Source organism: Pseudomonas frederiksbergensis (assembly GCF_900105495.1).
Lineage (GTDB): Bacteria > Pseudomonadota > Gammaproteobacteria > Pseudomonadales > Pseudomonadaceae > Aquipseudomonas > Aquipseudomonas frederiksbergensis.
This window is the reverse complement of sequence record NZ_FNTF01000002.1, coordinates 113638-341557: the sequence shown is the minus strand read 5'-3', so window position 1 is coordinate 341557 and position 227920 is coordinate 113638. Positions and strand designations below refer to the sequence as shown.

The window sequence follows — 227920 nt, the reverse complement described above, 5'->3', positions numbered from 1 at the left end:
CATGCGGACCTCATTGTGAGGCGAGACTTGCATGCTGACATTGTTAAAGCTTCTTAAAGATGGTCGATTCCATTCGGGTCAGGCCTTGGGTGCCGCCTTGGGTGTCAGTCGTAGTGCCGTTTGGAAGCAGCTTCAGCATCTAGAGGCTGAGCTGGGATTATCCATTCATAAAGTGCGGGGGCGCGGCTATCAACTGGCTGCGCCATTGACGCTGCTTGATCCTGTCGAGATAAAAGAGCAGGCGCCTTCTTGCGAGTGGCCCATCCTTGTTTTCGATTCAATTGACTCCACTAATGCCGAGGCTTTGCGCGCTATCGAGCGGGGCCAGACGGCGCCCTTTCTGGTGCTTGCTGAGCGGCAAACTGCTGGTCGTGGGCGGCGTGGACGTAAATGGGCAAGTCCATTTGCGGAAAATATCTATTACAGCCTCGTGCTGCGTATTGAAGGTGGAATGCGTCAGCTGGAAGGCTTGAGTCTAGTTGTTGGACTCGCCGTCATGCAGGCCTTGCGTGAGCTCGGTATTTCGGGCGCTGGCTTGAAGTGGCCCAACGATGTTTTGGTTGGTCAGAAGAAGATTGCCGGGATATTGCTCGAGCTGGTGGGAGATCCTGCTGATGTGTGCCACGTTGTGTTAGGTGTGGGAATTAATGTGAACATGCAAATTACCGATGAGGTAGATCAGCAGTGGACGTCGATGCGGCTAGAGTCGGGCAAGGTGTTTGATCGGAATCACCTGGTCGGGAAGTTGGGCGCGATGCTCCAGACATATCTGTCTCGTCATCAACTCGACGGATTTTCAGCTATCCAGGCAGAGTGGGAGCAAAATCATCTCTGGCAAGGACGAGCCGTGTCATTGATTGCGGGTGTTAACCATATAGATGGCGAAGTGCTGGGTATTGATGGTCAAGGTGCTCTGCGCTTGAGGGTGGGTGGTGTGGAAAAGGTCTTTAGTGGTGGTGAGCTCAGTCTGAGGTTGCGTGATGATTCTTGAGCTCGACTGCGGAAACAGTTTTATCAAATGGCGTGTGCTCGACGCGGATGTTCGGCGGGTGGTTGGCGAGGGTGTTGTTGATTCTGATCTCGCTTTGTTGGAGGGATTGAAAGCACTTGAGGGGCTCGCTCTCAAGTTTTGCCGGTTGGTTAGTGTGAGGACTACCGAAGAAACCAGTGCGCTGATTTCTCGGCTGACAGAGGCTTTTGGTGTGTCGGTGATGTGTGCTGCGCCATCCCGCGAAATGGCCGGCGTTCGTAATGGTTATGAGGAGTTCGATCGGTTAGGGCTCGACCGTTGGCTGGCGATGCTTGGGGGGTTCCAGTTGGCTTCCGGTGCGTGCCTTGTGCTTGATTTTGGCACGGCTGTTACTGCGGACTTCATCTCTAGGGATGGAGAGCACCTTGGAGGTTTTATATGCCCAGGAATGCCTCTGATGCGAAACCAGTTGCGTACCCACACGCGCAGAATTCGATATGACGATCTGGCAGCTGAGCGCGCTTTGGAAAGTCTCGTTCCTGGTCGGACAACTGTCGAAGCGGTCGAGCGGGGATGCTCGTTGATGCTGAGGGGCTTTGTCCTGACGCAGCTAGAGTTGGCGCGTAGCTATTGGGGGAGCGATTATTCTGTTTTTCTCACTGGAGGAGATGCAGGCCTGGTTTCCGGCATCGTGCCTCAGGCCCGGGTGGTTCCTGATCTTGTGTTTGTAGGTTTGGCTATGGCGTGTCCCTTGTCGTGAGGTTTTTATGCGTTGGTTGTTTCTTCTGCTGCTTGTTCTGAATGTGTTCTATTACGTCTGGCACCAACAAGAGGCTCCTTTGCGTGCGAAGGATGTAACCCCTTTGAGTTTATATCGGGGGTCGCAGCAGGATATTCGCTTGTTGAGCGAGACAACTGACGCGGCTCGGGATAAAGGAAAGTCTGCCCCGGCAGACGATGGCTGTCTCTATCTGGGCGGTTTTGCTCGTCAGGAAGCGGCGCAGGCGGTTGAGCGACGATTGAGTGGCATGGAAATCAAGTTTGAATCCTTGCTGAGGGCTCCAGCTGGGTCTGATGGTTATTGGGTGCGTGTGGCACCAGAAAGCCGACGTTGGCTGGATGACTCGCAGTTGAAGAACCTTTCTAGAGAATTCAATGAGTTAAAACATAAAATAATGCCGTGTGAGGGGGTTGCACCCGCCGAATAGTTTGCATAGAATGGCGCCCGCTTCGCAGTGAAGACCTTTACTGGTTAACATCGCAAAGTGACGTCAACGCAGCTAACCTCAGGTTTTTAATGAGAAAATGCTTGACAGAAGGCTGGCATGATATAGAATGCCGGCTCGCTTAGGAGGGGTTCCCGAGCGGCCAAAGGGATCAGACTGTAAATCTGACGTCTACGACTTCGAAGGTTCGAATCCTTCCCCCTCCACCATTTTTAGCGAGAGCTGCAAGCTCCGCGGGTATAGTTTAGTGGTAGAACCTCAGCCTTCCAAGCTGATGATGCGGGTTCGATTCCCGCTACCCGCTCCAAGTTTGCAGATCCTGCATAGCGTTACGCTCTTGTAGCTCAGTTGGTAGAGCACACCCTTGGTAAGGGTGAGGTCAGCGGTTCAAATCCGCTCAAGAGCTCCATATAACAAGGCAGATATGAAAATATCTGCCTTTGTTTTAATGGCTTGTTTGACCTGCTCAATTCTTCTCCTAGGGGTGATTTTGATGGCTAAGGAAAAGTTCGAACGTAATAAGCCTCACGTCAACGTTGGTACCATTGGTCACGTCGATCACGGTAAAACCACTCTGACTGCTGCTTTGACCCGTGTCTGCTCCGAAGTTTTCGGCTCGGCAAAGGTTGACTTCGACAAGATCGATAGCGCCCCTGAAGAAAAAGCTCGTGGTATTACCATCAACACCGCTCACGTTGAGTACGATTCGGCTGTGCGTCACTACGCACACGTTGACTGTCCAGGTCACGCTGACTACGTAAAAAACATGATTACCGGTGCTGCTCAGATGGATGGCGCGATTCTGGTTTGCTCGGCCGCTGATGGTCCGATGCCGCAAACCCGTGAGCACATCCTTCTGTCCCGCCAGGTTGGCGTTCCGTACATCGTTGTCTTCCTGAATAAGGCTGACATGGTTGATGATGCGGAGCTGCTCGAGTTGGTTGAGATGGAAGTGCGCGACCTGCTGAGCACTTACGATTTCCCAGGTGATGACACTCCGATCATCGTTGGTTCGGCGCTGATGGCGTTGAATGGTCAAGACGACAACGAGATGGGTACTACTGCCGTCAAGAAGTTGGTCGAGACTCTGGATAGCTACATTCCGCAGCCTGAGCGTGCTATTGATAAGCCGTTCCTGATGCCGATCGAGGATGTTTTTTCGATCTCTGGTCGCGGTACTGTTGTGACCGGTCGTGTTGAGCGTGGCATTGTCCGCATTCAGGAAGAAGTAGAGATTGTTGGTCTTCGTGACACTGTCAAAACTACTTGCACTGGTGTTGAGATGTTCCGCAAGCTGCTCGATGAAGGTCGTGCTGGCGAGAACTGCGGCGTGTTGCTGCGTGGTACCAAGCGTGATGATGTTGAGCGTGGCCAGGTTCTGGTCAAGCCGGGCACTGTCAAGCCGCATACCAAGTTCACTGCAGAAGTTTACGTTCTGAGTAAGGAAGAAGGCGGTCGTCATACACCGTTCTTCAAGGGTTACCGTCCTCAGTTCTACTTCCGTACCACGGATGTGACTGGTAACTGCGAATTGCCAGAAGGCGTTGAAATGGTGATGCCGGGTGATAACGTTCAGATGACCGTTACCCTGATCAAAACCATTGCGATGGAAGATGGGCTTCGTTTCGCTATCCGTGAAGGCGGTCGTACCGTCGGTGCTGGTGTCGTAGCTAAAGTCATCGAGTAAATTGTTGTAATGTCTTTTTCGGGCCGGCATAATGGTCGGCCTGATTTTGTTTTAGGTCAGTAGCTCAATTGGCAGAGCGACGGTCTCCAAAACCGTAGGTTGGGGGTTCGATTCCCTCCTGACCTGCCAGATTCACTTGGTGTGTCTGGCTTTCTTTTCACAGGATCTTCATAGATGACTCCTAAAGCTGAAGCTCAAGGCTCTCGCTTCGATCTGCTCAAGTGGCTAGTAGTAGTTGCTTTGGTGGTTGTTGGCGTTGTTGGCAATCAGTATTACTCTGCTTCGCCGATCCTGTACCGCGTACTAGCTTTGCTCGTCATTGCTGCTGTAGCTGCCTTTGTAGGCCTGCAGACAGTCAAGGGCAAGTCTTTCTTTGTACTGGTTAAGGAGGCTCGCACCGAGATTCGTAAAGTCGTATGGCCAACTCGCCAAGAAACCACGCAGACCACGTTGATCGTTGTGGCTGTTGTTCTGGTTATGGCGTTGCTGTTGTGGGGGCTAGATTCCCTGCTCGGTTGGCTTGTTTCCTTGATTGTCGGCTAAGGGTGTCCCGTGGCTAAGCGTTGGTACGTTGTGCATGCTTACTCCGGTTACGAGAAGCATGTCATGCGCTCGTTGGTAGAGCGCGTAAAGCTGGCTGGCATGGAAGATGGCTTCGGCGAAATTCTGGTTCCCACTGAAGAAGTGGTTGAAATGCGTAATGGCCAGAAACGCAAAAGCGAGCGCAAGTTCTTTCCAGGTTATGTGCTGGTTCAGATGGACATGAATGAGGGTACTTGGCACTTGGTCAAGGATACTCCTCGGGTGATGGGTTTTATCGGCGGTACAGCTGATAAGCCTGCACCTATCACAGATAAAGAGGCAGAAGCGATTCTGCGTCGCGTCGCTGATGGTAGTGACAAGCCGAAGCCGAAGACGTTGTTCGAGCCAGGCGAGTCGGTACGTGTCAATGATGGTCCGTTTGCCGACTTTACTGGCACGGTCGAAGAAGTTAACTACGAGAAGAGCCGGATCCAAGTGGCAGTGCTCATTTTCGGTCGCTCTACTCCGGTAGAGCTAGAGTTCAGCCAGGTCGAAAAGGTCTAGCTGAGCAAGCATCCCAACCCCGCAGCCCTAGGCTGTGGGGTTTTGTCGTCACTGGGATAAACGCGCAAGTAACCGGGGAGCCTTTCGAGGCGTTCGAACCCGTAATTGGAGTGCCTCATGGCCAAGAAGATTACCGCTTACATCAAGCTGCAAGTGAAGGCCGCTCAGGCTAACCCAAGCCCACCTGTTGGTCCTGCTCTGGGTCAGCACGGCGTGAACATCATGGAATTCTGCAAGGCTTTCAACGCCCGTACTCAGGGTATTGAGCCAGGTCTGCCGACTCCAGTGATCATCACTGTCTATAGCGACCGTAGCTTCACTTTCGAAACCAAATCCACACCTGCTTCGGTTCTGCTGAAGAAAGCTGCTGGTCTGACTAGCGGTTCCGCTCGTCCGAACACCGTTAAGGTTGGCACCGTTACCCGTGCTCAGCTGGAAGAAATCGCGAAAACCAAAAACGCGGATCTGACTGCAGCTGATATGGACGCGGCCGTGCGTACTATCGCCGGTTCTGCTCGTAGCATGGGCCTTAACGTGGAGGGTGTGTAATGGCTAAGTTGACCAAGCGTCAAAAGGCTATCGCCGGCAAAATCGAAGCAGGCAAGTCCTACAACTTTGTAGACGCTGCCGCTCTGCTGGCTGAGCTGTCGACCGTCAAGTTCAGCGAGTCGTTTGACGTTGCTGTAAACCTGGGTGTTGACCCGCGTAAATCCGACCAGGTCGTTCGTAGCGCTACTGTGCTGCCACACGGCACTGGCAAGACCGTTCGCGTTGCTGTGTTCACCCAGGGGCCAGCTGCTGAGGCCGCTTTGGCTGCCGGCGCTGACCGTGTAGGTATGGACGATCTGGCTGCCGAAATGAAAGGCGGCGACCTGAACTATGACGTAGTTATCGCATCCCCGGATGCAATGCGCGTTGTTGGTCAGTTGGGTCAGATCCTGGGCCCACGTGGCCTGATGCCTAACCCTAAAGTCGGCACCGTAACGCCAGACGTAGCTACCGCGGTTAAAAACGCCAAGGCTGGTCAGGTTCGTTATCGCACCGACAAAAACGGCATCATCCACACCTCCGTTGGCAAAGTCGGTTTCGACGCCGTCAAGCTGAAGGAAAACGTTGAAGCCCTGATCGCTGATCTGAAGCGTATCAAGCCAGCTTCCTCGAAAGGTATTTACGTCAAGCGCGTTACCCTGAGCACCACCATGGGTCCAGGCCTGGTCATCGACCAAGGTTCGCTCGACGCGTAAGACACAGGTTGGCGCAAGCGATTGCGCCAATTGAAAGATTGGGGTCCCTGCCTGGCGGGGGCTATCCAAGACCGTAGGCGACGCAAGTCTTAAACCTCAAGCCTACGCAGATGGTGCTCCCGGTTCCTTACCGAATCAGACACCAAAACGACATCTGGCCTCGGTTGGATGAAACGGTAACAAGCAGGAGTTTTTCCCGTGGCAATTAAACTTGAAGACAAGAAGGCCATCGTCGCTGAAGTCAACAAGGCTGCCCAAGTTGCTCTGTCCGCTGTCGTGGCTGATGCCCGCGGCGTAACAGTAGGCGCTATGACCGGACTCCGTAAAGAGGCTCGTGAAGCTGGTGTTTACGTACGTGTTGTACGTAACACTCTGCTCAAGCGCGCCGTTGCTGGCACTCAATATGACGTGCTCAACGACGTGTTCACCGGCCCGACCTTGATTGCATTCTCCAAAGATCATCCGGGCGCTGCTGCTCGTATCTTCAAAGAGTTCGCAAAAGGTCAGGATAAGTTCGAGATCAAGGCAGCTGCGTTCGAGGGCAAGTTCCTCGCAGCTAATCAGATCGACGTACTGGCAAGCCTGCCGACCCGTGACGAAGCAATTTCTCAGCTGATGAGCGTGATTCAAGGCGCAACCAGCAAATTGGCTCGTACTCTGGCGGCTCTTCGCGACCAGAAAGAAGCTGCCGCAGCCTAAGGCTGAGCGACTCCTTTCAGCGTTTATTGTTTATTTCGATGGCCGCGTAGGCTGTCACCCCAATACAGGAATTTATAGTCATGTCTCTGACTAACGACCAAATCATCGAAGCAATCGGCGAAAAATCCGTTCTGGAAATCGTTGAGCTGATCAAGGCCATGGAAGAGAAGTTCGGCGTTTCCGCTGCCGCTGCTTCCGCTGGTCCAGCTGCTGTCGCTGCCGTTGTTGAAGAACAAACTGAATTCAACGTCATGCTGCTGGAAGCTGGCGAGAAGAAAGTTAACGTGATCAAGGCAGTACGTGAACTGACCGGTCTGGGCCTGAAAGAAGCCAAGGCTGTAGTTGACGGCGCTCCTGGCGTTGTTCTGGAAGCTGTTTCGAAAGACGCAGCTGACAAAGCAAAAGCCACTCTGGAAGAAGCAGGCGCTAAAGTCGAGCTGAAGTAAGCATCGACTTTGCGTCTCCAGCCCGAGCGTTAAGCGAAAGGCTGATGGCTGGTGGCTCTTGCCACCGGCCTTTTTCCGTTATTGGCAGCCGACTGGGTCGGTGCTGATAACGAGCTGTAACCACCCGATGCGGTGGCGCAAACCATGGGGTTTGCACGATTTTCTGGCTGCTCCCGTCGGGAGGGGCCAAACAAGCAGGTGACCAAGCTGGGGAACGCTGATGGCTTACTCATATACTGAGAAAAAACGTATCCGCAAGGACTTTAGCAAGTTGCCGGACGTCATGGATGTGCCGTACCTCCTGGCCATCCAGCTGGATTCGTATCGTGAATTCTTGCAAGCGGGAGCGACTAAAGATCAGTTCCGCGACGTGGGCCTGCATGCGGCCTTCAAATCCGTTTTCCCGATCATCAGCTACTCCGGCAATGCTGCGCTGGAGTACGTCGGTTATCGCCTGGGCGAACCGGCATTTGATGTCAAAGAATGCGTATTGCGCGGTGTAACTTACGCCGTACCTTTGCGGGTAAAAGTGCGCCTGATCATTTTCGACAAAGAATCGTCGAACAAAGCGATCAAGGACATCAAAGAGCAAGAAGTCTACATGGGTGAAATCCCCCTGATGACTGAGAACGGTACCTTTGTAATCAACGGTACCGAGCGTGTAATCGTTTCCCAGCTGCACCGTTCCCCGGGCGTGTTCTTCGACCACGACCGTGGCAAGACGCACAGCTCCGGCAAACTGTTGTACTCGGCGCGTATCATTCCTTACCGCGGTTCGTGGCTGGACTTCGAGTTCGACCCGAAAGACTGCGTTTTCGTGCGTATCGACCGTCGTCGCAAGCTGCCTGCATCGGTACTGCTGCGCGCGCTCGGCTATACCACTGAAGAAGTGCTCGACGCGTTCTACACCACCAACGTTTTCCACCTGAGCGGCGAAACCCTCAGTCTGGAACTGATTGCTTCGCGTCTGCGTGGTGAAATCGCTGTACTTGATATTCAGGACGAGAAGGGCAAGGTCATCGTTGAGGCTGGTCGCCGTATTACTGCGCGCCACATCAACCAGATCGAAAAAGCCGGTCTCAAGACCCTGGAAGTGCCTCTGGACTACGTCCTGGGTCGCACTACCGCCAAGGCCATCGTGCATCCGGCAACCGGCGAAATCCTGGCAGAGTGCAACACCGAGCTGAACACCGAGATCCTGGCTAAAATCGCCAAGTCCCAGGTTGTTCGCATCGAAACTCTGTACACCAACGATATCGACTGCGGTCCGTTCGTCTCCGACACTCTGAAGATCGACTCCACCAGCAACCAATTGGAAGCGCTGGTCGAGATCTATCGCATGATGCGTCCAGGCGAGCCGCCAACCAAAGACGCTGCCGAAACTCTGTTCAACAACCTGTTCTTCAGTCCTGAGCGCTATGACCTGTCTGCGGTCGGCCGGATGAAGTTCAACCGTCGTATCGGTCGTACCGAGATCGAAGGTTCGGGCGTGTTGTGCAAAGAAGACATCGTTGCGGTGCTGAAGACTCTGGTCGACATCCGTAACGGTAAAGGCATCGTCGATGACATCGACCACCTGGGTAACCGTCGTGTTCGCTGCGTAGGCGAAATGGCCGAGAACCAGTTCCGCGTTGGCCTGGTACGTGTTGAGCGTGCGGTCAAAGAGCGTCTGTCGATGGCTGAAAGCGAAGGCCTGATGCCGCAAGACCTGATCAACGCCAAGCCAGTGGCTGCGGCGGTGAAAGAGTTCTTCGGTTCCAGCCAGCTTTCCCAGTTCATGGACCAGAACAACCCGCTGTCCGAGATCACCCACAAGCGTCGTGTTTCTGCACTCGGCCCTGGCGGTTTGACTCGTGAGCGTGCTGGCTTTGAAGTGCGTGACGTACACCCGACTCACTACGGTCGTGTATGCCCGATTGAAACGCCGGAAGGTCCGAACATCGGTCTGATCAACTCCCTGGCCGCTTATGCGCGCACCAACCAGTACGGCTTCCTCGAAAGCCCGTACCGTGTGGTGAAAGACGCTCTGGTCACCGACGAGATCGTGTTCCTGTCCGCCATCGAAGAAGCTGATCACGTGATCGCTCAGGCTTCGGCGACGATGAACGACAAGAAAATGCTGATCGACGAGCTGGTAGCTGTTCGTCACTTGAACGAGTTCACCGTTAAGGCGCCGGAAGACGTCACCTTGATGGACGTTTCGCCGAAGCAGGTAGTTTCGGTTGCAGCGTCGCTGATCCCGTTCCTCGAGCACGATGACGCCAACCGTGCGTTGATGGGTTCGAACATGCAGCGTCAAGCTGTACCAACCCTGCGCGCTGACAAGCCGCTGGTCGGTACTGGCATGGAGCGTAACGTAGCTCGTGACTCCGGCGTTTGCGTCGTGGCTCGTCGTGGTGGCGTTATCGATTCCGTCGACGCCAGCCGTATCGTGGTTCGTGTTGCTGATGATGAAGTTGAAACCGGTGAAGCTGGTGTCGACATCTACAACCTGACCAAATACACCCGCTCCAACCAGAACACCTGCATCAACCAGCGTCCGCTGGTGCGTAAAGGTGATCGGGTTCAGCGTAGCGACATCATGGCTGACGGCCCGTCCACCGACATGGGTGAGCTGGCGCTGGGTCAGAACATGCGCATCGCGTTCATGGCCTGGAACGGTTACAACTTCGAAGACTCCATCTGCCTGTCGGAACGAGTTGTTCAAGAAGACCGCTTTACCACGATCCACATTCAGGAACTGACCTGTGTGGCACGTGACACCAAGCTTGGGCCAGAGGAAATCACTGCGGACATCCCGAACGTGGGTGAAGCTGCACTGAACAAGCTGGACGAAGCCGGTATCGTTTACGTAGGTGCTGAAGTTGGCGCAGGCGACATCCTGGTAGGCAAGGTCACTCCGAAAGGCGAGACCCAACTGACTCCGGAAGAAAAACTGCTGCGTGCCATCTTCGGTGAAAAAGCCAGCGACGTTAAAGACACCTCCCTGCGCGTGCCTACCGGCACCAAGGGTACTGTCATCGACGTACAGGTCTTCACCCGCGACGGCGTTGAGCGTGATGCTCGTGCACTGTCGATCGAGAAGACTCAACTCGACGAGATCCGCAAGGATCTGAACGAAGAGTTCCGTATCGTTGAAGGCGCCACTTTCGAACGTCTGCGTTCCGCTCTGGTCGGCCACAAAGCCGAAGGCGGCGCTGGTCTGAAGAAAGGTCAGGACATCACCGACGAAATTCTCGACGGTCTTGAGCATGGTCAGTGGTTCAAACTGCGCATGGCTGAAGATGCTCTGAACGAGCAGCTCGAGAAGGCTCAGGCCTACATCGTTGATCGCCGCCGTCTGCTGGACGACAAGTTCGAAGACAAGAAGCGCAAACTGCAGCAGGGCGATGACCTGGCTCCAGGCGTGCTGAAAATCGTCAAGGTTTACCTGGCAATCCGTCGCCGCATCCAGCCGGGCGACAAGATGGCCGGTCGTCACGGTAACAAAGGTGTGGTCTCCGTGATCATGCCGGTTGAAGACATGCCGCACGATGCCAATGGCACCCCGGTCGACGTCGTCCTCAACCCGTTGGGCGTACCTTCGCGTATGAACGTTGGTCAGATCCTTGAAACCCACCTGGGCCTCGCGGCCAAAGGTCTGGGCGAGAAGATCAACCGGATGATCGAAGAGCAGCGCAAAGTCGCTGAGCTTCGTAAATTCCTCGACGAGATCTACAACCAGATCGGCGGTCGTAACGAAGATCTGGATAGCTTCTCCGACCAGGAAATCCTGGACCTGGCGAAGAACCTGCGTGGCGGCGTTCCAATGGCCACTCCAGTGTTCGACGGCGCCAAGGAAAGCGAAATCAAGGCCATGCTGAAACTGGCAGACCTGCCAGAAAGCGGCCAGATGCAGCTGACCGACGGCCGTACCGGCAACAAGTTCGAGCGCCCGGTTACTGTTGGCTACATGTACATGCTGAAGCTGAACCACTTGGTAGACGACAAGATGCACGCTCGTTCTACCGGTTCGTACAGCCTGGTTACCCAGCAGCCGCTGGGTGGTAAGGCGCAGTTCGGTGGTCAGCGTTTCGGGGAGATGGAGGTCTGGGCACTGGAAGCATACGGTGCTGCTTACACTCTGCAAGAAATGCTCACAGTGAAGTCGGACGATGTGAACGGCCGTACCAAGATGTACAAAAACATCGTGGATGGCGATCACCGTATGGAGCCGGGCATGCCCGAGTCTTTCAACGTGTTGATCAAGGAAATTCGTTCCCTCGGCATCGATATCGATCTGGAAACCGAATAACACGTGACGCGAATCGAGAGCGGGGCAGGATTGCCCGCTCTCTGCTCCGCCAGGAGGAAAGGCCTTGAAAGACCTACTGAATTTGCTGAAAAACCAGGGTCAAGTCGAAGAGTTCGACGCCATCCGTATTGGATTGGCATCGCCTGAGATGATCCGTTCGTGGTCGTTCGGTGAAGTTAAAAAGCCGGAAACCATCAACTACCGTACGTTCAAACCTGAGCGTGACGGCCTGTTCTGCGCCAAGATCTTTGGCCCGGTAAAGGATTACGAGTGCCTGTGCGGTAAGTACAAGCGCTTGAAGCACCGCGGTGTGATCTGCGAGAAGTGCGGCGTTGAAGTCGCGCTGGCCAAAGTTCGTCGTGAGCGCATGGCGCACATTGAACTGGCTTCCCCGGTTGCCCACATCTGGTTCCTGAAGTCGCTGCCGTCGCGTATCGGCTTGCTGATGGACATGACCCTGCGTGATATCGAACGCGTTCTCTACTTCGAGAGCTATGTCGTTATCGATCCAGGCATGACCACCCTTGAAAAAGGTCAGCTGCTCAATGATGAGCAGTACTTCGAAGCGCTGGAAGAGTTCGGCGACGATTTCGATGCCCGCATGGGTGCCGAAGCTGTCCGTGAGCTGCTGCACGCTATCGACCTGGAGCACGAGATTGGCCGCCTGCGTGAAGAAATTCCGCAAACCAACTCCGAAACCAAAATCAAGAAGCTGTCCAAGCGTCTGAAGTTGATGGAAGCCTTCCAGGGTTCCGGCAACCTTCCAGAATGGATGGTGCTGACCGTTCTGCCGGTTCTGCCGCCAGATCTGCGTCCACTGGTCCCGCTGGATGGCGGTCGTTTCGCGACTTCCGACCTCAACGATCTGTATCGTCGAGTGATCAACCGTAACAACCGTTTGAAGCGTCTGCTCGATCTGTCCGCTCCGGACATCATCGTGCGCAACGAAAAGCGTATGTTGCAGGAAGCCGTCGATGCACTGCTCGACAACGGTCGTCGTGGCCGCGCTATCACTGGTTCCAACAAGCGTCCTCTGAAATCCCTGGCTGACATGATCAAGGGTAAGCAGGGTCGTTTCCGTCAGAACTTGCTCGGTAAGCGTGTTGACTACTCCGGTCGTTCGGTAATTACCGTGGGTCCGACCCTGCGTCTGCACCAGTGCGGTCTGCCGAAGAAGATGGCTCTCGAGCTGTTCAAGCCGTTCATTTTCGGCAAGCTGGAAATGCGTGGTCTCGCTACCACCATCAAAGCTGCCAAGAAGATGGTCGAGCGCGAGCTGCCAGAGGTTTGGGACGTTCTCGCTGAAGTGATTCGCGAACACCCGGTTCTCCTCAACCGTGCACCGACCCTTCACCGTCTGGGTATCCAGGCGTTTGAACCGGTACTGATCGAAGGTAAGGCTATCCAGCTGCACCCTCTGGTCTGTGCTGCGTACAACGCCGACTTCGACGGCGACCAAATGGCCGTGCACGTACCGCTGACACTGGAAGCCCAGTTGGAAGCGCGTGCGTTGATGATGTCGACCAACAACATTCTGTCGCCAGCCAACGGTGAGCCAATCATCGTTCCGTCGCAGGACGTTGTATTGGGTCTGTACTACATGACTCGTGAAGCGATCAACGCCAAGGGCGAAGGTCGTGTGTTCGCGGATCTGCAAGAAGTTGACCGTGTGTTCCGTGCCGGCGAAGCCGCACTGCACGCCAAGGTCAAAGTGCGGATCAACGAAACCGTCAACGATCGTGATGGTGGCAGCGTCAAGAACACCCGTATCGTCGACACCACTGTCGGCCGTGCGCTGTTGTTCCAGGTTGTTCCACCTGGCCTGTCGTACGACGTCGTCAACCAGCCGATGAAGAAAAAGGCGATCTCCAAGCTGATCAACCAGTGCTACCGCGTGGTTGGTTTGAAAGAGACCGTGATCTTCGCTGACCAGTTGATGTACACCGGTTTTGCCTATTCGACCATTTCCGGCGTTTCCATCGGTGTTAACGACTTCGTTATCCCGGATGAAAAAGCCCGCATCATCGGTGCTGCTACCGACGAAGTGAAAGAGATCGAAAGTCAGTACGCCTCCGGCCTGGTAACCCAGGGCGAGAAGTACAACAAAGTGATCGACCTTTGGTCCAAGGCGAACGACGAAGTTTCCAAGGCGATGATGGCCAACCTCTCGAAAGAGAAAGTCATCGACCGTCATGGCGTCGAAGTCGACCAGGAATCCTTCAACTCGATGTACATGATGGCCGACTCGGGCGCACGGGGTTCTGCTGCGCAGATCCGTCAGCTCGCCGGTATGCGTGGCCTGATGGCCAAGCCGGACGGTTCCATCATTGAAACGCCGATTACTGCGAACTTCCGTGAAGGTTTGAGCGTACTTCAGTACTTCATCTCCACTCACGGTGCTCGTAAAGGTTTGGCGGATACCGCGTTGAAAACTGCGAACTCCGGTTACCTGACTCGTCGTCTGGTAGACGTGGCGCAGGATCTGGTTGTGACCGAGATCGATTGCGGCACCGAACATGGTTTGGTAATGACTCCGCACATTGAAGGCGGTGACGTTGTTGAGCCGCTGGGTGAGCGCGTATTGGGTCGTGTTATTGCCCGTGACGTGTTCAAGCCAGGTACCGAAGAAATCATCGTTCCTGCCGGCACGCTGGTAGACGAGAAGTGGGTCGAGTTCATCGAGCTGAACAGCATCGACGAAGTGATCGTGCGTTCGCCGATCAGCTGCGAAACCCGCTACGGCATTTGTGCCAAGTGCTACGGCCGTGACTTGGCTCGTGGTCACCAGGTGAACATCGGTGAAGCGGTCGGCGTTATCGCTGCCCAGTCCATCGGTGAGCCGGGTACCCAGCTGACCATGCGTACGTTCCACATCGGTGGTGCGGCAAGCCGGACCTCCGCAGCCGACAGCGTTCAGGTGAAGAATGGCGGTACCGTCCGTCTGCATAACCTGAAGCATGTTGAGCGAGTGGATGGTTGCCTGGTTGCTGTGTCCCGTTCCGGTGAGCTGGCGATCGCTGATGACTTCGGTCGTGAGCGCGAGCGTTACAAGCTGCCGTACGGTGCTGTGATTTCGGTTAAAGAAGGTGACAAGGTCGACGCTGGCGCAATCGTGGCCAAGTGGGATCCGCACACTCACCCAATCGTTACCGAAATGAAAGGTACCGTGACCTACGTGGGCATGGAAGAAGGCATCACGATCAAGCGTCAGACTGACGAATTGACCGGTATGACCAACATTGAAGTACTCGACGCCAAAGACCGTCCAGCTGCCGGTAAAGATATCCGTCCTGCTGTGAAGATGGTTGATGACAACGGCAAGGATCTCTTGCTGCCGGGTACCGACGTAATTGCTCAGTACTTCCTGCCTGCTAACGCTCTGGTCGGTGTAGCGGACGGTGCGAAAATCGCGATCGGTGATGTTATCGCTCGTATTCCGCAAGAGACTTCGAAGACCCGTGACATCACCGGTGGTCTGCCGCGTGTTGCCGACTTGTTCGAAGCCCGTCGTCCGAAAGAAGCCTCGATTCTGGCTGAAGTCAGCGGCACCATCGCGTTCGGTAAAGAGACCAAAGGCAAGCGCCGTCTGGTCATTACCCCGAACGACGGTAGCGATCCGTACGAAGAGCTGATTCCGAAGTGGCGTCACCTGAACGTCTTCGAAGGCGAACAGGTAAATCGCGGCGAAGTTATCTCCGACGGCCCGAGCGATCCACACGACATCCTGCGTCTGCTGGGTGTGAGTGCGCTGGCCAAGTACATCGTGAACGAGATCCAGGACGTTTATCGTCTGCAAGGCGTGAAGATCAACGACAAGCACATCGAGACCATCCTGCGTCAGATGTTGCGTAAAGTTGAAATCGCTGAATCCGGCGATTCCAGTTTCATCAAGGGCGACCAGATGGAATTGACTCACGTACTGGTAGAGAACGAGCGTCTGGCTGGCGACGAGAAATTCGTTTCCAAGTTCACTCGTGTGCTGTTGGGTATCACCAAGGCGTCGTTGTCCACCGAATCGTTCATCTCGGCGGCTTCCTTCCAGGAAACCACTCGCGTACTGACCGAGGCGGCGGTAACCGGCAAGCGCGATTACTTGCGCGGCCTGAAAGAAAACGTGGTCGTGGGTCGTCTGATCCCGGCTGGTACCGGTCTGGCTTATCACAGCGAGCGCAAGCGCCGCCGTGATGCTGACAAACCGTTGCGCGTAAGCGCCAGTGAAGTGGAAGCTGCACTGACCGAAGCGCTGAACTCGAGCGGTAACTGAGTTCTGCGGTAAATGAGCGTAAGGCCCTGGCCATTCCGTTCATCGAATCGAGACAATTTGTCGAGGTTGGATGAGCGGGGAGGTCGGGGCCTTGCCTTGACTGGGGGCAAGATCCTCTTTAGACTCTTGTACCCCTAAATTTGGCGGGAATTCGTTCCTGCCATTTTGCTTTTCTTGCAAGACAATAGCGTCGCAAGACAACAGTGGAGCTAGTAGATGGCAACTATCAACCAGCTGGTACGTCAGCCGCGTAAGCGTATCGTCGAGAAATCCGACGTGCCTGCGCTGCAGAACTGCCCGCAACGTCGTGGCGTATGCACCCGTGTGTATACCACCACGCCGAAAAAACCTAACTCGGCACTGCGTAAAGTATGCCGTGTGCGTCTGACCAACGGTTTCGAGGTTTCCTCGTACATCGGCGGTGAAGGCCACAACCTGCAAGAGCACAGCGTGGTACTGATCCGCGGCGGTCGTGTAAAAGACTTGCCAGGTGTTCGTTACCACACCGTACGCGGTTCTTTGGATACTTCCGGCGTTAAAGGTCGTAACCAGGGTCGCTCGAAGTACGGTACCAAGAAGCCTAAGTAGTAACGGCTTTTTGTAAAAACTGATTTTCTATTTTTCTGAGTCGATAAGAGTAAGGTCGGAGGCGTCCCGAAAGGGCACCGATTCCGAGCGAACCTGAAGACCGTTTGAGGGCTTATCCATGCCAAGAAGACGCGTAGCAGCCAAGCGCGAAGTGCTTGACGATCCAAAATACGGAAGCCAAATCCTGGCCAAGTTCATGAACCACGTAATGGAAAGCGGCAAGAAAGCCGTTGCCGAGCGTATCGTTTATGGCGCGCTGGAGAAGGTTAAAGAACGCAAGAACAGCGACCCCCTGGAAATCTTCGAGAAAGCTCTCGACGCCATCGCTCCGCTGGTCGAAGTAAAGTCGCGCCGTGTAGGCGGTGCTACTTACCAGGTTCCGGTTGAAGTTCGTCCGTCCCGTCGTAACGCCCTGGCAATGCGCTGGTTGGTAGACTTCGCCCGCAAGCGCGGCGAGAAGTCTATGGCTCTGCGTTTGGCTGGCGAACTGTTGGACGCTGCCGAAGGTAAAGGTGCTGCAGTTAAGAAGCGTGAAGACGTGCACCGTATGGCTGAAGCTAACAAAGCTTTCTCGCACTACCGCTTCTAATTTTAGCGTCACTAATTTTGCGAGGGCTTTATGGCTCGTACTACACCGATTAACCGCTACCGTAACATTGGTATCGTTGCTCACGTGGATGCTGGTAAAACCACCACCACCGAGCGCGTCCTTTTTTACACTGGCAAAAGTCACAAAATGGGCGAGGTGCATGACGGCGCCGCGACCACAGACTGGATGGTGCAGGAGCAGGAGCGTGGTATTACCATTACTTCTGCTGCTATTACCGCTTTCTGGCAGGGTTCCGAGAAGCAGCACAAGGACCAATACCGCTTCAACGTTATTGATACCCCGGGCCACGTTGACTTCACTATTGAAGTTGAGCGTTCCCTGCGTGTACTCGATGGCGCGGTCGTTGTGTTCTGCGGTACCTCGGGTGTTGAGCCTCAGTCGGAAACCGTATGGCGTCAAGCCAACAAATACGGCGTTCCACGTCTTGTTTATGTAAACAAGATGGACCGTGCTGGTGCAAACTTCCTGCGCGTGATCGGTCAGATCAAGCAGCGTCTGGGTCACACTCCGGTGCCAATTCAGTTGGCTATCGGTTCCGAAGATAACTTCCAGGGTCAGATCGATCTGATCGCCATGGAAGCTGTTTACTGGAATGACTCTGACAAAGGCATGGTTCCAGTTCGCAAGCCAATCCCTGCTGAGTTGCAGGAACTGGCTGACGAATGGCGCGGCAACATGGTTGAGGCTGCGGCCGAAGCCAGCGAAGAGCTGATGAACAAGTATCTCGAAGGTGAAGAACTCACCAACGTGGAAATCAAGGCCGCTCTGCGTCAGCGTACTATCGCTGGTGAGATCGTTCTGGCTGTTTGTGGTTCTTCCTTCAAGAACAAGGGTGTTCCCCTGGTTCTCGACGCCGTTATCGACTACCTGCCGGCTCCTACCGACATTCCTGCCATCAAGGGTACTGACCCGGATGACGAGACCAAGGAAATGGAGCGTCACGCAGACGACAGCGAGCCGTTCTCGGCTCTGGCGTTCAAGATCGCTACCGACCCATTCGTGGGTACCTTGACCTTCGTTCGAGTTTACTCGGGCGTGTTGGCCTCCGGCGACGGCGTGATCAACTCGGTTAAAGGCAAGAAAGAGCGCGTGGGTCGTATGGTGCAAATGCACGCAAACGCCCGTGAAGAAATCAAGGAAGTACGCGCTGGTGACATCGCGGCCTTGATCGGCATGAAGGACGTCACCACTGGCGAAACTTTGTGCAACGCTGACAAGCCAATCATCCTGGTTCGCATGGACTTCCCGGAGCCGGTTATTTCGGTTGCCGTAGAGCCTAAGACCAAGGACGACCAGGAAAAAATGGGTATCGCTCTGGGCAAACTTGCTCAGGAAGACCCGTCTTTCCGCGTCAAGACTGATGAAGAGACTGGTCAAACGATCATCTCCGGCATGGGCGAGTTGCACCTGGACATCCTGGTTGACCGGATGCGCCGTGAGTTCAACGTCGAAGCCAACATCGGTAAGCCTCAAGTTTCGTACCGTGAGCGCATCACGAAGAGCTGCGAAATTGAAGGCAAGTTCGTTCGCCAGTCCGGCGGTCGTGGCCAGTTCGGTCACTGCTGGATTCGTTTTGCTCCTGCTGACGAAGGTCAGGAAGGTCTGCAATTCCTGAACGAAGTAGTGGGTGGTGTGGTTCCTAAGGAATACATCCCGGCTATCCAGAAGGGTATCGAAGAGCAGATGAAGAACGGCGTTGTAGCCGGCTATCCGCTGATCGGCCTGAAGGCTACCGTGTTTGATGGTTCCTACCACGACGTCGACTCCAACGAGATGGCGTTTAAGGTGGCTGCTTCCATGGCGACCAAGCAACTGGCCCAGAAGGGCGGTGGTGAGTTGCTTGAGCCGATCATGGCGGTAGAGGTTGTTACGCCTGAAGACTATATGGGTGACGTGATGGGCGACCTTAACCGTCGTCGCGGCATGATCCTGGGTATGGAAGACACGGTCTCCGGCAAAGTGATTCGCGCCGAAGTTCCGCTGGGTGAGATGTTCGGTTACGCAACCGACGTACGCTCCATGTCCCAAGGTCGCGCAAGCTACTCTATGGAATTCAAAAAATACAATACGGCTCCGTCGCACATCGTCGAAACCGTAACCAAAAAACAAGGCTGATTCAGCCCCTTTAGGCTAGGAGTTAATTGTCGTGGCTAAAGAAAAATTTGACCGTACCCTCCCGCACGTCAACGTTGGCACCATCGGTCACGTCGACCACGGTAAAACCACGCTGACCGCTGCTCTGACTCGTGTCTGCTCCGAAGTTTTCGGTTCGGCTGTTGTTGCTTTCGATAAAATCGACAGCGCTCCAGAAGAGAAGGCTCGTGGTATCACCATCAACACCGCGCACGTTGAATACAACTCGCTGATCCGTCACTACGCTCACGTTGACTGCCCAGGTCACGCTGACTATGTGAAGAACATGATCACCGGTGCTGCTCAGATGGACGGCGCGATCCTGGTTTGCTCGGCCGCTGATGGTCCGATGCCACAAACCCGTGAGCACATCCTGCTGTCTCGTCAGGTTGGCGTTCCGTACATCGTTGTCTTCCTGAACAAGGCTGACATGGTTGACGACGCTGAGCTGCTGGAACTGGTTGAGATGGAAGTGCGCGATCTGCTGAGCACTTACGACTTCCCAGGTGACGACACTCCGATCATCATCGGTTCGGCTCTGATGGCTCTGAACGGCCAAGACGACAACGAAATGGGCACCACTGCCGTTCGTAAACTGGTTGAGACTCTGGACAGCTACATTCCAGATCCAGTCCGTGTTATCGACAAGCCGTTCCTGATGCCAATCGAAGACGTATTCTCGATCTCCGGTCGCGGTACTGTTGTAACTGGCCGTATCGAGCGCGGTATCGTCAAAGTTCAGGATCCACTGGAAATCGTTGGTCTGCGTGACACTACCGTCACCACCTGCACCGGTGTTGAAATGTTCCGTAAGCTGCTCGACGAAGGTCGTGCTGGCGAGAACTGCGGCGTGCTGCTGCGCGGCACCAAGCGTGACGACGTTGAGCGTGGCCAGGTTCTGGTCAAGCCAGGTTCGGTTAAGCCGCACACTACCTTCGAAGCCGAAGTGTACGTGTTGAGCAAAGAAGAAGGCGGTCGCCACACTCCGTTCTTCAAAGGCTACCGTCCACAGTTCTACTTCCGGACCACTGACGTGACCGGTAACTGCGAACTGCCGGAAGGCGTTGAAATGGTAATGCCAGGCGACAACATCAAAATGGTTGTCACCCTGATCAAAACCATCGCAATGGAAGATGGTCTGCGTTTCGCTATTCGTGAAGGCGGTCGTACCGTCGGCGCTGGCGTCGTAGCCAAAATCATCGCTTAATAAGTGATGACTTGAAAAAGCCCCCGCCTAGCGGGGGCTTTTTTATTGGGTTGACACTGTAGTAGCCCGTCTATAGAATTGCGCCTCCTTTTAACGGGCGTATTGCGCTCGGTGGGAATAGCAGCCGGAGTCTGAAATCCAATGCAAAATCAGCAAATCCGTATCAGGTTGAAGGCTTTTGACCATCGCCTGATCGACCAATCCACCCAGGAAATCGTGGAAACCGCGAAACGTACTGGTGCTCAAGTGCGTGGTCCAATTCCACTGCCTACCCGTAAAGAGCGGTTCACCGTTCTGGTCTCCCCGCACGTCAACAAAGACGCGCGCGACCAGTATGAGATCCGTACTCATAAGCGCGTTCTGGACATCGTCCAGCCAACGGATAAAACCGTTGATGCTCTTATGAAGCTTGATCTTGCGGCCGGTGTGGAAGTGCAGATCAGCCTCGGCTAAGACTCGGTCTTAGTCGTGTAACGCTCTGAAATGGGCGGCCATAGCGGGTGAAAGCCCCGTACACTCATGAGGTTTACAACATGACTATTGGTGTAGTCGGTCGTAAATGCGGTATGACCCGTATTTTCACCGAAGAAGGTGTCTCCATTCCGGTCACGGTCATTGAGATCGAACCGAATCGCGTCACCCAGTTCAAAACTGAAGAGACCGATGGCTATCGTGCAGTGCAAGTCACTGTAGGCGAGCGTCGTGCTTCGCGTGTTACAGCTGCTCAAGCTGGCCACTTCGCTAAAGCGAACGTTGCCGCTGGTCGTACCGTAATGGAATTCCGTCTTGAAGAAGGCGAGTACCAGGCCGGCGATCTGATCAACGCTGAAATCTTCGCTGCTGGTCAACTGGTTGATGTAACCGGTCAGTCCAAAGGTAAAGGCTTCCAGGGTACGATCAAGCGTTGGAATTTCCGCGGGCAAGATAATACCCACGGTAACTCCGTATCCCACCGCGTTCCAGGCTCTATCGGCCAGTGCCAGACTCCTGGTCGTGTATTCAAGGGCAAAAAAATGTCCGGTCATATGGGCGCTGAGCGCGTGACCGTGCAGTCCCTCGAAGTAGTGCGCGTGGACGCTGAACGCAATCTGTTGTTGGTCAAGGGCGCTGTTCCTGGCGCTACTGGCGGCAACTTGGTTGTACGTCCAGCAGCCAAGGCTCGCGGTTAAGGGGAAGCTGACATGCAATTAAATGTAAATGACGCTCAAGCGATCGAAGTTTCCGAACTGACATTTGGCGGCGAATTCAACGAGACGCTGGTTCACCAAGCAGTCGTGGCCTACATGGCCGGCGGCCGTCAAGGTAGCAAGCAGCAAAAGACCCGTTCCGACGTTCGTGGTGGCGGTAAGCGCCCATGGCGTCAGAAAGGTACTGGCCGTGCTCGTGCCGGTACTATCCGTAGCCCAATCTGGCGTGGCGGCGGTACCACTTTCGCAGCTCGTCCTCAGGATCACACCCAGAAGCTGAACAAGAAGATGTATCGCGCAGCAATGCGTTCCATCCTTGCTGAGCTGGTGCGTACTGATCGTCTGGTTGTGGTTCAGGACTTCGCTGTTGATGCACCGAAGACCAAAGATCTGCTGAACAAACTGACCGGCATGGGCCTGACTGACGTCTTGATCGTGTCTGAAGTGGTTGATCAGAACCTGTACCTGGCTGCTCGTAACCTGCCACACGTTGATGTACGTGACGTGCAAGGTTCCGATCCAGTTAGTCTGATCGCATACGACAAGGTGTTGATCACCGTGTCGGCCGTGAAGAAATTCGAGGAGCTGCTGGGATGAACCAGGAACGCGTATTTAAAGTTCTGCTTGGCCCGCACGTTTCCGAGAAGGCTACGGTTCTGGCTGACAAGAAAGGCCAGTTCGTTTTCAAGGTTGCAACTGACGCAACCAAGCTGGAAATCAAGAAGGCCGTCGAAAGCCTGTTCAGCGTGAAAGTAGAGCGTGTTACTACCCTGAATGTTCTGGGTAAGAGCAAGCGCACTGCTCGCGGTCTGGGCAAGCGTAATGACTGGAAGAAGGCAGTTATCTCCCTTCAGCCAGGCCAAGATCTCGATTTCAGCAGCAGTGCTGAGTAAGGAAGGGGTGCATCATGGCAATCGTTAAATGCAAACCGACTTCCCCTGGCCGCCGTTTTGTGGTCAAGGTGGTCAACCAGGAGCTGCATAAAGGCGCTCCTCACGCACCGCTGCTCGAGAAAAAATCGAAGACTGGTGGTCGTAACAACAATGGTCGCATTACCACTCGTCACATCGGTGGTGGCCATAAGCAGCATTATCGTCTGGTCGATTTCCGTCGCAACGACAAAGATGGCATCTCTGCCACTGTCGAGCGTATTGAATACGATCCAAACCGTACTGCTCACATCGCTCTGCTGCTGTACGCAGATGGCGAGCGTCGCTACATCATCGCCCCTAAAGGCGTGAGTGCTGGCGACCAGCTGATCGCAGGTGCTCTGGCGCCGATCAAGCCGGGCAACGCTCTGCAACTGCGTAACATTCCAGTTGGTAGCACCGTACACGGCATCGAATTGAAGCCAGGTAAAGGCGCGCAAATCGCTCGTTCCGCTGGTGCTTCGGCTCAGCTGATCGCTCGTGAAGGTGTCTACGTGACCCTGCGTCTGCGTTCTGGTGAGATGCGTAAAGTGCTGGCTGAATGCCGCGCGACCTTGGGCGAAGTCTCGAACTCCGAGCACAGCCTGCGTTCGCTGGGTAAAGCTGGTGCCAAACGCTGGCGTGGCGTTCGCCCAACCGTTCGTGGTGTTGCCATGAACCCGGTTGACCACCCACATGGTGGTGGTGAAGGTCGTACCTCTGGTGGTCGTCATCCGGTATCGCCATGGGGCTTCCCGACTAAGGGCGCGAAGACTCGTGGTAATAAGCGTACCGACAAAATGATCGTCCGTCGTCGCAAGTAAATAGAGGGATACGACAGTGCCACGTTCTCTGAAAAAAGGTCCTTTTATTGATCTTCACCTACTGAAGAAGATCGAAGTGGCGGCGGAAAAGAACGATCGCAAACCAGTTAAGACCTGGTCGCGTCGTTCGATGATCCTGCCACAAATGGTCGGTTTGACCATTGCAGTGCATAACGGTCGTCAACATGTTCCAGTTCTCGTGAACGAAGACATGGTCGGCCACAAACTGGGCGAGTTTGCCGGTACCCGCACATATCGTGGGCACGTGGCAGACAAGAAAGCCAAGCGTTAAGGGGTAAGGAACGATGGAAGTAGCCGCTAAGTTGTCGGGCGCTCGAATCTCCGCCCAGAAAGCCCGCTTGGTCGCCGACCAGATCCGCGGGAAGAAGGTGGGCGAAGCGCTCAACCTGTTGGCTTTCAGCAGTAAGAAAGCCGCCGAGATCATGAAAAAAGTGCTGGAGTCGGCCGTAGCCAACGCCGAGCATAACGAAGGCGCAGACGTTGATGACCTTAAAGTCAGCACCGTTTTCGTCAACGAAGGGCGTTCGCTGAAGCGAATCATGCCACGTGCCAAAGGCCGTGCTGATCGCATCGTCAAGCGGTCTTGCCATATCACTGTCAAGGTTGCTGACAAGTAACGGAGTCGAAGAGATGGGTCAGAAAGTACATCCCATTGGCATTCGCCTGGGAATCGTCAAGGAGCACACCTCCGTCTGGTACGCAGACGGTCGGACTTATGCGGACTATTTGTTCGCTGATCTGAAGGTGCGCGAGTATCTCCAAGACAAACTAAAAAGCGCGTCCGTAAGCCGTATCGATATCCATCGTCCGGCTCAGACTGCACGTATCACCATCCACACCGCTCGTCCAGGTATCGTTATCGGGAAGAAAGGTGAAGATGTTGAGAAACTGCGTCAGGACCTGACCAAGCAAATGGGTGTGCCTGTGCACATCAATATCGAAGAGATCCGCAAGCCGGAGCTCGACGGTATGCTGGTTGCGCAGAGCGTAGCTCAGCAGCTGGAGCGTCGTGTAATGTTCCGTCGCGCTATGAAGCGCGCTGTTCAGAACGCCATGCGCATTGGTGCCAAAGGCATCAAAATCCAAGTGAGCGGTCGTCTCGGCGGTGCTGAAATCGCACGTACTGAATGGTATCGCGAAGGTCGTGTGCCACTGCACACCCTGCGTGCCGACATCGACTATGCCAACTACGAAGCTCACACCACTTACGGTGTGATCGGTGTAAAGGTTTGGATCTTCAAAGGCGAAGTAATTGGTGGTCGCCAAGAAGAACTGAAACCACAAGCACCAGCGCCTCGTAAAAAAGCTGCTAAGTAAGGGGTACGCCAAATGTTGCAACCAAAGCGTACGAAGTTCCGCAAGCAGATGACAGGCCACAACCGTGGTCTGGCACAGCGCGGTAGCAAAGTCAGCTTCGGCGAGTTCGCGCTGAAGTCTGTAGCTCGTGGTCGTCTCACCGCTCGTCAGATCGAGTCAGCGCGTCGTGCTCTGACCCGTCACGTTAAACGTGGCGGCAAGATCTGGATCCGTGTATTCCCGGACAAGCCTATTTCCAAAAAGCCACTCGAAGTTCGGATGGGTAAAGGTAAGGGTAGTGTGGAGTACTGGGTTGCCCAGATTCAGCCAGGCAAAGTCCTGTATGAAATCGAGGGTGTTACTGAAGAGCTGGCGCGTGAGGCTTTTGCCCTGGCTGCTGCAAAGCTGCCGCTCGCCACCGCCTTTGTTAAACGGACGGTGATGTGATGAAAGCGAATGAACTTCGTGAAAAATCCGCACAGCAGCTGAACGAGCAACTGCTCGGCCTGCTGCGCGACCAGTTCAATCTGCGTATGCAGAAAGCAACTGGCCAGTTGGGGCAGTCTCATCTGCTCTCGCAAGTTAAACGTGACATCGCTCGCGTGAAGACTGTGCTTAACCAGCAGGCAGGTAAGTAATCATGGCTGAAGCCGAAAAAACTGTCCGTACGCTGACTGGCCGTGTTGTCAGCGACAAGATGGACAAAACCATCACCGTTCTGATCGAGCGTCGCGTTAAGCACCCGATCTACGGTAAATACGTTAAGCGTTCGACTAAGCTGCACGCGCACGACGAAACCAATCAGTGCCACATCGGCGACAAAGTCACTATTCGTGAAACTCGTCCGCTGGCCAAGACCAAGTCTTGGGCATTGGTTGATGTTCTCGAACGCGCTGTGGAAGTCTAAGGACTAGGGGTCGGAGAAATTATATGATTCAGACTCAATCCATGCTCGATGTGGCCGATAACAGCGGCGCTCGCCGTGTTATGTGCATCAAGGTGCTGGGTGGCTCCCATCGTCGTTACGCTGGTATCGGTGACATCATCAAAGTTACCGTCAAGGAAGCAATTCCTCGCGGTAAAGTGAAAAAAGGCCAAGTGATGACTGCTGTTGTAGTCCGCACTCGTCACGGCGTACGCCGTGCTGATGGCTCCATTATCCGCTTTGATGGCAACGCTGCTGTTCTTCTGAACAACAAGCAAGAGCCGATCGGCACCCGTATCTTTGGGCCAGTGACCCGTGAACTTCGTACTGAGAAGTTCATGAAGATCGTCTCGCTCGCCCCAGAAGTGCTGTAAGGAGATCCGACATGCAAAAGATTCGTCGTGACGACGAGATCATCGTGATCGCCGGCAAAGACAAAGGTAAGCGCGGTAAGGTGCTTAAGGTTCTCGCTAATAACCGTCTGGTTATTGGTGGTCTGAACCTGGTTAAGCGTCATACCAAGCCTAACCCGGCGTCGGGCGTACAAGGCGGTATCGTCGAAAAAGAAGCTCCACTGGACGCTTCTAACGTCGCCATTTTCAACGGCGAAACCAACAAGGCTGACCGCGTTGGTTTCAAAGTAGAAGACGGCAAGAAAATTCGTGTCTTCAAGTCGACCCAAAAAGCGGTTGATGCTTGAACACTGCTAGGTAGAAGACCATGGCACGACTAAAAGAGATTTACTGGAAGGAAATCGCACCGAAGCTTAAGGAAGAACTTAAGCTTTCGAACGTGATGGAAGTTCCACGCGTTACCAAAATCACCCTGAACATGGGTCTGGGCGAAGCGGTCGGTGACAAAAAAGTCATCGAGCACGCTGTTGCCGACCTGGAAAAGATCACCGGCCAGAAAGTCGTTGTGACCTACGCTCGGAAATCCATCGCTGGCTTTAAAGTCCGTGAAGGTTGGCCGATCGGCGTCAAAGTGACCCTGCGCCGTGAGCGTATGTACGAGTTCCTGGATCGTCTGCTGTCGATCTCCCTGCCTCGGGTTCGCGACTTCCGCGGCCTGAATGCCAAGTCCTTCGATGGTCGTGGTAACTACAGCATGGGCGTTAAAGAGCAGATCATCTTCCCGGAAATCGACTACGACAAGATCGATGCTCTCCGCGGTCTGGACATTACCCTGACCACCACTGCCAAGAACGATGATGAAGGTCGCGCCCTGTTGCGTGCTTTCAAATTCCCGTTCCGCAACTGATTGGAGTAGGAAAATGGCCAAGATGAGCATGAAAAACCGCGAGCTGAAGCGTCAGCTCACGGTTGCCAAGTACGCCAAAAAGCGTGCAGCACTGAAAGCTATCATCGTCGATCTGAACGCAAGTCCAGAAGCACGTTGGGAAGCTACAGTCGCTCTGCAGAAGCAGCCACGTGACGCAAGCGCTTCGCGCATGCGTAACCGCTGCCGCCTGACCGGTCGTCCACACGGCGTTTACCGCAAGTTCGGCCTCGGCCGTAACAAACTGCGTGAAGCTGCAATGCGTGGTGACGTACCTGGTCTGGTTAAAGCCAGCTGGTAAGCACTATCAAAGTCTCGGTGTTCGGGATCGCAAGATCCTGACCGCCGGTGACCTTGAACTTGAATCAAGCCCCTTTTGGGGCTTGATTCATTTGTGGGGTGTGTCTAGAATACCCGGCTCGCCTGAGCCCGTGCTTTTTCCGCATGGATGAGCTCGGCGACAAGTAGTAGCCGCAAGGCTAATTTTTTTGTATTAGGAGCGTCTAGCCCATGAGTATGCAGGACCCGTTAGCGGACATGCTAACTCGAATCCGTAATGCCCAGATGGCTGAAAAGTCCGTCGTAAGCATGCCATCTTCTACTTTGAAGGTAGCTGTTGCCAAAGTCCTGAAGGACGAAGGTTACATTGCGGGTTATCAGATCAGCAGCGAAATCAAACCACTGCTGTCCATCGAGCTGAAGTACTTCGAAGGCCGTCCGGTCATCGAGGAAGTGAAGCGCGTTAGCCGTCCAGGCCTGCGTCAGTACAAGTCCGTCGATGATCTGCCAAAAGTTCGTGGCGGTCTCGGTGTGTCTATCGTCTCCACCAACAAAGGTGTGATGACGGATCGTGCTGCGCGCGCTGCCGGTGTCGGCGGCGAAGTTCTTTGCACTGTGTTCTAAGGGGGGATAAGCATGTCACGCGTCGCTAAGAACCCCGTTAAGCTGCCAGCCGGTGTCGAAGTCAAATTCGCAGGCCAACAGCTTTCGGTGAAGGGTGCCAAGGGTACTCTCGAACTGAACATCCATTCGTCCGTTGAGATCGTTGAAGAAGCTGGTGAGCTGCGTTTCGCTGCTCGCAATGGCGATCAACAAACTCGCGCAATGGCTGGTACCACTCGTGCGTTGGTAAACAACATGGTCCAAGGCGTAAGCCAAGGCTTCGAGCGCAAGCTCCAGCTGGTCGGTGTTGGTTACAAAGCGCAAGCAAAAGGCACAGTGCTGAACCTGGCTCTTGGCTTCTCGCACCCAGTGGATTATGAACTGCCGGAAGGCATCACCGCTGAGACTCCTAGCCAGACCGATATCCTGATCAAGGGCATCGATAAGCAGCTGGTAGGTCAAGTGGCCGCCGAGATCCGCGACTTCCGTCCACCAGAGCCGTACAAAGGCAAAGGTGTGCGCTACGCGGACGAAGTCGTCCGTCGTAAAGAAGCCAAGAAGAAGTAGGGCATAGCAAATGACCGACAAAAAAGTTACTCGACTGCGTCGCGCTCGCAAAGCACGCCTGAAAATGCACGAACTCGAAGTCGTGCGTCTCTGCGTGTTCCGCTCGTCGCAGCACATCTACGCCCAGGTCATTTCGGCCGACGGCAACAAAGTCCTGGCATCTGCCTCGACTTTGGATAAAGAACTGCGTGATGGCGCCACTGGCAACATCGACGCGGCCACTAAGGTTGGCCAGCTGGTCGCTACGCGTGCTAAAGCCGCTGGCGTCTCGCAGGTGGCTTTCGACCGCTCTGGCTTCAAGTATCACGGCCGCGTCAAGGCGCTGGCTGATGCTGCTCGTGAAGCTGGGCTGGAGTTCTAAGTTATGTCAAATAACGACCAAAAGCGCGACGAAGGCTACATCGAGAAGCTGGTTCAAGTTAACCGCGTAGCCAAAACCGTTAAAGGCGGCCGTATCTTCACTTTCACCGCGTTGACCGTGGTTGGTGATGGTAAAGGGCGTGTTGGCTTCGGCCGTGGCAAGTCGCGTGAAGTGCCTGCTGCGATCCAGAAGGCAATGGAAGCTGCTCGCCGCAACATGATCCAAGTTGATCTGAACGGCACCACTCTGCAGTACGCAATGAAGTCCGGTCACGGCGCTTCGAAGGTGTACATGCAGCCTGCTTCTGAAGGTACCGGTATCATCGCTGGCGGCGCTATGCGTGCTGTTCTCGAAGTTGCTGGCGTTCAGAACGTTCTGGCCAAGTGCTACGGCTCGACTAACCCGGTAAACGTGGTTCACGCCACTTTCAAAGGTTTGAAAGCTATGCAGTCTCCTGAATCCATTGCCGCCAAGCGTGGCAAAAGCGTCAAGGAGATCTTCTGATCATGGCTACCGTTAAAGTTACGCTGATCAAAAGCATGACCGGCCGCATCCCTAACCACAAACTGTGCGTTAAGGGTCTGGGTCTGCGTCGCATCGGTCACACTGTAGAAGTACTTGATACTCCCGAGAATCGCGGGATGATCAACAAGGCTTACTACATGCTGCGTGTCGAGGGTTAATCGATGAAACTCAATGATCTGAGTCCAGCGCCGGGTTCCCGTCGCGAAAAGCATCGTCCGGGCCGTGGTATCGGTAGTGGTTTGGGTAAGACCGGTGGCCGTGGCCACAAAGGTCAGTCCTCCCGCTCCGGTGGCACCATTGCTCCAGGCTTTGAAGGCGGTCAACAGCCGCTGCATCGTCGCCTGCCGAAGTTCGGTTTCGTTTCCCTGAAGGCCATGGATCGCGCAGAAGTGCGTTTGTCCGAGCTGGCTAAAGTGGAAGGCGACATCGTCACCGTGCAGTCCCTGAAAGATGCCAACGTGATCAACGTCAACGTTCAGCGTGTGAAAATCATGCTGTCCGGCGAAGTTACTCGCGCTGTTACCATCGGAAAGGGAATCGGCGCCACCAAAGGTGCGCGTGCGGCTATCGAAGCAGCTGGCGGCAAGTTCGAGGAATAAATGGCTAAGCAAGGTGCTCTCTCTGCGCTCGGCAAAGGCGGTATGTCTGAACTCTGGGCTCGTCTGCGTTTTCTATTCTTGGCGATTATCGTCTACCGAATAGGCGCACACATCCCGGTTCCAGGTATCAACCCGGACCGACTCGCGGACCTGTTTCGACAGAATGAGGGGACCATTCTTAGCTTGTTCAACATGTTTTCCGGCGGTGCGCTGGAGCGGATGAGCATCTTTGCATTGGGGATCATGCCGTACATCTCGGCATCGATCATCATGCAGCTGATGACCGCCGTCAGCCCACAGCTGGAGCAGTTGAAGAAGGAAGGTGAAGCTGGGCGTCGCAAGATCGCTCAGTACACCCGCTACGGCACTGTCGTCCTCGCTCTCGTTCAGGCTATTGGCATGTCCATTGGTCTGGCAGGGCAGGGCGTTGCGTTCACTGGTGACTTTGGCTTCCATTTCGTCGCGGTATCCACGTTTGTGGCTGGTGCGATGTTCATGATGTGGCTGGGTGAGCAGATTACTGAGCGTGGTGTTGGCAACGGTATCTCGATGTTGATTTTCGCAGGTATCGTCGCCGGTCTTCCGAGAGCGATCGGGCAGTCTTTCGAGTCTGCGCGTCAGGGTGATATCAACATTTTTGCCCTGGTTGCCATCGGTTTGCTGGCAGTAGCGATTATCGGTTTCGTGGTGTTCATTGAGCGTGGTCAGCGTCGTATTGCTGTTCATTACGCCAAGCGTCAGCAAGGCCGTAAGGTCTTTGCTGCGCAGACTAGCCACTTGCCGTTGAAGGTGAACATGGCCGGTGTTATTCCGGCCATTTTCGCGAGCAGCATTTTGCTGTTCCCGGCTTCGTTGGGTACCTGGTTCGGTCAGTCTGAAGGTATGGGCTGGCTGCAGGACATCTCGCAGTCGATCGCTCCTGGTCAGCCGTTGAATATTCTGCTGTTTAGTGCAGGGATTATTTTCTTCTGCTTCTTCTATACGGCGTTGATGTTCAATCCGAAAGACGTAGCGGAAAACCTGAAGAAGTCCGGTGCCTTTATTCCGGGCATCCGTCCAGGTGAGCAGTCTGCGCGCTACATTGATGGCGTTCTGACTCGTTTGACCCTGTTCGGTGCTCTATATATGACGGCCGTGTGTCTGTTGCCCCAGTTCCTGGTGGTTGCGGCAAACGTTCCGTTCTACCTTGGCGGGACCTCGTTGCTGATCGTCGTCGTGGTTGTGATGGACTTCATGTCCCAAGTACAATCGCACCTCGTTTCGCACCAGTACGAATCCCTGATGAAGAAAGCCAACCTGAAGGGTTACGGCAGCGGCATGTTGCGCTGAGTACCCATAAGGTTCGAGGAGTTGGTGATGAAAGTTCGTGCATCGGTGAAAAAGCTGTGCCGTAACTGCAAGATTATTCGCCGCGAAGGTGTTGTTCGAGTAATTTGCAGCGCGGAACCGCGTCACAAACAGCGCCAAGGCTGAGTGTGATTGTGCTTCAAGCCCGGTAGCTAGTGCGCTACCGGGTTGATTATTTGTTATTACAGCGATATTATCTCGCGCCCTATTTCTTGGCTTCCGGGGCGTAGGTAGCTGTCAATTGGAGTCCCACTGAATGGCCCGTATTGCAGGCGTTAACATTCCAGATAACAAGCATACTGTTATCTCGCTGACCTACATCTATGGTGTTGGTCGCACTACTGCACAGAAGATCTGTGCAGTGACTGGGGTAAACCCAGCCGCAAAGATCAAAGATCTGAGCGACGAGCAGATTGAACAGCTGCGTGGCGAAGTGGCGAAGTTCACCACTGAAGGTGACCTGCGTCGCGAAATCAACATGAAAATCAAGCGTTTGATGGACCTCGGTTGCTATCGCGGTCTGCGTCATCGTCGTGGTCTTCCAGTGCGCGGTCAGCGTACCAAGACTAACGCGCGTACCCGTAAAGGTCCGCGTAAGCCGATCCGCAAGTAATCGCCCCAGCGAATCGACAGGAAATTAATCATGGCTAAACCTGCTGCTCGTCCTCGTAAAAAAGTCAAAAAGACAGTGGTTGATGGCATCGCCCACATCCACGCGTCTTTTAACAACACAATCGTGACCATCACCGACCGTCAAGGTAACGCTCTTTCCTGGGCTACCTCCGGTGGTTCGGGTTTCCGCGGTTCCCGCAAGTCCACCCCGTTTGCTGCTCAAGTAGCTGCTGAACGTGCTGGTCAAGCTGCGCTGGAATACGGCCTGAAAAACCTCGACGTCAACGTCAAAGGTCCAGGCCCAGGTCGTGAATCTGCAGTCCGCGCTTTGAACGGCTGTGGCTACAAGATCGCCAGCATCACCGACGTGACGCCAATCCCGCACAACGGGTGCCGTCCGCCGAAGAAGCGCCGCGTGTAATCCAGGAGATTGTAAAGAATGGCTCGTTACATTGGTCCAAAATGCAAACTCGCTCGTCGCGAAGGCACCGATCTCTTCTTGAAGAGCGGCGTGCGCGCGATCGAATCGAAGTGCAACATTGAAGCAGCACCTGGTATCCACGGCCAACGCCGCGGTCGCCAGTCCGATTACGGCACCCAACTGCGTGAAAAGCAGAAGGTCCGTCGTATCTACGGCGTTCTCGAGCGTCAATTCAGCGGCTACTACAAAGAAGCTGCTGGCAAGAAAGGTGCAACTGGCGAAAACCTGTTGCAACTGCTCGAATGCCGTCTGGACAACGTTGTATACCGTATGGGTTTTGGCTCTACTCGTGCCGAATCCCGTCAGCTGGTATCGCACAAATCCGTAAGCGTTAACGGTCAGACCGTAAACGTGCCGTCGTACCAGGTTCGTGCTGGTGACGTGGTCGCGATTCGCGAGAAAGCAAAGAACCAACTTCGCATTGTCCAAGCTCTCGATCTGTGTGCCCAACGTGGCCGCGTAGAATGGGTAGAAGTAGACACTGAGAAGAAGTCGGGCGTTTTCAAGAACGTTCCAGCTCGCAGTGATCTGTCCGCCGACATCAACGAAAGCCTGATTGTCGAGCTCTACTCCAAGTAAGGGCTAGAAAATAGGTGCATCCATGCAGATTTCGGTAAATGAGTTCCTGACACCCCGCCATATTGATGTGCAGGTTGTCAGTCCAACCCGCGCCAAGATCACTCTCGAGCCTCTCGAGCGTGGTTTTGGCCACACCCTGGGCAACGCGCTGCGCCGCATCCTGTTGTCCTCAATGCCCGGCTGCGCAGTAGTCGAGGCCGAGATTGACGGTGTGCTCCATGAGTACAGCGCCATCGAAGGTGTACAGGAAGACGTAATTGAAATCCTGTTGAACCTTAAAGGTCTGGCTATCAAGCTGCACGGCCGTGACGAAGTTACGCTGACCTTGTCGAAGAAGGGTTCGGGGGTGGTTACCGCTGCCGATATTCAGCTGGATCATGATGTCGAGATCGTTAACCCCGATCACGTAATCGCTAACCTGGCGTCTAACGGCGCCCTGAACATGAAGCTCACCGTAGCTCGTGGTCGTGGTTATGAACCGGCAGACTCGCGTCAGAGCGATGAAGACGAAAGCCGCAGCATCGGTCGCTTGCAGCTTGACTCTTCGTTCAGCCCGGTTCGCCGTATCGCATACGTGGTGGAAAACGCCCGTGTCGAACAGCGTACTAACCTGGACAAGCTGGTTATTGATCTGGAAACCAACGGTACTCTGGATCCTGAAGAGGCTATTCGCCGCGCTGCAACCATTCTGCAACAGCAGTTGGCTGCGTTCGTCGACCTCAAAGGTGACAGTGAGCCAGTGGTTGTCGAGCAGGAAGACGAGATCGATCCGATCCTGCTTCGCCCGGTTGACGATCTGGAACTGACTGTACGTTCGGCTAACTGCCTTAAGGCGGAAAACATCTACTACATCGGTGACCTGATTCAGCGTACCGAAGTAGAGCTGTTGAAGACTCCGAACCTTGGCAAGAAATCCTTGACTGAAATCAAGGACGTTCTGGCCTCCCGCGGTCTGTCCCTCGGCATGCGCCTCGACAACTGGCCGCCTGCAAGTCTTAAGAAGGACGACAAGGCGACTGCCTGATCGTCGTAATCACCGAACGTCGTGTTTGGTAAGGAATGAACCATGCGTCATCGTAAAAGTGGTCGTCACCTGAGCCGCACTAGCTCGCACCGCAAGGCCATGTTTCAAAACATGGCAGTGTCGCTGTTCGAGCACGAGCTGATCAAAACTACACTGCCGAAAGCTAAAGAACTGCGTCGCGTTGCTGAGCCGCTGATCACTTTGGCCAAGACAGACAGCCTGGCTAACCGCCGTCTGGCTTTCGACCGTACTCGTTCGAAAGCTATCGTTGGTAAGCTCTTCAACGACCTGGGCAAGCGTTACGCTACCCGTGAGGGTGGCTACCTGCGCATCCTCAAGTGCGGTTTCCGCACTGGCGACAACGCGCCTATGGCGTACGTCGAGTTGGTTGATCGTCCTGCCGGTGGTGAAGCTGTATCCGCTGAGTAAGACGTCAGTCTGAAACGAAGAACCGGGCCTAGTGCCCGGTTTTTTGTGCGCGCTCAAAAAGTATTGAAAAAACAAAGCGATAAAGCCTAATTAGTATTTATCTATCGATTCTCACAATTTAATGAATTTGATGGTGTCATGTTGATGATCAATACTCCCTCTCAGCCGATTAGCCGGCAGTAGGAAAGACTGACAAAGGAAGATATCGCATGAGCCCAAATAAAACCCTTACCACCGCCAGTGGCGCTCCTGTCGCTGATAACCAGAATTCTCGTTCCGCCGGTCCTCGTGGCCCGCTGCTGCTCGACGACTTTCACCTGATCGAGAAGCTTGCTCACTTCAACCGCGAAAACATCCCTGAGCGCCGCGTACACGCCAAAGGTTCGGGAGCTTACGGTACGTTCACCGTCACTCGGGACATCACCGAGTACACCAGCGCCAAACTGTTTGAAACAGTTGGCAAGCAAACCCCAACCTTTCTGCGTTTTTCCACCGTGGGCGGTGAGCGTGGTTCGGCCGACACCGAGCGCGATCCACGTGGTTTCGCGCTGAAGTTCTACACCGAAGAAGGCAACTGGGACATCGTCGGCAACAACACGCCAGTGTTCTTCATCCGCGATCCTTTGAAATTCCCGGACTTTATTCATACCCAGAAACGTCTGCCGCAAAGCAATCTGAAAAGCGCACAAATGATGTGGGACTTTTGGTCGCACTCACCTGAGGCGTTGCACCAGGTCACCATTCTGTTCTCGGACCGTGGCATCCCCGATGGCTACCGTCACATGCACGGCTTCGGCAGCCACACCTACAGCCTGATCAACGCCAATGGCGAGCGTCACTGGGTGAAGTGGCACTACAAGACCAAGCAAGGGATCAAAAACCTGGCACCAGCAGAAGCAGCACGGCTGGCGGGTACCGATCCAGATTACGCACAGCGTGATCTGTTCGGCGCGATCGAGCGCGGTGAATTCCCGAAATGGCGCGTGTGCATCCAGATCATGACCGAGGCTCAGGCCGCAGCACACTACGAGAACCCGTTTGACGTGACCAAGACCTGGTCGCAGAAAGAGTTTCCGCTGATCGAAGTGGGCGAACTGGAGCTTAACCGCAACCCGCAGAACTATTTTGCTGAAGTCGAGCAAGCGGCGTTCGGGCCGAGCAACATGGTGCCGGGTGTTGGGTTGTCGCCTGACCGCATGCTGCAAGGTCGAGTATTCGCTTACGCCGATGCTCACCGCTACCGCGTTGGCACCAACCACCAGCAGCTGCCGGTGAACGCGCCTCGTAGTCCGGTGAATAGCTATCAGCGCGATGGTTCGATGGCGTTTGGCAGCAATGGTGGTGCGACCCCTAACTACGAGCCGAACAGCTACATCGAGTCGCCGAAACAAGCGCCTCGCTACGTCGAGCCAGCGCTGGCGCTGAGTGGTGCGGCCGATCGTTACGATCATCGCGAAGATACTGACTACTACAGTCATGCGGGTGCGCTGTTCCGTCTGATGAGCGATGCGCAGAAATCGCTGCTGATTAACAACATTGCCGGTGCCATGGCGGGCGTTTCCGGTGACGTGATCGATCGTCAACTGCAGCACTTTTTCAAGGCTGACCCGGCGTACGGAGAAGCAATCGCAAAGGCGTTGGGCGTACAGCTTAACGAAGTCTAAACGAGAAGCAGAACCGCCCTCATTAGGGCGGTTTTTGCGTTATTTGAACCACTTTTCTCAGAATATCTTCGCTTTTATCGCGCAAGCAGAGTGACCAAACAGTCTGCTTGGTTCAAACTACAGACTTTCAAGCAGGGAGATGTAGGGCGATGCAAGGCCACCCAGACGTAATCGATTACCTCAACACGTTGCTGACCGGCGAACTGGCAGCCCGTGATCAATATTTCGTCCATTCGCGGATGTATGAGGACTGGGGTTTCACCAAGCTCTACGAACGTATCAACCACGAGATGGAAGAAGAAGCCGGGCACGCTGATGCCCTGATGCGTCGAATTCTGATGCTCGAAGGCACGCCACGCATGCGTCCGGACGACCTTGATGTCGGCACTACCGTACCGGACATGCTCGCCGCCGACCTGCGACTGGAATACAAAGTCCGCGCCGCGCTTTGCAAGGGCATCAAGCTCTGCGAGCAGCACAAAGACTATGTCAGCCGCGAGATGCTGCGTGTTCAACTGCATGACACCGAAGAAGACCATACCTACTGGCTTGAAAAGCAGATGGGTCTGATCAAGTTGATCGGTCTCGAGAACTACCTGCAATCCCACGCCTGATTGCACCGATACAAAAAAAGCCCCTGTCACCGATGAAGTGACAGGGGCTTTTTCGTGGGCCCGATTCAGGCCTTGTCGCGTGCCAACAGCGGTTTGAGATAGAAGCCGGTGTGCGACTGTTTCATCTCCGACACTTCCTCTGGAGTACCGACGGCGATGATCTGTCCGCCCTTGGAACCGCCTTCCGGCCCAAGATCCACCAGCCAGTCGGCCGTCTTGATCACATCAAGGTTATGTTCGATCACCACCACAGTGTTGCCGTGGTCGCGCAATCGATGCAAAACGTCGAGCAGTTGCTGGATATCCGCAAAGTGCAGGCCGGTCGTCGGCTCATCGAGGATGTACAGCGTCTTGCCGGTATCGCGCTTGGACAGTTCACGGGACAGCTTCACCCGCTGGGCTTCACCACCCGACAGCGTGGTCGCTGATTGCCCGAGCTTGATGTACGACAGGCCGACATCCATCAGTGTCTGAAGCTTGCGCGCCAAGGCCGGAACCGCGTCGAAGAACACCCGTGCTTCCTCGATCGTCATTTCGAGGGTTTCGTGGATGCTCTTGCCTTTGTACTTGATTTCCAGGGTTTCGCGGTTGTAGCGCTTGCTCTTGCAGACGTCGCACGGGACATAGATGTCCGGCAGGAAGTGCATTTCCACTTTGATCAGGCCATCGCCCTGGCACGCTTCGCAGCGTCCGCCCTTCACGTTGAAGGAGAAACGTCCAGGACCATAACCGCGGGAGCGGGACTCCGGGACACCGGCGAACAGTTCGCGGATCGGTGTGAACAACCCGGTATAGGTCGCGGGGTTGGAGCGTGGCGTTCGACCGATCGGGCTCTGGTCGATATCGACAACCTTATCCAGATGCTCCAGACCTTTGATGCTGTCGTGAGCGGCCGCTTCGAGCGTCGTCGCACCGTTCAATGCCGTAGCGCTAAGCGGGAACAGGGTGTTGTTGATCAGCGTCGACTTGCCCGAGCCAGACACGCCGGTTACACAGGTCAGCAGGCCGATTGGAATGTCCAGATCGACATTGCGCAAGTTGTTGCCACGGGCGCCCTTGAGGGACAGCGACAACTTCTTGTTACGCGGCGTGCGTTTGGCCGGGACTGCAATCTTCACCCGGCCCGACAGGTATTTGCCGGTCAGCGAATCTGGGTGAGCCATGACTTCGGCGGGCGTACCTTCGGCGACAATATGCCCGCCGTGTACACCTGCGCCCGGACCGATATCCACCACGTAGTCAGCCAGGCGAATCGCATCTTCGTCGTGCTCGACCACGATCACCGTGTTGCCGATATCACGCAGATGCTTGAGGGTGCCGAGCAGTCGATCGTTGTCCCGCTGGTGCAAACCAATCGATGGTTCGTCGAGAATGTACAGAACGCCCACCAGGCCTGCGCCGATCTGGCTGGCCAGACGGATACGCTGCGCTTCACCACCGGACAACGTGTCGGCGCTGCGATCCAGCGACAAATAGTCCAGGCCTACGTTGACCAGGAACTGCAGTCGCTCGCGAATTTCCTTGAGAATCTTGTCGGCAATTTCACCGCGACGGCCAGTGAGTTTCAGTCCGCCGAAATATTCACAGGCATCGCCAATCGGCAGATTGGTCACCGCCGGCAGCGTCTTCTCGCCCACCCACACATGCCGCGCCTCGCGCCGCAGACGAGTACCGCGGCAATCCGGGCAATGCTGGGTGCTGAGGAACTTGGCCAGCTCTTCACGCACCGAGGCGGACTCGGTTTCGCGGTAGCGGCGTTCCAGATTCGGCACGATGCCTTCGAACGGGTGCGAGCGTTTGACGATGTCGCCACGGTCGTTCAGGTATTTGAAGTCGACGTTCTGCGACCCGCTACCGTGGAGGATGAACTTCTGCTGATCGGCCGACAGTTCGTTGAACGGTACTTCCAGGCTGAACTTGTAGTGCGAAGCCAGCGAGCCGAGCATTTGGAAGTAATAGACGTTGCGCCGATCCCACCCACGAATCGCGCCCTCGGCCAGCGTTAGCTCGCCATTGACCAATCGCTTGATGTCGAAGAACTGCTTGACCCCCAGGCCATCGCAAGTCGGGCAAGCGCCAGCCGGGTTGTTGAAGGAGAACAGCTTGGGTTCCAGCTCGCTGATGGCATGGCCACAGATCGGGCAGGCGAAGCGCGCGGAGAAGATGATTTCTTCGCCGGGCTCGTCGTCCATCGGCGCGACCAGGGCGATGCCGTCCGCCAGCTTCAGCGCGGTTTCGAACGATTCGGCCAGGCGTTGCTGCAGGTCTGCGCGGACCTTGAAGCGGTCGACCACCACATCGATCGAGTGCTTCTTCTGCTTATCCAACTTCGGCAATTCGTCCAGCTCACAGAGCCGGCCGTTGACCCGGGCTCGCACAAAGCCCTGGGCGCGCAGTTCTTCGAAGACCGAAAGGTGTTCGCCTTTACGCTCGCGAATCACCGGGGCCAGCAACATGAGTTTGCTGCCCTCCGGTTGGGCGAGGACCAGGTCGACCATTTGGCTGACGGTCTGCGCTTCCAGCGGAATATCGTGATCCGGGCAACGCGGAATACCCACGCGAGCGTAAAGCAGGCGCAGGTAGTCGTAGATTTCGGTAATGGTGCCGACCGTCGAACGCGGGTTGTGCGAGGTCGACTTCTGTTCGATGGAGATCGCTGGCGACAGACCTTCAATGGTGTCGACGTCAGGCTTTTCCATCATCGACAAAAATTGCCGGGCATAGGCCGACAGCGATTCGACGTAGCGGCGCTGGCCTTCGGCGTACAGCGTGTCGAATGCCAGGGATGATTTCCCGGAGCCGGACAGGCCGGTGATGACGATCAGTTTGTCCCGTGGCAGGGTCAGGTCGATGTTCTTCAGGTTGTGGGTTCGGGCCCCACGAATCAGGATCTTGTCCAAAGTGGCCTCGCTCGGCGGGCGTCGAAAACGTAGGAGTATACGGCCAAATACTGGATGGATGCACACTATCGAATGAGCGGGTTGCAGGCTTACATGAAGAGTCTGTCAGCAGAGCGCGTCAAAGCGTCGCGATATACCCCGTCAATCGATGGGACTGGTAGAATCGCCGCCGGTTCACATGAGGTTTTTCCATGCACGATCCCCACAGCGAACGCATGAGTGGCAGTGAGACACGCGCGGCAAGCGGTCTGGCCCTGGTGTTCGCCTTCCGTATGCTTGGCATGTTCATGGTGTTGCCGGTACTGGCGACCTATGGGATGGATCTGGCAGGCGCGACCCCGGCCCTCATCGGCCTGGCAATTGGCGCCTACGGCCTGACCCAGGCGATCTTCCAGATTCCTTTCGGCTTCATTTCCGACCGCATCGGCCGTCGTCCGGTGATTTACCTGGGGTTGATTATTTTCGCCCTCGGTAGCGTGCTGGCGGCCAATGCCGATTCGATCTGGGGCGTAATCGCCGGACGAATCCTGCAAGGCGCCGGGGCGATTTCTGCGGCGGTGATGGCGTTGCTGTCAGACCTGACCCGTGAACAGCATCGGACCAAAGCCATGGCCATGATCGGCATGACGATCGGTCTATCGTTCGCTGTCGCGATGGTTGTAGGACCGTTGGTGACCCGCGCCTTCGGCCTGTCCGGATTGTTCTTCGCTACGGGCGGCATGGCGCTGTTCGGCATCGTGATCGTGATGTTCATGGTGCCGCGTTCGACTGGGCCGTTGCAGCACCGTGAGTCCGGCGTTGCGCGCCAGGCGCTGATACCGACGCTCAAGCACCCGGACCTGCTGCGCCTGGACCTGGGCATTTTTGTGTTGCACGCGATGTTGATGTCGAGCTTCGTCGCGTTGCCTTTGGCGCTGGTCGAAAAAGCCGGGCTGCCCAAAGAGCAGCACTGGTGGGTCTACCTCACTGCGCTGTTGATTTCCTTCTTCGCCATGATCCCGTTCATTATCTACGGCGAGAAGAAACGCAAAATGAAACGAGTTTTACTCGGCGCCGTCGCGACGCTGATGCTCACTGAGCTATTCTTCTGGCAGTTCGGCGATAGCTTGCGAGCTCTGGTGATCGGGACGGTGGTGTTCTTTACCGCGTTCAACTTGCTGGAAGCTTCTCTGCCATCGCTGATCAGCAAGGTTTCACCGGCAGGCGGCAAGGGCACGGCCATGGGGGTGTATTCCACCAGCCAGTTCCTTGGCTCGGCGCTCGGTGGCATCCTCGGCGGTTGGCTGTTTCAGCATGGCGGTTTGTCGGTTGTATTCCTTGGATGCGCCGGCCTGGCTGCCCTCTGGCTGGCCTTTGCTGTTACCATGCGCGAACCACCCTATGTCACGAGCCTGCGCTTGCCGTTGTCGCCCGAGGCGATCCGCGAAGCGGGTCTGGTTGAGCGCCTGAAGGCCGTCGTAGGGGTAACAGATGCGGTGATCGTTGCTGATGAAGCAGCGATTTACATCAAATTGGACACAGAACTATTGGATCGCACCACCCTTGAGCGCCTGGTGAACAACCCGGCCGGGGCAGCGTGCGTAGCCTAGGAGAACGTTATGGCCCGTGGGGTTAACAAAGTCATATTGGTCGGCACTTGCGGCCAGGATCCCGAAGTTCGCTACTTGCCTAACGGTAACGCCGTGACCAACCTGAGTCTGGCGACCAGCGAACAGTGGACCGACAAGCAAACCGGTCAGAAGGTCGAGAAGACCGAATGGCACCGTGTGTCGATGTTCGGCAAAGTGGCCGAAATCGCCGGCGAGTACCTGCGCAAAGGTTCGCAGGTCTACATCGAAGGCAAGCTGCAGACCCGCGAGTGGGAAAAAGACGGTATCAAGCGTTACACCACTGAAATCGTGGTCGACATGCAAGGCACCATGCAGCTGCTGGGCGGCCGTCCACAACAGGGCGACCAACAAGGCGGGGGCAATAACTATCAGCAGTCCGCCCCGGCTCCACGCCAGCAGGCTCCGCGTCCGCAGCAGTCGGCAGCACCGCAACAGTCGCGTCAGGCTCCGGCTCCACAGCAGGCTGCTCCGCAACCGGCTCCGGATTTCGACAGCTTTGATGACGATATCCCGTTCTGATTCCTACCTAATATTTGGTGGTAAAGGTAAGCGGGGGCTTTAGGAGCTAAGACTCCTTACGCGCTGAATCTTTTAGAGTTAGATGAAAACCCTCTTTGCTATAAAGCCAGGAGGGTTTTTTTTCGCCACGTGTAAAGCTGACCTGCAATTTGCTCCCTCGCCCCTGTGCAGCTGCTGATGAATTATGCGCTGGACCATTAGATTTTCAGCGCGTTGGCCAGGCGCAACATGGCAGCTTCGATTTCATACGCAGTCAGGGAGGAGTAGCCCAGCAGCCAGCCCTGTTGCTTCGGGTCACCCGCGTACAAGCCGCTGAGGCCGGACAGTTGCACGCCGGCAGTGGCGGCCTGGCGGATGGTTTTTTCCTCGGACCATCCGGTTTTCAGCAAGCAGGGGATTTGCAACCCGCCCGGCGGCAGTTCGGCTGTGACCACCGCGCTCAAGTACTTGCCGATGGCATCGTGCATGATCGACCGGCGTCCGGCATACAACTTGCGCATGGCCCGGACATGCGCGTTGTAATGGCCGTCTTCCATAAAGCGCGCCAGCGTCAGTTGCAGCATTTGCGGAGTGTGGCCGTCCATCATGCTGCGCGCATAGGCAAAGGGTTTGACCAGCTCGGGGGCAGCACCATATACCCCATGCGCAGGCCGGGGTAGAGCGTCTTGCTGAACGTGCTGATGTAGAGCGTGCGCTGATACTTGTCCAGGCCCTGCACACACGCCGTGGGTTGCCCGTCGTAATGGAACTCGCTGTCGTAGTCATCCTCGATGATCCACTTGCCTTTTTGCGCCGCCCAATTGATCAACTCGAGACGCCGCTCCAGCGGCAACGTCACGCCGGTGGGGTATTGGTGCGAGGGCGTGACGTACACGCAATTGGCGCCGCTGCGGTCGGCATACAGCAGGTCGGTGCGGATGCCCCGTTCATCGACATCAATGGGCAGCACCTTGGTTTCGGCGATTTCGAAGGCCTTGCGGGCGCCGTAATAGCCGGGGTTTTCCAGCAGGATCGGCTTGCCGGCGTCCACCAGCAACTGCGCGCACAGATACAACGCCTGACGCGTACTGCTCAATACCAGCACTTGGTCGGGGGAGCATTTGGCACCGCGTTCGAGGTTCAGGTAGGTGGCAATCGCTTTGCGCAGGGGCTCGGCCCCTTGCGGATCGCCATGCAGCAGCACGTTCGCGCGATAGTCCTTCATGACCTGGCGCTGCAAACGCTCCCAGACATCCGTCGGGAAGCTGCGGGTTTCAGGCAGGCCGGTGGCGAATGCCTTGATGACTTGCTGATCGCGCACGCCGCCGGTGTCGAAGATCATCCGCCCGCGTTGGCTGAGTTCGGCGCCCGGTGCGGCGACACTGCTCCTGACTTCCTGAGCCTTGAGGCGTCGGCGGCCGGCACCGCGCAATTCGACGCCCACCGTGTCGCAGACGTAACTGCCGGCGCCTTCGCGGCGCACGATAAACCCGTCCCGATGCAACTGCACATAGGCGTTCTCAACGGTGTCGCGAGCGCAGCCCAGTGACTTGGACAGTACCCGCGTGGCGGGCAGTTTCAAGCCGGGGTCGAGGGCCCCATCGAGAATCAGCGCACGCAATGCACGTTGGATCCGCTGGTGCAAATCCAGCAGCTGAAACTCAGCGTCGTTGAGGCGCATCTTCAGGGTTTCCAGCTCGAAGGTCTTCGCCATGTGGTCTGCTCTCTTTCCATGAATTGGCAGGTAAAGGCAGGCCAGTTTATCCGTAGACTCTGGCCCTCGCCACCCCAGGCCGCGCAGGGGTAAACCTGCCATTCAACGGCTATAAATGATCGCTTGCCAGCGGCCGGATTACATCGTCCAGCAAGGAGCCAAGACCTATGTCATCTACTCAATTCCTTTCGTCCCTGCGTCTGCGGGACCTGCTGCACCCGGTGGTTGCCGGGCTGATTTCGGTGATCGTCAATTACGGCGGCACCTTCATCCTGGTGTTTCAGGCCGCCAAGGTCGCAGGGCTCAGCCCTGAGTTGACGGCGTCGTGGGTTTGGTCAGTGTCGATCGGGGTAGGGGTGACCGGGCTGTTCCTCAGTTGGGTGAGCCGCGAGCCGATCATCACCGCCTGGTCGACCCCGGCGGCGGCTTTCTTGATCGTCGCCTTGGCGACCACACCGTACGCCGAGGCCATCGGGGCGTACATGATTTCGGCTACAGCGTTCGTGCTGCTGGGCTTGTCCGGCTACTTTGAAAAAGCCGTTCGCCTGATCCCGCCCGGTGTGGCAGCGGGCTTGTTGGGCGGCATCTTGTTGCAGTTCGGCATCGGTGCGTTCGCCAGCATGAGCGTCGACCCGTTATTGGTCGGGGTGTTGATCGGCGCCTACATCGCGTTCAAGCGCTTGAGTGCGCGCTATGCGGTGGTCGGCATTCTGGTGCTGGGGCTTGGCTTTCTGCTGATGCAGGGGCGCGTGGATTTCACGGGGCTGGCGCTGGAGTTTGCGACACCGGTGTTCACACGCCCCGAGTTCTCGATCAATGCGTTGTTGAGCGTGGCGTTGCCGCTGTTTCTGATCACCCTCACGGGGCAGTACATGCCGGGCATGCTGGTGCTGCGCAATGACGGGTTCAACACCAGTGCCAACCCGATCCTCAGCGTGACCGGGCTGGGTTCTTTGCTGATGGCGCCGTTCGGTTCCCATGCCTTCAACATCGCGGCCATCACGGCTGCCATCTGCACTGGCAAGGAAGCGTCTGAAGACCCGTCCAAGCGCTGGATCGCAGGCGTGGCCGCGGGCATCTTCTACATCCTGGTGGGGATTTTCGGCGTGACCCTGGCGGCGGTGTTCATGGCCTTCCCGGCGACCTTCATCACCACCCTGGCCGGGCTGGCACTGTTGGGCACCCTCGGCGCGAGCCTGGCCAATGCCATGGCGGACGTGAAATCGCGGGAAGCGTCGCTGATCACCTTTCTGGCCTGCGCGGCCAATATCACCCTGTTGGGCATCGGCGGCGCGTTCTGGGGCCTGGTCATCGGCCTGGCGGCCTACGCCGTGCTCAATGGGCAGTTGCCGCGTCGTGAAAAGACTGCGGTGCCACAGGCCGAACCGGTTGCAGTGCCCACCAAAGGAGCGGCCAACTGATGCCTGATCAAACCGAAGACCTCAACATCCTGCATGCGCGCCATGGTCGTTACCCACAGGCCGACAGTGTCGAAGACTTTCGCCGCAACCTGGCCGCCGTGCAGCAACGCATTGTCGAGGCGTGCCATCGGGTAGGGCGGGACCCGGCCGGTGTGCGCTTGCTGCCGGTCAGCAAAACCTTTGATGAAGCTCACCTGCGTCTGGCCTATGCCGCCGGTTGCCGCCTGCTGGGCGAGAACAAGGTGCAGGAAGCACAGCGCAAGTGGGAAGCCATGACCGACCTGCAAGACCTGCAATGGTCGGTGATCGGCCACTTGCAGACCAACAAGGCCAAGCAGGTCGCACGCTTCGCCAGTGAGTTCCAGGCCCTGGACAGCCTGCGGGTGGCCGAGGCGCTGGACCGTCGCCTGCGCATTGAAGGTCGGCAGATGGACGTGTTCGTCCAGGTCAATACCTCAGGCGAAGCCCGCAAGTACGGGCTGGCGCCCGATGACGTGGCGGCTTTCCTGGAGACTATGCCAGCGTTCCCGACACTGCGGGTTCGCGGGTTGATGACGCTGGCGCTGTTCTCGGCCGACGCGGTGCGGGTGCGCCCATGCTTCGTCCGGCTGCGTGAATTGCGCGACCGCTTGCGTCATTGCGCCCCTGATGGGGTGTCGCCGCAAGAGCTGTCGATGGGCATGTCGGGCGACTTTGAAATCGCCATTGAAGAGGGCGCGACCGTGGTGCGCGTCGGACAGGCGATCTTCGGCGCCCGAGCCATGCCGGATACCTACTACTGGCCGACCGCCGATGCCCGCCCCCTCAGTGAAGACACGTTGTTGTCGATCACTCCCAGCCGTTGATCCCCTCTACAGGAAGGCCCGCAATGTCCGCTGCACCCGCTTACCTCATGCACACCTCAGCCCGACAACCGGTTTCGTTCAGCCGAGGCCAGGGCGCCACGGTGTTGCTGCACACGACCAACCTGTTTCGTATCCCATGGCAGGAGCAGGTGACCCAGCCGCAAGTGTTGGTGATGGACAACAGTTTTCACGGGCGCCGCTGATCTGCGATGACGCACAGATCGACGACATCGCCGCGCGCATCACGCGCCTGCTGTCACCCTCCGCTTGAATTCTTGACCAAGGACACTTTGCCCATGTACGACTCGACGCTGACCCTCAACGCTTTCGACCCTGAGCTGTATGAATCGATTCACAACGAAGAGCATCGCCAGGAAGACCATATCGAGCTGATCGCCTCGGAAAACTATGCCAGCCCGCTGGTGATGAAAACCCAGAGCACGGTGCTCACCAACAAGTACGCCGAAGGCTACCCCGGCAAGCGCTATTACAGCGGCTGCGAATACGTCGATGTGGCCGAGCGGCTGGCCATCAAGCGGGTCAAGGCCTTGTTCGACTGCGACTACGCCAACGTGCAACCCCATGCGGGCGCCCAGGCCAACGCGGCGGTCTTCCTGGCACTGATCAACCCCGGTGACACGGTGATGGGCATGAACCTGGCCCAGGGCGGTCACCTGACCCACGGCAACCCGGCCAACTTTTCGGGGCGTCACTACACCATCGTGCCTTACGGACTGAACCCGAAAACCGGCTTTCTTGACTATGACGAGATGGAGCGCATCGCACTGCAGACACGCCCAAAAATGTTGATCGGTGGTTTTTCCGCGTATTCGCGGTACAAGGACTGGGCACGCATGCGCAGCATTGCCGACAAGGTAGGGGCTATCTTCTGGGTCGATATGGCCCACGTCGCCGGGCTGGTCGCCGCGGGCGAATACCCGGACCCGCTTCCCCATGCGCATGTGGTCACCAGCACCACGCACAAAACCCTGCGCGGGCCACGCGGCGGTTTGATTTTGTCCAAGGGACAGGATGAAGCTTTCTACAAAAAGCTCGACTCCGCTGTGTTTCCCGGCGTACAGGGTGGGCCGCTGATGCACCAGATCGCGGCCAAGGCCGTGGCGTTCAAGGAAGCGCTTGCGCCGGAGTTTAGAATTTACCAGACCCAAGTGGTCATCAACGCCCGGGCCATGGCCGGGGTGTTGCAAAAGCGCGGGTACAAGATCGTCTCGGGCGGCACCGACAACCACATGATGCTGATCGACCTGTCCGACAAGCCATACACCGGCAAGGAGGCCGACGCGGCCCTGAGCAGTGCCTTTATCACCGCCAACAAAAACTCGGTGCCGAATGACCCGCGCTCACCGTTTGTGACCTCCGGCCTTCGTATCGGCACCCCGGCGGTGACCACCCGCGGGTTTGATGTGGAGGCTTGCGAGCAAGTGGCCTGCTGGTTATGCGACGTACTGGACGCCCTGGAAAACGGTGAAAGCGACAAGGTCGAGCACCACGTGCGCGAACAGGTTGTCGCGCTGTGCCGTCGTTTTCCGGTCTATCGCTGAGTCCGGCCCGGCCATTGCGTGATCGGGTGGTGGCCGGGTGTTCAACGGTTTTAGCCCTCGCGAATAGTGACCTGTTGTCTTAGAGTTACGGCACCAACCCGTATCCAGTGGCAGTCCTAATCAGGAGAAATAAATGACTATCGTCGTAATTGTGTATTCATCCGGACGAGGACACACACGGACTGTCGCGGAGCATGTCCAGCAAGGCGCAGCAGTGGTTGCGGGAACATGTGCCGAACTCATCGAGATTGTGCCCGCTCAGATCGGTAGTGATGGCAGGTGGCGTGATGATGCTGTCATGAGCCGGCTAGCGGAGGCTGACGCCATAATCTTTGGTGCGCCCACCTACATGGGGTCGGCCCATGGATTGTTCAAGCTGTTCCTCGAGGCTGGTATCGCGCCTTGGCGTAGCCAGGAGTGGAAGGACAAGATCGCCGCCGGGTTCACAAACTCTGGAGCGCGCTCCGGCGACAAGCTCGTAACGCTGCAGCAGATGTCGATCTTCGCGGCGCAAATGGGAATGATGTGGGTAAGCGCCGGGGATTTGCCGGGTGGCAACTATCCCGATGGCGGTTTCAACGACGTGAACGTCAACGGATCATGGCTAGGCCTGATGACTCAAAGCCTGAATGAGGGCACGGCGGAGAACGCTCCGCATCCAGGCGACAGGCTTAGCGCGGAGCGCTTTGGACGTAGGGTGGCGCGAGCGACGGCACGTTGGGCAGTCGGTGCAGACAAGTTTCCTTCCCAGAGGATCGATGCACAGGAAAACCGGCGGCGCAATCTCGCAGGGATCGACGAATGGAAGCAATTTAAAGACTGACCCCCTTATTCAATCGGTGGGATCAGATATCTGATAAATGGCACAGATCGAAAATCCGCTTTGCCGCTTCGGCGAAACGCGCAGTTCTCCAGTCAGTAACAAAAAAGCGAAGCCATCTGGCTTCGCTTTTTTGTTGGCGCTATTAACTGAATAACGCGGTCACGTTGGCCCTTGCCGAGTGCAGTTTCTTGTAGCTATCGATCAACCGCAGGTGCCTGTCGAGCCCCTCCAGTTTCAGGCTGGTCGGCGTCAAGCCATGGAAACGCACGCTGCCGTCCACCGAGCCGATCGCTGCATCCGTGCGCTCGTTGCCAAACATCCGGCGGAAATTGGCCTCGTAGTCTTCCAGTTCCAGGTCTTCGTCCAGCTTCATCTCCAGCACCACATTGACCGCTTGGTAGAACAAGCCGCGTTCAACCGTGTTGTCGTTGTACTGCAGGAACATTTCTACCGCCTCTTTCGCCTCTTCATATTGCTGCAAGGCGAGATAAATCAGCAGCTTCAACTCCAGGATCGTCAGCTGGCCCCACGCCGTATTGTCGTCAAATTCGATGCCGATCAGGCTGGTGATGTCGGTGTAGTCGTCCAGCTCACTTTCCACCAGACGTTCAACCAGCGATTGCAGTTCTTCTTCGTCCAGGCGATGCAGGTTGAGGATGTCGGCACGGAAGAACAGCGCTTTGTTGGTGTTGTCCCAGATCAGATCATCCGCGGGATAGATTTCCGAATAGTCCGGTACGAGGATGCGGCAGGCCTTGGCGCCGATATGCTCGTAGACCGCCATGTACACTTCCTTGCCCATGCCTTCGAGAATGCCGAACAAGGTCGCGGCTTCCTCGGCATTCGAGTTTTCACCCTGGCCGGAGAAGTCCCACTCCACGAATTCGTAATCCGATTTGGCACTGAAGAAGCGCCACGACACCACGCCGCTGGAGTCGATAAAGTGCTCGACGAAGTTGTTCGGCTCGGTCACCGCATGGCCTTCAAACGTCGGCTGGGGCAGGTCGTTGAGGCCTTCGAAGCTGCGGCCCTGCAGCAATTCGGTCAGGCTGCGTTCCAGCGCCACTTCCAGGCTCGGGTGCGCGCCGAACGAGGCGAACACACCGCCGGTACGCGGGTTCATCAACGTGACGCACATCACCGGGAATTCACCCCCCAGGGACGCATCCTTCACCAACACAGGGAATCCCTGCTCTTCCAGTGCCTGAATACCGGCCAGTATGGCGGGGTACTTCGCCAGCACGCTGGCCGGCACATCCGGGAGTGCGAATTCGCCTTCGATGATTTCGCGCTTTACCGCGCGCTCGAAGATCTCCGACAGGCACTGCACCTGGGCTTCGGCCAGTGTGTTACCGGCACTCATGCCGTTGCTCAGGAACAGGTTTTCAATCAGGTTGGACGGGAAGTACACCACCTCGCCGTCCGACTGACGCACGTACGGCAGCGAGCAGATGCCGCGCTCTTCATTGCCCGAGTTGGTATCGATCAGGTGGGAGCCACGCAGCTCGCCGTCGCGGTTGTAAATCTTCAGGCAGTACTCGTCGAGAATCTCAGTTGGCAGTTCATCTTTACGGCCAGGCTTGAACCAGCGTTCGTCCGGGTAGTGCACAAACGCAGCGTTGGCGATGTCTTCGCCCCAGAACTGGTCGTTGTAGAAGAAGTTGCAGTTGAGTCGCTCGATAAACTCGCCCAACGCCGACGCCAACGCGCCTTCCTTGGTCGCACCCTTGCCGTTGGTAAAGCACATTGGTGAGTGCGCGTCGCGGATATGCAGCGACCACACGTTAGGCACGATATTGCGCCACGAGGCGATTTCAATCTTCATGCCCAGGTCCGCCAGGATGGCCGACATGTTGGCGATGGTTTGCTCCAGCGGCAGATCCTTGCCCGCGATATAGGTGTGCGCCTCTGAATTGGACGCAGGCATCAGCAACGCCTGGGCATCGGCGTCGAGGTTTTCCACTTCTTCGATCACAAACTCAGGCCCGGCTTGCACCACTTTTTTCACGGTGCAACGGTCGATGGAACGCAGGATGCCTTGGCGATCCTTGTCGGAGATGTCTGCCGGTAGCTCGACCTGGATCTTGAAAATCTGGTTGTAACGGTTTTCCGGGTCAACAATATTGTTCTGCGACAGGCGGATGTTCTCGGTGGGGATATTGCGCGTGCTGCAATACAACTTCACGAAGTAGGCGGCACACAACGCCGACGACGCCAGGAAGTAGTCGAACGGACCCGGTGCCGAGCCATCGCCTTTGTAGCGGATAGGTTGATCGGCCACCACCGTGAAGTCGTCGAACTTGGCTTCAAGTCGAAGGTTGTCGAGAAAGTTGACCTTGATTTCCATGGGGGATTACCAGAATAACGGCTAGACGATTTGGTCGCCATTATCCGGCTTTTCGGCCGTAAGTCTCAGAAAAAAGGCCAGTCACGTGCGCACGTGACTGGCCTTCCTTGTTTCGGGAATGTCGGATTGCAAGCGTTGATCAGTGATGCGCCGCCAGGAACTCGTCAGTGGACACTACGCTGGCGTAGGCAAAACCCAGGGCTGACATGAAGGCAGCGTGCACGTGGGCTGCCGGAACAGTGATGCCGTTGAACTCCAGGTCACGAGTAGCGCAGGCGTCGTGGATCACTGTGACGGTGTAGCCAAAGTCGGCGGCGGCGCGGGTGATGCCATCGACGCACATGTGGCTCATGCTGCCGACGATCACCAGTTCCTTGATGCCTTGCTCGTCGAGGATCGATTTCAGATCGGTTTCGCGGAACGAGTTGACGAAGTGTTTGAGCACGACCGGCTCGTCGGCACGGTTGAGGACTTTGGGGTGCAGCTTCGCGCCTTCTGAGCCCGGAGTGAAGAAGGGCGCTTCGTCGGAGGTGAATTCGTGGCGGATGTGCACCACCGAATCACCGGCGTCGCGAAAGGCTTTGAGCAGACGAACGGCGTTGTCCGCAGCAGCGTCGGCGCCGACCAGCGGCCACTTGCCTTGGGGGAAGTAGTCATTTTGGATATCGACTACGATGAGTGCTTGCTTGGCCATGACTGTTTCCTCGAAGTGCTTGTTGGGTGTGGAGTGAAGTATTGGGTCTGGCAGGCTGTCCGAGGATTGGCCGCACCGACAATAGAAGGGGGAAAACTGACAATGGATGCACAAAGGCCAATCGCCGAGTTGGGCGTGCTGATCTATCCGGGTGCGCAAATGGCGGCGGTGCATGGGTTGACGGACTTGTTCGGGGTGGCGAACCGGATTGCCGCCGAGCATCAGGCGGTGCAATTGCCGTTGCTGCGGGTCAGCCATTGGCAGGTTGACGGCGATCAGGCGCCCGAGCGGGTCTACGACAGTCATCCCGCGGCGGATGGTGCGTTGGTGGCGGTGCTGATCCCGCCGTCGATCGGCGGTTTTTCCGAAGGCCAGGCACCGCAGGGGCTGGTTCGCTGGCTGCGTCAGCAACACGCCAATGGCGCGACACTCGGCGGGGTTTGTGTGGGGTCGATTCTGCTGGCCGAGAGCGGCCTGCTCGACGGTCGCAGCGCCACCACTCACTGGACCTCGGCCAAGGCCTTCGCCGAGCGTTATCCGGCGATCAAGCTCAAGGCCGACACGCCCATCGTCGACGACGGCGACCTGATCACCACCGCCGGGCTGATGGCTTGGTCCGAACTGGGTTTGCGCCTGGTCAACCGCCTGCTGGGGCCGAGCATCGCCACCGGTACCGCGCGGTTTCTGGTGGTGGAACACAGCGACAGCGCGAGTGAATGCGGCAGCAATTTTTCACCCATTCTCAGCCATGGCGATGCTTCGATTCTCAAGGTCCAGCATTGGCTGCAGAGCACCGGAGCGACCGATGTGTCGCTGGCAACGATGGCCGAGCGGGCAGGGCTGGAAGAGCGCACGTTCCTGCGTCGATTTCGTGCGGCCACCGGGCTCAAACCCACCGAGTATTGCCAGCACCTGCGGGTCGGCAAGGCCCGGGAAATGCTCGAGTTCACCAACGGCACCATCGATCACATTGCCTGGACGGTGGGGTATCAGGATCCGAGTGCGTTTCGGGCGACGTTCAAGAAGATTACCGGGTTGGCGCCGAGTGACTACCGGACGCGGTTTGGGGTGACACCGACTGCCGTAACTCGGTAGCCAGATCACAACAGATCAAAAATGTGTACGGCTTCGGTCGTGCAAAATGCCGGAATGTTGAAGGCTGTCGTGCAGAATCAAACAGGCAGGGTGCCATCATGTTTTTCGCAACTGGCTGATTTGGAAAACGTTTGTCCTGAGCCCCCGTTGGCCTGATCTCTGCACCCCTTCAACTACATTCATCAAGCGCAGATTGAAGGGGGACGCATGACCCCAGCAAATCGCAAGAAACTGGTGGTCGCCCATTCCGTGCACGCCGATGCTCCGTTGCACGAAGTGGAAACCAATCGTGCGCTGGCCCGTTGGCTGGCGCAGATCCTGGGGCTTCAATACGGCGGCAGTTACGACCCGGCACTGCACAACGGACGAGACCTGTATCTGTTGCCGACCCAGACCCTTGTTGGCGCTGCTGCCGCCCAGCAGTTAGGCGTCAAGGGGCCGGAGGATTTGTGGGGCGGTTACGTCGAGCATGATTTCATCTGCACCAAGGCCATCAGTCACGGGTTGCGCAACAAAAATGCTCACGCTCCGCAAGGCTGGTCACCGTTGTTTTCCGAACGTGTGCGCAGCGTGGTGCTCGATGGCCTCAGTGTTTTTTCCATGGACGATGCGCGGCCCGCGGCAGAGCACCTGCTCTACACCGGCCCGATCCGCATCAAGCCTATTCATGCCTGCGCCGGGCGCGGTCAGGAAGTGATCAAAAGCCTCGACCAGTTCGATGCCTTCCTTGCCAGACCCGAAGCCAAAACGCTGTTCACCGAAGGTGTGGTGCTGGAGCAGGACCTGGATCACGTGATCACCCACAGCGTCGGTCAGAGTTTTATCGGCGACACGGTGCTGAGTTATTGCGGTGATCAATACTTGACTGAAGACGGTCAGGGCGAGCAGGTTTATGGAGGGTCCAACTTGCTGGTAGTGCGGGGTCACTACGATGATCTGCTCGAACTGGAACTGCCGGACGACGTCCGGCTGGCGATCCACCAGGCGCAAGTGTTCGACCGTGCCGCGGATGAGGCTTTTCCCCGTTTCTACGCTTCGCGGCGCAACTACGACATTGCCCAAGGCGTGGACAGTAACGGCAAACAGCGTAGCGGTGTGCTCGAGCAGTCCTGGCGGATCGGCGGTGCCAGCGGCGCTGAAGTGGCCGCCTTGCAGAGTTTCCTCAACGACCCCGGGATGCGCGCCATTCGCGTGTCATCGGTCGAGACCTATACCGATCAGCCGCTACCGGCAGACACCATCGAGGTGTATCGCGGGCCGGCGCAAAACAGTGACTTTCTCCTCAAGTACGTAACGGTTAAATCCTATGACGGCTAGAAGCGAAACCATTCAGATCGACATCGACGATGAACAGATGATCGGGACTTTTCTCAGCCCCAAATCAAAAGTGCCCGGCGTGCTCTTTGTGCACGGTTGGGGCGGCAGTCAGGAGCGGGACCTGGAACGGGCCAAAGGCATCGCCGGTCTGGGTTGCGTGTGCCTGACGTTCGACTTGCGCGGGCACGCTGGCGGGACCGGTATTGCGCTCAATCGAGTCACCCGGGAAGACAATCTGCGCGACCTGCTAGCGGCGTATGACCGCTTGCTCGCGCACCCGGCGCTCGACACCTCGGCGATTGCCGTGGTCGGCACCAGTTATGGCGGTTACCTGGCCTCGATCCTGACCTCATTGCGCCCGGTGCGCTGGCTGGCGCTGCGAGTGCCGGCGCTGTATCGCGATGATCAATGGCACACGCCCAAACGTGAACTGGACAAGCTCGATCTACGTGATTACCGCAGCACGCTAGTGCGCGCCGACAGCAACCGTGCGCTGCACGCGTGTTCGCAATTTACCGGTGATGTGCTGTTGGTCGAATCCGAGACCGACGACTATGTGCCCCACGCGACCATCATGAGTTACCGTGCGGCCTGTCAGCAGACTCACTCGCTGACCCACCGGATTATCGACGGCGCCGATCACGCCTTGAGCGAGCCTGTTTCGCAACAGGCGTACACCTCGATTTTGGTGGGCTGGATCACCGAGATGGTGGTGGGCGAGCGGTTGAGCATTATCCAATCGACGTAAGTTTGGCGGTGGATTCTTCGCGGGCAAGTCGGGTCGCGATGGCGTCATCCCGGCTTCTTCTCGATCCGCAACGACTTGGCCTTGGCTTCCACGATCAGGTACATCACCAGGGTAATCAGTAGCGGCAAGATGAAATAGATCGCTCGATAGGCCAGCAATCCGGCCACCAGGCTGCCTCGGGACGCTTCATGTTGCAGCAGCGCCACGAACACCGCTTCAAGCACGCCGAGCCCGGCAGGTATGTGCGTGATGACCCCGGCAATCGCGCTGATCAGCAACACCCCAAGCACCAGCGGGTAATCCAGCTTGCTCGGCAGCAAGGTGAAAATCACCGCCGCCATCAGCGACCAGTTCAGCGCCCCGAGGGCCAGTTGCAGCACCGCCATGCGCAACGACGGCAGGTTGATTTCCACCCCGCGTATCGCCCACTCCCGCCGCCTGGAAAACTGACACGCGGCCAGATAGCACGCGCTCAGCACCAGCAACAACACGCCCACACCTTGCAACGCGCCGGTGCTCAGCTTCCAGCCTGGCGGCATTCGCACCAGTCCGCTGCTGAACACTGCACCGGCAATCACCATGTAACCGAACCAGTTCGTCGCGAGGCTCAACCCGAGAATTTTCGCGATGTTGCCCTTGCTCACCCCGAGTCGCGAATACAGCCGATAACGCATGGCAACACCGCCGACCCAAGCGCTCAGATTGAGGTTGAAGGCATAGCTGATAATCCCCACCGGCAAGATCTGCTTCCACGTCAGGTCCTGGCGTATGTAGGTACGGCCGATCAAGTCGAAGCAGGCGTAGACCAGAAAACTCACCAAGGTCAGAGCGGACGCGATGATCAGCGTGCGCACCTTGAACTCGGTGAGGTTATGGAACACTTCATCCCATTCGATGCGCTGGGCAAGCATCGTGAACAGGACGATCAACGCCAGGAAAAACAGCATGGTCAGCGGCCGTTTCCAGCGGCTCCAGCGGGATTTGCGCGGCGTTTCGGCATGGGTCGCCGGTTGCGTATCAGAGTGGCTCATCAGGTGTCACTCCCGGCGGAATGGGAAAAGGGTTTCAGGCGCGGCTTGTGCGCCGGCAGCCAACCGGCCCAGGCCGGGAAGTGCCGCAGGAAGTGAAACACCAGAAAGCCGACGGTCATGTGCCAGAGCCGCCCGCGCGGGGACTTGTCCGCGGACATGACCTTGCAATGGTTGTTACTCAGGTATTCGAGGCGCTCGAACAGGTCGCGGTTGAAGGCACGATCGCGGATCAACACATTGGCTTCCAGGTTCAAGGACAGGCTCAACGGGTCGAGGTTGCTCGAACCGACCGTGCTCCAATCCTCATCCACCAGTGCGACTTTGCCGTGCAGCGGACGGTCGCAATATTCGTAAATCTTTACGCCGGCTTCGAGCAGGTAGTCATAGGTCATGCGCGCGGCGAGTTTGGCCGCCAGCAGGTCGGGTTGACCTTGCAGGATCAGCCGCACATCGACGCCACGACGTGCCGCGTTGCGGATCTCGCGCAGCAGGCGATAGCCCGGAAAGAAGTAGGCATTGGCGATCACCACCCGACGCTGGGCACTGCGCAGCACTTGCAGGTAAACCTCTTCGATGTCGGTCGGATGCTCGCCGTTGTCGCGGTACACCAGGCGAACCTGGCCGTCATGATCGGTGAACGCCAGCTCCGAGCGCCGTTGCCGGCGTCGTTGCCACCAGTATTTGGCGCGAGCCGGGCGACCGCTTTGCAGCAAGGCGAAGTGATGGATGTCGGCCACCGCCGGGCCTTGCACTTCCACGGAATAATCCTGCTTGGCCTCAGGGCCGAAGTCAGCCAAATGGTCGGCCGAAAAGTTGATGCCGCCAATGAAAGCAATCGTGCCGTCGACCACCACGATCTTGCGGTGCAGACGCCGGAACCAGTTGGTGCGGATGCCCAGAAGTTTGGGCGCCGGGTCGAAAATCTGGATGCGTACGCCCGCCTCGCTCAAGGTACTGAGGTATTGCGTGCTCAGTTCACCGCAGCCAAAACCGTCGAGACTGGCGGTGATTCGCACACCCCGTTGAGCGGCGGCGATCAGCACTTCCTGCAGCTCATTACCGACCTTGTCCTCAAACACAATGAAGGTTTCCAGGAGGATTTCAGTCTTGGCCTGACGCATGGCTTCGAACACCCGAGGGAAATAGTCTTCGCCGTTTTCCAGCAGCTCTACGCGGTTGTTGCCTTGCCAGCCATATTCGACGTCGACCACACCCGGCTCACGGATCGGCGGAGTTGTGGATAAGTGTTCCACGTTGGTTTTATCCATCGATGGGGTGCTCATAGCTCGATCTCCACCGATAGCGGTGCATGGTCGGAAAGGTGTGACCAGGGCCGCGCGGCCAGCACTTGCGGCCGACTGGCCTTGAGGTTGCGCACATAGATGCGGTCAAGGCGCAACGCCGGCAAGCGCGCTGGAAAACTGCGCGCCGGTTTGCCGTGGAGTTCGGCGAAAACCTCCCGTAGACCGCTGGGTTTGAGCAGCGCGTCGGCACGCTGGCGCCAATCGTTGAAGTCACCGGCAACGATCACCGGGGCATCGCTGGGCAGTTCTTCGAGGCGCCGGGCCAGCAACTTGAGCTGTTCGGTGCGGTGGGTTTCGCGAAGGCCCAGATGCACACAAATGGCATGCACTTCCTGGCCGTCACCGGGCAGGCGCAGCACGCAATGCAAGATGCCGCGGTTTTCGTGACCGCTGATGGACACGTCGAGGTTGTCATGGCGAATGATCTGGAATTTCGACAGCAGTGCATTGCCGTGATCGCCCGCCGGATAGACCGCGTTGCGCCCATAGGCAAACTGCGGCCATAGGGTGTCGGCGAGGAACTCGTATTGCGGCATCGCCGGCCAATTGGTGTAGCGCTGAGGGTGATGCTCGTGAGTGCCGTGGACTTCCTGCAAAAACACCACGTCAGCGGACACGCTGCGCACCGCTTCGCGCAGTTCCGGCAGGATAAAGCGCCGGTTGAGCGCGGTGAACCCCTTGTGCGTGTTGACCGTCAGCACCGTGAAGCGCCGCACGGCGGTGATGATGGGGGGCTGTTCATCGCGAGGGCCGACCTGTTCGGGAATGCTCATGACAGCACTCCTTCGGCGGCCCGTTCACCGGGGCGGGTGGCGAGGTCTTTATCCAGGTGAAAGCGCTCCAGCAAGCGGCGGGCATCGAAGGGCGCGCGGACTTTGATGTCGTTGTCGAAGTAGCAAAACACCTCACGGGATTTGCGCGCCTTGGGCTTTTGCCGGGGGGCGATCAGCTGCGGGTCGGGCGGTTGCCGGCCGTGGTGCCAAGCCTCGATCCGGTCGCCCCAGCGTTTCAGCGCCTCGGGGGTGTAACCGCTGGCATAGAGTTCTTCGGCACCGTGCAGGCGCAGGTAAACGAAGTCGCTGGTGAGGTCCTCGCGGTACGGCCATTTACCGGCGGTGTCAGCGATAACCAGCGCAGCATTGTGGCGTTTGAGCAGGCGGATGAAGGCGGGGTCGACGAAGCTCTCGTTTCTGATTTCTATGGCATGGCGCAAAGGCTTTTTTCCATAGGCCTTCAGGCTGGCGTGACCGTTCAGGTGCGAATCATGCTGGCGGGCGAGGGCGGCGGCCTCTTCGGTGTTGCGGGGCAACTGCTCCAGAAAGGTCTCGAACAACTCGGCATTGAATTTGAAGTTGGGTGGGAATTGCCAGAGGATCGGGCCGAGTTTTTCCTTGAGTTCCAGCACCCCCGACGCAAAGAAATTCGCCAAGGGTTTATGGATGTCTCGCAGTCGCCTGATGTGGGTGATGAAGCGCGGGGCTTTGACGCTGAAAACGAAGCCCCTCGGGGTTTCGGCGTACCACTGGGCATACCGTTCCGGCCGTTGCAGGGCGTAAAACGATCCATTGATTTCGATGCTGTTGACGGCCCGTGAAGCGAATTGCAATTCGCGTTTGTGGGTCAGCCCCTTCGGGTAGAACTCCCCCCGCCAGGGCGTGTAGCGCCAGCCTGAAATGCCGATGTGGATCGCCGCCATGTCGCCTCCCGTCTAATGGTCTTCGGACCGCCCTGTCTTTTGATGACTGCGCGGCAGGCGAGAAAGTTTCGACGGGGCTACGGACGGTACACGCTCGACAAAACACCGCAGATCAAATGTGGGAGCGGGCTTGCTCGCGAAAGCGGTGTGTCAGTCACATCATCGCTGGATGTGCCGCCGCCATCGCGGGCAAGCCCGCTCCCACAGGGGCATCAGTGGCCTGTGACTACTCGGGTTAAACCTTCAACCGATTCGGCATATGCCGGACCTAATCGATCAAGACGACCGCTCCACGCGGTCAGCGCCAACGCCACCAACACCACCAGGCCACCGATCCATGCAGTGTGGATCAGGCCCATGTGAGCAACGATCAAGCCACCGCCCCACGCGCCACCGGCGATGCCGAGGTTGAACGCTGCGATGTTCAGGCCCGACGCTACGTCCACCGCATGCGGGGTGTGATGTTCGGCCTGACGCACCACGTAAACCTGCAGGCCCGGCACGTTGCCGAATGCAACCGCGCCCCAGACCAGCACGGTGGCCAGGGCCAGCCATGGGCTGCCAGCGGTAAAGGTCAGTACGAACAACACGGCGGCAAGCAGGGCGAAGATGATTTTCAGGGCGCTGATCGGGCCGCGTTTGTCCGCCAGTTTGCCGCCCCAGATGTTTCCGACGGCCACTGAGATGCCGTAGACCAGCAACACCAGGCTGACGGTGCTGGCGCTGAAGCCGGAAATGTCCTGAAGAATCGGTGCCAGGAAGGTGAATGCGATGAATGAGCCGCCGTAACCGACCGCGGTCATGGCGTACACCAGCAGCAGACGGGGTTGCTTGAGCACCTGCAATTGCTGCAACAGTGAAGCGGGTTTGCTGTGGGCAATGTTTTTCGGCACGTAAAGCAGGCTGCCGATGAACGCGATCACCCCCAGGGCGGACACCGCGAGGAAGGTTTCACGCCAGCCGAAATGCTGACCAATGAACGTCCCCAGTGGCACGCCGGTCACCAAGGCCACCGTCAGGCCGGTGAACATGATGGCGATCGCGCTGGCGGCTTTCTCTTTCGGCACGAGGCTGGTGGCGATGGTCGAGCCAATCGAGAAGAACACCCCGTGGGCCAGGCCGGTGACGATCCGCGCAATGATCAGCGACTCGTAACTCGGCGCTTTCCAGGCCAGCAGGTTACCCAGGGTGAACAGCACCATCAGCGACAACAGCAGCAGTTTGCGCGGGACTTTGCCGGTGAGGGCGGTCAGCACCGGGGCGCCGATGGCAACGCCCAATGCGTAGAGACTGACCAGCAGGCCGGCGGACGGCAGGCTGACGCCAAGGTCGGCGCCGATGGTGGGTAACAGGCCAACGATGACGAACTCGGTCGTCCCGATGGCGAAGGCGCTGAGGGTCAGCGCGAGCAAGGCAATGGGCATGACTGCAACTCCGGTGGATTGATTGATGGAGCGCAGTGTCGGGGTTTGGGTTATGCGGAAAAATAGGGGGATGGGCATTTGATATTTGCCTTGCGCGCAAAGATCACCTCGGGCTGAAAAATACCTGTGGCGAGGGGGCTTGCCCCCGTTCGACTGCGAAGCAGGCGTAAACCCATTGTTCGCGGTGTATCTGGAGAATACCGATTGACGGGTTTTGGGCCGCTCCGCAGCCCAACGGGGTCAAGCCCCCTCGCCACAGGGAGTCGCATTGGCTTGTAATCTCACGGCCAAAACCGAACTTGCCTACAATTCCCCGATCAGTTCCTTACAGACCCTTTTGCAGGAGCACCGCGTTTGTTCAAGTTCAAGACCGCGATACTACTGGGGGCATTGGCGATTCTGGGCAGCAACGAGCTGGAGGCTGCCGCCGCACTGCCGGGCGTGCCGGCCACCACCGCGACTCCATTGGCCCACCCCGAACCGCTGGTACAGGGTGGTTTGCTGGGGGCGATCAGTTCGAGCATTGATCAAGTCCAGGGGAAACTCGATCTCAACGAGGACCTGCTGGATGCCTGGCGTCTGCGGGCAGACCGGGCCGCGGTTGAGGTGGATCAACTGGTCAATCATCCCTCATCTCGTTCGAGCTGGAGCGTGGCGGGGGATTTCCTGCTGTTGTCCGGCGTGTGGCTTGGCGTTTTCGCGCTGCTCTGGTTGCTTGGCGGTCTGCTCGCCAAACGTCTGTGCCAGAACCGCCTGTTGCTGACTCGCGAGCGCGGTCAGGCGTTACTCGGTTATGTGTTGCCCTACACGGTTCCGGCGCTGATCAGCCTGCCGCTGACGCTGTACGTCAGCCACTTCCTGCAAGTGTCCGCTGGCCGGGCCCTGGCGTTGTGTTTCGCTTATGCCACCAGCAGCGGCATCTTCGCCGCGTCGTTGCTGTTGTCGCTGGTGGTGCTGTTCAACGCTGGCCACAAGCGCCGGGCGGTGCAGCTTATTCATCAGTACAGCCCACGACCGCTGTTTTTGATGGGCTTCCTCGTGGCGCTGAGCGACGGCTTGACCAGCCCGCAGATCGCCCGTCTGCTTGGCGGCAATCTCACCAGCAGCGTCGCGGTGTTCACCGGGGTGGCGGCCTCGGTCACCTTTGGCATTCTGGTGATCAAGATGCGCCGTCCGGTTGCCCATCTGATCCGCATTTTGCCGTTGGCCCAGCGCCTCAGCCAGCCGGCCTTGCGTGAAATGCTGCGGATCTTTTCCGGGCTCTGGTACTGGCCGATTCTGTTGATGGTGCTGGTGTCGGTGATCAACCTGATCGGCATCGGCGATGACAACCAGGAAGTGCTTCGCTGCGCGCTGTTTACTACTGTCTTGCTGATTGCGACGGTGTTTCTCAGTACGTCGCTTCATCATTTGTTCAAGTCGCGCAGTGAGTTGGCCGTGCGTCGCAGCAGTGCCTACAAGGAACGCTTTCTCAGCCTTTCCCACGCGTTGCTGCGCATCGCCCTGGCGATTGTGTTCATCGATGTACTGGGGCGCATCTGGGGGGTGTCGCTGTTCGAATTTGCGGTGAGCAATTCGGTCGGCCGGGCGATCAGTGATTCCCTGAGCCGCATCGGTTTGATTTTCCTGGTGACCTGGATGGTCTGGGTGGTGTTGGACACGGCGATTCAAGAAGCCCTGAAGCCACCCGTCAGCAAACGCTCGGCGCGCCAGCCCAGCACCCGGATCAAAACCATCCTGCCGCTGCTGCGCAACGCGATCAAAATCATTCTGGTGGTGATCTGCGCGATCACCACCATGGCTAACCTGGGGATCAACGTTGCACCTTTTCTGGCCGGTGCCGGTGTCGTGGGGCTGGCCATCGGTTTCGGTTCCCAGCAGCTGGTGCAGGATGTGATCACCGGGTTGTTCATCATCATTGAAGACACGTTGTCGATTGGCGATTGGGTGGTCCTCGACTCTGGCCACGCCGGCACCGTCGAAGGCCTGACCATCCGCACCTTGCGCCTGCGTGACGGCAAGGGCTTTGTGCACTCGGTGCCGTTCGGTCAGATCAAGGCCGTGACCAATCAATCGCGGCAATTCGCCTATGCGTTCTTCTCGGTGCAATTCACTTACGACACCGATGTCGACAAGGCTATCGAGTTGATCCGCGAGGCCGGGGATTCCATCCGCGACGATGCGTTCCTCAAGTACAACCTGCAAGGGCCGCTGGATGTGTTTGGTGTCGACAAGATGGACCTCAACGGCGTGGTGCTGACGGCACAGTTTCGCACCGTGTCGGGAGGGCAATACGCAGTGAGTCGAGCGTTCAACCAGCGTTTGAAAAAGCTTGTGGATAACAGCCCGTGGGTGCATTTCGCGCAGACTTATCCACAGCAGGTGTTGATGCCCCGGCAAGCTGTCGAGCCGCTGCAAGGCGATGAGCTTGCATCGGAGCATTCATCGGTGTGCCTGCCGGATCAGGCGCGCACCCAATAATCCTCGCAACCGATCGTTCCCACGCGGAGCGTGGGAACGATCAGTGTCGGGTGAGTTTGTTGTGCAGCTCGGCAGTCGATTGCTGATCCAGCTCCAACCAAAAAATCTGCTTTCCGGCAATCTCGGCAGCGGCGGGCAATCCATCGCGATACACCAATCGATTACTCGCCAATGCCGGTACTTTTGCGCCCGGTAAAAGCGTCCCGGCGAGGTTCAGTGGATCAACTCCGCACACGGCAATCAAACTCCCGTCATGCGGCCGTCGCCGCACCTCGCGCAACAATGGTATGGCCTCGGGCAGCGCAAACTGTTCACCGGCCAAGCCACTGACAAACCTTCCTCCGCGAATCTCGCCGCGAGCTTCCAGCCGATGGAAAGTGCGCAGCAATTCCCGCCAGCTTGGCAACCAATCCGCTTCCCGTTCCAGCAAGCGCCAGAACACCACGCCGTAACGCCGGAGCAAGGTCATGGCGATGTGTTCAAGGGTGTCGGTCGGCGTCGGTGCCGGACGTTTATTCTCCACAACCGGAGCTTGTGCGCCGCGTCGCAGCAAGGCCCAGCGTCCGGCATCGTCCATGCCGCCGACAAACGCTCCGCGCCCGCGTCGGCTGCTGCGGTTCTGGCGTTTGCTGGCCGGCGTAATCAGTGCACGCAGCCCGGCGAAGCTGTCGGCATTCACCAACCCGGCGCCGACCAATTCCTGCAAGGCGATTTCCAGTTCCGAGCGCAGCAGATGAGCCTCGTGAATCAGCTCATCGAAAAACAGCGCACCGTGTTGGCTGAGTGCTTCATAAACTTTTTGCGTTTTGGGCGACAGCTCGCTGACCGGCGTCTGCTCGGTCAATCCGCTCCACAACCCGACCTGGCTGCGCGGCAGCAGCAGAATCGGTGTGCTGCGCAGCGCCGTGCTGGCGCTCTTGTTGCGCGCGGTCAGTCGCGTCCACACCAGTTTGCCGCTGCGACACAGGTCATCCAGCCAACTCGCTGAATAGTCTTTTATTCGCGCCGGCAAAATATCGCTGTCCCAGGCTGAAGCGGCGGCGGGGTAGCCTTCGAACTGACCGACTATCGCGGGCAACACTGCGCTGCCCTGGCCTTGGGTTGCGGCAGACAGATGCTGCCAATCGAACAGGAACCGCATGAAATCCTGCAACGCCACGGGTTCGATTTCCCGCCGCAGACGCTTGACGGTGTAGCGGTGAATCCGCGCCAGCAAGTGCCGCTCGCACCATTCTTCCTCCGCCGTGCCGGGGGTGAATTGACCGCGCAGCACATAGCCTTCGCGTTCCAGTTGCGCCAACGCCTGGGTGACTTGGGTCGCCGGTAAACCGAGCGGTTCGGCAATCGCGTTCAGCGGTAGCGGCCCGAATGCGCTGAGTCGCGCACGAATCACTTCCAGCACCGCTTCGTCCGCCGTCCAGACTTCATCGAACCCGGGCAGTGCCTGCAACGGTGGCTGCAAAATCGCTTGTGGATAAATCGCTTGCAGGCAGGTCAGCCGCTCCAGTGCCAACCACAGCGTTTGCCCGGCATTGACTTGCAAGCGGCTGGCGCGACCGCTGTCGGCCAAGGCGTTCAGCCATTCGAGCCAGTCTGGATGGGCCTGGGCCTCGGCGGCGGTGATACACGCGAGGCTCATCAACGCCTCATGCATTTCATCGACCCCCGTCGGCGTTGGCCAGGCTTCCTCGCGCACGGCTTGAATCGCCTCCGCATCCAGCGCACCGAGGTCGTCGGTGGACTGCGGATCGCTCCAGCGGCGGTTGAGCACGGCTTGAGTGCGGCGCTCTTCCAGCGGCGCATCGTCGAGAAAGGTGTAGGGTCGGGCACTGAGAATTTCCGCTGCCAGCGGCGAGGGCGCCGGCAGGTCGCGGCTAATCAGGCGGATCTCACCGCGTTCCATGCGCCGCAACAACGCCAGCCAACCTTCGCTGTCCATGGCTTCGTGCAGGCAATCGTCGAGGGTTTGTTCCACCAGGGGATGGTCGGGAATTTCCCGTTCGCCGGCGAGGTTTTCAACGCAGGCAATCTGGTCGGGAAATACGCTGGCGATCAGGTCTTCGCTTTTCATCCGCTGGATCTGCGGCGGGACTTTGCGCCCGCCACTGTAGCGTGGCAGCGCCAGCGCGACCCCGGCATTCCAGCGCCAGCGCACACCGAACAGCGGGGCCTCGAGTACGGCTTGAATCAGGGTGTGCTCGGCGCTGTTGCTGTGCAGGTAACGCCAGACATCATCGAGTTCAAAACTGTGGCCGGTGGACAGTGACAGGACGATGGCGTCTTCGCTGGCGGCGGCCTGCAATTCGAAGTTGAAGGTGCGGCAAAAACGCTTGCGCAGGGCCAGGCCCCAGGCGCGATTGATGCGGCTGCCGAACGGCGTGTGGATGATCAATTGCGTGCCGCCGGACTCGTCGAAAAACCGCTCCATCAGCAGCGTGTCCTGTGACGGCAGGGCGCCGAGAGTCAGGCGCGCGCGGGCCAGGTAATCGACTAATTGTTCGGCACTGGCCAGGTTCAGACCGAGGGTGTCGGTCAGCCAGTCAGTCGCGGGCTGCAAGTCACCCGGGGTGGCGCCGAGCAGCGCATCGAGTTGCGCTTGCAGGCGCGCCACCGCGAACGACAGTTCAGCGCTGCGCCCCGGCGCTTCGCCGAGCCAGAAGGGAATGGTCGGCGGTTGGCCCTGAGCGTCTTCGACCCGGACCTTGCCGGTTTCGACCCGCAGAATCCGGTAGGAGGTGTTGCCCAACTGGAAGACATCCCCGGCGATGCTTTCCACCGCAAAGTCTTCGTTGACGCTGCCGATGTTCAGCCCTTGGGGTTCGAGTAAAACGCTGTAGTCGGCGTTGTCCGGGATCGTTCCGCCGCTGGTCACGGCCGTCAGCTTGGCGCCCCGCCGACCACGCAGGGTGCGGGTCACGGCGTCGCGGTGCAGGTAAGCGCTGCGGATGCCCAGGCGACCGTTGTAGCCTTCGGCGAGCATGTGCAGCAGCGCCTGATAATGTTTGTCGTCGAGCTCGCTGTAGGGCGAGGCGTTGCGGAACATCTCCAGCAGCGCCTGCTCCTGCCATTCCTGGCAACTGACCTCGGCGATGATCTGCTGCGCCAGCACGTCCAGCGGTGCCTTGGGGATCAGTAAGGTGTCGAGTTCGCCGCGCCGCACGCAGTCGAGCAGGGCGGCGCACTCGATCAGGTCGTCGCGGGTTGTGGCGAACAAACGGCCCTTGGGCGTGCCACCGACTTGGTGCCCGGAGCGGCCAACCCGTTGCAGAAACCCGGCAATCGAACGTGGCGAAGCAATCTGGCAGACCAGGTCGACATCGCCGATGTCGATCCCGAGTTCCAGGGACGCCGTGGCGATCAGCACTTGCAGCTCGCCGCGCTTGAGGCGCTGTTCGGCATCGAGACGAAATTCCTTGGCCAGACTGCCGTGGTGGGCGGCCACCGCGTCCTTGCCGAGGCGTTCGCTCAAGTGACGGCTCAGGCGTTCGGCGAGGCGTCGGGTGTTGACGAAAATCAGCGTGGTGCGGTGTTCGCGGGCGAGGGCGGCGAGTCGGTCGTAGACCAGTTCCCAGATGTCGTTGGCCATCACCGCCGACAACGGCACGGGCGGCACCTCGATGTCCAGATCCCGCGGGCGGGCGTGGCCGATGTCGATGATTTCGCACGCGCGATCACGGCCCACCAGAAATTGCGAGACGGCTTCGATGGGTTTTTGCGTGGCGGACAGGCCGATCCGCATCAGCGGTTGCGCGCACAACGCTTGCAGTCGCTCGAGGCTCAGGGCCAGGTGACTGCCGCGCTTGCTGGCGGCGATTGCGTGGATTTCGTCGACGATCACCGTGCGCGCGGTGCTGAGCATCTGCCGGCCCGAGTCGGAGCCGAGCAGCACGTAAAGGGATTCCGGGGTGGTCACCAGAATGTGGGGGGCGATCTTGCGCATCGCCGAGCGGTCTTTTTGCGGCGTATCGCCGGTGCGCACGGCGGTGTTGATCTGCAGTTCGGGCAGGCCCATTGCGCGTAATTGCTCGGTGATGCCGGCCAGCGGGTTTTGCAGGTTGATCTGGATGTCGTTGGACAAGGCCTTCAGCGGCGAAACGTAGACCACCAGGGTTTCATCCGGCAGATGGCCGCCGTTGGCCATTGCGCGGTGGACCAGGTCGTCGATGACCGCGAGGAACGCGGTGAGGGTCTTGCCGGAGCCCGTAGGGGCGGCGACCAGGATCGAACGCTGCTGGCGGATCAACGGCCACGCCCGAGCCTGGGCGGCGGTGACCGTCGGGAAGGTGCTGCTGAACCAGGCGCTGACGGCGGGGTGGAAGCCTGCCAGGGCGCTGTCCGTCGGGATTGGCAGATTCATAGAGCAATTAATGCGGGCGGGGGGCTGAAGATGCAAGTACCGCTCAAAACCTTCGCAGGTCTTCAGGGCCCCATCGCGGGCAAGCCCGCTCCCACAGGGATCTTCTGTGAATACAAAATTTGTGGACAACAGAGAACACTGTGGGAGCGGGCTTGCCCGCGATGAGGCCAGTAGCAGCGCCACAAATCCCCAGGATCTACACTTTACGGATGACGGTTGCGCACTAAACCCGCAAAATGCAACGATTCCGGCAACTATCGACGGCATCGCCCGCGAGCGGTGTCGATAAAGCCATTGTTTCAATCAGACTGGGCCTGCTGACTCTATGCGAATGCGCCTTATGTTACTGGGCGGCGGAAATGCCCTTGGGCAGGCGCTGATTCGCCTCGGTGCGGAGGAAGACATCGGCTTCCTCGCCCCCCGCCCACCGCAAGACGGCTGGGATGCCGCGAGCCTGACGCAGCTGCTCGACGACACCCGTCCAGACGCGTTGATCAACCTCGCCTATTACTTCGACTGGTTTCAGGCGGAGACGGTCAGCGAACAGCGTCTGGCCGGGCAGGAACGGGCGATCGAGCGTCTGGCCGAACTGTGCCAGCATCACAACATCGTGCTGCTGCAACCATCGAGCTATCGGGTGTTCGATGGTTCCCGGGCGACGGCCTACAGCGAAAAAGACGAACCGGTGCCCTTGGGCCTGCGCGGTCAAGCCTTGTGGCGGATCGAGCAAAGCGTTCGCGCCACCTGCCCGCAACACGTGTTGCTGCGATTCGGCTGGTTGCTGGATGACAGCCCCGACGGCACCCTCGGACGTTTCCTCGGCCGCGCCGAACTGCCGGAAGAATTGCTGATGGCCGACGACCGCCGGGGCAATCCGACGCCGGTCGACGACGCCGCCCGGGTGATCATCTCGGTCCTCAAGCAACTCGATTGCTCGGCGCCGCTGTGGGGCACCTACCATTACGCCGGGCATGAGGCGACCACGCCGCTGGCACTTGGGCAGGCGATCCTCTCCGAAGCCCGCGCCCTGCATCCGCTGGCCATCGAAGCGCCGACCGCCCAGGCTCACGCCGCTCGGCCCGACGCCGCCGAAGAGCCGCAACACGCGGTGCTGGCCTGCAAGAAAATTCTGCACACTTTCGGGATCAAGCCCCGCGCCTGGCGTGCGGCACTCCCGGGCTTACTGGATAGGTTTTATCGCCATGGCTGACGGCCCTGTTTTAATCACCGGCGGCGCCGGTTTCATCGGTTCGCACCTCACCGATGCCTTACTCGCCAAGGGCCATTCGGTGCGCATTCTCGATGACCTCTCTACCGGCAAACGCAGCAACTTGCCGCTGGACAATCCAGGCGTCGAACTGATCGTGGGCGATGTCGCCGATGCTGCGCTGGTCGCGCGGGCGATGGTCGGTTGCAGCGCGGTGGCGCACCTGGCTGCGGTGGCGTCGGTGCAGGCGTCGGTGGATGACCCGGTGAAGACTCACCAGAGCAACTTCATTGGCTCGCTGAATGTCTGTGAAGCCATGCGCCAGGCCGGCGTCAAGCGAGTGCTGTATGCGTCCAGCGCAGCGGTCTATGGCAACAATGGCGAAGGCGAGTCGATTGACGAAGACACGCCCAAGGCACCGTTGACGCCCTACGCGTCGGACAAATTGTCGAGCGAGCATTACTTCGATTTTTACCGTCGCCAGCATGCTTTGGAGCCGGTGATTTTCCGCTTCTTCAACATCTTCGGCCCGCGCCAGGATCCGTCCTCGCCGTATTCCGGGGTGATCAGCATTTTCAGCGAACGCGCGCAGAAGGGCCTGCCGATCACGGTGTTCGGTGACGGTGAGCAGACTCGCGATTTCGTCTACGTCGAAGACCTGGTCGACTTGCTGGTGCAAGCCATCGAGAAACCGCAGGTCGAAGTCGGTGCGGTCAATGTCGGCTGGAACCAGGCCACGACCCTCAAGCAAATGCTTGAAGCCCTTGAAACGGTGGTCGGTCCATTGCCGCCGGTGAGCTATGGCCCGGCGCGCTCCGGTGACATCCGCCACTCGCGAGCGAACAATCAGCGTTTGCTGGAGCGCTTTACCTGCCCTGAGCAGACACCGATGCATGTCGGCCTGGCGCGGTTGTTGGGACGATAGATCGTTCCCACGCTCCGCGTGGGAATGCAGCCCGGGACGCTCCGCGTCCCAAGAGCGGACGCAGAGCGTCCATTGAGGCATTCCCACGCAGAGCGTGGGAACGATCAAAAAAGGCGCCTTTCGAAGGCGCCTTTTTTTTGTGTGGCGGGTTTAGAACTTGTAACCCAGGCCAACCATGTAGATGAACGGGTCTACGTCCACATCGACCTTGGCGCGAGTGCCTTGGGCCACTGCGTTGTTTTCTACGGTCGCGGTGGTGTCGATGTCGATGTAGCGCACCTGGGCGTTGATCATGATGGTGTCGGTCAGCATGTAGTCGGCACCGACCTGAAACGCCATGCCCCAGGAGTTATCCGCCTTGAAATTGCTGAAACCGTTGGCGCTGGCTTCGCTGCTAACGTGCTCGTCGTAGATCCAGGTGTAGTTGATACCGGCACCGACATACGGCTGGAACGCGGACTTCGAGTCCAGTGGGTAGTACACGACGCTCAGCGTCGGTGGCAGGTGTTTCAGCGAACCGAGTTTGCCATTGGCTGCGCCCAGGGCGGTGCCTTTGAGCTTCACGTCATGCTCGAACGGCGAGGCCGCCAGCAGCTCGATCCCCCAGTGGCTGTTGAGCATGTAAGCGAAGTTCAGACCCAGTTGCGTGTCGCTGCTCATAGTGGCCTTGCCACCCAGATCGGCACCCTTCAGCGGACCTTGATCAACCTTGACGCTGGAGCTGTCGGCTTCCGGGTTGACGGTGATTGCACCGGCACGAAGGATGATATCGCCGGCTTCGTGGGCGTAGGCTAACGGTGCTGCGAGCGCGAGGGCAAACAGCGAAGCGCTGAGCAAGGACTTGTGCATGGAGGGCTCCAAAGGACGTTAAAAATGTTTGATGTCCAATGGTACGGAGGCGTCTGATACGGTCTTTTGACTCAGCTCAATGAAACAGTGATGGCCCTGATTTTTGTGGAACCTTTGATGACCTCATCGCGAGCAGGCTCGCTCCCACAGGGATTTGTGTTGATGCACAGATCCAATGTGGGAGCGGGCTTGCTCGCGAAGGCTATCTATCAAACACCGCATAACTGCCGGTCACTGCGGCAATTCATACGCATAGATCTTGTCAGCCTCCATCTGATACCCGGCATCCGCCAACTCGCTAGTGGATGCTTTCACCTGCAACGCACCTTCGATCCAGTACGGCTGATACAGCTCATCCAGCTTCACGCCGACTTCGCTTTTGACATGCACGATCTGATTCGACGGCGGTGGCGGCACGTGGATGCAGGCGCCGAAATAAGGCACCAGCAGAAACTCCGTGGTGCGACCTTCTTCACTCACCTCCAGCGGCACGATGTACCCCGGCAGTCGAATGTTCTGACCGTCGAGGTTTTTCACCACCGGCGCATTGGGCATGTCCTGCTTGGCTGCTGGCGCCGATTCGGCGGCCAACGCGTTGCCCATCTGCGACAGGTCGTGCAGCGGCGTCATGTTCGGCACTTCCGGTGCGGCGTCCGGCGGGATCATTTCCGACCAGGTCAAGTCTTTCGGCTCGGCCGCCCACAGGGGCAAAGCGACCAGCATCAACAACGCAAGCACAACGCGGGGCATGTTCAACGTCCTCATAAACGGATCGACAGGCCATCGGCCAAGGATTGGCGATACGCGCGCCAGGCTGGCACGCTGCCCATCAGCAATGCGGCGCTCAGGATGCCACCGAGCAGCGTCCATTCATATTCGCTCGGCCAGGCCAGCGGCAAATACAAACCGTAATTGGCTTGCACGTAACCTTGGGCCAAGGCGATGCCCACATACAGCAGCGCTACACCGGCAATCACGCCGGACAGTGCCAAGGCAAACGCCTCCAGCACCAGCAACGTCGCGATGTGCCACGGCCGGGCACCCACCGATCGCAGAATCGCCATCTCCCGACGGCGTTCGTTGAGGCTGGTGAGGATCGCCGTGAGCATGCCGATCAACCCGGTCAGCACCACGAACAGCGAGACCACGAACAAGGCTTTTTCCGCCGTGCTCATCAAACTCCACAGTTCTTGCAACGCCACGCCCGGCAGGATCGCCAGCATCGGTTCACCGCGGAATTCGTTGATCTCACGCTGCAGTGCGAAGGTCGAAATCTTGCTGTTGAGGCCGAGCATGAACGCGGTGATCGCTTGCGGCGTCAGGTCCATGTTGCGCGCCTGATCGGCACTGATCCGGCCATTACCGCGCGCCGGCACGCCGTTGTGCCAGTCGACGTGAATCGCTTCCATGCCGCCGAGGCTGATGTGCAGCGTGCGGTCCACCGGTGTGCCGGTGCGTTTGAGAATGCCGACCACGGTGAACGGCTTGTCATCGTGCTTGACCAGGCTGATCACTGCCACGCCATGGGCCAGCACCAGTTTGTCGCCGAGCTTGTAGTGCAGCGCATCGGCCACTTCGGCGCCGAGCACCACTTCGAACGGGTCGGTGGCGAAAGCGCGGCCGTCGGCCAGTTGCAGGTGTTGCCGATGACCGTATTGGTAATGCTCGAAGTACGCCTCGGTGGTGCCCATCACGCGATAACCGCGATGGGAGTCGCCGAGGGACATCGGGATCGCCCACTTCACTTTCGGGTTGTTGGCGAAGTGTTCGAAGCTGTCCCAGCGGATGTTGTTGGTGGCGTTGCCGATGCGGAACACCGAGTACAGCAACAGGTTCACCGAGCCGGAACGGGCGCCGACAATCAGGTCGGTACCGCTGATGGTGCTGGCGAAACTGGCCTTGGCTTCGGTGCGCACCCGCTCCACCGCCAGCAGCAGGCAGACCGACAGGGCGATGGCGAACGCGGTGAGGATCGCGGTGAAGCGGCGGTTAGCCAGGCTGGCCATGGCTAGACGAAACAAATACATCTCAGACCTCGGACGGGGTGGCGGCGCGATTGAGATCGGCCAGCGACAGGTGGCGATCGAACAGCGGTGCCAGGCTTTGGTCGTGGCTGACGAACAGCAGGCTCGACCCGGCTTCGCGGCATTCGGCGAACAGCAAGCGAAGGAAATTCTCGCGGGCGTCGTAATCCAGGGCCGAGGTCGGTTCGTCGGCGATCACCAATTCAGGCTGACCGATCAACGCGCGCGCGGCAGCGACCCGTTGCTGTTGGCCGATGGACAGCGAATCGGCGCGACGACTGAGGATGCTTTCATCTTTCAAACCCAAGTGGGCGAGGAGGGTGGCCGCCGCCTGATCGACGCTGCCGTGGCGCTGGATCGCCCGTTCGGCGCGCAGTTTGGAGAAGTGGCAAGGCAACTCAACGTTCTCGCGCACCGAGAGAAACGGCAGCAAGTTGAACTGCTGGAAGATGTAGCCGGTGTGATCGACCCGAAAGCGGTCGCGAGCGCCGGCCGAGAGTTCGGTCAGTTCCTGGCCCAGCAATCGGATGCTGCCGCGATTGGGCTTCTGCACACCGCCGAGCAGGCCGAGCAGGGTGGTCTTGCCGCTGCCGCTGGGACCTTTGAGGAACAGGGTTTCGCCGGGCTCCAGGCGAAACGCCGGGATATCCAGCAGCGGCGGATGACCGGGCCAACTGAAGCCCAGGTCGGACAGTTCGATGAGTGCTTGGGTCATGTGAAACCGGTCAGGTTGGTGGTGAACCCTGTGGGAGCGGGCTTGCTCGCGAAAGCGGTGTATCAGTCGACATCAATGTTGCATGAGACACCGCTTTCGCGAGCAAGCCCGCTCCCACATTGGTTCTGCGGTGAATTTAGAATTTCAGGGCGGCAGCCTTGGCCGTCACTTCTACGCCTTGCTGCCCGCTCGGGCTGATCAGTTGTACCTGAATTTTCTGGGTCGCCGGGAAGGTGTTGAAGATATTCGCCAGGTCCAGGGTTTTCAGTGCGCCAGGTGCCGAGCAGCTGAATTGATAATGAGCGTGGATTTCGCTGTGGTCGTGGTGATGCTCGCCCTTGGCCTCTTCATCGGCATCCGGCTTGTCACCGAACAGCGGGCTTTCCAGTTCATGGGTTGCCACCACGCAACCGGCGGCTTTCGGCAGGTTGAACAGCACCAGTGGTTTCTCAAGCTGCGCACGAACGGCGGCGACTTTGGCTTTGTCGGCATCGGTGCTGGCGGCGTGTTCGAAACCCACCAGGTTCATCGCCGGGCTTTCCAGTTCCAGCTCCAGGGTTTGTCCATCCAGCGCTGCGTTCAGGCGACCGACACCATGTTCGTGGGCGCCGAGGCTGCCGTGCTCATGATCATGTTCATCAACGGCGTGGGCGACAGCCAGCGGCAACAGGGCAAACGGCAGAGCGAGAAGCAGACGGCGCATGGTGGGGTCTCCGAAAAGTAAAATGAAGAACTTGTTATGTAATCTTATAACGTAGGCGCCGAGAGTTTGACCGTCTGCTTGGCGTTGCACAAGTCCCATGGGAGCATGCAAGTCAGAAATGTGCAGGAGCAGACTTATGTTGCGAATACGCGGAAGCATCGGCGACTGGCCGGTGGATTTGACGCTGGAGATGGATGACGGCGACTGGGCACGGCTCGGTGCGCAGTTGCAGGTGGTGAAACCGGAGGCCAGTGCTGCGCCGGCAAAACCGGTCAATCAGGATGAGGCGCTGTGGCAGATCGCCAAGGATTTGCTGCGCAAGGCCGGGCAATTGAGCGGGCCGGATTTGCTGGAACAGTTGGAAGGGCTGACCGGCAGTGCGGCGTCGGGCAAGCGCTTGCTAGTGCGTTTGCGTCATTGCGCTGATGTGAAAGTGACGAGCGGCGGGGATACGCCGCTCTACAGCTGGCAAGAGCCAGCTACTTAATACAACGCGGCAAACAACTTGCGGCGGTACGTGGTCACCAGCGGGTGATCGTTGCCCAGCAGTTCGAACACCTGCAGCAAGGTCTTGTGCGGCAGGCCTTCGCTGTAGCTGCGATTGCGTACGAACAGCTTGAGCAACCCATCCAGCGCCGCGTCGTATTGCTGGCGGGCCAGTTGCTGGATTGCCAGCTGATAAACCGCTTCATCGTCCTGCGGATTTTTCGCCAGACGCGCTTTCAGGTCTGCCGCATCCGGCAAATCCCTGGCCTGACCGAGGAACTGGATCTGCGCCTTGGCGCCGGCCAGCGCGGCCTTGTGTTCATCGGTCTTGACCGCGTCGAGCACGATTTGCGCTTCGCCCAACTCGCCACGTTCGGTGAGGCAGCGAGCGTAGAGAATCAGCGCCTTGGCATTGGTGTTGTCTTCGCCCAACAGCACTTTGAGGATGGATTCGGCATCGGCAAAGCGATTGTCATCGAACAGCGCCTGAGCTTGCTCAAACGGATCGGCAGCCGTCGGCGGTGGCATTTGCACGTGAGGTTCGAGCATCGCGCGCACGGCAGATTCCGGCTGTGCACCGGCAAAACCGTCCACCGGCTGACCGTCCTTGAACAGCACCACCGTCGGCAGGCTGCGAATGCCGAAGCGCGAAACGATGTCCGGCTCGACGTCGCAGTTGACCTTGGCCAGCAGCAACTCGCCCTGATAGCTCTCGGCGATGGTTTGCAGCATCGGCATCAAGGCCTTGCACGGCGCACACCATTCGGCCCAGAAATCCACCAGCACCGGTTTGTGGAAAGAGTTCTCGATCACCGACTGCTCGAAATCGGCAGTCGTGGCGTCGAAGATGTACGGCGTTTCCTGACTCATGGGGGATCTCGTAAAAGCGTGAATGGGCTCACTATAAAGCTTCGCGAGGGGCTGCTGAAAGCCGTAACACGATCGTTCCCACGCTCTGCGTGGGAACGATCAGGCTCGGGTGGCGTGGTAAAGGCTCACATGCCGAAACTCTTCGGGCTCGGCCAGATCGGGCAAGGTCATCGCTTCCAGCATCTCGATGCGTTGATACAACGGGTGGCGAAAATCCCTTACCCGTGAATCCGCCACCAGGGCTTGCTGGCCGCGACTGAGGAATTCATCGAGCAACGGCAGATTCGCCCGGTCGTACAGCACGTCGGCCACCAGAATCAGATCAAACCGATCCGCTTCGGCGAAAAAATCCGTCGAGTAGTCGAGGTGTACGCCGTTGAGTTCGGCATTCGCCCGGCACGCCGCAATCGCCAGCGGGTCGAGGTCACAGGCCACTACTTCCAACGCTCCGGCCTTCACCGCCGCAATCCCCGCCACCCCGGAACCGGCGCCGAAATCCAGCACCCGTTTGCCTTTGACCCATTCAGGGAATTCAGCGAGATAGCGGGCGACCGCCAGCCCACTGGCCCAGCAAAAACTCCAATAAGGCGGCTCATGGAGAATTCGCCGGGTTTCTTCCGGGCTGAATGCGCGGTCCATGTTGTCGCCATCGATCAGCCAAAGCTTCAGATCGGTGTCCGGCAGTTCACAGGCAACCAGCTGCGCGTCACCGAGCAGTTCACCCAGCGCCTGTTGCAGGTCGAACGGTGCAATCATGGCGCTTTGACGAATTGCAGCTGACCCAGCATTTGCGTCGTTGGCTGCGTGATGACTTGCGGCGGCAGATGCAAAATCAGCTGGCCGGACTGGCTGGCGCGGCCACGCAGTTCAACGCGGGCACCGACCGGGAAGGATTCCGGGTTGAAACGCAGGTGAAACGGCAGAATCTGATTGGTGCCGATCAGGCTGGAACTGGCCAGCAATTGTTGCGGGCGGTCCTTATCGTCGATCACCAGCAGCGCCAACTCGACTTCGGCACCGGCCGGCACGCCTTGCAAGGTGCCGCTCAATTCACGCTGATACGCGGGCAACGGGCCGAGGTTGGCCGATTCCCTGGCTTTCTTCTGCGCGGCCTGTGGCGCGGGGCCTGGTGTCGGCGGCTGGGGCTTGGGTGCATCGCTGCTGCAGGCCACCAGCAGGCTGAAAAGACTGAGCAAAACCAGCGGTCTTAGGGACATTTTCGGCTCCAGCAAGGTGAAATCCATGGATCTAGCTCTATAGCCCGTCTGTATACCGCAAACCCTATGGCTTGTCTTGCCACGGGGATGCGCTACCATGGCCCTCCCTTTTTTTGTTGCCTGCCACCATGCACTGTCCCTTCTGCGGTGCCAACGACACCAAGGTCATCGACTCGCGTCTGGTCGCCGAGGGCGAACAGGTACGCCGCCGGCGTGAATGCCTGGCCTGCGGCGAGCGTTTCACGACGTTCGAGACGGCCGAACTGGTGTTGCCGCGCCTGATCAAAACCGACGGCAGCCGCCAGCCGTTCGACGAAGAAAAACTCCGCGCCGGCATGCAGCGTGCGCTGGAGAAGCGCCCGGTGAGTGTCGAGCGCCTGGAATCGTCGTTGGTGCACATCAAACACAAACTGCGCGCCACCGGTGAGCGAGAGGTTAAATCCCTTGTCGTCGGTGAACTGGTGATGGCCGAGCTGCAAAAGCTCGACGAAGTCGCCTACATTCGTTTCGCCTCCGTGTATCGACGCTTCCAGGACCTCAACGAGTTCCGCGAAGAGATCGATCGCCTGGCCCGTGAGCCGGTGAAAGAATGACCCCCACTTCCGAACAAGCCATCCTCGACGCTCATTACATGGCCCGCGCGCTGGAACTGGCGCGCAAAGGTCATTACACGACCCACCCCAACCCTCGGGTTGGCTGCGTGATCGTGCGTGACGGGCAAATCGTCGGCGAAGGCTGGCACGTGCGCACCGGCGAACCCCACGCCGAAGTCCACGCCCTGCACGCCGCCGGCGACAAGGCTCGAGGCGCCACCGCTTACGTGACCCTCGAACCTTGCAGCCACCACGGACGCACGCCGCCTTGTGCGGACGCGCTGGTACATGCCGGTGTGGCTCGGGTCGTCGCGGCGATGCAAGACCCGAATCCGTCGGTGGCCGGTCGAGGCATGCAGCGCCTGGCCCAGGCCGGCATTGCTACTGAAAGCGGCGTGCTGGAAGGCGAAGCGCGCAAGCTCAATGAAGGTTTCCTCAAGCGCATGGAGCACGGCTTGCCGTTCGTGCGGGTCAAGTTGGCCATGAGCCTCGACGGTCGCACGGCGATGGAAAGCGGCGAAAGCCAATGGATCACCGGCCCGGCGGCACGTTCGGCGGTACAACGCCTGCGCGCGCAGGCCAGCGTAGTGTTGACCGGCGCCGACACGGTGCTGGCGGACAATGCCCGTCTCACTGTGCGTGCCGATGAGTTGGGCCTGGACCCTGAGCAAACCGCTTTGGCCATGAGCCGTCCGCCGCTGCGTGTGTTGATCGACGGTCGCCTGCGCGTGCCGCTGGACGCGCCGTTCTTCAAGGCTGGCCCGGCGCTGGTCGCCACCTGCATGGCGATTGAAGAGCAATACGCCAACGGTCCGGAATGCCTGATCGTGGCGGGCGAGGATGGCTTGGTCGACCTGCGCAAACTGCTGGTCGAACTCGCCGCCCGCGGGGTCAACGAAGTGTTGGTCGAAGCGGGCCCGCGTCTGGCCGGGGCTTTCGCTCAGCAAGGGCTGGTGGACGAGTTTCAGATTTTCATCGCTGGCAAGTTTTTAGGTTCGTCTGCGCGCCCGTTGCTGGATTGGCCGCTCGCGCAAATGAAGGATGCGCCTGAACTCAAAATCATCGAAATCCGCGCGGTTGGCGATGACTGGCGAGTCATCGCCATTCCTTCGCCAGCGGCGAGCGTATAATTCCGGGCCTGCGCCACGCGACAGCCCTGTTCTCGAGGAGGACTCCATGTTTACCGGCATCATCGAATCCATCGGCAGTATTCGTGCATTGACCCCAAAAGGCGGAGATGTGCGGGTTCACGTAGAAACCGGCAAGCTCGACCTGAGCGACGTCAAACTGGGCGACAGCATCGCAGTCAACGGCGTGTGCCTGACCGCGGTTGAATTGCCAGGCAACGGCTTTGCGGCGGACGTCAGTCGCGAAACCCTCGACTGCACCGCCATGAATGATCTGAAAAGCGGCAGCCCGGTGAACCTGGAAAAAGCCCTGACCCCGACCACTCGCCTCGGCGGGCATCTGGTCAGCGGTCATGTCGATGGCGTGGGCGAAGTGGTTGCCCGTACCGAGAATGCTCGCGCTGTGGAGTTCCGCATCCGCGCTCCCAAAGAGCTGGCCAAGTACATCGCCCATAAAGGCTCGATCACCGTCGACGGCACCAGCCTGACCGTGAACGCGGTCGATGGCGCCGAGTTCATGCTGACGATCATTCCGCATACCCTGAGCGAAACCATCATGGCGTCTTACCAGCCAGGTCGCCGGGTGAATCTTGAAGTTGACTTGCTTGCCCGTTATCTGGAACGCCTGCTGTTGGGCGACAAGGCCGCAGAGCCAGCAAAGTCCGGAAACATCACTGAAAGCTTTCTGGCCGCCAACGGCTACCTCAAATCCTGAAGCTCAAATTTCGAAAGAAGGGGGGTGCCTTGTGGCGCTCAATAGCATCGAAGAACTGGTTGAAGACATCCGCCAAGGCAAGATGGTCATCCTCATGGATGACGAAGACCGCGAGAACGAAGGCGACCTGATCATGGCCGCCGAGTGCTGCCAGCCTGAACACATCAACTTCATGGCCAAGCACGCCCGTGGCCTGATCTGCATGCCGATGAGCCGCGAGCGCTGCGAACTGCTGAAACTGCCTTTGATGGCGCCGCGCAACGGTTCCGGCTTCGGCACCAAGTTCACCGTGTCCATCGAAGCGGCCACCGGCGTGACCACCGGCATCTCTGCTGCTGACCGTGCGCGCACCGTGCAAGCCGCTGCCGCAAAAGACGCCAAGGCTGAAGACATCGTCAGCCCCGGCCACATCTTCCCGCTGATGGCCCAGGCCGGCGGCACCCTCGCTCGCGCCGGCCACACCGAAGCGGCGTGCGACCTGGCGCGCATGGCCGGTTTCGAGCCGAGCGGCGTGATCTGCGAAGTGATGAACGACGACGGCACCATGTCCCGCCGCGCCGAACTGGAAGCGTTTGCTGCCGAACACAACATCAAGATCGGCACCATCGCCGACCTGATTCACTACCGGATGATCCACGAACGTACCGTTCAGCGGATTGCCGAGCAGCCGCTGGACAGCGAACTGGGCCAATTCAACCTGGTGACCTATCGTGATTCGGTGGAAGGCGACGTGCACATGGCCCTGACCCTGGGCACCGTGTGCGCCGAAGAGCCGACCCTGGTTCGCGTGCACAACATGGACCCGCTGCGCGACCTGTTGATGGTCAAGCAACCTGGCCGCTGGAGCCTGCGCGCCGCGATGGCCGCGGTCGCCGAGGCTGGAAGTGGCGTGGTGCTGTTGCTCGGTCACCCGCTCGATGGCGACGTGTTGCTGGCGCATATCCGCGAAACCGCGGAGCACGTTCCGGCGAAAAAACCGACCACCTACAGCATTGTTGGTGCCGGTTCGCAGATCCTCCGGGACCTGGGCGTACGCAAAATGCGCCTGATGAGTGCGCCGATGAAATTTAATGCGATATCCGGTTTCGATCTGGAAGTTGTAGAATACGTGCCCTCCGAATAATGACCGGTTGTTTCCAGTCCTTGATTCGCGGTTAACACATCACTGAGGGACGCGTAGAAAACGCGTCCCGGCTCTTTAAGAGATCTAACGAATGACCCTGAAGACCATCGAAGGTACCTTCATCGCCCCTAAAGGCCGCTACGCTTTGGTAGTAGGCCGTTTCAACAGCTTCGTCGTTGAAAGCCTGGTCAGCGGTGCAGTTGATGCCCTGGTTCGCCACGGCGTGAGCGAAAGCGACATCACCATCATCCGCGCACCTGGCGCCTTCGAAATTCCGCTGGTTGCGCAGAAAGTCGCTCAGAAGGGCGAATACGCGGCAATCATCGCCCTGGGCGCGGTCATTCGTGGCGGTACTCCGCACTTCGAATACGTGGCGGGCGAATGCACCAAGGGCCTGTCCCAGGTGTCCATGGAGTTCGGCGTTCCAGTCGCATTTGGCGTGCTGACCGTTGATTCCATCGAGCAAGCCATCGAACGTTCCGGCACCAAGGCCGGTAACAAAGGTGCTGAAGCTGCCCTGTCCGCTCTGGAAATGGTCAGCCTGCTGGCGCAGTTGGAGGCCAAGTGATTAGCGACGAAAGCGATCGTTTCAACCCGCGCGATCCAAAGCCTGCGGATGCCGGCAAGCCATCGAAAAGCGTCAAGCGTCGCGAAGCCCGTCAGCTCGCGACTCAGGCGCTGTACCAATGGCACATGGCCAAGCAATCTTTGAACGAGATCGAAGCGCAGTTTCGGGTCGATAACGATTTCAGCGATGTCGATGCCGCGTACTTCCACGACATCCTGCACGGCGTTCCGGCTCACAAGCCTGAAATCGACGCTGCACTGACGCCGTGCCTGGACATCACCATCGAAGAGCTGGACCCGGTTGAACTGGCCGTTCTGCGCCTGTCGACCTGGGAACTGCTCAAGCGCGTCGACGTGCCGTACCGCGTTGTGATCAACGAAGGTATCGAGCTGGCGAAAGTCTTCGGTTCCACCGACGGCCACAAGTTCGTCAACGGTGTACTCGACAAGCTGGCCCCGCGTCTGCGTGAAGCTGAAGTGAAGGCGTTCAAGCGCTGATTGGCGCTTGCAATCGCTATGGGTGAGTTTGAGCTGATCCGCAATTTCTTCGCCGCCGCGCCTTGTGCGCAGGGCGGCGAAGGCGTTGCCCTTGGGATCGGCGATGACTGCGCCTTGCTAGCTGTTCCTCCCGGGGAGCAGTTGGCCATTTCTACCGACACACTGGTTGCCGGTGTGCATTTCGCAGATCCTTGCGACCCGTTCCTGCTCGGTCAGCGCTCGCTGGCTGTGGCTGTCAGTGATCTGGCCGCCATGGGCGCCACCCCCATTGCCTTTACCCTTGCCCTGACCTTGCCGACGGTGACCACCGATTGGCTGGACGCCTACGCCCGTGGTTTGAACGTCATGGCGCAGCGCTGCGGTATGGCGCTGGTGGGGGGGGATACCACCCGTGGGCCATTGAGCCTGACCATGACCGTGTTCGGTCGTGTGCCGGCAGGTCTGGCGTTGACCCGCAGCGGTGCGCAGCCAGGCGATTTTCTGTGCGTTGGCGGTGAGCTTGGCAACGCGGCGGGTGCATTGCCGCTGGTGCTCGGTCAGCGAATGGCTGATGCGGCCATCGCTGATCCGTTGCGTGCCCATTACTGGTCGCCGCAACCGCAGCTGGGCCTTGGCATGGCGTTGCGCGGCAGAGCTAGTGCGGCGCTGGACATCTCCGATGGCCTGCTCGCCGACTGCGGGCACATTGCCCTGGCGTCGAAAGTCGGGGTTCAGGTAGAGCGCAGTAAACTGCCATTGTCGAAGGCGCTGCTGGCCTTCCTCGGCCAGTCTGGCGCTGAGCAAGCCGCCTTGAGCGGCGGTGACGATTACGTGCTGGCCTTTACCTTGCCCCCCGCCGAGTTGTCATCATTGCTGGCGGACGGCTGGCCGATCCATGTGGTCGGCCGTGTCGTGACGGGGCAGGGCGTAGTGCTGCTCGACGCCGACGGACAAGACATCACCCCGCAAACCCGGGGCTATCAACATTTTCGGGAGACACCGTGACAGATCATCCCAAACAGGTCCCGGCGGAATTCGTGCCGCCCTCGGTATGGCGCAATCCGTGGCATTTCCTGGCGTTCGGCTTCGGCTCGGGCACCTTGCCAAAAGCACCGGGCACCTGGGGTTCGTTAGTTGCGCTGCCCTTTATCCCGTTGTGGCAGATGCTGCCCGATTGGGGTTACTGGCTGATGCTCGGCATCACCATGCTGTTTGGCTTCTGGCTGTGCGGCAAGGTCGCCGACGATTTGCGGGTACACGACCACGAAGGCATCGTCTGGGACGAAATGGTCGGGATGTGGATCACCCTTTGGCTGGTGCCGGAAGGCTGGTATTGGTTGCTCGCCGGATTTTTGGTGTTCCGCTTTTTCGACATTCTCAAGCCTTGGCCGATTCACTGGATCGACCGGCATGTGCACGGCGGCGTCGGTATCATGCTCGATGATGTATTGGCCGGGGTGTTTGCGTGGTTGGCGATGCAGGGGCTGGTTTGGATTTTTGCCTGACGGGCAAAACTGTAGCGCTTGATTAACCCTGTGGGAGCGAGCCTGCTCGCGATGACGGTGTATCAGCCGGCATCAATGGTGAAAGACAGACCGCTATCGCGAGCAGGCTCACTCCCACAGGGAGCTGTGGTGGCTTGAGATCTAACTTTTTGATTGTTATGCCCCATAATTCAGCCTAAGCGTCTGTTGGAACGTGCTGTTACAATGCCGCGTCTGCGAATCTCCAGTACTTATTGATCAGGAGCACACCGGTGCCTGTCGTTTTTGTCGCCGCTTCCAAGCTGCCAACGCCTTTTGCGCAATTCACCATGCACGGCTTTCTCGATGAGGAAAACGGGCGCGAGCACGTTGTGCTGAGCCTGGGTGAGTTCGCCGACGGTGCCCCGGTACTCGGCCGGTTGCACTCCGAATGCCTGACCGGCGATGCCTTGTTCAGCCAGCGTTGCGACTGCGGCTCGCAACTCGAGGCCGCCTTGCAGGCCATCGCCCGTGAAGGCCGAGGCGTGTTGCTGTACTTGCGTCAGGAAGGTCGTGGCATTGGCCTGCTGAACAAGATCCGCGCCTATGAATTGCAAGATGGCGGCGCCGATACCGTTGAAGCCAACGAACAGTTGGGCTTTGCCGCCGATCAGCGCGACTACGCCATGTGCCTGCCGATGCTGCAGCACTTGGGCGTGAAATCCCTGCGTCTGATGACCAATAACCCACGCAAGGTCAAAGCGTTGACCGACATGGGCATCGTGGTCTCCGAGCGCGTGCCGCTGCATACCGGTCATAACCCGCATAACAAACTCTACCTGGCCACCAAGGCCAGCAAGCTCGACCACATGATGGGCAACGAGCACCAGGGCGAGGCAGACCGGGCGTGACCCGCGGTCAGGTTCGGCGGCGACTGTCCGTCAATTGGTGGCAATACCTGGCGCTGGCCTTGGTGCCGCTGTTCGTGATCAACGGCGTATTCGGCCAGAGCGAGGCGATCCTGCCGGTGCTGGCGATGCCATTGTTCATCGCCGGTGTGGCTTCGATGTTTGTCAGCCTGAAATTCTTCGGCGGCTACAAACACGCGTTGATCGCCACTCAAAAAGCCCTCGATACCCCTGAAGAACCTGCTGCCTGGATCGCCCTGGCTGCCAAGCGTCGCACGGCATTCCTGGCTGCCGGCCTGCCGGCCTGGATCGCTGCGCTAGCGGTATTCGTCGGTCTCGAAGCCGTGCCGTTGATGCTGCTGGCGCTGTCGACCCTGGTGCTGTTTTACCTCTACCGTATTCCGCGTCAACTCGGCTGATGCGGCCCGTCTGGCTGGCGGTTTTGCTGCTGGCCGTCAGTGGCCCGACGGCGGCGGTCGAACGCGTTGTCAGCCTCGCGCCGTCGCTTTCTGAAATCGTTGTTGAACTGGGTTCGGCTGACCTGCTGGTGGGTGTGCTGGATGCCGGTGAGCGTCCCGCCGAGCTCAAAGACCTGCCTTCGGTTGGCCGCTATGGCCAGCTGGACATGGAGCAATTGCTCAGTCTCAAGCCCGATCTGTTGTTGCTCTGGCCCGGCAGCGTTGGCCCGGCCCAGCGTGAACAGCTCAAACGGTTGAACATCCCGACCTACGTTGCGGAACCGCACAACCTTGAACAACTCACTGCGCAGATTGAGGCGATCGCCTCACAACTCGGCCGTCCGGAGCGTGGTGTTTCATTGGCTGAAAAGTTGCGTCAGCGGCTGGATTCGCTGCGCCAGCGTTATCGTCGAGATGTGCCATTGCGGGTGTTTTACCAGGTCTGGGATCGGCCGCTGTACACCGTGGGTGGCGGGCAGATCATCAGCGATGCGCTTGAAGTGTGCGGGGCGCGCAATGTGTTTGCCGACCTGACGCTACCGGCGCCGCAGGTCAGTGTCGAAGCGGTATTGCAACGCAATCCAGAAGTGATCCTGGCCAGCGATCAGGCGCAGCTTGATGCGTGGAAAGCCTGGCCGCAGGTTGCCGCAGTGGCGCAGAGGCAATTGCTGTTGGTAACGGATAAAGGCCTGGAGCGGCCGAGTGGGCAGATGATCGAAGCGACGGCCAATCTCTGTCAGCTGATTTCGCCTTCACGCTGATCGTTCCCACGCTCTGCGTGGGAATGCCGCCATGGACGCTCCGCGTCCGCTCTTGATGTGACGCAGAGCGTCACGGGATGCATTCCCACGCGGAGCGTGGGAACGATCGTGGGCTAAAGTTCTGGTGTCCAGGTCACCCCAAACATCCACGCCCGACCTTCCTCGCGATACCCATACTGGCTACCTTCATGGCTGTACAGCGCCCGGCTGTAACCCTTGTCCAGCAGGTTATCGACCTTCAGCTCAAGCTTGATCTCACGGTTCAATTCCCAACTGCTGCGCAACCCCAGCAACGCGTACCCGCCCAACGGCTGCTGATTGTTCTCATCGTCATAGCTGCTGCTCACCGCTTGCCAGCTGGCGCCGAGCCCTAGCCGGTCGAACTGCCGATCCAGATCCAGGCTCAAGGTCCGCCGCGCGCGCCGAGCCAGGGTGTGGCCGCTGTCGCGATCCCGCGGGTCGATGATCGCTACGCCGAGGTTGCTCTGCCAGCCGAACAGTTCCTGTTTCAACGCCGCTTCGAAACCGTTGATGCGTGCCTGCGCGACGTTCTGCGGCCGGTTGTTACTGCCGAAAATAATCGCGTCTTCCAGGTCCGTACGGTAAAGCGAAGCTTCCAGGCGAGCAGTGTCGGTCAGCTGACTGCGCCATTGCAGCTCGTAGCTTTTCGACGTCTCGGGTTTCAGATCCGGATTACTGAAATCGGGGTAATACAGGTCATTGAACGTCGGCGCGCGGAAGCCTTCACTGTAGGTCAGCAATACATCGTTGTCCGGATTCAGCGGCAGAGTGAAGGTGCCGCTCCAGCTGTTCTGGCCACCGAACTGCTGGTTCTGATCGCGGCGCAGGCCCAGTTCGGTGGAGAAACTGTCCGCCTGGTAATGATGTTGAATGAACGCGGCGCGGTTCCAGCGGCTGTCCTCGTCGAATGGCGTGCTGCTGTTGACCCGGTCCTCGTACCAGTCGCCGCCGAGGATCAGGCTGTTGCGCTCGTCGAGGGTCAGGTCGTTCTGCCAGTTCACCGAGTCGCGGTACGTGTTGAACACGCTGCGCTCGTCGCTGAGCTTGTCGAGCGTCTTCTCACGGTTTTCGCTATGGCCGAACTCGACGCGGGTTTTCCAGGCGTCATTGATGCGCGCATCGACGTAACTGCTGACGCTGCTCACCGCGAACTCGCTGTAGGGCTGCTGCTGGACCGATTCAAAGGTGTTCATGTCGAAGCGGCCGAACGGATTGTCGAATGCGCTTTTGCCCTGGTTATCCAGCAGATTGGCGCCGACTTCGATGTCATCGGTGAGGGCGTGACTCAGGCTTAAGCTGACCGACTTATTGCGGTATTCATCGTGATCGCCATCACTGGGATAAGACTGGTGAGTGCGATTGATGCCTGCCGTTTCATCGAGGCTGGCACCGAGATTGAAGCGGGTCTGCGCGTCGCCGCCAGACAATCCAAGGCTGCGTTCCCAGGTCTGATTGCTGCCAACCCCCACGTGCATACGGGGTTGCAAGCCCTGTTCGCCACCACGGCGGGTGAAGATCTGGATCACCCCGCCAATCGCATCGCTGCCGTAAATCACTGAACGCGAACCACGCAGCACTTCCACGCGCTCGACCTGTTCGATGTTGATGTGTTGCAGGTTGCTGTCGCCGGAGGTCGAGTTGCCGATGCGTTGGCCGTCGACCAGCACCAGACTTTGCGCCGACTTGGTACCACGAATGTAGACCCCCGGCAGACTGCCGCGCCCGCCGGTTTGCCCGACCTGTACGCCCGGCACCCGACGCAGTAGGTCAGTGACGCTGCTCGGTTGCAGACGGTCGATATCGTCGCGGGTGAACACCGTGTTGGCGGCGCTGCTGTCGTTACGCGCTTCGACCTGACGGTTGGCGCTGATCAGCACGTCGGGCAGTTTCAGGGCCTGGTCGCGTTCGAAGGTGTCGGCCAAGAGTTGGCCAGCCGGCAGGAGGGCCAGCGCCAGGGCAAAAGGAGAGAGTTTCATGAACAGTCCGTCGGCGCTTTAAAGCGAATACATTTTTGAGGTTGCACAAAACTCTGTGGGAGCGGGCTTGCCCGCGATGACGGAGTGTCAGTCAATGAATAAGTCGACTGTCATTCCGCTATCGCGGGCAAGCCCGCTCCCACAGGTTTTGTATATGTCTTAGAGGTTCAGCAGCTGCAGGCGCTGACGCACCGCTTCTTCGATCCCAACCTCATCCAGTCCGCATTCAGCCAGCATTTGCGCAGGCTTGGCGTGTTCCACATAGGCATCCGGCAAGCCCAGGTGCAGCATCGACTTGAGGATGTTTTCGCGGGCGAGAAACTCGCTGACGGCGCCACCGGCACCGCCCATGATCGCGTTCTCTTCGATGGTCACCAGCAATTCATGGCTGCCAGCGATTTCGCGCACCAGTGCTTCATCGAGCGGTTTGACGAAACGCATGTCGACCACAGTGGCATCCAGCGTCTCGGCGACTTTCAGCGCCTCGGCCAGTTGCACGCCGAACACCAGCAGGGCGACGTTGCTGCCCTGACGACGAACCACACCCTTGCCGATTTCGATCGGCTCGAGGTCTTTCTCGATCGTCGCGTTCGGGCCAGAGCCGCGCGGATAACGCACCGCCGCCGGGCCGTTGAACAGGTGGCCGGTGGTGAGCATCTTGCGCAGTTCGTTTTCGTCGCTCGGGGTCATCACCAGCATTCCGGGGATGCAGCGCAGGAACGACAGGTCGAAGCTGCCCGCGTGAGTCGGGCCGTCTTCGCCCACCAGACCCGCGCGGTCGATGGCGAACAGGACGTCGAGGTTTTGCACCGCCACATCATGCACAAGCTGGTCGTAGCCCCGTTGCAGGAACGTCGAATAGATCGCCACCACCGGTTTCGCGCCTTCGCAGGCCATGCCGGCAGCGAGGGTGACGGCGTGTTGCTCGGCAATCGCCACATCGAAATAGCGCTGCGGGAAACGCTCGCTGAAGGCCACCAGGTCGGAGCCTTCCTTCATCGCGGGAGTGATGCCCACCAACCGCGGATCAGACGCGGCCATGTCGCACAGCCATTCACCAAATACGCCGGAATACTTTGGCCCGCCAGCTTTCTTCGGCGCGGCGGCCGGAGCGTCCAGCGGTTCGAGTTTGGTGATCGCGTGGTAACCGATCGGGTCGACTTCCGCCGGGGCGAAGCCTTTGCCTTTCTTGGTGACGACGTGCAGGAACTGCGGGCCTTTGAGATCGCGCATGTTGCGCAGGGTGGCGATCAGGGTCGGCAGGTCATGGCCATCGATCGGGCCGATGTAGTTCCAGCCCAGCTCTTCAAACAGCGTGCCGGGAACCAGCATGCCTTTGGCGTATTCTTCGGTGCGACGGGCGATTTCCCAGGCGCCGGGCAGGCGCGACAGGACCTTTTTGCTGCCTTCGCGCATGCTCGCGTACGTGCGGCTGGAAAGAATCTTCGCCAGGTAATTCGACAGCCCGCCAACGTTGCGCGAGATCGACATGTCGTTGTCGTTGAGGATCACCAGCATGTTGGCGTCCACTTCCGGCGCATGGTTCAGCGCCTCGAAGGCCATGCCGGCGGTCAGTGCGCCATCGCCGATCACGGCGATCGCCTTGCGATCACTGTTTTGCAGGCGGGCGGCAATGGCCATGCCCAGCGCTGCGCTGATCGATGTGCTGGAGTGGCCGACGCCAAAGGTGTCGTACTCGCTCTCGGAACGACGCGGGAAGGCCGCGACGCCGTCCTTCTGGCGCAGGGTGCCCATGCGCTCGCGACGACCGGTGAGGATTTTGTGCGGATAGGCCTGATGACCCACGTCCCACACCAGCCGGTCGTCCGGGGTGTCGAAGACGTAATGCAGCGCGATAGTCAGCTCGATGACGCCCAGGCCTGCACCGAAATGCCCGCCGGTCTGACCGACCGTGTAGAGCAATTCCAGGCGCAACTCATCGGCCAGGGTTTCCAGCTCGGCTTCGCCTAACCGGCGCAGGCCGTCCGGCGTGTTGGCACGGTCGAGCAGGGGCGTGGTCGGGCGCTTGCGGGGAATCTCATGAAACGTCGTGGGCATCAGGCGAATCGTTATAGGTATAAAAGATGCGGCAGTTTACCTGATGCATCGCCCCCTGCCCACGCGTTGCTTTTAACTTGGCGGATACGCCGTCAGCTGCGCCGGTCGACGATGTAGCGGGCCAGATCGCGCAATGGCTCGGCCGCCGCGTCAAACGGTCGCAGCGCGTGCAGGGCCTGATCACGCAGTTCCAGGGCGTAAGCCTTGGCGGCGTCGAGGCCGAGCAGGGCTGGATAAGTGGGCTTGTCGCGAGCAATGTCGGCGCCTTGGCGCTTGCCGAGGGTTTCGGTATCGCTTTCGACGTCGAGAATGTCGTCCTGCACCTGGAACGCCAGGCCAATGGCCTGCGCGTAAGTCTGCAAGGACTTCAGTTCGTCCTTCTCGGCGCGGCCGCTGGCCAGGGCGCCGAGTTTGACGCTGACCTCGATCAGGGCGCCGGTCTTGTGCCGGTGCATGTATTCGAGGGCTTTCTGATCGAGTTTCAGACCGACCGAACCGAGGTCGATGGCTTGACCGCCGACCATGCCGGCCGGGCCTGCGGCCACTGCGAGAGCGCTGACCATTTGCAGGCGAACATCAGTGTCAGAGTTGCTCAGGCGCGGATCGAGCAGGGCGCTGAAGGCCAGGCTCTGCAAGCCGTCACCGGCCAGAATCGCGCAGGCTTCATCGAATTTTTTGTGAGTGGTTGGCTGGCCGCGACGCAGATCGTCGTCGTCCATGGCCGGCAAATCGTCATGCACCAGGGAATAAGCGTGAATCAGCTCCACCGCGCACGCTGCGCCGTTGGCCTGCTCAGCCTTGCCGCCCAGCGCTTCGCACGCGGCGTAGGCCAGCAGCGGGCGAACCCGTTTGCCGCCATTCATCACGCTGTAGCGCATGGCTTCGTACAGCCGCGCGAGTTCAGGGCTCGGCGCAATGAACAGGGTTTCCAGTGCAGCATTGACGCGGGCCTGGCTGGTCGCCGAATACGCTGCAATCATTCTGGCTGATCCGCGTCGAAGGGTTCCTCGGCCAGCTCGCCATCACGCTCAAGCAGCACCTGAACCTTTAGCTCGGCCTGGGCCAGCGCCGCCTGGCAATCGCGGGTCAGACCGATGCCTTGCTCGAAAGCCGTCAGCGAGTCTTCCAGCGACAATTCGCCGTTCTCCAGACGCTCTACCAGCGTTTGCAGGTCAGCGAGAGATTGTTCGAAATCCAGTGCAGCTTTTTTGCGGGCCATGGCGGCTATTTCCGGTTGACGTTAAACCGGCGCGACACTAGCAGACATGGGGGTTATGGGCAAATGAGCGGGGCGTTTCGGCCACTGCGCTTGGGGGAGAACGCGACCCTGTGGCGAGGGGGCTTGCCCCCGTTCGACCACGAAGCGGTCGCAAATTGCTGAATGTGGGATGCCTGATGAAACGCGGTGCCTGTTTTTGGGGTTGCTTCGCAACCAACGGGGGCAAGCCCCCTCGCCACAGGGTTTGGTGTCTCCGGGGAATGATGTGGGGGTTCGGCTCACTTTATAAGCCGAATACCCTCGCTATTCGGCTCACGCCCAACAATCACCGTGAATCCCACCGCAAAATTAGATGTATCCGATTGTTAAAAAACCGCCAAATGGCTAATCTTCGCGCCTTCTACGACCCGAAAGTCATGGGTCTTTCTGACGAAACGCAGTTTTTTTGGATCTGTAACGCGCCGAGGATCGGGTGCAAGGTTTCGTTATGCATGGCAGGAGGCGTCACATGCGTTCATTTCTTCTATTGCTGATCGGGCTTGTCTGCGCGACAGCTGCCTGGGCCGAGCCGACGGCCGAGTTGTCGGAGCCGGTCGGCGGCTGGCGCTACAACGGCCTGCTCGATCGCAGCGAATACCCTCAAGTTGCCTATCCGACGCCGCCCATCGACCGAGGCGTGCAGCGCAATCGCACGATGATCCAGGGCCAACTCAAGGCCATCGGCACTCAGCGAGGGCCGCATGCGCTGGCCGTCAACGGCAATCCTCTGAATCTGTACACCGACGACCAGGGGCGTTTCGCCCGGCCGTATGCGTTTGGCGCGGGGTCCAACAGCGTTGAAGTACGCAGCGCTGAAGGCAAGTCGCTCAAGCGCGTTCAATTCTATGAAGCCAACAACCTGCGCACCCCGGCGCGGATTCGCGTGGTGTTGGGCTGGGATGACCCGAAAGCCGAACTTGACCTGCACATCGTGACCCCCGACGGCCAGCACGCGTTCTGGGCTCGCCCGGCGATGAGCAACGGCGGCGGCCTGGACCCGGACGGTGTCGATGGTCCCGGCCCGGAAATGTTCACCATGACCGCGCCGATGCACGGCACCTATCTGGTTTACGTGAACTATTGGGGCAACTTCGGCAGTGGCGGCTATAACTTCGATGAAACCAGCAACCAGAACGAGGTGATCACCTCGCAGATCAACCTGGTGCTCAACGAAAACACTGTCGACGAAAAACGCGAGACCTTCATCGTGCCCCTGCGGGCCATCGGTGACCTGCTGCTGGTCAAGACTTTCAACTATTAAGCATCCCGCTCCACGGATGACATCGGGTTTTGTGAACATGAGCGATAACACTGTTTCTCCGGCCGCCGAAACGCCTGCAGCCAAAACTCCTCGCCGCTGGCCGGTGCTGCTGGCCGGGCTGATCCTGGTGGCGGGCGTCGCGGCCGGGTTGGGCTGGTTCATGCACAAACCCAAGGCGCCGCCGGCGGAGTTGGCCAGCGACAAACTGGGCATGAGCCGGCCGGACGGTCTGCTCGAAACCCACTCCTTGAGCCAGTTGCCCAAGGATTTGCTGGCGGTGCCGTTCCTCAAGGAAACCCTGACCGAAGATTTCGTCTTCTATTACGAAGCGCACGCTGATCGCCTCGGCTTGATCGGCAGTCTGCGGCGGATCATTTACGAACATGACCTGAAATTGCAGGACAGTTTGATCGAACAGCTCTTCGATCAACCGGCAGACGTGGCGCTGTGGCGTGGGGCGGATGGTCGGCTGAAAGACTTTTTGTTGGTGATGGATCGCGGTGGTCTGGCCAAGGTGCTGGAGCCGCTAGCGAAAGTAGCGCTGGATGATTCGCAGCTGACCCAATTGGTTGAAATCAAAGTTGCCGGCGATGTGGTGCCGCTTTATCAACTCACCTACAACCACAGCAAAGCGCTGCTGTTCGCCTCGCATGGCGACAAACTGGTGGTGCTGTCCAATCCGGCCAAACTGTATGACGCCGGCCACGGTCCGGTCGAAGAACCCGGCATGGTGTCGACTGAATCGCTGGAAGCACTGCTCGGCGGCCAGAAACTCTTCCCCGAAGCCTTCGGCCTGCCACCGCGCACGCCTGAGGTGAAACAACGCCTGTCGGTCAATTCCAGCGTTCTGGCCATGGGGTATCAACGTTTCATCCCGAACTTCGCCGGGCTGCGTTTCGACATGGACGACAAGGGCTGGCACAGCTTTCTGGCCATGGACGAACTGGACGACCAGCCGGATTTCGATTTCAAACCGATCTGGCAAGCCATGCCCATGGGTGCCAGTGCCTGCGTCGCTTTGCCGCTCGCCGCCGAACAACAAAAACCATTACTGGTGAAACTCGGCGCGGAAGAAAAAGTGGCCCAGGCCCTGACCGAACACATGGCCGGTGCCGCTGGCCTGTGCTGGTACGCCGATTCGCGGTTGTACACGCCGCTGCTGGTGGCCAGCCTGAACGATGACGACAGCGCCAAACTCGACGGCGACCTGGGCAATCTGTTCGGCTCGATGGTCGGCGCCTACGAAGGCAACGTCGAAGAGCACGCGTTCCCGGTGATCGAGAAACAGCAAGGCCCAACCCACCAATGGCAGCGTCAGGTCAGCTCCAATTTCGGTCCTTACAAGGCCAAGGATGCTGAGAACCCGGACGCGATCACCGGCAAGGCGTTCATGAAAGTCAGCCTGGCGCGCCACGGTTCGACGCTGCTGTTTTCCCTCGACGACAAGCTGGTGGACAAAGCCCTCGGTACCCTCGACAAACGCTTCCCGCCGATGGCCGACGTGGTGCCCAAAGACCTGCTGATGCCGGTCTACTTCGGCCCGGATTCCATGGCGCAACTGATGCAACAGGAAACCCTCGACAGCCTGCCGCAGGACATGGAACCGGTGTTCTACAACGCCGCGCAAACCTACCTGATCCCGAAACTGCGCAAGCTCGGCGGCTACGGCAAATACGCCCTGACCTTGCCTGAAGGCAGCGAACCCGACGGCCACTGGCAATGGCTGCCACTGGAATGGAAAGCCCTGTGACAGCACTTATCCGAGGCCTCGGCCTGCTGGCGATGTTGCTGGGCAGTCGCGCATTTGCCGGTGACGCCGCACCGCTGGACCCGCAGCAATCCCAGGTGTTCCGCGCCTGGTTCGTGCGCATCGCCCAGGAACAACTGACCCAAGGCCCGAGCCCGCGCTGGTATCAGCAGGACTGCGCGGGCCTGGTCCGTTTTGCCGCCAACGAAGCGCTGAAAGTCCACGACGACAAATGGCTGCGCAGCAATGGCCTGTCCAACCGTTACCTGCCGCCAGAGCTGCAACTGAGCGAGGCGCAACGCGGCCTCGCCCAGCAATGGCAGCAGGGCGGCGGCAAGGTCGGGCCGTACGTCAACGCGATCAAACTGATTCAGTTCAACAGCCATTTGATCGGCCGCGATCTGGCGCAAGCCCGGCCCGGCGACCTGATGTTTTTCGATCAGGGCGACGACCAGCATCTGATGATCTGGATGGGCCGCTACATCGCCTATCACACCGGCACCACCACCCCCACTGACAACGGCATGCGCTCCGCAAGCCTGCAGCAACTCATGACATGGAAGGACACCCGATGGATACCCGACGCAGCCAACCCCAACTTCATTGGCGTCTATCGACTGAACTTCCTCTCCCAATGATCGGTGCCCGCATGTTGCGTTTTCTGCCTCTGCTATTGGTCCTGGTGCTGCCTTTTTCGGCGGTCAACGCCGAAGACACCGTCGAGCCGAGTGGCTACACGCCGGTGGCCGGCGAAAGCTTTTTCCTGCTGGCCGACAGCAGTTTTGCCAGCGACGAACAGGCGATGGTTCGCCTCGAAGCACCGGGTCGCGACTACCGTCGGTTCCGCATGGAGCCTTACGGCGGCGCCGACATTCGCGTATATCGCATCGACAAACCACTGGATTTCCTCAAGCGCCAGAAGAACCTGCACCGCGTAGTCAGCGACGGCCAGTTCAAGGGTGAAGGCCTGTCGAACACCCTCGCGTACCTGTGGGACAACTGGTACCGCAAATCCCGTCGGGTGATGCAGCGCGCGTTCTCCTACGAATCGCGTAAGCAAGTTACCGAGGAAGTGCCGGAACTGAAGATGGGCGCCGCCATGGCCGCGCCAACGCCTTACGACGCTCAGCCGCAATTCGCGCTGATTCCGGGCTTGCCGGTGGTCAGCCAATTTCGCTATCCGCTGTGGCAAGCCAAACCGATCCAGCCGCCTGAAGGCGTGAACCTGGCCGGTTCCTCCAGTGAGTTCGTCAGCGTTGCACCGGGCAACGTGTACATCCCGTTGGGCAATCTGAAACCGGGCCTGTACCTGGTGGAAGCGCTGATCGGCAAATACCGTGCGACCACCATGGTCTTCGTCTCCAACACCGTGGCGGTGAGCAAGATTGCCGGTGATGAATTGCTGGTGTGGGCCGCGCGCAAACACCAAGGCAGTTCGGTGCCGAAGGTGAATGTGCTGTGGACCGATGGCCTCGGCGTGATGAGCAGTGGCGCCACCGATGCCGATGGTTTGCTGCGTCTGAAACACGTCAGCCCTGAGCGTTCGTTCGTGATTGGCGAGGACGAAGAGGGCGGGGTGTTTGTCTCCGAAAACTTCTACTACGACAGCGAAATCTACGACACCAAACTCTATGCCTTCACCGACCGGCCGCTGTACCGGCCGGGGGATTGGGTGTCGCTGAAGATCGTCGGTCGCGAATTCAAGAACGCCCGCGACTCTGTGCTGCCCACTGCTGCCGACGTCAACGTGACCGTGCTCGATGCCACCGGCACGGCGCTGCAATCGCTGGCGCTGAAACTCGATTCCAAGGCCGGCACTCAAGGCCGTTTCCAGTTGCCGGATAACGCGGTGGCGGGTGGTTACGAGCTGCGTTTCAGCTACAAGGATCAGGCCTACAGCAGTGCCTTTCGTGTCGCCGAATACATCAAGCCGCACTTCGAGATTTCCCTGAACCTGGCCAAGCAGGATTACCGCACTGGCGAATCGGTGAAGGGCAGCCTCGTGCTGCTCTACCCGGACGGCAAACCGGTGGCGAACGCCAAGTTGAGCCTGAGCCTGCGCGCCCAACAACTGTCGATGGTCGACAACGAACTGCAATACCTCGGGCAATTCCCGGTTGAGCTGACCAGCACCGAACTGACCACCGATTCCAAGGGCAACGCGACGCTGGATCTGCCGGCGGCCGAGAAGCCGAGCCGCTACATGCTCACCGTGTTCGCCAGCGATGGCGCGGCGTATCGGGTCAAGACCACCAAGGAAATCCTCATCGACCGCGGCGCGGCGAGTTTCAGCCTGCGCGCGCCCCAGCGTTTTAGCGCGGTGGGCGACAAGGTTGCGTTCAGCTACTTGAACGAAGGCGGCAGCGAACAAAGCAAAGCGGTGACGCCGAGCAGCTATAGCTGGGTGCGCCTGGAAGACCAGACGGTTGGCGAAGGCAAACTGGCCGCGAAAGACAAAGGCTTCACCCTGGCCTTCGACCGCCCGGGTACTTACAACCTGACGTTGAAGGATGACCATGGCCGCGTGGTGGGCGCCACCGGTCATTCGGTTACGGGTGACGGCGTCAAAGCCGTGCCGGGCACCGTGGAAATTGTCCTCGATAAACCCGAGTACAAGTCTGGCGACGAAGCGCTGGCATTGATCACGTTCCCTGAACCGATCATCGATGCGCTGCTGTCCTTGGAGCGCGACAAGGTCGAGGCCACAGCGCTGCTGTCCAAGGGCGGCGACTGGCTGAAAATGGAAAAACTCAGCGAGACCCAATACCGCGCGCGGATCCCGGTGAAGGACAATTTTGCGCCGAACCTGACGTTCTCGGTGCTTTACACCAAGGGCGGTCAGTACAGCTTCCAGAACGCCGGCATCAAGGTAATCGCGCCGCAAATCGACGTGGCCATCGTCACCGATAAAGAGGCGTATCAGCCGGGCGATACCGTGTCGGTGGACTTGACCACACAGTTCGCTGGCAAGCCAGTTCCAGCGCACCTGACGGTCAGCGTGGTGGACGAAATGGTCTACGCGTTGCAACCGGAAGTGGCGCCGACCATCGACCAGTTTTTCTACCACCCGCGTCGCAACAACGTGCGCACCAGCGCCAGCCTGTCATTCATCAGCTACGACGTGGCATTGCCGGGCAGCCCTGGTGCACCGGGCAAAGCCAACCGTAGCGAGCGGGGCGTGAAAGTGCTGGAGCGGCCGCGTCGGGAAGACGTCGACACTGCCGCGTGGCAGCCGGAATTGATCACCGACGCCAACGGCAAAACCCGTTTCACCTTCAAGATGCCGGACTCGCTGACCCGCTGGCGCATCACCGCCCGGGCCATCGCCGATGACGGTCAGGTCGGGCAGAAGAAGCAATTCGTACGCTCGGAAAAACCGCTGTACCTGAAGTGGAGCGGCCCGACCAAATTCCGCAACGGCGACAAACCGGATCTCGGCGTGTTCGCGTTCAGTCAGGCCGAGAAACCGGTCAAGGCTGAGCTGGTGATTCATTTCGGCGGTACCGAACAACGCGTCCCCGTGACGCTGAATAACGGCATCAACTACATCGCGCTGCCGGCGTTTGCGTTGGCCAGTGGCGAGTGGACGGCTGAGCTGGTGCAGGACGGCAAAACGGCTGATGCCCTGGCTGTGCGGCTGACCGCGACCGGCGAAGGCTGGCAGGTGACGCAGAGCCAAAGCCTGGACGTGGCCAGCGGTGATACGCCGCTGACCTTGCCAGCGGATGCGACGGAGATTCGCCTGCGTCTGGATGACAGTCCGCAAGCGCTGTTCCGCTCGGCACTCGACGATCTGTTGGGTTACCCGTACGGCGGCGTCGAACAAACGGCCAGTCGTTTGCTGCCGCTGAGCATTGCGTATCCGACCTTGTCGTCGAATCCGCAAATCCGTGATCGCTTGCGTCTGATCATGCAGAACAGCCGTCTGCGCCTGGTGCAAATGGCCGGGCCTTCGGCGAGCTTCACCTGGTGGGGCATGGACGGTGAACCGGATGCGTTCCTCACCGCTTACGCCTATTTCGCCGACTGGCACGCCAGCAAAGCCTTGGAACTGAGCCTGCCGCCGGAGCATTGGCAGCGGGTGCTGGAAGTCTATTCGAAGCAGGCGAAAAACACGCCGCTGCTGCAGCGGGCGCTGATTCTGTCGTTCGCCAAGCAGATGCAATTGCCGGTGAACACCTTGCTCAGCGGTTTGATGGATGACCTGGCGAAAGCAGGCGAGGGCCATGCGGCGAACCTGATGGAGGATGGCGAAGACAGTATCGTCATGAGCGATCCGGATTCGGCGTTGGGTCTGGCGGCTGCTCGTGCGCTGACGGCCTCTTTGGCTAAGCAATCGAAGGTGACTCTGCCAGACGCCTTCAATCGTCAACTGGCTGATGCGCAACAGCGTTTGGCCGTCAGCTCGCAGCCGTTTGCCGAAGCCTTGAACCTGTCGCTGCAAGCCTTCGATCAGGCTCACGCGCAAGCATTGTTGCAACGATTGTTGCCACAGCAATCGACCCTGGAACGCGCATTGGCGCTGACCTGGTTGCAGCGCAGCATCGAACAGGCTTCGCCCACCATTGCACTGGCACCGGGTGAAGGCTGGAAGAAAAAGTACGGTGATACCGGTGAGATTTACTGGACGTGGCAGGGTGCTGAGACAGTGCCCGCCGTGCTGTCGCTGACCGGTACGCAAGAGCGTCCGTTGCGAGCGGCCTTGAGCTTCCAGACCCAACAACCGCTGGTTGATCCGATGGCCGTAACCATCACCCGACGGCTGTCGCGTCTGGTGCCGGGCGACGAAGCCTTCACCTTCAAACTGGAAGCGGTCGGCAACAAACCGTTGTCCAGCGACAGCCTGTATCTGGACGAAGTGATCATCAGCAGCAAAGCCGCCAAACCACTGCGCTACGGCATGCTCGAAGTGCCGCTGCCACCGGGCGCCGATGTCGAGCGCACCACGTGGGGTATCAAGCTCATGGGCAAGGCCGGCACCGAACCATCCGCGTTGGAGAAAGCGCGTTTCGAGCCGGGGCAAATGGCTTATGCGATTCCGGTGGATGCCTTGAGTGGCGAATTGCGTCTGCGTCATTTGGTGCGTTTCTCGCAGAAGGGTCAGTTCAACCTGCCGCCGGTGCGATTCACTCAGGTCTACGCGCCCCAGCATCAGGCTCAGGAACAGAAACCGGCCCTGGGCCAGGTCACGGTCAACTGACATGACCCGACCTCTGGTCTGGTGGCTGCTTTGCTTGATCCCTGCGCTGGCGACAGCGCAGGACGAACCGCTACGGCTGGGCTTTAAGGGTGAGTTGCTGTCGTTGAGCCAGACTCAGGTGATCGCGCGCGAGCCGTTGCCTGCTGATCTGCAGACGCCGCTGGGCAGTGTGTGGAAGTTGTTTGTCTATGGCTGGCTGGTGGAGACCAACGCCCATGAGCCGGCTTACGAATGTCGCGGTCAGTCGAAAGACGAAGTTTATTGCTGCACGGCGGGCGGCAAGATTGAGCGCGATCAGGCCTTGGTGAAGTCGTGCGGTTTATATTTTGAGCCTGCGCGGTTGGGTATTTCTGATGCTGGTTGGCGGGAGTATTGGCAGGCACGTAAGGCGCCGGAGTGGTTGCTGAATTTGCCTTCGTTGCAGCCTGCTACGCGAGTATCGGTGGCTGAATTGCTTAAGGTGCTAGCCGTGATGCCAGCGCAGGATCAAGCGCGGCGGGTGTTGCTGGATGTGGTGTTGAATGCGGCTGACGGCAATGTCGTGGGCGAACTCGGTGGCCGGTTGCGGGTGAAAACCTGGAGCTGGTTGGGGGATCAGGACCCTTCGTCGCGCCAGGGTGGGTTTGCCGGGTGGACGGTGGATGGCACGCCGGTTTGGGCGGGTGGGCGTGGGACCAGTCAAATGGTCTTGCGTCACTACGGTGGGGCGCTGGCTTCGGTGTTGCCGGTGAGTTGGCCTTCGGAGGTAGGACGCTGTGTCGAGGTGGGGCTGTTTTCACGCTACCCCATCGGGCGCGTTCTGGCGGGAGATCGTGTTGTTGAGTCCGGGCCCTTGCTGGGCGATTACCGCGTCGAATTCACCAATGGCAATCAACTCGATATCCACAGCGACGGCGAACTGTTTTTGCTGAAAGACAAACTGATCGCCCGTCTGGACCGCGAAGAATACGTCGCCCGTGTCCTGCAACGCGAAGCCAGACCCGAACCCGCCGAAGCCGCCAAGGCTTTGGCCGTCGCGATCCGCACGTACCTGCTGCAAAACGCCACCCGCAACGGCGACTGCCTGAGCATCGACGACAGCAGCAGCCGCCAACGCGTCGCTCCACGTCCAGCCACCGCCGAGTCACGCCACATCGCCGCCTGGACCAGCGACCTGGTCCTCGCCGGCAGCACCGTCACCTACCACTCCGACCAGCCCGGCCCGAACAAACTCTCCTGGCAGCAAGCCGTCGAACAAGCCAACGCGGGCCAACGCTACGACGCCATCCTGCTCCACGCCTATCCCCGCGCCAGCCTCAGCCGCTGGGACAATCCAGTCGCTTCCTGCGAAGCGCTCCCCGCCGCGCAAGACTGGCTGGTGAACCAACGCCGCGGCTGGCGTCCGCGCCTGGAAAGCGAGGTTGGCTACAACGAAGTCAGCACCTTCGCCGTCTGCCGCCTGGCCTTCGGCCGCCCCTATGTCGACCGCGAACGCCAGCGCATTTACGTGCGCGGCGTGTTGTCGCTGCAAGACCGCCTCGACCTGACCCACGAATACCTGCACCTGGCCTTCGAAGCACACCCCAACGGCCAGGATGAAACCTACATCGAAGGGCTCGCCCGCCACCTCTTGCTGGAATAGGCCATGAAACTCCGTTACCCACAGGTCTTCCTGTTCCTCTGCTCCTTTTGCGTATGGCCGACGACGTTCGCCGCCAAACTTGACACCCCCGTTGGCGGCTGGCGCACTGGCGCGCCGGCAGGCGAAGGCGAAAGCTTTCGCCAGATCGTCAACTACCCGGCCTCCTCGGTGAACACCCCGGCGGGGCAGGCCAACACTGCACGCATCACCGGACAAATCAACGCGACGCCCAAGTCCGGCGAGCCAGGCCGGTTGATCGTCAACGGCGTCAGCATGCCGCTGAAAATCGATGCTGCTGGACGCTTTGATCGTCCGTTCTCATTCCCCAATGGCAGCAACAGCGTCGAAGTCCGCAGCCCCGATGGCCAGCAACGGCATCGCACGCAATTCCTCAACGCCAGTGGCGGCGCCACTCCGGCGAAGTTGCGGGTACTGCTGGCTTGGGACAGTGACGGCACCGACCTCGACTTGCACCTCATCACCCCCGACGGCGCCCACATCTGGTACGGCGACCGCGTTGTGCCTAATGGGGCGGCGCTGGATGTGGACGTGACGACGGGCTACGGCCCGGAAATCTTCGCCATGCCGGCGCCGATCAAGGGGCAGTATTTGGTGTATGTGAACTACTTTGGAGGTGGGTATCGGAGTGATGAGGAAGGGCAAGAGGACGCGGTTCAGCCGCTGACGACGGCGCAGGTGACTGTGATTACGGAGGAAGGGACGCCGGACGAGAAGATGGAGACTTTTTTGGTGCCGATGCGGGCGGTGGGGGAGTTGACGTTGGTTAAGGGGTTTAGTTATCCGTGAGGGTGAAATAAAGCAACCGCAGCGTTTTTACGTAGCTGCAGTCCCCGATCCTTGGTTGTCCGATTATTGCGATTCGTCCTCCATGAAGGCGTCATCACTGGCCAGCTCGCGCTCAATCTGTTCGATGCTGGGCAGGCTGGTTTGAAGCTCTGCCGGCAAGGATTCCACCAACGAGATCTTTCAGTGATTCGCGGGCAAGGTCGGATTGCGGTTTGGGCAACTGGCTATCGAAGTTGCTGACGGCCTTGCCGCTGCGCTCCAGCAGACGGGTCTCGATCTGCATTACCAAGATGTTGCGCGACCAGTTGTGCTTGATGGCCTGGGCGGCATACCAGCGGCGGGTTTCAGGACTGGACAATTTGTCCAGAAGCGCTATCTGGTGATACCACGGCAATTGTGCAAGCACCTCTTGCACAAATTCCGCGTCCGGCCACGCGCCAGCAAAAGCGCGCATGTATTTGAGGTTGCGTGGGGAAAACCCTTTCATATCCGGAAAAGCCGCGCGTAAATCCTGAGCCAAGCGGTCGATGACCTTAGTCCCCCAACCCTGCTGTGTTTGGCGGGTCAAAATATCCTGACCTATCTGCCAGTTCAGCAGCACCAGCTCGCGGTTCACCGCCAGAGTGGCACGCTGCTGGGCATTATGGATGCGGCTTTTAAGATCGATCAGCCAATCGCCTTAGCCGTCGGGAGGCATGCTCAGACTAGCGGGGGTGTCGCTCATGCTTTTATCCCTTATGGCTTTTTCGGCGGAGCGCGAAGATTAGTCAGCGCATTTATCGTGCGCAAGCAGGTTGGGCTTTCAAGGATATTTCCTTCAGAAGAAAGGGAAGTTGCTTACTTTTAGGCTTCTTTTGTCGAATGCAAGAATAGGTCAGCATTGATGATTGATTCGATCCTGCGCATCTTTCGCTTGGCTTGTTTCACTCTTTCAAAGGGGGACGATCAAATTCGAGGCTATAGGTCATCCAGACTTACCTTGACTCGCTGAGGGGCGGCAAGACGTTCGGTGACCACGGCGATAAGGGTTTCATCCTCTTCGCTGAGTAATGCTGCTTTGAAAGGCAGTTTCCCGCGTTCGGCGACGTATTGAAGAGTTTGACGCAGGAGTTCGGAAGGCGTTACCCCGAGCTTTTCCAGCTCAGCAAATGAACGCTGCTTCAGATCATCGTCAATGCGGATGTTGATGGGAGCCATGGTGGATACCTGTAATGACGTTTGTCGTTACGGTGGCAATTGCGGCGCTGGCCCGACTACCCCTCGTTCAGAGTTTCAGATGACAGGCATGCTTTCTTCCAGACATTAAAAAGCCGGCTTGTGGCCGGCTTCTCGGGGACTGGCTTGGTTCATTTTTGGTAAACCGCGCCAGCCTTCAAAACGTACACCCGGATCTTGCGTCCGGCTGTGGGACTCGGCGAGAAAGTCATCTGCCTTGTCGGTGCGATCTGACGCCGCGAGGCGGGTCGATGCGCAAATGTGGGGCGCAGCATACTGATTTTTTTGCAGAATTCCCAGCATGGTGTGCGACCTAGAGCGATTGCAGTGACGTGTAGCAGCTGGCGAAGCCTGCGTTCGGCTGCGTAGCAGTCGTGAACCCAGTATCCGCGGTGTACCTGAAACACCGGGTCAGATGGTTTTACGACTGCTGCGCAGCCGAACGCAGGCTTCGCCAGCTGCTACACAGTTATGTGTTTACAGAAAAGGTATCGGTGGCCTGCGTTTGTTCAGGGTTGACCACCAGAACACCCATCCCAGAACCCTTATGTTTTGTTCTTCGATTTGTGGCGGCCGGAAGACTTCGTCCGGGTAATCGGAGCTGTTGTGGCTGCGCATGCGTATCGCGTTGCCTGGTACCCGGCTCAGGTATTTGATGCGCAACATGCCGTCGTGCTCGATTGCGTAAATCTCGCCGTCGACAATTTGCGTGAGCCCGCGGTCAATGGCGACGATGGAGCCATCTTCAATTCTTTCGGCCATGCTATTGCCAACCATGCGGGCGCAGATGGCATCGGCGTGGTTGATTTCCAGGGAGTCAAGATCGCTGCGCGGGAAGCGGATCGATTCGCTGGGGTCTTTGATGACATGGGTTTTATCGGAGCCGGGGGCTGTGGCCGTTTCTTTGTAAAAGGGGAGTTCGATATCGACTGGGTCGATGACCCGATAGGTGCCCCGGATTGACTGTGCGTCGAAGGTGTTGCCGGACGCGTCGATCAGGTGCAATTCCCGGGCGTCTTGGGGACCTTCGCCGGTTTTCAGCCATTCAGTGTTTACGGACAGTCTTCTGGCGACATCTTCCATGCGGTAGTCAGGCACTCCGCGGGTGTACCAGTTATGGACAGTTTGAGGATCGGAAATGCCCAGGAATTCGGCAAATCTCGTTGTCGTGATTTGTAGCTCTTTCAGGAGCATTCTGAATCGTGGACCGCAGGTTTTGTTCTTTTTCATAAACACGAGTCTAGCCGTGCGGCATAAGGCTTTGATTCAACAAAACGTTCAAATCTGGCGTGAAATTTAAGTCCTGATGTAAGACGTCTTTTGTAAAAATTAAACAAGAAAAAACCGGTTCGCCCGCCAGTTAAATGTGCTGTTGAACAGGGTTTTCAGGCACCCACAAAAAACCCCGGATCAACCGGGGTTTTTCGTTACAGCCGTTCGTGAGAGACGGCTATCAGCCTTTATAGGCCGCAACCGACTTCATGATCTCGGTGCGTGCGGCTTCTGCGTCGCCCCAGCCTTCGATCTTCACCCATTTGCCTTTTTCGAGGTCTTTGTAGTTCTCGAAGAAGTGCTTGATCTGTTCCAGCAGCAGAGGTGGCAGATCGGTGTATTCCTTCACGTCGACGTACAGCTGGGACAGCTTGTCGTGTGGGACTGCGATGACTTTGGCATCGCCGCCGCCGTCGTCGGTCATGTGCAGGATGCCGACCGGACGGGCGCGGATGACCGAACCTGGCGCTACCGGGTAAGGGGTCACGACCAGCACGTCGAGGGGGTCACCGTCGTCAGCCAGAGTGTTCGGGATGAAACCGTAGTTGGCCGGGTAGAACATCGGGGTGGCCATGAAACGGTCAACGAACAGGCAATCGCTGTCTTTGTCGATTTCGTATTTGATCGGCGCGTGGTTGGCCGGAATCTCGATCGCGACGTAGATGTCGTTCGGCAGGTCTTTGCCAGCCGGAATCTTGCTGTAGCTCATTGGGCGTTGCCCCCGTTAGTTGACCAAAATCACTTGGCCGGATTGACCAAAAAGTGGCGGCGATTATAGGCATATTCCGCCGCCGATGCTATGTACCAGAGGTCGTAGAGACCTTAGTCGCGTGCCTGATAGACCGGGTTCTCGGCCAGAAGTTGCCGCAGCCGGGCCAGAGGGTCCTGACGATAAAACAGCTTCAGTTGCTCATAGACCTGAGGATACGCCTCGTGCAGCAAATCCGGGGCGCTGAAGAAGTATTCGCTGGTGACTGCGAAAAACTCGGCGGGGTTTTCCGCCGCGTACGGGTCGATGGCGGTGTCAGCGTCGGGATTGTGGTCCAGTTGCCGATCAAGGTCGTCGTAGGCCTCTTGCATGACTTTGGCCCAATCGCTGACCCGCATGTCGGCGTGCAGTGGCGGCAGGCCGTTGGCGTCGCCGTTGAGCATGTCGAGTTTATGCGCGAGTTCGTGGATCACCAGGTTGTAGCCTTCCCAGCCACCACTGGCCATCACGCCGGGCCAGGCGAGGATGATCGGGCCTTGCTGCCAGGCTTCGCCGCTGTGTTCGCCGTCCCATTCGTGCTCGACACCGCTGGCGTCGCGATGGCGCTGGGGGCTGAGAAAGTCGTCGGGATAGAGGACGATTTCGTGGAAACCCTGATACCAGTTCAGATCGCCCAGATGCAGCAGCGGCAGTTGCGCCTGGGCGGCAAGCAGCAGGCGCTGCTCCTGATGGAGTTCGACGCCGGGCAGGGCGGTCAGGTGTTTGTCCTGGAGGAACAGCACGCTGGCTTCACGCAGCCACCGGTCTTCAGCGGCGCTGAGGCCATCGAGAAAACTCAAGTGATGACGCACCCGCTGCCACATGTCGTCGGCAATCGGGTGTTTGGCCAAGGTGCGCCGACGACGCCAGGCGCTCAGGGACCACATGGTGAATCAGCGCGATTGTGCTTTGGACGCGGCGTTGCCGAAGCGGCTGCGGATGATGCCGATGATCATCGGTATCAGCGACAGCAGGATGATGCCCACGACCAGCAGCGACAGGTTTTGTTTGATGAACGGTACGTTGCCGAAGAAGTAACCGAGGGTCACCAGGCCACCGACCCATAGGATGGTGCCGAGAACGCTGAAGGCAAAGAACCGCGGATACGGCATTTTCGCCACGCCGGCGACGAACGGTGCAAAGGTGCGGATGATCGGCAGGAAACGCGCCAGGGTCACGGTTTTGCCGCCGTGTTTGTCGTAGAAGTCGTGGGTTTGTTGCAGGTAGTCGCGGCGGAAGATTTTCGAGTTCGGGTTGCTGAACAAACGCTCACCCGCCGTTCGTCCGATCACATAGTTGGTGCTGTCGCCAAGGATCGCCGCCAGCATCAGCAGGCCGCCCAGCAGCACCGGGTCCATGCCGCCACCGGCCGCAACGGCACCCGCGATAAACAGCAGGGAATCGCCCGGCAGGAACGGCATCACCACCAGACCGGTTTCGCAGAAGATCACCAGAAACAGAATGGCGTAAATCCATGGCCCGTAGTTGGTTACCAGCAAATCGAGGTAAACATCGAGATGCAGGATAAGGTCGAGCGGGTTGAAATCCATGGAGAGCACCTGAGGTGACGGCCCGACTCGGCAGGCCTGTGCGGATGACTTCGCGAAAGGCTACAGACGGGTGTAGTTTTTCTTACAAGCCGGAAAGGTCGGCATTATACGGTCTGACAGGTGAAAAGCGCGTTGAGTTTGTAGCGGGGAATGTCGACAGGATCAACGGTTGGTATGGACCACTGTGGGAGCGAGCAAGTCGAATCGTCGCGCCGCCGCTCCCACAGGTGTTGAGGCGGATCAGAGCTCCTCGCTGATCGGCAACACGTAGTTCTTGAACTCGGTGTCTTCCTTGAACCCGATGGATTCGTAGGTTTTCTGCGCGACTTCGTTATTGCTGCTGGTGGAAACGCGCATGCGTACAGCGTTGGTTTCCTTGGCCATTTTTTTCGCGGTGCGGATGAGGTTGTCGGCCACCAACTGGCGGCGGGCCTCTTCGGCAACGTAGATGTCGTTGAGGATCCACACGCGCTTCAGCGAAAGGGACGAAAAGCTCGGATACAGCTGACAGAAACCCATCAGTTTGTTGCTGTCGTCATCGGCCAGGGCCAGGTAGATCACCGACTCCTTGCGACGCAGGCGTTTTTCAAGGAATGCCCGGGACGAGTCGGGGTAAGCCAGGGAGCCATAAAACTCGCGATATTTAACGAATAACGGCGTCAACAGGTCCAGGTGTTCGAGGGTCGCTTGAATAATCCGCATGGTAGGTCTCGTCTTCAAGTGGCTGTCTTACATGGGGACGGCGACGGGAAACCCTGGCGGCCGTGCATCGATCCTGCCTGAAACATGGATAGAAACGCAATGCGGAAACGGTTCAGGTATCCGACGGGCTCAGTAGGAAATTACCTTTCACGTCCGCCCCCTCTTCCGACTCCAGTGTCAGAACCTGGGCTTCGTCCTTGAGATTGACTCCTGACAACTGCCGCCGACAGGCCTCGCGCATCAAGTACAGCAAGCGGTGCGCTGCCATGCCGTAACTCAGGCCTTCGAGTCGAACGTTGGAGATGCAATTGCGATAGGCATCCGTCAGCCCGACCTTTGGATTGTAGGTGAAATACAGTCCCAGGCTGTCCGGGGAACTGAGGCCAGGGCGTTCGCCGATCAGGATCACCACCATTTTCGCCCCCAGCAGTTCGCCGATCTCGTCGGCTACCGCGACCCGGCCCTGTTCCACCAGAATGACCGGTGAGACGGACCAGCCGTCATTCACAATCTGATCTTCCATTCGCGCGAGAAACGGCAGGGTATGGCGATGAACGGCCAGTGCCGATAATCCATCGGCAACAACAATGGCCAGATCGACACCGTCGGGATGGCTCAATGCGTAATCGCGCAGCGCCTGAGCCGACTCATCACTCAGCTTTCGCCCTAGATCGGGGCGTTGCAAATAACTGTTCCGGTCCGTAGCGGCACTATGTAGCAGCAAACTGGCTCGCCCGCGTTCAGCCAGTTGTGCGCTGAGCCCGGCAGAGTCGAACGGCAAGTGCACCGCGTCCCGTGCCTGCGCGTGGGCGTACTGAAAATCCAGCTGCGCACTGGTCGGCATGCTGGTGCCGGTTCTACCCAAAGCGATCCGCGCCGGCGTCAGGCGACGCAGTTCCAGCAATGGGTTCTGTGGGTCAGCAGGTGGTTTGTCCATTTCAACACTCATCCCAGTTGCGCCATCGCTTGGCGGAAAGCCGGCGGCAGGCTGTCGCCGAAGTGAATCTTGCCGTCTGCCTGGGTGAAAATGCCCATTCTCGCGAGCCATTGTTCGAATTCCGGCGCAGGTTTCAGGCCCAGCGTCTGGCGGGCGTAAAGCGCGTCGTGGAACGATGTGGTCTGGTAGTTGAGCATGATGTCGTCGGAACCGGGGATGCCCATGATGAAGTTGATCCCGGCCACGCCCAGCAGGGTCAGCAGGGTGTCCATGTCGTCCTGGTCGGCTTCGGCGTGGTTGGTATAACAGATGTCGCAACCCATGGGCACGCCCAGGAGCTTGCCGCAGAAGTGGTCTTCAAGGCCGGCGCGGATGATCTGTTTACCGTTGTAGAGGTATTCCGGGCCGATGAATCCTACGACGGTGTTCACCAGGAACGGCTTGAAATGGCGCGCCACGGCGTAGGCGCGGGTTTCGCAGGTCTGTTGATCGATGCCGTGGTGGGCGTTGGCTGACAAGGCGCTGCCTTGACCGGTTTCGAAATACATCAGGTTCTGCCCCAGCGTCCCGCGATTCAGGCTCAAACCGGCGTCGTAGCCTTCCTGCAGCACGTTCAGGTTGATACCAAAACTGGCGTTCGCCGCTTCGGTGCCGGCGATCGACTGGAACACCAGGTCCAGCGGCACGCCGCGATTGATCGCTTCAATGGACGTGGTGACGTGGGTCAGCACGCAGGCTTGTGTAGGAATTTCGTAGCGCTGGATGATTGCGTCGAGCATTTCCAGCATGGTGCAGATCGAGGCGATGCTGTCGGTGGCCGGGTTGATGCCGATCATCGCGTCGCCGTTTCCGTACAGCAGACCGTCGAGAATGCTCGCGGCGATACCGGCGGGTTCATCGGTGGGGTGGTTGGGTTGCAGGCGGGTGGATAGCCGACCGCGCAGGCCCATCGTGCCGCGGAACCGGGTGACTACGCGGATTTTCTGCGCGACCAGCACCAGGTCCTGCACGCGCATGATCTTCGACACGGCGGCGGCCATTTCCGGGGTCAGGCCGGGCGCGAGGGCGCGGAGGCTCTGTTCGTCCGCGGCATCGCTGAGCAGCCAGTCGCGAAAGCCGCCGACGGTGAGGTGGCTGACGGCGGCGAAGGCTTGTTTGTCGTGCGTGTCGATGATCAGACGGGTGACTTCATCGGCCTCGTACGGAATGAGTACTTCTTGCAGGAAGTGGCTGAGGGGGATATTGGCGAGGGCCATCTGCGCGGCTACCCGTTCGCCGTCATTGAGGGCGGCAACGCCGGCCAGAAAGTCCCCGGAACGCGCCGGACTGGCCTTGGCCATGACGTCCTTGAGACTCTCGAAGCGATAGGTCTGGGCGCCGACCGAGTGAGCAAAACTTGCCATACAGATTCTCCGTGACGGCGCAGGCAGGGCCTGCGCCGTGATTTCTGGCCGTTAGTGCAGGGCTTTTTCAGCGTTCTGAATGGCCGCGAATTCTTCTTCGGGCGTACCTGCTACCAAGTGATGCCGACTGTAGAAAGCAAAGTAAGCAATTAACACTCCATAGATGATCGCCGCGCCAATCACCACGCGTGGGTCTACCAGAAAACCCGCCACCACGGCGATGCAAGCCAGCACCAACGCTACACCCGAGGTGAAGATACCGCCGGGCGTGCGGTATGGGCGATCCATTTTGGGGCGCCGAATGCGCAGCGTGATATGCGCCGCCATCATCAGGACGTAGGAAATGGTCGCACCGAACACCGCTACCAGAATCAGCAGGTCGCCCTGACCGGTCAGCGACAAGCCGAAACCGATGATGCCGGGAATAATCAGCGCCAGTACGGGGGCCTTGCTTTTGTTGGTCTCGGACAGTTTGCGGGGCAAGTAGCCAGCGCGGGACAACGCGAAGATCTGCCGCGAATAGGCATAGATGATCGAGAAGAAACTGGCGATCAGACCCGCCAGGCCCACCAGATTGACGAAGTGGCCCATCCAGGTCGAGCCGCCATAGGCCTTGCTCAATGCTTCGACCAACGGATTACCCGAGGTCAGCAGCGCGTTGGCGCCAGCACCGCCTGGCCCGATTACCAGAATCAGCAGGGCAAAGCTCACCAGCACCAGCATGGCGCCGATCAATCCGCGAGGCAGGTCGCGTTTCGGGTTTTTGGTTTCTTCTGCTGCCAACGGCACGCCTTCGACAGCGAGAAAGAACCAGATCGCGTAAGGAATTGCCGCCCACACGCCGACGTAGCCGAAGGGCAGGAAGCTGCTGGCGCCCTTGGCGTCAGTCACCGGGATGTCGAGCAGATTGGCGACATTGAAGTGCGGCACCATCGACACCAGGAACACGCCCAGTGCCAGCGCGGCGACGGCGGTGATACCGAACATAAGTTTCAGGGCTTCGCCGACCCCGAAAATGTGAATGGCGATAAAGATGATGTAGAACGCCAGGTAAATCATCCAGCCGCCGATGCCGAACAGTGATTCGCAATAGGCGCCGATAAACACCGCGATCGCCGCCGGGGCGATTGCGTATTCGATCAGGATCGCAGTCCCCGTCAGAAACCCGCCCCACGGCCCGAATGCGCTACGGGCAAAACCGTAGCCGCCACCCGCGGTAGGAATCATGGAAGACAGTTCCGCCAGGGAGAAACACATGCACAGGTACATGGTTGCCATCAGCAACGTGGCGAGAAACATACCGCCCCAGCCACCTTGGGCGAGGCCGAAGTTCCAACCCGCATAATCGCCGGAGATGACGTAGGCCACCCCCAGACCCACCAGCAGGACCCAGCCTGCTGCACCTTTTTTCAGTTCCCGTTGCTGGAAATAGTCGGAGCCGACTTTTTCAAAGTCGACCGAGGAGGTAGCCGGCTGCACGCTGGCTTGATCGCTAGGCATAGGGGTTCACCTGTTCTTATTGTTTTTGACCGGCATGGTTGCCGGGTGGGCGCGAAGGTCTAAGGTGCAAGCAAGCTCACTCCCGCAAGGAGAGTGGCTTGCCTGCGACAGACGCTTTAGAAGAAGCCCAACGGATTGATGTCGTAGCTCACCAGCAGGTTTTTGGTCTGCTGATAGTGGTCGAGCATCATCTTGTGGGTTTCACGACCGACGCCGGATTTCTTGTATCCGCCGAACGCGGCGTGCGCCGGGTACAGGTGGTAGCAGTTGGTCCACACACGACCGGCCTTGATGGCGCGGCCCATGCGGTAGGCGCGGTTGATGTCGCGGGTCCAGAGACCGGCGCCGAGGCCGAACTCGGTGTCGTTGGCGATGGCCAGGGCTTCGGCTTCGTCCTTGAAGGTGGTGATGCTCACCACCGGGCCAAAGATTTCTTCCTGGAACACGCGCATTTTGTTGGTGCCCTTGAGCAGGGTCGGCTGGATGTAATACCCGGTCGCCAGGTTGCCCTCGAGTTTTTCCACCTTGCCGCCGGTCAGCAGCTCGGCGCCTTCGCCCTTGGCGATTTCCAGGTACGACAGGATTTTGTCGAATTGCTGCTCGGACGCCTGGGCGCCGACCATGGTGTCGGTGTCCAGCGGGTCGCCACGTTTGATCGACAGGACTTTCTTCATCACGACTTTCATGAAGTCGTCATAGATCGACTCTTGCACCAAGGCGCGGGAAGGGCAGGTGCAGACTTCGCCCTGGTTGAAGAACGCCAGCACCAGGCCTTCGGCGGCTTTTTCGATGAAGGTTTCTTCGGCTTGCATGATGTCGGCGAAGAAGATGTTCGGCGACTTGCCACCCAGCTCCACGGTGGACGGAATGATGTTTTCGGCGGCGCATTTCATGATGTGCGAGCCGACCGGGGTCGAGCCGGTGAAGGCGATCTTGGCGATGCGTTTGCTGGTGGCGAGCGCTTCGCCGGCTTCTTTGCCGAAGCCTTGCACCACGTTCAACACGCCCGGTGGCAGCAGGTCGCCGATCAGCTCCATCAGCACGGTAATGCCCAGTGGCGTTTGCTCGGCAGGCTTGAGCACCACGCAGTTGCCGGCGGCCAGGGCCGGGGCGAGTTTCCAGGCGGCCATCAGGATCGGGAAGTTCCACGGGATGATCTGCCCGACCACGCCCAGCGGTTCATGGATGTGATAGGCCACGGTGTTGCCGTCGATTTCGGCGGCGCTGCCTTCCTGGGCGCGGATGCAACCGGCGAAGTAGCGGAAATGGTCCGCCGCCAGCGGAATGTCGGCGTTGAGGGTTTCACGCACGGCTTTGCCGTTGTCCCAGGATTCGGTGATTGCCAGGACTTCCAGGTTCTGTTCGATGCGGTCGGCGATTTTCAGCAGCACCAGCGAGCGCGCCTGGGCGGACGTGGCGCCCCAGGCATCGGCGGCTGCGTGGGCAGCGTCCAGGGCCTTTTCGATGTCTTCGGCCGTGGAGCGCGGGAATTCGGCAATCGGTTGGCCATTTACTGGCGAGGTATTGGTGAAGTACTGACCTTTGACAGGCGCGACGAACTCGCCGCCGATGTAGTTACCGTATTTGCTCTTGAACGAAACGATAGCGCCTTCAGTACCGGGGTGAGCGTAACGCATGGTGATTTCTCCTTGGCTTTTGTGCTTATAAGGGAGAGCGCATGTGCGCCTGCTATAAGCGTAGAGCAAAGGTCGGGCCACTGCGTTGCAGGTCAGGTAAATCAAGGCCTTGCGCGGTTTTTGTCGGACCGGCGGACGGCGTCTGTGACGGTTTCGGTACGGTCCCTGTGACACTTTGTACCGCTTCTGGCGCAAGGTGTGACGGGGCGGTCTCGCCAGCATTGCAATGCGCGCTAGGCTGGAGGATGCTCGGCCTCACGCCATTTTGCTTCGTGTAGCAGCTGCCGAAGGCTGCGTCCGAGTGCGAAGCACTCGCCTCATTTTTGGCGATGCATACGGGACACCGGTTTACGACTGCTTCGCAGCCGGACGCAGCCTTCGGCAGCTGCTACACGGATGCGGAGCAGACTCAGCGGGGAGAACAATAAGAAATGCACGACAACCATTTGAGTCGCCATGCCCAGCAGGTCTTGACCGTCACTCAGGGCAAAACCCACCTGCACGGTCCCGGCAGCGACCCGTCGATTGCCCGCTCCTGGCTGCGCTGTCTTGAGGACTACCACCTCGACCCGGCCCTGACCATGGCGCCGACGGTGCTGGAACATGGTCGCGTACTCGAAAGCCGCGAACGCTTGCAGCAAGTACTGCACATCGCCGGCAGTGAAATGACCAGCCTTCATCAGCAGCTCTCCGGCGCTGGCCACGCCGTTCTGCTGACCGACGCCCGAGGCGTGATCCTCAATTGCGTCACCGCGCCTGCCGAGCGGAAGATTTTCGAGCGCGCCGGCCTCTGGCTCGGTGCCGACTGGAGCGAAGCCTGCGAAGGCACCAACGGCATTGGCACCTGTCTGGTGGAGCGTCAGTCCCTGACCATCCACCAGGACGAGCATTTTCGTGGCCGTCACACTGGCCTGACCTGCTCGGCGAGCCCGGTGTTCGACCCTCACGGCGAACTGCTGGCGGTGCTCGACGTGTCCTCGGCGCGGCACGAGGTCTCGCGTCAGAGCCAATTCCATACCATGGCCCTGGTCAATCTTTCGGCGAAGATGATCGAGAGCTGCTATTTCCTGCGCTACTTCGACAATCAGTGGCTGCTGCGTTTTCACCTTCAGGCCGAATCCGTCGGGCTGTTCAGCGAAGGGTTGCTGGCGTTTGACGGGGAAGGGCGGATCAGTGCGGTCAACCAGAGTGCGTTGAACCTGCTGGGGCATATTCGCGGTGGGTTGCTGGGCAAACCGGTGGAGGCGTTTTTCGATTGCTCGCTGGATGAATTGCTCGGCCGCGCCAGCGTCAATGCCAGCGCCAGTTGGCCGTTGCGCACCCGCGACGGGCGGTGCTTGTTTGCGGTGTTGCGCGGGCAGCCACGCAGCATTCCGGTGCCGGTGGTGCAACGTGCGGTGATCGCCGAACCTTCGCGCTTGTCGGGCATTTGTCTGGGTGACACGGGCTTGCAGGAAGATTTCCGCAAATCCTTGCGTGTGTTCGAGCGGGACGTACCGCTACTGATCAACGGCGAAACCGGGTCCGGCAAAGAAGCTTTTGCCAAAGCCGTCCATCAGGCCAGCCAGCGAGCAGAAAAAGCCTTCGTCGCCCTCAACTGCGCCGCCATCCCCGAAAGCCTGATCGAGAGCGAACTGTTTGGTTATCGCGGCGGCAGTTTTACCGGTGCGCGCAAGGAAGGCATGCGCGGCAAGTTGCAGCAGGCTGATGGCGGGACTCTGTTTCTCGATGAAATCGGCGACATGCCCCTGGCTTTGCAGACCCGGCTATTAAGGGTGCTGGAGGATCGTCAGGTGGTGCCGATCGGTGGTGAGCCGGAGTCGGTCAACGTACGGATCATCAGCGCCACTCACCGCAATCTGCTGGAGCGGGTGCAGGACGGCAGCTTCCGCGAGGATTTGTATTACCGGCTCAACGGGCTGGAAGTTGCACTGCCGGCGTTGCGTGATCGCAGTGATAAATCTCAGTTGCTCGACTTTTTGCTGGCCGAAGAAGCGGGCGGGGAAACCGTCTTGATCGACGGTCCGGCGCGCCAGGCTTTGCTGGCCTTCGCGTGGCCGGGGAATGTGCGGCAGTTGCGCAATGTGCTGCGGACCTTGGCGGCGTTGTGTGATGGCGGGCGGATCGGGCTGGAGGATTTGCCGGCGATGATCCGTCAGGCCCGACCGGTGCCGGTTGTTGCGGTTGAAGAGTCGTCGGACCATCCGCTGGATGATGCCGAGCGGTTGGCCTTGCTGAATGTGCTGGAACAGACGCGTTGGCATATGACTCACACAGCGGAACAGTTGGGTGTCAGTCGTAACACCCTTTATAGAAAACTGCGTAAACACGGGATAGCCCGCTAGGCCGTTGATCGTTCCCACGCTCCGCGTGGGAATGCCTCCCCGGACGTTCCGCGTCCGCTTTTGGGACGCAGAGCATCCCTTGCTGCATTCCCACGCAGAGCGTGGGAACGATCAGCGTGGGGACGATCATTAAAGACAGAGTGCGAATTTTCCCACCCTACGCTAACCTGCGGCCATGTTTTGCGAGGTCGACTAATGCACATTCACATTCTTGGTATCTGCGGCACTTTCATGGGTTCGATGGCGGTTCTGGCCAAAGAGCTGGGCCATCACGTGACGGGCTCCGATGCCAACGTCTACCCGCCGATGAGCACTCAGCTTGAAGCTCAGGGTATTGAGTTGACCCAAGGCTACGACCCGGCGCAGCTCGATCCGGCGCCGGATCTGGTGGTGATCGGCAATGCCATGTCCCGCGGCAACCCGGCTGTCGAATACGTGCTGAACAAAGGCCTGCCCTACGTTTCAGGCCCGCAATGGCTGGCGGATCACGTACTGCAAGGTCGCTGGGTGCTGGCCGTCGCCGGTACCCACGGCAAAACCACCACCAGCAGCATGCTCGCCTGGGTATTGGAACATGCGGGCATGAGCCCGGGTTTCCTGATCGGCGGTGTGCCGCAAAACTTCTCGGTGTCCGCTCGTCTGGGTGATACGCCATTCTTCGTGATCGAAGCCGATGAGTACGACAGCGCGTTCTTCGACAAGCGTTCCAAGTTCGTTCACTACCGCCCGCGCACGGCGATCCTGAACAATCTTGAATACGATCATGCTGACATCTTCCCCGACTTGCCGGCCATCGAGCGGCAATTCCATCATTTGGTACGAACCATCCCGAGCGAAGGCCTGGTGATTCATCCGACCACCGAGCCGGCATTGCTGCGTGTCATCGAAATGGGCTGCTGGACCCCGGTGCAAACCACCGGCGCCGGCGGTCAGTGGCAGGTCAAACTGCTCAGCGAAGACGGTTCGAAGTTTGAAGTGATGTTCGAAGGTGTTGCCCAAGGTGTGGTCGAGTGGGACATGACTGGCCAGCACAACGTCGCCAACGCCCTGGCCACGTTGGCTGCGGCGCGCCATGTTGGTGTTGTGCCATCCATGGGCATCGCTGCGCTGAGCGCATTCAAAAGCGTCAAGCGCCGGATGGAGAAAGTCGCGGAGGTTCGTGGCATCACCATCTACGACGACTTCGCTCACCATCCGACGGCGATTGCGACGACCCTCGACGGGCTGCGCAAGCGCATCGGCGATGCACCGCTGATCGCGATCATCGAGCCGCGCTCCAACTCCATGAAGCTCGGCGCTCACCGCGACGGCTTGCCGGAAAGCGTGGTCGATGCCGATCAAGTGATCTGGTATGCGCCGGCCAACCTCGGTTGGGATCTGGGGGCTACTGCTGCGTTGTGCACGGTGCCGTCGATCGTCAGCGATTCGCTGGAAGGCATCATCGAGCGCGTGAAGAGCCAGGCCCAGCCCGGCACTCACGTGGTGATCATGAGCAACGGCGGCTTCGGCGGCCTGCACGGCAAACTGGCCGAGGCGCTGCAATGAACAACGGCCCGGAACGCATCACGCTGGCGATGACCGGGGCTTCCGGCGCCCAATATGGCTTGCGCCTGCTGGACTGCCTGATTCGTGAAGACCGCGAAGTGCACTTCATGATCTCCAGGGCGGCGCAACTGGTGATGGCCACCGAGACTGACGTGAGTTTGCCGCCGAAAACCCAGATGATGCAGGCCTTCCTTACCGAATACACCGGCGCTGCCGCCGGGCAGATCCGGGTGTATGGCAAGGAAGACTGGATGTCGCCCGTGGCCTCGGGCTCCGGCGCGCCGGCAGCGATGGTGGTGGTGCCGTGTTCCACCGGCACCTTGTCGGCCATCGCGACGGGAGCCTGCAACAACCTGATCGAGCGTGCCGCCGACGTCACCTTGAAGGAACGTCGCCAGCTGATTCTGGTGCCGCGTGAGGCGCCGTATTCGAGCATTCATCTGGAGAACATGCTCAAGTTGTCGAACATGGGCGTGACGATTTTGCCGGCGTCGCCCGGTTTTTATCATCAGCCGCAGACCATCGACGATTTGATCGATTTTGTCGTGGCGCGAATTCTCAATCTGTTGAACATTCCCCAGGACATGCTGCCGCGTTGGGGCGAACACCATCTGACCAGCGATGAATAAGCTGCTGGCGATTGTGCTGGCGCTGCAATTGGCTGGCTGCGCCACGGCGCGAACGCTCGATGCCGCCAAGCCAGGGGCGCCCGTGGTGTATTCGGGGACGCGTCTGGATTTGTATGCCTTGAATGGCGGTTGCTGTGCCATGGACCGCTTCGGCGCCGAAGCCCCGAGCTACCCCGGCATTGACCTGCCGGCCAGTGCGTTGCTCGACACGCTGCTGTTGCCGCTGTCGGTGCTCACGGTGATCGGTGTAAGTTTTCAGGCTACGGGTGGTCTCTGACTGATCGCTGACTGATCGTTCCCACGCTCTGCGTGGGAATGCAGCCCGGGACGCTCTGCGTCCCAAAGCGGACGCAGAGCGTCCATTGAGGCATTCCCACGCAGAGCGTGGGAACGATCTTAGTAGGGCTTTACTTGCCGAGTTTTCGCAACTCATCCGACTCGACAATCCGCACCCCTTCCTGCTCTTCCAGCGCCAGTCGCCACATCGCGCGGGCCAGTTGGCAGGCTTCGATGCCGCGGTATTTGCCAGGGATCAAGCGCGACAAAGGCCCGACGAATTGCTCTGCCATGCGCGGTTCCATACGCTCGCCCAGCAGCAGCGAAGGTCGGCAAATGGTCAGTTGCGGCCAGTCCTGTGCGCGCAATGCATATTCCATCTCGCCTTTGACCTTGTTGTAGAAAATCGGGGACCTGCGATCGGCGCCCAGGGCACTGACCACGATCAGGTGCCGTGCGCCCATCTCCCGTGCACGTTTGGCGAATGCCACCACCATGTCCAGGTCCACTGCGCGAAACGCTTCTTCCGAGCCGGCCTTCTTGAGGGTGGTGCCCAGGCAGCAGTAGGCGATGTCGACGCGACCACTCAATTGCGGCAGAAACTCCGCCGGGTCACCAACCGGGTTTTCCAGGTGGGGATGCTCGGCCAATGGCCGGCGTGAGGGCGCCAATACGCGTGTGATCGTGGGCTCGTTGAGCAGGCGATCAAGTAAATGCTCACCGGTCAACCCGGTAGCTCCGGCAAGCAATACGTGCTGAGGCGTCAAGTACATAGTGTTTCCCCCTTGATACATTTCAGCTTAGTTGCTCTTTGCATCCTTGCTGCTGATGGAGACACTTTGAAGCGCTTTTCGTGCCTGTTGCTTGCGCAACAGCTGCCAGTGGGAAAGAACGGTTTTCGGCGCCCAGATCTGCGGTTCAGAGGCTTCGAAGCTGTCCGCCAGTTCGCGCTCTGCGATGGTGGCCCTGGCCAGTTTGAAGGCGTGCTCCAGGTCGTCGGTCTGGTTCAGTGCCTTGGCGAACAGCGCGTCGCCGAAGTAGGTGAAGTTGGCTTCTTCCGAGCAGCCGAAGGACACGCGGTCAGCGCGCGAGGCGGTCATGATCAGGGTGCGTTCATCCTTGAGCGCCGGAATGAAGCCGCCCGAGTAGCAGGACGAAATCACGATGATCTTGTCGCGGTTTTTCAGCGGCGAGAGAACTGCGGCGAGTTCGTCGGCCGGCAGATCGGACAGTTCCATGCGCGGCTGGTCGAGCACAAATTCGTGTTCGCTGGTGCCGTGGCTGGTCAGGTAGATGAAGATCAGGTCTTCCGGGCCGCTACGTTCGGCCAGGGCGGCGGCAGCGCGACGCAGGTTTTCACGCGTGGCCATCGGCCGGTCGACGAGGTGGTCGCGATGGTTCACCAGGCGGATCTGGCCAAAGGCACTAAAGCGACTTTTGAGCATGTTGCTGACGTAATCGGATTCGCGCAGGAACACGCTTTGCTTGCCGTCACCGCCGAGTGTCAGGGTGTACAACTCGACTGTCGGCGTCGAAGCCGGCACGCTGGACAGTGCATCGTCGAGCAAGCGGCCCTGAGCCAGCAACCCGAGTTCCAGGCTGTCCGGCAGCAGCTTGCCATCGGCATCGCGAACCCGCTGGCCGTTGACCCACGTACCGTTTTGCACTGTGCCGTCAGTCAGCACCAGGGTGCCGCGCCCCGAGTAACTGTCATTGTCGAATTGACCGATGTAGAAGCTGCCGTCGGACAGGTTCAATCGACCTTGGCCGGAGAAGCGCCAGTCAACGAACTGGCCGATGTAATGGCTGCCGTCGGCGCCGATCAACTCGCCCTTGCCGTTTAGCGATCCTTCCTTGAATTGACCGAGCCAGACATCACCGTCGGCGTTCTCGTAGCGACCCTTGCCGTGCAGTTGATTGTTCTTGAAGCCACCGACATATATATCGCCATCGGCGCTGTTGAACGTCCCGTTGCCTTCGAGCTGACCGTCGACGAAATGCCCGGTGAACTGATTGCCGCTGGCGTCGCCCCGTTGGCCTTCGCCGTTGGGTTTGCCGTGGGCGAACTGGCCCTGGTACGAGCTGCCGTCTTCGAGTTCGAGACGACCGAGCCCTGAATATTGATCGGCCTTGAATTCGCCGCGGTAGGTCATGCCGTTTTCTTTGAGGGTGCCTTCGCCGTCCCGTCGACCGGCTTTGAAACTGCCGGTGAAGCTGCTGCCGCTGGTGGTCAGTGTGCCCTTGCCGTCGAACAGCCCCAGATTGAATCCACCGCGATAGACTTCGCCGTTACTGCCGTGCCATTCGCCCTGGCCATGCCAAAGGCCTTTGTCGAAATCGCCGGCGTACCAGCTGCCGTTCGGGTAATCGATCCGGCCCTGGCCTTGCAGTAATCCGTTGACCAGTTCACCGCGATAGCGTCCGCCGTCCGGCAACCGGGCGTCGGGGGGCAACAGCGATTCGCCGTCGCCGCAAGCGGTGAGCAATAAGGTCAGGGCGAGGAGTGCAAGTGGGCGCATAGCGGGATCCGGGCAATTAGGCGACCGAGTATGCCGCAGCTGTTTGACCTTATATAGCCAGGAAACAGAAGAGGGCGCGAAACAGCCTGAGCTGCTTCGCATCCGGGATGGTTTACACGAAACAGAGGGACAGTGGCTCGGCGATGTAGGCCGGTTTGTCCGAGCCTTCGATCTCAAGCGTGGCGGTGGCCTTGAGCAGCCATTGGCCGGGTTTTTTCTCGATGACTTCGTTCATGTCGACCTTGAGTCGTACCCTGGAATTGACCTTCACTGGCTGAATGAAACGCACGGTATCGAGACCGTAGTTGACTACCATCTTCGCCCCTTCAGGCAGGATCAGGATGTCTTCCATCAGTTTGGGGATCAGCGACAGCGACAGGAAGCCGTGGGCAATGGTGCTGCCAAATGGCGTTTGCGCGGCTTTGACCGGGTCGACGTGGATGAACTGAAAGTCCCCTGTGGCTTCGGCGAACAGGTTGATGCGCTCCTGATCGATGGTGAGCCATTCGGAACGTCCAAGTTCCTTGCCGACATAATCTTTGAGCTCTGCAACTGGAACATAGGGCATTGAGACTCTCCTTGGGTTCATCGGTTTTATAGTTTTTGAGGTGGGGGGATTTGACCTCCCGAGTTACCACTTTAGATCAACATGGCAAATGGCTCCGGTCAACTGACCATGATTTTGGCGAATGCCGGTCTATAGCGTTGACGTGCTTATAATGCTCGGCGCGTTTGTGCGGGATGAGATTGGCGGGAGATGACGGATGTTGTTACGTGGCCTGACCTGGCTGGTGCTGTTCCAATTGCTGGGCACAGCCATCAACCACTTGTTTCTACCCATACTGCCGGGGCCGATTGTCGGCCTGCTGTTGCTGTTGGTGTTCCTGATCAGCCGTGGCCAGGTCGGCGAGTCGCTGAACCTCGCAGCCAGCAGTCTGCTGCGTTACCTGCCGTTGTTGTTGGTGCCACCGGCCGTGGGTGTGATGGTTTACGCCAAGGACATTGCCGCAGATTTCTGGGCCATCGTCGGTGCGCTGGTGTTGTCTCTGTTGTTGTCCATGGCTTTCGCTGGCGTGCTGATGCAACGCATGGTCAAGCGTCACGCTCATCGTGAGGACAGCCAATGATCTTCGACTGGCACGGCGCCTGGGCGTCGGTGATTCATCATCCGTTGTTCGGCATCGGCATTACGCTGGGCGCTTATCAGCTTGTGCTTGCGGCGTACGAGAAAACCCGCTGGATCTTTCTGCAACCGGTGCTGGTCTCGATGCTGCTGGTGATCGGCGTAGTGGTGGGTTGCGGCCTGAGCTATGCCGAGTACCGCAAGAGCACCGAAATCCTCAGCATCCTGCTCGGGCCGGCGACCGTGGCGCTGGCGGTCCCGCTGTACCTCAATCTGCGACGCATTCGGCAGTTGTTCTGGCCGATATTTACTACGCTGGTGATAGGTGGTGTTGTCGCCACCGGCATGGGCGTATTGCTGGGCTGGTCGTTTGGTGCCGAACACATGATCCTGATGACCATGGCGCCGAAGTCGGTGACTTCGCCGATTGCCATGCTGGTGGCAGAGCAGATCGGTGGCGTTGCGGCGCTGGCGGCGGTGTTCGTGTTGATTACCGGGGTGATCGGGGCGATCTTCGGGCCGAGTCTTTTGACCCGGCTGGGCGTGCACAGCCCCGAGGCACGCGGCATGGCGCTGGGCATGACCGCCCACGCGGTCGGCACGGCGGTGGCGATGCAGGAAAATGAAGAATGCGGCGCCTTTGCGGCGCTGGCGATGAGTCTGATGGGCGTGGCCACGGCAGTTTTGCTGCCGTTGGCGGTGTCGATGGTGGTGTAAGGAAATGTCTATGAGCTTGCCGCTTTTTCCGCTGAATACAGTGTTGTTCCCAGGTTGCATCCTCGATTTGCAAATCTTCGAGGCGCGCTACCTGGACATGATCAGTCGCTGCATGAAGCAGGGCGGCGGCTTTGGCGTGGTGTGCATCCTCGACGGCGAAGAGGTCGGCATCGCGCCGGCGGGCTACGCGCTGGTCGGGTGCGAGGCGCTGATCACTGATTTCAAACAGCAGGACAATGGCTTGCTGGGCATTCGGGTGCAGGGCGGGCGGCGCTTCCACGTGTTGCGTACCGAAATTCAGCGCGATCAACTGACCGTCGCCGAGGTCGAGTGGCTGGAGGACGAACCTGAACAACCGCTGCAAGACGAGGACGCCGACCTGGTTGCGCTGCTCAAAGCCTTGGCCGAACACCCGATGGTCGAAGCGTTGAACATGGGCACCGAAGCAACCGGGCAGCAGTCGCTGGCCAATCAGTTGGCGTACCTGTTGCCGTTTGCCGAAGTGGACAAGATCGACCTGCTGCAACTCGATGATCCGCAGCAGCGACTGGATGCGATTCAGGCGCTGCTGGATGAGTTGCAAGGCGAGTTGTTTGCCTAGTGTCTGCCGACAGGATCAGGCGGTTGTCGGCGTTATCAAGTCAGGCGTAAAGACCACGTCGTTGGAGAACACTTCTTTACCGGCGGGAAAGTTAATCACCGGTTTGTTGGCCGCCGCCACCTGATCGATCAACATGTCGTAGTCACTCAGGTTGTTTGCGCCGGCCCATGTCCGCTCTTCGATACTGTCAGCCTCGCCTCTGGTTGAATGGTCGGCGTGAACATAGGATTGCAAGTAGATGTCACTGACCCGTGCTGCGCGGGTAAAGGTCGAGTTGACCAGCCAGATCCGGTCTGCGCTGAAGCCACGGCTGGATATTGAAATATGGCCTTCCAGATCATCATCGGGAAACCAGGTTTTACCGCCGGTTCTTTTCGATTCGTCGAGCGCATCCCTGTTGAAATGATAGTTTTCACGGGCCGGGACGATCTCGATGTTGCGGGTGTCGAGCAGGTAACAAAAGGCAATGTTCTGGTTGAGTCTTTTCGGGTAATAGTCCTTCTCCGTGATCCGTCCCGGTTCGCTGTCCGAGCCGCTGTCGGTATCGGAGTCTGCCGCACTGTCAACGGATTCTGTATCGCTCGACTCGGTTCGGCTCAAGTCGCCGGGGTACTTGTGGTACTGAGTGTCGTACAGAAGTTCTTTTATCCCGGATTGCTTGCCGAATTGGCGGATGTACTGTTTCGCGTTGTTCAGACTGAAGGTCGCGCTGACAGCCTTTTGTGTCGTTGAACCTTCACCGAGATCCTGGCGCGGGAGCATATGGCCGTCCCGGGAAAATTCGAAAGGCGTGCGGTCATCGCCCCTGAACATCGCGGGTATATCGGTACGGTACAAACAGTTGTATTTATTGCGCTTGTACCCGGCGTACGCCAGTAAGCCATCGAGATAGGTGCGGGTGTAATTGGCATTGAAATCCGTAAAGCCCCGCCCGCGGTTTCGCAGGCTGAAGATTTCAGGCAGCAACTCCTCGTAGGCGTCGTTGAACCGGTTGATGTTTGTCTCGTCGATGGACGTTTGTTTATGGTTCTCGGCCCACTGCGGGGCGGTGCCGTTGGCCTGTATCTCGGCGAGCATCTGTGTGAGTTGCCGGTTCGACAGGTTGTAAGGCTTCATCGTCGCCGCCACCTCATCCAGGGTTTTGTGCGGGCCTCGCAAGTTCATCCGGACTTGAAGCTGTTCAAGAAGCTTGCCTCTTTCTTCTGCGGTTACACGCGCCATCTCGACGTAATCAGGGGTGTTTCCCGTCTCTGTGGTCGGCTGCGTATCCGGCAGGCGCGGTGGTGTCGCCGGCAAACCGGGCCCCGATAGATCCTCGATCAAGGGGCGTTTTTTAGACGGCCCTGGTTGCTCGTCGATCAGGGGCCGCTTTTGGGGAGTTGGTTGAGGATGGCGCTGGTTGAGCTGCACATTGTCGAACATCGCCTTCAATTGCCCGTACGAGTGTGGCTCCATTAACTCGGCAAATTCGTCTTGCTGCTTGTCAGGTGCCATCCAGCGTCGCAATTCGTTGATCAGATGGGGTTTGCGGCGTCGGTTTGTACGCGGTTGCGCCCATTGCGGCTTGTTGCCGGTACTGGCGACCTCGGCGCGAAATCGGCTGATCTGTGCTCCCTGCAATCCGTAAAAGTCCCAGATGTCGTAGTCCGTCCAGGCGGGAATTTGCTGCGCAGGCTGGATGATCGGGGTATCTGGCGGATCGACTCTGACAAAGTGTCCGTTCATATCGACAAAAGCATATTGGGTCGCCGGACCGACGAGCGGGTCCGCGTCCTGTTTTCTATGCATCACCACATACCCATGAAGATTGGTTGCCTGTGGCTCCCAGGTGTAGTGGGCAATGTCGACGTAGCTTTGTGCGGGTAGTTGTTGTGCAGGCGCCGGTTGTGGCACATGCGTTGGTTTTATTGAGGACTCGCCGGGCAGCGACTCGGCAGCCAGGCGCCAGGTCCTGCTCTCTGGGTTGAGCCGCAACGCCGGTCCAGAGGCCGTCAGTTCGTTACGCCGTTTTGCCCGATACATTCCGACAGCGGAGTCGAACTCGACAAGCACCGTTCCACCGGACTGAATGTCCACGTACCGGCGTTGCGCCTGGACTCTAAACCCGTCAGCGCCGGGTGCGGGCAAGAGGTTTGAGGACGATGCGGGCAGACGGAACCGATGCAGTGGGTCGGAGCCGGAAGCGGCGGTTGGTGCTCCGGCAGTGGCAGTGTCCTGGACATTCAAGACGGGCAATGGCAGCAGGGAAGGTTGAGTCAGGGAGGGGCCCGTGATGGGTAACAAGGGGGCTGGCGGCGTAGTGTCCGATGACATGCCTGCCTGCAGATTTGGGTGACCGATTGCAGAGTGTCCTGGCCCATGCAGTGGCGGCAGATTCAATGCGGGTGGTTCAGGCATGTTTATTTTCGGTATCGAAGATACTGGTGGTTTTGGCATGTTGGAATCCTTTCCAATAGTGGCCTGAAAGATGACCGGCTCCCGGAAGTCCAGGGCCGGTATTATTCAACGATGAGCAGAGCTGGCCTTATGGAAACACAATGTCGTTTGAGTATATTTCTCCGTCAGGCAGTTTGATGACAGGTTTGCCCAAGTTTGCGGCCTGATCGATCAAGTCGTCATATTCCCAGTCGTTGTCGTCACCGCTCCATGTTCTTTCTTCAATGGGTCTGCCCGCACGGGGGCTGTGCCTGGCGGACTCGGGCTGACTCAGGTACAGGGCGCAGATGTCATTGATCTTCGCTGCACGCGTCCCGCTCGAGTTGATCAGCCAGATCCTGTCAGCACTCAAGCCGCGCGCAGACATTGAAATGTGGCCTTCATATGAATCGTCGGGAAACCAGATCTTTTCACCGGGCTTTTTTTCGGTTCGCGCATAGGCATTGAAAGCCAGGTTTTCTTCGCCAGGCACAACTTCAATATTGCGGGTGTCGAGCAAATAGGTAAACCCGATGCGCTGATTTTGCCTTTTTGCGATGTAGTGTTTGTCATGGAAACGCAAGAGCGGGTTACCTGAGCTGTCCTCGTCGCTGCTGGATGAGCTGTCGTCCTCGTCACTGCTGGATGAACTCTCGTCACTGCTTGATGAACTTTTGCCTCTTTCTTCGTATCTGCGGGTTCCGCTGTAGTCGATTAATTCCCCTGGGTATTTGTGATGCTGAGTGTCATACAGCAACGCTTCCACCTCTGGAGCGCTGCGAGCATGTACATATGCCTCCGACAGACTGAACGTTGCGCTCACGGCTTTTTGTGTGGTTGATCCGACACCGTGTTTCTGGCGTGGGCGCATGTGATCCTCGAAAAACTCGAAGGGGTTGCGGTCGTCCCCCCTGAACATGGCCGGAATATCAGTTCTGTATAAGCAGTTGTATTTGTTGCGCTGGTAACCGGCCTTTGTGAGCAGGGCATTGAGATATGGACGGGTGAAGTTGTCGGAGAAGGAGATGTTGCCGGTTGACTGGTTTCTGAGGTGCAGTATCTCGGGCAACAGTTCTTCGTAGACTTCATCGAACCGATGAGGGTTGGTTTCGTCCATGGAAGAATGTCTGAGGTCCTCAGCCCACTGGGGAATGCGTCCTTGGGCCTGCACGTCACTGACCAGTCGCGAGAGCTGTCGTGTCGACAGGTTGTAGGGTTGAATCTGGCGGGTGATCTCCTCCCGCGATTTCGCGGCTGGTCCCGTGCTTGTCAGGGATCGAAGTTGTTCGATCAGTTGGTCTCTCAGTGCTCCGTACTCAACGGACTTCGTAATGTAGTCGGGCACTGCGGGACTATCCGCTCTGGGGGATTGTTCGTCCGCCAGGCGTGGGCGTTGTGCCTCGGCTCCGGTTTGCGCTTGCGGGTTGTCCAGCTTGCGTTTGTGTACTTCACGTTGGCGCCTGGCGACCGAATCGAGACTGACCCTGTCGAGTTGCGCCGCCCATTGCTCGACCGAATAGTTCAGAGGCTCCATTCGCCGGTTAAATTCATCCCGGTTCATATGTGGCGCCAACCAGCGGCGAAGTTCATCGAGAAGATACGATTTCTGAAGCCGCTCCTGTCGAATGGAGGCCCATTGCGGCTTCATCCCGGTGACCGTGACTTCGTCGCGGAAACGGGTGATATCACTGCCGGAAAGATCGTACATATCCCACAGGTCACGATCGGTCCACGCCGCTAGCTTGGCCGCCGGCTGGTCGATCGGGGTCGAGCCCGGTTCGACTTTGACGAACGAACCGTTGTCATCCTGAAAGGCCATATGGGTTTCGGGTCCTACGTGTGCGTCCAGGCCTCTTTTTCGATGCAGAACGACGTATCCCTGAAGGTTTGTTGCGTCCGGGTTCCAGACATAGTGTGTGCTATCAAGGTAGATGCGTGGGGCGATAGCAGTCGTTGACATGTTTACTGGCGGCGGGGCAGGGGGATTGAGGCTCCAGCTTTTTCCATCGTTGTTCAGGTGCAATACCGGTCCGCTGGGAGTCACTTCGAAGCGACGTTGTGCCCGGTATGTGTTCGTGCCTGCGTCATAGCTGACTTGGACTGTACCGTTGCCCGGGATGTCGACGTACATGCGTTGGGCATGGATTCGCAAGCCGGCGTCGTTTGGGGCGGGCAACATGTTTGCCGAGTAGACCGACACTCGAAACCCATTCAATGGATCATTGCCGAGAGCACGTGTCGGCACCGTGGACGTAGCGACTGCCTGTGTTTGTATCGGCTGCTGGGCGTCGGGCAACAGACCGGGTGTCAGCCCAGGCGCATGGGACGTGCCATCAGGCCATCCCGCAGCAGGTTGCATCGACTCCAGCCCTGTATTCACGCGGGTGCCCGGCAGCGACGCATCCGCTTGCAATCGCGGCGGGGTCGTCGTCGGCAGCTCAGGCAGGTTGATTTTGGGTATCGAAGATATCGGTGGTTTGGGTGCCATGTTGGAATCCTTTCCAGTGTTGAAGCGGTGTTTGAATGAAATCAGGTGTGGCGCAATTCGATCATTGATCCATTGGGGTTTCGTTCACGGGGGCGCGCGCGATGTGCATGTCCTCCAGGTGCAGCTTGCGCGACCAGTCACCTTCGAGCGTCCAGTCCTCGGCGACGCTGTCGTAGTAAATGGCTTTGCTGTCATCGTCACGCAATTGCAGATGGCGGATGAGCACCAGGTCGGTCATCGGTTCGTTGCCTTGGCGATGCAGACTGATCCCTGCCTGGATCGCGTCGATGCTGGAATAGGCCTGGGCATTGATTTCTGCCAGAAGCACCACGGCAAATTCCTGTTCGATGTCGTATCGGTGGCCGGATGAGGTGAAAACACGCACCGTTTCCATCAGCGCGTCACCGGTCTCGTCGTTGGGCAGCAGAATAAGGATGTGGCCGACCCATAGCTGTGCGCCGCTCAGGCGGATGTGCTCGCGGCCGATCGTCTCACTCAGGTGCTGTGTATGAATATTCCAGGTTGAAGTACCGATAGCAGCGGCTATCGCGACCGAAGTCGACAGCCTGAGGATGGTGTCGGCCGCCGGATGGATGTCGTAGGTCGCGGCCTGCCCCTCCAGCACGAGAATGCCGGTCTGGGGCGCGGCTTGGATGTCCACCCGCAGGTCCTGCGGTTTCAGCACGGTGGGCGGATGGGCCGCAGGTTGCTGCATCAGGTAGTGGCCGGTACGCTCAACCAGCGAGCGGGGTGTCAGTAAAGTCTTGTGACCCGGTTGGCGTTGGTCTTCAAGATAGGAGTGGTGTGGCAGTTCTACCCGGTAGGAAATTCCGTCGCGCATGATGAGCACAAAGTTGTGTGTGGGCATCAGCCCTGACGCGATCACGTTGCCTATGACATTGCTACCGACCCCCGCGCGATCGCGGGCCATGTCTTTGAGCGTCAGGCGCTTTTGATCCATGAAGCGCAAGGTCAAGTTGACGTCCTGGTAGCGCAGGTACTCGGAGTTGATGTTGCGTGTTGACCTGACCGTGTACTGCGCCTCTACGGCTTCTATTTCATGACTGTCGTAATCCAGGAATAGCGTGCTGAGCGTCGTTTCGCTCACGTGCCGGACAGCCAGTACGGTCGAGGCCAAATGTCGATAGACGAAGTAGCTTGAGTGCGATGCGCTGGAGGCGACATGGTCTCCTCCGTTCAACAGTTGCGGCGGGGTTGCAGGTTTGCCCCGCGCCAGGATGATTGCGTTGACGCCGACGTTGTCGCGGCCATCGAGCTGTTGCGGCAAGTCAGGTTTGAGTGAGTAGAGATCCTTGGTGCGCACTATCAGTTTGTCGTTGCGCAGCAGGCGTTTGTCGGCTTCCTGGCGATAAATCCCTTTGACCGTGACGGTGATCCGCGGCAGTTTTCCATCTATCCCGTGAAGAGCGGACAGCACCAGCGAAGTCCCTTCGACCCGCCAGCCTTGAATGCGTTCGAGCGTCCAGTCGAGGTCGATGAGGCTGGGGTCCTGGCCATCTTCGATCAGTGTGGTGGCGTCGGTTTTGTCGGCGATGATGTAGTGATCTTCGCCGGGACCGCCGTTGGCCTGGCTGTTTGGCCCTTTGATCACAATCGTGTCGGCACCTGCGCCGGTGTCGGCAATGTCCGCGTTTCCGCGCAGGACGATTCGGTCCGCCTGCGAACTGCCGGTGATGCTATTCGCGGCGTCCGCCAGCGTTTCGACAGTCTCAACAGACTCAAAGCGCAGGGGCGGGGTGTCGGGGCTGGCGCGCAGGTTCAGTTGCCCTGTTTGCAGGTCAATGTGCACGCCCTGATGCGGCTTGTCGCGCGAGACCTTGCCTTCCAGTTGCAGCGTGTCATTGCCGGCGCCACCTCGCAGCCGACTGCCTGACAGATCGCCAGGCTGGAGAGTGTCGGCGGCGATCCGAAAGCTGAAAATATCATCCTTGTCGCCACCGGTGAGGGTCTTTTTTCCCGTGCCGTAGCTGAACTGGTTGGGTTTGTCCCTGACCCCCACAACGGTGTCGTGCCCGCCTCCCAGTTGCCAGAGGATGGCCTTGTGCTCGCCCGCGCTACCGATGATTGCGCCCGGAATGTGGCTGATGCCTTGGCTGGCATCGAACGTGTCGTCGGTTTCCTTGATGACGGCTTCCTTTTCCTCGATGTATGGACTTTCGCCGCCGGCATCGTCCCACTGGTATTTCCAGTGCTTGACGGTCTGCAATTCGACTTGATAGCTGCCTAACACTACCGCTTCGACAGTGTCTTTCAATTCGTTGTCCAGCCAGCTTCGGGCCGTCTTTTTCAGTAGCTCGCTGTAGCTGCTGTCGGTTTTGGCGACGAGGTAGCGGTCGAGGATGTCTCGATCCATGGTTTGCCCGGTGAACGCAAACCAACCCGAGCGCAAGCGTTCGTGGGTGCTCAATGTAATGTAATCGTCGATGTCATCGACCTGGCGAGCGGCACCGTAAATTCTTGCACCCAGGATGAGCACGGCACCCGCCGCAATCCCGATCGGGCCGGCGGCACTGAAACCGGCAAGTGCCGCTATACCCAGAACAATACTCAGCCCGGCGCTGGTCAGGCTAAGCGCTGCATTGAAGTAGTGATCCTGAGCTTGTTTGCCGGTGGCGCTGGCGGCGTCGTTGAACGCTTTGATGGCGGTGTAGATATCGAAGGGAAGAGTCAGGACACTGGCAAGCAGGCCGGCGCCGCGTGCCAGGTACTTGCCGGCACTGGTTTTGCTGAACCCTGTAAACACCTTGCCGCCACTGAGCATCATGTTTCTGCCGATGTTTTCCAGACCTCGCTCGAGGAACAAAGAACCCACCTCGGCAGTGATCCCGCCTACGTTGATGCCGGCTTCAACCAGGTCGCCTTTCTTCAGTGCTTCTGCGGTGCCCATGATGCCGCTGTAGATGCCGTAGCCCTGCAGCCCGACGCCCATGCTGGTCATGCTGCGGCTTTTGACCTTGTCGGCCCAGCTCGGCAGGTTTTCAGGCAGCGAAGGGGTACTCAATGACAATTGCTGGGCGGAGTCCAGCAGTTTGCCAAGGCTTTGCATGGACGCTGACAAGTCGGAGGATGATGCTGAAAGCAAAGACTGGGCGCTGGCCGAGCGCAGAACGCCAAGTTCAAACAACAACCCCGCGCAGCTGTCGCTATGTTGAGGGGATTGCAGCCTGCCCTCGATCTTGGCCGGATCAAATTGCAGAGCGTTTATGAATGTCTGGTCGGGCTCAAGCTGAATTGGATGATTTGCGTTGATCACCTGGCCATTGAGCCTGGCCCCCATGTCATACAAGTCCTGGCGACTGATGGTTAATTCGCCAATGCGAACCGGACCATTCAATTGATCCTGGAGCAAGAGTCTGTTCCGACGTTGTTCATCTTGGGGTGTGGAGGAGGGCATCCGTGCCGAGAGAGAAGGGGGCGTTTCGGTAATACGGATGTTTATCGGCAGTGTTGGATTTTGCCCGGTGGATATGGATGGCGTGGACATGGTTCGAGTATCTCTTCTTTCATATAGATGTAATTCGGTTCTTGGGCCTCATGTTGGCGTTGAAAAGTATTGTTGAGATGGATGTAGCAGGTGCGGTACATATTTATAGCTTTCGTTATTTTATATGCCCTCGCAGACGATTTTTTTAAGAAGCAATGATGTTGCAAGTTGAGGTTGAATTAAGTAACGCAATAAATAGGGGGGCGCTGTTTTATCAACTACTGCGATCTTTTGATCGGTAATAGCGGTCAGTCCAGGCAGTTCACAGCTTCTCTTCGAAAGGAGAAGCTGCGAGCCCTTCGCTATCAGTACGAGTAACGCAACAGAGCGTGAGGCAAATTCCACAGCGCGAAGAAGCCGAACAATGCCATCAACACCGGCAAGACCAACCACCAGACTTTGGTCGGCATCGGATTCAGGACTGTCTGGCGCTGGGTCACGGCCAGGCTGGCCGCACAAACACAAGCCGCCAGTACCGCTCCGGCCAGGACATCGGTTGGCCAGTGCGCGCCAAGATAAACCCGCGACATGGCGATGGACACCGCCGGCAAGCAGCCGAGCAGCAGCCAGGTCAGGCGCATGCGCGTTGGCTGGCCTCGGCCAGCCAATACCGCCAAGGTCAGGAACAGCGCAAACGAACCGGACGAATGACCACTGGGCATGCTGTAGCTGCTCAGCGGATCGGCCAGTACTTCCGGGCGCATCCGGGCGAACAGGTTTTTGGTTCCGGTGTTCGCCAGCGCGGTGATCAGCAGCGTGCTGCCGGCGAAGAGCATGTGTCGCCATTGTCGGGTAACCAGCAGCAGGATCGTCAGCGCCGCGCTGATCACGAACATGTTTTTGAACTCGCCGAGCTGGGTGAGCATCACCGCGACTTCATCCAGCAGCGGGCTGCGGTGCTCCTGTATCAGCGTCATCAAGCCCTGATCGAAGGCGTTCAGATGCGCAAAGCCAATGAACAACCCACCGAGTATCACCAGGCTGAGGCCGGCGATGTATACGGTAACCAGGCGATGAGCGCGCACGCTGCTGTTGACGCTCAGGCCTACCAGCGCCGCGATGCTGCCGACCACCAGCCCGACCTGTGGCCAGAAACCTTCCGGCAGCGGCAGACGAATCGCCGCGCCAGTGGCCCAGCCGGGCAGCAGATAGGCAACGGTCCAGCCAGCGGCGGCCAGCAGGCTGACGACAGCGAAGCGCGGGAAGGGCATGTCGAACATCCCCGCGACCATCGGCAGCATCGGCCGCAGCGGTCCGATGAAGCGCCCGACCAACAGGCTGGCGATGCCGTAACGCTGGAAATATGCCTCGGCCCCGGCGATCCATTCCGGATGATGACGCAACCCTGGCAGGCGCCGGATGTTCTGATGGAAATGTCGCCCGATGAAGTAAGAGACGGTATCGCCGAGAACGCCAGCGACGAACCCCAGCAATAACGTTTCGCTCAATGACAGCGCGCCACTGCCGGCCAGTACCGCCACGGCGAACAGCAGCACCGTACCGGGCACGATCAGCCCGGCAATCGCCAGGCATTCTACAAAGGCCACGATGAACACCGCCGCGGCCAGCCATTGTGGGTTGACCGTCAACCAACCGGTCACGCTATCGAGCCATGGGCCCATAAAAACAACTCCATTGAATAATCAATCGGTCCCGAGGGACGAACGCAATCTTCAAAACACATGTGGGAGCGAGCCTGCTCGCGATAGCGGAGTGTCAGACGACATCTACTTCGACAATCAGTCTGCTATCGCGAGCAGGCTCACTCCCACAATGGATTTTCAATAATTCAGGTCAGCAAAAAATAATCGCGACCTTCTATCTGCCCCCGTCGCAAGGGGTTGCGCGTGCAATACGGCGCGTAAGCCGCATCGACGAAACGGTACATCAGATGCTCATCGCGACCGTGAGGAATGCCCAGGCGTGTGGTTTGTATGATGTGAACGGGCGCCGGGCCGACATCTTCCACCAGCAGCACCTCATGATCGAAGCGCTTGGCGTCCCAGACCGGTACCTTCAAGCCCAATGCCTTGCAAAGCAACGTCTGTCCAGCGCAGAGCTTTTGCGTGGGGCGGGGGCGACCTTGGGTGTCGGGATTGTTCAACAGCATCTGCGCCAGGCTTGCCGGCCCGCTCAAATCATCGACCCACGGATAGGCGGATTTGATCAGCACGGCATTGCCCGGTCCCTGGGCGCTGAAGTTCAGGGAATCGCCGCCACGGGCGTAGTACATATAGATGTGGCCGCCATCCAGAAACAAAGCCTTACGTTTTTCTGTGTAGCCGAGGGAGGCGTGGCTGCCTTTTTCTTCGAAGTAATAGGCCTCGGTCTCGATAATCCGGGCGCTGAGCCACAAGTCGCCAACCCGGTGTCGAATGACCTTGCCGAGTAAATCCCGGGCCAGCGTTTGGGCGTCTCTGTCGAAAAATGCATCCGCGAGCCCCTTGGGCAGGCTCGTCGCAGAGGTGCGAACAGTCAGGTTAGTCATGATGAACGGCGTTTATCAGGGCTGATTGAGTCGCGATGATAACAATTTGCAGCTTAATCACGGCTTAACGTCGGCAAATTGCCCTCCATTTCGACCATCCGCCCGTCACCGCTGTTAGTCCCGGGACGCGACAGCTATAATCTGCCGCTTTACTCTTTACCAAGACCTTAGCAAAGACCACTCCAGACCATGACTGAGTCCGTTCTTGATTACATGACCCGATTGGGTCGCGCTGCCCGCGAAGCTTCTCGCGTCATCGGCCGTGCCAGCACCGCGCAGAAAAACCGCGCCTTGCAGGCTGCTGCCAATGCGTTGGACGCCGCACGCGCCGAGCTGACGGCTGCCAATGAACTGGATCTGGCCGCTGGTCGCGCCAATGGTCTTGAGCCTGCATTGCTTGAACGTCTGGCACTGACCCCGGAACGCATCGACGGCATGATCGTCGGTTTGCGTCAGGTAGCGGCTCTGCCGGACCCGGTCGGCGCGATCCGCGACATGAGTTTTCGGCCGTCGGGCATTCAGGTCGGCAAGATGCGCGTGCCGTTGGGTGTGATCGGGATCATCTACGAATCCCGGCCCAACGTGACCATCGATGCCGCCAGCCTGTGCCTGAAGTCCGGCAACGCAACTATCCTGCGTGGCGGCTCCGAGGCGATTCATTCCAATCGTGCCATTGCCGCCTGCATCCAGCGCGGTCTGGCCGAAGCCGATTTGCCTGCCGCCGTGGTGCAAGTGGTCGAAACCACTGACCGCGCCGCCGTTGGCGCGCTGATCACCATGCCTGAATACGTCGACGTTATCGTGCCCCGTGGCGGTCGTGGCCTGATCGAGCGCGTCAGCCGTGACGCCCGCGTGCCGGTTATCAAGCATCTGGACGGCATCTGTCACGTTTACGTCAGTGCTCACGCCGACCTGCCGAAAGCCCAGCGTATCGCGTTCAACGCCAAGACTTACCGCTACGGTATCTGCGGTGCCATGGAAACCCTGCTGGTGGACCAATCGGTCGCCAAGGATTTCCTGCCATCGATGGCTGCACAGTTCCGCGAAAAAGGCGTCGAGCTGCGCGGCTGCGAACGCACCCGGGCGATCATCGAGGCGGTTGTCGCCAGCGAAGAGGACTGGAACACCGAATACCTGGCGCCGATTCTTTCGATCCGCGTGGTCGACGGGCTGGACCAGGCCATCGAGCACATTAATAAGTACGGCTCCCATCACACCGATTCGATCGTCAGCGAAAACCTGGCCGACACCCGGCGTTTCGTGGCCGAAGTCGATTCGTCTTCGGTGATGATCAATACGCCGACGTGCTTTGCCGATGGCTTCGAATACGGATTGGGTGCCGAGATTGGCATTTCTACTGATAAGCTGCACGCCCGCGGCCCGGTGGGCCTCGAAGGTCTGACCTGCGAGAAGTACATCGTGGTCGGTGATGGCCAGTTGCGCGGCCAGGCGTCGGACTGACTTGGGCGACCTCGATCTGTCAGCCCCGGTAACCGCCAGCGAGCCTGCGCCTCGACGCATTGGCATGTTGGGCGGGACCTTCGATCCGGTGCACATCGGCCATTTGCGCGGTGCGCTGGAAGTCGCCGAATCGCTGGCGCTCGATGAGCTGCGTCTGACGCCCAGTGCCAGACCGCCTCATCGCGGTACGCCGCAGGTATCGGCGAAAGACCGTCTGGCGATGGTCGAGTGCGCGGTGGCCGGTGTGGCACCGCTGGTGGTGGACGCCCGCGAATTGCAGCGGGACAAACCGTCCTACACTATCGACACCCTGGAGCTGATGCGCGCCGAACTGGCCGCCGAAGACCAGGTTTTTCTACTTTTGGGCTGGGACGCATTTTGCGGCCTGCCCACTTGGCACCGCTGGGAAGAGTTGCTCCAGCATTGCCACATCCTGGTGCTGCAACGCCCGGATGCCGACAGCGAACCGCCGGATGCCTTGCGCAATCTGTTGGCGGCACGCTCGGTGAGCGACCCGCTGGCCCTCAAAGGGCCGAGCGGACAGATTGCATTCGTCTGGCAGACACCGCTCGCGGTATCCGCCACCCAGATCCGTCAACTGCTGGCCAGCGGTAAGTCGGTACGTTTCCTGGTGCCCGACGCGGTCCTGGCCTACATCGATGCGCACGGTCTCTACCGTGCGTCGAACTGAAAAAGGGAGCGCTTCAAAACACGTGAACGCGTGTACCGAAGCGCCCGAACATACGAGCAAAACGAGTTTTATATGACTGACAAAGACGTAACTAAAGTAAAGCGCAAAGGCACGTTCAAGAGCGCCCCACTGCCAGTAGAAGTTCCAACCGGCCCCGAGCTGCGCGGCGAAGAGCTGGTCAAGGTTGCCGTAGCGGCCCTGGAAGACGTCAAGGGCCAGGACATTCAGGTGATCGACGTTCGTGAAAAGCAGAGCATCACTGACTTCATGATCATCGCCACCGGTACGTCCAACCGCCAGATCGGCGCGATGCTGGACAAGGTCCGCGAAGCGGTCAAGGCCCAGGGCGTCAAGCCGCTGGGTGAAGAAGGCAAGGGCGACAGTGACTGGGTCCTGCTGGATATGGATGATGTCATCGTGCACATGATGACCGCTTCGGCTCGTCAGTTTTACGACCTGGAGCGTCTGTGGTCCGGTGCAGAGCAGAGCCGTGCCCTGAACGCGGCTCACCACAGCCCGGAAAACACCCATGAGCACTTCGTCAAGCTCAACAAAGACCAGCAATAAGGGACCGCTGTGCGACTGCGACTGATCGCCGTCGGTTCACGCATGCCCAAATGGGTGGAAGAAGGCTGGCATGAATATGCCAAGCGTCTTCCGTCCGAGCTGGCGCTGGAACTGGTGGAAATACCGCTCAACACCCGTGGCAAGAACGCCGACGTGGCGCGCTTCATCCGTCAGGAAGGCGAAGCCATGCTGGCGAAGGTCGGGCCGAACGAGCGCGTTGTCACCCTCGAAGTCCACGGCAAGCCCTGGAGCACCGAGCAGCTGGCGGTCGAGCTCGATCGCTGGCGGCTGGACTCGCGCACGGTGAACTTCATGGTCGGCGGCCCCGAAGGGCTGGCGCCGGAAGTCTGTGCCCGGGCCGATCAGCGCTGGTCGCTCTCGCCGTTGACGTTGCCGCACCCCCTGGTGCGAATCCTGATCGGCGAACAGCTGTATCGTGCCTGGACAGTCCTGTCCGGCCACCCTTACCACAAGTAGTTCTGCCCTCATGCCCCAGCCGATCCGCATCAAGGACCACGAAAAAGACGCCCGTCTGGTGCGTGGCCGCGTCGTGTTCGGGGCCATTGCGGTGGTGGCGCTGATCTGTGTGCTGATCGCGCGGCTGTATTTCCTCCAGGTGATTCAGTACGAGTACCACTCGACCCTGTCGGAAAACAACCGTGTCCATGTGCAGCCGATTCCACCGACTCGCGGGTTGATCTTTGATCGCAATGGCGTGGTGGTGGCCGATAACCGGCCCAGCTTCAGTTTGAGCATGACCCGTGAGCGCTCCGGCGACTGGCAGCAAGTGCTCGACGTCATTGTCGAAGTGCTGGAACTGACGCCTGAAGACCGGGTGATCTTCGAGAAACGCATGCGCCAGGGGCGTCGGCCGTTCGAGCCGGTGCCGATCCTGTTCGAGCTGAGCGAAGAGCAGATCGCCCGCATCGCGGTGAATCAGTTCCGTCTGCCGGGGGTGGAAGTGGTCGCGCAGCTGGTGCGTCACTACCCGCAGGGCCCGCACTTTGCGCACTCGGTGGGTTACATGGGGCGGATCAACGAAAAAGAGCTGAAGTCGCTCGATCCGGTCAATTACAGCGGCACCCACCACATCGGCAAAACCGGCATCGAGCGCTTCTACGAGCCCGAACTGCACGGCCAGGTGGGTTACGAAGAAGTCGAGACCAATGCTCGAGGCCGCGTATTGCGCGTGCTCAAGCGTACCGATCCGATTCCCGGCAAGGACATCGTCCTGAGCCTGGACATCAAATTGCAGGAAGCGGCCGAAGCTGCGCTCGGCGGTCGTCGTGGTGCGGTGGTAGCGCTGGACCCGAAAACCGGCGAAGTGCTGGCGATGGTCAGCGCGCCAAGTTTCGATCCCAACCTGTTCGTTACCGGCATCAGCTTCAAGGCTTATGCCGAGTTGCGCGATTCCATCGACCGGCCACTGTTCAACCGCGTGCTGCGCGGCCTGTACCCGCCGGGTTCGACCATCAAACCGGCGGTGGCGATTGCCGGCCTGGATGCTGGCGTCGTGACTGCGTCGAGTCGGGTGTATGACCCCGGCTATTACCAGTTGCCCAACTACGATCACAAATACCGTAACTGGAACCGTACCGGTGACGGCTACGTCGATCTGGACACGGCGATCATGCGGTCCAACGATACCTACTTCTACGACCTGGCCCACAAACTGGGAATCGATCGGTTGTCGGCCTATATGGGCAAGTTCGGCATCGGCCAGAAGGTTTCGCTGGACATGTTCGAAGAGTCGCCGGGGCTGATGCCTACTCGTGAATGGAAGCGCGCGACCCGGCGTCAGGCCTGGTACCCAGGCGAAACGCTGATTCTCGGGATCGGCCAGGGCTATATGCAGTCCACTCCGTTGCAGTTGGCCCAGGCCACGGCGCTGGTGGCCAACAAGGGGGTGTGGAATCGCCCGCATTTGGCCAAGACCCTCGAAGGTGCGAAGCCAGTGGACGAAAATCCGATGCCTGACATCATCCTGCGTGACCCGTCCGACTGGACCAAGGTCAACCACGGCATGCAGCAAGTAATGCACGGTGCCCGGGGCACGGCACGCAAAGCGGCGATCGGTGCGCAGTACCGCATCGCGGGCAAAAGTGGTACGGCTCAGGTCGTTGCGATCAAGCAGGGCGAGAAGTACGACCGCTCCAAGGTTCAGGAGCGCCATCGCGACCACGCCTTGTTCGTCGGCTTCGCACCGGCCGACAACCCGCAAATCGTGGTGTCGGTGATGGTCGAGAACGGTGAGTCCGGTTCCGGCGTCGCCGCGCCCGTGGTGCGCCAGATCATGGACGCCTGGCTTCTGGACCAGGACGGTCGGTTGAAGGCCGAGTACGCCAGCCCTATCAGTGCGGAGGCTACGGCCCGTGAAGAGTAATTTCGATCGCATCCTCTCCAGCGAGGATGTGATGCGTCGCCGCGCGACGCTGTTGCAGCGCATGCACATTGACGGTCCGTTGCTGATCCTGTTGCTGACCCTCGCCGCCGGCAGCCTGTTCGTGCTGTATTCGGCCAGCGGCAAGAGCTGGGATCTGCTGGCCAAGCAAGCCACTTCGTTCGGCATCGGTCTGGTATCGATGATCGTCATCGCCCAATTCGAACCGCGCTTCATGGCCCGTTGGGTGCCAGTGGGGTATGTGATCGGTGTGCTGTTGCTGGTGGTGGTGGACGTCATGGGCCACAACGCCATGGGCGCCACACGCTGGATCAACATTCCCGGGGTGATCCGCTTCCAGCCTTCGGAATTCATGAAGATCCTGATGCCGGCGACCATCGCCTGGTACCTGTCCAAGCGCACCTTGCCGCCGCAGCTCAAGCATGTGGGCGTCAGTCTGTTTCTGATTGGCTTGCCGTTTATCCTGATCGTGCGTCAGCCGGACCTCGGCACTTCGCTGCTGATCCTCGCCGGTGGCGCGTTCGTTCTGTTCATGGGCGGCCTGCGCTGGCGCTGGATCCTCAGCGTGCTCGCTGCTGCTGTGCCGGTGGCTGTCGCCATGTGGTACTTCGTCATGCACGATTACCAGAAGCAGCGAGTCCTGACCTTCCTCGATCCCGAAAGCGATCCGCTGGGCACCGGCTGGAACATCATTCAGTCGAAAGCGGCCATCGGTTCCGGCGGTGTGTTCGGCAAGGGCTGGCTGCTTGGCACCCAGTCGCACCTGGATTTCCTGCCGGAAAGCCACACCGACTTCATCATTGCGGTCATGGGCGAAGAATTCGGCCTGGTGGGCATCTGCGCACTGTTGCTGATCTACCTGCTGTTGATCGGTCGCGGACTGGTGATTACCGCCCAGGCCCAGACATTGTTCGGTAAATTGCTCGCGGGCAGCCTGACCATGACGTTTTTTGTTTACGTTTTCGTCAACATCGGTATGGTCAGTGGCCTGTTGCCGGTTGTGGGGGTGCCGTTGCCGTTCATTAGCTACGGAGGAACTTCGCTGGTGACGCTGCTGTCAGCGTTTGGGGTTTTGATGTCGATCCATACCCATCGCAAGTGGATCGCTCAGGTTTGAATAAGGTGAAGATTTCAATGCAAGTAATGCGTGGCTGGGCGACTCGATATGCGCCGTGGGTCGGCCTGGTAAGCATCCTTGGCACAGCGCAGGGCGCGCTGGCCGGCGATTACGAAGGCTCACCGCAGGTGGCCGAATTCGTCGGTGAAATGACCCGCGACTACGGTTTTGCCGGTGAGCAGCTGATGGGCGTGTTCCGCGAAGCCGAGCGCAAGCAGTCGATCCTGGACGCGATCTCGAAACCCGCCGAGCGGGTCAAGCAGTGGAACGAATACCGTCCGATGTTCATCACCGACGCGCGCATTGCCCGTGGTGTCGACTTCTGGCGTCAGCACGAAGCGGTACTGGCCCGTGCCGAGCAGGAATACGGCGTGCCGGCGCAGGTCATCGTCTCCATCATCGGCGTCGAGACCTTTTTCGGCCGCAATACCGGCAATTTCCGGGTAATCGACGCCTTGTCGACCCTGGGTTTCGACTATCCTCCCCGTGCCGAATTTTTCCGCAAGGAATTGCGTGAGTTCCTATTGCTCGCCCGGGAAGAGCAGGTCGATCCGCTGACGCTCAAAGGCTCTTACGCGGGCGCCATGGGTTTGCCACAGTTCATGCCGAGCAGCTTTCGCGCCTACGCGGTGGACTTCGACGGTGACGGCCACATAAATATCTGGACCAATCCGGACGATGCCATCGGCAGCGTCGCCAGTTATTTCAAGCGTCACGGCTGGGTTGCCGGCGAACCGGTGGTCGGCCGCGCCGATGTGCGTGGCGATCAGGTGGACGAAGGTTTGACCACGGGCATCGAGCCGACTAAAACGGTTGGGGAGTTGCGGGCGCTGGGGTGGGCAAGTCATGATGCGCTGCGCGATGATATGCCGGTTACGGCGTTCCGCCTGGAAGGTGACAATGGCCCTGAATACTGGATGGGCCTGACGAATTTTTACGCAATCACGCGTTATAACCGCAGCGTGATGTACGCCATGGCCGTACATCAACTGTCTGAACAGCTGGTCCAAGCACGGGGCGTCAAGTAATGCGGGCATTGCCTATGAATAAACCCCTGAAGCTGATGGCATTCGCCGCGTTGGCGATGCTGGTCGCCAGTTGCTCGACCAGCCGCGCGCCTGCTCAGAAATCTGCGACCGCCGTTCGTTCGGCACCTGGCCTGGATATCAACCGGGCGCACAAGGATGGCGCACCCTGGTGGGATGTCGACGTATCGCGTATCCCGGATGCCACGCCAACCCTGCACAGCGGGCCCTATAAAGCCAACCCGTACACCGTGCTGGGCAAGACTTACTTCCCGATGCAAGAATCCAAGACCTACGTGGCCTCGGGCACGGCGTCCTGGTATGGCACCAAATTCCACGGTCAGAACACCGCCAATGGCGAGGTCTACGACCTGTACGGCATGAGTGCTGCGCACAAGACCTTGCCACTGCCGAGTTACGTTCGGGTGACCAACCTGGACAACAACAAGAGCGTAGTCCTGCGGGTCAACGACCGCGGGCCGTTCTACTCGGACCGAATCATCGATTTGTCCTACGCAGCGGCCAAGAAACTCGGTTATGCCGAAACCGGCACCGCGCGGGTCAAGGTCGAAGGCATCGACCCGCAGCAATGGTGGGCCGCCAAAGGGCGCCCGGCGCCTTTGATGCTCAACGAGCCGAAAGTCGCACAAAATAGCGCGCCGGTGATTACGGCTTCGGCCGGTACCGTCGAACAATGGACGCCTCCGCCGCAGCAGCACGCCGCGGCCGTTGTGCCTTCGCCGATCGATGCAAAAAAAAACGCTTCTGTACCAGCCTCTGGCCAGTATCTGCAGGTGGGCGCGTTCGCCAACCCGGACGCTGCAGAACTCCTGAGATCGAAGCTCAGCGGGATGGTGAGCGCTCCGGTGTTCATCAGTTCGATCGTGCGCAATCAACAGACCCTGCATCGGGTGCGCCTGGGGCCGATCGGCTCGCCGGGTGAAATCCAGCAAGTGCAGAACAGTGTGCGCCTGGCCAATCTCGGTTCGCCGAGCCTGGTCACTGCCGAATAATACGTAGTACTTGATTGACGGTTCGCTTGCGGTTTGGGGGGTGGACCTGGTTGTTGGCTCGTTGAAGAACAAAAGCCCGGCAAGGGTTCAGAGTGAACAACTGAACACGCGACAGCTTTTTAGAGAGCTGTCTGATTAGTTTTGCCCCTTAGGGCAGTTTCCATTAGCGATTTCGAGAGACGGATGAACATCACCACCTTTGCCAAACGCCTGTGCCTGCTAGTCCCGCTGCTCCTCTCGCCTGCCGCTTTCGCGGTCGAGATGATGCCGTCGCCACCGCAACTGGCCGCCAAAGCCTATGTACTCATGGATGCCAGCAGCGGCAACGTGCTGGTGGAGAACAACGGTGACCAGCGTCTGCCTCCGGCCAGCCTGACCAAGCTGATGACCGCGTACATCGCGACCCTGGAAATCCGTCGTGGTCAGATTGGCGAAAACGACCCGGTGACCGTCAGCGAAAACGCCTGGCGTACCGGCGGTTCGCGGATGTTCATCAAGGTCGGCTCGCAAGTCACGGTCAGCGACCTGCTGCACGGCATCATCATTCAGTCGGGTAACGACGCCAGCGTTGCGCTCGCCGAGCACATCGCCGGCAGCGAAGACGCCTTCGCCGACATGATGAACAAAACCGTGGCCGACCTGGGCATGACCAACAGCCACTTCATGAACCCGACCGGTCTGCCGAACCCTGAGCACTACTCGTCGGCTCACGACATGGCCGTGCTGGCTCGCGCAATCATCCACGAAGACCCGGCTCACTACGCGATCTACTCGCAGAAAGAGTTCTTCTGGAACGGTATCAAGCAACCTAACCGTAACCTGCTGCTGTGGCGCGACAAGACGGTCGATGGCTTGAAAACCGGTCACACCGACGAAGCCGGCTACTGCATGGTGTCTTCGGCAGTACGTGATGGCATGCGCCTGATCGCTGTGGTGTTCGGCACCAACAGTGAAGTGGCTCGCGCTTCCGAAACCCAGAAGCTGCTGACCTACGGTTTCCGCTTCTTCGAAACCCAGACCTTCTATCAGAAAGGCGCTGAGCTGGCTCAGGCTCCTGTCTGGAAAGGCACCACCAATCAAGTCAAGGCCGGCCTGGCTCAAGACCTGACCATGACCCTGCCAAAAGGCCAGCTGAAAAAGCTCGCCGCGAGCATGACCATGAACCCGCAACTGATTGCACCCATCGCCAAGGGCGACGTAATCGGTAAAGTCGAAGTGAAGCTGGACGACAAAGTGGTGCATAGCGCTGACCTGATCGCTCTGGACGCAGTCGACGAGGGTGGTATCTTCCGCCGCATGTGGGATAGCATCCGTCTATTCTTCTACGGCTTGTTCAACTGAATTAGTGTGGACCTGCATGGCCCTGTTCCAATCCGGAACGGGGCCATGTCCGTTGCCACGGCTTACGAGGCCGTTACGCCATGACAGACACCGAAGTAAAGGCGCCAAAAATCGAATTCCCCTGCGCGGATTACCCGATCAAGGTAATCGGCGACACCGGCGTGGGTTTCAAGGACAAGATCATCGCGATCCTTGAGAAACACGCGACCGTTGATCACGACACCTTTGCCGAACGGCAGAGCACCAACGGCAAGTACACGACCATCCAGCTGCACATCATCGCCACCGGCCAGGAACAGCTGTACGACATTAACAGCGAGTTGCGGGCTACCGGTTTCGTGCACATGGTGCTGTGATGTCGGGCACGCTGGGCTTTCGTGAGCTTGGCCAGATGGCTTACGAGCCGGTCTGGCATGCCATGCAACGCTTCACCAACGAACGTGGCAGCGATGCCGCGGACGAGATCTGGCTGGTCGAGCACCCACCGGTGTTCACCCAGGGGCAGGCCGGCAAGGCTGAGCATTTGTTGCTGCCGGGAGATATTCCGGTCGTGAAGGTCGATCGCGGTGGCCAGGTGACTTATCACGGTCCCGGCCAATTGGTGGCCTACCTGTTGCTCGATGTACGCAAGCTGGGTTTCGGCGTGCGTGACCTGGTCAGCCGCATGGAGCAATGCCTGATCGAATTGCTGGCCAGCTACGGCGTCACCGCCGTGGCCAAGCCGGATGCCCCGGGTGTCTACGTCAATGGGGCGAAAATCGCTTCTCTGGGTCTGCGGATCCGCCACGGTTGCTCCTTTCATGGCCTGGCCTTGAACGTGGATATGAACCTGGAACCGTTTCGACGGATTAATCCCTGCGGCTACGCCGGGCTGGCGATGACCCAGCTGAGCGATCACGCAGGATCGATTGAATTTGCCGAGGTAAGTGCCCGGCTGCGCGCGCAGCTCGTCAAACACCTCGACTATGCTGAGCAGACGACCCTAACGGGCGGAATCGACTGATATGACTACTGATGCAGTGCAAACCATGATCCCGACGCTGGATGTCACCGAGCGTCCGGCCCCGCGTGCCAAGGTTGAAGCCGGCGTGAAGCTGCGCGGCGCCGAGAAGGTTGCACGTATCCCGGTGAAGATCATTCCGACCACCGAACTGCCAAAGAAACCTGACTGGATTCGCGTGCGTATCCCGGTTTCCCCGGAAGTCGACCGCATCAAGGCCCTGCTGCGCAAACACAAGCTGCACAGCGTGTGCGAAGAGGCGTCCTGCCCGAACCTGGGCGAATGCTTCTCCGGCGGCACCGCGACCTTCATGATCATGGGTGACATCTGCACCCGTCGCTGCCCGTTCTGCGACGTTGGCCACGGTCGTCCGAAGCCACTGGACGTCAACGAGCCGGAAAGCCTGGCCATCGCCATCGCCGACCTGAAACTCAAATACGTGGTGATCACCTCGGTAGACCGCGACGACCTGCGTGACGGCGGTGCCCAGCACTTTGCCGACTGCATCCGCGAGATCCGCAAGCTGTCGCCGAACGTGCAGCTCGAGACCTTGGTCCCGGACTACCGTGGCCGCATGGACGTTGCGTTGGAAATCACTGCTGCCGAGCCGCCAGATGTGTTCAACCACAACCTGGAAACCGTGCCGCGCCTGTACAAGGCCGCGCGTCCGGGTTCGGATTACCAGTGGTCGCTGACCCTGCTGCAACGCTTCAAGCAGATGATGCCGCACATTCCGACCAAGTCCGGCCTGATGCTGGGTCTTGGCGAAACCGACGAAGAAGTGATCGAAGTCATGAAGCGCATGCGCGAGCACGACATCGACATGCTGACCCTGGGCCAGTACCTGCAGCCGTCCCGCAGCCATTTGCCGGTCCAGCGTTTCGTGCACCCGGACGTGTTCGCCTGGTTCGCCGAAGAAGGTTACAAAATGGGCTTCAAGAACGTCGCTTCCGGCCCGCTGGTACGTTCCTCGTACCACGCTGACGAACAGGCGAAACTGGTTAAAGCCGAGCTGATGTCGTCCTGATCGGTTGCCAGACATGAAAAACGCCCGCAGGCCTTCAGCCTCGCGGGCGTTTTTTTGCCTGCCCACCGCAATGACAGACTTTTCCTGCAACTTTCGGTGCGACGGACCCTCTTCTGTTTGTCCCCGTTCCTGACTACTGTGTGCTTGACGCATTCACGCAGGGAGATTCATGGATGACCGTTCTACCGAACCATACCCTTTGTCCACATGCCCCCGTACCGGCCTTGCCGCCTGCCGGGCTGATCGGCGTGATCGCGCCTGCCGGCCCTGCGGCACTGAACACTGATAAAGCCATTGCCTGGATGCGCACTCGCGGCTATTCGCTGCGGGTATTTCCCGGCGTTTATGAGCAAGAGGGTTATCTGGCCGGCAGCGATGATGTGCGGCTCAACGACTTGCATGACGCGTTCGCCGACAGCGACGTCGATGCCATTATCTGTCTGCGTGGCGGTTACGGTACGCCGCGTTTGCTCGATCGCATCGACTTTGAGCTGCTGCGCAAGAATGCCAAGCCGTTCATCGGCTACAGCGACGTCACTGCGCTGCACTTGGCCATCAGTCGTCATGCCGGGTTTGTGACCTTCCATGGCCCGATGCTCAACGCGGACCTGCTGGGTGACAAACAGCAACCCACCGAATTCTCGTTTTTCAACATGCTGCGCGGGCAGGTGAAGGCGGGCAGTGTGCTTTCACACCCGGTGGCCTGGCCGTTGACCACCATCGAGCCCGGTATCGCTCACGGGCGCTTGCTGGGGGGCAATCTGTCGATGATCGCCGCAACCATGGGCACGCCGTACGAGATCGATGCCGAGGGCGTCATCCTGTTCATCGAGGACATTAACGAGCCGCTGTATCGCATCGACCGGCTGCTGACTCATTTGCGACTGGCCGGCACGCTGCACAAGCTGCGTGGGGTTTTGGTGGGGGATGTGGCGGGGGTCGATACGGTTTCTCTGGAGCGCTTGCTCAAGCAGACCTTTGCACCTTTGCGGATACCGGTGTTGGCAGGGTGGCGTAGCGGGCATTGTGATCCGAACCTGACGTTGCCGATGGGCGCGCTGGTCAGATTGGATGCGGGGGAAAAGGTGTTGGTGTTGGAGCAGGATGTGGTTGTCAGGCGCTAGAGTGTTGTCGCCTGTTAGTCAGTCATCGCGGGCAAGCCATGCTCTTACAGGGTTTATGACGACCCAACGTAGGCGCATGGCTTGCCCGCGATGCTTTTAGCGGTTACGCAGGCCTTCGAGCAACTTGTGCGTCGGATACCCATCCGCCGGCCAGCCAAACGACTGCTGGGCGCTGCGGATCGCCTTGCGGGTATTGGCGCCGATAATCCCGTCGGCGTTGCCCGCGTCGTAGTTCTGGGCACTCAACAGGCTTTGCAGTTCGATCCGCTCGGTACGGCTCAGCGGCAAATCATCTTTGGGCCACGTGCCGTCGATCAGGCCGGCGCCGTTGAAACGCTCGGACAACAAGCTAACGGCCAAGGCGTAGGACGACGAGTTGTTGTACTTGAGGATCGCGCGGAAGTTATCGAGGACCAGGAACGCCGGGCCGCGGTAACCGGCCGGCAGCAGCAGGGCGGCTGACAGGTGTTCGGAACCTGCCGGAACCTGGCCGCCGTTGGGCAGGGTGACGCCCAGTTGCTGCCATTCGGCGACGCTCTTGCGAATCGTGCCATCGGCCAGGATGTAGTTGAAACTGCCTGGCAACTGCACTTCAAAGCCCCACGGCTGGCCTTTCTGCCAGCCTGAGCTTTGCAGGTAGTGTGCCGTCGAGGCCAGCGCGTCGGCCGGGCTGCCCCAGATGTCGCGGCGACCATCGCCATCGAAGTCTACGGCGTGGGTGTTGTAGGTGGTCGGGATGAACTGGGTCTGGCCCATGGCGCCAGCCCAGGAGCCGAGCATTTTCTCGGGCGCGATATCGCCCTGTTGCAGGATCTGCAGGGCGGCGATCAGTTGCGCGTGGGCAAACCCGGGACGCCGACCTTCATAGGCCAGGGTCGCCAGGGAATTGATCACCGACTTGTTGCCCTGGAACTGCCCGAAGTTACTTTCCATGCCCCATACCGAGACCAGTGCCTGGCGATCGACGCCGTAGCGCTGTTCGATGCTTTGCAGGATGTCGGCGTACTGGCTGACCAGCGCCTGGCCTTTGTGTACCCGCAGCGGCGAAAGGGCGCCGTCGAGGTATTCCCAAACCGGACGGGAAAATTCCGGCTGGCTGCGGTCGGCACGGATCACGCTGGAGTCGAGGCTGACATTAGCGAAGGCGCGGTCGAACAGATCGGCGCGGATGCCGGCGGCCAGAGCGTCCTTGCGGAAACCCGCCTGCCATTCGGCGAAGGTCTGGGTGGGCTGGATATCGAGGTTTTCACCGGTCGGCACCACGGGCGGAATGACCGCAGGGGCTGTCGCGACAGGGAGGGTCTGAAGCGGCTTGGCGTCGGCTGCGGTGGGTTTTTCCGCGCAGGCGACTAGCAAAATGAGGCTGGAGGCAGCTATCAGTTGGCGCACAGGCCAACGACGGGAAATACAAAAGGGCATGCACGGGTCCAGGGAGTACGAATCAGGTGCAGACCTTAACATGTTGAGCGAGCGCTTGCCTTTCAGGCCGCCAGAAAGTAAGAAGCCTCCCAGCTATTAGACTGGAAGGCTTCGCGGCGGTAGCTGCCTTTGCCCTTGCCGGCTCGTTCCTGACGGCTGCGGAACAGTGGCTGGGCGATGATGGATTTGGCCTTGTTGGGGCCACGTTTAGATGGCTTTTTGCTCATGATCGGATCTCTCGATTGAGTGGGTTTTGCGGGGGAAATAATCTGCCGAAGTTGAGATTCTGTCTATAGGGCAAATGGATGTGAGTAGCGTAGGAAACCTCTGTAGCAGCTGGCGAAGCCTGCGTTCGGCTGCGCAGCAGTCGTAAAATCGGACAGCGCGGTGTGCCAGGATGATCCGGAACTCAGTATTGACGACTGCTGCGCAGCCGAACGCAGGCTTCGCCAACTGCTACAGAGGGCGTGTTTACTCGGCAGGCAAGGTCAGGCGTTGGCCGGCCATCAACAACGACAATCGACTAAGGCTCATCCATGGCGAGCCTGCAGCCTGGCCTTTGATTTGCGCATCGATGCGCTGAGCTTCCAGCAATAGCTGCGCCCAGCGTTGCGCCGAGTAGCGTTGCAAGGCTTTGCTCATCAGTGGCTTGCGTTTGTCCCAGACCGGCGGTCGGGCGGAGCTGAAGGCTTTGTCCAGTGGCACGCCCTGGCTGTACTGCAGCGACAGGTTGGCCAACAGACGCAGTTCCCGGGCCAGCGCCCAGAGGATCACTGGTGGCTCAACGCCTTCGCCGCGCAGCCCTTCAAGCATGCGCAGGGCATGAGCGGCTTCGCCGTTAAGAATCGCGTCGGTCAGGCCAAAGACATCGAAGCGCGCACTGTCGGCCACCGCCGCTTGCACGGTTTCGACGGTGATCTGGCCACCTTCGGCCATCAGCTTGAGCTTTTCGATTTCCTGGGCCGCCGCCAGCAGGTTGCCCTCGACCCGTGCGGCGATCAGTTCGACGGCGTCCTGGCTGGCGGAAAGCCCTGCCTGGGACAACCGTTGACGGATCCAGCTCGGCAACTGGTTGGTCTCTATCGGCCAGATTTGCACGAACTGGGTCTGTTGACCTTCGATCAGCGCCTTGCCCCACTTGGTTTTCTGCGCGCTGCCATCGAGTTTCGGCAGGCTGATCAGCAACACCGTGTCTTCGGCGGGCCGTGAGCAGTACTCGATAAACGCGGCAGCGCCTTTGTCACCGGGTTTGCCGGACGGCAGACGCAGTTCCAGCAGGCGCTTTTCGGCGAACAGCGACATGCTCGCGCCGGCTTGCAGCAACGTTCCCCAGTCGAAACTGGCGTCGGCGGCGAAGACCTGGCGTTCGTCGAATCCCTGTTGGCGGGCGGCGGCACGAATGGCGTCGGCGGCTTCCTGACACAGCAGTGGGTCATCGCCACTGATGATGTAGACCGGCGCGAGTGCACCTTGCAGGTGTTTGGCGAGTTGGGCGGGGGCGAGTTTCATAGGCGAGGGCTAACGGGGCGCCTGAGCGCCCCGTAAGTCTTACTGCTGCGGCAGTTCGATTGGCGACTGGCGTGGCGTTTGCGCTTCAACCTTCTGCGCCGCTTCCAGTGCATCGGCCTCAGCCTTGGCTTTGGCGTTGGCGGTCTGTTGCATCTGGTCCAGCTGAGCAGGCGTGAGCTGTTGCAGACGCAGCATCATCCGTTGGACCAGTTCACGACGGGTTTCCTTGCGGGCGTCGTTGGCTTCCTGGTCGGAACCCACCAGGTTGCTGCCGTCGTGGATAAAGATTTTTTGCACTTCGAGCTTGTCGCTCAGCAGCGGCAGGTTGCTCTCGCCACGGATGTCGTAGCTCAGCAAGGTGCTTACCTGGTACTCGCCAGTACGACCGGCACCTGCGTAGCTGAGGATGCGCTGGCTTTCCTGCTCATCAGTCAGCACCAGTTTGTAAGGTGCACCGCTGTAGACCTTGACGCCGCTGCTTTCCAGCACTTGACGCAGTTGCGTCACGATTTCGCCGTAAGCGTTACGGGCACTCAGGTCGAGTTCCTTGATCGCCAGTTCATTGGTGCCGGTGCCGCGCAGCTGGAAACCGCAGGCGCTCAACAGGACCGCAAGGCCCATCACCAGCAAATTGCGTTTGATCATCTTGTTGCTCCCCTTGAAACCATGTGGGCCGATCATGCGGCCCGAAAGGTTTTACTCGGCGCCAGGCATGACCTGGCGCCTGATCCAATTAGCTTGCGACGATATTGACCAGTTTCCCGGGCACTACGATCACTTTACGAATGGTCAGACCGTCGACAAAGCGCAGCACGTTCTCATTGGCCCGTGCGGCGGCTTCGACTTCTTCGCGGCTGGCGCTGGCGGGCATTTCGATGTGGCCGCGCAGCTTGCCGTTGACCTGGATGACCAGTTGCAGGCTGTCCTGTACCAACGCGCTTTCGTCCAGCACCGGCCAGGCGGCGTCGATCACCGGGTCAGCGTGACCCAGTTGATTCCACAGCTCGTGGCTGATGTGCGGTGTGATCGGAGCCAGCAACAGCGTTACGGCTTCCAGGCCTTCGTGAATCAGCGCGCGATCCTGTTCAGTGCCTTGCGGGGCTTTTTCCAGCACGTTCATCAGCGTCATCACCTGAGCGATGGCGGTGTTGAATTTGTGGTTCTGGCCGACGTCGTGGCTGGCCTGCTTGATCGCCTGGTGGATCGAACGGCGAATGGCTTTCTGCCCGTCATTCAGGCCGGCGACGTCCAGTGTGCCCGGCAGGCCCTGAGTGACGTGGGCCTGAGCCAGGCGCCAGACACGCTTGAGGAAGCGATGCGAACCTTCTACGCCGGAGTCGGACCATTCCGCGCTCATGTCGGGTGGCGAGGCGAACATCATGAACAGGCGGCAGGTGTCTGCGCCGAACTGGTCGATCATCGACTGTGGGTCAACGCCGTTGTTCTTCGACTTGGCCATCTTCTCGGTGCCACCGATTTCCACCGGCAGGCCGTCCGCGATCAGCTTGGCGCTGATGACCTTGGCCTTGCTGTCGCGTTCGAGTTCGACATCCGCCGGGTTGAACCAGGTGTAAGCACCGTTGGCTTCGCGGCGATAGTAAGTCTCGGCGATCACCATGCCCTGGGTCAGCAGGTTCTTGAACGGTTCGTTGGAGCTCACCAGGCCTTCGTCGCGCATCAGCTTGTGGAAGAAACGTGCGTAGAGCAGGTGAAGAATGGCGTGTTCGATACCGCCGATGTACTGATCAACCGGCAACCAATGGTCGGCCGCCGATTTTTCCACCAGGCCGCCTTCATAGTGCGGAGAGGCGTAACGGGCGTAGTACCACGAGGACTCGACGAAGGTGTCCATGGTGTCGGTTTCACGCTTGGCCGGTGCGCCGCATTTCGGGCAGCTGCACTCGTAGAACTCGGGCATGCGCGCCAATGGCGAACCGGCGCCATCCGGCACGACGTCTTCCGGAAGTACCACGGGCAACTGATCTTCCGGGACTGGTACATCGCCGCAGGTGTTGCAGTGGATGATCGGGATCGGGCAGCCCCAGTAGCGCTGACGGCTGATGCCCCAGTCGCGCAGGCGGAACTGGGTACGCGAGGCGCCGAGGTTCTTCTTGATCAGCGCGACTTCGATGGCGTCGAAAGCGCCTGGGAAGTCGAGGCCGTCGAATTCGCCGGAGTTGATCAGCGTGCCGTGCTCGCCGTACGCGTCCTGCCAAGGGGCCGGGTTGGTGTCACCGGAACTGGTGCGCACCACGGACTTGATTGGCAGGTTGTACTTGGTAGCGAACTCGAAATCGCGTTCATCGTGAGCCGGAACAGCCATCACCGCGCCATCGCCGTAGTGCATCAGCACGTAGTTGGCGACCCACACCGGGAGTTTCTCGCCGGTCAGCGGATGTTCGACGAACAGCGAAGTCGGCAGGCCTTTCTTCTCTTGGGTGGCGACGTCGGCTTCGGCAACGCTGCCGCCCTTGCATTCAGCGATGAACGCTTGCAGCTCAGGGTTGTTCTGCGCGGCCAGGGTCGCCAAATGGTGCTCGGCGGCTACGGCAACGTAGGTCGCGCCCATCAAGGTGTCTGGTCGGGTGGTGAAAACTTTCAGCGCACCGGCTTCGCCGATGGACGCAACGTCATACGGGAACTGCACTTCCATGCCGCGGGATTTGCCGATCCAGTTGCGCTGCATGGTCTTGACCTGTTCAGGCCAGCCAGTCAGTTCGTCGAGGCTTTCCAGCAGCTCATCCGCGTAGGCGGTGATCTTGAAGTAGTACATCGGGATTTCGCGCTTTTCGATCAGCGCGCCGGAACGCCAGCCGCGACCGTCGATCACTTGCTCGTTGGCCAGGACGGTCTGGTCGACCGGGTCCCAGTTCACGGTGCCGCTTTTCTTGTAAATCACGCCTTTTTCGAACAGGCGAGTGAACAGCCATTGTTCCCAGCGGTAGTAATCAGGCTTGCAGGTGGTGACTTCGCGGGACCAGTCCACCGCGAGGCCCAGGCTGCGCAGCTGGGTTTTCATGTAGGCGATGTTTTCGTAGGTCCACTTGGCGGGCGCTACGTTGTTCTTCATCGCGGCGTTTTCCGCCGGCATGCCGAAGGCGTCCCAACCCATGGGTTGCAGGACGTTCTTGCCTTGCATGCGCTGGTAGCGGGAGATCACGTCGCCGATGGTGTAGTTGCGCACGTGCCCCATGTGTAGCTTGCCGCTGGGGTAAGGGAACATCGACAGGCAGTAGAAAGTCTCCTTGCCTGGCTGTTCACTGACTTCAAAGGACTTTTGCTCGTCCCAGAACGACTGGGCGGCGGCTTCGATTTCACGGGGCTGATATTGTTCGTGCATGGCTACTTTTGAACTGAATAGGGGTGGCCTAATCCTCTTCAATGCAACGCTGGACGGTGATCACGCCAAATCGGCGTTTCGGTGCCCAGGCGAGCTGGAAGTGGAGTTACAGGAAGCGCCGTAGCATACATGACCGCACTCTACCGAGGGAAACCCTGATTGCTGCTGCGGGTCGCCCAAAAACCGCTGCGAGGGCCGTTGGTCGCAGTACTCAGCCGGTTTGTTGATGGAGGCTAAGCTCTAAATGGGGAGTGAGTCTTATCTTCAATGAGGTGATGGATGGTTGAGTCACGGCAAAAAGTTACAAAACCGGAGCTGTACGAAAGACTGATCGATCGTTTGGGAATGGCCTTGGACGCGGCAAAAACCGCTGACCGGTTACGCGATGAGCGTCCGTTGGAACTGGAATTGCGTGGCTTGAGCCCCGCAGAGTTTGATCTGGTCAAGGCGTATCTCGATCGCAGTGAACGTGAGACACACGGATGCTTGTCAGAAGCAGTGAAGCAACTCGACGCACCACGTTCGGCCAAGATCATCTGGCTCAAGGACAAGGCTCCTGGCAAGGACACGGTAAAGGTCCGGTCTTTGCAGTTCAAGTAAGGACACTGGAAGCAATGTCTGATGTATTTGTGAAGCTTGGTCCTTCCGTATTTGTTGTCGCATTGCGTCAACCCACTTAGGCTTCGGGCATCTTTTGGAGATGCTCGATGCCTTTTCGATATTTCGTTAAACAACTCCTGTTGCCGCCCGGCATTCTTTTGCTGCTGTTGGTGCTTGCGTGGTGGTTGCGACGCTCAAGACCGCGCCTTGCCGGGTTGTGCTTTGCCTTAGGCGTGGGCGGCTTCTGGTTGATGAGCTTGCCGGTGGTGGTGCAGTGGGGTGCGAAGACGCTGGAACGTGAAGCACCGCTGGCTCGTAATGAATGGGCGACATTGGCGCAGCGTGCCGACGCGATTGTCGTGCTGGGCGCGGGGCGCGAACGTGGCGATCTGGCCTGGGGCGACGACCAGCCGACGGGGGTGGCGCTGCAGCGCGAGCGTTATACGGCGCGGCTGGCCAAGGCGTCGGGCTTGCCGGTCCTGACCAGCGGCGGTTTGCATTACGGTACGCCGCCGACTGAGGCCAGGTTGATGGCTGACTCATTGCAAGATGATTTCGGCGTGACGGTGCGTTGGCAGGAAGGGCGCAGCCGCACGACCTGGGAGAACGCGCAGTTCAGCGCCGAGGTGTTGTTGCCGCAAGGGATCAAGCGCGTGGTGATCGTGACTCAGGCCTGGCACATGCCGCGAGCCGTCTGGAGTTTCGAAAAGGCAGGTTTTGAAGTAGTCCCGGCGCCGATGGGGTTTTTAGGCGTGGACAACGCCCGGCCGCTGGGTGGCTGGATGCCGGAATTCAAGTCAATCTGGCAGAGCGGGCAGTTGATGAATGAGGCGGTGGGGCAGATCGGGTATTTGATCTTTTACCGAGGCGATGTTGGTGCTGATTGATCGTTCCCACGCTCCGCGTGGGAATGCCGCCGGGGACGCTCTGCGTCCCGCTGTTGACGCTGTGACGCAGAGCGTCACGGGATGCATTCCCACGCGGAGCGTGGGAACGATCATCAGACTGTCTTGGCCATCCGGCTCGCGATCAGTGCCCAGCCAAACAACAACACGCAAACAATGATCAGCGGCCACGAACGCCATTCCAGATAAGGCGTCAGGTTGTGCATGGGCACCACTTCACCGTACAAAATGCCACGTTCAAACTGAGGGATCTGCACGGTGATCTGGCCGAACGGGTTGATCAGGCCGGTCACGCCGTTGTTGGTGGCGCGGATCATCCAGCGACCAGCCTCGAGCGCGCGCATCTGCGCCATCTGTAAATGTTGCAGCGGGCCGATGGACGTGCCGAACCAGGTGTCATTACTGATGGTCAGCAGCAGATCGCTGCGCGCCGCAAGGCTGGCGGCGAATTCCGGGTAAACCACTTCGTAGCAGATGAACGGTGCAATCTGATAGCCCTTGGCTTGCAGCATCGCCTGATCGGCGGGACCGCGGGCAAAGTCCGACATCGGCAGGTCGAAGAAGGCGATCAATCCGCGCAGCACGTCCTGCAACGGAACGTATTCGCCAAACGGCACCAGCTTCTGTTTGAGGTAAGTGCCATCGCCTTCGCCCACGACGGTGATGCCGTTGTAGAAACGCTTCTGGTGATGGACTTCCTCGCGAATCGGTACGCCGGTAATCAGCGCGGACTTACGCTCTGCGGCGAAGCTTCCCATCATGTTCAGGTAGCCCTCGGCGGACTCCTTGAGCACCGGGATGGCCGTTTCCGGCCAGATCAGCAAGTCGACCGGTTTGGAGCTGAAACTCATGTCACGGTACAGCGCCAACTGCGCGTTGAGCTGCGTCGGATCCCACTTCATGCTCTGTTCGATGTTGCCCTGAATCGCTGCGACAGTCAGTGGTGCACCCGCCGGGGTTGTCCAGGCGTGTTCCTTGAGCGCCATGCCGGCCACCCAAGGGCCAATCAGCAGCAACACACCTGCGGCGATAAAGCCTTTGCGGCCGGTGCGCAGCAGGCGCAAAGCGTTATAGATCAGCGCTGCCGTCAGGGCCAGAGTGAAGGAAATCAGCCACATCCCGCCCAGCGGGGCGAGCCCGGCCAACGGGCCGTCGAGCTGACTGTAGCCGGAATATAGCCAGGGGAAACCGGTCAGGAACCAGCCGCGAAAGGCTTCCTGGCCGACCCACAACGCCGCAAACGCCAAGGCGTCGGCCAGCGGCGCTTCGTTACGGCGCAGCCAGCGCGCCCAGATCCAGGCGGGCAGGGCGAAGAACCAGGCAATCGCCGCCGTGAAAATCAGCATCAGGAAACCGGCCAGCAGCACCGAAGCGCCGCCGAAGTGGTGAATGCTGTAGTAGATCCAACTGGTGCCAGCGCCAAACAGGCCGAAACCGAAACACCAGCCACGGCCCAAGGCCTGACGTGGGTTCAGTTCGCGCAAGCCGGCATAAAAGAAACCGACCGCCAGCAACGCCAACGGCCAGATATCGAACGGCGCCAGGGCCAGGGTGGTGATTGCACCGGCCGCCACGGCCAGCAGGTTACCGGGCCAGCCGGGGCGGGTTATCCAGCGCATTTCTATCCTTAGTTTTTTACCGGGCGATAGGTGACAGGCGCAGCAGGTGAATCCGACGGCTGTCGGCGTTCAGGATGCGGAAGCGATAGGGGCCGATTTCAGTGATTTCGTTGCGTTTTGGCAGGTGCCCGAACGCGCTCATCACCAGACCGCCGACCGTGTCGAATTCGTCATCGGAGAATTGGCTGTCGAAGAATTCGTTGAAATTCTCGATCGGCGTCAGGGCCTTGATCAGGAAGTCACCGCTGGGCAGCGGCTTGATGTAGCTGTCTTCTTCGACGTCATGCTCGTCTTCGATGTCGCCGACGATCTGTTCCAGCACGTCTTCGATGGTCACCAGGCCCGCCACGCCGCCGTATTCGTCGATGACGATGGCCATGTGGTTGTGGTTGGCGCGGAACTCGCGCAGCAGCACATTCAGACGCTTGGACTCGGGCACGAAAGTGGCCGGGCGCAGCAAGTCCTTGATGTTGAAGCTGTCGCCGTTCTCCTTGAGGATCAACGGCAGCAAGTCCTTGGCCAGCAACACGCCCATCACGTCATCGTGGCTTTCGCCGATCACCGGGTAGCGGGAGTGGGCCGAGTCGACCACGGCAGGCAGGAACTCGCGGGGTGTCTGGGTCGCCTTGATGCTGATCATCTGCGAGCGCGGGACCATGATGTCCCGTACTTGCAGGTCAGCCACCTGGATGGCGCCTTCGACGATGGCCAGCGCTTCGCTGTCCAGCAACTTGTTTTGGTGGGCGTCGCGCAGCAGCTCCAGCAACTCCTGGCGGTTCTTCGGCTCGTGGGCAAAAGCCTGGGTGAGCTTACCCAGCCATGACTTTTGCCCGTTGCTCGATCGATCTTCGCTCATAGCGATTACTCTGAATCCTTTGTTGTAACGATAGGGGATGTGTCTGTTTCGTCGTCCGCATACGGGTCGGGATAGCCCAACTCTGCAAGCAACGTTCGTTCCAGTGCTTCCATTTCTTCGGCTTCCTCGTCATCGATATGGTCGTAACCAAGCAGATGCAGGCAGCCGTGAATGACCAGGTGAGCCCAATGGGCCTTGAGTGCCTTGCCTTGTTCGGTTGCTTCGCGCTCGACCACCGCCACGCAGATCACCAGATCGCCCAATAGCGGGATATCCAGAAATTCGTCGGGCACATCGGCAGGAAACGACAAGACGTTAGTGGCGTAATCCTTTTGCCGCCAGGTGTGGTTCAGCTCGCGACCTTCCGCTTCATCGACCAAGCGAATGGTCATTTCGGAGTCAGCTGTGCGCTGGCGCAGCGCCAGTTCGCACCATTGGCGGAACTCGGCTTCGCTGGGCGCAGGCGCTTCGGTAGCCAGTTGCAGATCAAGCTCAAGCATCGTGGCGATTGTCCTTGGACGAGACCTTCGCCGGTTCGTCGGCCACGCGATTCTCGAAGCGCTCGTAGGCTTCGACAATGCGCTGCACCAATGGATGGCGCACGACGTCTTTGGGCATGAAATGGGTGAAGCTGATGCCCGGTACGTCCTTGAGCACTTCGATCACATGGTGCAGCCCGGACTTGGTGCCTTTCGGCAGGTCGACCTGGGTGATGTCACCGGTGATGACGGCGGTAGAGCCGAAGCCGATCCGGGTAAGGAACATTTTCATCTGCTCGACGGTGGTGTTCTGGCTTTCGTCGAGGATGATGAAACTGTTGTTCAAGGTTCGGCCGCGCATGTAGGCCAGCGGCGCAACTTCGATCACCTGACGCTCGATCAGCTTGGCCACGTATTCGAAGCCGAGCATTTCGTAGAGTGCATCGTAGAGCGGGCGCAGGTACGGGTCGATCTTCTGCGACAGGTCGCCGGGCAGGAAACCAAGCTTTTCACCTGCTTCAACCGCCGGTCGTACCAGCAGGATGCGGCGAATCTGCTCGCGTTCCAGTGCGTCTACCGCGCAGGCAACGGCCAGATAGGTCTTGCCGGTACCGGCCGGGCCGATGCCGAAGTTGATGTCGTTACCGAGGATTTCCTTCACATAGCGCAACTGATTCAAGCCGCGAGGGCGAATCATGCCTTTCTTGGTGCGCAGGGCGACGGACGGTTCGGAGGGGGAGACGTTGTCCAGCTCTTCGACGGCCGATTCCTGCAGGAACAGGTGAACCATGTCCGGCGACAGCTCGGTACCCTTGGTTTCCCGGTACAGGCGGCGCAGGAGGTTTTCCGCGGAGGTGGTGTGCTTGGGATCGCCGATCAGTTCGAACTGGTCTCCGCGGTTGCGGATCTCGATATTCAGGCGCTGTTCGATCAAGCGCAGATGCTCGTCGAATTGCCCGCACAGATTGGCGAAACGGCGAGCTTCAAAAGGCTCGAGGATAAAACGATGTGGTTCTATGGGTGCGTTCAAGGTCGTATTTAGCCGCCCTGGGGCAATTAAGATGAAATCAAGGATAACGCCAGAGGCCCGGGTGCGAAAGGTCTTAAATAATATGCCGGATTTTGGTACTTCATCTGTGGCGAGGGGGGCTTGCCCCCGTCCGGCTGCGAAGCAGTCGCAAAATACTCGGGACCGCTTCGCAGTCCAACGGGGCGATGCGGCGTTCCGACAAGCCCCCTCGCCACAAAGCTCGCTCCCACAGGGTAATGAGGTGTTACTGAATCAGCGAACCCCGCAGCGAGTGCGGTTGTGCGGCATCGATATGCACATCGGCGAACTGCCCGATCAACGTCGGATTGTCGCAGCGGAAGTTGACGATGCGATTATTCTCGGTCCGGCCTTGCAGTTCACCGGGGTCTTTTTTCGAATAATCGGTGACCAGAATCCGCTGAATGGAGCCCACCATTTGTCGGCTGATCTCGAAACCTTGCTGGTTCAGGCGATGTTGCAGGGCGTTCAGGCGTTCTTTTTTCAGCGCTTCCGGCGTTTCGTCGGCCAGATCGGCAGCCGGAGTGCCCGGGCGTTGGCTATAGACGAACGAGTAGGAGAAGTCGAAACCGACGTCTTCGATCAGCTTCATGGTCTGTTCGAAGTCTTTTTCGGTCTCGCCCGGGAAGCCGACGATGAAGTCCGAGCTGATGCAAATCCCCGGTACGGCAGCACGCAGCTTGCGCAGTTTGGATTTGTATTCCAGCGTGGTGTGGTTGCGCTTCATCGCCGCCAGGATTCGGTCCGAGCCCGATTGCACCGGCAAGTGCAGGTGTTTGACCAGTTCCGGAACGTCGGCGTGAGCCTGGATGAGGCTATCGGAGAATTCCAGCGGGTGTGAAGTGGTGTAGCGGATGCGATCGATGCCATCGACGGCGGCGACGACGCGGATCAGTTCGGCCAGGTCAGCCAAACGACCGTCATGAGTGGTCCCGCGGTAGCCATTGACGTTCTGCCCGAGCAGGGTCACTTCACGCACGCCGTTTTCAGCCAGATGGATGATCTCGGCGATCACGTCATCGAAAGGTCGGCTGACTTCTTCGCCGCGGGTGTAGGGCACCACGCAGAAAGTGCAGTACTTGCTGCAGCCTTCCATGACCGACACGTAGGCGCTTGGGCCATCGATGCGCGGCTCAGGCAAGTGGTCGAATTTTTCGATTTCCGGAAACGAGACGTCGACTTGCGGCAGCTTGGTCGCGCGGGCGGCGTCGATCATTTCCGGCAGGCGGTGCAAGGTCTGCGGGCCGAACACCACATCGACGTACGGCGCACGATCGCGGATGGCGGCGCCTTCCTGGCTGGCCACGCAACCGCCAACGGCAATCACCATGTCCGGGTTGGCCAGCTTCAGTTCGCGCCAGCGGCCGAGTTGGGAATACACCCGGTCCTGGGCACGTTCGCGGATCGAGCAGGTATTGAGCAGGATCACGTCGGCATCTTCAGCACGAGCGGTGACTTCCAGGGCCTGATGTTCGCCCAGCAGATCGACCATGCGCGAGCTGTCGTACTCGTTCATCTGGCAACCGTGGGTTTCGATGTAAAGCTTCTTGGCCATGGACAGAGTCATCACGTGATTCAAAGAACCGCGCATTATAGGGAACATGTTCCAAGGTTCCTACCGTTGCGCGTCCGGCGGCTATGCTATAGTTCGCGCCCTCATTTTTATCCCCCGATGTGTTGCTCGCCCACCATGACCAAACGTGAAGCTCCAATCTACAAGGTGATTTTCCTCAACCAGGGCCAGGTGTACGAAATGTATGCCAAACAGATCTATCAAAGTGATCTGTGGGGCTTCCTGGAAGTTGAAGAGTTCGTCTTTGGCGAGCGCACGCAAGTGGTCGTCGATCCGAGCGAAGAGAAGCTCAAGGCTCAGTTCGAAGGCGTTGTGCGCAGCTTTGTGCCGATGCATTCGATCGTGCGGATCGACGAGGTCGAGCGCCTCGGTACACCGAAAATCAGCGAAGCCCGCGGCGCGGTCGGCAATGTCATGCCGTTTCCGATGCCGATGCCTGAGAAGTAAATAGCAATCCTGAAGCTGACAGGGCTCTCTTCTGTGGCTAGAGAGTCATTGTGGTCAGGGGATTTGTCTGTGGTGAAGGGATTTATCTGTGGCGAGGGGATAAATCCCCTCGCCACAGTTAAGGCAACGGCGAGAACGGCGTACGCCCATCGGCGCTTTGCAATTCCATCAGATACTTGCGGAAGATTTGCCCCAGCACCTGGGTAGCGACTTCCAGTTCTTCGCGGGGCATTTTCTCGGCGACTTCGTCGGCAGTGTCCAACGCTTCTTCAGCGCCATTGACCGCCGCCATTTTCAGCACGATATACGCCTGGACGTTGTTGGCCGGTACGCCTTCGCCGTGGAAGAACATGGAGCCGAGTTTGAATTGCGCCTGAGCATGGCCTTGCAACGAGGCTTTTTCGAAGTAGCCCAGGGCTTTTTTGAGGTCGCGCGGCGTATTTGTGCCGTCGTAGTAGAACTCGCCCAACTCGTATTGCGCCTGCGCATCCCCTTCATCCGACGCTTTCTGGCAGGCGGCGAGCGCCTGTGCCAGGTCTTGCGGCTGAGTATTGAGGGTGCAACGACCCATCGCTGGGATTAACAACGAGTTGCCGCCTGCTTGTGCGAGCGCGAGCAGGGGCTGAAGGAGCAACAGGCAGCCCAGTGCAAGGGCGCGGCCGGTGCGGTTCATGGGAATCGACTTACCTCTGAGGGGCGCGCGGACCCGTCGAGGGATCCAATAAGCGCGCATTATGAAATAAGCAGGGCCAACCTTACAAAGTCTTTACTCGTTTTTCTGCTGCGCGGGGAATATATCGGCCACTTTGCCGAGTATTTGAGCAGAAGCGCAGGAATAAGGACGGGAATGCAGGTGAAAGCTGACGCTGGCAACTGCCAGCGTCAGCGGCACAGCGTTATTTCAATGCAGCAAATGCGCGTTCGGCAGCATCCAGCGTCAGTTTCAGCTCGGTTTCGCCGTGGGCAATCGAGGTGAAGCCGGCTTCGAAGGCGCTCGGCGCCAGGTACACGCCGCCTTCAAGCATCAAGTGGAAGAAGCGTCCGAACAGGGCGGCGTCGCTGTCCATCACGTCATCGAAGGTCACGATGTCGTCGGCGCCGCTGAAGTACAGACCGAACATACCGCCGGCCTGTGTGGTCACGAACGGAATGCCCGCGGCATCGGCGCGTTGTTGCAGGCCATCGAGCAGGCGACTGGTGTAGTCAGTCAACTCTGCGTGGAAGCCCGGGCGGCTGATCAGGCGCAGGGTCGTCAGGCCGGCAGCCATGGCCAACGGGTTACCCGACAGGGTGCCCGCCTGATAGACCGGGCCCAAGGGTGCGATGTGCGACATGATTTCGCGCTTGCCGCCGAAGCAGCCAACCGGCATGCCGCCACCGATGATTTTGCCGAAGGTGGTCAGGTCTGGCGTCACGCCGTAGTGGGCTTGTGCACCACCAAGGGCGACACGGAAACCGGTCATCACTTCGTCGAAAATCAGCACCACGCCATGCTTGTCGCAGAGGGTTCGCAGGCCTTCGAGGAAACCTGGTGCCGGCGGTACGCAGTTCATATTGCCGGCCACGGGCTCGACGATGATGCACGCCACGTCCTGGCCGACTTCGGCGAGCATGGTTTCTACCGCGTCGATGTCGTTGAACGGCAGGGTCAGGGTGTGTTTGGCGAACGCCGCCGGCACACCGGCCGAGCTCGGCACGCCTTGGGTCAGGGCGCCAGAGCCGGCCTTGACCAGCAGACTGTCGGAGTGACCGTGGTAGCAGCCTTCGAACTTGATGATGCTGTCGCGGCCGGTGAAACCACGGGCCAGACGAATCGCGCTCATGGTGGCTTCGGTGCCGGAGCTGACCATGCGCACCATTTCCATCGATGGCACGATCGAGCAGACCAGGTCCGCCATCTGGGTTTCCATCTCGGTCGGCGCGCCGTAGGACAATCCGTGCTCAAGCTGTTTGCGCACGGCGTCCAGCACATCCGGGTGGCTGTGGCCGAGAATCATCGGCCCCCAGGAGCCCACGTAATCCACATAACGCTTGTTGTCTTCGTCGGTGACGTAGGCGCCTTCCGCGTGTTTGAAGAACAGCGGCGTGCCGCCAACGCTTTTGAACGCGCGAACAGGCGAGTTCACGCCACCGGGAATGTGTTTCTGGGCATTGGCAAACAGGGTTTCGGAACGAGACATGATCGGGCTCTCAAATCAGATTTTCAGTAATTCGTTAAAGGCGCGGGCGCGGCGTGTCACTTCAGCCGTGCTCTCGGCGCCAAACAGGCCATGGACCACCGCCAGCAGATCGACCCCATGGGCCACCAGTGGCGCGGCGTTGTCCAGGGTGATGCCGCCAATCGCGCAGATCGGCAGGTGCAGTTTGCTGCGGGCCTGGTCGAGCAGTTCGAGGCTGCAAGTGGGGGCGCCGGGTTTGGTATTGGAGTTGAAGAAGCGACCGAAGGCGACGTAACTGGCGCCTTCCTTGGCCGCTTGTTCGGCGAGTTCGAGTTGCGCGTGGCAGGTCGAACCGATGATCGCCTGGCGACCGAGCAATGCGCGGGCCGGGGTCAGCGGGCCGTCGGTCTGGCCCAGGTGCACGCCGACGTTCAGGCGCGCAGCGAGTTCGGCATCGTCATTGATAATCAGCTGGGTCTTGTAGCGTTCACACAGATCGCGCAGGGCTTGGGCCTCGCGCAGACGGCGGGTCTCGTCGTTGCTCTTGTCGCGGTATTGCAGCAGGGTGACGCCGCCTTCCAGCGCCGCCTCCACGTACGAAAGAAATTTACCGGCCAGCAGTTGGCTGTCGGTAATGGCGTACAGGCCACGTAGCTTCATCGGACAATCCTTTTTGCTTTACGCAGGGACAGTTACGAACAGAAATCCAGCGGCAGGCGGCGCGGCACGAACTGGCCTTTGCCCAACTGCTCCGCATCACGCAGGGTGCGCCACGTGTAGTTAAGCGCGGTCTGCACGGCACTGGCGAGATTTTCACCGAGGGCCAGACGACCGGCCAAGGCACTGGCCAGCGTGCAACCGGAACCGTGATAACTGCCGGGCAAGCGCTGGCAAGTGAAGGTTTCGCGGTGACCGTCGCGGCTATACAGGCGATTGTGGATTTCGTGTTCATCGCCATGGCCGCCAGTGATCAGCAGGTGTTTGACGAATGGCAGGAGTTTTTCCGCGCACTCGTCCGCGGTGCCTTCGGGCAGTTCGGCGAGGATGCGGGCTTCGGGAAGGTTTGGGGTGGCGATGATCGACAGAGGCAGCAGGCGTTCGCGCATGGCGTAGCCGACTTCGTCCTTGCCCAGTCGTCCGCCGCCGCCGGCGCGCAGCACCGGGTCGCAGACCACCGGCAAATGCGGGTGCGCCGAGAGCAGTTCGACCACGGTGTCGACCATTTCCAGGGAGCCGAGCATGCCCAGTTTCACCGCCGCGACTTCGGAGTCGTTGAGCACGGCATTGGCCTGGGCCAACACCCACTCACGGTCGAGGACGCGGAAGTCAGTGACGTTGACCGTGTCTTGCACGGTCAGGGCGGTGACGGCCGGGGCCGCATGACATCCCTGAGCGAGCAGGGCTTCGATATCTGCCTGCAAGCCGGCGCCACCACTTGGGTCGTGGCCGGAGAGACAGAGGACAACGGGGCGAGAGCTGTAGATATTCATGGTGCGCGAGCTTACCACCAAACATCTTTTTTCGGTTGCCCCCAGCGAGTCATCACGCGGTCCATGTAGCAGCTGCCGAAGGCTGCGTTCGGCTGCATAGCAGGCGTGAAGTCAGTCGCTGCGGTGTATCAGGCAAACCGGGTGGTCATTGACGACTGCTGCGCAGCCGAACGCGGCCTTCGGCAGCTGCTACAGGGAACAGGGCGTTGTCACAAACTGACCGGTGAAATAGCTCTAGCTCAATATGTGCGGCTGGAACGCCCGTGCTAGAGCCTTTGTGGGAAAAATTACAATGGTGTTCAATGGCCACCAACGGCTATGCTAGAGTGGATCCAAACCAATAACAGGTAATGCCGGTTTTACGTCTACTCAAAAGGAATGAGGGGCTTCCTTGGATAACCGGACAGGCCACGCTGGGGCTTAAATGCGCTATTTGCTGATGATGCTGTTGTGCTTGCCCCTTATGGCGAGTGCAGTCGAATTCGACGAGTTCACTCAAAGCCTTCCCCTGGGCCGAACCCTGCAAGTGTTCGAAGACGCGGGCGGTCAGGCGAGCATCGCCGATGTCCGCGCACAAGCCGCGGCCGGAAACTTCAAACCCCATGACAAAGCCACCCTCAACGCCGGTTACTCGCGTTCAGTGTTCTGGCTGAAAATCGACCTGCATTACCGCCCGAACAACCCCGCGGTGCAACGCACCTGGTTGCTGGAGCTGGCCTATCCGCCCCTTGATCACATTGATCTCTATTTGCCCGATGCGGCCGGTGGCTATCAATTGGCACGTCAGACCGGTGATGCCTTGCCGTTCGACAGTCGCGAGATCCGCCAGAACAACTATTTGTTCGATCTGAACTTCACCCCTGATCAAGCGCAAACCCTGTACCTGCGCCTGCAAAGTGAAGGGTCGATCCAGGCGCCGGTCACCCTATGGTCGAGCACTGCCTACCTGGAAGAGCAGCCGGTCCGACTGTATGTACTGGGGCTGATCTACGGCGTGTTGCTGGGAATGCTGGTGTACAACCTGTTCATCTATCTCAGCGTGCGCGATACCAGCTACCTCTATTACATCTTCTATATCGCCTCGTTCGGCTTGTATCAGCTGTCGGTCAACGGCGCGGCCGTGGAGTATTTCTGGCCGAACAATCCCTGGTGGGCCAACGCGGCGACGCCTTTTTTCATCGGTTGTGCAGGGCTGTTCGGCAGCCAGTTCGCGCGCAGTTTCTTGCAGACGGCGACCCACAGTCGTTGGCTCGACCGCATCCTGCTGGCGTTGATTGCGTTTAGCGCAGTCGTGGTCGGGTTGTCGTTGATGACCAGTTACGCCATGGCCCTGCGCCTGGCGACGACGCTGGCACTGATCTTCACCGTGGTGATTTTTGCCGCAGGGATTTTCGCCTGGCTGCGTGGCCTGCGAGTGGCGCGTTATTTCATTATTGCCTGGTCGGCGTTTTTACTCGGAGGCGTCGTCAACACCCTGATGGTGCTGGGTTACCTGCCGAACGTGTTCCTGACCATGTATTCCAGCCAGATCGGCTCGGCGATTGAAGTGGCGCTGCTGTCCCTGGCGCTGGCCGATCGCATCAACGCCATGCGCGAGCAACAGGCACAGACCCTGTTCGATGCCGGTCAAACGCTTGAAGTGCTGAACCAGCAATTGGCTCACAGCAACAAGCTCAAGGACGAGTTCCTCGCCACCCTGACCCACGAACTACGCACGCCCATGAACGGTGTAATCGGCTCGCTTGAGCTGATGCAGACCGTCGAGATGGACCCGGAGCTGGAGCAATACCAGCAAACGGCCGCCGGTTCCGCGCGAGACATGATGCGCATGGTCAACGGCATCCTCACCCTGACCGAGTTGCAGGCCGGCAAGCTCAAGACCTATCCCGCCGTTTTCAGTTTGCGCGGCGTGATCGAGGCTTTGCGCCTGCAATTCGAGGGCAACGCGTCGAGCAAGTCGCTGGACTTCAAAGTCGAGGTCTCGCCGGGGCTGCCGGATCGCTTGCACGGCGACAGCGCCAAATTGGCGCAATGCCTGGAATGCCTGCTGGATAACGCGATCAAGTTCACGCGGATCGGCGGGCTGGCGCTGCGGGTGACGGGTAAACCCGCGGCGCCCGACCGATTCGCGCTGTCCTTTGCAGTGATCGACACCGGCATCGGCTTCACCGATCTGGGAGAGGCGACACTGTATCAGCGGTTCTTCCAGCTCGATGGCTCGATGACCCGTGAATACGGCGGCCTGGGCGTCGGCCTGGCGATCTGTCGGCAATTGGTCGAACTGCTCGGTGGAAAACTCACCCACCGCTCCGAACCTGGTCGTGGCAGCCGCTTCCAGCTCGACGTCGAGTTCGAACTGCCCGTGGTGGAGCGGCCGCCAGCGCCCCTGATGAACCGGGAATTTCCGCGCCTGCGACTGCCTCAGGACTGCACCGTCTTGCTGGTCGATGACAACAGCATCAACCAGTTGGTGATGCGCGGCATGTTGCTCAAGCTTGGGTTCCGGGTGCGCAGCACCGACAACGGGGCTGCCGCGCTCGATCACTTGCAGCGCGAAACCTTCGATGCGGTATTGCTCGATTGCCAGCTTCCACCGCTGGACGGCACGTCCCTCTGTTGCCAGATCCGCGCGTTGCCGGGCTGCGCCGAACTGCCTGTATTCGTGATTGCCTTGAGCATTGATCGGGAACATTGCCCGACCGGTGCCTTGATCGATTATCTGAACAAACCGGTGAAATTCGAGGACCTGCAGGCAGCGCTCTATCGTCGGGTGCTGTGTCCAAAGCAAGGCGAAAGCGCCGACAGTTAGGCAGATATGACACTTTGTTCAGCCGGGGGGCGGTGCTTAACTGAAGTTCCTTGGCTGACCAAAGGAGCCCCGTCATGAACCTGCATCAGTTCGCCGAAACCCACGAAGTCACCAACCAGCCACCGTCGCTGGACGGCGCCAACCTGTATCGCATCGACCTGCCGTTGCAGGAATGGTCGCGGCGTTTCGGGGCCGGGTGGGCCGAGTCGCGGATCGACGCTTACGGCGCCCTGGCCGGCGGGCCGCTGATGGAAGCAGGGTTTTTGGCCAATCAGAACAAGCCGGTTTTCAGCAGCCATGACCGTTACGGCCATCGCATCGACCTGGTTGAATTTCACCCGGCGTATCACGAACTGATGCGCACGGCGGTCGAGCACGGTTTGACTTCGTTGCCCTGGGCGCATCCGCAGTCCGGCGCCCACGTCGCCCGCGCCGCCATGACCTACCTGCACAGCCAGGCCGAAGCCGGCAGTGGTTGCCCGCTGACCATGACCTTCGCCAGCGTCCCGGCGATGCGCCTGCAAGCGGACTTGGCGGAGCAATGGCTGCCGAAAATCCTCTCCACCGAATACGACCCGCGCAACGTCGGTATTGCCCACAAGGCCGGGGTCACCATCGGCATGGCGATGACCGAGAAACAGGGCGGCACCGACGTGCGGGCCAACACCACCAAGGCTTTTCCGGTCGGAGCCAGTGGTCCGGGCCAGGCGTATGAGCTGGTGGGCCACAAGTGGTTCTGTTCGGCGCCGATGTGCGATGCCTTCCTCACCCTGGCCCAGACTGACAAGGGGCTGACCTGTTTCCTGCTGCCGCGCCATCGCCCGGACGACACGCGCAATCAGTTCTACATACAGCGCTTGAAGAACAAACTCGGCAATTGCTCCAACGCGTCCAGCGAAGTGGAGTTCCGTGGTGCGCTGGCGTGGATGGTCGGCGAGGAGGGCCGGGGTGTTCCGACCATCATCGAAATGGTCGCCATGACCCGCTTCGATTGCATGGTCGGTTCCAGTTCGCTGATGCGCCAGGCCCTGACCCAGGCCAGCCATCACTGCGCTCACCGCAAGGTCGGCGGCAAATTGCTCAGCGAACAACCCTTGATGCAGAACGTACTGGCCGACCTGGCCCTGGAAAGCGAAGCCGCCCTGGCCTTGAGCCTGCGCATGGGCCGGGCGCTGGATCATCTGGATGACGAGCACGAAGCCAAATTCGCTCGGCTGGTCACGGCGGTGGGCAAGTACTGGATCTGCAAACGCGCGCCCGGAATGATCAACGAAGCTGCCGAATGCATGGGCGGCGCCGGTTATGTCGAAGACAGCATCCTGCCGCGGTTGTACCGTGAGGCACCGGTCAATTCGACGTGGGAAGGTTCCGGCAACGTGCAATGCCTCGACGTATTGCGAGCGTTGTCCAAGGAACCGGGCGTGCTCGACGTACTGTTCAGCGAATTGGGCGATGGCCATGGCGACAAGCGCCTGGCCGCACACATCATTCAATTGCAGGCAGCGTTCAAGGACACCGGCGACATTCAATATCGTGCGCGGCAGCTCACCGAAGACATCGCCTTGGGCCTTCAGGCCAAGCTGTTGCTGGAGGCGGGCAATGCGGCGGTCAGTGATGCCTTCATCGCCAGCCGCCTCGGTTCGGCCGGTCGGGTGTATGGGGCGTTGCCGCGTGGGCTGGATGTGGAAGCGATTGTTGCCCGCTCGACTCCTCAGGGATTTTGACCACGCTCGCGTGAACGCCACTGAACCAATGTGGGAGCGGGCTTGCTCGCGAAAGCGGTTCAACATTCAACAGCTATGTTGGCTGACAGTCCGCCTTCGCGAGCAAGCCCGCTCCCACATTGGAACTACGTTGGACTTGGTATTTGTGTAGCAACCGCTGTTCCCGTGAAGCGACGATGCAGGCAAGATGAAGGCCTGCAAGTCAGAACACAGGATGCTGATCGTGACCGAAGCTTTTATTGTCGTTCAAACCGCCGAGCAAGCCGTGGACCGGCTTGCGCTCTTGCACCATCGTGCAACCACCGCGCTGAACCAGGCGCTCAAGCGTTACCTCCATGATCGAGTCGAACCGGACGCCGAACAGCGTGCGATGTTTCGTTATCCCGAACTGCGTCTGACCTACCATTGCCAGGGCGAAGTCCCACAGACCACTCGCGCCTACGCCAAGGTTCAACTGCCGGGGACCTACAGCGTCACCGTCACTCATCCCGCCGCGTTCCGTAAATACCTGCTGGAACAGCTGGTGCCGTTGATGCACGACTTCACCGTGACGGTGGAAGTCGGCATCAGCCAGCAAAACATTCCTTATCCGTACGTGGTCGAGCAGGGCGATGAACTGGCCGGTTCCGGCGTTACCGCCGCCGTGCTGGCGCGGGTGTTCCCGAGTACCGACCTGTCTGCCGCGACCGATGGCATCGCCGACGGTCTGTACGATTGGGAAAACACCGACCCGCTACCGTTGGCCTTGTTCGACGCTGCGCGGGTGGATTTCTCCCTGCGTCGGCTGGTGCATTACACCGGCAGCGACTGGCGCCATGTGCAGCCGTGGATTCTGCTGACCAACTACCACCGCTACGTTGACCAGTTCATCGTTCATGGCCTGGAGCAACTGCGCAACGATCCGCGTTTCGTGCGCATGGTCTTGCCGGGCAATGTGATCATCGAAAAGAGCATGGACCACGGCGAAGCCTCGGCGATTGCCGCCGGTGTGGTCTGGCACCGCTATCAGATGCCGGCCTACCACCTGATCGCCAGCGACGGCCACGGTGTGACCCTGGTGAACATTGGCGTCGGCCCGTCCAACGCCAAGAACATCACCGACCACCTGGCGGTGCTGCGTCCGCATTGCTGGCTGATGATCGGCCACTGTGGCGGCTTGCGTCAGTCGCAGACGATTGGCGACTACGTGTTGGCGCACGCTTACATGCGTCGCGACGGGATTCTCGACCGGGTCGTGCCGCCGAATATTCCGATTCCGGCCCTGGCCGAAGTGCAAATGGCGTTGCAGCAAGCGGCAGCCAATATCACCGGCGAGAAGGGCGACGAACTGAAAAAACGCCTGCGCACCGGCACCGTACTGACCTACGACGACCGTAACTGGGAATTGCGCTGGGCTCAGGAACGTCCGTTGATCAACCTGTCCCGCGCCGTGGCGGTGGACATGGAAAGCGGCACCATCGCTGCGCAAGGTTATCGCCTGCGGGTGCCGTATGGCACGTTGCTCTGCGTGTCGGACAAACCGTTGCACAGTGAAATCAAACTGCCGGGTTCGGCCAACGCCTTCTATGAGCGTGCGGTCAGCCAGCATTTGAAGATCGGCATCGAGGCGGTGGATTTGTTGCGCACCGAACTCAACTCGCTGCACTCGCGCAAACTGCGCAGCTTCGACGAGCCGCCGTTCCGCTGATTGTTCTCATGGTCATTTAGCGGTCAGGGCACTAGCATTAGCAGCCCTGACCGTTAGATGTTCCTTTTCCCATGTCCCGTCCTCAACGTCCCGTTTCCCGCCGCCCTGGCGTGAAGCCTGCGCCATCGTCCTCAGCCCCGCGCCGTGTCGCCAAAGCGCCGCCAGCCGAGCCGAAGCTGATCCTGTTCAACAAGCCGTTCGATGTGCTGACGCAATTCAGCGACGGCGAAGGGCGGGCGACGCTCAAGGATTACATCGAGATTCCCGGGATTTACCCGGCAGGACGGCTGGACCGCGACAGTGAAGGTTTGCTGCTGCTGACCAACGATGGTCAGCTTCAGGCGCGGATTGCCGACCCGAAACACAAACTGGCCAAGACCTATTGGGTGCAAGTGGAAGGTGAGCCGAGTGCCGAGCAATTGCAGCGTTTGCGCGATGGCGTGGAGTTGAACGATGGCATGACGCTACCGGCTGAAGCGCGGCTGCTGGAAGAGCCTGAACTGTGGCCACGCAACCCGCCTGTGCGCTTTCGCAAAAGCGTGCCGACCAGTTGGCTGGAGCTGGTGATTCGTGAAGGGCGCAACCGTCAGGTACGGCGCATGACCGCGGCGGTCGGCTTGCCGACGTTGCGTCTGGTGCGGGTCAGAATCGGCGACTGGTCGATCGAAGGGCTCGATCAGGGCCAGTGGAAGGAAGTGCCAGCGCGCTTATAACGTGCCGGATTCGATCAGGCCGATGACCACGCTTTTGATCACGAACGCGGCCACGCCCAGGCCGAGTACGAAGAACAGGATGAACGAGCCAAAGCGTCCGGCCTTGGACTTCTTCGCCAGATCCCAGACGATGAAACCCATGAAAATGATCAGGATGCTGACCAGTCCGGTCATCATCCACTCTTCGAATACTGCAGGATCCATCGAACATCTCCAGCGCGGGCGGGGCTAAAAGGCGCTGGAGTATACGCCACGACGAATTGGCGGAGTATTGACCTGCGTCGGTGTGTCGCAGTCATTCGTCGCCTTGGGCAGTGATCGTTCCCACGCTCTGCGTGGGAATGCCGCCATGGACGCTCCGCGTCCGCTTTAGATCGTGACGCAGAGCGTCACAGGATGCATTCCCACGCGGAGCGTGGGAACGATCAGTCAAAGCCATCATCAGCTGCGCAGATGAGTCAGCGGCAACTCGGTACTGTTGAGCACCTGATTAAGCACAAAACTCGACCGCACACTCGTCACCCCTTCAATCCGGGTGAGGTGTCCCAGCAGCAGTTTCTGATAGTGATCCATGTCCGGCACGACGACCTTGAGCTGATAGTCGGCATCCATCCCGGTCACCAGACTGCATTCCAGCACTTGCGGTAATGTACGAATCGCCGCTTCGAAGTTCTCGAAACGCTCTGGCGTATGCCGGTCCATGCCGATCAACACGTAAGCCGTCAGGCTCAGGCCGAGCATCTTGCGGTCCAGCAGGGCCACCTGGCGGGAGATGTAGCCGTCATCTTCCAGCTGCTTGACCCGCCGCGAGCATGGCGAGGGGGACAGGCCGATGCGTTCGGCCAGCTCCTGGTTGGAGATGCGCGCGTCACGCTGCAATTCCGCCAAAATGCTCAGGTCGTATCGGTCGAGTTTGCTCATCAATCAGGCCTTTGTCATAACTATTGCGGCGGATTATCTATCCAGGGTTAAAAATTGCGCAAGTGATGTTTATTTGAGCAATCTTCGCAATCCTCTGCCGGCGCCGCGAGCCTATTCTTATCACCAGAATCACTGCTCGGACAAACAGTCCAGTGCGGCTCGCCCAATCAGGCCAGCTGCGGTCGCCACCCCCACCGGGGATGAGCCGACCCCCGAGCTACACACTGTCCAGAAGACGGCGTGAGGTGAGCCGACGTCAAAAGCGTCGAGCACGGACGAAGTTCTCAAAGGGAGGCCGACGGGTCTCCCTTTTCTTTTGCCCGCAATTTGCCGACCACCCTCAATAAATAAGTTGCGCGACTGATAACCTGTTGCAGAACCGGCCTGTGCTTTCCCAGTCTTACGTTCAGGCCCTAACCCGCAGTGAGGAAAAGCATGAAGTCGCGCATCTGGCGTTTGGCCGGTGTTGGTTTGCTATGTGTAAGTGTCACTGCGCAATCGCTGGCCGATGAGCCGCAAGACCGTGGCCCCGACAGCGGGCAACGCGGCTCGGATGGCCATCAGGGCAACAATCAGGGCCACGGCGGCAATAACCCGCCGCGTGCGCAGAACAACGACATCATTCGTGGCGACAACAGCCGTCAGTTCGAGCACAACGGCCAGAATCAGAACGACGGTCAACGGCAGAACCGGGCGCCGCATGATTACAACGGTCCGGATCGGCCGCCGCAGCAACCGGCCAATGACCTGCCGATCCAGGACCGGCCCGATACCGTGCGCCAGACCCAGCAGCCGCAGCGTGGTTACTACCAGGACGTGCCGCGGCGCAACGATAACAACCCGCATTGGCAAAACAACGGTCCGCGTCCCGACGACTATCGCTGGGCCGGTCGCCCGGATGGGCATGGCAATGGCTGGGAACCTGGCCCGCAGTACCGTCCCGGTCATGTGATCGATCGCTTCCCCGACCGTGATTACCGTGTGCCGTACCGTGGTCAGGACTACTTCTACTCCGGCGGCTACTGGTATCGCCCACAAGGCCCACGCTATGTGGTGGTGCAACCGCCACGCGGGATTCGCGTCAGCTACTTGCCCGATTACGCGCGCGAAGTGTGGATCGGCGGGGCGCTGTTGTTCCTCGCGGCCGGCTCTTATTACGCCTATCAGCAAAGCACTCAGGATTACGTCGTGGTCGAGCCGCCCGTACAACCGCAGCCGCAACCGGTCAGCAATGGTTATGACGTGGTGGCGTATCCGGCCAACGGTCAGTCGCCAGAGCAGGTCAACCAGGACGGTTACGAGTGCTATCAATATGCGGTGCAGCAGAGTGGTTTCGATCCGCGAGCGGCCACCTATCAACCGGATCCTTCGGTAGTACAAGCCTACCGTCAGGCCCAGGGCAACTGCCTGGGCAGTCGCGGTTATCAGGTTTCTTTCTGAGCCGTGCCTGCCAGCACCACTTCCTGCGGGTCGGCGTGCACCAGCACTTCGGCTCGCGGATAAGCCGCGTGAATCGCATCGGCGGCTTGGTCGCTGATGCCGTGAGCGACTGACAGGGTCAAATCCCCCGGCAGTTCCAGGTGCAACTGCACGAACCACTGGTTGCCGGAAACCCGCGTACGCAGGTCGTGCGCCCCCAACACTCCCGGTACGCTGCAGGCCAGTTCGAGCATGTGCTGGCTGACGTCCGTTGGCAGCGCTTCATCCATCAGCACCGTAAAACTTTCCCGGGCGATATGAATCGCGCTCCAGAGAATGTAGGCAGCGATCCCCAAACCGAACCAAGGGTCGACCTGATGCCAGCCATACCCGGCGAGCACCAGCGCCACCAGAATGCTGCCGTTGAGCAGCAAGTCCGAGCGGTAATGCAGGGAATCGGCGCGCACCGCGTTGGAGCCGGTCGCCTTGATGACCCGATGTTGCAACACCAACAGGGCCAGGGTCAGCGCCAGGGAAAACACAATCACCCCGATGCTGATCCACGGCGCACCCACCGGTTCCGGGTGTTTCAGTCGTTCGATCGCCTGCAAGGCGATCAGCACCGCACTGCCGCCAATGAACAACGCCTGGGCCATGCCCGCCAGCGACTCGGCCTTGCCGTGTCCATACCGGTGATCATCGTCGGCCGGGCGCAAGGCGTAATGCACAGCGAGCAGGTTGAGCAGCGAGGTCACGCCGTCGAGGGTCGAGTCGGTCAACCCGGCGAGCATGCTCACCGAACCGCTCAACCACCAGGCGATGGCTTTGGCGACGATCAACGTGCACGCCACCGCCACCGAGGCACGGGTCGCCAGCCGCAGCAGGCGGGCGTGTTCGGAGCTGGAGATCATAAGTGCGGCTATTCCTTTAAGTGCACGGGTTACGCGGCAGGTTGCAGGCCGAACATGGCCAGTTGCTGAGCGCTGCCCTTGTGCTGGATCAGGCGTGGGTCATCCAGCGGGAAGCTGCGGCCCAGTTCGGTTTCAAGAATAGTCTGCAACTTGTGATTATCGACCTTGCCGTCGGCGCCGATGGCTTCCTTAAGTTTTTCCGGGGCCACTTGTGCGGTCTCGCCGGGCGCGTAGTAAATCGCGCCAGTGGCGAAGTCCACGGCGAACGCGATCAGGCCGGGGATGATGTAGAACAGCAGGCCTACGGCATCCAGCGCGGCGATGGCCGGGTCGATCTTGCCGTCAATCTGACCGCGACGGTCAGGGTAGAAAATCGATCCGCAAGCGGTGACCTGAGTCAGCAACGTCGCGACCAATACACCGCCAATCAAGCGAAAGGGAATACGCATATGAAATCTCCTGGGTAATTTCAAAACGAAAGGACGCCTGTATGAATTAGGACCGTCATTAACGCCGAGCAGTTCGCCGTTATACTCGCGCTCGGCAGGGCGTGCCCACAGTAAATTACGGCCGCGTCTCACCCCTACTGGAATAGTTGAGGATTGATGTTGTTTTTTCCAGATCGACAACGCGTAACGGCTGATGGACTTTTTCGGGGCTCGGCCCTCCGGGCTGAAGCTGTGGACGCGCCATGCTGCGTTGCGGGACTTGGCAAGGAAACGACCCTTGCCAGCGTCCCGCGCCTTGCCTGGCACGTCCACAGCTTCAACGCGACTCGCAATTTACTGTGGGCACGCCCTGGGGAGCCAGCATGATTTCTTTGCCGATTGATGAAGTTTTACCCGCCCTGCGTGAAGCCTTGGCTACACGCCACGAAGCCGTGCTCGAAGCACCGCCCGGCGCCGGTAAAACCACCCGCGTGCCACTGGCCTTGCTCAACGAGCCCTGGTTGGCCGGGCAGACCATTCTGATGCTCGAACCGCGGCGTTTGGCTGCGCGGGCAGCCGCGGAACGCCTGGCCAGTGAGCTGGGCGAGAAGGTCGGCGGAACCGTCGGCTATCGCATTCGTCTCGACAGCAAAGTCGGCCCCAACACCCGTATCGAAGTAGTCACCGAAGGCATTCTGACCCGCCGTTTGCAGGACGACCCGGCGCTCGAAGGTGTTGGCCTGGTGATCTTCGACGAATTCCACGAGCGTAGCCTCGACGCCGATCTGGCGCTGGCCCTGAGCCTGAATGGCCGCGAGCTGTTTCGCGACGATCAGCCGCTGAAAATCCTGTTGATGTCGGCAACTCTGGAGGGCGAGCGCCTGGCCGGGTTGCTCAATGACGCGCCGATCCTGCGCAGCGAAGGGCGCATGTACCCGGTGGCGATGCGCTGGGGCCGGCCGTTCCAGCCCGGTGAGTTCATCGAGCCGCGACTGGTGCAGACCATTCTCGAAGCCTTGAATGATGAGACCGGCAGCGTGCTGGTGTTCCTGCCGGGGCAGGCGGAAATCCGTCGGGTGCATCAGCAACTCGCCGATGCGCTGGGCGAGAGCACGCAAGTTCTGCTCTGCCCGTTGCACGGTGAACTGGATCTGGCCGCGCAACGCGCCGCGATCGATCCGGCCCCCGCCGGCAAGCGCAAAGTGGTGTTGGCGACCAACATCGCCGAGACCAGCCTGACCATCAACGGCGTGCGCGTGGTAATCGATGCCGGGCTGGCGCGGGTGCCGCGGTTCGATCCGGGCAGCGGCATGGCCCGCCTCGACACTCAGCGTATTTCCAAAGCCAGCGCCACTCAGCGCGCGGGTCGGGCCGGGCGGTTGGAGCCGGGCGTGTGTTATCGCTTGTGGTCGCAGGATCAGCATGAGCAACTGGCGGCCTACGCCAGCGCGGAAATCCTCTCGGCGGACCTTGCCGGATTAGCGTTGCAACTCGGCCGCTGGGGCGTGACACCGGGGCAATTGGTGTGGCTCGACGTACCGCCAGCGGCCGCTTACGCGCAGGCTCAGGACTTGCTCGAGCGCCTGGGCGCATTGGACGGCGAAGCGCTGACCCGCCACGGTCAGGCCATGGCCGAACTGCCGGCGCATCCGCGCATCGCGCATTTGCTGTTGCGCGGTCAGGCGCTCGGCTTGGCGGATATGGCCTGCGATGTCGCGGCCTTGCTCGGCGAGCGGGATATCTTGCGTGGCGCCGGGGCGGATCTGCACAGCCGATTGGTGCTGTTGTCTGGCGAAGAACGGGCCGCACGCGGCGCGCAGGGTGGCGTGCAGCGTGCCCGGCAACTGGCGCGGCAGTATCGCGGTTACTTGCGGGGTAAAGCGTCGGAACCGGTCAGCGATCCGGATCATCCGCGTTGGCTGGGCGCGCTGTTGGCGTTGGCCTATCCCGACCGCGTTGCCCAGCAGCGTCGTGCCGGTGGCGCGGAGTATCGTTTGGCCAATGGCCGTGCGGCGTTGTTCGCCGAAGCCGACAGTTTGATGAAGCAACCGTGGCTGGTGATCGCCGATCTCGGCAGTCGCCAGGGCCAGCGTGAAGAACGGATTTATCTGGCGGTGGATTTCGATCCGGCGCTGTTCGATTCGGTGCTGGCCGAGCAAGTGCGCGTGGTCGATCAACTGGATTGGGATGAGCGCGAAGGCGTGTTGCGCGCCGAGCGTCAGCGCAAGGTCGGTGAATTGATCCTCAGCCGCGAACCGTTGACCGGGCTCGATGAAACTGCCCGCAGTCAGGCGTTGGTCAATCTGGTGCGACGCAAAGGCCTGGAGCTGTTGCCGTGGACCCCAGAGCTGCGTCAGTGGCAAGCGCGCGTGGCGTTGCTGCGACAGCTGGACCTCGGCAGTAAGGAGCAGAGTGAATGGCCGGATGTCAGCGACGCTGCATTGCTCAAAAGCCTCGAACAGTGGCTGATGCCGTATCTGGGTAAAGTGTCGCGGCTCAGTCATTTCGCCAATCTGGACCTGTCGAGCATCGTCCATAACCTGTTGCCGTGGCCGCTGCCGCAACGGCTCGATGAGCTGGCGCCGCATCATTTGAGCGTGCCGTCGGGTTCATCGATTCGGCTGGACTACAGCGAACAGCCGCCGATTCTGGCGGTGCGGTTGCAGGAGTTGTTCGGCCTGGCCGAGACCCCGCGGATTGCCGGTGGCCGGCAGGTGGTCAAACTGCATTTGCTGTCCCCGGCGCGACGGCCGGTGCAGGTGACCCAGGATTTGGCGAACTTCTGGCGCAGCACTTACGCCGAAGTGAAGAAGGATTTGAAAGGTCGGTATCCGAAGCACTACTGGCCGGATGATCCACTGGTGGCCGAGGCAACCGCGCGGATCAAACCGCGTAAAAGCTGAAGCGCTGATCGTTCCCACGCTCCGCGTGGGAATGCATCCCGTGACGCTCCGCGTCACTTCGGTGCCAGGCCCGACGCCAGCGGTGCTGCTGGAACGCGGAGCGTCCCTTGAGGCATTCCCACGCAGAGCGTGGGAACGATCATAAGCGCTAAGCTCTGGTCCCGGCCTTGGCCGTCAACTGCTCGCGGCAATAATCTGCAAACAACTGCGCCGGTTTGGTCAACTGCCCGCGCTTGAGCCACGCCGCCACCAGCCCTGAGCCGGTGATGTCTTCGACGATGTCCACGCACACCACTTTCTGGCCGTCATAGGTGCATTCCGAATGCGGCCGGGTGACCAGGATCGAGAAGCCGAAGCCTTGCCCGACCATGCCCCGAACCATCTCGATCGACGGTGAGCTGAAGGCAATGTTCGGCGTCAGCCCCAACTCTTCGAACAGGCTGACGAAGTAGGTCCGGCTCGGTTGCACGTCCAGCAGAATCATCGGCTCCAGGCACAAATCGCGCAGCGACACTTGCTTGAGCTGGGCAAAACGATGATCCGCCGGCAGCAACGCATAAGGCCGTTGCGCCGGCATCAGGGGTTCGGTCTGGATGGTGGCGTCGAGGTCGTGTTCATACAGGATCGCCAGGTCGAAGGTGCCCGAGGTCAGGCCTTGCACCAGCTCTTGCTGTTCGCCGTCGCGGATGCGGATTTTCACCCCCGGATACAGCGCCGAGAACCCGGCAATCAGCTGCGGCAGGTACAGCGGCGCGACCGTTTCGAAGCAACCGATATCGATTTGCCCGGCCACCACGTCGTTGTCGGCGAGGGCGTTCTGTTCGAACTCCTTGGCCATGCGCAGCAGTTCCTGGGCCTTGCGGTAGAAGCGTGCACCGCTGGGAGTCAAGGACACGCCCTGGGCGTGATGACGGATCAGCAGTTGCACGCCGAAGCTGTCTTCCAGGCCTTTGATCGCCGTGGAAATCGCCGGTTGGGCGATGTACAGCTTGCGCGAGGCCTCGGCGACGCTGCCGCATTCGACGGTGGTGATGAAGTACTTCAATTGACGCAGGTTGTAGGCAGCCACGGCAAACCTCGGGGTGGATGATGTCGACATCCAGGCAATTTTCGCGCCGACTGCTTCCGTTCTGACGACGGTGTTGTTGTGCCTGAACAATAACCACATACCGCGCCACCGGGGAGATCGGCTGCCCAGTTTTTTAATGGTCTGCGAAGACATTTTTACTATTTTTCCTCGACACAGGCCTGGGCCACCATCCAATTCACAAGAAAAGCCCATGGAGCATCTGAACGTGTTCGAGCTTACAGACTGGCAAAACAAAGCCGCTGCGCTGCGGTTTCCCGATCAGGCCGTGATCGACGGCAAACCCCGTGCGGCGCAGTCGGGGCAGACCTTCGCCGCGATCAACCCCGCCACCGGCCAGTGCCTGGCCAACGTGGCCGCGTGCGGCGAAGAAGACGTGGACGCTGCGGTGCGCAATGCGCGGCAAGTGTTCGAGGCCGGCACCTGGGCGGCGCGTTCGCCGAGTGAGCGCAAGCAAGTGCTGTTGCGCCTGGCCGATCTGATCATGACCCATCGCGAAGAACTGGCGCTGCTCGATTCGCTGAACATGGGCAAACCGGTGATGGACGCCTACAACATCGACGTGCCGGGCGCCGCCGGGGTGTTTCGCTGGTACGCCGAAAGCCTCGACAAACTCTACGACCAGATCGCCCCGAGCGCGCAGAACGTGCTGGCGACCATCACCCGCGAAGCGCTGGGCGTGGTCGCTGCGGTGGTGCCGTGGAACTTCCCGCTGGACATGGCCGCGTGGAAACTCGCACCGGCGTTGGCGGCGGGTAATTCGGTGATCCTCAAACCCGCCGAGCAGTCACCGTTTTCCGCCCTGCGTCTGGCCGAACTGGCGCTGGAAGCCGGCCTGCCGGCCGGGGTGCTGAACGTGTTGCCGGGGCTCGGCGAACAGACCGGCAAAGCCCTCGGTTTGCACCCGGATGTCGATTGTCTGGTGTTCACTGGCTCCACCGAAGTCGGCAAATATTTCATGCAGTACTCCGCGCAATCGAACCTGAAACAGGTGTGGCTGGAGTGCGGCGGCAAGAGCGCCAATCTGGTGTTTGCTGATTGCCAGGACCTCGACCTCGCTGCAGAGAAAGCCGCGTTCGGGATCTTCTTCAATCAGGGTGAAGTGTGCTCGGCCAACTCGCGGTTGCTGGTGGAGCGTTCGATTCATGACGAGTTCGTCGAGCGTCTCAAAGTGCAGGCTGAGCGCTGGCAGCCGGGTGATCCATTGGACCCGTCGAGTCGCGCCGGAGCCATCGTCGACAGCCGTCAAACCGCACGCATCATGAAGTTCATCCAAAACGCCGAGAGCCACGGCGCTACCAAGGTGTGCGGCGGTCGACAGTCGATTTTCAACGGCTCCGACAACTTCATTCAGCCGACGATTTTCACTGGCGTGAGCCCGGACATGCCGCTGTTTCGTGATGAAGTGTTCGGCCCGGTGCTGGCGGTCACGGCGTTCGATGATGAGGCCCACGCCTTGCAACTGGCCAACGACAGCGTCTACGGTTTGGCCGCGTCGCTGTGGACCGACGACCTCAATCGCGCCCACCGCGTGGCGCGACAATTGCGAGCCGGCACGGTGTCGGTCAACAGCGTCGATGCGCTGGACGTGACCGTGCCTTTCGGGGGCGGCAAACAATCCGGTTTCGGCCGCGACCTGTCGCTGCATTCATTCGATAAATACACCCAGTTGAAGACCACCTGGTTTCAGCTGCGCTCATAACAGCCGCTAAAAACAAAACGGAGAACTGGCGATGACCACACCACGTGAAACCCGCGACTACCAGGCCGCCGACGCTGCGCACCACATCCACGCATTCGTCGATCAAAAAGCGCTCAACGATGAAGGACCTCGGGTGATGGTTCGTGGCGAGCGCCTGCACCTGTGGGACAACGATGGTCGGCGTTACCTCGACGGCATGTCCGGATTGTGGTGCACCAACCTCGGTTACGGGCGCAAGGACCTGGCTGCCGCTGCGTCTCGGCAGCTGGAGCAGTTGCCGTACTACAACATGTTTTTCCACACCACCCACCCGCAGGTGATCGAGCTTTCGGAGCTGCTGTTCAGCCTGTTGCCGGGGCACTACAGCCACGCGATCTACACCAACTCCGGCTCCGAGGCCAACGAGGTGCTGATCCGCACCGTGCGTCGTTACTGGACGATCCTCGGCAAGCCCGAGAAGAAAATCATGATCGGTCGCTGGAACGGTTACCACGGCTCGACCCTGGCGGCGACGGCGCTCGGCGGCATGAAATTCATGCACGAAATGGGCGGCATGATCCCCGACATCGAACACATCGATGAGCCGTATTTTTTCGCCCACGAGGGCAACCTGACTCCGGCTGAATTTGGTCTGCGGGCGGCGCAGCAACTGGAAGCGAAGATTCTCGAACTCGGCGCGGACAAGGTCGCCGGGTTTATCGCCGAACCGTTCCAGGGCGCAGGCGGGATGATCTTTCCACCCGAGAGTTACTGGCCGGAAATTCAGCGGATCTGCCGTAAGTACGATGTGCTGTTGTGCGCTGACGAAGTGATCGGCGGCTTCGGTCGTACCGGCGAATGGTTCGCCCACGAGCACTTCGGTTTCGAGCCGGACACGCTGTCGATCGCCAAGGGTTTGACCTCGGGTTACATCCCCATGGGCGGTCTGATCCTGTCGAAGAAAATGGCTCAGGTACTGGTGGAGCAGGGCGGGGTGTTTGCCCACGGCTTGACCTATTCCGGGCACCCGGTGGCGGCGGCGGTGGCCATCGCCAACCTCACGGCGTTGCGCGATGAAGGGGTGGTGGCGCGGGTCAAGGATGACATCGGGCCGTACCTGCAACAGTGCTTGCGCGAGGTGTTCGGCAATCACCCGTTGGTGGGCGATATTCAGGGTGTCGGCATGGTCGCGGCGCTGCAATTGGCTGAGGACAAGACCAGTCGCAAGCGCTTTGCCAATGAAGGCGACATTGCCTGGCGTTGCCGCACGATTGGCTTTGAAGAGGGGGTGATTATTCGCTCGACGTTGGGGCGGATGATCATGGCGCCGGCGTTGATTGCCAGTCGGGAAGAGGTGGATGAACTGGTCGGCAAAACCCTGAAAGCGGTTGATCGTACGGCGCAGGAATACGGCCGGCTCTGACATTGCCGGAAGGTCCTGCGGACCTTATCGCGGGCAAGCCCGCTCCCACAGGTTATGTGTCGTGCCGGAATTCTGAGGCCAACACAAACCCTGTGGGAGCGGGCTTGCCCGCGATAGCTATTACCGATTTAACACACCTCTCACCTTTTGCACCCACCTCGGGCATCCCCGCCCACAGCGCCCTTTTACGGCGCACTACCCAGTTTTTTCATCACTCCCAACGACATATTTCCTGATTTTCCTTCTCCCGGCCTTGGGCCAACATCGACCTCGCCAGTCAGCCAAACGCTGCTCGCCGAAAGGTCCACTAGAGACCGCAGGTGGCAGCACTTCTCCAAGGCCGCTGGCCGTACTGCCCATGACAAAACTAAATCAACAGCTTTGGGAGTGCTCCATGATCAAGTCCTTGCTGAACTGCATCACTCATCCACTGGCGGTCACCGCCATCGCCGTCACGGTCGCCACCAGCGCCCAGGCCGGCACCCTCTCTATCGGCCACACCACGTGGGTCGGATACGGCACGCTCTACCTGGCTCAAGACCTGGGCTACTTCAAGGAAAACGGTTTGACCGTCGAATTGCCCGTCGTCGAAGAGGCTTCGATGTACATGGCCGCGCAAGCCTCGGGCGAGTTGTCGGGCTCGGCGTCGACCATCGACGAAGTGCTCAAGTACCGCCCGCAATTCTGCTTCAAGGCTGTGGCTGCACTGGATGACAGCCATGGTGGCGACGGTGTTTTGGTCGGCAAGGACGTCAAGAGTTTGCAGGAGTTGAAAGGCAAGGCCGTGGCGGTGAACGAAGGTTCGACTTCGCAGTTCTGGCTGTCGTACCTGCTGAAAAAACACGGCATGAAAATGAGCGACATCACCGTGCAGAACATGACGGCTGACGATGCAGCCACCGCGTTCATCGCCGGTCGCGTGCCCGCCGCCGTGACCTGGGAACCGCATCTGTCGATGGTCCGCAATAAGCAAAAAGGCAAAGTGCTGATCGACAGCAGCAGTACGCCGGGAGTGATTGTCGACGTGGTCGCGCTCAACTGCACGGTCATTGAAAAGCAGCCGGAAGACGTCAAGGCGTTGGTGGCCGGTCTGTACAAGGCCGTGCAGTACACCAAGGACCATCCGCAAGAAGCCTACAAAATCATGGCCAAAGGCGTCGGCGGTTACCTCGCCGATCCCAAGGAGCTGGCCGCTGCCGCACAGGGCGTGCGCTTCTACGATCAGGCCATGAGCGAGAAACTCCTCGGCTCGCCGGGCAAACCGGGCGACAGCGAACTGCTGATCAAACTGGCTAACGAGACCGCTAGCGAATTGCAGGGCAAACCCTACAACGTCAGCCATGACGACCTGATCGACAACCGTTTCGTCAGCCCGCTCTAGGAGGTTCGCATGTTCAAGCGCAATTCATGGCTGAGCCGCTGCATCACGCCCAAGACCGGTTTACCGGTTTCGGTGATCTGGAGCGCGAGCGGTCTGGCCTGGGTGTTGTTGGTCGGCCTGTGGGCCGGGTTGTCTTACGGCGGCGTGGTGCCGGGCATGTTCCTGCCGACACCGGGCGCGGTGGTCGAGGCCGCCGTGCGCCTGAGTCGCGACGGCACGCTCGGCCTGCATGTGTGGGCCAGCCTCGAAGTGGTGATGGTCGGCTTCATCGTGTCGTCGCTGGTGGCCGTGCCGCTGGGGTTGTTGATGGGCAGCTTTCGTATCGTCCAGGCGTTCCTTGAGCCGATGGTCAATTTCATTCGCTACCTGCCGGTCACTTCGTTCGTGCTGCTGTTCATTCTGTGGATCGGCATCGGTCTGGAGCAGCGGGTTTCGGTGATCATCTTCGGCGTGTTTTTCCAGCAACTGGTGATGATCGCGGACGTGTCCAAAGGCATCTCCAAGGACCTGATCAACGCGTCCTATACCTTGGGTTCGAACCGCCGCGATGCGGTGCTGCATGTGATCGCCCCGGCGTCGTTGCCGGGTGTGCTCGACACCTTGCGCGTGACCATGGGCTGGGCCTGGACTTACCTGGTGGTTGCCGAGCTGGTCGCGGCTTCCAGCGGTCTGGGCTACTTGAGCCTTAAAGCCATGCGCGGCTTTCAAGTGGATGTGATTTTCCTGGCAATCGCGATCATCGGCCTGCTGGGCCTGGTCACCGATCAACTGTTCCGTTTCCTTCGTCTGAGGATCGCCGCATGGGCTCAGTAAGCGCCGTCAACCCTCGCTTCATCACGCCACAACCCGCCCCGGTGCACGCCGCGCCACGGTTGCAAGTGGACAAGGTCAGCCTTCGCTATCAAAAGCCCGACGGTGGTGTGTTCACTGCGCTGGATCAGGTGTCGTTTGAAGTGCCGGATCAGCAATTCGCCGTGCTGGTGGGGCCTTCGGGCTGCGGCAAGTCGAGTCTGCTTTACCTCACGGCGGGTTTGAATGAGCCCACGGAAGGCGAGATCTACGTCGGTGGCCAGCAAGTTCAGGGGCCGGGCGCGGATCGCGGCATGGTGTTCCAGAGCTATACGCTGTTCCCGTGGCTGACCGTGCGGCAGAACGTCGAGTTCGGCCTCAAGCGTCGCGGCATGGCCGCCGCCCAGCGCAAGGAGATCGTCGATTACTACGTCAACGAAGTCGGCCTGTCCGGGTTTGCCGACAACTACGCCAAGCAGCTGTCCGGCGGCATGATGCAGCGCGTGGCGATTGCTCGGGCGCTGGCCAACGACCCGCAAATCCTGCTCATGGACGAGCCCTTCGGCGCGCTCGACAGCCAGACGCGCCTGCAAATGCAGCAGCTGTTGTTGCGGGTCTGGGGCAACAGCAAGAAGACCGTGTTGTTCGTGACTCACGATATCGACGAGGCGATTCTGCTGGGTGATCGGGTCTACGTGATGGGCGCTCGGCCGGGTCGGATCAAGCAGATTCTGGACGTGCCGATCGAACGCCCACGGACGCTGGACATGGTCATGGAGCGCTCGTTCATCGACATGAAGCGCAGGATCTTCGGGCTATTGCACGATGAGCTGGAGGAGGAACATTGACCGTGCACAAATCCCTGTGGGAGTGAGCCTGCTCGCGATTGCGATTGATCATCCAACAAAGATGTCAACTGACACTACGCCATCGCGAGCAGGCTCGCTCCCACAGGTTTTGCGTTTAACCGAAGTTAAGGCGCTGCCGGCAAGAGGAATCTTGCAATCACCGGCAAGTGATCGGAGATCCGCAAGGTATCGTCCTGCCTCACCGTCGCCTCGACCCGTTTGATCCGCGGACTGTAGAACAGGTAGTCGACAGTCCGGTCCGGGCCGTTCAAGCCCGGATCATTCGGGTAATGGGTCAACCACCGCGCCCGGTCGATGCCGCTGGCTTCGTTGTTGGTCGGGATCATCGGGTATTTGTCCCAGAGCACATGCAGCGCACTGTCGGCAGAGTAGGGCGTGCGTTGCTCGTCGGGCAGGCGTCGATATTGCCCCAGCGGCAACAGGTTGAAGTCGCCCCCGATCAACCACGGCGTGCTGCGGCTTTCGAGTTTGTCGAGTATTTTGACGATGGCCGACACCTGGGACTGCAGTGTTTCGTCTGGTGGGAGAACGTGGTCCAGATGGGTGTTGAGCACCGCTAGCTGACCACCGTCGCTCAACGGCAGATAGGTGACCAACAAGGCGTTTTTCGGTTTGAACTGCCGGCTGATGACGTTGGCCGGTGCGACCGGTAATTGCAGGCGTTCGGCCTGTTTTATCTGGTAGCGGCTGAGGGTGACCAACTGCCGGCCGACGCTGCCGAAAATGTGCGGCTCAGGCACGAAATCGGCTTTCCAGTCGAAGGCGTGGGCGCTGCATGGATACAGGTCCGCGACTCGTTCCTGAAGCAGCTTGAACTGGTTTTGGTAATCGCTGGCCTTGGCGCCGTCATCGAGCTCCTGCAACAGCACGACGTCCGGTTGCTCGTCACGGATCACCCGCGCCACTTCATCGAGGCTGAAGGCCATGTCTTCGGGCGTGGGTTTTTCGTCATTGCCGGCCGCCAGGTCATTCCAGAACACGTAGCGTTTTCCCGCCAGGTACTGGACGTTCCAGGTCATCACCTTCAGCGCCTGACCGGGCACCAGCGTCGGAGCCTGGGCGTTGCAACTGACCGGCAAGGCTTCCTTGGCTTCGGGGCGCCAGGTCAGGTTGTAGATCAGCAAGACCATCAGGCCGGTCGCGATCAACAGGCCCAGCAGGGTGTAGCGCAGCAGACGGGTCATGGCTCGGCTTATAGCGTTACAAAAGTTGACCCCGAGCATAACCGAGCGTCGGGTTTAATCCCAAGGGCGAAACGGCCTGCCCGGCAATTAGCCGTAACGATATCCCTGTAGCAGCTGGCGAAGCCTGCGTTCGGCTGCGAAGCAGTCGTAAATCCGGCGAGCGCGGTCTGCCTGGTTCACCGTGAGCACTGATTTTACGACTGCTGCGCAGCCGAACGCAGGCTTCGCCAGCTGCTACAAGGGGCGCGTTGTTCTTTAAAGAGGTCGATCAATCTTTTCTGGCACCTCGTCGATCAACATGAACAAGCGAAACAGCACCACGCTGACGAACAGTTGCAGGAAGCTGTGAGCGCTGTCGATCAGCAGGGAAATCACCGCGTTCTGCGGTTCGGGATAAACCGCCAGGGTCGCGCCCTTGAGCACCCACAACGGGCCCATTACGCAGAGAATGCACACCAGAATGCGCAGAAAGTTGCCGCGGGTCAGGCGCAGGCTTTCCTTCATTGCCGCCAGCGGTGCCATGCCGCGTAGCACCAGCAAATACTCGCCAAACGCGAGGGTCACCATCAGCCAGATGCCCGGCAGGAAATACAGCGACAGGCCGATCAGGATCAGCAGCGTATTGAGCGCCGTCAGCACGGCAAAACGCGGCCATAAGTAGGCGGACCTCGACAGCAGGTCGCGAATGCGCGGCGACTCGCCACGGCTGCGGGCATCGAGGAACAGGATCAGTGCGCCGGTGTACAGCGGATAAACCAGCAAGCCGACCATCACGCTGATACCGGGAAAGCTGTCCGGCTCGGTGGAGTGATCGACCACTTGTTGCAGCAGCGCCTCGAAAATCACCAGCGGCAGGCACAGCTGCACGATCTGGCCCAGATTGCGCTTGAAGAAATACAGTGAGTCACGCAGTACATCGAACGAATTCATCAGTCGGTATCGCAGGTTGGAAGCAGTGGCCCACTTTAACCGATGAAGCGCATTGGGGCGCAAACGTAAACGTTCGGTAAAGACCATTGAAACATCCTTTATCAGCCTCCATTACGGATGAGCACCTTTTCCACAGTGGATAGGGGCGACGATTTTCCCGGCAATCTACGAGGTCGCCATGAACAGCGAAGAACAAACCCTGATCGATGGACTGTTTTCCCGGCTGCAACAGGCCGAAACGGACTCAGCCCCGCGCGACGCCCAGGCCGAGGCGCGGATCAAGGAACACCTGACTCGCCAGCCTGCAGCAGGCTATTTCATGACCCAGGCGATTCTGGTGCAAGAGGCGGCTCTCAAAAGCCTCGACGAACAGAACAAACAGCTCGCCCGGCAAGTCGAGCAATTGCAGGCCGAACTGCAATCGGCCAAGGCGCAGCCGGCGACTACTGCACCGAGCAGCGGTGGCTTCTTGTCGAGCATCTTCGGTGGCGGTTCCCGTGATCCGCAGCCAGCACCCACCCAAAGCCCACCCGCATCGAGTGGTGGCGGCTGGCGTGAACCGGCGCGGCCGTCGTTCAACTCGCAGCCGCCACAACAGAATTTCGGTGCGGCCCCGCCTCGGCAGAATTACGCCCAGCAACAGCCTGCCGGCAGTGGTTTCCTCGGTGGTGCACTGAAAACCGCCGCCGGTGTGGCCGGTGGCGTGATGCTGGCGCAAGGCATCAGCAGCCTGTTCCATCAGAATCAGCAGCCGGAAGTGGCTGAAGTGATCAAGGAAGAACCGGCTCAGGTCAACGATCAAAGTGGCGATAGCGGCTGGAACGAGGATCAGCGCGTGGCCGACAACTCCAGTGATCAGGGCGGCTTTGCCGACGCCGACTACAGCGATGACAGCTCATCGTTCTTCGGCGGCGACGACGATTCCTTCGTCTGATTCACTGTGGCGAGGGAGCTTGCTCCCGCTGGGGTGCGAAGCGCCCCTTGCTTTAGAACCTAAGGGCCTGCTACGCAGTCCAGCGGGAGCAAGCTCCCTCGCCACACGGCCGATTATTCGCGGAACAATCCTTCAGGCTGGCATACTGGGCAACTTTTCGGGCCTGGTGCCTGATCCTGCCTGCGCTGCGGCGCGCCAACGAGGATGACCGGTGAAAAAAATCGCAGTGTTCGCCGATGTCCAGAACCTCTATTACACCGTGCGTCAGGCCTATGGTTGCCATTTCAACTATGCCGCGCTGTGGGCTGATATCAGCAAACAGGGCGAGATCGTTGAGGCCTACGCCTACGCCATCGATCGTGGCGACAGCAAACAGCAGCAATTCCAGCAGATCCTGCGCAACCTCGGCTTCGTCGTGAAGCTCAAGCCTTACATCCAGCGCAGCGATGGCTCGGCCAAAGGTGACTGGGACGTGGGCATCACCCTCGACATCATGGACGCCGCCGATCATGTCGACGAAGTGGTGCTGGCCTCCGGTGACGGTGATTTCGACATGCTGCTGGAGCGCATCATCACCAAGCACGGTGTGCAAGCCGTGGCCTACGGCGTGCCGGGTCTGACGGCCAACTCGCTGATCCGCGCCGCCAGCCGCTACGTGCCGATCGAAGGCGCGTTGCTGCTCAAGAATTGATTTATACGGAGTTGAAACAGGTTTGGAACGCATAGCAGTCATCGACTTTGAAACCACCGGGATCTCCCCGAGCAGCAGTTGCCGGGCCACGGAAATTGCCGTGGTGATCCTTGAACAGGGGCGCATCGTCGAGCGTTACCAAAGCCTGATGAATGCCGGCGTGCGCGTGCCAGCCTTCATCGAACAACTCACGGGCATCAGCAACGCCATGCTGCGCACCGCGCCATCGGCGGAGCAGGTGATGAACGAAGTCAACGAATTCGTCGGGATCACACCGCTGCTGGCGCACAACGCCGCGTTCGACCAGAAGTTCTGGGACTTTGAGCTGGGGCGAATCAAACGCACACGCTTGCAGAACTTTGCCTGCTCGCTGCTCCTCGCCCGCCGTTTGATGCCCGCCGCGCCGAACCACAAACTCGGCACCCTCACCACGTTCGCCAGCCTGCCTCACACCGGCAAGGCTCACCGGGCGATGGCCGATGCTGAAATGGCGGCCAACCTGACGGCGTATCTGGCCCAGGAACTGCGGCAGAAACACGGGTTGCGCGAGTTGTCACATGATCTGCTGGTGAGCTTGCAAAAAGTGCCGGCGGCGAAGATCAATGAGCATCTGAAGCGCCATCGCGGGTTCTAGCAGCAACGCCATTTTGATCGTTCCCACGCTCCGCGTGGGAATGCAGCCCGGGACGCTCCGCGTCCCAAAGCGGACGCAGAGCGTCCATTGAGGCATTCCCACGCAGAGCGTGGGAACGATCTGATCAGGGTTTTCCTTCCAACTGCCCCAACGGCACGCGCTTCTCTATCGCGCTCGACAACACAATCGACGTCTTGCTGAACCCGAACTTGGCGATCCGGTTGATCAGCTCTTCCAGCTCCGGCATCGAACCCACCGCCGCTTGCATGATCACGCACGGATCACCCGTCACCCGGTGGCATTCGGTCAGTTGTGGGATTTTGATCAGGTCGTCGTAGGCCTTCTGGTTACCGTGCTGATTCAAGCGCAGTTCGATCACGCACTGGATCGGCAAGCCAAGCTTGGCCATGTCGACTTTCGCCTGATAACCGGTGATCACCCCGCAAGCTTCCAGTTTGGCCACGCGCTCGGCCACGGCCGGGGCGGACAGGTTCACTTTGCGCGCCAGGTCGGCGTAGGACGCACGACCGTTTTCCAACAGGGCGCTGAGGAGCATGCGGTCGTATTTGTCCATCGTCGGATTCCTGAAAAATGACTGACTTTCGAAAACACGGTTTATAGCGATGAACTCCGTGTTTTGAAAAGTGTACCGGCGCTATAAACAGGTTTTGTAACTTATTTTAAGCGACTGGCCTTTCTAGAATAGCTGCTCACTTGTCTTGCCTACGAGCTGCCCCATGCCTGGCTTACGTCGTTTTCCCTTACCGTTGATCGCTGCCTTTTTCGCGTTGTACGTGATTTGGGGGTCGACTTACCTGGTGATTCGCATCGGTGTGGAGTACTGGCCGCCGCTGCTGCTCGCCGGTATCCGCTTCGTGATCGCCGGGACGCTGATGTATGCGTTCCTGCGCTGGCGCGGGGCGCCGGCACCGACCTGGCCACAGTGGAAAGCCGCCGGGATCATCGGGATTTTGCTGCTGAGTTTCGGTAACGGCGCGGTGAGCGTGGCCGAGCACACGGGCGTGGCTTCGGGTGTGGCTGCGTTGGCGGTGGCGACGGTGCCGCTGTTTACCTTGCTCTGCGGATATTTCTGGGGCGCGCGTAATACCCGTCTCGAATGGGCCGGGATTGCGCTCGGGCTGATCGGCATTGCCATGCTCAATCTCGGTTCCAACTTGCAATCGAGCCCGTTGGGTGCCGCCTTGCTGATATTCGCCGCAGCGTCCTGGGCCTTCGGTTCGGTGTGGAGCAAACACTTACCGCTGCCCCAAGGCGCGATGGCCAGTGCCGTGGAAATGCTGGTCGGCGGTGTAGCGCTGCTGATCGGCAGTGCGGTAAGCGGTGAGCATCTGCAAGCCATGCCGCCGATCGAAGGCTGGGCGGCCCTGGCCTACCTCACCTTCTTCGGCTCGATCATCGCTTTCAACGCTTATATGTACCTGTTGAAAAACGTGCGTCCGGCGGCGGCCACCAGTTATGCCTACGTCAACCCAGCGGTGGCGGTGTTGCTGGGGATCGTGTTTGTCGGCGAGACCATCGGGATAGAAGAAGCGCTGGCCATGTTGGTGATCATCAGCGCCGTGGTGTTGATCGGTTTGCCGCAGTGGCGCCGGGCGCCGGAAAGACCTGCGGCCGTGGTGCAGACAGAATCGAGTGTGAATTAGGGTAAACTGCGCGCCATTGCACACCCGCGCTGAATTTTCCTACGGTAATCCCATGACTTTCGCCTCCCTTGGCCTGATCGAACCCTTGCTGCGCTCTCTCGAGACGCTCGGCTACCAGACCCCGACGCCGGTTCAGGCGCAAGCCATTCCGGCGGTGCTGGCCGGTCGCGACCTGATGGCCGCCGCCCAGACCGGGACTGGCAAGACCGCCGGCTTCGCGCTGCCGCTCCTGCAATTACTGGCCATGGAAGGGCCGAAAGTGGCGTCCAACTCGGTGCGCGCACTGATCCTGGTGCCGACCCGCGAATTGGCCGAACAGGTTCACGAAGCCGTGCGTCAGTACGCCGAGAATCTGCCGCTGAGCACTTACGCGGTGTACGGCGGCGTCAGCATCAACCCGCAAATGATGAAGCTGCGCAAGGGGGTTGACGTGCTGGTGGCGACGCCGGGTCGTTTGCTCGACCTGTATCGCCAGAAGGCCCTCAAGTTCAATCAGCTGCAAACCCTGATCCTGGACGAAGCCGATCGCATGCTTGATCTGGGTTTCTCCGAGGAACTGGGGAATATCTACCGCGTGCTGCCCAAGCAACGTCAGACGCTGCTGTTCTCCGCGACGTTCTCCGACGCGATCCGCTTGCTGGCCGGACAAATGCTCAACGATCCGTTGAGCATCGAAGTCAGCCCGCGCAACGTGGCGGCCAACACCGTCAAGCAATGGGTTGTGACGGTGGACAAGAAGCGCAAGCCGGAGCTGTTCATCCACTTGCTGCGCAAGGGCAAGTGGAAGCAGGTGCTGGTATTCGCCAAGACCCGCAATGGCGTGGACGCGCTGGTGGAAAAACTCCAGGGCCTGGGCGTCAATGCCGACGGCATCCACGGCGACAAACCTCAGGCAACCCGTCAGCGCGCACTGGACCGTTTCAAGGCCAGTGAAGTGCAGATTCTGGTGGCCACCGACGTTGCAGCCCGTGGTCTGGATATCGAAGATTTGCCATTGGTGGTCAACTTCGACCTGCCGATCGTGGCGGAGGACTACATCCACCGGATCGGCCGTACCGGTCGCGCGGGTGCAACCGGGCAGGCGATTTCGCTGGTCTGCGCTGATGAAGTGAATCTGCTGTCGGCCATCGAGACGTTGACCCGTCAGACATTGCCTCGCCAGATGGAACATGACTTCGAGCCCGAGCACCGGGTGCCGGATACCGATGCCAGCGGTCAGGTCGTCAAGAAGCCGAAAAAACCGAAGAAGCCGAAGACCTCCGGTGGCGGTAAACGCAATCTGGGTAAGTGGGTCGAGAGTGGGGATGCGTCGGCGCCGGAGCCTTCGATCAAACCTGTGCGCAAGGTGCCGGTGTTTAATACCGGGCCGCGTAAGAAGAAGCCTTGATCGCGTAATGATCGTTCCCACGCTCTGCGTGGGAATGCAGCCCGGGACGCTCCGCGTCCCTTCAAAGCCGAACGCAGAGCGTCCGAAGAGGCATTCCCACGCAGAGCGTGGGAACGATCAGTGGCGCGCGCACCGGTTCTTCAGCCCTTGTGTTTCAACCACTCCACCATCCCCAACCCTGCCGCTCGCCCACTGGCGAAACACGCGGTCAGCAAATAGCCGCCGGTCGGCGCTTCCCAATCCAGCATTTCTCCTGCGCAGAACACGCCGGGCAGTTGCTTGAGCATCAAACGCTCATCCATTGCTTCGAACATCACGCCACCGGCAGTGCTGATGGCCTCGTCCAGTGGGCGGGTTTTCACCAGTGTCAGTGGAAGCGCCTTGATCGCTTTGGCCAGCAGCGCCGGATCGGTGAAGTGTTCGGCCGGCGTCAGTTCGCGCAGTAACGCCGCTTTCACGCCATCAATGCCGAGCTGACTGTGCAGGTGCTTGGACATTGAGCGTGAACCACGCGGTTTGCTCAGCGCAGACTGTACTTTATCCACAGGCTTGCCCGGCAACAGGTCCAGGTGAATGGTTGCTGAGCCGTGCTGATTGATGGCCTCGCGGATCGGCGCTGACAAGGCGTAGATCAAACTGCCTTCGATCCCGGTTGCCGTAATCACACATTCCCCGAGCCGCGGCACGTCGTCATTGAGGCCAATGGCGATGTTTTTCAGCGGTGCGCCGGCGAATTTGCTGACCATCAACTCGCTCCAGGCCTGCACCTCGAAGCCGCAATTACTCGGTTGCAGCGGCGCGAGTCCTACGCCGTGTTGTTCCAGCGCCAGCATCCAGGCGCCGTCCGAGCCCAGCCGCGACCAGCTACCGCCACCGAGGGCCAGCAAGGTGGCGTCAGGTTTGACGGTTTTTTCGCCTTCAGGGCTGGCGATGCGCAATCCACCGCTGTCATCCCAGCCGAGCCAGCGGTGGCGGGTATGGATAACGACGCCGCTGTCTCGCAGGCGTTTGAGCCAGGCGCGCAATAGGGGGGCGGCTTTCATGTCTGTAGGAAAGACTCGCCCGGAGCTGCCGACAAAGGTTTCGATGCCCAGGTCATGAATCCATTGGCACAGCGCATCGGCACCGAAGCCACGCAGCAGTGGCGCAATCTGCGGCGCGCGTTCGGCGTAGCGTGAGAGAAATGCCGGGTAGGCTTCGGAATGGGTGATGTTCATGCCGCCGACGCCGGCCAGGAGGAATTTTCGCCCTACTGACGGCATGCCGTCGTACAGGTCAACCTTGACCCCGGCCTGGCTCAGCACTTCGGCGGCCATCAGGCCGGCGGGGCCGCCGCCGATGATGGCGACGTGAGGGGAGAGGGCGGCGGATTGGGTCATGGCGAGAGCTGCGGTTTGGCGGAATAAGCCGCGCATTCTACCAGCACCATTCCCTGTGGGAGTGAGCCTGCTCGCGATAGCGATCTGACCGTCACTTCAATTACTGGATGTGCCTCCGCTATCGCGAGCAGGCTCACTCCCACATGGGTTCTGTTGTGTTTATAAGATAGTGATCAAAAAACAACCAGTGTTCTGTAGGCTACACAGCACATAGCCTGTAGGCCCTTTCACTCAGGTTATCCACAGGCAGTTCCACAGGCATTGTGGGTAAAGACCCAGACCTCAATGACAACCTGATGACTGCCAGACCCGTTGCGCACTGTGATGCAGGATTCCATGACGGCGCGCCAACGCCTTGCGGTCCTTGCTGTAGCCGCCGCCGATCACCCCGACCACCGGGATATCCCGGCCCAGGCAATGGCGCATCACGCTTTCATCGCGGGCGGCGACGCCTTCGTCTGTCAGCTTTAGATAACCGAGTGCGTCATCCTTGTGCACATCGACGCCGGCGTCGTACAACACCAGGTCAGGTTGGTAGAGCGGCAGCAAATAATTCAGCGCATCGTCCACCACCTTCAGGTAATCGGCATCGCCCATGCCCTTGGGCAGTGGAATGTCCCAGTCACTTTCGGCTTTGCGCGCAGGAAAGTTCTTCTCGCAGTGCAGGGAAACGGTCACCGCTTCGGGGGTGTTGTGCAGGATTCGTGCAGTCCCGTCACCCTGATGCACATCGCAGTCGAAGATCAGCACCCGATTCACACGGCCGCTTTCCAGCAGGAAATGGCTGATCACCGCCAGGTCATTGAAGATGCAGAACCCGGCAGGATGGTCGTAATGCGCGTGATGGGTGCCGCCAGCCAGATGACAGGCCAAACCATGCTCCAGCGCCTGCTCGGCCGCCAGCAGCGAGCCGCCAACCGCCCGCACCGTGCGCCGGGCCAGGGCTTCGCTCCACGGCAGGCCGAGGCGTCGCTGGTCTTCACGGGACAACTCGCCGCCCATGTAGCGTTCGATATACGCAGGGTCATGTGCGAGCGCGAGAATCTCTGGCGGGCAGAGGTCGGGGCGCAGCAGGTCAGCGTCGCGAGTCAGTCCGCTGTCCACCAGGTGATCGCGCAACAGGCGAAACTTGTCCATGGGGAAGCGGTGTTCCGCCGGGAACTCGGGGCTGTAGTCTTCGTGGTAGATCAGGGGCAAGGGCATGACGAATTAACGTAGGAATGAAGGACGGATCCTACCAGCGTTGTAGACTTGTGGCATGGGAACGGGGGAGCACGATGGAACCGATACTGGAACTCGAGAGCGCGCGACTGCTGTTACGGCAGTGGAGCGATGAGGATTTGCCGGAGTTTGCGGCGATGTGCGCCGATCCACAGGTGATGCGTTATTTTCCGGCGCCTTTGAGTCGACTGGAAAGTGCCTCGCTGATCGGACGGATTCGTGGCCATTTTGCCGAACATGGCTTCGGTTTCTGGGCGCTGGAGCGCAAGGACACCGGGGCATTTATCGGTTTTACCGGGCTCGCCGTGGTTGGCTTCGACGCGCGCTTTGCCCCGGCCACCGAAATCGGCTGGCGCCTGGCTCGCGAACACTGGGGCCTTGGTTATGCCAGTGAAGCGGCGTGGACCGCTCTGCGCTGCGGGTTTGATCGGTTGGCGCTGAAAGAAGTGGTGTCCTTCACTACCGAAACCAACATGCCGTCGCAGAAAGTCATGCAGGCCATCGGCATGCATCATGATTCAGCCAATGATTTCGAGCACCCGATGCTCGCGGCCGATCATCCCCTGCGTCACCATGCGTTGTACCGCATCACCCGTGAACAATGGCTGCAAACCTTGCATGGCTAAGCCGACACGGACGTTTACAATGGCTGCCGTGGGCCCTGGCCAGAAATTGAATCGACCGTCGCAGCCAAGACTGCGCGGCATGCGTTGTGTGAGGAGAGTCTGAATGAGCCAAGTGTTGGATGATCTGGTTGACCTGCTGACCCTGGAACCGATCGAAGAAAACCTGTTCCGTGGCCGCAGCCAGGACCTCGGTTTTCGTCAGCTGTTCGGCGGTCAGGTGATCGGCCAATCCCTGTCGGCGGCCAGTCAGACGGTCGAAGAAGCGCGTCATGTGCATTCGATGCACGGTTATTTCCTGCGCCCCGGCGATTCCGCGTTGCCTGTGGTTTATCAGGTTGACCGGGTACGCGACGGCGGCAGTTTCAGCACGCGCCGGGTGACGGCGATCCAGAAGGGCAACCCGATTTTCACTTGCAGTGCGTCGTTCCAGTACGACGAAGAAGGCTTCCAGCACCAAGCAGAGATGCCGGTGGTGGTCGGCCCGGAAAACCTGCCGTCGGAGCTGGAACTCACTCAGCAGCGCGCGCACCTGATCCCTGAGCACATGCGCGAAAAATTCCTGTGCCCGAAACCGATCGAGTTTCGCCCGATCACCGAGAAAGATCCCTACAACCCGCAGCCGTCTGATCCGATCAAGTACGTCTGGTTTCGCGCCGACGGTGCCTTGGCCGACTCCCCGGCGCTGCATAAATACCTGCTGGCCTACGCTTCGGATTTCGGGTTGCTGACCACCTCGATGCAGCCCCATGGCAAATCGGTCTGGCAGAAAGACATGCAGGTCGCCAGCCTCGATCACGCGCTGTGGTTCCATCAGGATCTACGTGCCGATGATTGGTTGCTGTATGCGATGGACAGCCCTTGGGCGGGCAACTCCCGCGGTTTCTCCCGTGGCAGCGTGTTCAATCGTGCCGGGCAACTGGTGGCGTCGGTCACCCAGGAAGGCCTGATTCGCCACCGCAAGGATTGGGCATGAGCCTGGCCGAGGTGCGGCACTGGGTGTTCGATATGGACGGCACCCTGACGGTGGCCGTGCATGACTTCGCGGCGATCCGCGTGGCGTTGGCGATTCCTGCCGAAGACGACATCCTGACCCACCTCGCCGCGCTGCCGGCCGATGAGGCCGCCGCCAAACATGCGTGGTTGCTGGAACATGAACGCGACCTGGCACTGGGTTCGAAAGCGGCACCGGGCGCGGTAGAACTGGTGCGCGAGCTGGCCGGGCGCGGTTATCGCCTGGGCATTCTCACGCGCAATGCGCGCGAACTGGCGCATGTCACGCTAGAGGCGATCGGTTTGGCTGACTGCTTCGCGGCGGAGGATGTACTGGGCCGCGATGAAGCACCGCCAAAACCGCATCCCGGCGGTCTGCTGAAGTTGGCCCAGGCCTGGAATGTCCCGGCCAGCGAGCTGGTGATGGTCGGCGATTACCGCTTCGATCTGGATTGCGGTCGGGCGGCAGGGGCGCGGACGGTGTTGGTGAACCTGCCGGATAATCCCTGGCCTGAGTTGGCGGATTGGCATGCGGCGGATTGCGTGGCGTTGCGAGAAATGTTGTCGGCTTGAGGGCCTCGCGAGCAGGCTCGCTCCCACAAGGTTCTGTGTTGATCACAATACTTTGTCCAACACAAAACCTGTGGGAGCGAGCCTGCTCGCGATGGCGTCAGATCAGACGCCACACAACTCACTGACCGAACAACGCCTTGCGCCCCTGCGGCGAGTTGAACATCCCGTCCCCGTCATGCCCGACCCCGGGCACTTCAATCAGTTGCTGATTCAATCCTTGAGGTTGCAGCCGCTTCAGGTGAGCAAAATAATTGCGCCCGCGAGCCAATCGATTGGCTCCCTGAGCCTGGGCTTCACAGCTTTTATCCAGCGCCGACTGCTTAGGGTCGTTATCCTGCTGTCCGATTAGATAAACGACATCACGTTTGACGTAGATTTCCTTCAACTGCTTGGCCGTTTGCCCTTCGGCATAGGCGGGTAAATTCGCCAGCCCATATTTCCAGCGATTGAAATTCGGGCAACCGGCGTGGTTGAACGCCACGGGTCGTCGTTCATCGAAGTACGCATAAGACGACGGGTTGGCAATGACGTAACGCACCTGTATGTCGGCCGCCTTGAGCGCTGGCTGGTCGTGGCCCAGCAACGCGTATCGCTGCACCACCTGAGCGCCGCCGGAGTGACCGGCGATGACAATTTGCTTCACGTCCGGAAACTGTTTTCGATCGCCGATTCGGCCGATGATTTCGTCGAGCGCCGCGTAGGAACTCATGGTAAACGGTGCGGTGGATAAACCGCCCGCCATCCAGTCGTTGCCCTGCCAGCGCAATACGCTGTCCGCCACGGGATGGGCTACGACGTCGGCTTCATTGAGAAATTGCGGAGCGATCACCAAGGTGCTGGCGGTTTGCCCGGCCTGTTCGGCCGCGCGCACGGCGCTCTGGCGATAGGTATCGGCATTGCGCAATCGACCATGGATGATGATCAGCACGCGTTCGATTTTCGCCGGCGCCGGGCCGATGCCCACCGCGATTTCACCTGAAGTCAAAAGCAGGCGCCCGGAGCTGACCTCTTTGACCGCATGCTCGGCAGCCTGGGCGCTTGCGCAGGTGATCAGTAGAGCTAACAGCCACTTGTTCATTTATAGGTTTTTCGCTGCAAAGGTATCGCACTGGCCGACCTGGCCTTGTGCGAATCCGATTTTGAACCAGCGCACCCTTTGCGCCGACGTACCATGAGTAAACGAGTCCGGCACCACGCGCCCCTGACCTTGCTGTTGCAAGCGGTCATCGCCGATGGCATTGGCGGCGTTCAAGGCTTCTTCAATGTCACCGGGTTCCAGCCAGTTCAGCCGTTTCTGCGCATTGTTGGCCCAGACTCCGGCCAGGCAATCGGCCTGAAGTTCCTGGCGCACCAGCAAACCGCTGTCGCCTTCCATCTGCCGACCCTGTTGGCGGGCAGTCTGAACTTTCGCCGATACACCGAGAAGCGTCTGCACGTGGTGTCCGATTTCGTGAGCGATCACGTAGGCCTGAGCGAAGTCGCCAGCGGCGGAAAAGCGTTGGGACATTTCCTGGAAGAAACTCATGTCCAGGTAGACCTTCTGGTCCGCCGGGCAATAGAACGGACCGGTCGCCGAACTGGCCAGACCGCAGGCCGAGTTGACGCGGCCGCTGAACAGCACCAGGGTCGGGTCCTTATATTGACGCCCGGCCTGCTGGAATATCTGACCCCAGGTGTCTTCGGTATCGCCGAGGATCGAGCGCACGAACTCGGCTCCTTCATCAGTGGCCGGTGGCGCCTTGCGGGTTTGAGTCGGGGCCGGTGCCGATTGCTCGCTCATCTGTCCGGTCAATTGCCCGAGGATTTGCAGCGGGTCCTGGCCGGTGATCCAGCCGATCCCGACGATCAAGATAATCGCCGTCAGGCTCAGGCCCTTGCCGCCACCGAAGCGCATTCCGCCACCGCCACTGCCGACATCATCTCCACGGGCATCGACCACGTTGTCGCTGCGTCGGCCTTTTTTCCATAGCATGTGGGAATCCTCTGATTGTCCGTGGGGATGAGTGTTGCTGCTGAGTGGGAGCGGCGCCAGTCCGGTCGTCCATCTTTTGTTGCGCACAGCAGCCGTCCCGGCAACCTGTGGTGGGTGGCCGGGAGTCTTCCAGACTCGTATTGAACACAGACAACCCATCTAATTCCTTCGGGCGACCGGTTTTTATCGAGCAGGCGACCGCCTGCTTCGTTTTCGGACAGTGGGTTCCAGATTTCGCATACGGTCGGTTGTCTTCTAGAATCGGACAAAATTTGTGTGGAACCTCTCAATGGCAGGCAGTCAGATCGAACGTGTTTTCAGCGTGCTTGAAAGTCTCACCAGTGACCCTCGTGGCCTGCCGATGCAGAAGCTGGCGGAGCAGCTGGATATTCCCAAAAGCGCGACTCACCGGTTGCTCGCCGAGCTGATCCGGCTGGGTTATGTGCGACAGAATCCGGAGAATTTGCGGTATCACCTGTCGACCAAACTGGTGGCGATGGGTTTCCGTTACCTGTCGGGCAGCGGCGCCGATATTGTGCAGCCGGTGCTGGATCGCCTCGCCCAGGAAACCGGCGAGCTGGTGCGTCTTGGGGTGATTGAAGGTGAGCGGCAGATCTGGATCGCCAAATCCCAGGGCGCCCGTTCCGGGCTGCGCTACGACCCGGACATGGGCCGTGATGCGCCCTTGTTTTACACCGCGTCCGGGCATGCGTGGCTGGCGTGCATGAGCGATGCCGAGGCGCTGTCCCTGGTCGAACGACAGGGTGTCGAGCGGCCAAAGGACCTCGGGCCAAATGCTCCGCGTTCCAACATCGAATTGCTGGAACGCCTGCGCCTGGCGCGGGAGCAGGGTTATGCCTGGGTCGAGGAAAGTTCGGCAGTGGGCACTTCGGCGATTGCTGCGGTGGTGCGACATCCCAGTGATGGTCGAGTCATCGGTGTGCTGAGCATCGCCGGGCCCAGCGCGCGGATGCCGGGGGCGCGATTGCATGAGTTGGCGCCACTGTTGTTGAAATTCGCCGATGAGCTGTCGGCGGCCAGTCTGGCCTCTGAGTTGTTCAACTGATCGCTCCTACAGAAACCGTGCGCTGTTCGCACACTTTTTTGGTTTACCTGTGTAGGAATCTGGAACAAGGTTCTAAATTATTCGGGTTCGTCTTTCCGGTAAGGGATGCTTTTAAATAGTTGATGCACAACACAAGGGATACCGAATGACCGTCAGCACTCCGCTCTCAGGCGTAAACCAGCCCTTCAAAGGGATTGTGCTGATCGTCGTTGCGACCTTCCTGTTTTCCAGTCACGACGCCTTGTCGAAATACCTTTCAGGCTTCTACCCGGTCGTCATGGTGGTCTGGGCCCGTTATCTGGTTCACACCTTACTCATGGCCGGGATTTTCCTGCCGCAATCCGGGTTGGGTGTCCTACGCACCAAACGGCCGTTGCTTCAGCTGTTGCGGGCGTTGTGCCTGCTGGGCACCAGTCTGTTTTTCACCACCGGCTTGCAGTACATCCCTTTGGCCGAAGCCACGGCGGTCAACTTTCTTGCGCCGGTGCTGGTGACGGCGCTGTCGGTGCCACTGCTGCGCGAGCACGTCACGCGTGGCCAGTGGATTGCGGTGATTTGCGGCTTCATCGGCGTGTTGATCATCGTCCATCCCGGCGGAGATCTCTTTACCCCGGCGGTGTTGCTGCCGCTCTGCTCGGCGCTGTTTTTCTGCTTCTATCAGTTGCTCACCCGCAAGCTCAGTGAAATCGACAGCCCGACCACCAGCAACTTTTTCGCCGGGCTGTGCAACACCCTGGTGATGAGCGCGCTGGTGCCGTTCTTCTGGCAAGTCCCCAGCCTGGGCCATGGATTCATGATGGTGGCGCTGGGCGCCTGCGGGATGACGGCTCACTTGTTTCTGACGCAAGCCTTCCGCCATGCAGCCCCGGCGTTGTTGGCGCCGTTCGGCTATTGCCAGATTGTCTTTGCCGGTTTGCTGGGCTGGTTGCTGTTTTCCCACACGCCGACCCTGACCACGGTGATCGGGATCGCGGTGATCTGTTGCAGCGGGTTGGCAGCAGCCTGGCAGCAGAGTCGTCGGTGAGAGCCGCAGGGCAGGCCTGGAATCAGGCCTGCCGGGGGAGGGGATTTTACGGGGTGACGGTCGGAATCTTGCGCGGTGCCATGAAGTACATCCAGATCAGCGCGATGAAGTACATCGCCGGAATCATGGTGAACAGCACGGTGTAGTTGTTGTTGGTGATCGTCAGAATGTGGCCGACCAACTGGGTCATGAACATCCCGCCGATGGCCGCGCACATGCCACCGAAGCCGAACACCGTACTCATCATGTGTTTAGGCGTGTAGTCCATCACCAGGCTCCAGATGTTCGCGGTCCAGGCCTGGTGCGCACCGATGGCCAGGGAGATGGCGGCCACGGCGACCCACAGGCTGCTCGAACCCGCCGCCATGATCACGCCGACGATGCAGCAGGCGAACAGGAACATGGACATCAGCCGCGCCTTGATCGGGTTGACGCCGCGGCCGATCAGGAATGAGGACAGGATCCCGCCGCCGACGCTGCCGAAATCGGCAGTGAGGTAGATGATGATCAGCGGGATACCCATCTGGGTCACGTTGATCCCCAGGTTGTATTGCTGATTGAGAAACGGCGGCAGCCAGTAGAGGTAGAACCAGAACACCGGCGCGGTGATCGCATAAGCCAGGGCGAAGGCCCAGGTGCCACGCATGCGCAGGATTTTGGTGAACGGCACGCGGGATTGTTCCGGTTCGACTTCCTTCTGGATGTAGTCCAGTTCCGATTGTTTAACGCTCGGATGATCTTCCGGGTTGTAGTACTTCAAGCCCCAGAACAGCAACCAGATCCCGCCCAGCGACGCCATGCACAGGAACGCGGCCTGCCAGCCCCAGACATGCAGGATCAGCGGCAACAACATGGGGGTGAACATCGCACCGACGTTGGTCCCGGCGTTGAAGATGCCGGTGGCCACGGCGCGTTCGCCGGCCGGGAACCATAACCGTGTGGTCTTCACGCACGCCGGGTAGTTGGCGGCTTCCGTCAGACCGAGGATGAATCGGCAAACCATGAAGCCGACGGCCGAAGTGGCCAGGCCATGAGCGCCGGTGGCCAGGCTCCAGAGCAGCACGGCGAAGAAGAACACGCGCTTGACGCCGACCCGATCGATCAACCGGCCTTGCAGCACGAAACCGATGGCATAGCCGACCTGGAACCAGAAGTTGATGTTGGCGTAGTCCATCGCCGTCCAGCTCATTTCCTTGGCAAGGATAGGCTGCATCACGCCCAGTGCGGCGCGGTCGATGTAGTTCAGGGTGGTGGCGAAAAACACCAGCGCCAGCATGCCCCAACGGGTTTTGCCGACCGCCATGGCGCCGCGGATCTTGTCGCCGATGCCGCCAGTGGCAGGAGTCATGGAGGAACGCTCCACGGGAGAGCTTTGAGAAGGAGTCATGTAGTCCACCGATTATTTTTATGTGGTGTTCTGGGTCTTGGGTAACCGGAGCCCGCGGTTGATGACGGGACCCAATGTGGCGTTGATGTTGCGCAGTGGACGAAAAATCGTCAATTCGCCCAAGGCCATTGTGTTCGATAATCGCACGCAAAACTAACCGGGTAGTACACTTTAAATTGCTGTGTCGATTCCACCGGCCAATAATCCCCCCAAGTTAAACGCGGTTCCTGAAGGAGCACGGCTTGCCGGCGATGGCGCCCTTAAGATCGCCATCACCGACAAGCCGTGCTCCTGCACGAAGCGTGCGATGTCGATAACAAGATTGTCTCCACTACCGGGAGTCGAAATATGCAGCGTTCCATTGCCACCGTGTCCTTGAGCGGTACCCTGCCGGAAAAACTTGAAGCCATTGCCGCCGCCGGTTTCGACGGGGTGGAGATTTTCGAGAATGACCTTCTCTACTACGACGGCAGCCCGCGGGAAATCAAACAGATGTGCGCCGATCTCGGGATCGCGATCACGCTGTTTCAACCCTTCCGGGATTTCGAGGGCTGCCGCCGTGACCGCCTGCCGCGCAACCTGGAGCGGGCCGAGCGCAAGTTCGACCTGATGCAGGAACTGGGCACCGACCTGGTGCTGGTGTGCAGCAACGCTTCGGCCGACGCCATCGGTGACGAACAAATTCTGATCGATGATTTGCGCTTGCTGGCCGAACGCGCCGGTGCTCGTGGTTTGCGGATCGGCTATGAAGCGCTGGCCTGGGGCCGCCATGTGAACACTTATCAACAGGTGTGGAACATCGTCCGTCAGGCCGATCATCCAAGCCTCGGCGTGCTGCTGGACAGTTTTCACACGCTGTCGCTCAAGGGTGATCCGAGCGCGATTGCCGAAATCCCCGGCGACAAGATTTTCTTCGTGCAAATGGCCGACGCGCCAATCCTGGCCATGGACGTGCTGGAGTGGAGCCGGCATTTCCGCTGTTTCCCGGGCCAGGGCGAATTCGATCTGCCGGGTTTTCTCGCGCCGATCATCAAGAGCGGTTACACCGGGCCGTTGTCGCTGGAGATCTTCAACGACGGCTTCCGAGCCGCGCCGCCACGGGCCAATGCCGCCGACGGTTTGCGCTCGTTGCTGTACCTGGAGGAGAAAACCCGCGAGCGTCTGGCGCAAGAAACCACGTCACCGGCGACTGTCGACATTCTGTTCGAGACGCCCAAGGCCAGCGAGTACAACGGCATCGAGTTTCTTGAGTTCGCCGTGGACGAAAGCCTTGGCGCCAAGCTGTCTCATTGGCTGGAGCGGCTGGGTTTCGTCAAAGCCGGCCAGCATCGTTCCAAGAGCGTGAGCTTGCTGCGTCAGGGTGATATCAACCTGATCCTCAACTCCGAGCCTTACTCCTTCGCCCACAGTTTTTTTGAGGCGCATGGCCCCTCGCTGTGTGCCACCGCCGTGCGGGTCAAGGACAGCGCCAGTGCGCTGGCCCGGGCAGTGGCTTATGAAGGCCAGCCGTATCGCGGGCTGGTCGGCCCCAATGAACTGGAGCTCGCCGCGGTGCGCGCACCGGATGGCAGCCTGATTTATCTGGTGGACCAGGACGCCGATGTCTACGGCACCGACTTCAATCTGCAACCTGCTGCGGTGGCCAGCGGTGGTCTCAAGCGCATCGACCACATGGCCATGGCGCTGCCGGCCGACAGCCTCGACAGTTGGGTGCTGTTCTATAAAAGCCTGCTGGATTTCGAAGCCGATGATGAAGTGGTGCTGCCTGACCCATACGGCCTGGTAAAGAGTCGGGCGCTGCGCAGCCGGGACAGTTCGATCCGCTTGCCGCTGAACATTTCCGAGAACCGCAACACCGCAATCTCACACGCGCTGTCGAGTTATCGTGGCTCCGGCGTGCATCACATCGCCTTCGATTGCGACGACATCTTTGCCGAAGTCAGCCGGGCCAAGGAGGCCGGCGTGCCGCTGCTGGACATCCCGCTCAATTACTACGATGACCTTGCTGCGCGGTTCGATTTCGACGACGAGTTCCTCAGCGAACTGGCTTATTACAACGTGCTCTACGACCGCGATGCCCAGGGTGGCGAGCTGTTCCATGTGTATACCGAGCCGTTCGAAGGGCGCTTCTTCTTCGAGATCATCCAGCGCAAGAACGGTTACGCAGGTTACGGCGCCGCCAACGTCGCGGTACGACTGGCGGCCATGGCCAAGTCTCGAAGCGGTGTCGTACGCCAGGCCAAGTTGTAGGGAAATCGTAAACACGGGCACAAACCGCTGCCGCGCGGCTTCCTTCACTGTGCGGAGCGGCCCATAATCGCCCACCTGTGCAGTGATGGCCGTGAGCCCGCAATGACAATAACTTCAGAACTCTCCACAGCACCCGACAAGCCGATTGTCGAGCCGCGCAAGAGTCGCAAGAACAACCCGGAAAAGACCCGCGAGAATATCCTTCAAGAGGCGATTGTCGAGTTCGTCCAGCAGGGGCTTTCCGGCGCTCGCGTCGATGCGATTGCCGAGCGCATCCACACCTCCAAACGCATGATCTATTACTACTTCGGCAGTAAGGAACAGCTCTACATCGAGGTGCTGGAGAAACTCTACGGCGATATCCGCAATACCGAAAACCGGTTACACCTGACCGAACTGGCGCCGGTGGACGCGATTCGGCGGCTGGTGGAATTCACGTTCGATCACCATGATCACAACGTCGACTTTGTGCGCATCGTCAGCATCGAGAACATTCACAACGCGGAATACGTGAAGCGCTCCGATGCGATCAAGGCGATGAACAACACCATCCTCGATTCACTGGGCGAGATTTTGCGTCGCGGTGCTGAGGAGGGTGTGTTCCGGGCAGGGCTTGATCCGTTGGATGTGCATCTGCTGATCAGTTCGTTCTGCTTCTATCGCGTGTCGAACCGCCATACCTTAAGTGAGATTTTTCAGATCGACCTGCCGGAAGAAAGCATCAAGCAACGTCATCGGGCGATGATCTGCGAGGCGGTTTTGCGCTATCTACAGGCCTGACGCCTTGGCTTTTCAGCCATTCATGCTCTGGAAATGCTCGAGCATTCGCTGCGCATCCGGCACCACGCCACTGAACAACTCAAACGCCTTCACCGCCTGAAACACCGCCATGTTACCGCCATCCAGCGTGCGGCAACCCAACGCGCGGGCGTTGCGCAGCAGTTCGGTTTCCAGCGGAAAGTAAACGATCTCCGCCACCCATAACTCACCTCGAAGCAGCTCCACCGGCACCGGCATGCCCGGCAGTTTCTTCATGCCCACGGGGGTGGTGTTCACCAGGCCGTCGGCCTGGGCGAGAGTGCTTGGCAAGTCATGGCCCGCCACAGCCCGGCCGCCGCCGAAATGTTGATTGAGGTTGTCCGCCAGGCTCTGGGCGCGGCTGGTCTCCACGTCGAAAATGCTCAGCAGCTGCACGCCTTCACTCAAGAGTGCGTGGGCCACTGCCGCGCCGGCACCACCGGCGCCCATTTGCACGACGCGCTCAAGGGCAACGCCCTTCAAGCCGCGACGAAAACCCTCGGCGAAGCCCAGGCAATCGGTGTTGTGGCCGATGCGTTTGCCGTCCTTCAACACCACCGTGTTCACCGCCCCAATGCCGCGGGCCTCCGGGGACAATTCGTCGAGTAGCGGAATGATCGTCTGCTTGCACGGAAAGGTGATGTTCAGGCCGGTGAAGTTCATCCGCTCGGCGGCTACCAACAGGTCGGGCAGGGCACTGCTGTCGAGTTTCAACGGGTCCAGATCGATCAATCGATAGAGGTAACGCAACCCCTGGGCATCACCTTCATGCTCGTGCAGCGCCGGGGTGCGAGAAGCCTGGATGCCGGCACCGATCAGTCCGGCCAGTACAGCGTTGGTCTGAGTCACGGTCTTCATCCTTTTAAACGTTGGCTGAAATGCTCCAGCGCCAGACGATAGCCGTGGCTGCCGAAACCGGCCATCACCGCCGTGGCGATGGCCGACACAAAAGAGTGGTGGCGGAAGGGCTCGCGGGCATGAACGTTGGACAGGTGGACTTCGATCACCGGCAGTTCGCTGGCGACCAGGGCATCGCGAATCGCGACCGAGGTGTGAGTCCAGGCGGCCGGGTTGATGACGATCCCGGCACAACGGCCGCGCGCGGCGTGAATCCAGTCGAGCAGTTCGCCTTCATGATTGGTCTGGCGAAACTCCACCGCCAGGCCGAACTCTTCGGCGGCACGACCGCACAAGGCTGAGAGGTCGGCCAGGGTTTCGTGACCGTAAGTCGCCGGTTCACGGGTGCCGAGCAGGTTCAGGTTCGGGCCGTTGAGCACCAGAACGATAGGGGGCATCGGGGGTCTCTCCACGTATTGTTTTTGGCATTGGCCGAGGGTTTCAGCCTGTGGAGATAAATTGTACTAGCTAGTTAATTTGGTCAATTGCAGAGGCCGTTTTCAGGGTTAATGTGTGCGGTGATCGGACGGTTTTGACTTTCAGCGGGGCAGATGCTCAACGAGAAAATCGATGAAGGCCCTCAGGCGCAACGGCATATGACGAGTTTGCGGGTAGAGCAGGGTGAACGGTCGCGAGCGTCCGCCATAGGGCTTGAGCACTTCCACCAGCGAACCATCGGCCAGTTCGTTTTCGACGATGAAGCGATAGGTCTGGAACAGTCCCGCACCATGTTTGGCCAGGGTCACCCCGCCCAGCACATCGTCGGAACAACTGAGATTGCCCTCGGCCAGAATCTCCCGCTGCTCGCCATTGTCGTTGAACAGCCAGGCAATCCGCCGACCGCTGCTGGGCAATTCGTACTGGATGCACTCGTGCTCTTTGAGATCATCCAGTGTTTGTGGAATGCCCGCGTGCTTGAGGTAGTCAGGACTGGCAATCATCACCAGCGCGGCGTCTTCCAGCTGTCGGGCGATCAGGCCGGAATCCGGAATCGCCCGCACGCGGATCGCCATGTCATAGCCTTCCGCGACGAAATCGATGTTGCGATTGCTGATGTGCGACTCGACCTTCACCGCTGGAAAACGCGCCCGAAAAGCCGGTAACAACGGCAAAATCCGGTGATGGGCATAGGTGGTGGGAATGCTGATGCGCAAGGTGCCGGAAGGCTGTTGCTGCTGCCCCATGACTTCACGCTGGGCCTCGACCAATTGCGCCAGCGCCTGGCGACATTCCTCGTAATAACGCCGACCACTGTCGCTCAGCTTGACGCTGCGAGTGGTGCGGGCGAACAACCGCACGCCCAGGCGTTCTTCCATGCGCGACACCGAGCGGCTCACAGCCGCGGGCGTCACGCCAGCCACCAGCGCGGCGGCGGTAAAGCTGCCAGCCTCGGCAGCCAGGCAAAACAGTTCGATGCTGCCCAGCTGAAGATCGTCGAATTGTCGCTGCATGATTAATTACACCGGGGATCAAATGAAGTGTGTGAGTCAGTGTTTATCAGAAGCCAGCACACAGATACAGCGAGTTTGTGATGAGCAAACCAGCCGGGTTGATTGCCTGACAAGCCAAGACGGCCGCCCTCGGGGCGGCTTTTTAGTCGGCGCCAGGAAAGGATTGCTTACCATTTAGCGGTGTGATCCACCGGCCCAAGCCGAACCTTGGCGCTAGTCTCAAAAGTCGCAATGACGAATTCAACGCAGCGCCAGTTATCGGATTTTCCAAGGAATGTCGGGTCTTCGGATTCATTAACCTAACGGATGGGTTAGCATGAGATTATTCAGCTACAAAGGATTTTCAATGGTGATCATGTTGCGCGATGAGCACTGTCCGCCGCATGCCCATGTAGATGCCGGAACCTGGAGTGCGCGCTTCAAATTCAGCTTCTGGCACAACAGTGTCGAGCTGTGGGACGTGGTTCCTCATTCTCGCCGGCCACCTGTGGCGGTGCTGGAAGGGTTGCGTCATGCACTCGGACAACCCGCTCATTTGCGCCGCGCCCGGTGTATCTGGTGGGACAAGTTGCACACGGTCTGCCTCGATCATCAGATATGGGACTGGCAAACCAGTGAAGTCGTGGTGGTGAAAAGGGTCGCCAGTACGACCTGCATGATTGGCTCGGCTTGCTATGAGCCCGAGACGAACAAGACCCTGCTGGCGCTGATGGGCGTTCCGGAGGGCGTGGAGATCGAACTATGAAAACGATAACAGCAAAAATGTTGGTGGATCGGCCGGTAACCGAAGCCACGCTGGATGATGCCATCCAGCGTGGCCAACTGCGCCACAAAGGCGGTCTGCGGGCGACCTCGGTGACCTTTGTGGAACCGTGTCTGGCGGTCAGTTTTATTGATGGCAGTGGCGTGCTGTTACCCGTGCAGCACTATCCGGAGTTCGATGATTTCGACATCGAGGATTTCGCCGACCTCAAAGTCGGCTTTTCCGGGACAGCCCTTTGCCACGAAGGTAAGGACCTGCAGGTCTCCATTGCCGGGATGATTTCGGCGAGCAAGCCGCTGATGGATATGGCCGCATCGGTCATCGCCTCGCGTAATGGTCGCCAAAGCAGCGCCGCCAAAGCAGAGGCGGCGCGGGCGAATGGCCGTAAGGGCGGGCGTCCGCGCAAGACCGATATCCCCCTTTAAGCACGCACAAAAAAGCCGTCGTGATGACGGCTGATCTGTTTCTGCCAAGGGCAATCAACGACGGGTCAACAACACCCCGGATTCCATGTGATGGGTCCACGGGAACTGGTCGAACATTGCGCAGCGGGTGATGCGATGGGTGTCGTGCAACTGGGCGATGTTGGCCGCCAGGGTTTCCGGGTTGCAGGAGATGTAGAGAATGTTGTCGAAGCGGCGGGTCAGCTCGCAGGTGTCCGGGTCCATGCCGGCGCGAGGCGGATCGACGAAGACACTACCGAACTCGTAGCTCTTCAGATCGATACCGTGCAGACGACGGAACGGACGAACTTCATTCAGGGCTTCGGTCAGCTCCTCGGCGGACAAGCGCACCAGAGTGACGTTATCCACAGCGTTTTCGCTGAGATTGCTCAACGCAGCGTTGACCGAGGCCTTGCTGATTTCAGTGGCCAGCACTTTGCGTACGCGTGTCGCGAGCGGCAAGGTGAAGTTGCCATTGCCGCAATACAGCTCCAGCAAATCATCGGAGCGATCACCGAGTGAGTCGTAAGCCCAGTTGAGCATCTTCTGGTTCACAGTGCCGTTGGGCTGGGTGAACGCGCCTTCCGGCTGGCGATAGCTGAAGGTGCGACCGCCGACGTCCATCTGCTCGACCACATAATCGTGACCGATCACTTCGCGTTTGCCCTTGGAGCGGCCGATGATGCTGACGTTCAGCTCGGCCGCCAGTTTCGACGCCGCCGCGTGCCAGTGCTCGTCCAGCGGGCGGTGATAGCACAGCGTGATCATCGCATCGCCGGCCAGGGTGGTGAGGAACTCCACCTGAAACAGCTTGTTGCTCAGGGCCGCACTGGCTTGCCACGCTGCCTTCAGCTGCGGCATCAACTCGTTGATGCGCAGGCTGGCGATCGGGAATTCCTCGATCAGGATCGGCGTGCGCTTGTCTTCCTGGGAAAACATCGCGTAGTGACGCTCACCGGCTTCACGCCACAGGCGGAATTCGGCGCGCAGGCGGAAGTTTTTCAGCGGCGAATCGAACACCGCAGGTTCTGGCGCACCGAACGGGGCCAACAGGTCACGCAGGCGCGTGACCTTCTCTTCGAGCTGAACGGCGTAAGCCTTGGAATCAAAAGTCATGCGTTGAACCAACCCAGCTTGATCACGAACAGAATCGACAGAATCACCAGTGCCGAGTTCAGCTCACGGCCGCGGCCGGACAGCAACTTGATTGCGGTCCAGGAGATGAAACCGAAGGCGATGCCGTTGGCGATGGAATAAGTGAATGGCATGGCCAGTGCGGTGACCACAACCGGTGCGGCGACGGTGATGTCGTCCCAGTCTATTTCGGCCAGGCCGGAAGTCATCAATACCGCGACGAACAGCAGTGCAGGCGCGGTAGCAAAGGCTGGAACGCTGGCCGCCAATGGCGAGAAGAACAGCGCCAACAGGAACAGAATCGCCACGACAATAGCGGTAAGGCCGGTGCGGCCACCGGCACTCACGCCGGCAGCGGATTCGATGTAGCTGGTGGTGGTCGAAGTGCCCAGCAGCGAACCGGCCATGGCCGCGGTGCTGTCGGCGATCAGGGCGCGACCCATTTTCGGCATATGGCCGTCCTTGCCCATCAGGCCCGCGCGCTTGGCGACGCCGATCAGTGTGCCGGAGTTGTCGAACAGGTCGACGAACAGGAAGGCGAAGATCACGCTGACCAGACCGATGTCCAGTGCGCCCATGATGTCCAGTTGCAGGAAGGTCGGCGCCAGCGACGGCGGCATCGACATTACGCCGCCGAATGGGGTGAAGCCCATCACGATCGAAGCGATGGTCACTGCCAGAATGCCGATCAGTACCGCGCCACGCACTTTCAGTGCTTCAAGCGCCACGATCAGGGCAAAGCCGAGGGTCGCGAGGATCGGTGCCGGTTGCTTCAAGTCACCGAGACCGACCATGGTAGCCGGATTGCTCACCACGATGCCCGCGTTATGCAGCGCGATCAGGGCCAGGAACAGGCCGATACCGGCGGCAATTGCCGAGCGTAGCGCCAGCGGAATGCTGTTGATGATCCATTCACGGATGCGGAAGATCGACAACAGAAAGAACATCACCGCCGAGAGGAACACCGCGCCCAATGCCACTTGCCAGGTGTGGCCCATGTGCAGGACCACGGTGTAGGTAAAGAAGGCGTTCAGTCCCATGCCCGGCGCGAGCGCGATCGGGTAGTTGGCGATCAGGCCCATGGTCGCCGAGCCGATGGCTGCTGCCAGGCAGGTGGCGACAAACACCGCACCTTTGTCCATGCCGGTCTCGCCGAGAATGCTCGGGTTGACGAACAGAATGTAGGCCATGGCCAAAAAGGTCGTGACGCCCGCCAGAATCTCGGTCCGCACGTTGGTGTTGTGTGCCTTGAGTTGAAACAGCCTTTCCAGCATGTCTGCTCCCCGTGGCGCGCCAGGCGCCGTGAATGTATCGACCTCAACAGCAAAGCACAGACCGCTGTTGGCGCCTGGTAATTTTCTGTGGGTCGGAAAAAGCCGCGCATCATACCAGCCGCTTGGGGTTATGGCTGCTTATGGCTGCGATCGTCGTCGATGTTTTGCGGTAAAGCCAAGTGCGCCATACTGCGCGCTGGTTTTGGGGGTACTTATGTATTGCATGAATAAACGTCTGATTGCCGCATTCGGAGTGTCGATCGCCTTGTTCCTGGGGACGCACACCGCTGCGGCTGCATCGGCAGCGCCGTTGAGCCAGGTGAAGGTGCTCAAGGTCGAGTCGCCGGGTTGCGGCTTTGAAGACATCGCGCAGGGGCAAGAGCAAACCCGCTGCAATCACAGCGGGCCGAACATCAAGGTCTACGTGCTGGAAGTCGGTTACGGTCGTAGCGCGCAGGTCGGGCTGGACGGTTTTGAAGTGAACGGCACCCGGACCCCGGTCTGTGCTTTTGATAATGGCAACCTGACTGAGTGCACCGTCGGGAAAAAAACCGTCGGCTATCTGTACGTCTTCGATCTGGCGGGTAAGCAGGAAGGCACGTTCACCTTCAGCAACACATCGATCAACGCGCCAGGCAATACGCTGTCGACGCAGCTTTACATCAAGTAATGGCAGGCTCGAACAAGGGGCAGGAAAGCTGACTACGCTTTAAAGATCATCCAGTGGACTGCGCCCATGACCTTTAGAGCTCTGATTACCCTCGCCGAGGGCATCGATGACCTGCAATCAGTAACCCTGATCGATGTGCTGCGCCGCGCCAAGGTTGAAGTGGTGGTGGCCAGTGTCGAGGGACGGCGCATGCTCACCTGCGCGCGCGGCACCCGAGTGACGGCCGATGCGATGCTGGTGGACGTACTGGCGCAGCCGTTCGACCTGATCGTCCTGCCCGGTGGTGACGTGGGGGCGCAACACCTGGCGGCGCATCAACCCCTGCAACAATTGATCAAGGATCAGGCGGCGGCCGGGCGCCTGTTCGCCGCTATCGCCGAGGCTCCGGCAGTGGCGCTGCAAGCCTTTGGCGTATTGCGTCAGCGGCGCATGACCTGCCTGCCCTCGGCCAGCCATCAACTGTCGGGATGCAACTTTGTCGATCAACCGGTGGTGGTCGACGGCAACTGCATCACTGCCCAGGGTTCAGGCGCGGCATTGCAATTCGCCCTGGCGCTGGTGGAACAACTCTGTGGCAAGGCCACGCGAGCGGCGGTGGCGGGGGAGTTGGCGGTCTAGAAAATGTCAGGCGTGGGTGGCAATGGGTTCGATGACCGGTTGCTCACGCTGCTCTGCTTGCCAGAGATCGTAGTCAGTCTGAGCACCTAGCCACATTCGAGCCTTACCAATTCCAGCCCGCTCCAGGCGTACTGCCAAATCAGGGCTGATCGGCGCGTGGCCATGCAGCACTCGCGATAGATGCGGACGCGCAAATCGCAGGTGCCGGGCCAGCTCTGTGACGCTGACGCCAAGTTCAGGCAATACATCCATCAAAAGGGTTTCGCCAGGGTGTGGCGGGTTGTGCATGGGCATGTCCTGCCTCCTGTCAGTGGTAGTCCAGATAGTCGACGAGTTCGATATCCGAACCGATAAAACGAAAAATAATTCGCCAGTTCCCCGAAACGCTCAGTGACCAGTATTCGGTCAACTCTCCCCTGAGTGGGTGTAATCGCCATCCCGGAATGTCAAGGTCGCCAGGTACTGCTGCGCGGTCCATGAACTGAAGCATTCGAGACAGACGCTTCGCATGGTCTGCCCGGATCCCGCGAGTCGAACCTGTTTCATAGAAGCCACGAAGGCCTTTGTGCTGAAAGGATTTGATCATGGGACAAGTGTAAGGCGACACATTACACCTGATGCACTATCTATGTATTGCACCTGCTCGGCAAAAGTGTGATCGGCAACGGCTTCAAACCTTCACTTCCTCCACAGCCACATGCATGCGGTCGCGGTTAGCCAGGGTCGGGAACAGCTTTATCCACGCCCCGGTCACCACCAATGTGCCAATCCCCCCCATGACCACGGCCGGCACAGTGCCGAACCAGTGGGCGGTCAAGCCGGATTCAAACTCGCCCAATTGGTTCGAAGCGCCGATGAACAGACCGTTCACGGCACTGACCCGGCCGCGCATTTCATCCGGGGTTTCCAGTTGTACGAAGGAGGCGCGGATCACCATGCTGATCATGTCCGCCGCGCCCAACACCACCAACACAGCCAGGGAAAACCAGAACGAGGTCGACAGGCCGAACGCAATGGTCGCGACACCGAACACACCGACGGCGGTGAACATGACCCTTCCGACTTTGCGCTCCACGGCGAATCTCGCCAGGTACAGCGACATCAGCAGCGCACCGACTGCCGGCGCTGACCGCAGCAGGCCCAGGCCCCAAGGGCCGGTCAGCAGAATGTCCTTGGCAAACACCGGCAGCAACGCCGTCGCGCCACCGAGCAGGACGGCAAACAGATCCAGAGAAATCGCCCCGAGAATGTCCGGGCGACTACGAATGAAGCGGATGCCCGCCAGCAGCGAATCCAGCGTCGCCTTGCCCTTGTTCAGCGGTGTCTGCCGTGCAGGCAGGTTGAGCATCAGCAGGCAGGCGATAAGGTAGAGGATCACCGTCGGGCCATAGACCCAAACGCTGCCGAAGGCGTAAAGCAACCCGCCGAGGGCCGGGGCAACGATCGTCGCCGATTGCTGTGCGGATTGGGCGGCGGCGACCGCGCGAGGGAACAGCGCGCTGGGCACGATGCTAGGCAACAGAGCCTGAGTGGTCGGCATTTCGAAGGACCGGGCGGCACCGAGCAGGAACGCGAGGATGAAGATCATCTCGCGGGTGACATTGTCGGTCGCGCTGCCGATGACCAGCGACAGGGCGATCAGCGCTTGCAGGAACTGACAGATGGCCGCGACCTTGCGCCGGTCATAACGGTCCGCGACATGCCCGGTGTGCAGCATGAACAGCACCCGCGGGGCGAACTCCACCAGACCGACCAGGCCCAGGTCCAGCACATTGCCGGTCAATTGGTAGAGGTTCCAGCCGATGGCCACCGTGAGCATCTGGAAACCGCTGGCGGTAAACACCCGAGCCAGCCAGAACGCGATAAAAGGGCGGTGATGACGTAACAGCAAAGGCGCTTGGCTGGGCATCTGGGGGTCGGTTTTTCAGCGAGGTGAGGGGCGAGATTATCACCAAGCTGTAACCAGAAGTTGCAGGGTTGGGAAATTTCGTTAGCTAGACACCGATCGGGGCTCATAAGCCTTGTAGCAGCTGCCGAAGGCTGCGTTCGGCTGCGCAGCAGTCGTGAAACTCATGCGCGGTGGGTGTATCAGTTGATTCGAGCCCGCCGGGTTTACGACTGCTGCGCACTCGAACGCAGCCTTCGGCAGCTGCTACAGGGTTGTCGGCGACGGTATGAGGCAACCTGTCACGCGGCAAAAGACCACACCGTCCATCGTCAAAAATGGGACTACTCTTTTAACGTTGCTTGATCCAGATCAAGACCGTTCATGGAATTGATCCGGCGGCCAGATGGCCAGACTCCCTACGTTGTGATGTTTGTAAAAAAAGAACGAATTCAAATTCGCCACACTCCATATCCGTGGGGGCAGTGGGTGTAGGCCGCAAGCCTTCAGCCGGTATTACCTGACAGAGGAAGACTTATGTTCGGTTTGGAGGCACTTGATCTCGCCCGGATTCAGTTCGCATTCACCATTTCGTTTCACATTATATTTCCCGCTATCACCATTGGCCTGGCGAGTTACCTGGCGGTGCTCGAAGGTCTGTGGCTGAAAACCCATAACGACACGTACCGCGATCTGTACCACTTCTGGTCGAAGATCTTTGCGGTCAACTTCGGTATGGGCGTGGTCTCCGGCCTTGTCATGGCCTATCAGTTCGGCACCAACTGGAGCCGCTTCTCGGACTTCGCCGGTTCCGTGACCGGGCCACTGCTGACGTACGAAGTACTCACCGCGTTCTTCCTCGAAGCCGGTTTCCTCGGCGTCATGCTGTTCGGCTGGAACAAGGTCGGGCGCAATCTGCACTTCTTCTCCACGGTCATGGTCGCTATCGGCACACTGATCTCGACTTTCTGGATTCTCGCTTCCAACAGCTGGATGCAGACGCCGCAAGGCTACGAGATCGTCAATGGCCAGGTCATTCCAGTGGACTGGCTGGCGGTGATCTTCAACCCGTCGTTCCCGTACCGCCTGATGCACATGGCCACGGCAGCGTTCGTCGCGACCGCTTTCTTCGTCGGATCCTCGGCGGCCTGGCATTTGCTGCGCGGCAAGGACAACCCGGCGATCCGCACCATGCTGTCGATGGCCATGTGGATGGCCTTGATCGTGGCGCCGATTCAGGCGGTCATCGGTGACTTCCACGGCCTCAACACGCTCAAGCATCAGCCAGCGAAAATCGCCGCGATCGAAGGTCACTGGGAAAACCACGGCGATGAGCCGACCCCGCTGATTCTGTTCGGCTGGCCGGACATGAAAGAAGAACGGACCAAATTCGCAGTAGAGATCCCGTACCTGGGCAGCCTGATCCTCACGCACTCGCTGGACAAACAGGTCCCGGCGCTCAAGGAGTTCCCGCCGGAAGACCGGCCGAATTCGACCATCGTGTTCTGGTCGTTCCGGATCATGGTGGGGCTGGGCATGCTGATGATCTTCACCGGTCTGTGGAGCCTGTGGCTGCGTAAACGCGACAAGCTCTATACCTCGCGACCGTTCCTGTACCTGGCGTTGTGGATGGGGCCGTCCGGCCTGATCGCGATCCTCGCCGGTTGGTTCACCACTGAAATCGGCCGTCAGCCGTGGGTGATCTACGGTCTGATGCGCACGGCAGATGCGTCCTCCAATCACAGCTTCATGCAGATGAGCATCACGTTGATCATGTTCGTCGTGGTCTATTTCGCGCTGTTCGGTGCGGGTCTGGGTTACATGATGCGCCTGGTGCGCAAAGGGCCGAAGATCGACGAAGGCAAGGAAACCAACGAGGGTGGTCCTGGCAAGAAACGCACGCCGGCCCGTCCGCTTTCGGCCGCCGATGACAACGGTGACAGCGACCACAGCCCCAGCCTGACCAAGGAGATTTGACTCATGGGTATTGATCTTCCGCTGATCTGGGCCGTGATCATCATCTTCGGCATCATGATGTACGTGGTCATGGACGGTTTCGATTTGGGGATCGGGATTCTCTTCCCGTTCATTCCGGGCAAGACCGATCGTGACGTGATGATGAACACCGTCGCCCCGGTATGGGACGGTAACGAGACCTGGCTGGTGCTGGGCGGCGCCGCGTTATTCGGGGCCTTCCCGCTGGCCTATTCGGTGGTGCTTTCGGCGTTGTACCTGCCGCTGATTTTCATGCTGATCGGGCTGATCTTTCGCGGCGTGGCCTTCGAGTTCCGCTTCAAGGCCAAGGACGACAAGCGCCATCTCTGGGACAAGGCGTTCATCGGTGGTTCGGTCGCCGCCACCTTTTTCCAGGGCGTGGCGTTGGGTGCGTTCATTGATGGGTTGCCGGTGGTCAATCGCCAATTTGCCGGTGGCTCACTGGACTGGTTGACACCGTTCACGATGTTCTGCGGTGTGGCGCTGGTGGTGGCTTACGCGCTGCTCGGTTGCACCTGGCTGATCATGAAAACCGAAGGCAAGTTGCAGGAGCAGATGCATGACCTGGCTCGGCCGCTGGCTTTCGTGGTGTTGGCGGTGATCGGTGTCGTCAGCATCTGGACTCCGCTGGCCCATGCCGAGATTGCCGCTCGCTGGTTCACCCTGCCGAACCTGTTCTGGTTCCTGCCGGTGCCGATCCTGGTGCTGGTGACCATGTACGGTCTGATCCGTGCGGTGGCTCGCAATGCGCACTACACGCCATTCCTGCTGACGCTGGTGCTGATCTTCCTCGGCTACAGCGGTCTGGGCATCAGCCTGTGGCCGAACATCGTGCCGCCGTCGATCTCGATCTGGGACGCCGCCGCACCGCCGCAAAGCCAGGGCTTCATGCTGGTGGGCACGCTGTTCATCATCCCGTTTATCCTGGGTTACACCTTCTGGAGCTACTACGTGTTCCGCGGCAAGGTCACCCATGAAGATGGCTATCACTAGAACGCGCGACTGTGGCGCAGGGCTGAGACCTGCGCCATTTCTTCAGAGGAGATTGCGATGATGGCGGGTAAACATTCCTTGCAGGAAATCGAAGCAGCAGAGAAAAAGCCGCTCTGGCAGCGACTCGGCTGGCTGGCGATGATCTGGACCGGTAGCGTTGTGGCGCTGTTCATCGTGGCCAGCCTGATGCGCATGTTCATGAATGCCGCGGGGCTGACGACCCACTGAATTTTTGCAGCAGATCCCATCCCGTTGCCTTGCGGCACGGATTCACAACCCTCCTTGGCCGGAGGGTTTTTTTTGCCTGGGATTATTTTCGGGCTTTAAGGATCACGAACTTGGGTGTGGCCGCCACTTGCTCGACACCGCGGAACAACCGCGCGAGCTTGCTGTGATAACCCAGATGACGATTGCCGACGATGTACAGCGCGCCACCGACGACCAGCGCCTCTCGGGCCTGCTGGAACATGCGCCAGGCCAGGAAGTCGCCAACGACTTGTTGTTGGTGAAACGGCGGGTTGCACAGTACAACGTCCAGAGACTGGGGTTCCTGCCCCGCCAAACCATCGCCGGCACGTACAACCACTTCCCGGTCACCGAGCGCCGCGCGCCAGTTTTCGGCTGCCGATTGCACGGCCATGAACGACTCGTCCACGAGCGTGTAGTGGGCCTCAGGGTTTTGCAGAGCGCTGGCGATGGCCAAAACCCCGTTGCCACAACCGAGGTCGGCAACCCGCGCGGTGCCGAGGTTCTTCGGCAGGTGCGGCAAAAACGCTCGCGTGCCGATGTCCAGGCCTTCGCGGCAGAACACATTGGCGTGATTCAGCAGTTCGATCTCAGGCGCGTCGAGTCGATAACGGGTCGGGTAGGGGGATGCGACAGGTGCTTTGTCTTCAGCGGTCGCGATCAACAGTCGAGCCTTTTTCACCGCCAAGGACGCTTGCACCGGGCCGATGTAGCGTTCCAGCAGATCGCCCGCAGCGCGAGGTAAATGCTTGATCATCGCCGCTGCAATCACCTGCGCGCCCGGCGCCAGTTGGCCCTGCAAACGAATCAGTTGTTCTTCCAGCAAGGCGAGAGTTTTCGGGACCCGGATCAGTACCCGATCGAAAGGGCCTGAAAAGGCTTCGCTGGCAGGTACGCCAGGTATCGCATCAAACGGCAGGCCGTTACGGAGCAGATTTTTTTCCAGCCCCTGAAAGGCCAGGAACGAGTCGCCGCTGCTGGTCACTTGAACCTTGCCCGCCAGGCTGGCGGCCAATGCGCCAAAGCTGTCGTTGAGCACCAAAACCCGAGTGTCGGCCGAGGGCTGTTGGTCGGCCAGATGGGTGAGCAGGTATTCGTCTGCGGCGTCAAACGCCTGCAGCGGTTCGTTCTGCTGTTCGGGCTGGCGGATCAGGTCGAGTCGGGCGAAGGGTGTTTCGAGCAAAGGCATGAGGCGGGGCTCTGGGTAATCAACGGGGTCATCAACAGGTGTCCCGCCGCCCAAGGGCGTTGTAGCGGGCGAGACCGTCCGAGTGTACTGCGCCGTGAAGGTTTACACGTCATCACTCAAGAAGGACCGCAAATGGTACGTTTTTTTCTTTTGGATTACTTGCAGGTTTTTTGGCTCAGCGAATCGCGCTGCTGTTGAGAATACCGTCCTTGGTTGCGGCGATGACTGCGGAAATCTTGTTATTGACTCCCAGTTTCAGAATCGCGCTTTGCACATGAAAATTAACCGTACGGGCGCTGAGATTGAGGATTCTGGCACTCTCATAGGCAGTCTTGCCATCAGCCGCCAGCCTCAATACATCGATCTCGCGGGGAGACAAATGCGGCACGACCGGCTTCGCCGATTTCTTGGGCAGTGTCTGTGCGATCAAGCCATGCAGGTGGCGCCCGATGAACACTGAGAAACCAAGGTTTTCATACAGCTCAAACGCAGTGATCGGGCAATGGCTTCTGGCCAGGCTCAGAATGCTGCAAACACCACTGCCCTCGTCATGCACCGAATGCGACCAGCCGTGCTGCAATCCTTGTTTCTCAAGCGCATCCCACAACCAGGGAGTCTTGGAAAAAAGCTCTTCGCTCCAAAGGACAGGCAATCTGGAGTGATTGCAGTGAGCCACTACCGGGTCTATTGCGTTGAAATTTTTTTGTTCATATTCAATGTTCCAATCCGTCGGGTAGTTGTTGAGCTGGACTGTATTAAAGTGGTCAGTTTTTGTTTGGTATGTTGTTGAAAAAGCGAAAAATTTAAAGCCAATGTTTTTCGCAAAGCCGAGTGAAATCCGGTAGGCAGTCTCAATCTCCGTTGCCCGTGATAATTGATTGAGTTGTGATTCCTTCCACCTCTCCATTGTGTCTCTCCAGATGATGTTACTTGGGGGTGCCATTTTGGATCCAGTCTCTGGCACGAAGGCGAGTGTAGGATGTTTCCTACGTGTGTGTGAGACTTTTTAGCTTTGTTTGAGATTTTTAAACTGATATCTGGTTCTAACGTCAGAAAATTAGAGTAGATAAGGGCATGTCGGACTTACTGTCATCAAGCTCGTTAACCGCGTATTTAATATTTAAGTCGTGCTATGAAGTTAATGTGAATGAGGTACTGGCTAAAGCCACTACAAATCACCGGTGTTTAAGCCGCCCGCTTTGCGGGACACTGTGGCTATCTGTTGAATGGAGCACCCCATGACCGCCAGCGCAGAAAAGTTCACGCGCCAGACTTTGCTCGACGTCCAGTCGCTGAGCCCCAGTCTGTTCACCCTGCGGACCACACGGGATCCGGGTTTTCGTTTTCGTGCAGGGCAATTCGCCCGGCTGGGCGTTACCAAGGCTGACGGCAGCACCGTATGGCGCGCCTATTCCATGGTGTCGTCGCCCTATGACGAGTTCCTCGAATTCTTTTCCATTGTGGTGCCAGGGGGGGAGTTCACCAGTGAGCTGAGTCGGCTGGGAGTCGGCGATACGCTGCTGGTCGAGCGTCAGGCCTTTGGTTACTTGACGCTGGATCGCTTTGTCGACGGCCGTGATCTCTGGCTGTTATCCACAGGCACCGGCCTGGCGCCGTTTCTGTCGATCCTGCAGGACTTCGAGGTCTGGGAGAAATTCGAACGAATCATTCTGGTCTACAGCGTGCGCGAAGCCCGGGAACTGGCGTACCAAGACCTCGTCAGCGGCTTGGCCCAGCGCGACTATTTAGCGGAGTTTGCGCACAAGCTGCAATTCATCACCACGGTCACGCGCGAGCAGCATCATGGCGCTCTGAGTGGGCGGATCACTGCGCTGATCGAAAATGGCGAGCTGGAGCGGGCGGCAGGCGTGGCGCTGACGGCCGAGCACTCAAGGGTCATGCTGTGCGGCAACCCGCAGATGATCGATGACACGCGCAAATTGCTCAAACAGCGCCACATGCACTTGAGCCTCAGTCGCCGGCCCGGGCAAGTGGCGGTGGAAAACTACTGGTAAAAAAAACGGCGCCTCAAGGGGCGCCGTTGGTTGTTTGACTAACGTGTTCAGGGCCGATTGTTCTGAGCCTTGAGCAGATCGCGGATCTCTTCCAGCAGCTCTTCTTCCTTGGTCGGAACCGGCGGCAGCGTTGGCGCAACGGCCTCTTCGCGCTTCAGGCGGTTGATGGCTTTGACGCCCATGAAGATCGCGAAAGCGACGATGATGAAGTCAATCAGGCTCTGGATGAATTTGCCGTACGCCAGCACCACCGCGGGGACATCGCCGTTGGCTGCCTTGAGCGTGACGGCCAGGTCACTGAAGTCCACCCCTCCGATCAGCAGGCCAATGGGTGGCATCACCACGTCGCCGACGAACGATGAAACGATCTTGCCGAAGGCGGCGCCGATGATGATACCGACCGCCATGTCGACTACGTTACCTTTGACCGCGAAGGCCTTGAACTCACTAATCACGCCCATAGGTTATTCCTTGTTACAGATGAGGTTGGTGAGCGCAGTGTAAATCAGCACGATGCTTCTTGCTCGAAACAACTGTTTACAGCGCTTGCCGGCTACCGTGTTCGGTAGCCGCTCAATCCAGGGCGCCCCGCGCGCCCGTCCGGCATTTTCCTCTCGATCGCTCAGTCTCTACTCAGTGGAGGGCGAGTGCAGGAAAAAACATAGAAAGTAGGGGCTTTAGTATCCTCGCTTGATGCAAGGATAATCTGCGGTATAAGAGGCTTTATGTGAATGGTTTACCGGAAGTATGGATTCGTTACTTAAACGGACCCCTTGGTGTTCAATGTTGAAAATGCCAGTATATTGCCATTGGCTCGGTTATTCGTATTTGTAAAGTTTGCTTAACGGTTGGATTGTACAGTCATGTTCCAAATGATGAAGACCTGTACAGGTTCTGATTTTTGTTTCATTGAGCGAGACAACTATTGGGTCGGGTATTCTTTGAAAGTTGTACAGTTTTTCAAAGTTGGTAGTGCAGTAGATGTATTCAAAGCGCTGTACAAGTTGTTGCCAGGGGGCCGCTGGGTAACTTCGCCGCGCGTGACCGACGCCAGCTGAGCTATCATCGCGGTTTTTGCCGGGAGTTCAGATGGCCAAGGCCAAGCGCATGTACGGCTGCACCGAGTGCGGCTCAACCTTCCCCAAGTGGGCTGGCCAGTGCGGCGAGTGCGGGGCCTGGAACACCCTGACCGAAACCATGGTGGAAAGCGGTGGCGCGGCAGCCCCCAGCGGTCGCACCGGCTGGACCGGTCAACAGGCACAGATCAAGACCCTGGCCGAAGTCAGCGTCGAAGAAATCCCGCGTTTTTCCACAGCGTCGAGCGAGCTCGATCGGGTGTTGGGTGGTGGGCTGGTGGACGGTTCGGTGGTGCTGATCGGCGGTGATCCGGGCATTGGCAAATCGACCATTCTGCTGCAAACCCTGTGCAACCTCGCCAAAGTCATGCCGGCACTGTACGTCACCGGCGAAGAATCCCAGCAGCAAGTGGCCATGCGCGCGCGCCGCCTCGGCTTGCCTCAGGATCAACTGCGGGTGATGACCGAAACCTGCATCGAAACCATCATCGCCACCGCCCGGCAGGAAAAACCCAAGGTAATGGTGATCGACTCGATCCAGACGATCTTCACCGAGCAACTGCAATCGGCACCGGGGGGCGTGTCGCAGGTCAGGGAAAGCGCGGCGTTGCTGGTGCGCTATGCGAAGCAGAGCGGCACGGCCATTTTCCTGGTCGGCCACGTGACCAAGGAAGGCGCTTTGGCGGGGCCGCGAGTGCTGGAGCACATGGTCGACACGGTGCTGTATTTCGAAGGCGAATCCGATGGGCGTTTGCGTTTGCTGCGGGCGGTGAAAAACCGTTTCGGCGCCGTCAACGAACTGGGCGTATTCGGTATGACCGACAAGGGGCTGAAAGAAGTCTCTAACCCTTCGGCGATTTTTCTCACCCGTGCCCAGGAAGAAGTGCCGGGCAGTGTGGTCATGGCGACGTGGGAAGGCACGCGGCCGATGCTGGTGGAAGTCCAGGCGTTGGTGGACGACAGTCACCTGGCCAATCCACGTCGGGTAACGCTGGGTCTGGATCAGAATCGGCTGGCGATGTTGCTGGCGGTGCTGCACCGTCACGGCGGCATTCCGACCCACGATCAGGATGTGTTTCTCAATGTGGTTGGCGGGGTGAAGGTGCTGGAAACGGCCTCCGATCTGGCGCTGATGGCGGCGGTCATGTCCAGTTTGCGCAACCGGCCACTGCCCCACGATCTGTTGGTGTTCGGCGAAGTCGGGCTGTCCGGCGAAGTACGCCCGGTGCCGAGCGGCCAGGAACGCTTGAAAGAAGCCGCCAAGCACGGTTTCAAACGCGCCATCGTGCCTAAGGGCAATGCGCCCAAGGAAGCGCCGCCGGGGTTGCAGATTATTGCCGTAACGCGTTTGGAGCAGGCGCTCGACGCCCTCTTCGAATAACCTTCCAGACAGCACACAAACCCTGTGGGAGTGAGCCTGCTCGCGATAGCGGACTATCACTCAACATTTATGTTGATGGGCATACCGCTATCGCGAGCAGGCTCGCTCCCACAGGGTATGGGTATGGCCTTCAGATTTCGATCAAGGCGCCCAATTCGCGCTCCAGTTCCTCAGGATCGCCCAGGTTGAGCTCAACCAACCGCCGCAGGCGCTCGATGGATTCCAGGCTGATGTGTTTGCAGACAAACCCGAGCTGACCATGATCATCGTGGGTCAGTTGCACATCCATCTTGATGGCGACGTCCTCGTTGAGATGAATATCGACCAGAAAATGCCAGTCACGATTTCCCAGCCACGGTTCGGGCTTTTCGATCAACAGTCCCTTCAATGACAGGTCGATCAACTTCACCGGCCAGATGAATTCCCCTTGGCTTAGCTCGGTTCGGGCATCGAACGCAATACGTTTGAAGCGGCGGCGATCGGCAGGGTGCTCGCTCATGGCGCAATCCTCGTAAATGTCCGGTGACTATAGACCCGCATTGTCCAAGGCTGCCAGCAAAGTGATGGCTCAACCCATGTTGGGGGATGGTCTTTGCCGTCAGGAGAGCTAAACTCCGGATGGCTGTCTTTCTTGTCCACCCTGGCTGGAATCATAAAATGAAAAACAATAATAGCCTGCTACGCCATCTACCCTGGCTGCTGCTGGCAATCGTGGGGGCGTGCGCCCTGGGTGTAGTGGCATTGCGCCGAGGCGAGGCGATCAACGCCTTGTGGATTGTGGTCGCCGCCGTGGCCATCTATCTGGTTGCGTATCGTTACTACAGTTTGTTCATCGCTACCAATGTGATGCAACTCGACCCGCGACGGGCCACCCCCGCCGTGCTCAACAATGACGGTCTGGACTACGTTCCGACCAACAAACACATCCTCTTCGGCCACCACTTCGCGGCCATTGCTGGCGCGGGGCCGCTGGTCGGTCCGGTGCTGGCGGCGCAGATGGGCTACCTGCCCGGTACGCTGTGGCTGATTGCCGGCGTGGTGCTGGCGGGTGCCGTTCAGGACTTCATGGTCCTGTTCATGTCCACCCGCCGCAACGGCCGTTCCCTGGGCGACATGGTCCGTGAGGAAATGGGCCGCATCCCCGGGACCATCGCGCTGTTTGGCTGCTTCCTAATCATGATCATCATCCTCGCGGTGCTGGCCCTGATCGTTGTGAAAGCTTTGGCCGAAAGCCCTTGGGGCATTTTCACGGTGATGGCGACCATTCCGATCGCGATGTTCATGGGCATTTACATGCGTTACATCCGCCCGGGCCGCATCGGTGAAATTTCCATCGTCGGTGTGCTGTTGCTGCTGGGGTCGATCTGGCTCGGGGGGCAGATTGCTGCTGATCCGGTCTGGGCCAAGGCGTTCACTTTCACTGGCGTGCAGATTACGTGGATGCTGGTCGGTTACGGGTTCGTGGCCGCCTCGTTACCGGTCTGGCTGATTCTGGCGCCGCGTGACTACCTGTCGACCTTCCTCAAAATCGGCACCATCGTGGCCTTGGCGATCGGCATCCTGATCACCATGCCTGAGCTGAAAATGCCGGCGCTGACCCAGTTTATCGATGGCACCGGCCCGGTATGGAAGGGCGGTCTGTTCCCGTTCCTGTTCATCACCATCGCCTGTGGCGCGGTTTCCGGTTTCCACGCGCTGATCTCCTCCGGCACCACACCGAAGTTACTGGATAACGAGGTCAACGCCCGTTACATCGGTTACGGCGGCATGCTGATGGAATCCTTCGTCGCCATCATGGCCATGGTCGCCGCATCGGTGATCGAGCCGGGCGTGTACTTCGCCATGAACAGCCCGGCGGCAGTCGTCGGCAGTGACGTGGTGGCCGTGGCGCAAACCGTCAGCAGCTGGGGCTTTGCGATTACCCCGGAAGCGCTGCAAGCGGTGGCCAGGGACATTGGTGAAACCACCATCCTGGCCCGTGCCGGCGGTGCGCCGACCCTGGCGGTCGGTATCGCGCAGATCCTGCACAGTGTCCTGCCAGGTGAAAACACCATGGCGTTCTGGTACCACTTCGCGATCCTGTTCGAAGCACTGTTCATCCTGACGGCTGTGGACGCCGGTACTCGTGCCGGGCGTTTCATGCTGCAGGATTTGCTCGGTTCCTTCGTGCCAGCGCTGAAACGCACCGAATCCTGGACCGCTAACCTGATCGCAACCGCCGGTTGCGTGGCGATGTGGGGTTGGTTGCTGTACCAGGGCGTGATCGACCCGCTGGGTGGCATCAACACCTTGTGGCCGCTGTTCGGTATCTCCAACCAGATGCTGGCCGGTATCGCGCTGATGCTCGGCACTGTCGTGCTGATCAAAATGAAACGCCAGCGCTATGTCTGGGTCACCATGCTGCCAGCGGTGTGGCTGCTGATCTGCACCACCACCGCCGGCTTCATCAAGCTGTTCGATGCCAACCCGGCGATCGGCTTCCTGTCGCTGGCCAAGAAGTACAGCGATGCCCTGGCCAACGGTCAGATCCTCGCCCCGGCCAAGGACATTACGCAGATGCAGCACGTGATCTTCAACGCCTACACCAACGCAACGCTGACGGCGCTGTTCCTGTTCGTGGTATTCAGTATCCTGTTCTATGCGCTCAAGGTCGGTATTTCCGCCTGGGGCAGCAAGGAACGTACGGATAAAGAAGCGCCATTCCAGGCTCTGCCGGATGCGTAATCGAGGATTGCAGCATGTTCAATGACCTGAGTCGCCTCGGTAAATACCTCGGTCAGGCCGCGCGCCTGATGGTCGGGATGCCCGACTACGACAATTACGTCGAGCATATGCAAACCAAACACCCGGACAAACCGGTGATGACCTATGAGATGTTCTTCCGGGAACGCCAAGAGGCTCGTTACGGTGGCAAGGGTGGGCCGAAGTGCTGTTGATCCAGTTGTCGGGTTAACAGCAATACCTGTGGGAGCTAGCCTGCTGGCGATGGCGGCTGAACATTCAACATCACTGTTGATTGACAGTCCGCCATCGCCAGCAGGCTAGCTCCCACATTTGTTTTGTGTTGATACTTCTATTCAGTGAGTCAGGAGATTCAGTTTGTCCTCTCCCATCCCGGTAACAATCCTCAGCGGCTTCCTCGGCGCCGGCAAGACCACGCTGTTGCGCCACCTGCTCAAAGCCGAGCACGGCCTGAAAATCGCCGTGATCGAGAACGAATTCAGTGACGCCGGTATCGACACCCAACTGTTGGGCGACGAGCCGGTGCAAGTGATGACGCTGTCCAACGGCTGCGTTTGCTGCACCATCCACACCGACCTGACCAAGGCCTTGTACCTGCTGCTCGAACGCCTGGACAGCGGCGAAATCGCCTTCGACCGTCTGGTGATCGAATGCACCGGCCTGGCCGACCCGGCACCGGTGGCCCAAACCTTTTTCATCGATGAAGAGCTGCGTGAGCGCTACATTCTCGACGGCATCATTACCCTGGTCGATGCGGCGCACGCTGACACTCACCTGACTCAAACCATCGCCCAGGCGCAGATCGGTTTCGCCGACCGCTTACTGGTGAGCAAGCGCGATCTGGTGGACGAGGCGACCTTTACCGCGCTGAGCGAGCGCCTGACCCGCATCAACCGTCGTGCACCGATCCGCGTGGTCGAGCACGGCAAGATCGATCTGGCCGAATTGCTCGACGTGCGCGGTTTCAATCTTAATGCTGACCTCGGCGGCGGCGTCAGCCTGCGCCCGGTGAGCAAAGCGCCGTCCATCGACCGCATTTCCAGCCTGGTGCTGCGCACCGACAAGCCGCTGGATATCGACAAGCTCAGCGAATTCATGAACGAACTGCTGGAGGACCATGGCAAGCAATTGCTGCGCTACAAAGGCGTATTGAACATCCTTGGCGAGCCACGGCGCATGGTGTTTCAGGGCGTGCTGAAGTTATACGGATTCGATTGGGACACCGAGTGGGCCGACGATGAAACGCGCGAAAGCGTGATCGTGTTCATCGCCGATGATTTGCCGGAAGAGAAGATTCGTGAAGGCTTTTCTCGCGTAGAAGCATAACGGCGGAGGTATTTGCTCGATGGTAAGTTTGTCCTGCCTTTTCTTGTTATATGAAAAGGCAGGTGCTGAGATGATTAAACGGTCAGGATGCTCGAGTCAACGTTGCGCTTGATGATTTTCAGTGTGAAGTTCATCTGGACTCCCGCGCCTGTATAGATAATAAATCCTTCACTTGTATTCTTTCGGCGCTTTAGCGAGTAGTTGTTAGCATGAATTGTTACGGATAGGGTGTTTGATTTGGGGTCGTCGAGAGAAGCCAGGTTGCCGTTATTGTCTACGAAATGAAACATGGCGGATTTCTTGGGACCTGCATTCGGACCATCCATCGCGGTGAGACAGTCATTTTCGTCAATGCCGACTAGTCTTCCAAAGAGCGGGCCAGGCGTAATAACAAACATGCGATAGACAAAACCTCCAATATTCAGGAAGTAGAACTGCAAGGGAGCGCGAGGCAGGTCTCTATTGGCGAATAAAGTATCTGAAACGAATGTATGAGTGGGGGAGAAGTCGAAGAAGCCCGTGACAGGGATCGTGACTTCGCGGCCGTGTGTCAGGCGAGGGAAATGCAGGTGGCCGTGATCACTGGTCAGTTCTGCAATAAAGGATTGTTCAGCGGTCATAGTTTTATCTTCCTTGATAATAAATTGAGGTTAAGGTGTTTTTGTTCAATCGGCTGGGCGCAGCCTTCTTGTATCCATAAGTCCAGAACTTGAAAGTTTCGATGCAGTGCAATGATTATGAAGTCATGTTGTATGTTTGTGTTGATTGCATTGTCTCAGTAAAGGTCGAACCAGAGATTAAATTATTTTTTTCTGGTTGTGCTCGTTCCTTTGTTTCAGGAAGTTGGAGGTGTAAATGAGGTTTTTTATGTGGGAGGTCTAAAGCAATAGTTTGCAGTTAAAGCGTGAGATTGTGGGGTGGCATCAGGTTTAAATAGTTTCAAGTTAAAAAACCGGCAAAAGAGCCGGCTCTCGGGGCGGTCATAAAATGTTGTACGCAAGCGGTTATAAAACCCGATTATGGGTTCAGCAACTTCACTTCTAAATGCTCCAGAAGTCGGGTCATCAAGCCTTCGGCAACTTTGGCATCTCCGCACTCCACCGCCTCGACGATCACCGCATGTTCTTGCCACAAGCAGTCACTACGCGCTTGATCTTCGTAGTAGGCGATGGCCAATGAGGTCAGCGGCACGAGGCTGCCGAGAAATTGTGCCAACGGCACGTTGCCTGCGAGTTGCGCCAGTTGCAGGTGGAACTCGCCCGACAGACGAATAGCCGGCCCGCGTTGGTTTTGCTCGATATAGCGGCGTTCGCGCTCTATCAATTCGCGTAATTGCGGCAGGTGCCGGGAAGCTGGTTGCTGGCAGGCCAGTCGCACCAGAGTGGTTTCGGTGAGCCGGCGGGCATGGAGAATTTGACGGGTTTGTTCGGCATCGGGGGTCGCGACTTGCGGGCGATGATTGGGCCGCAGAATGATGACCTGCTGATGCGACAATCGCGTCAGTACCTGGCGGATGATACTGCGGCTGACACCGAATGCCTGGCCAAGGCTTTCTTCGGTAAAGCGGCTGCCCGGGGCAATGCGTTGTTCGAGAATGGCATCGAAAATCTGCGGGTAGATGTCGTCGACGCTATGCTTCTTATCGCTCTGACGGCGCAAGGGCAGAGCAGTGGAAATCGAGAAAACGGGAATCTTCAAGGCGTAGGAATTCATGGCCTGTCTCCAGTCCGGTTGCCGATAGGTTTTTTTCCAGTACTGCTATTTGCCCAGATTGTCGTCCGGAATATTCAGTTCGATGCCCATCCGCTGGCCTTCCCGAAGGATGTGCCGACGCATCTCGGCGCTGGCCTGGGCACTGTTTTTGCTGCGAATAGCGCGCACCACGGCTTCGTTCTCTTCAAGGCGCTCCGCCAAATGCTCTGGGGAGTTGCGCAGCACGTCGGCGCTTTGCTTGAGGGCGTTGCTGGTCTGTTGCACCACACTCTGGAAGATCGGATTCGAGGTCAGGGTGAACAGTTCTTCGTGGAACGCGATGTAGGCGTTCACCCCGGCTTCGCTGTCGTTGGCTTCCAGCGCTTCGCGCATGTCCATCAGGGTCAGGCGCAATTGCCCGACTTCCTTGCTGCTGATTGACTGCGCCACCAGGCCGACAATGAACGGCTCGAGGGTGTAGCGCAGTTGCAGCACATCTTCCAGGCTCGCTCCGGCGACTGCGCTGTCGTGGCTTTGGCTGTCGCTGAGATTGGCTTCCAGCACCACCACGCCTTTACCCGGCATGGAACGCACCAACCCAAGGGTTTCCAGGACGATGACGGCTTCACGCAGGCTAGGGCGGCTGATGCCCAGTTGTTCGGCCAGCTCACGCTGCCCCGGCAGCATCTCGCCGGAGCGCCACTGACCCCGGGCCAAGGCGGCCCGAAGTTTTTCTACTACTGAATTCACAACGGTCGACGAGGTGATCACTGTTCGCTCCATGAGCATCCAAAACGATTGATGACCGTGCCTGCCCGTAGGCAGGCACGGCGATTACTCAGAATTCCTGCTGATGCGCAGGGCCAACGGGCTTTCTCGGCTGGAAGGTATAACCCACCTGGCCGGAAAGTACTTTGTTTGCCCGTTGGATATCGATGTCCTTTTCCCAGCGGGCGATGGCCACGGTGGCGACGCAGTTGCCGATCAGGTTGGTCAGCGCCCGGCCGATGCCCATGAACCAGTCCACTGCCAACACCAGCACCAGTCCGACCACCGGAATCGCCGGGATCGCCGTCAGTGTCGCCGCGAGAATCACCAGCGCCGAGCCGGGAATCCCGTGGGCACCTTTGGAGGTGATCAACGACACCAGCAGAATCGTCAGCAGGTCGCTCATCGCCAGTGGCGTGCCGGTGGCATTGGCGATGAACACGATGGCGAGGGTCAGGTAGATCGAGAAACCGTCCAGGTTGAACGAGTAACCGGTAGGA

Annotated in this window: 218 protein-coding genes, 4 tRNA genes and 2 pseudogenes (1 of these 224 cut by a window edge); 139 read left to right on the top strand and 85 right to left on the bottom strand. The window is 59.3% G+C overall.

Annotation, left to right across the window (positions count from 1 at the left end; all coding sequences use genetic code 11):
* The first annotated feature begins 31 nt into the window (after positions 1 to 31).
* The 50 genes from birA (at position 32) to bfr (ending at position 36577) form a co-directional block, all read left to right on the top strand.
* Positions 32 to 991: a bifunctional biotin--[acetyl-CoA-carboxylase] ligase/biotin operon repressor BirA gene (birA, locus tag BLW70_RS02220; protein ID WP_074871342.1), complete on the top strand. Its 960-nt coding sequence runs from the start codon at positions 32 to 34 to the stop codon at positions 989 to 991.
* Positions 981 to 1730, top strand: coding sequence for a pantothenate kinase (locus BLW70_RS02215; protein WP_074871341.1), 750 nt, complete (start codon positions 981 to 983; stop codon positions 1728 to 1730). The genes birA and BLW70_RS02215 overlap by 11 nt, the downstream gene beginning before the upstream one ends.
* Positions 1731 to 1737: 7 nt before the next feature.
* Entirely contained in the window at positions 1738 to 2178 is a 441-nt protein-coding gene (locus BLW70_RS02210; protein ID WP_074871339.1) for a hypothetical protein, read from the top strand.
* 142 nt (positions 2179 to 2320) lie between these two features.
* Positions 2321 to 2405, top strand: a tRNA-Tyr gene (locus BLW70_RS02205).
* Between the two features lie 24 nt (positions 2406 to 2429).
* Positions 2430 to 2503 (top strand) — tRNA-Gly (locus BLW70_RS02200).
* 26 nt (positions 2504 to 2529) lie between these two features.
* Positions 2530 to 2605: transfer RNA gene (locus tag BLW70_RS02195), tRNA-Thr, on the top strand.
* 84 nt (positions 2606 to 2689) lie between these two features.
* A complete protein-coding gene (tuf, locus tag BLW70_RS02190) occupies positions 2690 to 3883 on the top strand; it encodes an elongation factor Tu (protein ID WP_074871337.1) in 1194 nt (397 codons plus the stop codon).
* A gap of 53 nt (positions 3884 to 3936) precedes the next feature.
* Positions 3937 to 4012: transfer RNA gene (locus tag BLW70_RS02185), tRNA-Trp, on the top strand.
* 45 nt (positions 4013 to 4057) lie between these two features.
* Positions 4058 to 4426, top strand: a complete 369-nt coding sequence (gene secE, locus BLW70_RS02180; RefSeq protein WP_007896620.1) for a preprotein translocase subunit SecE — start codon at positions 4058 to 4060, stop codon at positions 4424 to 4426.
* Between the two features lie 9 nt (positions 4427 to 4435).
* The gene (nusG, locus tag BLW70_RS02175; protein WP_007896622.1) at positions 4436 to 4969 is read left to right on the top strand and encodes a transcription termination/antitermination protein NusG; all 534 of its coding nucleotides are present in this window, start codon (positions 4436 to 4438) and stop codon (positions 4967 to 4969) included.
* A 117-nt stretch (positions 4970 to 5086) separates the two neighbouring features.
* Complete coding sequence (gene rplK, locus BLW70_RS02170; protein ID WP_003210097.1) at positions 5087 to 5518, top strand: 50S ribosomal protein L11; 432 nt, start codon at positions 5087 to 5089, stop codon at positions 5516 to 5518.
* Positions 5518 to 6213 carry a 50S ribosomal protein L1 gene (gene rplA, locus BLW70_RS02165; protein WP_007896626.1) on the top strand — a complete coding sequence of 232 codons (696 nt, stop codon included), beginning with the start codon at positions 5518 to 5520 and terminating at the stop codon, positions 6211 to 6213. The genes rplK and rplA overlap by 1 nt, the downstream gene beginning before the upstream one ends.
* A gap of 198 nt (positions 6214 to 6411) precedes the next feature.
* The gene (gene rplJ, locus BLW70_RS02160) at positions 6412 to 6912 is read left to right on the top strand and encodes a 50S ribosomal protein L10 (RefSeq protein WP_008145489.1); all 501 of its coding nucleotides are present in this window, start codon (positions 6412 to 6414) and stop codon (positions 6910 to 6912) included.
* Between the two features lie 80 nt (positions 6913 to 6992).
* Positions 6993 to 7358, top strand: coding sequence for a 50S ribosomal protein L7/L12 (gene rplL, locus BLW70_RS02155; protein WP_008145490.1), 366 nt, complete (start codon positions 6993 to 6995; stop codon positions 7356 to 7358).
* A gap of 220 nt (positions 7359 to 7578) precedes the next feature.
* A complete protein-coding gene (gene rpoB / locus BLW70_RS02150) occupies positions 7579 to 11652 on the top strand; it encodes a DNA-directed RNA polymerase subunit beta (RefSeq protein ID WP_033059467.1) in 4074 nt (1357 codons plus the stop codon).
* 64 nt (positions 11653 to 11716) lie between these two features.
* The gene (gene rpoC, locus BLW70_RS02145) at positions 11717 to 15916 is read left to right on the top strand and encodes a DNA-directed RNA polymerase subunit beta' (protein WP_007896632.1); all 4200 of its coding nucleotides are present in this window, start codon (positions 11717 to 11719) and stop codon (positions 15914 to 15916) included.
* A gap of 216 nt (positions 15917 to 16132) precedes the next feature.
* Positions 16133 to 16504: a 30S ribosomal protein S12 gene (gene rpsL / locus BLW70_RS02140; protein WP_002555494.1), complete on the top strand. Its 372-nt coding sequence runs from the start codon at positions 16133 to 16135 to the stop codon at positions 16502 to 16504.
* A gap of 118 nt (positions 16505 to 16622) precedes the next feature.
* The gene (rpsG, locus tag BLW70_RS02135; protein WP_002555493.1) at positions 16623 to 17093 is read left to right on the top strand and encodes a 30S ribosomal protein S7; all 471 of its coding nucleotides are present in this window, start codon (positions 16623 to 16625) and stop codon (positions 17091 to 17093) included.
* Positions 17094 to 17123: 30 nt separating this feature from the next.
* Positions 17124 to 19229 carry an elongation factor G gene (gene fusA, locus BLW70_RS02130; protein ID WP_074871335.1) on the top strand — a complete coding sequence of 702 codons (2106 nt, stop codon included), beginning with the start codon at positions 17124 to 17126 and terminating at the stop codon, positions 19227 to 19229.
* A 31-nt stretch (positions 19230 to 19260) separates the two neighbouring features.
* Positions 19261 to 20454, top strand: coding sequence for an elongation factor Tu (gene tuf, locus BLW70_RS02125; protein ID WP_008145495.1), 1194 nt, complete (start codon positions 19261 to 19263; stop codon positions 20452 to 20454).
* 141 nt (positions 20455 to 20595) lie between these two features.
* Positions 20596 to 20907 carry a 30S ribosomal protein S10 gene (rpsJ, locus tag BLW70_RS02120; RefSeq protein ID WP_003186070.1) on the top strand — a complete coding sequence of 104 codons (312 nt, stop codon included), beginning with the start codon at positions 20596 to 20598 and terminating at the stop codon, positions 20905 to 20907.
* A gap of 80 nt (positions 20908 to 20987) precedes the next feature.
* Positions 20988 to 21623 (top strand): 50S ribosomal protein L3, encoded by a 636-nt coding sequence (rplC, locus tag BLW70_RS02115; protein ID WP_003186059.1) that lies wholly within the window; start codon positions 20988 to 20990, stop codon positions 21621 to 21623.
* Between the two features lie 12 nt (positions 21624 to 21635).
* On the top strand, positions 21636 to 22238 hold the full coding sequence (gene rplD / locus BLW70_RS02110; RefSeq protein ID WP_007896707.1) for a 50S ribosomal protein L4: 603 nt from the start codon (positions 21636 to 21638) through the stop codon (positions 22236 to 22238).
* Positions 22235 to 22534: a 50S ribosomal protein L23 gene (rplW, locus tag BLW70_RS02105; protein WP_002555488.1), complete on the top strand. Its 300-nt coding sequence runs from the start codon at positions 22235 to 22237 to the stop codon at positions 22532 to 22534. Before rplD ends, rplW begins: the two co-directional genes overlap by 4 nt.
* Before the next feature lie 14 nt (positions 22535 to 22548).
* Positions 22549 to 23373: a 50S ribosomal protein L2 gene (rplB, locus tag BLW70_RS02100; protein WP_003176423.1), complete on the top strand. Its 825-nt coding sequence runs from the start codon at positions 22549 to 22551 to the stop codon at positions 23371 to 23373.
* A 16-nt stretch (positions 23374 to 23389) separates the two neighbouring features.
* Entirely contained in the window at positions 23390 to 23665 is a 276-nt protein-coding gene (gene rpsS / locus BLW70_RS02095) for a 30S ribosomal protein S19 (protein ID WP_002555486.1), read from the top strand.
* A 13-nt stretch (positions 23666 to 23678) separates the two neighbouring features.
* The gene (gene rplV, locus BLW70_RS02090; protein ID WP_003103908.1) at positions 23679 to 24011 is read left to right on the top strand and encodes a 50S ribosomal protein L22; all 333 of its coding nucleotides are present in this window, start codon (positions 23679 to 23681) and stop codon (positions 24009 to 24011) included.
* Between the two features lie 13 nt (positions 24012 to 24024).
* Positions 24025 to 24711 carry a 30S ribosomal protein S3 gene (rpsC, locus tag BLW70_RS02085; protein ID WP_003176422.1) on the top strand — a complete coding sequence of 229 codons (687 nt, stop codon included), beginning with the start codon at positions 24025 to 24027 and terminating at the stop codon, positions 24709 to 24711.
* Between the two features lie 12 nt (positions 24712 to 24723).
* A complete protein-coding gene (rplP, locus tag BLW70_RS02080) occupies positions 24724 to 25137 on the top strand; it encodes a 50S ribosomal protein L16 (protein ID WP_008145497.1) in 414 nt (137 codons plus the stop codon).
* The gene (rpmC, locus tag BLW70_RS02075; protein WP_002555481.1) at positions 25137 to 25328 is read left to right on the top strand and encodes a 50S ribosomal protein L29; all 192 of its coding nucleotides are present in this window, start codon (positions 25137 to 25139) and stop codon (positions 25326 to 25328) included. The genes rplP and rpmC overlap by 1 nt, the downstream gene beginning before the upstream one ends.
* A gap of 2 nt (positions 25329 to 25330) precedes the next feature.
* Positions 25331 to 25597: a 30S ribosomal protein S17 gene (gene rpsQ / locus BLW70_RS02070; protein WP_003176419.1), complete on the top strand. Its 267-nt coding sequence runs from the start codon at positions 25331 to 25333 to the stop codon at positions 25595 to 25597.
* A 23-nt stretch (positions 25598 to 25620) separates the two neighbouring features.
* Positions 25621 to 25989 (top strand): 50S ribosomal protein L14, encoded by a 369-nt coding sequence (gene rplN, locus BLW70_RS02065; RefSeq protein WP_002555479.1) that lies wholly within the window; start codon positions 25621 to 25623, stop codon positions 25987 to 25989.
* Between the two features lie 11 nt (positions 25990 to 26000).
* The gene (rplX, locus tag BLW70_RS02060; protein ID WP_008145498.1) at positions 26001 to 26315 is read left to right on the top strand and encodes a 50S ribosomal protein L24; all 315 of its coding nucleotides are present in this window, start codon (positions 26001 to 26003) and stop codon (positions 26313 to 26315) included.
* Between the two features lie 20 nt (positions 26316 to 26335).
* A complete protein-coding gene (rplE, locus tag BLW70_RS02055) occupies positions 26336 to 26875 on the top strand; it encodes a 50S ribosomal protein L5 (protein WP_003176415.1) in 540 nt (179 codons plus the stop codon).
* A 13-nt stretch (positions 26876 to 26888) separates the two neighbouring features.
* On the top strand, positions 26889 to 27194 hold the full coding sequence (gene rpsN / locus BLW70_RS02050) for a 30S ribosomal protein S14 (protein ID WP_003176414.1): 306 nt from the start codon (positions 26889 to 26891) through the stop codon (positions 27192 to 27194).
* A gap of 209 nt (positions 27195 to 27403) precedes the next feature.
* Positions 27404 to 27796, top strand: a complete 393-nt coding sequence (gene rpsH / locus BLW70_RS02045; RefSeq protein WP_003186040.1) for a 30S ribosomal protein S8 — start codon at positions 27404 to 27406, stop codon at positions 27794 to 27796.
* A gap of 12 nt (positions 27797 to 27808) precedes the next feature.
* Positions 27809 to 28342 carry a 50S ribosomal protein L6 gene (rplF, locus tag BLW70_RS02040; RefSeq protein WP_003176412.1) on the top strand — a complete coding sequence of 178 codons (534 nt, stop codon included), beginning with the start codon at positions 27809 to 27811 and terminating at the stop codon, positions 28340 to 28342.
* Positions 28343 to 28352: 10 nt separating this feature from the next.
* Complete coding sequence (gene rplR / locus BLW70_RS02035; RefSeq protein WP_003186037.1) at positions 28353 to 28703, top strand: 50S ribosomal protein L18; 351 nt, start codon at positions 28353 to 28355, stop codon at positions 28701 to 28703.
* A gap of 3 nt (positions 28704 to 28706) precedes the next feature.
* Positions 28707 to 29207 (top strand): 30S ribosomal protein S5, encoded by a 501-nt coding sequence (gene rpsE / locus BLW70_RS02030; protein WP_007943782.1) that lies wholly within the window; start codon positions 28707 to 28709, stop codon positions 29205 to 29207.
* A gap of 2 nt (positions 29208 to 29209) precedes the next feature.
* Positions 29210 to 29386: a 50S ribosomal protein L30 gene (gene rpmD, locus BLW70_RS02025; protein ID WP_003186033.1), complete on the top strand. Its 177-nt coding sequence runs from the start codon at positions 29210 to 29212 to the stop codon at positions 29384 to 29386.
* A gap of 3 nt (positions 29387 to 29389) precedes the next feature.
* A complete protein-coding gene (rplO, locus tag BLW70_RS02020; RefSeq protein WP_007896782.1) occupies positions 29390 to 29827 on the top strand; it encodes a 50S ribosomal protein L15 in 438 nt (145 codons plus the stop codon).
* Positions 29828 to 31156 (top strand): preprotein translocase subunit SecY, encoded by a 1329-nt coding sequence (secY, locus tag BLW70_RS02015; protein WP_007896784.1) that lies wholly within the window; start codon positions 29828 to 29830, stop codon positions 31154 to 31156.
* A gap of 27 nt (positions 31157 to 31183) precedes the next feature.
* A complete protein-coding gene (rpmJ, locus tag BLW70_RS02010; RefSeq protein WP_002555468.1) occupies positions 31184 to 31300 on the top strand; it encodes a 50S ribosomal protein L36 in 117 nt (38 codons plus the stop codon).
* A 130-nt stretch (positions 31301 to 31430) separates the two neighbouring features.
* Positions 31431 to 31787, top strand: coding sequence for a 30S ribosomal protein S13 (gene rpsM / locus BLW70_RS02005; protein WP_003186020.1), 357 nt, complete (start codon positions 31431 to 31433; stop codon positions 31785 to 31787).
* 30 nt (positions 31788 to 31817) lie between these two features.
* A complete protein-coding gene (gene rpsK / locus BLW70_RS02000) occupies positions 31818 to 32207 on the top strand; it encodes a 30S ribosomal protein S11 (protein WP_002555466.1) in 390 nt (129 codons plus the stop codon).
* A gap of 18 nt (positions 32208 to 32225) precedes the next feature.
* Positions 32226 to 32846 carry a 30S ribosomal protein S4 gene (gene rpsD / locus BLW70_RS01995; RefSeq protein ID WP_003210056.1) on the top strand — a complete coding sequence of 207 codons (621 nt, stop codon included), beginning with the start codon at positions 32226 to 32228 and terminating at the stop codon, positions 32844 to 32846.
* A gap of 22 nt (positions 32847 to 32868) precedes the next feature.
* The gene (locus BLW70_RS01990) at positions 32869 to 33870 is read left to right on the top strand and encodes a DNA-directed RNA polymerase subunit alpha (RefSeq protein ID WP_003186012.1); all 1002 of its coding nucleotides are present in this window, start codon (positions 32869 to 32871) and stop codon (positions 33868 to 33870) included.
* Positions 33871 to 33912: 42 nt separating this feature from the next.
* Positions 33913 to 34299 (top strand): 50S ribosomal protein L17, encoded by a 387-nt coding sequence (gene rplQ, locus BLW70_RS01985; RefSeq protein ID WP_008145500.1) that lies wholly within the window; start codon positions 33913 to 33915, stop codon positions 34297 to 34299.
* A gap of 209 nt (positions 34300 to 34508) precedes the next feature.
* Positions 34509 to 35963, top strand: a complete 1455-nt coding sequence (locus BLW70_RS01980; RefSeq protein ID WP_074871333.1) for a catalase — start codon at positions 34509 to 34511, stop codon at positions 35961 to 35963.
* 149 nt (positions 35964 to 36112) lie between these two features.
* Positions 36113 to 36577 (top strand): bacterioferritin, encoded by a 465-nt coding sequence (gene bfr, locus BLW70_RS01975; RefSeq protein ID WP_007943775.1) that lies wholly within the window; start codon positions 36113 to 36115, stop codon positions 36575 to 36577.
* 65 nt (positions 36578 to 36642) lie between these two features.
* On the opposite strand, the gene uvrA is transcribed toward bfr, so the two are convergent.
* Positions 36643 to 39477, bottom strand: a complete 2835-nt coding sequence (uvrA, locus tag BLW70_RS01970; protein ID WP_074871331.1) for an excinuclease ABC subunit UvrA — start codon at positions 39475 to 39477, stop codon at positions 36643 to 36645.
* Positions 39478 to 39668: 191 nt separating this feature from the next.
* On the opposite strand from uvrA, the gene BLW70_RS01965 reads away from it, so the two are divergent.
* Together BLW70_RS01965 and BLW70_RS01960 are read left to right on the top strand one after the other, a co-directional pair.
* Complete coding sequence (locus BLW70_RS01965; protein WP_074871329.1) at positions 39669 to 41066, top strand: MFS transporter; 1398 nt, start codon at positions 39669 to 39671, stop codon at positions 41064 to 41066.
* Positions 41067 to 41075: 9 nt separating this feature from the next.
* The gene (locus BLW70_RS01960) at positions 41076 to 41606 is read left to right on the top strand and encodes a single-stranded DNA-binding protein (RefSeq protein ID WP_008145505.1); all 531 of its coding nucleotides are present in this window, start codon (positions 41076 to 41078) and stop codon (positions 41604 to 41606) included.
* Between the two features lie 197 nt (positions 41607 to 41803).
* Here BLW70_RS01960 and pdxR read toward each other — a convergent pair.
* Positions 41804 to 43299, bottom strand: a pseudogene (pdxR, locus tag BLW70_RS01955) (MocR-like pyridoxine biosynthesis transcription factor PdxR).
* A 167-nt stretch (positions 43300 to 43466) separates the two neighbouring features.
* On the opposite strand from pdxR, the gene BLW70_RS01950 reads away from it, so the two are divergent.
* The 5 genes from BLW70_RS01950 (at position 43467) to BLW70_RS01930 (ending at position 47950) form a co-directional block, all read left to right on the top strand.
* Positions 43467 to 44720: a benzoate/H(+) symporter BenE family transporter gene (locus BLW70_RS01950; protein WP_074871326.1), complete on the top strand. Its 1254-nt coding sequence runs from the start codon at positions 43467 to 43469 to the stop codon at positions 44718 to 44720.
* On the top strand, positions 44720 to 45565 hold the full coding sequence (locus tag BLW70_RS01945) for a YggS family pyridoxal phosphate-dependent enzyme (protein ID WP_074871323.1): 846 nt from the start codon (positions 44720 to 44722) through the stop codon (positions 45563 to 45565). Before BLW70_RS01950 ends, BLW70_RS01945 begins: the two co-directional genes overlap by 1 nt.
* A gap of 23 nt (positions 45566 to 45588) precedes the next feature.
* Positions 45589 to 45768: a hypothetical protein gene (locus BLW70_RS01940; protein WP_074871322.1), complete on the top strand. Its 180-nt coding sequence runs from the start codon at positions 45589 to 45591 to the stop codon at positions 45766 to 45768.
* Between the two features lie 93 nt (positions 45769 to 45861).
* Positions 45862 to 47127, top strand: a complete 1266-nt coding sequence (gene glyA, locus BLW70_RS01935; protein ID WP_074871320.1) for a serine hydroxymethyltransferase — start codon at positions 45862 to 45864, stop codon at positions 47125 to 47127.
* A gap of 133 nt (positions 47128 to 47260) precedes the next feature.
* Complete coding sequence (locus BLW70_RS01930) at positions 47261 to 47950, top strand: flavodoxin family protein (protein WP_074871318.1); 690 nt, start codon at positions 47261 to 47263, stop codon at positions 47948 to 47950.
* 142 nt (positions 47951 to 48092) lie between these two features.
* Here the strand turns inward: BLW70_RS01930 and BLW70_RS01925 are convergent, their stop codons facing one another.
* Together BLW70_RS01925 and BLW70_RS01920 are read right to left on the bottom strand one after the other, a co-directional pair.
* On the bottom strand, positions 48093 to 50297 hold the full coding sequence (locus tag BLW70_RS01925; RefSeq protein WP_074871316.1) for an OsmC domain/YcaO domain-containing protein: 2205 nt from the start codon (positions 50295 to 50297) through the stop codon (positions 48093 to 48095).
* Between the two features lie 139 nt (positions 50298 to 50436).
* Complete coding sequence (locus BLW70_RS01920) at positions 50437 to 50991, bottom strand: cysteine hydrolase family protein (RefSeq protein ID WP_074871315.1); 555 nt, start codon at positions 50989 to 50991, stop codon at positions 50437 to 50439.
* A 102-nt stretch (positions 50992 to 51093) separates the two neighbouring features.
* Between BLW70_RS01920 and BLW70_RS01915 the strand changes: the two genes are divergently transcribed.
* The 3 genes from BLW70_RS01915 (at position 51094) to BLW70_RS01905 (ending at position 54151) form a co-directional block, all read left to right on the top strand.
* On the top strand, positions 51094 to 52086 hold the full coding sequence (locus tag BLW70_RS01915) for a GlxA family transcriptional regulator (protein ID WP_074871314.1): 993 nt from the start codon (positions 51094 to 51096) through the stop codon (positions 52084 to 52086).
* A gap of 207 nt (positions 52087 to 52293) precedes the next feature.
* A complete protein-coding gene (locus tag BLW70_RS01910; RefSeq protein WP_074871312.1) occupies positions 52294 to 53403 on the top strand; it encodes a DUF3182 family protein in 1110 nt (369 codons plus the stop codon).
* The gene (locus tag BLW70_RS01905; RefSeq protein WP_074871310.1) at positions 53393 to 54151 is read left to right on the top strand and encodes an alpha/beta hydrolase family protein; all 759 of its coding nucleotides are present in this window, start codon (positions 53393 to 53395) and stop codon (positions 54149 to 54151) included. The genes BLW70_RS01910 and BLW70_RS01905 overlap by 11 nt, the downstream gene beginning before the upstream one ends.
* 44 nt (positions 54152 to 54195) lie before the next feature.
* Here the strand turns inward: BLW70_RS01905 and BLW70_RS01900 are convergent, their stop codons facing one another.
* The 5 genes from BLW70_RS01900 to BLW70_RS01880 all read right to left on the bottom strand — a co-directional run bounded on the left by BLW70_RS01900 (position 54196) and on the right by BLW70_RS01880 (position 59606).
* Complete coding sequence (locus BLW70_RS01900) at positions 54196 to 55182, bottom strand: lysylphosphatidylglycerol synthase domain-containing protein (RefSeq protein ID WP_074871308.1); 987 nt, start codon at positions 55180 to 55182, stop codon at positions 54196 to 54198.
* Positions 55182 to 56465 carry a cardiolipin synthase ClsB gene (clsB, locus tag BLW70_RS01895; protein WP_074871306.1) on the bottom strand — a complete coding sequence of 428 codons (1284 nt, stop codon included), beginning with the start codon at positions 56463 to 56465 and terminating at the stop codon, positions 55182 to 55184. The genes BLW70_RS01900 and clsB overlap by 1 nt, the downstream gene beginning before the upstream one ends.
* Positions 56462 to 57259, bottom strand: a complete 798-nt coding sequence (locus tag BLW70_RS01890; RefSeq protein WP_074871304.1) for an endonuclease/exonuclease/phosphatase family protein — start codon at positions 57257 to 57259, stop codon at positions 56462 to 56464. Before BLW70_RS01890 ends, clsB begins: the two co-directional genes overlap by 4 nt.
* Positions 57256 to 58182, bottom strand: a complete 927-nt coding sequence (locus BLW70_RS01885; RefSeq protein WP_074871303.1) for a DUF72 domain-containing protein — start codon at positions 58180 to 58182, stop codon at positions 57256 to 57258. The genes BLW70_RS01890 and BLW70_RS01885 overlap by 4 nt, the downstream gene beginning before the upstream one ends.
* Positions 58183 to 58394: 212 nt before the next feature.
* Positions 58395 to 59606 (bottom strand): MFS transporter, encoded by a 1212-nt coding sequence (locus tag BLW70_RS01880; RefSeq protein ID WP_074871301.1) that lies wholly within the window; start codon positions 59604 to 59606, stop codon positions 58395 to 58397.
* Positions 59607 to 59960: 354 nt separating this feature from the next.
* Here BLW70_RS01880 and BLW70_RS01875 point away from each other — a divergent pair, with 354 nt between their 5' ends.
* A complete protein-coding gene (locus BLW70_RS01875; protein ID WP_074871299.1) occupies positions 59961 to 62087 on the top strand; it encodes a mechanosensitive ion channel family protein in 2127 nt (708 codons plus the stop codon).
* Positions 62088 to 62127: 40 nt separating this feature from the next.
* On the opposite strand, the gene BLW70_RS01870 is transcribed toward BLW70_RS01875, so the two are convergent.
* Positions 62128 to 66444 (bottom strand): DEAD/DEAH box helicase, encoded by a 4317-nt coding sequence (locus BLW70_RS01870; protein ID WP_074871297.1) that lies wholly within the window; start codon positions 66442 to 66444, stop codon positions 62128 to 62130.
* Positions 66445 to 66769: 325 nt separating this feature from the next.
* Here BLW70_RS01870 and BLW70_RS01865 point away from each other — a divergent pair, with 325 nt between their 5' ends.
* Positions 66770 to 67654 (top strand): sugar nucleotide-binding protein, encoded by an 885-nt coding sequence (locus tag BLW70_RS01865; RefSeq protein WP_033053404.1) that lies wholly within the window; start codon positions 66770 to 66772, stop codon positions 67652 to 67654.
* On the top strand, positions 67647 to 68576 hold the full coding sequence (locus BLW70_RS01860) for an NAD-dependent epimerase/dehydratase family protein (protein WP_074871295.1): 930 nt from the start codon (positions 67647 to 67649) through the stop codon (positions 68574 to 68576). Before BLW70_RS01865 ends, BLW70_RS01860 begins: the two co-directional genes overlap by 8 nt.
* A 150-nt stretch (positions 68577 to 68726) precedes the next feature.
* Here the strand turns inward: BLW70_RS01860 and BLW70_RS01855 are convergent, their stop codons facing one another.
* The 5 genes from BLW70_RS01855 to BLW70_RS01835 all read right to left on the bottom strand — a co-directional run bounded on the left by BLW70_RS01855 (position 68727) and on the right by BLW70_RS01835 (position 72867).
* On the bottom strand, positions 68727 to 69425 hold the full coding sequence (locus BLW70_RS01855) for an OmpW/AlkL family protein (protein WP_074871293.1): 699 nt from the start codon (positions 69423 to 69425) through the stop codon (positions 68727 to 68729).
* Between the two features lie 231 nt (positions 69426 to 69656).
* Positions 69657 to 70175, bottom strand: a complete 519-nt coding sequence (locus BLW70_RS01850) for a DUF3299 domain-containing protein (protein WP_074871291.1) — start codon at positions 70173 to 70175, stop codon at positions 69657 to 69659.
* An 11-nt stretch (positions 70176 to 70186) separates the two neighbouring features.
* A complete protein-coding gene (locus tag BLW70_RS01845) occupies positions 70187 to 71452 on the bottom strand; it encodes an ABC transporter permease (RefSeq protein ID WP_074871289.1) in 1266 nt (421 codons plus the stop codon).
* 1 nt (position 71453) lies between these two features.
* A complete protein-coding gene (locus tag BLW70_RS01840) occupies positions 71454 to 72164 on the bottom strand; it encodes an ABC transporter ATP-binding protein (RefSeq protein ID WP_074871287.1) in 711 nt (236 codons plus the stop codon).
* Positions 72165 to 72300: 136 nt separating this feature from the next.
* On the bottom strand, positions 72301 to 72867 hold the full coding sequence (locus tag BLW70_RS01835; protein ID WP_074871286.1) for a DUF2796 domain-containing protein: 567 nt from the start codon (positions 72865 to 72867) through the stop codon (positions 72301 to 72303).
* Between the two features lie 136 nt (positions 72868 to 73003).
* Here BLW70_RS01835 and BLW70_RS01830 point away from each other — a divergent pair, with 136 nt between their 5' ends.
* Entirely contained in the window at positions 73004 to 73354 is a 351-nt protein-coding gene (locus BLW70_RS01830; RefSeq protein ID WP_074871284.1) for a hypothetical protein, read from the top strand.
* On the opposite strand, the gene trxA is transcribed toward BLW70_RS01830, so the two are convergent.
* The 3 genes from trxA to BLW70_RS01815 form a co-directional block, all read right to left on the bottom strand.
* A complete protein-coding gene (gene trxA, locus BLW70_RS01825; RefSeq protein ID WP_074871281.1) occupies positions 73351 to 74223 on the bottom strand; it encodes a thioredoxin in 873 nt (290 codons plus the stop codon). The genes BLW70_RS01830 and trxA overlap by 4 nt on opposite strands.
* A 99-nt stretch (positions 74224 to 74322) precedes the next feature.
* The gene (locus BLW70_RS01820; RefSeq protein WP_074871280.1) at positions 74323 to 74979 is read right to left on the bottom strand and encodes a class I SAM-dependent methyltransferase; all 657 of its coding nucleotides are present in this window, start codon (positions 74977 to 74979) and stop codon (positions 74323 to 74325) included.
* Positions 74976 to 75440, bottom strand: a complete 465-nt coding sequence (locus tag BLW70_RS01815; protein WP_074880380.1) for a YbaY family lipoprotein — start codon at positions 75438 to 75440, stop codon at positions 74976 to 74978. The genes BLW70_RS01820 and BLW70_RS01815 overlap by 4 nt, the downstream gene beginning before the upstream one ends.
* Positions 75441 to 75568: 128 nt before the next feature.
* On the opposite strand from BLW70_RS01815, the gene nrdR reads away from it, so the two are divergent.
* The 11 genes from nrdR to BLW70_RS01760 all read left to right on the top strand — a co-directional run bounded on the left by nrdR (position 75569) and on the right by BLW70_RS01760 (position 83632).
* Positions 75569 to 76033, top strand: coding sequence for a transcriptional regulator NrdR (gene nrdR / locus BLW70_RS01810; protein ID WP_003228656.1), 465 nt, complete (start codon positions 75569 to 75571; stop codon positions 76031 to 76033).
* Positions 76030 to 77163, top strand: a complete 1134-nt coding sequence (gene ribD, locus BLW70_RS01805) for a bifunctional diaminohydroxyphosphoribosylaminopyrimidine deaminase/5-amino-6-(5-phosphoribosylamino)uracil reductase RibD (RefSeq protein WP_074871278.1) — start codon at positions 76030 to 76032, stop codon at positions 77161 to 77163. The genes nrdR and ribD overlap by 4 nt, the downstream gene beginning before the upstream one ends.
* Before the next feature lie 46 nt (positions 77164 to 77209).
* Positions 77210 to 77875 (top strand): riboflavin synthase, encoded by a 666-nt coding sequence (locus tag BLW70_RS01800; protein WP_074871276.1) that lies wholly within the window; start codon positions 77210 to 77212, stop codon positions 77873 to 77875.
* A gap of 31 nt (positions 77876 to 77906) precedes the next feature.
* Positions 77907 to 78998, top strand: a complete 1092-nt coding sequence (ribBA, locus tag BLW70_RS01795) for a bifunctional 3,4-dihydroxy-2-butanone-4-phosphate synthase/GTP cyclohydrolase II (RefSeq protein WP_033059428.1) — start codon at positions 77907 to 77909, stop codon at positions 78996 to 78998.
* Positions 78999 to 79089: 91 nt separating this feature from the next.
* Entirely contained in the window at positions 79090 to 79566 is a 477-nt protein-coding gene (ribH, locus tag BLW70_RS01790) for a 6,7-dimethyl-8-ribityllumazine synthase (protein ID WP_074871273.1), read from the top strand.
* Positions 79563 to 80063, top strand: coding sequence for a transcription antitermination factor NusB (gene nusB / locus BLW70_RS01785; protein WP_008153530.1), 501 nt, complete (start codon positions 79563 to 79565; stop codon positions 80061 to 80063). Before ribH ends, nusB begins: the two co-directional genes overlap by 4 nt.
* A gap of 18 nt (positions 80064 to 80081) precedes the next feature.
* Complete coding sequence (gene thiL / locus BLW70_RS01780) at positions 80082 to 81047, top strand: thiamine-phosphate kinase (protein ID WP_074871271.1); 966 nt, start codon at positions 80082 to 80084, stop codon at positions 81045 to 81047.
* Positions 81044 to 81547 carry a phosphatidylglycerophosphatase A family protein gene (locus BLW70_RS01775; protein WP_008033735.1) on the top strand — a complete coding sequence of 168 codons (504 nt, stop codon included), beginning with the start codon at positions 81044 to 81046 and terminating at the stop codon, positions 81545 to 81547. Before thiL ends, BLW70_RS01775 begins: the two co-directional genes overlap by 4 nt.
* A gap of 251 nt (positions 81548 to 81798) precedes the next feature.
* Positions 81799 to 82416 carry a GTP cyclohydrolase II gene (ribA, locus tag BLW70_RS01770; protein ID WP_074871269.1) on the top strand — a complete coding sequence of 206 codons (618 nt, stop codon included), beginning with the start codon at positions 81799 to 81801 and terminating at the stop codon, positions 82414 to 82416.
* Positions 82413 to 82832 carry an MFS transporter gene (locus tag BLW70_RS01765; protein ID WP_074871267.1) on the top strand — a complete coding sequence of 140 codons (420 nt, stop codon included), beginning with the start codon at positions 82413 to 82415 and terminating at the stop codon, positions 82830 to 82832. Before ribA ends, BLW70_RS01765 begins: the two co-directional genes overlap by 4 nt.
* A complete protein-coding gene (locus BLW70_RS01760; RefSeq protein WP_074871265.1) occupies positions 82832 to 83632 on the top strand; it encodes a cobalamin-binding protein in 801 nt (266 codons plus the stop codon). Before BLW70_RS01765 ends, BLW70_RS01760 begins: the two co-directional genes overlap by 1 nt.
* Before the next feature lie 113 nt (positions 83633 to 83745).
* On the opposite strand, the gene BLW70_RS01755 is transcribed toward BLW70_RS01760, so the two are convergent.
* From BLW70_RS01755 to BLW70_RS01740, 4 genes are all read right to left on the bottom strand, one after another.
* Positions 83746 to 85629 (bottom strand): TonB-dependent receptor domain-containing protein, encoded by a 1884-nt coding sequence (locus tag BLW70_RS01755; RefSeq protein ID WP_074871263.1) that lies wholly within the window; start codon positions 85627 to 85629, stop codon positions 83746 to 83748.
* Positions 85630 to 85788: 159 nt separating this feature from the next.
* The gene (gene dxs / locus BLW70_RS01750; RefSeq protein ID WP_074871260.1) at positions 85789 to 87687 is read right to left on the bottom strand and encodes a 1-deoxy-D-xylulose-5-phosphate synthase; all 1899 of its coding nucleotides are present in this window, start codon (positions 87685 to 87687) and stop codon (positions 85789 to 85791) included.
* A 92-nt stretch (positions 87688 to 87779) separates the two neighbouring features.
* The gene (gene ispA / locus BLW70_RS01745) at positions 87780 to 88667 is read right to left on the bottom strand and encodes a (2E,6E)-farnesyl diphosphate synthase (protein WP_074871259.1); all 888 of its coding nucleotides are present in this window, start codon (positions 88665 to 88667) and stop codon (positions 87780 to 87782) included.
* Positions 88664 to 88906, bottom strand: coding sequence for an exodeoxyribonuclease VII small subunit (locus BLW70_RS01740; protein WP_074871257.1), 243 nt, complete (start codon positions 88904 to 88906; stop codon positions 88664 to 88666). The genes ispA and BLW70_RS01740 overlap by 4 nt, the downstream gene beginning before the upstream one ends.
* 508 nt (positions 88907 to 89414) lie before the next feature.
* Here BLW70_RS01740 and BLW70_RS01735 point away from each other — a divergent pair.
* The 6 genes from BLW70_RS01735 to BLW70_RS01710 are packed head-to-tail and all read left to right on the top strand — an operon-like array spanning position 89415 to position 99581.
* Positions 89415 to 90206: a YfaP family protein gene (locus BLW70_RS01735; RefSeq protein ID WP_074871255.1), complete on the top strand. Its 792-nt coding sequence runs from the start codon at positions 89415 to 89417 to the stop codon at positions 90204 to 90206.
* 37 nt (positions 90207 to 90243) lie between these two features.
* On the top strand, positions 90244 to 91956 hold the full coding sequence (locus tag BLW70_RS01730) for a DUF2138 domain-containing protein (protein WP_074871253.1): 1713 nt from the start codon (positions 90244 to 90246) through the stop codon (positions 91954 to 91956).
* Positions 91941 to 92591 (top strand): DUF1175 domain-containing protein, encoded by a 651-nt coding sequence (locus BLW70_RS01725; RefSeq protein WP_074871252.1) that lies wholly within the window; start codon positions 91941 to 91943, stop codon positions 92589 to 92591. The genes BLW70_RS01730 and BLW70_RS01725 overlap by 16 nt, the downstream gene beginning before the upstream one ends.
* Positions 92588 to 97153, top strand: a complete 4566-nt coding sequence (locus BLW70_RS01720; RefSeq protein ID WP_074871250.1) for an alpha-2-macroglobulin family protein — start codon at positions 92588 to 92590, stop codon at positions 97151 to 97153. Before BLW70_RS01725 ends, BLW70_RS01720 begins: the two co-directional genes overlap by 4 nt.
* Position 97154: 1 nt before the next feature.
* Positions 97155 to 98774, top strand: coding sequence for a DUF2300 domain-containing protein (locus BLW70_RS01715; protein WP_074871248.1), 1620 nt, complete (start codon positions 97155 to 97157; stop codon positions 98772 to 98774).
* Between the two features lie 3 nt (positions 98775 to 98777).
* Positions 98778 to 99581, top strand: a complete 804-nt coding sequence (locus tag BLW70_RS01710) for a YfaP family protein (RefSeq protein WP_074871246.1) — start codon at positions 98778 to 98780, stop codon at positions 99579 to 99581.
* A gap of 175 nt (positions 99582 to 99756) precedes the next feature.
* Here BLW70_RS01710 and BLW70_RS01705 read toward each other — a convergent pair.
* From BLW70_RS01705 to exaC, 12 genes and pseudogenes are all read right to left on the bottom strand, one after another.
* Positions 99757 to 100251 (bottom strand): annotated as a pseudogene (locus BLW70_RS01705) (DUF1016 N-terminal domain-containing protein); the annotation flags it as partial.
* A gap of 287 nt (positions 100252 to 100538) precedes the next feature.
* A complete protein-coding gene (locus BLW70_RS01700) occupies positions 100539 to 100778 on the bottom strand; it encodes a type II toxin-antitoxin system RelB/DinJ family antitoxin (RefSeq protein ID WP_074871244.1) in 240 nt (79 codons plus the stop codon).
* 105 nt (positions 100779 to 100883) lie between these two features.
* On the bottom strand, positions 100884 to 101099 hold the full coding sequence (locus tag BLW70_RS01695; protein ID WP_074871242.1) for a hypothetical protein: 216 nt from the start codon (positions 101097 to 101099) through the stop codon (positions 100884 to 100886).
* Between the two features lie 174 nt (positions 101100 to 101273).
* A complete protein-coding gene (locus BLW70_RS01690) occupies positions 101274 to 102026 on the bottom strand; it encodes a S24 family peptidase (RefSeq protein WP_074871240.1) in 753 nt (250 codons plus the stop codon).
* A gap of 223 nt (positions 102027 to 102249) precedes the next feature.
* A complete protein-coding gene (ppa, locus tag BLW70_RS01685; RefSeq protein WP_028620880.1) occupies positions 102250 to 102777 on the bottom strand; it encodes an inorganic diphosphatase in 528 nt (175 codons plus the stop codon).
* Positions 102778 to 102890: 113 nt separating this feature from the next.
* The gene (locus tag BLW70_RS01680) at positions 102891 to 103703 is read right to left on the bottom strand and encodes a M90 family metallopeptidase (protein ID WP_074871238.1); all 813 of its coding nucleotides are present in this window, start codon (positions 103701 to 103703) and stop codon (positions 102891 to 102893) included.
* A 6-nt stretch (positions 103704 to 103709) separates the two neighbouring features.
* Positions 103710 to 104366, bottom strand: coding sequence for a DedA family protein (locus tag BLW70_RS01675; protein WP_074871234.1), 657 nt, complete (start codon positions 104364 to 104366; stop codon positions 103710 to 103712).
* Positions 104367 to 104606: 240 nt separating this feature from the next.
* Positions 104607 to 105068 (bottom strand): GNAT family N-acetyltransferase, encoded by a 462-nt coding sequence (locus BLW70_RS01670; RefSeq protein ID WP_074871233.1) that lies wholly within the window; start codon positions 105066 to 105068, stop codon positions 104607 to 104609.
* Between the two features lie 112 nt (positions 105069 to 105180).
* A complete protein-coding gene (eutC, locus tag BLW70_RS01665) occupies positions 105181 to 106005 on the bottom strand; it encodes an ethanolamine ammonia-lyase subunit EutC (RefSeq protein WP_162842847.1) in 825 nt (274 codons plus the stop codon).
* 8 nt (positions 106006 to 106013) lie between these two features.
* Positions 106014 to 107408: an ethanolamine ammonia-lyase subunit EutB gene (locus BLW70_RS01660; protein ID WP_074871229.1), complete on the bottom strand. Its 1395-nt coding sequence runs from the start codon at positions 107406 to 107408 to the stop codon at positions 106014 to 106016.
* A 51-nt stretch (positions 107409 to 107459) separates the two neighbouring features.
* Positions 107460 to 108908, bottom strand: a complete 1449-nt coding sequence (eat, locus tag BLW70_RS01655; protein ID WP_074871226.1) for an ethanolamine permease — start codon at positions 108906 to 108908, stop codon at positions 107460 to 107462.
* A 116-nt stretch (positions 108909 to 109024) separates the two neighbouring features.
* Positions 109025 to 110545 carry an acetaldehyde dehydrogenase ExaC gene (exaC, locus tag BLW70_RS01650; RefSeq protein ID WP_033054129.1) on the bottom strand — a complete coding sequence of 507 codons (1521 nt, stop codon included), beginning with the start codon at positions 110543 to 110545 and terminating at the stop codon, positions 109025 to 109027.
* Between the two features lie 431 nt (positions 110546 to 110976).
* On the opposite strand from exaC, the gene BLW70_RS01645 reads away from it, so the two are divergent.
* The 4 genes from BLW70_RS01645 to BLW70_RS01630 all read left to right on the top strand — a co-directional run bounded on the left by BLW70_RS01645 (position 110977) and on the right by BLW70_RS01630 (position 115341).
* Positions 110977 to 112890 (top strand): sigma-54-dependent Fis family transcriptional regulator, encoded by a 1914-nt coding sequence (locus BLW70_RS01645; protein ID WP_074871225.1) that lies wholly within the window; start codon positions 110977 to 110979, stop codon positions 112888 to 112890.
* 195 nt (positions 112891 to 113085) lie between these two features.
* A complete protein-coding gene (gene mpl, locus BLW70_RS01640) occupies positions 113086 to 114435 on the top strand; it encodes a UDP-N-acetylmuramate:L-alanyl-gamma-D-glutamyl-meso-diaminopimelate ligase (protein WP_074871220.1) in 1350 nt (449 codons plus the stop codon).
* Positions 114432 to 115064 (top strand): flavin prenyltransferase UbiX, encoded by a 633-nt coding sequence (gene ubiX / locus BLW70_RS01635; RefSeq protein ID WP_074871217.1) that lies wholly within the window; start codon positions 114432 to 114434, stop codon positions 115062 to 115064. The genes mpl and ubiX overlap by 4 nt, the downstream gene beginning before the upstream one ends.
* Positions 115057 to 115341, top strand: a complete 285-nt coding sequence (locus BLW70_RS01630; protein WP_074871215.1) for a YceK/YidQ family lipoprotein — start codon at positions 115057 to 115059, stop codon at positions 115339 to 115341. Before ubiX ends, BLW70_RS01630 begins: the two co-directional genes overlap by 8 nt.
* Before the next feature lie 130 nt (positions 115342 to 115471).
* On the opposite strand, the gene BLW70_RS01625 is transcribed toward BLW70_RS01630, so the two are convergent.
* From BLW70_RS01625 to BLW70_RS01615, 3 genes are all read right to left on the bottom strand, one after another.
* On the bottom strand, positions 115472 to 116113 hold the full coding sequence (locus tag BLW70_RS01625; RefSeq protein WP_074871213.1) for an oxidoreductase: 642 nt from the start codon (positions 116111 to 116113) through the stop codon (positions 115472 to 115474).
* A 27-nt stretch (positions 116114 to 116140) separates the two neighbouring features.
* On the bottom strand, positions 116141 to 117859 hold the full coding sequence (locus BLW70_RS01620) for a C13 family peptidase (RefSeq protein WP_074871212.1): 1719 nt from the start codon (positions 117857 to 117859) through the stop codon (positions 116141 to 116143).
* 112 nt (positions 117860 to 117971) lie between these two features.
* Positions 117972 to 118427 (bottom strand): MaoC family dehydratase, encoded by a 456-nt coding sequence (locus tag BLW70_RS01615; RefSeq protein ID WP_074871210.1) that lies wholly within the window; start codon positions 118425 to 118427, stop codon positions 117972 to 117974.
* A 196-nt stretch (positions 118428 to 118623) separates the two neighbouring features.
* Between BLW70_RS01615 and BLW70_RS01610 the strand changes: the two genes are divergently transcribed.
* From BLW70_RS01610 to BLW70_RS01600, 3 genes are read left to right on the top strand one after another with little or no spacing between them, the layout of a single operon-like run.
* On the top strand, positions 118624 to 118986 hold the full coding sequence (locus BLW70_RS01610) for a CidA/LrgA family protein (protein ID WP_074871209.1): 363 nt from the start codon (positions 118624 to 118626) through the stop codon (positions 118984 to 118986).
* Positions 118983 to 119699, top strand: a complete 717-nt coding sequence (locus tag BLW70_RS01605) for an LrgB family protein (RefSeq protein WP_074871207.1) — start codon at positions 118983 to 118985, stop codon at positions 119697 to 119699. The genes BLW70_RS01610 and BLW70_RS01605 overlap by 4 nt, the downstream gene beginning before the upstream one ends.
* Positions 119700 to 119709: 10 nt before the next feature.
* Complete coding sequence (locus BLW70_RS01600; RefSeq protein ID WP_008152802.1) at positions 119710 to 120300, top strand: LON peptidase substrate-binding domain-containing protein; 591 nt, start codon at positions 119710 to 119712, stop codon at positions 120298 to 120300.
* A gap of 15 nt (positions 120301 to 120315) precedes the next feature.
* Here the strand turns inward: BLW70_RS01600 and BLW70_RS01595 are convergent, their stop codons facing one another.
* From BLW70_RS01595 to BLW70_RS01575, 5 genes are all read right to left on the bottom strand, one after another.
* A complete protein-coding gene (locus BLW70_RS01595; protein WP_139273349.1) occupies positions 120316 to 122376 on the bottom strand; it encodes a hypothetical protein in 2061 nt (686 codons plus the stop codon).
* Positions 122377 to 122824: 448 nt separating this feature from the next.
* Positions 122825 to 125203 carry a hypothetical protein gene (locus tag BLW70_RS01590; RefSeq protein ID WP_139273348.1) on the bottom strand — a complete coding sequence of 793 codons (2379 nt, stop codon included), beginning with the start codon at positions 125201 to 125203 and terminating at the stop codon, positions 122825 to 122827.
* Positions 125204 to 125264: 61 nt separating this feature from the next.
* Positions 125265 to 128270 (bottom strand): calcium-binding protein, encoded by a 3006-nt coding sequence (locus tag BLW70_RS01585; RefSeq protein WP_139273347.1) that lies wholly within the window; start codon positions 128268 to 128270, stop codon positions 125265 to 125267.
* 743 nt (positions 128271 to 129013) lie between these two features.
* Positions 129014 to 130330 carry a bifunctional DedA family/phosphatase PAP2 family protein gene (locus BLW70_RS01580; protein ID WP_074871201.1) on the bottom strand — a complete coding sequence of 439 codons (1317 nt, stop codon included), beginning with the start codon at positions 130328 to 130330 and terminating at the stop codon, positions 129014 to 129016.
* 167 nt (positions 130331 to 130497) lie between these two features.
* Positions 130498 to 131196: a DNA-3-methyladenine glycosylase gene (locus BLW70_RS01575; RefSeq protein ID WP_074871199.1), complete on the bottom strand. Its 699-nt coding sequence runs from the start codon at positions 131194 to 131196 to the stop codon at positions 130498 to 130500.
* Between the two features lie 189 nt (positions 131197 to 131385).
* On the opposite strand from BLW70_RS01575, the gene BLW70_RS01570 reads away from it, so the two are divergent.
* The 13 genes from BLW70_RS01570 (at position 131386) to BLW70_RS01510 (ending at position 143963) form a co-directional block, all read left to right on the top strand.
* Positions 131386 to 132657: a glutamate-5-semialdehyde dehydrogenase gene (locus BLW70_RS01570; RefSeq protein WP_074871197.1), complete on the top strand. Its 1272-nt coding sequence runs from the start codon at positions 131386 to 131388 to the stop codon at positions 132655 to 132657.
* A 1-nt stretch (position 132658) separates the two neighbouring features.
* On the top strand, positions 132659 to 133348 hold the full coding sequence (gene nadD / locus BLW70_RS01565; RefSeq protein WP_256581142.1) for a nicotinate-nucleotide adenylyltransferase: 690 nt from the start codon (positions 132659 to 132661) through the stop codon (positions 133346 to 133348).
* 72 nt (positions 133349 to 133420) lie between these two features.
* Positions 133421 to 133915 carry a ribosome silencing factor gene (gene rsfS / locus BLW70_RS01560; RefSeq protein ID WP_008152812.1) on the top strand — a complete coding sequence of 165 codons (495 nt, stop codon included), beginning with the start codon at positions 133421 to 133423 and terminating at the stop codon, positions 133913 to 133915.
* Positions 133916 to 133924: 9 nt separating this feature from the next.
* On the top strand, positions 133925 to 134392 hold the full coding sequence (gene rlmH, locus BLW70_RS01555) for a 23S rRNA (pseudouridine(1915)-N(3))-methyltransferase RlmH (RefSeq protein WP_007937439.1): 468 nt from the start codon (positions 133925 to 133927) through the stop codon (positions 134390 to 134392).
* 10 nt (positions 134393 to 134402) lie between these two features.
* Positions 134403 to 136298, top strand: coding sequence for a penicillin-binding protein 2 (mrdA, locus tag BLW70_RS01550; RefSeq protein ID WP_074871193.1), 1896 nt, complete (start codon positions 134403 to 134405; stop codon positions 136296 to 136298).
* A gap of 31 nt (positions 136299 to 136329) precedes the next feature.
* Positions 136330 to 137433, top strand: coding sequence for a rod shape-determining protein RodA (gene rodA / locus BLW70_RS01545; protein WP_074880374.1), 1104 nt, complete (start codon positions 136330 to 136332; stop codon positions 137431 to 137433).
* Positions 137434 to 137450: 17 nt separating this feature from the next.
* Positions 137451 to 138461 (top strand): lytic murein transglycosylase B, encoded by a 1011-nt coding sequence (mltB, locus tag BLW70_RS01540; protein ID WP_074871191.1) that lies wholly within the window; start codon positions 137451 to 137453, stop codon positions 138459 to 138461.
* Positions 138461 to 139471: a septal ring lytic transglycosylase RlpA family protein gene (locus BLW70_RS01535; RefSeq protein WP_074871189.1), complete on the top strand. Its 1011-nt coding sequence runs from the start codon at positions 138461 to 138463 to the stop codon at positions 139469 to 139471. The genes mltB and BLW70_RS01535 overlap by 1 nt, the downstream gene beginning before the upstream one ends.
* Before the next feature lie 183 nt (positions 139472 to 139654).
* On the top strand, positions 139655 to 140812 hold the full coding sequence (locus BLW70_RS01530) for a D-alanyl-D-alanine carboxypeptidase family protein (protein WP_074871187.1): 1158 nt from the start codon (positions 139655 to 139657) through the stop codon (positions 140810 to 140812).
* 80 nt (positions 140813 to 140892) lie between these two features.
* Complete coding sequence (locus BLW70_RS01525) at positions 140893 to 141168, top strand: DUF493 domain-containing protein (RefSeq protein WP_074871185.1); 276 nt, start codon at positions 140893 to 140895, stop codon at positions 141166 to 141168.
* Positions 141168 to 141815, top strand: a complete 648-nt coding sequence (gene lipB, locus BLW70_RS01520) for a lipoyl(octanoyl) transferase LipB (protein WP_008152829.1) — start codon at positions 141168 to 141170, stop codon at positions 141813 to 141815. The genes BLW70_RS01525 and lipB overlap by 1 nt, the downstream gene beginning before the upstream one ends.
* Position 141816: 1 nt before the next feature.
* On the top strand, positions 141817 to 142839 hold the full coding sequence (lipA, locus tag BLW70_RS01515) for a lipoyl synthase (RefSeq protein WP_059402097.1): 1023 nt from the start codon (positions 141817 to 141819) through the stop codon (positions 142837 to 142839).
* A 173-nt stretch (positions 142840 to 143012) separates the two neighbouring features.
* Complete coding sequence (locus tag BLW70_RS01510) at positions 143013 to 143963, top strand: S66 peptidase family protein (RefSeq protein ID WP_074871183.1); 951 nt, start codon at positions 143013 to 143015, stop codon at positions 143961 to 143963.
* Positions 143964 to 144059: 96 nt separating this feature from the next.
* Here the strand turns inward: BLW70_RS01510 and BLW70_RS01505 are convergent, their stop codons facing one another.
* The 5 genes from BLW70_RS01505 to leuS all read right to left on the bottom strand — a co-directional run bounded on the left by BLW70_RS01505 (position 144060) and on the right by leuS (position 150231).
* A complete protein-coding gene (locus BLW70_RS01505) occupies positions 144060 to 145382 on the bottom strand; it encodes a lytic murein transglycosylase (RefSeq protein ID WP_074871181.1) in 1323 nt (440 codons plus the stop codon).
* Between the two features lie 62 nt (positions 145383 to 145444).
* Entirely contained in the window at positions 145445 to 145609 is a 165-nt protein-coding gene (gene arfA, locus BLW70_RS01500; RefSeq protein ID WP_047533707.1) for an alternative ribosome rescue factor ArfA, read from the bottom strand.
* Between the two features lie 244 nt (positions 145610 to 145853).
* Complete coding sequence (holA, locus tag BLW70_RS01495; RefSeq protein WP_074871179.1) at positions 145854 to 146891, bottom strand: DNA polymerase III subunit delta; 1038 nt, start codon at positions 146889 to 146891, stop codon at positions 145854 to 145856.
* Between the two features lie 39 nt (positions 146892 to 146930).
* Complete coding sequence (locus tag BLW70_RS01490) at positions 146931 to 147536, bottom strand: LPS-assembly lipoprotein LptE (protein WP_074880371.1); 606 nt, start codon at positions 147534 to 147536, stop codon at positions 146931 to 146933.
* An 88-nt stretch (positions 147537 to 147624) separates the two neighbouring features.
* Positions 147625 to 150231 carry a leucine--tRNA ligase gene (leuS, locus tag BLW70_RS01485; RefSeq protein WP_074871177.1) on the bottom strand — a complete coding sequence of 869 codons (2607 nt, stop codon included), beginning with the start codon at positions 150229 to 150231 and terminating at the stop codon, positions 147625 to 147627.
* A gap of 279 nt (positions 150232 to 150510) precedes the next feature.
* Between leuS and BLW70_RS01480 the strand changes: the two genes are divergently transcribed.
* Both BLW70_RS01480 and BLW70_RS01475 read left to right on the top strand, forming a co-directional pair.
* Complete coding sequence (locus BLW70_RS01480) at positions 150511 to 150831, top strand: hypothetical protein (protein ID WP_074871175.1); 321 nt, start codon at positions 150511 to 150513, stop codon at positions 150829 to 150831.
* A gap of 107 nt (positions 150832 to 150938) precedes the next feature.
* On the top strand, positions 150939 to 151718 hold the full coding sequence (locus BLW70_RS01475) for a YdcF family protein (protein WP_074871173.1): 780 nt from the start codon (positions 150939 to 150941) through the stop codon (positions 151716 to 151718).
* Between the two features lie 113 nt (positions 151719 to 151831).
* On the opposite strand, the gene lnt is transcribed toward BLW70_RS01475, so the two are convergent.
* The 5 genes from lnt to miaB form a co-directional block, all read right to left on the bottom strand.
* Positions 151832 to 153355 carry an apolipoprotein N-acyltransferase gene (gene lnt, locus BLW70_RS01470; protein WP_074871172.1) on the bottom strand — a complete coding sequence of 508 codons (1524 nt, stop codon included), beginning with the start codon at positions 153353 to 153355 and terminating at the stop codon, positions 151832 to 151834.
* A 16-nt stretch (positions 153356 to 153371) separates the two neighbouring features.
* Positions 153372 to 154211 carry an HlyC/CorC family transporter gene (locus BLW70_RS01465; protein WP_074871170.1) on the bottom strand — a complete coding sequence of 280 codons (840 nt, stop codon included), beginning with the start codon at positions 154209 to 154211 and terminating at the stop codon, positions 153372 to 153374.
* Positions 154212 to 154216: 5 nt separating this feature from the next.
* Entirely contained in the window at positions 154217 to 154711 is a 495-nt protein-coding gene (ybeY, locus tag BLW70_RS01460; RefSeq protein WP_074871169.1) for an rRNA maturation RNase YbeY, read from the bottom strand.
* Positions 154704 to 155720, bottom strand: coding sequence for a PhoH family protein (locus tag BLW70_RS01455; protein WP_074871167.1), 1017 nt, complete (start codon positions 155718 to 155720; stop codon positions 154704 to 154706). The genes ybeY and BLW70_RS01455 overlap by 8 nt, the downstream gene beginning before the upstream one ends.
* A 244-nt stretch (positions 155721 to 155964) precedes the next feature.
* Positions 155965 to 157293 (bottom strand): tRNA (N6-isopentenyl adenosine(37)-C2)-methylthiotransferase MiaB, encoded by a 1329-nt coding sequence (gene miaB, locus BLW70_RS01450; RefSeq protein WP_162493954.1) that lies wholly within the window; start codon positions 157291 to 157293, stop codon positions 155965 to 155967.
* A 135-nt stretch (positions 157294 to 157428) separates the two neighbouring features.
* Between miaB and BLW70_RS01445 the strand changes: the two genes are divergently transcribed.
* Positions 157429 to 157758, top strand: coding sequence for a DUF1820 family protein (locus BLW70_RS01445; RefSeq protein ID WP_007894425.1), 330 nt, complete (start codon positions 157429 to 157431; stop codon positions 157756 to 157758).
* 118 nt (positions 157759 to 157876) lie between these two features.
* Here BLW70_RS01445 and BLW70_RS01440 read toward each other — a convergent pair whose 3' ends face one another.
* From BLW70_RS01440 to BLW70_RS01425, 4 genes are all read right to left on the bottom strand, one after another.
* Positions 157877 to 158431, bottom strand: a complete 555-nt coding sequence (locus BLW70_RS01440) for a tetratricopeptide repeat protein (RefSeq protein ID WP_074871163.1) — start codon at positions 158429 to 158431, stop codon at positions 157877 to 157879.
* A gap of 223 nt (positions 158432 to 158654) precedes the next feature.
* Complete coding sequence (gene hemL, locus BLW70_RS01435) at positions 158655 to 159938, bottom strand: glutamate-1-semialdehyde 2,1-aminomutase (protein WP_074871161.1); 1284 nt, start codon at positions 159936 to 159938, stop codon at positions 158655 to 158657.
* Between the two features lie 15 nt (positions 159939 to 159953).
* Positions 159954 to 160577, bottom strand: a complete 624-nt coding sequence (gene thiE, locus BLW70_RS01430) for a thiamine phosphate synthase (protein ID WP_074871159.1) — start codon at positions 160575 to 160577, stop codon at positions 159954 to 159956.
* A gap of 32 nt (positions 160578 to 160609) precedes the next feature.
* Positions 160610 to 161407 carry a hydroxymethylpyrimidine/phosphomethylpyrimidine kinase gene (locus tag BLW70_RS01425; RefSeq protein WP_033054181.1) on the bottom strand — a complete coding sequence of 266 codons (798 nt, stop codon included), beginning with the start codon at positions 161405 to 161407 and terminating at the stop codon, positions 160610 to 160612.
* Positions 161408 to 161831: 424 nt separating this feature from the next.
* Between BLW70_RS01425 and BLW70_RS01420 the strand changes: the two genes are divergently transcribed.
* The 4 genes from BLW70_RS01420 (at position 161832) to BLW70_RS01405 (ending at position 168340) form a co-directional block, all read left to right on the top strand.
* Positions 161832 to 164216: a hybrid sensor histidine kinase/response regulator gene (locus tag BLW70_RS01420; protein WP_074871155.1), complete on the top strand. Its 2385-nt coding sequence runs from the start codon at positions 161832 to 161834 to the stop codon at positions 164214 to 164216.
* 74 nt (positions 164217 to 164290) lie between these two features.
* Positions 164291 to 165940: an acyl-CoA dehydrogenase family protein gene (locus tag BLW70_RS01415; protein ID WP_074871153.1), complete on the top strand. Its 1650-nt coding sequence runs from the start codon at positions 164291 to 164293 to the stop codon at positions 165938 to 165940.
* 187 nt (positions 165941 to 166127) lie between these two features.
* Complete coding sequence (gene amn, locus BLW70_RS01410) at positions 166128 to 167627, top strand: AMP nucleosidase (RefSeq protein ID WP_173860464.1); 1500 nt, start codon at positions 166128 to 166130, stop codon at positions 167625 to 167627.
* A gap of 71 nt (positions 167628 to 167698) precedes the next feature.
* Positions 167699 to 168340 (top strand): pseudouridine synthase, encoded by a 642-nt coding sequence (locus BLW70_RS01405; protein WP_074871151.1) that lies wholly within the window; start codon positions 167699 to 167701, stop codon positions 168338 to 168340.
* Here the strand turns inward: BLW70_RS01405 and BLW70_RS01400 are convergent.
* Both BLW70_RS01400 and BLW70_RS01395 read right to left on the bottom strand, forming a co-directional pair.
* The gene (locus tag BLW70_RS01400) at positions 168335 to 168544 is read right to left on the bottom strand and encodes a DUF2788 domain-containing protein (RefSeq protein WP_007937369.1); all 210 of its coding nucleotides are present in this window, start codon (positions 168542 to 168544) and stop codon (positions 168335 to 168337) included. The two genes, BLW70_RS01405 and BLW70_RS01400, sit on opposite strands and share 6 nt — an antisense overlap.
* A 237-nt stretch (positions 168545 to 168781) precedes the next feature.
* On the bottom strand, positions 168782 to 169261 hold the full coding sequence (locus BLW70_RS01395) for an Lrp/AsnC family transcriptional regulator (protein ID WP_007937367.1): 480 nt from the start codon (positions 169259 to 169261) through the stop codon (positions 168782 to 168784).
* Between the two features lie 435 nt (positions 169262 to 169696).
* Here BLW70_RS01395 and BLW70_RS01390 point away from each other — a divergent pair, with 435 nt between their 5' ends.
* On the top strand, positions 169697 to 170701 hold the full coding sequence (locus BLW70_RS01390) for a DUF6515 family protein (RefSeq protein WP_074871149.1): 1005 nt from the start codon (positions 169697 to 169699) through the stop codon (positions 170699 to 170701).
* Here BLW70_RS01390 and BLW70_RS01385 read toward each other — a convergent pair.
* Entirely contained in the window at positions 170686 to 171591 is a 906-nt protein-coding gene (locus tag BLW70_RS01385; RefSeq protein WP_074871147.1) for a cation diffusion facilitator family transporter, read from the bottom strand. The genes BLW70_RS01390 and BLW70_RS01385 overlap by 16 nt on opposite strands.
* A 29-nt stretch (positions 171592 to 171620) precedes the next feature.
* Positions 171621 to 172040: a polyribonucleotide nucleotidyltransferase gene (locus tag BLW70_RS01380; protein ID WP_074871145.1), complete on the bottom strand. Its 420-nt coding sequence runs from the start codon at positions 172038 to 172040 to the stop codon at positions 171621 to 171623.
* Between the two features lie 362 nt (positions 172041 to 172402).
* On the opposite strand from BLW70_RS01380, the gene hrpB reads away from it, so the two are divergent.
* Positions 172403 to 174922, top strand: a complete 2520-nt coding sequence (hrpB, locus tag BLW70_RS01375; RefSeq protein WP_074871144.1) for an ATP-dependent helicase HrpB — start codon at positions 172403 to 172405, stop codon at positions 174920 to 174922.
* Between the two features lie 148 nt (positions 174923 to 175070).
* Here hrpB and BLW70_RS01370 read toward each other — a convergent pair whose 3' ends face one another.
* Positions 175071 to 175991: a LysR substrate-binding domain-containing protein gene (locus tag BLW70_RS01370; protein WP_074880365.1), complete on the bottom strand. Its 921-nt coding sequence runs from the start codon at positions 175989 to 175991 to the stop codon at positions 175071 to 175073.
* A 226-nt stretch (positions 175992 to 176217) separates the two neighbouring features.
* Here BLW70_RS01370 and BLW70_RS01365 point away from each other — a divergent pair, with 226 nt between their 5' ends.
* From BLW70_RS01365 to BLW70_RS01345, 5 genes are all read left to right on the top strand, one after another.
* Positions 176218 to 177711, top strand: coding sequence for an aldehyde dehydrogenase (locus BLW70_RS01365; protein WP_074880361.1), 1494 nt, complete (start codon positions 176218 to 176220; stop codon positions 177709 to 177711).
* A gap of 31 nt (positions 177712 to 177742) precedes the next feature.
* Entirely contained in the window at positions 177743 to 179113 is a 1371-nt protein-coding gene (locus BLW70_RS01360; protein WP_074871142.1) for an aspartate aminotransferase family protein, read from the top strand.
* 394 nt (positions 179114 to 179507) lie between these two features.
* Positions 179508 to 180494 carry an ABC transporter substrate-binding protein gene (locus BLW70_RS01355; protein WP_074871140.1) on the top strand — a complete coding sequence of 329 codons (987 nt, stop codon included), beginning with the start codon at positions 179508 to 179510 and terminating at the stop codon, positions 180492 to 180494.
* A 9-nt stretch (positions 180495 to 180503) separates the two neighbouring features.
* Positions 180504 to 181307: an ABC transporter permease gene (locus tag BLW70_RS01350; protein WP_074871138.1), complete on the top strand. Its 804-nt coding sequence runs from the start codon at positions 180504 to 180506 to the stop codon at positions 181305 to 181307.
* Positions 181295 to 182131 carry an ABC transporter ATP-binding protein gene (locus tag BLW70_RS01345; protein ID WP_074871136.1) on the top strand — a complete coding sequence of 279 codons (837 nt, stop codon included), beginning with the start codon at positions 181295 to 181297 and terminating at the stop codon, positions 182129 to 182131. Before BLW70_RS01350 ends, BLW70_RS01345 begins: the two co-directional genes overlap by 13 nt.
* 125 nt (positions 182132 to 182256) lie before the next feature.
* Here BLW70_RS01345 and BLW70_RS01340 read toward each other — a convergent pair whose 3' ends face one another.
* Positions 182257 to 183336: an endonuclease/exonuclease/phosphatase family protein gene (locus tag BLW70_RS01340; RefSeq protein ID WP_074871134.1), complete on the bottom strand. Its 1080-nt coding sequence runs from the start codon at positions 183334 to 183336 to the stop codon at positions 182257 to 182259.
* 255 nt (positions 183337 to 183591) lie between these two features.
* A complete protein-coding gene (locus tag BLW70_RS01335) occupies positions 183592 to 184266 on the bottom strand; it encodes a YciC family protein (protein WP_074880358.1) in 675 nt (224 codons plus the stop codon).
* 178 nt (positions 184267 to 184444) lie between these two features.
* On the opposite strand from BLW70_RS01335, the gene BLW70_RS01330 reads away from it, so the two are divergent.
* The 3 genes from BLW70_RS01330 (at position 184445) to BLW70_RS01320 (ending at position 186525) form a co-directional block, all read left to right on the top strand.
* Complete coding sequence (locus BLW70_RS01330) at positions 184445 to 185200, top strand: DUF2076 domain-containing protein (protein ID WP_074871132.1); 756 nt, start codon at positions 184445 to 184447, stop codon at positions 185198 to 185200.
* 211 nt (positions 185201 to 185411) lie between these two features.
* Positions 185412 to 185891: a LabA-like NYN domain-containing protein gene (locus BLW70_RS01325; RefSeq protein ID WP_008149222.1), complete on the top strand. Its 480-nt coding sequence runs from the start codon at positions 185412 to 185414 to the stop codon at positions 185889 to 185891.
* Positions 185892 to 185913: 22 nt separating this feature from the next.
* A complete protein-coding gene (locus BLW70_RS01320; RefSeq protein WP_074871130.1) occupies positions 185914 to 186525 on the top strand; it encodes a 3'-5' exonuclease in 612 nt (203 codons plus the stop codon).
* A gap of 124 nt (positions 186526 to 186649) precedes the next feature.
* On the opposite strand, the gene BLW70_RS01315 is transcribed toward BLW70_RS01320, so the two are convergent.
* Complete coding sequence (locus BLW70_RS01315; protein ID WP_074871128.1) at positions 186650 to 187099, bottom strand: Lrp/AsnC family transcriptional regulator; 450 nt, start codon at positions 187097 to 187099, stop codon at positions 186650 to 186652.
* Between the two features lie 163 nt (positions 187100 to 187262).
* Here BLW70_RS01315 and yedA point away from each other — a divergent pair, with 163 nt between their 5' ends.
* Positions 187263 to 188189 (top strand): drug/metabolite exporter YedA, encoded by a 927-nt coding sequence (gene yedA, locus BLW70_RS01310; protein WP_074871126.1) that lies wholly within the window; start codon positions 187263 to 187265, stop codon positions 188187 to 188189.
* A 52-nt stretch (positions 188190 to 188241) separates the two neighbouring features.
* Entirely contained in the window at positions 188242 to 189576 is a 1335-nt protein-coding gene (locus BLW70_RS01305) for an RNA helicase RhlE1 (protein ID WP_074871125.1), read from the top strand.
* Positions 189577 to 189716: 140 nt separating this feature from the next.
* Here the strand turns inward: BLW70_RS01305 and BLW70_RS01300 are convergent, their stop codons facing one another.
* Together BLW70_RS01300 and BLW70_RS01295 are read right to left on the bottom strand one after the other, a co-directional pair.
* Positions 189717 to 190955: a TIGR03862 family flavoprotein gene (locus BLW70_RS01300; protein ID WP_174553762.1), complete on the bottom strand. Its 1239-nt coding sequence runs from the start codon at positions 190953 to 190955 to the stop codon at positions 189717 to 189719.
* A 282-nt stretch (positions 190956 to 191237) separates the two neighbouring features.
* The gene (locus BLW70_RS01295) at positions 191238 to 192158 is read right to left on the bottom strand and encodes a histone deacetylase family protein (protein ID WP_074871120.1); all 921 of its coding nucleotides are present in this window, start codon (positions 192156 to 192158) and stop codon (positions 191238 to 191240) included.
* A 74-nt stretch (positions 192159 to 192232) separates the two neighbouring features.
* Here BLW70_RS01295 and BLW70_RS01290 point away from each other — a divergent pair, with 74 nt between their 5' ends.
* From BLW70_RS01290 to BLW70_RS01280, 3 genes are all read left to right on the top strand, one after another.
* Positions 192233 to 192802, top strand: coding sequence for a GNAT family N-acetyltransferase (locus BLW70_RS01290; RefSeq protein ID WP_074871118.1), 570 nt, complete (start codon positions 192233 to 192235; stop codon positions 192800 to 192802).
* Between the two features lie 103 nt (positions 192803 to 192905).
* Positions 192906 to 193775 carry an acyl-CoA thioesterase II gene (tesB, locus tag BLW70_RS01285; protein WP_008149206.1) on the top strand — a complete coding sequence of 290 codons (870 nt, stop codon included), beginning with the start codon at positions 192906 to 192908 and terminating at the stop codon, positions 193773 to 193775.
* A complete protein-coding gene (locus BLW70_RS01280) occupies positions 193772 to 194365 on the top strand; it encodes an HAD family hydrolase (protein ID WP_074871116.1) in 594 nt (197 codons plus the stop codon). The genes tesB and BLW70_RS01280 overlap by 4 nt, the downstream gene beginning before the upstream one ends.
* Before the next feature lie 118 nt (positions 194366 to 194483).
* Here BLW70_RS01280 and BLW70_RS01275 read toward each other — a convergent pair whose 3' ends face one another.
* Both BLW70_RS01275 and ypfJ read right to left on the bottom strand, forming a co-directional pair.
* On the bottom strand, positions 194484 to 195443 hold the full coding sequence (locus BLW70_RS01275) for an alpha/beta hydrolase (protein WP_074871114.1): 960 nt from the start codon (positions 195441 to 195443) through the stop codon (positions 194484 to 194486).
* Positions 195444 to 196337, bottom strand: a complete 894-nt coding sequence (ypfJ, locus tag BLW70_RS01270; protein ID WP_074871112.1) for a KPN_02809 family neutral zinc metallopeptidase — start codon at positions 196335 to 196337, stop codon at positions 195444 to 195446. It lies immediately after the preceding gene.
* 289 nt (positions 196338 to 196626) lie between these two features.
* Here ypfJ and BLW70_RS01265 point away from each other — a divergent pair, with 289 nt between their 5' ends.
* Together BLW70_RS01265 and BLW70_RS01260 are read left to right on the top strand one after the other, a co-directional pair.
* Positions 196627 to 197403 (top strand): IclR family transcriptional regulator, encoded by a 777-nt coding sequence (locus BLW70_RS01265; RefSeq protein WP_074871110.1) that lies wholly within the window; start codon positions 196627 to 196629, stop codon positions 197401 to 197403.
* 145 nt (positions 197404 to 197548) lie between these two features.
* Positions 197549 to 198427: a DMT family transporter gene (locus BLW70_RS01260; RefSeq protein WP_074871108.1), complete on the top strand. Its 879-nt coding sequence runs from the start codon at positions 197549 to 197551 to the stop codon at positions 198425 to 198427.
* 46 nt (positions 198428 to 198473) lie between these two features.
* Here the strand turns inward: BLW70_RS01260 and BLW70_RS01255 are convergent, their stop codons facing one another.
* Positions 198474 to 199775 (bottom strand): MFS transporter, encoded by a 1302-nt coding sequence (locus tag BLW70_RS01255; RefSeq protein ID WP_235864980.1) that lies wholly within the window; start codon positions 199773 to 199775, stop codon positions 198474 to 198476.
* Positions 199776 to 200162: 387 nt separating this feature from the next.
* On the opposite strand from BLW70_RS01255, the gene quiC reads away from it, so the two are divergent.
* Together quiC and BLW70_RS01245 are read left to right on the top strand one after the other, a co-directional pair.
* Positions 200163 to 202064, top strand: a complete 1902-nt coding sequence (quiC, locus tag BLW70_RS01250; RefSeq protein WP_074871104.1) for a 3-dehydroshikimate dehydratase QuiC — start codon at positions 200163 to 200165, stop codon at positions 202062 to 202064.
* A 102-nt stretch (positions 202065 to 202166) separates the two neighbouring features.
* Positions 202167 to 202844: a TetR/AcrR family transcriptional regulator gene (locus BLW70_RS01245; protein WP_074871102.1), complete on the top strand. Its 678-nt coding sequence runs from the start codon at positions 202167 to 202169 to the stop codon at positions 202842 to 202844.
* A gap of 12 nt (positions 202845 to 202856) precedes the next feature.
* On the opposite strand, the gene BLW70_RS01240 is transcribed toward BLW70_RS01245, so the two are convergent.
* From BLW70_RS01240 to BLW70_RS01230, 3 genes are all read right to left on the bottom strand, one after another.
* Positions 202857 to 203720: a shikimate dehydrogenase gene (locus BLW70_RS01240; protein ID WP_219732566.1), complete on the bottom strand. Its 864-nt coding sequence runs from the start codon at positions 203718 to 203720 to the stop codon at positions 202857 to 202859.
* Positions 203717 to 204157, bottom strand: a complete 441-nt coding sequence (gene aroQ, locus BLW70_RS01235; RefSeq protein ID WP_074871101.1) for a type II 3-dehydroquinate dehydratase — start codon at positions 204155 to 204157, stop codon at positions 203717 to 203719. The genes BLW70_RS01240 and aroQ overlap by 4 nt, the downstream gene beginning before the upstream one ends.
* Before the next feature lie 141 nt (positions 204158 to 204298).
* Positions 204299 to 205210, bottom strand: coding sequence for a LysR family transcriptional regulator (locus BLW70_RS01230; protein WP_074871099.1), 912 nt, complete (start codon positions 205208 to 205210; stop codon positions 204299 to 204301).
* A gap of 316 nt (positions 205211 to 205526) precedes the next feature.
* Between BLW70_RS01230 and BLW70_RS01225 the strand changes: the two genes are divergently transcribed.
* On the top strand, positions 205527 to 205955 hold the full coding sequence (locus tag BLW70_RS01225; RefSeq protein WP_056744643.1) for a hypothetical protein: 429 nt from the start codon (positions 205527 to 205529) through the stop codon (positions 205953 to 205955).
* Complete coding sequence (locus BLW70_RS01220) at positions 205952 to 206398, top strand: DUF2442 domain-containing protein (protein WP_074871097.1); 447 nt, start codon at positions 205952 to 205954, stop codon at positions 206396 to 206398. The genes BLW70_RS01225 and BLW70_RS01220 overlap by 4 nt, the downstream gene beginning before the upstream one ends.
* 54 nt (positions 206399 to 206452) lie before the next feature.
* Here BLW70_RS01220 and trmA read toward each other — a convergent pair whose 3' ends face one another.
* Both trmA and BLW70_RS01210 read right to left on the bottom strand, forming a co-directional pair.
* On the bottom strand, positions 206453 to 207532 hold the full coding sequence (gene trmA / locus BLW70_RS01215; protein WP_074871095.1) for a tRNA (uridine(54)-C5)-methyltransferase TrmA: 1080 nt from the start codon (positions 207530 to 207532) through the stop codon (positions 206453 to 206455).
* Positions 207529 to 208824, bottom strand: a complete 1296-nt coding sequence (locus tag BLW70_RS01210) for an NCS2 family permease (protein ID WP_074871093.1) — start codon at positions 208822 to 208824, stop codon at positions 207529 to 207531. Before BLW70_RS01210 ends, trmA begins: the two co-directional genes overlap by 4 nt.
* A 214-nt stretch (positions 208825 to 209038) precedes the next feature.
* On the opposite strand from BLW70_RS01210, the gene BLW70_RS01205 reads away from it, so the two are divergent.
* On the top strand, positions 209039 to 209494 hold the full coding sequence (locus BLW70_RS01205; RefSeq protein ID WP_074871091.1) for a DUF4879 domain-containing protein: 456 nt from the start codon (positions 209039 to 209041) through the stop codon (positions 209492 to 209494).
* A 66-nt stretch (positions 209495 to 209560) separates the two neighbouring features.
* Positions 209561 to 210112, top strand: a complete 552-nt coding sequence (locus BLW70_RS01200) for a DJ-1 family glyoxalase III (RefSeq protein WP_074871089.1) — start codon at positions 209561 to 209563, stop codon at positions 210110 to 210112.
* A 6-nt stretch (positions 210113 to 210118) separates the two neighbouring features.
* Here the strand turns inward: BLW70_RS01200 and BLW70_RS01195 are convergent, their stop codons facing one another.
* From BLW70_RS01195 to BLW70_RS01185, 3 genes are all read right to left on the bottom strand, one after another.
* Positions 210119 to 210406, bottom strand: coding sequence for a HigA family addiction module antitoxin (locus BLW70_RS01195; RefSeq protein WP_074871087.1), 288 nt, complete (start codon positions 210404 to 210406; stop codon positions 210119 to 210121).
* Between the two features lie 13 nt (positions 210407 to 210419).
* Entirely contained in the window at positions 210420 to 210698 is a 279-nt protein-coding gene (locus BLW70_RS01190) for a type II toxin-antitoxin system RelE/ParE family toxin (protein ID WP_074871086.1), read from the bottom strand.
* Between the two features lie 84 nt (positions 210699 to 210782).
* Positions 210783 to 212021: an MFS transporter gene (locus BLW70_RS01185; RefSeq protein ID WP_074871084.1), complete on the bottom strand. Its 1239-nt coding sequence runs from the start codon at positions 212019 to 212021 to the stop codon at positions 210783 to 210785.
* 513 nt (positions 212022 to 212534) lie between these two features.
* Here BLW70_RS01185 and BLW70_RS01180 point away from each other — a divergent pair.
* From BLW70_RS01180 to BLW70_RS01170, 3 genes are read left to right on the top strand one after another with little or no spacing between them, the layout of a single operon-like run.
* A complete protein-coding gene (locus tag BLW70_RS01180; RefSeq protein WP_074871083.1) occupies positions 212535 to 213974 on the top strand; it encodes a cytochrome ubiquinol oxidase subunit I in 1440 nt (479 codons plus the stop codon).
* Positions 213975 to 213977: 3 nt separating this feature from the next.
* Positions 213978 to 214985 carry a cytochrome d ubiquinol oxidase subunit II gene (gene cydB / locus BLW70_RS01175; RefSeq protein WP_074871081.1) on the top strand — a complete coding sequence of 336 codons (1008 nt, stop codon included), beginning with the start codon at positions 213978 to 213980 and terminating at the stop codon, positions 214983 to 214985.
* A 60-nt stretch (positions 214986 to 215045) separates the two neighbouring features.
* The gene (locus BLW70_RS01170) at positions 215046 to 215213 is read left to right on the top strand and encodes a DUF2474 domain-containing protein (RefSeq protein WP_074880353.1); all 168 of its coding nucleotides are present in this window, start codon (positions 215046 to 215048) and stop codon (positions 215211 to 215213) included.
* 82 nt (positions 215214 to 215295) lie between these two features.
* On the opposite strand, the gene BLW70_RS01165 is transcribed toward BLW70_RS01170, so the two are convergent.
* The gene (locus BLW70_RS01165; RefSeq protein WP_074871080.1) at positions 215296 to 216420 is read right to left on the bottom strand and encodes a methyltransferase; all 1125 of its coding nucleotides are present in this window, start codon (positions 216418 to 216420) and stop codon (positions 215296 to 215298) included.
* Between the two features lie 175 nt (positions 216421 to 216595).
* Positions 216596 to 217327 carry a helix-turn-helix transcriptional regulator gene (locus tag BLW70_RS01160; RefSeq protein WP_074871078.1) on the bottom strand — a complete coding sequence of 244 codons (732 nt, stop codon included), beginning with the start codon at positions 217325 to 217327 and terminating at the stop codon, positions 216596 to 216598.
* 331 nt (positions 217328 to 217658) lie between these two features.
* Here BLW70_RS01160 and BLW70_RS01155 point away from each other — a divergent pair, with 331 nt between their 5' ends.
* Positions 217659 to 218435, top strand: a complete 777-nt coding sequence (locus BLW70_RS01155; protein ID WP_074871077.1) for a ferredoxin--NADP reductase — start codon at positions 217659 to 217661, stop codon at positions 218433 to 218435.
* A 47-nt stretch (positions 218436 to 218482) separates the two neighbouring features.
* Here BLW70_RS01155 and mscL read toward each other — a convergent pair whose 3' ends face one another.
* Positions 218483 to 218896, bottom strand: coding sequence for a large-conductance mechanosensitive channel protein MscL (gene mscL / locus BLW70_RS01150; RefSeq protein WP_008149145.1), 414 nt, complete (start codon positions 218894 to 218896; stop codon positions 218483 to 218485).
* A 628-nt stretch (positions 218897 to 219524) separates the two neighbouring features.
* On the opposite strand from mscL, the gene radA reads away from it, so the two are divergent.
* Positions 219525 to 220892 carry a DNA repair protein RadA gene (gene radA / locus BLW70_RS01145; protein ID WP_008149143.1) on the top strand — a complete coding sequence of 456 codons (1368 nt, stop codon included), beginning with the start codon at positions 219525 to 219527 and terminating at the stop codon, positions 220890 to 220892.
* A 130-nt stretch (positions 220893 to 221022) separates the two neighbouring features.
* Here radA and BLW70_RS01140 read toward each other — a convergent pair whose 3' ends face one another.
* Entirely contained in the window at positions 221023 to 221391 is a 369-nt protein-coding gene (locus BLW70_RS01140; protein WP_074871075.1) for a PilZ domain-containing protein, read from the bottom strand.
* Between the two features lie 158 nt (positions 221392 to 221549).
* Here BLW70_RS01140 and BLW70_RS01135 point away from each other — a divergent pair, with 158 nt between their 5' ends.
* The 3 genes from BLW70_RS01135 (at position 221550) to yjiA (ending at position 224960) form a co-directional block, all read left to right on the top strand.
* A complete protein-coding gene (locus BLW70_RS01135) occupies positions 221550 to 223616 on the top strand; it encodes a carbon starvation CstA family protein (protein WP_074871073.1) in 2067 nt (688 codons plus the stop codon).
* A 14-nt stretch (positions 223617 to 223630) separates the two neighbouring features.
* Positions 223631 to 223828, top strand: coding sequence for a YbdD/YjiX family protein (locus tag BLW70_RS01130; protein WP_008154232.1), 198 nt, complete (start codon positions 223631 to 223633; stop codon positions 223826 to 223828).
* A 163-nt stretch (positions 223829 to 223991) separates the two neighbouring features.
* Positions 223992 to 224960, top strand: a complete 969-nt coding sequence (gene yjiA, locus BLW70_RS01125) for a GTPase (protein ID WP_074871071.1) — start codon at positions 223992 to 223994, stop codon at positions 224958 to 224960.
* A gap of 74 nt (positions 224961 to 225034) precedes the next feature.
* Here the strand turns inward: yjiA and BLW70_RS01120 are convergent, their stop codons facing one another.
* The 4 genes from BLW70_RS01120 to BLW70_RS01105 all read right to left on the bottom strand — a co-directional run.
* Positions 225035 to 225580 (bottom strand): hypothetical protein, encoded by a 546-nt coding sequence (locus BLW70_RS01120; protein ID WP_074871069.1) that lies wholly within the window; start codon positions 225578 to 225580, stop codon positions 225035 to 225037.
* Between the two features lie 397 nt (positions 225581 to 225977).
* The gene (locus BLW70_RS01115) at positions 225978 to 226673 is read right to left on the bottom strand and encodes a GntR family transcriptional regulator (protein WP_074871068.1); all 696 of its coding nucleotides are present in this window, start codon (positions 226671 to 226673) and stop codon (positions 225978 to 225980) included.
* Positions 226674 to 226718: 45 nt separating this feature from the next.
* Entirely contained in the window at positions 226719 to 227423 is a 705-nt protein-coding gene (locus BLW70_RS01110) for a FadR/GntR family transcriptional regulator (RefSeq protein ID WP_074871066.1), read from the bottom strand.
* Positions 227424 to 227490: 67 nt separating this feature from the next.
* A protein-coding gene (locus BLW70_RS01105; protein WP_074871065.1) for a C4-dicarboxylate transporter DctA crosses the window boundary here: on the bottom strand, positions 227491 to 227920 show its 3' end. The gene runs 884 nt beyond the window's last position; 430 of the gene's 1314 nt are visible here — the last part of the coding sequence; its start codon lies off the right edge, out of view; it ends in the stop codon at positions 227491 to 227493.

Coding starts and splice junctions, on each gene's coding strand:
- BLW70_RS01605 (WP_074871207.1), top strand. CDS start 118,983: ATGATCTTCGACTGGCACGGCGCCTGGGCGTCGGTGATTCATCATCCG.
- yedA (WP_074871126.1), top strand. CDS start 187,263: ATGCCTGGCTTACGTCGTTTTCCCTTACCGTTGATCGCTGCCTTTTTC.
- mscL (WP_008149145.1), bottom strand. CDS start 218,896: ATGGGCGTGATTAGTGAGTTCAAGGCCTTCGCGGTCAAAGGTAACGTA.
- BLW70_RS01115 (WP_074871068.1), bottom strand. CDS start 226,673: ATGAATTCCTACGCCTTGAAGATTCCCGTTTTCTCGATTTCCACTGCT.
- rsfS (WP_008152812.1), top strand. CDS start 133,421: ATGACTGACAAAGACGTAACTAAAGTAAAGCGCAAAGGCACGTTCAAG.
- glyA (WP_074871320.1), top strand. CDS start 45,862: ATGTACGACTCGACGCTGACCCTCAACGCTTTCGACCCTGAGCTGTAT.
- BLW70_RS01245 (WP_074871102.1), top strand. CDS start 202,167: ATGACAATAACTTCAGAACTCTCCACAGCACCCGACAAGCCGATTGTC.
- BLW70_RS01710 (WP_074871246.1), top strand. CDS start 98,778: ATGAAACTCCGTTACCCACAGGTCTTCCTGTTCCTCTGCTCCTTTTGC.
- leuS (WP_074871177.1), bottom strand. CDS start 150,231: ATGCACGAACAATATCAGCCCCGTGAAATCGAAGCCGCCGCCCAGTCG.
- dxs (WP_074871260.1), bottom strand. CDS start 87,687: ATGCCCACGACGTTTCATGAGATTCCCCGCAAGCGCCCGACCACGCCC.
- nrdR (WP_003228656.1), top strand. CDS start 75,569: ATGCACTGTCCCTTCTGCGGTGCCAACGACACCAAGGTCATCGACTCG.
- rpsC (WP_003176422.1), top strand. CDS start 24,025: ATGGGTCAGAAAGTACATCCCATTGGCATTCGCCTGGGAATCGTCAAG.
- thiL (WP_074871271.1), top strand. CDS start 80,082: ATGGGTGAGTTTGAGCTGATCCGCAATTTCTTCGCCGCCGCGCCTTGT.
- rpsH (WP_003186040.1), top strand. CDS start 27,404: ATGAGTATGCAGGACCCGTTAGCGGACATGCTAACTCGAATCCGTAAT.
- BLW70_RS01645 (WP_074871225.1), top strand. CDS start 110,977: ATGCACGACAACCATTTGAGTCGCCATGCCCAGCAGGTCTTGACCGTC.
- BLW70_RS01280 (WP_074871116.1), top strand. CDS start 193,772: ATGAGCCTGGCCGAGGTGCGGCACTGGGTGTTCGATATGGACGGCACC.
- BLW70_RS01865 (WP_033053404.1), top strand. CDS start 66,770: ATGCGAATGCGCCTTATGTTACTGGGCGGCGGAAATGCCCTTGGGCAG.
- BLW70_RS01340 (WP_074871134.1), bottom strand. CDS start 183,336: ATGACCCGTCTGCTGCGCTACACCCTGCTGGGCCTGTTGATCGCGACC.
- bfr (WP_007943775.1), top strand. CDS start 36,113: ATGCAAGGCCACCCAGACGTAATCGATTACCTCAACACGTTGCTGACC.
- BLW70_RS01275 (WP_074871114.1), bottom strand. CDS start 195,443: ATGAACAAGTGGCTGTTAGCTCTACTGATCACCTGCGCAAGCGCCCAG.
- BLW70_RS01690 (WP_074871240.1), bottom strand. CDS start 102,026: ATGAAAAAGAACAAAACCTGCGGTCCACGATTCAGAATGCTCCTGAAA.
- rpsQ (WP_003176419.1), top strand. CDS start 25,331: ATGGCTGAAGCCGAAAAAACTGTCCGTACGCTGACTGGCCGTGTTGTC.
- thiE (WP_074871159.1), bottom strand. CDS start 160,577: ATGAAGCTACGTGGCCTGTACGCCATTACCGACAGCCAACTGCTGGCC.
- BLW70_RS01965 (WP_074871329.1), top strand. CDS start 39,669: ATGCACGATCCCCACAGCGAACGCATGAGTGGCAGTGAGACACGCGCG.
- BLW70_RS01230 (WP_074871099.1), bottom strand. CDS start 205,210: ATGCAGCGACAATTCGACGATCTTCAGCTGGGCAGCATCGAACTGTTT.
- exaC (WP_033054129.1), bottom strand. CDS start 110,545: ATGCGTTACGCTCACCCCGGTACTGAAGGCGCTATCGTTTCGTTCAAG.
- BLW70_RS01860 (WP_074871295.1), top strand. CDS start 67,647: ATGGCTGACGGCCCTGTTTTAATCACCGGCGGCGCCGGTTTCATCGGT.
- mltB (WP_074871191.1), top strand. CDS start 137,451: ATGCAAGTAATGCGTGGCTGGGCGACTCGATATGCGCCGTGGGTCGGC.
- BLW70_RS01345 (WP_074871136.1), top strand. CDS start 181,295: ATGGGCTCAGTAAGCGCCGTCAACCCTCGCTTCATCACGCCACAACCC.
- lnt (WP_074871172.1), bottom strand. CDS start 153,355: ATGCGCTGGATAACCCGCCCCGGCTGGCCCGGTAACCTGCTGGCCGTG.
- BLW70_RS01170 (WP_074880353.1), top strand. CDS start 215,046: ATGGCGGGTAAACATTCCTTGCAGGAAATCGAAGCAGCAGAGAAAAAG.
- BLW70_RS01625 (WP_074871213.1), bottom strand. CDS start 116,113: ATGTACTTGACGCCTCAGCACGTATTGCTTGCCGGAGCTACCGGGTTG.
- rplQ (WP_008145500.1), top strand. CDS start 33,913: ATGCGTCATCGTAAAAGTGGTCGTCACCTGAGCCGCACTAGCTCGCAC.
- BLW70_RS01900 (WP_074871308.1), bottom strand. CDS start 55,182: ATGAGCCACTCTGATACGCAACCGGCGACCCATGCCGAAACGCCGCGC.
- BLW70_RS01600 (WP_008152802.1), top strand. CDS start 119,710: ATGAGCTTGCCGCTTTTTCCGCTGAATACAGTGTTGTTCCCAGGTTGC.
- BLW70_RS01525 (WP_074871185.1), top strand. CDS start 140,893: ATGACAGACACCGAAGTAAAGGCGCCAAAAATCGAATTCCCCTGCGCG.
- BLW70_RS01740 (WP_074871257.1), bottom strand. CDS start 88,906: ATGGCCCGCAAAAAAGCTGCACTGGATTTCGAACAATCTCTCGCTGAC.
- BLW70_RS01210 (WP_074871093.1), bottom strand. CDS start 208,824: ATGCTGGAAAGGCTGTTTCAACTCAAGGCACACAACACCAACGTGCGG.
- mpl (WP_074871220.1), top strand. CDS start 113,086: ATGCACATTCACATTCTTGGTATCTGCGGCACTTTCATGGGTTCGATG.
- rpmD (WP_003186033.1), top strand. CDS start 29,210: ATGGCTACCGTTAAAGTTACGCTGATCAAAAGCATGACCGGCCGCATC.
- lipA (WP_059402097.1), top strand. CDS start 141,817: ATGACTACTGATGCAGTGCAAACCATGATCCCGACGCTGGATGTCACC.
- secE (WP_007896620.1), top strand. CDS start 4,058: ATGACTCCTAAAGCTGAAGCTCAAGGCTCTCGCTTCGATCTGCTCAAG.
- BLW70_RS01855 (WP_074871293.1), bottom strand. CDS start 69,425: ATGCACAAGTCCTTGCTCAGCGCTTCGCTGTTTGCCCTCGCGCTCGCA.
- BLW70_RS01585 (WP_139273347.1), bottom strand. CDS start 128,270: ATGCAAAGCCTTGGCAAACTGCTGGACTCCGCCCAGCAATTGTCATTG.
- mrdA (WP_074871193.1), top strand. CDS start 134,403: ATGCCCCAGCCGATCCGCATCAAGGACCACGAAAAAGACGCCCGTCTG.
- BLW70_RS01505 (WP_074871181.1), bottom strand. CDS start 145,382: ATGCCCTTTTGTATTTCCCGTCGTTGGCCTGTGCGCCAACTGATAGCT.
- lipB (WP_008152829.1), top strand. CDS start 141,168: ATGTCGGGCACGCTGGGCTTTCGTGAGCTTGGCCAGATGGCTTACGAG.
- BLW70_RS01330 (WP_074871132.1), top strand. CDS start 184,445: ATGAACAGCGAAGAACAAACCCTGATCGATGGACTGTTTTCCCGGCTG.
- BLW70_RS01180 (WP_074871083.1), top strand. CDS start 212,535: ATGTTCGGTTTGGAGGCACTTGATCTCGCCCGGATTCAGTTCGCATTC.
- BLW70_RS01660 (WP_074871229.1), bottom strand. CDS start 107,408: ATGGCAAGTTTTGCTCACTCGGTCGGCGCCCAGACCTATCGCTTCGAG.
- BLW70_RS01440 (WP_074871163.1), bottom strand. CDS start 158,431: ATGAACCGCACCGGCCGCGCCCTTGCACTGGGCTGCCTGTTGCTCCTT.
- rplF (WP_003176412.1), top strand. CDS start 27,809: ATGTCACGCGTCGCTAAGAACCCCGTTAAGCTGCCAGCCGGTGTCGAA.
- BLW70_RS01915 (WP_074871314.1), top strand. CDS start 51,094: ATGGATGCACAAAGGCCAATCGCCGAGTTGGGCGTGCTGATCTATCCG.
- BLW70_RS01195 (WP_074871087.1), bottom strand. CDS start 210,406: ATGCCCATGCACAACCCGCCACACCCTGGCGAAACCCTTTTGATGGAT.
- BLW70_RS01680 (WP_074871238.1), bottom strand. CDS start 103,703: ATGTGGTCCCTGAGCGCCTGGCGTCGTCGGCGCACCTTGGCCAAACAC.
- BLW70_RS01630 (WP_074871215.1), top strand. CDS start 115,057: ATGAATAAGCTGCTGGCGATTGTGCTGGCGCTGCAATTGGCTGGCTGC.
- cydB (WP_074871081.1), top strand. CDS start 213,978: ATGGGTATTGATCTTCCGCTGATCTGGGCCGTGATCATCATCTTCGGC.
- BLW70_RS01140 (WP_074871075.1), bottom strand. CDS start 221,391: ATGAGCGAGCACCCTGCCGATCGCCGCCGCTTCAAACGTATTGCGTTC.
- rpsG (WP_002555493.1), top strand. CDS start 16,623: ATGCCAAGAAGACGCGTAGCAGCCAAGCGCGAAGTGCTTGACGATCCA.
- amn (WP_173860464.1), top strand. CDS start 166,128: ATGAAGGCCTGCAAGTCAGAACACAGGATGCTGATCGTGACCGAAGCT.
- BLW70_RS01815 (WP_074880380.1), bottom strand. CDS start 75,440: ATGTCCCTAAGACCGCTGGTTTTGCTCAGTCTTTTCAGCCTGCTGGTG.
- BLW70_RS01165 (WP_074871080.1), bottom strand. CDS start 216,420: ATGCCTTTGCTCGAAACACCCTTCGCCCGACTCGACCTGATCCGCCAG.
- rpmJ (WP_002555468.1), top strand. CDS start 31,184: ATGAAAGTTCGTGCATCGGTGAAAAAGCTGTGCCGTAACTGCAAGATT.
- birA (WP_074871342.1), top strand. CDS start 32: ATGCTGACATTGTTAAAGCTTCTTAAAGATGGTCGATTCCATTCGGGT.
- BLW70_RS01960 (WP_008145505.1), top strand. CDS start 41,076: ATGGCCCGTGGGGTTAACAAAGTCATATTGGTCGGCACTTGCGGCCAG.
- BLW70_RS01890 (WP_074871304.1), bottom strand. CDS start 57,259: ATGAGCATTCCCGAACAGGTCGGCCCTCGCGATGAACAGCCCCCCATC.
- BLW70_RS01870 (WP_074871297.1), bottom strand. CDS start 66,444: ATGAATCTGCCAATCCCGACGGACAGCGCCCTGGCAGGCTTCCACCCC.
- BLW70_RS01700 (WP_074871244.1), bottom strand. CDS start 100,778: ATGGCTCCCATCAACATCCGCATTGACGATGATCTGAAGCAGCGTTCA.
- BLW70_RS01910 (WP_074871312.1), top strand. CDS start 52,294: ATGACCCCAGCAAATCGCAAGAAACTGGTGGTCGCCCATTCCGTGCAC.
- BLW70_RS01675 (WP_074871234.1), bottom strand. CDS start 104,366: ATGGATTTCAACCCGCTCGACCTTATCCTGCATCTCGATGTTTACCTC.
- BLW70_RS01425 (WP_033054181.1), bottom strand. CDS start 161,407: ATGAATATCTACAGCTCTCGCCCCGTTGTCCTCTGTCTCTCCGGCCAC.
- fusA (WP_074871335.1), top strand. CDS start 17,124: ATGGCTCGTACTACACCGATTAACCGCTACCGTAACATTGGTATCGTT.
- rplD (WP_007896707.1), top strand. CDS start 21,636: ATGCAATTAAATGTAAATGACGCTCAAGCGATCGAAGTTTCCGAACTG.
- BLW70_RS01480 (WP_074871175.1), top strand. CDS start 150,511: ATGGTTGAGTCACGGCAAAAAGTTACAAAACCGGAGCTGTACGAAAGA.
- BLW70_RS01580 (WP_074871201.1), bottom strand. CDS start 130,330: ATGGGCCCATGGCTCGATAGCGTGACCGGTTGGTTGACGGTCAACCCA.
- rplV (WP_003103908.1), top strand. CDS start 23,679: ATGGAAGTAGCCGCTAAGTTGTCGGGCGCTCGAATCTCCGCCCAGAAA.
- miaB (WP_162493954.1), bottom strand. CDS start 157,293: ATGGCCAAGAAGCTTTACATCGAAACCCACGGTTGCCAGATGAACGAG.
- BLW70_RS01905 (WP_074871310.1), top strand. CDS start 53,393: ATGACGGCTAGAAGCGAAACCATTCAGATCGACATCGACGATGAACAG.
- rplP (WP_008145497.1), top strand. CDS start 24,724: ATGTTGCAACCAAAGCGTACGAAGTTCCGCAAGCAGATGACAGGCCAC.
- BLW70_RS02210 (WP_074871339.1), top strand. CDS start 1,738: ATGCGTTGGTTGTTTCTTCTGCTGCTTGTTCTGAATGTGTTCTATTAC.
- BLW70_RS01190 (WP_074871086.1), bottom strand. CDS start 210,698: ATGATCAAATCCTTTCAGCACAAAGGCCTTCGTGGCTTCTATGAAACA.
- BLW70_RS01590 (WP_139273348.1), bottom strand. CDS start 125,203: ATGGCACCCAAACCACCGATATCTTCGATACCCAAAATCAACCTGCCT.
- BLW70_RS01620 (WP_074871212.1), bottom strand. CDS start 117,859: ATGCGCCCACTTGCACTCCTCGCCCTGACCTTATTGCTCACCGCTTGC.
- BLW70_RS01945 (WP_074871323.1), top strand. CDS start 44,720: ATGCCTGATCAAACCGAAGACCTCAACATCCTGCATGCGCGCCATGGT.
- BLW70_RS01720 (WP_074871250.1), top strand. CDS start 92,588: ATGATCGGTGCCCGCATGTTGCGTTTTCTGCCTCTGCTATTGGTCCTG.
- BLW70_RS01465 (WP_074871170.1), bottom strand. CDS start 154,211: ATGAGCGAAGATCGATCGAGCAACGGGCAAAAGTCATGGCTGGGTAAG.
- rplO (WP_007896782.1), top strand. CDS start 29,390: ATGAAACTCAATGATCTGAGTCCAGCGCCGGGTTCCCGTCGCGAAAAG.
- BLW70_RS01830 (WP_074871284.1), top strand. CDS start 73,004: ATGTTGCGAATACGCGGAAGCATCGGCGACTGGCCGGTGGATTTGACG.
- BLW70_RS01400 (WP_007937369.1), bottom strand. CDS start 168,544: ATGGATCCTGCAGTATTCGAAGAGTGGATGATGACCGGACTGGTCAGC.
- clsB (WP_074871306.1), bottom strand. CDS start 56,465: ATGAGCACCCCATCGATGGATAAAACCAACGTGGAACACTTATCCACA.
- BLW70_RS01200 (WP_074871089.1), top strand. CDS start 209,561: ATGACCTTTAGAGCTCTGATTACCCTCGCCGAGGGCATCGATGACCTG.
- rpsL (WP_002555494.1), top strand. CDS start 16,133: ATGGCAACTATCAACCAGCTGGTACGTCAGCCGCGTAAGCGTATCGTC.
- BLW70_RS01265 (WP_074871110.1), top strand. CDS start 196,627: ATGGCAGGCAGTCAGATCGAACGTGTTTTCAGCGTGCTTGAAAGTCTC.
- BLW70_RS01350 (WP_074871138.1), top strand. CDS start 180,504: ATGTTCAAGCGCAATTCATGGCTGAGCCGCTGCATCACGCCCAAGACC.
- BLW70_RS01295 (WP_074871120.1), bottom strand. CDS start 192,158: ATGCCCTTGCCCCTGATCTACCACGAAGACTACAGCCCCGAGTTCCCG.
- BLW70_RS01490 (WP_074880371.1), bottom strand. CDS start 147,536: ATGATCAAACGCAATTTGCTGGTGATGGGCCTTGCGGTCCTGTTGAGC.
- BLW70_RS01120 (WP_074871069.1), bottom strand. CDS start 225,580: ATGACCGCTGAACAATCCTTTATTGCAGAACTGACCAGTGATCACGGC.
- ybeY (WP_074871169.1), bottom strand. CDS start 154,711: ATGCTTGAGCTTGATCTGCAACTGGCTACCGAAGCGCCTGCGCCCAGC.
- BLW70_RS01290 (WP_074871118.1), top strand. CDS start 192,233: ATGGAACCGATACTGGAACTCGAGAGCGCGCGACTGCTGTTACGGCAG.
- rplA (WP_007896626.1), top strand. CDS start 5,518: ATGGCTAAGTTGACCAAGCGTCAAAAGGCTATCGCCGGCAAAATCGAA.
- BLW70_RS01835 (WP_074871286.1), bottom strand. CDS start 72,867: ATGCGCCGTCTGCTTCTCGCTCTGCCGTTTGCCCTGTTGCCGCTGGCT.
- BLW70_RS01395 (WP_007937367.1), bottom strand. CDS start 169,261: ATGAGCAAACTCGACCGATACGACCTGAGCATTTTGGCGGAATTGCAG.
- BLW70_RS01385 (WP_074871147.1), bottom strand. CDS start 171,591: ATGATCTCCAGCTCCGAACACGCCCGCCTGCTGCGGCTGGCGACCCGT.
- BLW70_RS01415 (WP_074871153.1), top strand. CDS start 164,291: ATGAACCTGCATCAGTTCGCCGAAACCCACGAAGTCACCAACCAGCCA.
- BLW70_RS01510 (WP_074871183.1), top strand. CDS start 143,013: ATGACCGTTCTACCGAACCATACCCTTTGTCCACATGCCCCCGTACCG.
- BLW70_RS01980 (WP_074871333.1), top strand. CDS start 34,509: ATGAGCCCAAATAAAACCCTTACCACCGCCAGTGGCGCTCCTGTCGCT.
- BLW70_RS01730 (WP_074871253.1), top strand. CDS start 90,244: ATGAGCGATAACACTGTTTCTCCGGCCGCCGAAACGCCTGCAGCCAAA.
- rplE (WP_003176415.1), top strand. CDS start 26,336: ATGGCACGACTAAAAGAGATTTACTGGAAGGAAATCGCACCGAAGCTT.
- BLW70_RS01670 (WP_074871233.1), bottom strand. CDS start 105,068: ATGCGGATTATTCAAGCGACCCTCGAACACCTGGACCTGTTGACGCCG.
- rpsK (WP_002555466.1), top strand. CDS start 31,818: ATGGCTAAACCTGCTGCTCGTCCTCGTAAAAAAGTCAAAAAGACAGTG.
- rpsJ (WP_003186070.1), top strand. CDS start 20,596: ATGCAAAATCAGCAAATCCGTATCAGGTTGAAGGCTTTTGACCATCGC.
- rpmC (WP_002555481.1), top strand. CDS start 25,137: ATGAAAGCGAATGAACTTCGTGAAAAATCCGCACAGCAGCTGAACGAG.
- BLW70_RS01405 (WP_074871151.1), top strand. CDS start 167,699: ATGTCCCGTCCTCAACGTCCCGTTTCCCGCCGCCCTGGCGTGAAGCCT.
- ribH (WP_074871273.1), top strand. CDS start 79,090: ATGACCCTGAAGACCATCGAAGGTACCTTCATCGCCCCTAAAGGCCGC.
- secY (WP_007896784.1), top strand. CDS start 29,828: ATGGCTAAGCAAGGTGCTCTCTCTGCGCTCGGCAAAGGCGGTATGTCT.
- eutC (WP_162842847.1), bottom strand. CDS start 106,005: ATGGACAAACCACCTGCTGACCCACAGAACCCATTGCTGGAACTGCGT.
- rplW (WP_002555488.1), top strand. CDS start 22,235: ATGAACCAGGAACGCGTATTTAAAGTTCTGCTTGGCCCGCACGTTTCC.
- rplR (WP_003186037.1), top strand. CDS start 28,353: ATGACCGACAAAAAAGTTACTCGACTGCGTCGCGCTCGCAAAGCACGC.
- BLW70_RS01755 (WP_074871263.1), bottom strand. CDS start 85,629: ATGAAACTCTCTCCTTTTGCCCTGGCGCTGGCCCTCCTGCCGGCTGGC.
- BLW70_RS01760 (WP_074871265.1), top strand. CDS start 82,832: ATGCGGCCCGTCTGGCTGGCGGTTTTGCTGCTGGCCGTCAGTGGCCCG.
- BLW70_RS01920 (WP_074871315.1), bottom strand. CDS start 50,991: ATGGCCAAGCAAGCACTCATCGTAGTCGATATCCAAAATGACTACTTC.
- ypfJ (WP_074871112.1), bottom strand. CDS start 196,337: ATGCTATGGAAAAAAGGCCGACGCAGCGACAACGTGGTCGATGCCCGT.
- rpsE (WP_007943782.1), top strand. CDS start 28,707: ATGTCAAATAACGACCAAAAGCGCGACGAAGGCTACATCGAGAAGCTG.
- BLW70_RS01695 (WP_074871242.1), bottom strand. CDS start 101,099: ATGCTGGGAATTCTGCAAAAAAATCAGTATGCTGCGCCCCACATTTGC.
- BLW70_RS01130 (WP_008154232.1), top strand. CDS start 223,631: ATGTTCAATGACCTGAGTCGCCTCGGTAAATACCTCGGTCAGGCCGCG.
- BLW70_RS01990 (WP_003186012.1), top strand. CDS start 32,869: ATGCAGATTTCGGTAAATGAGTTCCTGACACCCCGCCATATTGATGTG.
- BLW70_RS01610 (WP_074871209.1), top strand. CDS start 118,624: ATGTTGTTACGTGGCCTGACCTGGCTGGTGCTGTTCCAATTGCTGGGC.
- BLW70_RS01305 (WP_074871125.1), top strand. CDS start 188,242: ATGACTTTCGCCTCCCTTGGCCTGATCGAACCCTTGCTGCGCTCTCTC.
- BLW70_RS01255 (WP_235864980.1), bottom strand. CDS start 199,775: ATGACTCCTGCCACTGGCGGCATCGGCGACAAGATCCGCGGCGCCATG.
- BLW70_RS01185 (WP_074871084.1), bottom strand. CDS start 212,021: ATGCCCAGCCAAGCGCCTTTGCTGTTACGTCATCACCGCCCTTTTATC.
- rpsD (WP_003210056.1), top strand. CDS start 32,226: ATGGCTCGTTACATTGGTCCAAAATGCAAACTCGCTCGTCGCGAAGGC.
- rplN (WP_002555479.1), top strand. CDS start 25,621: ATGATTCAGACTCAATCCATGCTCGATGTGGCCGATAACAGCGGCGCT.
- BLW70_RS01135 (WP_074871073.1), top strand. CDS start 221,550: ATGAAAAACAATAATAGCCTGCTACGCCATCTACCCTGGCTGCTGCTG.
- BLW70_RS01355 (WP_074871140.1), top strand. CDS start 179,508: ATGATCAAGTCCTTGCTGAACTGCATCACTCATCCACTGGCGGTCACC.
- BLW70_RS01615 (WP_074871210.1), bottom strand. CDS start 118,427: ATGCCCTATGTTCCAGTTGCAGAGCTCAAAGATTATGTCGGCAAGGAA.
- ubiX (WP_074871217.1), top strand. CDS start 114,432: ATGAACAACGGCCCGGAACGCATCACGCTGGCGATGACCGGGGCTTCC.
- BLW70_RS01225 (WP_056744643.1), top strand. CDS start 205,527: ATGAGATTATTCAGCTACAAAGGATTTTCAATGGTGATCATGTTGCGC.
- trxA (WP_074871281.1), bottom strand. CDS start 74,223: ATGAGTCAGGAAACGCCGTACATCTTCGACGCCACGACTGCCGATTTC.
- BLW70_RS01940 (WP_074871322.1), top strand. CDS start 45,589: ATGTCCGCTGCACCCGCTTACCTCATGCACACCTCAGCCCGACAACCG.
- BLW70_RS01220 (WP_074871097.1), top strand. CDS start 205,952: ATGAAAACGATAACAGCAAAAATGTTGGTGGATCGGCCGGTAACCGAA.
- BLW70_RS01885 (WP_074871303.1), bottom strand. CDS start 58,182: ATGGCGGCGATCCACATCGGCATTTCAGGCTGGCGCTACACGCCCTGG.
- rplX (WP_008145498.1), top strand. CDS start 26,001: ATGCAAAAGATTCGTCGTGACGACGAGATCATCGTGATCGCCGGCAAA.
- BLW70_RS01850 (WP_074871291.1), bottom strand. CDS start 70,175: ATGCCCCGCGTTGTGCTTGCGTTGTTGATGCTGGTCGCTTTGCCCCTG.
- BLW70_RS02215 (WP_074871341.1), top strand. CDS start 981: ATGATTCTTGAGCTCGACTGCGGAAACAGTTTTATCAAATGGCGTGTG.
- hemL (WP_074871161.1), bottom strand. CDS start 159,938: ATGTCTCGTTCCGAAACCCTGTTTGCCAATGCCCAGAAACACATTCCC.
- rplL (WP_008145490.1), top strand. CDS start 6,993: ATGTCTCTGACTAACGACCAAATCATCGAAGCAATCGGCGAAAAATCC.
- BLW70_RS01535 (WP_074871189.1), top strand. CDS start 138,461: ATGCGGGCATTGCCTATGAATAAACCCCTGAAGCTGATGGCATTCGCC.
- BLW70_RS01380 (WP_074871145.1), bottom strand. CDS start 172,040: ATGCGTATTCCCTTTCGCTTGATTGGCGGTGTATTGGTCGCGACGTTG.
- BLW70_RS01155 (WP_074871077.1), top strand. CDS start 217,659: ATGACCGCCAGCGCAGAAAAGTTCACGCGCCAGACTTTGCTCGACGTC.
- BLW70_RS01240 (WP_219732566.1), bottom strand. CDS start 203,720: ATGAAGACCGTGACTCAGACCAACGCTGTACTGGCCGGACTGATCGGT.
- BLW70_RS01820 (WP_074871280.1), bottom strand. CDS start 74,979: ATGATTGCACCGTTCGACCTGCAACAGGCGCTGGGTGAACTGCTCGGT.
- ppa (WP_028620880.1), bottom strand. CDS start 102,777: ATGAGCTACAGCAAGATTCCGGCTGGCAAAGACCTGCCGAACGACATC.
- BLW70_RS01735 (WP_074871255.1), top strand. CDS start 89,415: ATGCGTTCATTTCTTCTATTGCTGATCGGGCTTGTCTGCGCGACAGCT.
- BLW70_RS01205 (WP_074871091.1), top strand. CDS start 209,039: ATGTATTGCATGAATAAACGTCTGATTGCCGCATTCGGAGTGTCGATC.
- rodA (WP_074880374.1), top strand. CDS start 136,330: ATGCGTCGCCGCGCGACGCTGTTGCAGCGCATGCACATTGACGGTCCG.
- BLW70_RS01445 (WP_007894425.1), top strand. CDS start 157,429: ATGACCAAACGTGAAGCTCCAATCTACAAGGTGATTTTCCTCAACCAG.
- BLW70_RS01390 (WP_074871149.1), top strand. CDS start 169,697: ATGAAGTCGCGCATCTGGCGTTTGGCCGGTGTTGGTTTGCTATGTGTA.
- quiC (WP_074871104.1), top strand. CDS start 200,163: ATGCAGCGTTCCATTGCCACCGTGTCCTTGAGCGGTACCCTGCCGGAA.
- ribD (WP_074871278.1), top strand. CDS start 76,030: ATGACCCCCACTTCCGAACAAGCCATCCTCGACGCTCATTACATGGCC.
- BLW70_RS01315 (WP_074871128.1), bottom strand. CDS start 187,099: ATGGACAAATACGACCGCATGCTCCTCAGCGCCCTGTTGGAAAACGGT.
- BLW70_RS01845 (WP_074871289.1), bottom strand. CDS start 71,452: ATGTATTTGTTTCGTCTAGCCATGGCCAGCCTGGCTAACCGCCGCTTC.
- BLW70_RS01475 (WP_074871173.1), top strand. CDS start 150,939: ATGCCTTTTCGATATTTCGTTAAACAACTCCTGTTGCCGCCCGGCATT.
- BLW70_RS01715 (WP_074871248.1), top strand. CDS start 97,155: ATGACCCGACCTCTGGTCTGGTGGCTGCTTTGCTTGATCCCTGCGCTG.
- BLW70_RS01335 (WP_074880358.1), bottom strand. CDS start 184,266: ATGAATTCGTTCGATGTACTGCGTGACTCACTGTATTTCTTCAAGCGC.
- rplC (WP_003186059.1), top strand. CDS start 20,988: ATGACTATTGGTGTAGTCGGTCGTAAATGCGGTATGACCCGTATTTTC.
- BLW70_RS01360 (WP_074871142.1), top strand. CDS start 177,743: ATGACCACACCACGTGAAACCCGCGACTACCAGGCCGCCGACGCTGCG.
- BLW70_RS01300 (WP_174553762.1), bottom strand. CDS start 190,955: ATGACCCAATCCGCCGCCCTCTCCCCTCACGTCGCCATCATCGGCGGC.
- rpsN (WP_003176414.1), top strand. CDS start 26,889: ATGGCCAAGATGAGCATGAAAAACCGCGAGCTGAAGCGTCAGCTCACG.
- aroQ (WP_074871101.1), bottom strand. CDS start 204,157: ATGCCCCCTATCGTTCTGGTGCTCAACGGCCCGAACCTGAACCTGCTC.
- BLW70_RS01880 (WP_074871301.1), bottom strand. CDS start 59,606: ATGCCCATTGCCTTGCTCGCGCTGACCCTCAGCGCCTTCGCCATCGGG.
- rplB (WP_003176423.1), top strand. CDS start 22,549: ATGGCAATCGTTAAATGCAAACCGACTTCCCCTGGCCGCCGTTTTGTG.
- BLW70_RS01570 (WP_074871197.1), top strand. CDS start 131,386: ATGACTGAGTCCGTTCTTGATTACATGACCCGATTGGGTCGCGCTGCC.
- ispA (WP_074871259.1), bottom strand. CDS start 88,667: ATGATTGCAGCGTATTCGGCGACCAGCCAGGCCCGCGTCAATGCTGCA.
- BLW70_RS01930 (WP_074871318.1), top strand. CDS start 47,261: ATGACTATCGTCGTAATTGTGTATTCATCCGGACGAGGACACACACGG.
- BLW70_RS01260 (WP_074871108.1), top strand. CDS start 197,549: ATGACCGTCAGCACTCCGCTCTCAGGCGTAAACCAGCCCTTCAAAGGG.
- radA (WP_008149143.1), top strand. CDS start 219,525: ATGGCCAAGGCCAAGCGCATGTACGGCTGCACCGAGTGCGGCTCAACC.
- BLW70_RS01420 (WP_074871155.1), top strand. CDS start 161,832: ATGCGCTATTTGCTGATGATGCTGTTGTGCTTGCCCCTTATGGCGAGT.
- BLW70_RS01160 (WP_074871078.1), bottom strand. CDS start 217,327: ATGGAGAGGTGGAAGGAATCACAACTCAATCAATTATCACGGGCAACG.
- eat (WP_074871226.1), bottom strand. CDS start 108,908: ATGCCTAGCGATCAAGCCAGCGTGCAGCCGGCTACCTCCTCGGTCGAC.
- holA (WP_074871179.1), bottom strand. CDS start 146,891: ATGAAACTCGCCCCCGCCCAACTCGCCAAACACCTGCAAGGTGCACTC.
- BLW70_RS01800 (WP_074871276.1), top strand. CDS start 77,210: ATGTTTACCGGCATCATCGAATCCATCGGCAGTATTCGTGCATTGACC.
- trmA (WP_074871095.1), bottom strand. CDS start 207,532: ATGACTTTTGATTCCAAGGCTTACGCCGTTCAGCTCGAAGAGAAGGTC.
- BLW70_RS01725 (WP_074871252.1), top strand. CDS start 91,941: ATGGAAAGCCCTGTGACAGCACTTATCCGAGGCCTCGGCCTGCTGGCG.
- rpoB (WP_033059467.1), top strand. CDS start 7,579: ATGGCTTACTCATATACTGAGAAAAAACGTATCCGCAAGGACTTTAGC.
- rpsM (WP_003186020.1), top strand. CDS start 31,431: ATGGCCCGTATTGCAGGCGTTAACATTCCAGATAACAAGCATACTGTT.
- arfA (WP_047533707.1), bottom strand. CDS start 145,609: ATGAGCAAAAAGCCATCTAAACGTGGCCCCAACAAGGCCAAATCCATC.
- tuf (WP_074871337.1), top strand. CDS start 2,690: ATGGCTAAGGAAAAGTTCGAACGTAATAAGCCTCACGTCAACGTTGGT.
- BLW70_RS01530 (WP_074871187.1), top strand. CDS start 139,655: ATGAACATCACCACCTTTGCCAAACGCCTGTGCCTGCTAGTCCCGCTG.
- tesB (WP_008149206.1), top strand. CDS start 192,906: ATGAGCCAAGTGTTGGATGATCTGGTTGACCTGCTGACCCTGGAACCG.
- BLW70_RS01925 (WP_074871316.1), bottom strand. CDS start 50,297: ATGGAAATCAAGGTCAACTTTCTCGACAACCTTCGACTTGAAGCCAAG.
- rplK (WP_003210097.1), top strand. CDS start 5,087: ATGGCCAAGAAGATTACCGCTTACATCAAGCTGCAAGTGAAGGCCGCT.
- BLW70_RS01950 (WP_074871326.1), top strand. CDS start 43,467: ATGTCATCTACTCAATTCCTTTCGTCCCTGCGTCTGCGGGACCTGCTG.
- BLW70_RS01840 (WP_074871287.1), bottom strand. CDS start 72,164: ATGACCCAAGCACTCATCGAACTGTCCGACCTGGGCTTCAGTTGGCCC.
- BLW70_RS01575 (WP_074871199.1), bottom strand. CDS start 131,196: ATGACTAACCTGACTGTTCGCACCTCTGCGACGAGCCTGCCCAAGGGG.
- hrpB (WP_074871144.1), top strand. CDS start 172,403: ATGATTTCTTTGCCGATTGATGAAGTTTTACCCGCCCTGCGTGAAGCC.